The 217648-nt window shown below is 71.6% G+C and carries 219 protein-coding genes and 1 other RNA gene (2 of these 220 only partly in view); 109 read left to right on the forward strand and 111 right to left on the reverse strand.

Annotated elements, in window-relative coordinates:
• A protein-coding gene (locus PHZ_RS04065; protein ID WP_012521310.1) for an acetyl-CoA carboxylase carboxyltransferase subunit alpha crosses the window boundary here: on the forward strand, positions 1–444 show its 3' end. The gene continues 519 nt to the left of window position 1, outside the view; the window shows 444 of its 963 coding nt (coding positions 520–963); its start codon lies off the left edge, out of view; it ends in the stop codon at positions 442–444.
• Positions 445–515: 71 nt separating this feature from the next.
• The gene (locus PHZ_RS04070; RefSeq protein ID WP_012521311.1) at positions 516–1514 is read left to right on the forward strand and encodes an NAD(P)H-dependent flavin oxidoreductase; all 999 of its coding nucleotides are present in this window, start codon (positions 516–518) and stop codon (positions 1512–1514) included.
• 121 nt (positions 1515–1635) lie between these two features.
• On the opposite strand, the gene PHZ_RS04075 is transcribed toward PHZ_RS04070, so the two are convergent.
• The 3 genes from PHZ_RS04075 to PHZ_RS04085 form a co-directional block, all read right to left on the reverse strand.
• Positions 1636–4707 carry a TonB-dependent receptor domain-containing protein gene (locus PHZ_RS04075; protein WP_041373131.1) on the reverse strand — a complete coding sequence of 1024 codons (3072 nt, stop codon included), beginning with the start codon at positions 4705–4707 and terminating at the stop codon, positions 1636–1638.
• 286 nt (positions 4708–4993) lie between these two features.
• Positions 4994–6007, reverse strand: a complete 1014-nt coding sequence (locus tag PHZ_RS04080) for a beta-eliminating lyase-related protein (RefSeq protein ID WP_012521313.1) — start codon at positions 6005–6007, stop codon at positions 4994–4996.
• 17 nt (positions 6008–6024) lie between these two features.
• Complete coding sequence (locus tag PHZ_RS04085) at positions 6025–7167, reverse strand: epoxide hydrolase family protein (protein ID WP_012521314.1); 1143 nt, start codon at positions 7165–7167, stop codon at positions 6025–6027.
• 85 nt (positions 7168–7252) lie between these two features.
• Here PHZ_RS04085 and PHZ_RS04090 point away from each other — a divergent pair, with 85 nt between their 5' ends.
• Entirely contained in the window at positions 7253–8026 is a 774-nt protein-coding gene (locus tag PHZ_RS04090) for an RDD family protein (RefSeq protein WP_041373133.1), read from the forward strand.
• On the opposite strand, the gene PHZ_RS04095 is transcribed toward PHZ_RS04090, so the two are convergent.
• Positions 8023–8625 carry a TetR/AcrR family transcriptional regulator gene (locus PHZ_RS04095; RefSeq protein WP_012521315.1) on the reverse strand — a complete coding sequence of 201 codons (603 nt, stop codon included), beginning with the start codon at positions 8623–8625 and terminating at the stop codon, positions 8023–8025. The genes PHZ_RS04090 and PHZ_RS04095 overlap by 4 nt on opposite strands.
• Positions 8626–8719: 94 nt before the next feature.
• Here PHZ_RS04095 and PHZ_RS04100 point away from each other — a divergent pair, with 94 nt between their 5' ends.
• Positions 8720–10111, forward strand: a complete 1392-nt coding sequence (locus PHZ_RS04100) for a carotenoid oxygenase family protein (protein WP_012521316.1) — start codon at positions 8720–8722, stop codon at positions 10109–10111.
• Positions 10112–10114: 3 nt separating this feature from the next.
• On the opposite strand, the gene PHZ_RS04105 is transcribed toward PHZ_RS04100, so the two are convergent.
• The gene (locus PHZ_RS04105) at positions 10115–11614 is read right to left on the reverse strand and encodes a serine hydrolase domain-containing protein (protein ID WP_012521317.1); all 1500 of its coding nucleotides are present in this window, start codon (positions 11612–11614) and stop codon (positions 10115–10117) included.
• A 120-nt stretch (positions 11615–11734) separates the two neighbouring features.
• On the opposite strand from PHZ_RS04105, the gene PHZ_RS04110 reads away from it, so the two are divergent.
• The gene (locus tag PHZ_RS04110; RefSeq protein ID WP_012521318.1) at positions 11735–13615 is read left to right on the forward strand and encodes an alkyl/aryl-sulfatase; all 1881 of its coding nucleotides are present in this window, start codon (positions 11735–11737) and stop codon (positions 13613–13615) included.
• Here PHZ_RS04110 and PHZ_RS04115 read toward each other — a convergent pair.
• A complete protein-coding gene (locus tag PHZ_RS04115) occupies positions 13575–14966 on the reverse strand; it encodes a flavin-containing monooxygenase (protein ID WP_012521319.1) in 1392 nt (463 codons plus the stop codon). The genes PHZ_RS04110 and PHZ_RS04115 overlap by 41 nt on opposite strands.
• A gap of 86 nt (positions 14967–15052) precedes the next feature.
• Positions 15053–17806 (reverse strand): preprotein translocase subunit SecA, encoded by a 2754-nt coding sequence (secA, locus tag PHZ_RS04120; protein WP_012521320.1) that lies wholly within the window; start codon positions 17804–17806, stop codon positions 15053–15055.
• A gap of 200 nt (positions 17807–18006) precedes the next feature.
• Between secA and PHZ_RS04125 the strand changes: the two genes are divergently transcribed.
• Positions 18007–18402: a GxxExxY protein gene (locus PHZ_RS04125; RefSeq protein ID WP_012521321.1), complete on the forward strand. Its 396-nt coding sequence runs from the start codon at positions 18007–18009 to the stop codon at positions 18400–18402.
• 209 nt (positions 18403–18611) lie between these two features.
• Here PHZ_RS04125 and PHZ_RS04130 read toward each other — a convergent pair whose 3' ends face one another.
• The gene (locus tag PHZ_RS04130; RefSeq protein ID WP_012521322.1) at positions 18612–19784 is read right to left on the reverse strand and encodes an acetyl-CoA C-acyltransferase; all 1173 of its coding nucleotides are present in this window, start codon (positions 19782–19784) and stop codon (positions 18612–18614) included.
• Between the two features lie 147 nt (positions 19785–19931).
• Between PHZ_RS04130 and PHZ_RS04135 the strand changes: the two genes are divergently transcribed.
• From PHZ_RS04135 to cutA, 3 genes are read left to right on the forward strand one after another with little or no spacing between them, the layout of a single operon-like run.
• A complete protein-coding gene (locus PHZ_RS04135) occupies positions 19932–20888 on the forward strand; it encodes a peptidylprolyl isomerase (protein WP_012521323.1) in 957 nt (318 codons plus the stop codon).
• Complete coding sequence (argJ, locus tag PHZ_RS04140; RefSeq protein WP_041373136.1) at positions 20885–22333, forward strand: bifunctional glutamate N-acetyltransferase/amino-acid acetyltransferase ArgJ; 1449 nt, start codon at positions 20885–20887, stop codon at positions 22331–22333. The genes PHZ_RS04135 and argJ overlap by 4 nt, the downstream gene beginning before the upstream one ends.
• 56 nt (positions 22334–22389) lie before the next feature.
• Positions 22390–22713, forward strand: a complete 324-nt coding sequence (gene cutA, locus PHZ_RS04145) for a divalent-cation tolerance protein CutA (RefSeq protein ID WP_148216779.1) — start codon at positions 22390–22392, stop codon at positions 22711–22713.
• On the opposite strand, the gene PHZ_RS04150 is transcribed toward cutA, so the two are convergent.
• Positions 22710–24122: a DEAD/DEAH box helicase gene (locus PHZ_RS04150; protein ID WP_012521326.1), complete on the reverse strand. Its 1413-nt coding sequence runs from the start codon at positions 24120–24122 to the stop codon at positions 22710–22712. The genes cutA and PHZ_RS04150 overlap by 4 nt on opposite strands.
• Before the next feature lie 288 nt (positions 24123–24410).
• Here PHZ_RS04150 and mutT point away from each other — a divergent pair, with 288 nt between their 5' ends.
• Positions 24411–24815: an 8-oxo-dGTP diphosphatase MutT gene (mutT, locus tag PHZ_RS04155; protein WP_012521327.1), complete on the forward strand. Its 405-nt coding sequence runs from the start codon at positions 24411–24413 to the stop codon at positions 24813–24815.
• Positions 24815–25231: a secondary thiamine-phosphate synthase enzyme YjbQ gene (locus tag PHZ_RS04160; RefSeq protein WP_041373138.1), complete on the forward strand. Its 417-nt coding sequence runs from the start codon at positions 24815–24817 to the stop codon at positions 25229–25231. The genes mutT and PHZ_RS04160 overlap by 1 nt, the downstream gene beginning before the upstream one ends.
• Here PHZ_RS04160 and PHZ_RS04165 read toward each other — a convergent pair.
• Positions 25228–26043 (reverse strand): methyltransferase domain-containing protein, encoded by an 816-nt coding sequence (locus PHZ_RS04165; RefSeq protein ID WP_012521329.1) that lies wholly within the window; start codon positions 26041–26043, stop codon positions 25228–25230. The genes PHZ_RS04160 and PHZ_RS04165 overlap by 4 nt on opposite strands.
• Between PHZ_RS04165 and PHZ_RS04170 the strand changes: the two genes are divergently transcribed.
• From PHZ_RS04170 to PHZ_RS04195, 6 genes are all read left to right on the forward strand, one after another.
• The gene (locus tag PHZ_RS04170; protein ID WP_012521330.1) at positions 26042–26821 is read left to right on the forward strand and encodes a ComF family protein; all 780 of its coding nucleotides are present in this window, start codon (positions 26042–26044) and stop codon (positions 26819–26821) included. The two genes, PHZ_RS04165 and PHZ_RS04170, sit on opposite strands and share 2 nt — an antisense overlap.
• Positions 26822–26853: 32 nt before the next feature.
• Positions 26854–27111, forward strand: a complete 258-nt coding sequence (gene grxC, locus PHZ_RS04175; RefSeq protein WP_012521331.1) for a glutaredoxin 3 — start codon at positions 26854–26856, stop codon at positions 27109–27111.
• 59 nt (positions 27112–27170) lie between these two features.
• Positions 27171–27998: a carbon-nitrogen hydrolase family protein gene (locus tag PHZ_RS04180; RefSeq protein WP_012521332.1), complete on the forward strand. Its 828-nt coding sequence runs from the start codon at positions 27171–27173 to the stop codon at positions 27996–27998.
• Positions 27999–28010: 12 nt separating this feature from the next.
• Positions 28011–28442 (forward strand): DUF1178 family protein, encoded by a 432-nt coding sequence (locus PHZ_RS04185; protein ID WP_012521333.1) that lies wholly within the window; start codon positions 28011–28013, stop codon positions 28440–28442.
• Between the two features lie 78 nt (positions 28443–28520).
• Positions 28521–30425: an alpha/beta hydrolase family protein gene (locus PHZ_RS04190; protein WP_236611869.1), complete on the forward strand. Its 1905-nt coding sequence runs from the start codon at positions 28521–28523 to the stop codon at positions 30423–30425.
• Between the two features lie 26 nt (positions 30426–30451).
• Positions 30452–30724, forward strand: coding sequence for a hypothetical protein (locus tag PHZ_RS04195; RefSeq protein ID WP_041373142.1), 273 nt, complete (start codon positions 30452–30454; stop codon positions 30722–30724).
• A gap of 2 nt (positions 30725–30726) precedes the next feature.
• On the opposite strand, the gene PHZ_RS04200 is transcribed toward PHZ_RS04195, so the two are convergent.
• Complete coding sequence (locus tag PHZ_RS04200) at positions 30727–32013, reverse strand: OmpP1/FadL family transporter (RefSeq protein ID WP_012521335.1); 1287 nt, start codon at positions 32011–32013, stop codon at positions 30727–30729.
• A 226-nt stretch (positions 32014–32239) separates the two neighbouring features.
• On the opposite strand from PHZ_RS04200, the gene clpB reads away from it, so the two are divergent.
• Complete coding sequence (clpB, locus tag PHZ_RS04205; protein WP_012521336.1) at positions 32240–34816, forward strand: ATP-dependent chaperone ClpB; 2577 nt, start codon at positions 32240–32242, stop codon at positions 34814–34816.
• 125 nt (positions 34817–34941) lie between these two features.
• On the opposite strand, the gene PHZ_RS04210 is transcribed toward clpB, so the two are convergent.
• Together PHZ_RS04210 and arfB are read right to left on the reverse strand one after the other, a co-directional pair.
• Positions 34942–35478, reverse strand: coding sequence for a hypothetical protein (locus PHZ_RS04210; RefSeq protein ID WP_012521337.1), 537 nt, complete (start codon positions 35476–35478; stop codon positions 34942–34944).
• Positions 35479–35526: 48 nt separating this feature from the next.
• Positions 35527–35949 carry an alternative ribosome rescue aminoacyl-tRNA hydrolase ArfB gene (gene arfB, locus PHZ_RS04215; protein ID WP_012521338.1) on the reverse strand — a complete coding sequence of 141 codons (423 nt, stop codon included), beginning with the start codon at positions 35947–35949 and terminating at the stop codon, positions 35527–35529.
• 381 nt (positions 35950–36330) lie between these two features.
• On the opposite strand from arfB, the gene ilvC reads away from it, so the two are divergent.
• On the forward strand, positions 36331–37350 hold the full coding sequence (gene ilvC / locus PHZ_RS04220) for a ketol-acid reductoisomerase (protein ID WP_012521339.1): 1020 nt from the start codon (positions 36331–36333) through the stop codon (positions 37348–37350).
• A gap of 83 nt (positions 37351–37433) precedes the next feature.
• On the opposite strand, the gene rsgA is transcribed toward ilvC, so the two are convergent.
• Positions 37434–38516, reverse strand: coding sequence for a ribosome small subunit-dependent GTPase A (gene rsgA / locus PHZ_RS04225; protein WP_012521340.1), 1083 nt, complete (start codon positions 38514–38516; stop codon positions 37434–37436).
• Positions 38517–38753: 237 nt separating this feature from the next.
• On the opposite strand from rsgA, the gene PHZ_RS04230 reads away from it, so the two are divergent.
• The gene (locus tag PHZ_RS04230) at positions 38754–39068 is read left to right on the forward strand and encodes a GNAT family N-acetyltransferase (RefSeq protein WP_012521341.1); all 315 of its coding nucleotides are present in this window, start codon (positions 38754–38756) and stop codon (positions 39066–39068) included.
• A 386-nt stretch (positions 39069–39454) separates the two neighbouring features.
• Here PHZ_RS04230 and PHZ_RS04240 read toward each other — a convergent pair whose 3' ends face one another.
• Positions 39455–40195, reverse strand: coding sequence for a tRNA1(Val) (adenine(37)-N6)-methyltransferase (locus tag PHZ_RS04240; RefSeq protein ID WP_012521342.1), 741 nt, complete (start codon positions 40193–40195; stop codon positions 39455–39457).
• 131 nt (positions 40196–40326) lie between these two features.
• Between PHZ_RS04240 and PHZ_RS04245 the strand changes: the two genes are divergently transcribed.
• Together PHZ_RS04245 and PHZ_RS04250 are read left to right on the forward strand one after the other, a co-directional pair.
• A complete protein-coding gene (locus PHZ_RS04245) occupies positions 40327–41334 on the forward strand; it encodes a polyprenyl synthetase family protein (protein WP_012521343.1) in 1008 nt (335 codons plus the stop codon).
• A 76-nt stretch (positions 41335–41410) separates the two neighbouring features.
• Positions 41411–42331 (forward strand): iron-containing redox enzyme family protein, encoded by a 921-nt coding sequence (locus tag PHZ_RS04250; protein ID WP_236611870.1) that lies wholly within the window; start codon positions 41411–41413, stop codon positions 42329–42331.
• Position 42332: 1 nt separating this feature from the next.
• On the opposite strand, the gene PHZ_RS04255 is transcribed toward PHZ_RS04250, so the two are convergent.
• A complete protein-coding gene (locus tag PHZ_RS04255) occupies positions 42333–43028 on the reverse strand; it encodes a VIT1/CCC1 transporter family protein (RefSeq protein ID WP_012521345.1) in 696 nt (231 codons plus the stop codon).
• A 4-nt stretch (positions 43029–43032) separates the two neighbouring features.
• Positions 43033–44424: a class II fumarate hydratase gene (fumC, locus tag PHZ_RS04260; protein WP_012521346.1), complete on the reverse strand. Its 1392-nt coding sequence runs from the start codon at positions 44422–44424 to the stop codon at positions 43033–43035.
• A gap of 86 nt (positions 44425–44510) precedes the next feature.
• On the opposite strand from fumC, the gene PHZ_RS04265 reads away from it, so the two are divergent.
• A complete protein-coding gene (locus PHZ_RS04265) occupies positions 44511–44888 on the forward strand; it encodes a RusA family crossover junction endodeoxyribonuclease (RefSeq protein WP_012521347.1) in 378 nt (125 codons plus the stop codon).
• A gap of 14 nt (positions 44889–44902) precedes the next feature.
• Here the strand turns inward: PHZ_RS04265 and PHZ_RS04270 are convergent, their stop codons facing one another.
• From PHZ_RS04270 to PHZ_RS04295, 6 genes are all read right to left on the reverse strand, one after another.
• The gene (locus PHZ_RS04270; protein WP_148216780.1) at positions 44903–45157 is read right to left on the reverse strand and encodes a hypothetical protein; all 255 of its coding nucleotides are present in this window, start codon (positions 45155–45157) and stop codon (positions 44903–44905) included.
• 50 nt (positions 45158–45207) lie between these two features.
• The gene (locus PHZ_RS04275) at positions 45208–45531 is read right to left on the reverse strand and encodes a hypothetical protein (RefSeq protein WP_041373148.1); all 324 of its coding nucleotides are present in this window, start codon (positions 45529–45531) and stop codon (positions 45208–45210) included.
• 146 nt (positions 45532–45677) lie between these two features.
• The gene (gene sciP / locus PHZ_RS04280) at positions 45678–45968 is read right to left on the reverse strand and encodes a CtrA inhibitor SciP (protein ID WP_012521348.1); all 291 of its coding nucleotides are present in this window, start codon (positions 45966–45968) and stop codon (positions 45678–45680) included.
• A gap of 168 nt (positions 45969–46136) precedes the next feature.
• Positions 46137–47513 (reverse strand): flagellar hook protein FlgE, encoded by a 1377-nt coding sequence (locus PHZ_RS04285; RefSeq protein WP_041373149.1) that lies wholly within the window; start codon positions 47511–47513, stop codon positions 46137–46139.
• A 98-nt stretch (positions 47514–47611) separates the two neighbouring features.
• Positions 47612–48304 carry a flagellar hook assembly protein FlgD gene (locus tag PHZ_RS04290; RefSeq protein WP_012521350.1) on the reverse strand — a complete coding sequence of 231 codons (693 nt, stop codon included), beginning with the start codon at positions 48302–48304 and terminating at the stop codon, positions 47612–47614.
• A 1-nt stretch (position 48305) separates the two neighbouring features.
• Positions 48306–49811 (reverse strand): flagellar hook-length control protein FliK, encoded by a 1506-nt coding sequence (locus PHZ_RS04295; RefSeq protein ID WP_041373150.1) that lies wholly within the window; start codon positions 49809–49811, stop codon positions 48306–48308.
• A gap of 451 nt (positions 49812–50262) precedes the next feature.
• Between PHZ_RS04295 and flgK the strand changes: the two genes are divergently transcribed.
• Both flgK and PHZ_RS04305 read left to right on the forward strand, forming a co-directional pair.
• Positions 50263–52365 (forward strand): flagellar hook-associated protein FlgK, encoded by a 2103-nt coding sequence (flgK, locus tag PHZ_RS04300; RefSeq protein ID WP_012521352.1) that lies wholly within the window; start codon positions 50263–50265, stop codon positions 52363–52365.
• An 11-nt stretch (positions 52366–52376) separates the two neighbouring features.
• Positions 52377–53309: a flagellin gene (locus tag PHZ_RS04305; protein WP_012521353.1), complete on the forward strand. Its 933-nt coding sequence runs from the start codon at positions 52377–52379 to the stop codon at positions 53307–53309.
• A 3-nt stretch (positions 53310–53312) separates the two neighbouring features.
• On the opposite strand, the gene PHZ_RS04310 is transcribed toward PHZ_RS04305, so the two are convergent.
• On the reverse strand, positions 53313–53510 hold the full coding sequence (locus PHZ_RS04310; RefSeq protein WP_041373152.1) for a hypothetical protein: 198 nt from the start codon (positions 53508–53510) through the stop codon (positions 53313–53315).
• A 204-nt stretch (positions 53511–53714) separates the two neighbouring features.
• Here PHZ_RS04310 and mnmA point away from each other — a divergent pair, with 204 nt between their 5' ends.
• Positions 53715–54908: a tRNA 2-thiouridine(34) synthase MnmA gene (gene mnmA / locus PHZ_RS04315; protein WP_049758132.1), complete on the forward strand. Its 1194-nt coding sequence runs from the start codon at positions 53715–53717 to the stop codon at positions 54906–54908.
• A gap of 205 nt (positions 54909–55113) precedes the next feature.
• The gene (locus PHZ_RS04320; protein ID WP_012521355.1) at positions 55114–56304 is read left to right on the forward strand and encodes an acetyl-CoA C-acyltransferase; all 1191 of its coding nucleotides are present in this window, start codon (positions 55114–55116) and stop codon (positions 56302–56304) included.
• Positions 56305–56455: 151 nt separating this feature from the next.
• On the opposite strand, the gene PHZ_RS04325 is transcribed toward PHZ_RS04320, so the two are convergent.
• A complete protein-coding gene (locus PHZ_RS04325; protein WP_012521356.1) occupies positions 56456–57025 on the reverse strand; it encodes a DUF3617 domain-containing protein in 570 nt (189 codons plus the stop codon).
• Between the two features lie 86 nt (positions 57026–57111).
• On the opposite strand from PHZ_RS04325, the gene PHZ_RS04330 reads away from it, so the two are divergent.
• The 5 genes from PHZ_RS04330 to PHZ_RS22990 all read left to right on the forward strand — a co-directional run bounded on the left by PHZ_RS04330 (position 57112) and on the right by PHZ_RS22990 (position 61907).
• Positions 57112–57378, forward strand: a complete 267-nt coding sequence (locus PHZ_RS04330; protein ID WP_012521357.1) for a GNAT family N-acetyltransferase — start codon at positions 57112–57114, stop codon at positions 57376–57378.
• Positions 57379–57517: 139 nt separating this feature from the next.
• Complete coding sequence (gene uvrB / locus PHZ_RS04335; RefSeq protein ID WP_012521358.1) at positions 57518–59761, forward strand: excinuclease ABC subunit UvrB; 2244 nt, start codon at positions 57518–57520, stop codon at positions 59759–59761.
• 274 nt (positions 59762–60035) lie between these two features.
• Complete coding sequence (locus PHZ_RS04340; RefSeq protein ID WP_041373154.1) at positions 60036–60329, forward strand: hypothetical protein; 294 nt, start codon at positions 60036–60038, stop codon at positions 60327–60329.
• 526 nt (positions 60330–60855) lie between these two features.
• Positions 60856–61653: a peptidylprolyl isomerase gene (locus tag PHZ_RS04345; RefSeq protein ID WP_049758133.1), complete on the forward strand. Its 798-nt coding sequence runs from the start codon at positions 60856–60858 to the stop codon at positions 61651–61653.
• A gap of 80 nt (positions 61654–61733) precedes the next feature.
• Complete coding sequence (locus tag PHZ_RS22990) at positions 61734–61907, forward strand: hypothetical protein (RefSeq protein WP_183280986.1); 174 nt, start codon at positions 61734–61736, stop codon at positions 61905–61907.
• A gap of 57 nt (positions 61908–61964) precedes the next feature.
• Here the strand turns inward: PHZ_RS22990 and PHZ_RS22995 are convergent, their stop codons facing one another.
• Positions 61965–62111 carry a hypothetical protein gene (locus PHZ_RS22995; RefSeq protein ID WP_183280987.1) on the reverse strand — a complete coding sequence of 49 codons (147 nt, stop codon included), beginning with the start codon at positions 62109–62111 and terminating at the stop codon, positions 61965–61967.
• A gap of 116 nt (positions 62112–62227) precedes the next feature.
• On the opposite strand from PHZ_RS22995, the gene PHZ_RS04355 reads away from it, so the two are divergent.
• Both PHZ_RS04355 and PHZ_RS04360 read left to right on the forward strand, forming a co-directional pair.
• Complete coding sequence (locus PHZ_RS04355) at positions 62228–62920, forward strand: Crp/Fnr family transcriptional regulator (RefSeq protein WP_012521360.1); 693 nt, start codon at positions 62228–62230, stop codon at positions 62918–62920.
• Between the two features lie 67 nt (positions 62921–62987).
• A complete protein-coding gene (locus PHZ_RS04360) occupies positions 62988–64250 on the forward strand; it encodes a dicarboxylate/amino acid:cation symporter (RefSeq protein WP_012521361.1) in 1263 nt (420 codons plus the stop codon).
• Here the strand turns inward: PHZ_RS04360 and PHZ_RS04365 are convergent.
• From PHZ_RS04365 to PHZ_RS04375, 3 genes are read right to left on the reverse strand one after another with little or no spacing between them, the layout of a single operon-like run.
• On the reverse strand, positions 64247–64507 hold the full coding sequence (locus tag PHZ_RS04365; RefSeq protein ID WP_012521362.1) for a DUF1294 domain-containing protein: 261 nt from the start codon (positions 64505–64507) through the stop codon (positions 64247–64249). The two genes, PHZ_RS04360 and PHZ_RS04365, sit on opposite strands and share 4 nt — an antisense overlap.
• 17 nt (positions 64508–64524) lie before the next feature.
• A complete protein-coding gene (locus PHZ_RS04370; RefSeq protein WP_012521363.1) occupies positions 64525–65145 on the reverse strand; it encodes a hypothetical protein in 621 nt (206 codons plus the stop codon).
• Between the two features lie 42 nt (positions 65146–65187).
• Positions 65188–68784: a hydantoinase B/oxoprolinase family protein gene (locus tag PHZ_RS04375; protein ID WP_012521364.1), complete on the reverse strand. Its 3597-nt coding sequence runs from the start codon at positions 68782–68784 to the stop codon at positions 65188–65190.
• A gap of 63 nt (positions 68785–68847) precedes the next feature.
• On the opposite strand from PHZ_RS04375, the gene PHZ_RS04380 reads away from it, so the two are divergent.
• The 8 genes from PHZ_RS04380 (at position 68848) to PHZ_RS04415 (ending at position 74720) form a co-directional block, all read left to right on the forward strand.
• Positions 68848–69543, forward strand: a complete 696-nt coding sequence (locus tag PHZ_RS04380; RefSeq protein ID WP_012521365.1) for a molecular chaperone DjiA — start codon at positions 68848–68850, stop codon at positions 69541–69543.
• A 103-nt stretch (positions 69544–69646) separates the two neighbouring features.
• Positions 69647–69934, forward strand: coding sequence for a hypothetical protein (locus PHZ_RS04385; RefSeq protein WP_236611871.1), 288 nt, complete (start codon positions 69647–69649; stop codon positions 69932–69934).
• A gap of 114 nt (positions 69935–70048) precedes the next feature.
• Positions 70049–70747 (forward strand): PepSY-associated TM helix domain-containing protein, encoded by a 699-nt coding sequence (locus PHZ_RS04390; RefSeq protein WP_012521367.1) that lies wholly within the window; start codon positions 70049–70051, stop codon positions 70745–70747.
• A 9-nt stretch (positions 70748–70756) separates the two neighbouring features.
• A complete protein-coding gene (locus PHZ_RS04395) occupies positions 70757–71281 on the forward strand; it encodes a DUF2271 domain-containing protein (RefSeq protein WP_012521368.1) in 525 nt (174 codons plus the stop codon).
• Between the two features lie 29 nt (positions 71282–71310).
• Positions 71311–72117 (forward strand): DUF4198 domain-containing protein, encoded by an 807-nt coding sequence (locus PHZ_RS04400; protein ID WP_012521369.1) that lies wholly within the window; start codon positions 71311–71313, stop codon positions 72115–72117.
• Between the two features lie 5 nt (positions 72118–72122).
• On the forward strand, positions 72123–73109 hold the full coding sequence (locus PHZ_RS04405; protein ID WP_012521370.1) for an FAD:protein FMN transferase: 987 nt from the start codon (positions 72123–72125) through the stop codon (positions 73107–73109).
• An 88-nt stretch (positions 73110–73197) separates the two neighbouring features.
• A complete protein-coding gene (locus tag PHZ_RS04410; protein WP_012521371.1) occupies positions 73198–73491 on the forward strand; it encodes a putative quinol monooxygenase in 294 nt (97 codons plus the stop codon).
• Between the two features lie 5 nt (positions 73492–73496).
• Positions 73497–74720, forward strand: a complete 1224-nt coding sequence (locus tag PHZ_RS04415; RefSeq protein WP_012521372.1) for an acyl-CoA dehydrogenase family protein — start codon at positions 73497–73499, stop codon at positions 74718–74720.
• A gap of 6 nt (positions 74721–74726) precedes the next feature.
• Here the strand turns inward: PHZ_RS04415 and PHZ_RS04420 are convergent, their stop codons facing one another.
• The 3 genes from PHZ_RS04420 to PHZ_RS04430 all read right to left on the reverse strand — a co-directional run bounded on the left by PHZ_RS04420 (position 74727) and on the right by PHZ_RS04430 (position 77484).
• The gene (locus tag PHZ_RS04420) at positions 74727–75608 is read right to left on the reverse strand and encodes a hypothetical protein (RefSeq protein WP_049758134.1); all 882 of its coding nucleotides are present in this window, start codon (positions 75606–75608) and stop codon (positions 74727–74729) included.
• 64 nt (positions 75609–75672) lie between these two features.
• Positions 75673–76137 (reverse strand): CHRD domain-containing protein, encoded by a 465-nt coding sequence (locus PHZ_RS04425; protein WP_049758135.1) that lies wholly within the window; start codon positions 76135–76137, stop codon positions 75673–75675.
• 69 nt (positions 76138–76206) lie between these two features.
• Positions 76207–77484 (reverse strand): cytochrome P450, encoded by a 1278-nt coding sequence (locus PHZ_RS04430; protein WP_012521375.1) that lies wholly within the window; start codon positions 77482–77484, stop codon positions 76207–76209.
• A 150-nt stretch (positions 77485–77634) separates the two neighbouring features.
• Between PHZ_RS04430 and PHZ_RS04435 the strand changes: the two genes are divergently transcribed.
• On the forward strand, positions 77635–78114 hold the full coding sequence (locus PHZ_RS04435; RefSeq protein ID WP_201765267.1) for a GFA family protein: 480 nt from the start codon (positions 77635–77637) through the stop codon (positions 78112–78114).
• A gap of 6 nt (positions 78115–78120) precedes the next feature.
• Here the strand turns inward: PHZ_RS04435 and PHZ_RS04440 are convergent, their stop codons facing one another.
• Positions 78121–79032, reverse strand: coding sequence for an SMP-30/gluconolactonase/LRE family protein (locus tag PHZ_RS04440; protein ID WP_012521377.1), 912 nt, complete (start codon positions 79030–79032; stop codon positions 78121–78123).
• A gap of 259 nt (positions 79033–79291) precedes the next feature.
• Between PHZ_RS04440 and PHZ_RS04445 the strand changes: the two genes are divergently transcribed.
• Positions 79292–81736, forward strand: coding sequence for a TonB-dependent receptor (locus PHZ_RS04445; RefSeq protein WP_012521378.1), 2445 nt, complete (start codon positions 79292–79294; stop codon positions 81734–81736).
• A 58-nt stretch (positions 81737–81794) separates the two neighbouring features.
• Here the strand turns inward: PHZ_RS04445 and PHZ_RS04450 are convergent, their stop codons facing one another.
• The 4 genes from PHZ_RS04450 to PHZ_RS04460 form a co-directional block, all read right to left on the reverse strand.
• Positions 81795–82313, reverse strand: a complete 519-nt coding sequence (locus PHZ_RS04450; RefSeq protein WP_012521379.1) for a dihydrofolate reductase — start codon at positions 82311–82313, stop codon at positions 81795–81797.
• Positions 82314–82360: 47 nt separating this feature from the next.
• Positions 82361–82522 carry a hypothetical protein gene (locus PHZ_RS23000; RefSeq protein ID WP_183280999.1) on the reverse strand — a complete coding sequence of 54 codons (162 nt, stop codon included), beginning with the start codon at positions 82520–82522 and terminating at the stop codon, positions 82361–82363.
• Between the two features lie 95 nt (positions 82523–82617).
• Positions 82618–82929, reverse strand: coding sequence for a pyrophosphohydrolase domain-containing protein (locus tag PHZ_RS04455; protein ID WP_041373162.1), 312 nt, complete (start codon positions 82927–82929; stop codon positions 82618–82620).
• The gene (locus PHZ_RS04460) at positions 82929–83789 is read right to left on the reverse strand and encodes a thymidylate synthase (protein WP_012521381.1); all 861 of its coding nucleotides are present in this window, start codon (positions 83787–83789) and stop codon (positions 82929–82931) included. The genes PHZ_RS04455 and PHZ_RS04460 overlap by 1 nt, the downstream gene beginning before the upstream one ends.
• A 162-nt stretch (positions 83790–83951) precedes the next feature.
• On the opposite strand from PHZ_RS04460, the gene PHZ_RS04465 reads away from it, so the two are divergent.
• The gene (locus PHZ_RS04465) at positions 83952–84197 is read left to right on the forward strand and encodes a hypothetical protein (RefSeq protein ID WP_041373164.1); all 246 of its coding nucleotides are present in this window, start codon (positions 83952–83954) and stop codon (positions 84195–84197) included.
• Between the two features lie 17 nt (positions 84198–84214).
• On the opposite strand, the gene PHZ_RS04470 is transcribed toward PHZ_RS04465, so the two are convergent.
• Positions 84215–84757, reverse strand: a complete 543-nt coding sequence (locus PHZ_RS04470) for a DUF924 family protein (RefSeq protein ID WP_012521382.1) — start codon at positions 84755–84757, stop codon at positions 84215–84217.
• Between the two features lie 144 nt (positions 84758–84901).
• Between PHZ_RS04470 and PHZ_RS04475 the strand changes: the two genes are divergently transcribed.
• A complete protein-coding gene (locus tag PHZ_RS04475; protein WP_012521383.1) occupies positions 84902–85906 on the forward strand; it encodes an RcnB family protein in 1005 nt (334 codons plus the stop codon).
• Between the two features lie 4 nt (positions 85907–85910).
• Here the strand turns inward: PHZ_RS04475 and PHZ_RS04480 are convergent, their stop codons facing one another.
• Positions 85911–86381: a 5' nucleotidase, NT5C type gene (locus tag PHZ_RS04480; protein WP_041373168.1), complete on the reverse strand. Its 471-nt coding sequence runs from the start codon at positions 86379–86381 to the stop codon at positions 85911–85913.
• A gap of 25 nt (positions 86382–86406) precedes the next feature.
• Entirely contained in the window at positions 86407–86889 is a 483-nt protein-coding gene (locus tag PHZ_RS04485; RefSeq protein WP_012521384.1) for a Fur family transcriptional regulator, read from the reverse strand.
• Positions 86890–86993: 104 nt separating this feature from the next.
• On the opposite strand from PHZ_RS04485, the gene PHZ_RS04490 reads away from it, so the two are divergent.
• The gene (locus tag PHZ_RS04490) at positions 86994–89045 is read left to right on the forward strand and encodes a TonB-dependent receptor (RefSeq protein WP_041373171.1); all 2052 of its coding nucleotides are present in this window, start codon (positions 86994–86996) and stop codon (positions 89043–89045) included.
• A 4-nt stretch (positions 89046–89049) separates the two neighbouring features.
• Here PHZ_RS04490 and PHZ_RS04495 read toward each other — a convergent pair whose 3' ends face one another.
• Complete coding sequence (locus tag PHZ_RS04495) at positions 89050–89841, reverse strand: hypothetical protein (RefSeq protein ID WP_012521386.1); 792 nt, start codon at positions 89839–89841, stop codon at positions 89050–89052.
• Positions 89842–89886: 45 nt separating this feature from the next.
• Between PHZ_RS04495 and PHZ_RS04500 the strand changes: the two genes are divergently transcribed.
• Entirely contained in the window at positions 89887–91197 is a 1311-nt protein-coding gene (locus PHZ_RS04500; protein ID WP_012521387.1) for an SLC13 family permease, read from the forward strand.
• Positions 91198–91287: 90 nt separating this feature from the next.
• Here the strand turns inward: PHZ_RS04500 and PHZ_RS04505 are convergent, their stop codons facing one another.
• From PHZ_RS04505 to PHZ_RS04515, 3 genes are all read right to left on the reverse strand, one after another.
• On the reverse strand, positions 91288–92220 hold the full coding sequence (locus PHZ_RS04505) for a DUF4167 domain-containing protein (RefSeq protein WP_330218139.1): 933 nt from the start codon (positions 92218–92220) through the stop codon (positions 91288–91290).
• 262 nt (positions 92221–92482) lie between these two features.
• Positions 92483–93346, reverse strand: coding sequence for a peptide chain release factor N(5)-glutamine methyltransferase (gene prmC / locus PHZ_RS04510; protein WP_012521389.1), 864 nt, complete (start codon positions 93344–93346; stop codon positions 92483–92485).
• Positions 93337–94137 carry an MOSC domain-containing protein gene (locus tag PHZ_RS04515; protein WP_012521390.1) on the reverse strand — a complete coding sequence of 267 codons (801 nt, stop codon included), beginning with the start codon at positions 94135–94137 and terminating at the stop codon, positions 93337–93339. The genes prmC and PHZ_RS04515 overlap by 10 nt, the downstream gene beginning before the upstream one ends.
• Before the next feature lie 103 nt (positions 94138–94240).
• Between PHZ_RS04515 and PHZ_RS04520 the strand changes: the two genes are divergently transcribed.
• Complete coding sequence (locus tag PHZ_RS04520; RefSeq protein ID WP_083770819.1) at positions 94241–95476, forward strand: YihY/virulence factor BrkB family protein; 1236 nt, start codon at positions 94241–94243, stop codon at positions 95474–95476.
• A gap of 34 nt (positions 95477–95510) precedes the next feature.
• Positions 95511–96347: a 2OG-Fe(II) oxygenase gene (locus tag PHZ_RS04525; RefSeq protein WP_012521392.1), complete on the forward strand. Its 837-nt coding sequence runs from the start codon at positions 95511–95513 to the stop codon at positions 96345–96347.
• A 4-nt stretch (positions 96348–96351) separates the two neighbouring features.
• Here the strand turns inward: PHZ_RS04525 and PHZ_RS04530 are convergent, their stop codons facing one another.
• Positions 96352–97026: a GlxA family transcriptional regulator gene (locus PHZ_RS04530; protein ID WP_049758136.1), complete on the reverse strand. Its 675-nt coding sequence runs from the start codon at positions 97024–97026 to the stop codon at positions 96352–96354.
• A gap of 123 nt (positions 97027–97149) precedes the next feature.
• Between PHZ_RS04530 and PHZ_RS04535 the strand changes: the two genes are divergently transcribed.
• Positions 97150–98112: a GlxA family transcriptional regulator gene (locus PHZ_RS04535; protein WP_012521394.1), complete on the forward strand. Its 963-nt coding sequence runs from the start codon at positions 97150–97152 to the stop codon at positions 98110–98112.
• On the opposite strand, the gene prfA is transcribed toward PHZ_RS04535, so the two are convergent.
• Entirely contained in the window at positions 98109–99185 is a 1077-nt protein-coding gene (prfA, locus tag PHZ_RS04540; RefSeq protein WP_041373173.1) for a peptide chain release factor 1, read from the reverse strand. The two genes, PHZ_RS04535 and prfA, sit on opposite strands and share 4 nt — an antisense overlap.
• Positions 99186–99301: 116 nt before the next feature.
• On the opposite strand from prfA, the gene PHZ_RS04545 reads away from it, so the two are divergent.
• The gene (locus PHZ_RS04545) at positions 99302–99610 is read left to right on the forward strand and encodes a hypothetical protein (protein ID WP_012521396.1); all 309 of its coding nucleotides are present in this window, start codon (positions 99302–99304) and stop codon (positions 99608–99610) included.
• Positions 99611–99678: 68 nt separating this feature from the next.
• Here PHZ_RS04545 and PHZ_RS04550 read toward each other — a convergent pair whose 3' ends face one another.
• The 5 genes from PHZ_RS04550 to ptsP form a co-directional block, all read right to left on the reverse strand.
• On the reverse strand, positions 99679–99972 hold the full coding sequence (locus PHZ_RS04550; RefSeq protein ID WP_012521397.1) for a hypothetical protein: 294 nt from the start codon (positions 99970–99972) through the stop codon (positions 99679–99681).
• 83 nt (positions 99973–100055) lie between these two features.
• On the reverse strand, positions 100056–101198 hold the full coding sequence (gene ispG, locus PHZ_RS04555) for a flavodoxin-dependent (E)-4-hydroxy-3-methylbut-2-enyl-diphosphate synthase (protein WP_012521398.1): 1143 nt from the start codon (positions 101196–101198) through the stop codon (positions 100056–100058).
• A 78-nt stretch (positions 101199–101276) separates the two neighbouring features.
• Complete coding sequence (locus PHZ_RS04560) at positions 101277–102539, reverse strand: S41 family peptidase (protein ID WP_012521399.1); 1263 nt, start codon at positions 102537–102539, stop codon at positions 101277–101279.
• An 84-nt stretch (positions 102540–102623) separates the two neighbouring features.
• Positions 102624–103655, reverse strand: coding sequence for a helix-turn-helix domain-containing protein (locus PHZ_RS04565; RefSeq protein WP_012521400.1), 1032 nt, complete (start codon positions 103653–103655; stop codon positions 102624–102626).
• Between the two features lie 117 nt (positions 103656–103772).
• Positions 103773–106037, reverse strand: a complete 2265-nt coding sequence (gene ptsP / locus PHZ_RS04570; RefSeq protein ID WP_012521401.1) for a phosphoenolpyruvate--protein phosphotransferase — start codon at positions 106035–106037, stop codon at positions 103773–103775.
• A gap of 203 nt (positions 106038–106240) precedes the next feature.
• On the opposite strand from ptsP, the gene PHZ_RS04575 reads away from it, so the two are divergent.
• Entirely contained in the window at positions 106241–107650 is a 1410-nt protein-coding gene (locus PHZ_RS04575; RefSeq protein ID WP_012521402.1) for an MFS transporter, read from the forward strand.
• Here the strand turns inward: PHZ_RS04575 and PHZ_RS04580 are convergent.
• Entirely contained in the window at positions 107647–108894 is a 1248-nt protein-coding gene (locus PHZ_RS04580) for an aspartate kinase (RefSeq protein WP_012521403.1), read from the reverse strand. The genes PHZ_RS04575 and PHZ_RS04580 overlap by 4 nt on opposite strands.
• Positions 108895–109019: 125 nt before the next feature.
• Here PHZ_RS04580 and ubiG point away from each other — a divergent pair, with 125 nt between their 5' ends.
• From ubiG to PHZ_RS04600, 4 genes are read left to right on the forward strand one after another with little or no spacing between them, the layout of a single operon-like run.
• Positions 109020–109778 (forward strand): bifunctional 2-polyprenyl-6-hydroxyphenol methylase/3-demethylubiquinol 3-O-methyltransferase UbiG, encoded by a 759-nt coding sequence (gene ubiG, locus PHZ_RS04585; protein WP_012521404.1) that lies wholly within the window; start codon positions 109020–109022, stop codon positions 109776–109778.
• 44 nt (positions 109779–109822) lie between these two features.
• A complete protein-coding gene (locus tag PHZ_RS04590) occupies positions 109823–110626 on the forward strand; it encodes an FkbM family methyltransferase (RefSeq protein ID WP_041373174.1) in 804 nt (267 codons plus the stop codon).
• A gap of 37 nt (positions 110627–110663) precedes the next feature.
• Complete coding sequence (locus PHZ_RS04595) at positions 110664–110981, forward strand: DUF1905 domain-containing protein (protein ID WP_012521405.1); 318 nt, start codon at positions 110664–110666, stop codon at positions 110979–110981.
• A gap of 57 nt (positions 110982–111038) precedes the next feature.
• Positions 111039–111287 carry a hypothetical protein gene (locus tag PHZ_RS04600; RefSeq protein ID WP_041373175.1) on the forward strand — a complete coding sequence of 83 codons (249 nt, stop codon included), beginning with the start codon at positions 111039–111041 and terminating at the stop codon, positions 111285–111287.
• Between the two features lie 105 nt (positions 111288–111392).
• On the opposite strand, the gene PHZ_RS23005 is transcribed toward PHZ_RS04600, so the two are convergent.
• From PHZ_RS23005 to PHZ_RS22035, 3 genes are all read right to left on the reverse strand, one after another.
• Positions 111393–111536, reverse strand: coding sequence for a hypothetical protein (locus PHZ_RS23005; RefSeq protein ID WP_183281015.1), 144 nt, complete (start codon positions 111534–111536; stop codon positions 111393–111395).
• 8 nt (positions 111537–111544) lie between these two features.
• On the reverse strand, positions 111545–111787 hold the full coding sequence (locus PHZ_RS04605; protein ID WP_148216784.1) for a hypothetical protein: 243 nt from the start codon (positions 111785–111787) through the stop codon (positions 111545–111547).
• A 434-nt stretch (positions 111788–112221) separates the two neighbouring features.
• Entirely contained in the window at positions 112222–112407 is a 186-nt protein-coding gene (locus PHZ_RS22035) for a hotdog family protein (RefSeq protein ID WP_083770821.1), read from the reverse strand.
• A 543-nt stretch (positions 112408–112950) separates the two neighbouring features.
• On the opposite strand from PHZ_RS22035, the gene PHZ_RS04615 reads away from it, so the two are divergent.
• Positions 112951–113910: an alpha/beta fold hydrolase gene (locus PHZ_RS04615; protein WP_148216785.1), complete on the forward strand. Its 960-nt coding sequence runs from the start codon at positions 112951–112953 to the stop codon at positions 113908–113910.
• On the opposite strand, the gene chrA is transcribed toward PHZ_RS04615, so the two are convergent.
• Positions 113907–115109: a chromate efflux transporter gene (gene chrA, locus PHZ_RS04620; protein WP_012521406.1), complete on the reverse strand. Its 1203-nt coding sequence runs from the start codon at positions 115107–115109 to the stop codon at positions 113907–113909. The genes PHZ_RS04615 and chrA overlap by 4 nt on opposite strands.
• A 119-nt stretch (positions 115110–115228) precedes the next feature.
• Between chrA and PHZ_RS04625 the strand changes: the two genes are divergently transcribed.
• Complete coding sequence (locus PHZ_RS04625) at positions 115229–116314, forward strand: Zn-dependent alcohol dehydrogenase (protein ID WP_012521407.1); 1086 nt, start codon at positions 115229–115231, stop codon at positions 116312–116314.
• On the opposite strand, the gene PHZ_RS04630 is transcribed toward PHZ_RS04625, so the two are convergent.
• The 6 genes from PHZ_RS04630 to ctrA form a co-directional block, all read right to left on the reverse strand.
• On the reverse strand, positions 116311–116712 hold the full coding sequence (locus PHZ_RS04630; protein WP_012521408.1) for a c-type cytochrome: 402 nt from the start codon (positions 116710–116712) through the stop codon (positions 116311–116313). The genes PHZ_RS04625 and PHZ_RS04630 overlap by 4 nt on opposite strands.
• Positions 116709–117515 (reverse strand): 50S ribosomal protein L11 methyltransferase, encoded by an 807-nt coding sequence (locus PHZ_RS04635; protein WP_012521409.1) that lies wholly within the window; start codon positions 117513–117515, stop codon positions 116709–116711. Before PHZ_RS04635 ends, PHZ_RS04630 begins: the two co-directional genes overlap by 4 nt.
• Positions 117516–117577: 62 nt before the next feature.
• Positions 117578–118912, reverse strand: coding sequence for a M23 family metallopeptidase (locus PHZ_RS04640; protein WP_012521410.1), 1335 nt, complete (start codon positions 118910–118912; stop codon positions 117578–117580).
• 171 nt (positions 118913–119083) lie between these two features.
• Positions 119084–119434, reverse strand: a complete 351-nt coding sequence (gene arsC, locus PHZ_RS04645; RefSeq protein ID WP_041373181.1) for an arsenate reductase (glutaredoxin) — start codon at positions 119432–119434, stop codon at positions 119084–119086.
• 23 nt (positions 119435–119457) lie between these two features.
• On the reverse strand, positions 119458–121833 hold the full coding sequence (locus tag PHZ_RS04650) for a M20/M25/M40 family metallo-hydrolase (protein ID WP_012521412.1): 2376 nt from the start codon (positions 121831–121833) through the stop codon (positions 119458–119460).
• Positions 121834–121946: 113 nt separating this feature from the next.
• Positions 121947–122642: a response regulator transcription factor CtrA gene (ctrA, locus tag PHZ_RS04655; RefSeq protein WP_012521413.1), complete on the reverse strand. Its 696-nt coding sequence runs from the start codon at positions 122640–122642 to the stop codon at positions 121947–121949.
• Between the two features lie 282 nt (positions 122643–122924).
• Here ctrA and PHZ_RS04660 point away from each other — a divergent pair, with 282 nt between their 5' ends.
• The 4 genes from PHZ_RS04660 (at position 122925) to PHZ_RS04675 (ending at position 126205) form a co-directional block, all read left to right on the forward strand.
• Complete coding sequence (locus PHZ_RS04660) at positions 122925–123221, forward strand: hypothetical protein (protein ID WP_041373182.1); 297 nt, start codon at positions 122925–122927, stop codon at positions 123219–123221.
• A 63-nt stretch (positions 123222–123284) separates the two neighbouring features.
• Positions 123285–124385 (forward strand): SDR family oxidoreductase, encoded by a 1101-nt coding sequence (locus tag PHZ_RS04665; RefSeq protein ID WP_012521414.1) that lies wholly within the window; start codon positions 123285–123287, stop codon positions 124383–124385.
• A gap of 66 nt (positions 124386–124451) precedes the next feature.
• Positions 124452–125801: a flagellar protein export ATPase FliI gene (gene fliI / locus PHZ_RS04670; RefSeq protein WP_012521415.1), complete on the forward strand. Its 1350-nt coding sequence runs from the start codon at positions 124452–124454 to the stop codon at positions 125799–125801.
• Positions 125798–126205: a flagellar export protein FliJ gene (locus PHZ_RS04675; protein WP_012521416.1), complete on the forward strand. Its 408-nt coding sequence runs from the start codon at positions 125798–125800 to the stop codon at positions 126203–126205. Before fliI ends, PHZ_RS04675 begins: the two co-directional genes overlap by 4 nt.
• Here PHZ_RS04675 and PHZ_RS21480 read toward each other — a convergent pair.
• The 16 genes from PHZ_RS21480 to ilvN all read right to left on the reverse strand — a co-directional run bounded on the left by PHZ_RS21480 (position 126202) and on the right by ilvN (position 141380).
• Positions 126202–127377, reverse strand: coding sequence for a calcium-binding protein (locus tag PHZ_RS21480; RefSeq protein WP_012521417.1), 1176 nt, complete (start codon positions 127375–127377; stop codon positions 126202–126204). The two genes, PHZ_RS04675 and PHZ_RS21480, sit on opposite strands and share 4 nt — an antisense overlap.
• A 219-nt stretch (positions 127378–127596) precedes the next feature.
• On the reverse strand, positions 127597–127962 hold the full coding sequence (locus PHZ_RS04685; RefSeq protein ID WP_012521418.1) for a DUF4282 domain-containing protein: 366 nt from the start codon (positions 127960–127962) through the stop codon (positions 127597–127599).
• Between the two features lie 99 nt (positions 127963–128061).
• A complete protein-coding gene (gene flhA, locus PHZ_RS04690; RefSeq protein WP_012521419.1) occupies positions 128062–130158 on the reverse strand; it encodes a flagellar biosynthesis protein FlhA in 2097 nt (698 codons plus the stop codon).
• A 24-nt stretch (positions 130159–130182) separates the two neighbouring features.
• On the reverse strand, positions 130183–131550 hold the full coding sequence (gene flbD / locus PHZ_RS04695) for a sigma-54-dependent transcriptional regulator FlbD (RefSeq protein ID WP_012521420.1): 1368 nt from the start codon (positions 131548–131550) through the stop codon (positions 130183–130185).
• A 28-nt stretch (positions 131551–131578) separates the two neighbouring features.
• Complete coding sequence (gene fliN, locus PHZ_RS04700) at positions 131579–131914, reverse strand: flagellar motor switch protein FliN (RefSeq protein WP_012521421.1); 336 nt, start codon at positions 131912–131914, stop codon at positions 131579–131581.
• A gap of 5 nt (positions 131915–131919) precedes the next feature.
• Positions 131920–132567 carry a FliH/SctL family protein gene (locus PHZ_RS04705; protein WP_041373185.1) on the reverse strand — a complete coding sequence of 216 codons (648 nt, stop codon included), beginning with the start codon at positions 132565–132567 and terminating at the stop codon, positions 131920–131922.
• A complete protein-coding gene (fliG, locus tag PHZ_RS04710) occupies positions 132567–133595 on the reverse strand; it encodes a flagellar motor switch protein FliG (protein ID WP_012521423.1) in 1029 nt (342 codons plus the stop codon). Before fliG ends, PHZ_RS04705 begins: the two co-directional genes overlap by 1 nt.
• Positions 133592–135238, reverse strand: coding sequence for a flagellar basal-body MS-ring/collar protein FliF (gene fliF / locus PHZ_RS04715; protein ID WP_012521424.1), 1647 nt, complete (start codon positions 135236–135238; stop codon positions 133592–133594). The genes fliG and fliF overlap by 4 nt, the downstream gene beginning before the upstream one ends.
• Positions 135239–135340: 102 nt before the next feature.
• Complete coding sequence (locus tag PHZ_RS04720) at positions 135341–137536, reverse strand: serine hydrolase domain-containing protein (RefSeq protein WP_012521425.1); 2196 nt, start codon at positions 137534–137536, stop codon at positions 135341–135343.
• A 77-nt stretch (positions 137537–137613) separates the two neighbouring features.
• Entirely contained in the window at positions 137614–138369 is a 756-nt protein-coding gene (locus PHZ_RS04725; RefSeq protein ID WP_012521426.1) for a C13 family peptidase, read from the reverse strand.
• 1 nt (position 138370) lies between these two features.
• Positions 138371–138841, reverse strand: a complete 471-nt coding sequence (locus tag PHZ_RS04730) for a PaaI family thioesterase (protein ID WP_012521427.1) — start codon at positions 138839–138841, stop codon at positions 138371–138373.
• Between the two features lie 7 nt (positions 138842–138848).
• Positions 138849–139340 (reverse strand): SspB family protein, encoded by a 492-nt coding sequence (locus tag PHZ_RS04735; RefSeq protein ID WP_012521428.1) that lies wholly within the window; start codon positions 139338–139340, stop codon positions 138849–138851.
• A gap of 127 nt (positions 139341–139467) precedes the next feature.
• Positions 139468–139833, reverse strand: a transfer-messenger RNA (tmRNA) gene (gene ssrA, locus PHZ_RS22040).
• A 6-nt stretch (positions 139834–139839) separates the two neighbouring features.
• Positions 139840–140460 carry a hypothetical protein gene (locus PHZ_RS04740; RefSeq protein ID WP_049758137.1) on the reverse strand — a complete coding sequence of 207 codons (621 nt, stop codon included), beginning with the start codon at positions 140458–140460 and terminating at the stop codon, positions 139840–139842.
• Positions 140460–140759, reverse strand: coding sequence for a hypothetical protein (locus PHZ_RS21485; protein WP_049758138.1), 300 nt, complete (start codon positions 140757–140759; stop codon positions 140460–140462). The genes PHZ_RS04740 and PHZ_RS21485 overlap by 1 nt, the downstream gene beginning before the upstream one ends.
• Positions 140760–140831: 72 nt before the next feature.
• A complete protein-coding gene (ilvN, locus tag PHZ_RS04745; RefSeq protein ID WP_012521429.1) occupies positions 140832–141380 on the reverse strand; it encodes an acetolactate synthase small subunit in 549 nt (182 codons plus the stop codon).
• 335 nt (positions 141381–141715) lie between these two features.
• Between ilvN and PHZ_RS04750 the strand changes: the two genes are divergently transcribed.
• From PHZ_RS04750 to PHZ_RS04760, 3 genes are all read left to right on the forward strand, one after another.
• Entirely contained in the window at positions 141716–142756 is a 1041-nt protein-coding gene (locus PHZ_RS04750; RefSeq protein ID WP_012521430.1) for a hypothetical protein, read from the forward strand.
• Positions 142757–142805: 49 nt separating this feature from the next.
• Positions 142806–143123 (forward strand): DUF6665 family protein, encoded by a 318-nt coding sequence (locus tag PHZ_RS04755; protein WP_012521431.1) that lies wholly within the window; start codon positions 142806–142808, stop codon positions 143121–143123.
• A 70-nt stretch (positions 143124–143193) separates the two neighbouring features.
• Complete coding sequence (locus PHZ_RS04760) at positions 143194–143526, forward strand: DUF6665 family protein (protein WP_012521432.1); 333 nt, start codon at positions 143194–143196, stop codon at positions 143524–143526.
• Here PHZ_RS04760 and ybaK read toward each other — a convergent pair.
• The 4 genes from ybaK to miaA form a co-directional block, all read right to left on the reverse strand.
• Positions 143523–143996, reverse strand: coding sequence for a Cys-tRNA(Pro) deacylase (gene ybaK, locus PHZ_RS04765; protein WP_012521433.1), 474 nt, complete (start codon positions 143994–143996; stop codon positions 143523–143525). The genes PHZ_RS04760 and ybaK overlap by 4 nt on opposite strands.
• Positions 143984–144958: a tetratricopeptide repeat protein gene (locus tag PHZ_RS04770; protein WP_049758140.1), complete on the reverse strand. Its 975-nt coding sequence runs from the start codon at positions 144956–144958 to the stop codon at positions 143984–143986. The genes ybaK and PHZ_RS04770 overlap by 13 nt, the downstream gene beginning before the upstream one ends.
• Positions 144955–146745, reverse strand: a complete 1791-nt coding sequence (locus PHZ_RS04775) for an acetolactate synthase 3 large subunit (protein ID WP_041373189.1) — start codon at positions 146743–146745, stop codon at positions 144955–144957. The genes PHZ_RS04770 and PHZ_RS04775 overlap by 4 nt, the downstream gene beginning before the upstream one ends.
• 190 nt (positions 146746–146935) lie before the next feature.
• Complete coding sequence (gene miaA / locus PHZ_RS04780; RefSeq protein WP_012521436.1) at positions 146936–147859, reverse strand: tRNA (adenosine(37)-N6)-dimethylallyltransferase MiaA; 924 nt, start codon at positions 147857–147859, stop codon at positions 146936–146938.
• Between miaA and serB the strand changes: the two genes are divergently transcribed.
• On the forward strand, positions 147858–148727 hold the full coding sequence (serB, locus tag PHZ_RS04785; RefSeq protein WP_012521437.1) for a phosphoserine phosphatase SerB: 870 nt from the start codon (positions 147858–147860) through the stop codon (positions 148725–148727). The two genes, miaA and serB, sit on opposite strands and share 2 nt — an antisense overlap.
• A gap of 48 nt (positions 148728–148775) precedes the next feature.
• Positions 148776–149444: an HAD family hydrolase gene (locus tag PHZ_RS04790; RefSeq protein WP_012521438.1), complete on the forward strand. Its 669-nt coding sequence runs from the start codon at positions 148776–148778 to the stop codon at positions 149442–149444.
• A 118-nt stretch (positions 149445–149562) separates the two neighbouring features.
• Here the strand turns inward: PHZ_RS04790 and hflC are convergent, their stop codons facing one another.
• Positions 149563–150456, reverse strand: a complete 894-nt coding sequence (hflC, locus tag PHZ_RS04795; RefSeq protein WP_012521439.1) for a protease modulator HflC — start codon at positions 150454–150456, stop codon at positions 149563–149565.
• On the reverse strand, positions 150453–151598 hold the full coding sequence (gene hflK / locus PHZ_RS04800) for an FtsH protease activity modulator HflK (protein WP_012521440.1): 1146 nt from the start codon (positions 151596–151598) through the stop codon (positions 150453–150455). The genes hflC and hflK overlap by 4 nt, the downstream gene beginning before the upstream one ends.
• Positions 151599–151724: 126 nt before the next feature.
• On the opposite strand from hflK, the gene PHZ_RS04805 reads away from it, so the two are divergent.
• Complete coding sequence (locus PHZ_RS04805; protein ID WP_012521441.1) at positions 151725–152825, forward strand: Mrp/NBP35 family ATP-binding protein; 1101 nt, start codon at positions 151725–151727, stop codon at positions 152823–152825.
• Positions 152826–152836: 11 nt separating this feature from the next.
• Here PHZ_RS04805 and PHZ_RS04810 read toward each other — a convergent pair whose 3' ends face one another.
• From PHZ_RS04810 to PHZ_RS04830, 5 genes are all read right to left on the reverse strand, one after another.
• Positions 152837–154255, reverse strand: a complete 1419-nt coding sequence (locus PHZ_RS04810) for an MFS transporter (protein WP_148216787.1) — start codon at positions 154253–154255, stop codon at positions 152837–152839.
• 151 nt (positions 154256–154406) lie between these two features.
• Complete coding sequence (locus PHZ_RS04815; RefSeq protein WP_012521443.1) at positions 154407–155309, reverse strand: SDR family NAD(P)-dependent oxidoreductase; 903 nt, start codon at positions 155307–155309, stop codon at positions 154407–154409.
• Between the two features lie 181 nt (positions 155310–155490).
• Entirely contained in the window at positions 155491–156459 is a 969-nt protein-coding gene (locus PHZ_RS04820) for an HlyD family secretion protein (protein ID WP_012521444.1), read from the reverse strand.
• Between the two features lie 6 nt (positions 156460–156465).
• The gene (locus tag PHZ_RS04825) at positions 156466–157218 is read right to left on the reverse strand and encodes an ABC transporter ATP-binding protein (protein ID WP_049758141.1); all 753 of its coding nucleotides are present in this window, start codon (positions 157216–157218) and stop codon (positions 156466–156468) included.
• On the reverse strand, positions 157215–158357 hold the full coding sequence (locus tag PHZ_RS04830; protein ID WP_012521446.1) for an ABC transporter permease: 1143 nt from the start codon (positions 158355–158357) through the stop codon (positions 157215–157217). The genes PHZ_RS04825 and PHZ_RS04830 overlap by 4 nt, the downstream gene beginning before the upstream one ends.
• A 178-nt stretch (positions 158358–158535) precedes the next feature.
• Between PHZ_RS04830 and PHZ_RS04835 the strand changes: the two genes are divergently transcribed.
• The 3 genes from PHZ_RS04835 to PHZ_RS04845 all read left to right on the forward strand — a co-directional run bounded on the left by PHZ_RS04835 (position 158536) and on the right by PHZ_RS04845 (position 161619).
• Positions 158536–159534: an aldo/keto reductase gene (locus tag PHZ_RS04835; RefSeq protein WP_012521447.1), complete on the forward strand. Its 999-nt coding sequence runs from the start codon at positions 158536–158538 to the stop codon at positions 159532–159534.
• 110 nt (positions 159535–159644) lie between these two features.
• Entirely contained in the window at positions 159645–160925 is a 1281-nt protein-coding gene (locus tag PHZ_RS04840; RefSeq protein ID WP_012521448.1) for a NupC/NupG family nucleoside CNT transporter, read from the forward strand.
• 58 nt (positions 160926–160983) lie between these two features.
• A complete protein-coding gene (locus PHZ_RS04845; RefSeq protein WP_041373192.1) occupies positions 160984–161619 on the forward strand; it encodes a glutathione S-transferase family protein in 636 nt (211 codons plus the stop codon).
• Between the two features lie 8 nt (positions 161620–161627).
• On the opposite strand, the gene wrbA is transcribed toward PHZ_RS04845, so the two are convergent.
• Both wrbA and PHZ_RS04855 read right to left on the reverse strand, forming a co-directional pair.
• The gene (gene wrbA, locus PHZ_RS04850; RefSeq protein WP_012521450.1) at positions 161628–162317 is read right to left on the reverse strand and encodes an NAD(P)H:quinone oxidoreductase; all 690 of its coding nucleotides are present in this window, start codon (positions 162315–162317) and stop codon (positions 161628–161630) included.
• Positions 162318–162378: 61 nt separating this feature from the next.
• The gene (locus tag PHZ_RS04855) at positions 162379–162852 is read right to left on the reverse strand and encodes a PaaI family thioesterase (RefSeq protein ID WP_012521451.1); all 474 of its coding nucleotides are present in this window, start codon (positions 162850–162852) and stop codon (positions 162379–162381) included.
• A gap of 92 nt (positions 162853–162944) precedes the next feature.
• Between PHZ_RS04855 and PHZ_RS04860 the strand changes: the two genes are divergently transcribed.
• The 7 genes from PHZ_RS04860 to PHZ_RS04890 all read left to right on the forward strand — a co-directional run bounded on the left by PHZ_RS04860 (position 162945) and on the right by PHZ_RS04890 (position 168310).
• Positions 162945–163511 carry a hypothetical protein gene (locus PHZ_RS04860; protein WP_041373193.1) on the forward strand — a complete coding sequence of 189 codons (567 nt, stop codon included), beginning with the start codon at positions 162945–162947 and terminating at the stop codon, positions 163509–163511.
• Positions 163508–164032 carry a hypothetical protein gene (locus PHZ_RS04865; RefSeq protein ID WP_041373194.1) on the forward strand — a complete coding sequence of 175 codons (525 nt, stop codon included), beginning with the start codon at positions 163508–163510 and terminating at the stop codon, positions 164030–164032. The genes PHZ_RS04860 and PHZ_RS04865 overlap by 4 nt, the downstream gene beginning before the upstream one ends.
• A gap of 13 nt (positions 164033–164045) precedes the next feature.
• On the forward strand, positions 164046–165194 hold the full coding sequence (locus PHZ_RS04870) for an acyl-CoA dehydrogenase family protein (RefSeq protein ID WP_012521452.1): 1149 nt from the start codon (positions 164046–164048) through the stop codon (positions 165192–165194).
• Between the two features lie 2 nt (positions 165195–165196).
• Positions 165197–165463 (forward strand): DUF3253 domain-containing protein, encoded by a 267-nt coding sequence (locus PHZ_RS04875; RefSeq protein WP_041373195.1) that lies wholly within the window; start codon positions 165197–165199, stop codon positions 165461–165463.
• Entirely contained in the window at positions 165460–166101 is a 642-nt protein-coding gene (locus PHZ_RS04880) for a glutathione S-transferase family protein (RefSeq protein ID WP_012521454.1), read from the forward strand. Before PHZ_RS04875 ends, PHZ_RS04880 begins: the two co-directional genes overlap by 4 nt.
• Positions 166102–166138: 37 nt before the next feature.
• Positions 166139–167170, forward strand: coding sequence for an alpha/beta fold hydrolase (locus tag PHZ_RS04885; RefSeq protein ID WP_012521455.1), 1032 nt, complete (start codon positions 166139–166141; stop codon positions 167168–167170).
• A 63-nt stretch (positions 167171–167233) separates the two neighbouring features.
• Complete coding sequence (locus PHZ_RS04890) at positions 167234–168310, forward strand: Glu/Leu/Phe/Val dehydrogenase dimerization domain-containing protein (protein WP_012521456.1); 1077 nt, start codon at positions 167234–167236, stop codon at positions 168308–168310.
• Here the strand turns inward: PHZ_RS04890 and PHZ_RS04895 are convergent.
• From PHZ_RS04895 to PHZ_RS04905, 3 genes are all read right to left on the reverse strand, one after another.
• Complete coding sequence (locus PHZ_RS04895; RefSeq protein ID WP_012521457.1) at positions 168307–168735, reverse strand: VOC family protein; 429 nt, start codon at positions 168733–168735, stop codon at positions 168307–168309. The two genes, PHZ_RS04890 and PHZ_RS04895, sit on opposite strands and share 4 nt — an antisense overlap.
• 71 nt (positions 168736–168806) lie before the next feature.
• Positions 168807–170114: an MFS transporter gene (locus PHZ_RS04900; RefSeq protein ID WP_012521458.1), complete on the reverse strand. Its 1308-nt coding sequence runs from the start codon at positions 170112–170114 to the stop codon at positions 168807–168809.
• Between the two features lie 101 nt (positions 170115–170215).
• Positions 170216–170824 carry a DUF6134 family protein gene (locus PHZ_RS04905; RefSeq protein ID WP_012521459.1) on the reverse strand — a complete coding sequence of 203 codons (609 nt, stop codon included), beginning with the start codon at positions 170822–170824 and terminating at the stop codon, positions 170216–170218.
• Between the two features lie 96 nt (positions 170825–170920).
• Between PHZ_RS04905 and PHZ_RS04910 the strand changes: the two genes are divergently transcribed.
• From PHZ_RS04910 to PHZ_RS04925, 4 genes are all read left to right on the forward strand, one after another.
• Positions 170921–172150: a putative DNA modification/repair radical SAM protein gene (locus tag PHZ_RS04910; protein WP_012521460.1), complete on the forward strand. Its 1230-nt coding sequence runs from the start codon at positions 170921–170923 to the stop codon at positions 172148–172150.
• A complete protein-coding gene (locus tag PHZ_RS04915; protein WP_012521461.1) occupies positions 172150–173583 on the forward strand; it encodes a UdgX family uracil-DNA binding protein in 1434 nt (477 codons plus the stop codon). Before PHZ_RS04910 ends, PHZ_RS04915 begins: the two co-directional genes overlap by 1 nt.
• Positions 173584–173642: 59 nt before the next feature.
• Positions 173643–174692, forward strand: coding sequence for a class I SAM-dependent methyltransferase (locus PHZ_RS04920; RefSeq protein ID WP_012521462.1), 1050 nt, complete (start codon positions 173643–173645; stop codon positions 174690–174692).
• Positions 174693–174778: 86 nt separating this feature from the next.
• A complete protein-coding gene (locus PHZ_RS04925) occupies positions 174779–176044 on the forward strand; it encodes a phytanoyl-CoA dioxygenase family protein (RefSeq protein ID WP_012521463.1) in 1266 nt (421 codons plus the stop codon).
• A 7-nt stretch (positions 176045–176051) separates the two neighbouring features.
• Here PHZ_RS04925 and PHZ_RS04930 read toward each other — a convergent pair whose 3' ends face one another.
• The 5 genes from PHZ_RS04930 to PHZ_RS04950 form a co-directional block, all read right to left on the reverse strand.
• Positions 176052–176369, reverse strand: a complete 318-nt coding sequence (locus tag PHZ_RS04930) for a cupin domain-containing protein (RefSeq protein WP_012521464.1) — start codon at positions 176367–176369, stop codon at positions 176052–176054.
• 80 nt (positions 176370–176449) lie between these two features.
• Entirely contained in the window at positions 176450–177109 is a 660-nt protein-coding gene (locus PHZ_RS04935) for a TetR/AcrR family transcriptional regulator (protein ID WP_012521465.1), read from the reverse strand.
• Between the two features lie 53 nt (positions 177110–177162).
• Complete coding sequence (locus PHZ_RS04940; protein WP_012521466.1) at positions 177163–178338, reverse strand: vWA domain-containing protein; 1176 nt, start codon at positions 178336–178338, stop codon at positions 177163–177165.
• An 84-nt stretch (positions 178339–178422) separates the two neighbouring features.
• Complete coding sequence (locus PHZ_RS04945) at positions 178423–178944, reverse strand: recombinase family protein (RefSeq protein ID WP_012521467.1); 522 nt, start codon at positions 178942–178944, stop codon at positions 178423–178425.
• A 119-nt stretch (positions 178945–179063) separates the two neighbouring features.
• Complete coding sequence (locus tag PHZ_RS04950; protein WP_012521468.1) at positions 179064–179636, reverse strand: GNAT family N-acetyltransferase; 573 nt, start codon at positions 179634–179636, stop codon at positions 179064–179066.
• Positions 179637–179667: 31 nt separating this feature from the next.
• On the opposite strand from PHZ_RS04950, the gene PHZ_RS04955 reads away from it, so the two are divergent.
• Positions 179668–180594, forward strand: coding sequence for a histone deacetylase family protein (locus PHZ_RS04955; RefSeq protein ID WP_012521469.1), 927 nt, complete (start codon positions 179668–179670; stop codon positions 180592–180594).
• A 46-nt stretch (positions 180595–180640) separates the two neighbouring features.
• Positions 180641–181270: a histidine phosphatase family protein gene (locus tag PHZ_RS04960; protein WP_012521470.1), complete on the forward strand. Its 630-nt coding sequence runs from the start codon at positions 180641–180643 to the stop codon at positions 181268–181270.
• A gap of 25 nt (positions 181271–181295) precedes the next feature.
• Here the strand turns inward: PHZ_RS04960 and PHZ_RS04965 are convergent, their stop codons facing one another.
• On the reverse strand, positions 181296–182690 hold the full coding sequence (locus tag PHZ_RS04965) for an alkaline phosphatase PhoX (RefSeq protein WP_012521471.1): 1395 nt from the start codon (positions 182688–182690) through the stop codon (positions 181296–181298).
• A 143-nt stretch (positions 182691–182833) separates the two neighbouring features.
• Here PHZ_RS04965 and PHZ_RS04970 point away from each other — a divergent pair, with 143 nt between their 5' ends.
• From PHZ_RS04970 to dxs, 3 genes are read left to right on the forward strand one after another with little or no spacing between them, the layout of a single operon-like run.
• Positions 182834–183076, forward strand: coding sequence for an exodeoxyribonuclease VII small subunit (locus PHZ_RS04970; protein ID WP_012521472.1), 243 nt, complete (start codon positions 182834–182836; stop codon positions 183074–183076).
• A complete protein-coding gene (locus tag PHZ_RS04975) occupies positions 183076–183954 on the forward strand; it encodes a polyprenyl synthetase family protein (RefSeq protein ID WP_012521473.1) in 879 nt (292 codons plus the stop codon). The genes PHZ_RS04970 and PHZ_RS04975 overlap by 1 nt, the downstream gene beginning before the upstream one ends.
• Positions 183955–183980: 26 nt before the next feature.
• Entirely contained in the window at positions 183981–185897 is a 1917-nt protein-coding gene (gene dxs, locus PHZ_RS04980) for a 1-deoxy-D-xylulose-5-phosphate synthase (RefSeq protein WP_012521474.1), read from the forward strand.
• 9 nt (positions 185898–185906) lie between these two features.
• Here the strand turns inward: dxs and PHZ_RS04985 are convergent, their stop codons facing one another.
• From PHZ_RS04985 to flgF, 5 genes are read right to left on the reverse strand one after another with little or no spacing between them, the layout of a single operon-like run.
• Positions 185907–186377 (reverse strand): hypothetical protein, encoded by a 471-nt coding sequence (locus PHZ_RS04985; protein ID WP_041373200.1) that lies wholly within the window; start codon positions 186375–186377, stop codon positions 185907–185909.
• A 55-nt stretch (positions 186378–186432) separates the two neighbouring features.
• On the reverse strand, positions 186433–187176 hold the full coding sequence (gene flgH, locus PHZ_RS04990) for a flagellar basal body L-ring protein FlgH (protein WP_041373911.1): 744 nt from the start codon (positions 187174–187176) through the stop codon (positions 186433–186435).
• 17 nt (positions 187177–187193) lie between these two features.
• On the reverse strand, positions 187194–187952 hold the full coding sequence (flgA, locus tag PHZ_RS04995) for a flagellar basal body P-ring formation chaperone FlgA (protein WP_012521476.1): 759 nt from the start codon (positions 187950–187952) through the stop codon (positions 187194–187196).
• Positions 187953–187955: 3 nt separating this feature from the next.
• Positions 187956–188744: a flagellar basal-body rod protein FlgG gene (gene flgG / locus PHZ_RS05000; RefSeq protein WP_012521477.1), complete on the reverse strand. Its 789-nt coding sequence runs from the start codon at positions 188742–188744 to the stop codon at positions 187956–187958.
• A gap of 14 nt (positions 188745–188758) precedes the next feature.
• Positions 188759–189496 (reverse strand): flagellar basal-body rod protein FlgF, encoded by a 738-nt coding sequence (gene flgF, locus PHZ_RS05005; RefSeq protein ID WP_012521478.1) that lies wholly within the window; start codon positions 189494–189496, stop codon positions 188759–188761.
• A gap of 219 nt (positions 189497–189715) precedes the next feature.
• On the opposite strand from flgF, the gene PHZ_RS05010 reads away from it, so the two are divergent.
• From PHZ_RS05010 to PHZ_RS05030, 5 genes are all read left to right on the forward strand, one after another.
• The gene (locus PHZ_RS05010; protein WP_012521479.1) at positions 189716–190321 is read left to right on the forward strand and encodes a flagellar basal body-associated FliL family protein; all 606 of its coding nucleotides are present in this window, start codon (positions 189716–189718) and stop codon (positions 190319–190321) included.
• A gap of 62 nt (positions 190322–190383) precedes the next feature.
• Positions 190384–191430 carry a flagellar motor switch protein FliM gene (gene fliM / locus PHZ_RS05015; protein WP_086004025.1) on the forward strand — a complete coding sequence of 349 codons (1047 nt, stop codon included), beginning with the start codon at positions 190384–190386 and terminating at the stop codon, positions 191428–191430.
• Entirely contained in the window at positions 191427–191993 is a 567-nt protein-coding gene (locus PHZ_RS05020; RefSeq protein ID WP_012521481.1) for a DUF6468 domain-containing protein, read from the forward strand. The genes fliM and PHZ_RS05020 overlap by 4 nt, the downstream gene beginning before the upstream one ends.
• Before the next feature lie 5 nt (positions 191994–191998).
• On the forward strand, positions 191999–192811 hold the full coding sequence (locus tag PHZ_RS05025) for a MotE family protein (protein WP_012521482.1): 813 nt from the start codon (positions 191999–192001) through the stop codon (positions 192809–192811).
• Between the two features lie 4 nt (positions 192812–192815).
• Complete coding sequence (locus PHZ_RS05030) at positions 192816–195764, forward strand: tetratricopeptide repeat protein (RefSeq protein ID WP_012521483.1); 2949 nt, start codon at positions 192816–192818, stop codon at positions 195762–195764.
• 27 nt (positions 195765–195791) lie between these two features.
• On the opposite strand, the gene fliP is transcribed toward PHZ_RS05030, so the two are convergent.
• Positions 195792–196592 carry a flagellar type III secretion system pore protein FliP gene (gene fliP / locus PHZ_RS05035; RefSeq protein ID WP_041373205.1) on the reverse strand — a complete coding sequence of 267 codons (801 nt, stop codon included), beginning with the start codon at positions 196590–196592 and terminating at the stop codon, positions 195792–195794.
• Positions 196592–196864: a flagellar biosynthetic protein FliO gene (locus PHZ_RS05040; RefSeq protein ID WP_012521485.1), complete on the reverse strand. Its 273-nt coding sequence runs from the start codon at positions 196862–196864 to the stop codon at positions 196592–196594. The genes fliP and PHZ_RS05040 overlap by 1 nt, the downstream gene beginning before the upstream one ends.
• Positions 196865–196945: 81 nt before the next feature.
• Here PHZ_RS05040 and flgB point away from each other — a divergent pair, with 81 nt between their 5' ends.
• Genes flgB through PHZ_RS05055 form a run of 3 tightly spaced genes read left to right on the forward strand, consistent with a single transcriptional unit; the run spans position 196946 to position 198125 of the window.
• On the forward strand, positions 196946–197365 hold the full coding sequence (gene flgB / locus PHZ_RS05045; RefSeq protein WP_012521486.1) for a flagellar basal body rod protein FlgB: 420 nt from the start codon (positions 196946–196948) through the stop codon (positions 197363–197365).
• Between the two features lie 20 nt (positions 197366–197385).
• The gene (gene flgC / locus PHZ_RS05050) at positions 197386–197802 is read left to right on the forward strand and encodes a flagellar basal body rod protein FlgC (RefSeq protein ID WP_012521487.1); all 417 of its coding nucleotides are present in this window, start codon (positions 197386–197388) and stop codon (positions 197800–197802) included.
• Between the two features lie 11 nt (positions 197803–197813).
• Positions 197814–198125 carry a flagellar hook-basal body complex protein FliE gene (locus PHZ_RS05055; RefSeq protein WP_012521488.1) on the forward strand — a complete coding sequence of 104 codons (312 nt, stop codon included), beginning with the start codon at positions 197814–197816 and terminating at the stop codon, positions 198123–198125.
• Positions 198126–198215: 90 nt separating this feature from the next.
• Here the strand turns inward: PHZ_RS05055 and PHZ_RS05060 are convergent, their stop codons facing one another.
• Positions 198216–198716 (reverse strand): superoxide dismutase family protein, encoded by a 501-nt coding sequence (locus PHZ_RS05060; protein ID WP_012521489.1) that lies wholly within the window; start codon positions 198714–198716, stop codon positions 198216–198218.
• Between the two features lie 84 nt (positions 198717–198800).
• On the opposite strand from PHZ_RS05060, the gene PHZ_RS05065 reads away from it, so the two are divergent.
• From PHZ_RS05065 to PHZ_RS05110, 10 genes are all read left to right on the forward strand, one after another.
• Complete coding sequence (locus PHZ_RS05065) at positions 198801–199568, forward strand: ATP-binding cassette domain-containing protein (protein ID WP_012521490.1); 768 nt, start codon at positions 198801–198803, stop codon at positions 199566–199568.
• A complete protein-coding gene (locus PHZ_RS05070; RefSeq protein WP_012521491.1) occupies positions 199565–201130 on the forward strand; it encodes an ABC transporter permease/substrate-binding protein in 1566 nt (521 codons plus the stop codon). Before PHZ_RS05065 ends, PHZ_RS05070 begins: the two co-directional genes overlap by 4 nt.
• A 109-nt stretch (positions 201131–201239) precedes the next feature.
• Positions 201240–201503, forward strand: a complete 264-nt coding sequence (gene fliQ, locus PHZ_RS05075) for a flagellar biosynthesis protein FliQ (protein WP_012521492.1) — start codon at positions 201240–201242, stop codon at positions 201501–201503.
• 19 nt (positions 201504–201522) lie between these two features.
• Positions 201523–202284: a flagellar biosynthetic protein FliR gene (fliR, locus tag PHZ_RS05080; protein WP_012521493.1), complete on the forward strand. Its 762-nt coding sequence runs from the start codon at positions 201523–201525 to the stop codon at positions 202282–202284.
• Positions 202281–203360, forward strand: coding sequence for a flagellar biosynthesis protein FlhB (gene flhB, locus PHZ_RS05085; protein WP_012521494.1), 1080 nt, complete (start codon positions 202281–202283; stop codon positions 203358–203360). Before fliR ends, flhB begins: the two co-directional genes overlap by 4 nt.
• A 4-nt stretch (positions 203361–203364) precedes the next feature.
• Positions 203365–205470 carry a cell cycle histidine kinase CckA gene (gene cckA, locus PHZ_RS05090; RefSeq protein WP_012521495.1) on the forward strand — a complete coding sequence of 702 codons (2106 nt, stop codon included), beginning with the start codon at positions 203365–203367 and terminating at the stop codon, positions 205468–205470.
• Positions 205471–205533: 63 nt separating this feature from the next.
• Entirely contained in the window at positions 205534–206586 is a 1053-nt protein-coding gene (locus PHZ_RS23360; RefSeq protein ID WP_049758142.1) for a glycosyltransferase family 9 protein, read from the forward strand.
• Between the two features lies 1 nt (position 206587).
• Complete coding sequence (locus tag PHZ_RS05100; RefSeq protein WP_187149098.1) at positions 206588–207643, forward strand: tetratricopeptide repeat protein; 1056 nt, start codon at positions 206588–206590, stop codon at positions 207641–207643.
• On the forward strand, positions 207640–207876 hold the full coding sequence (locus PHZ_RS05105; protein WP_041373210.1) for a hypothetical protein: 237 nt from the start codon (positions 207640–207642) through the stop codon (positions 207874–207876). The genes PHZ_RS05100 and PHZ_RS05105 overlap by 4 nt, the downstream gene beginning before the upstream one ends.
• 90 nt (positions 207877–207966) lie before the next feature.
• The gene (locus PHZ_RS05110) at positions 207967–208836 is read left to right on the forward strand and encodes a TauD/TfdA dioxygenase family protein (protein WP_012521499.1); all 870 of its coding nucleotides are present in this window, start codon (positions 207967–207969) and stop codon (positions 208834–208836) included.
• On the opposite strand, the gene PHZ_RS05115 is transcribed toward PHZ_RS05110, so the two are convergent.
• Positions 208810–210021 carry a BaiN/RdsA family NAD(P)/FAD-dependent oxidoreductase gene (locus PHZ_RS05115; RefSeq protein WP_012521500.1) on the reverse strand — a complete coding sequence of 404 codons (1212 nt, stop codon included), beginning with the start codon at positions 210019–210021 and terminating at the stop codon, positions 208810–208812. The two genes, PHZ_RS05110 and PHZ_RS05115, sit on opposite strands and share 27 nt — an antisense overlap.
• A 6-nt stretch (positions 210022–210027) precedes the next feature.
• Complete coding sequence (locus PHZ_RS05120) at positions 210028–211323, reverse strand: M20/M25/M40 family metallo-hydrolase (RefSeq protein ID WP_041373916.1); 1296 nt, start codon at positions 211321–211323, stop codon at positions 210028–210030.
• A 209-nt stretch (positions 211324–211532) separates the two neighbouring features.
• On the opposite strand from PHZ_RS05120, the gene PHZ_RS05125 reads away from it, so the two are divergent.
• The 3 genes from PHZ_RS05125 to PHZ_RS05135 are packed head-to-tail and all read left to right on the forward strand — an operon-like array spanning position 211533 to position 216984.
• Positions 211533–213332: a DUF885 domain-containing protein gene (locus PHZ_RS05125; protein WP_012521502.1), complete on the forward strand. Its 1800-nt coding sequence runs from the start codon at positions 211533–211535 to the stop codon at positions 213330–213332.
• A complete protein-coding gene (locus tag PHZ_RS05130) occupies positions 213332–215140 on the forward strand; it encodes a DUF885 domain-containing protein (RefSeq protein WP_012521503.1) in 1809 nt (602 codons plus the stop codon). The genes PHZ_RS05125 and PHZ_RS05130 overlap by 1 nt, the downstream gene beginning before the upstream one ends.
• 8 nt (positions 215141–215148) lie before the next feature.
• Positions 215149–216984 (forward strand): DUF885 domain-containing protein, encoded by a 1836-nt coding sequence (locus PHZ_RS05135; protein ID WP_012521504.1) that lies wholly within the window; start codon positions 215149–215151, stop codon positions 216982–216984.
• Positions 216985–217018: 34 nt separating this feature from the next.
• On the opposite strand, the gene PHZ_RS05140 is transcribed toward PHZ_RS05135, so the two are convergent.
• A protein-coding gene (locus PHZ_RS05140) for a LytTR family DNA-binding domain-containing protein (protein WP_236611872.1) crosses the window boundary here: on the reverse strand, positions 217019–217648 show its 3' portion. The gene runs 135 nt beyond the window's last position; only the last 630 of its 765 coding nucleotides appear in the window; its start codon lies off the right edge, out of view; its stop codon occupies positions 217019–217021.

Here is a 217648-nt window from a genome sequence, read left to right on the forward strand (position 1 = left end):
GGCGTCGCCGAGGCTATCGCCCGCTCCACCGAGAAGTGCCTGATGCTGGAGACGCCCAACGTGGCGGTCATCACCGGCGAGGGCGGCTCGGGCGGCGCCATCGCCATCGCCGCGACCAGCCGGGTGCTGATCCTGGAGCACGCCATCTACTCGGTCATCGCGCCCGAGGGGGCCAACTCGATCCTATGGCGCGGCGCGCGAACCGCTGGCGAGGCGGCCAAGGCGATGAAGATCACCGCCCAGGACTTGGAGCGGATGAAGATCGTCGACCGGATCATCCGCGAGCCGGCGGGCGGCGCCCATTCCGACCCCGAGGCCGCCATGCAGGCCGTCGGCGACGCGGTCGAGGAGGAGCTGAAGGCGCTCCTGGCCCTCGATGCGGCGACCCTCAAGGCGCAGCGCGCCGAGCGCTTCTACGCCATCGGCCGCTCGGGGCTGCAGTAGCTCAAGCCCTTGCCTGACGTGGCGTCTGCCGCTTCAGTGTCCTCCAAACATCTGTTTGGAGGCGACGACCCATGGCGCTCAAGACCCGTTTCACCGAGACCTTCGGGGTCGAGCACCCCATCGTGCAGGGGGGCATGCAGTGGGTCGGCCGCGCCGAACTGGTGGCGGCGGTGGCCAACGCCGGCGGCCTGGGCTTCATCACCGCGCTGACGCAGCCGACGCCGGACGACCTGCGCCGCGAGATCGAGCGCTGCCAGAAGCTGACGGACAAGCCGTTCGGGGTGAACCTGACGATCCTGCCGGCGATCACGCCGCCGCCGTACGCCGAGTACCGGCAGGCGATCATCGACTCGGGGGTGAAGATCGTCGAGACGGCCGGCTACAAGCCGCAGGAGCACGTCGACCACTTCAAGGAGCACGGGATCAAGGTGATCCACAAGTGCACGGCGGTCCGCCACGCGCTGTCGGCCGAGCGGATGGGCGTGGACGCGATCTCCATCGACGGCTTCGAGTGCGCGGGCCATCCGGGCGAGGACGACATCCCGGGCCTGATCCTGATCCCGGCGGCGGCCGACAAGGTGAAGATCCCGATGATCGCCTCGGGCGGCTTCGGCGACGCGCGCGGCCTGGTGGCGGCCCTGGCGCTGGGCGCCGACGGGGTGAACATGGGCACGCGCTTCATGTGCACCGCCGAGAGCCCGATCCACCAGAAGGTGAAGGAGCAGATCGTCGCCAACGACGAGCGGCAGACCAACCTGATCTTCCGCACGATGCACAACACCGCACGGGTGGCGAAGAACGCGGTCTCGGACGAGGTGGTGGCCATAGAGCGGCGCGGCGGGGCCAAGTTCGAGGACGTGAAGGACCTGGTGGCCGGCGCCCGCGGCAAGGTCGTCTACGAACAGGGCGACCCCGACTACGGCATCTGGTCGGCCGGCATGGTCCAGGGCCTGATCCACGACATTCCGACCTGCGCCGAGCTGATCCACCGCATGGTGCGCGAGGCCGAGGAGATCATCGAGGGGCGCCTGGCCCGCATGGTCGGCCACAAGAGCCTCCAGCCGGCCTGATCCCTCCCGACAGCCTCCGAAAACAAGAGAGCCGCCGGATCGCTCCGGCGGCTCTTTCGCTCTCCATGGCGCCGCCCGGACCCGAAGGCCCGGGCGGTCGGCCCCTGTATCGGAACCGGCCTTAGAACCGGGCGGTCAGACCCGCCTGGAAGTAGCGGCCGATGAAGTCGTAGGTGCCGTAGGCGTTCGCCGAGTTGGTGGCGCCGTGCGGCGGCTTCGTGTCGAACACGTTGCGGACCACGAACCGGGCGCGCGCGTCGTTGAGGACGCCCATGCCGAAGCGGTCGGTCAGCGCATCGAGGTTCACCGTCACCGACAGGTCGTGGAGGAAGTACTCGTCGACCTTCAGCGGGTAGCGGGTCTCGATCGTGAAGTCGTTGTTGAAGCGCGACTCGTCGATCCAGTTGGTGGTCCAGACGATGGCCACCGGGTCACGCGAGTAGCTGGTCTCCAGCTTCGCGCGCCACTTGGCGTTGCCGATCTCGCCATGGTCGCGGTTCAGGTCGAAGCCCAGGCCGGTGACCGAGGTCTCCTGCCGCTCGACGTGGAAGATGTCGAGATCGACGTCCACACGGCCCGGATTGCCGCCCCACATGTTGCCGAAGGCGCCGCCCAGCCAGTCGACGAAGTCGATCCGGTAGTTCACGCCGGCCGTGAAGCCCTCGAAGTTGGTGTAGCCGGCGTTGATGTAGCCGGTCTGCGGACCGATCGAGTTGGACCCGTTGCCGATCGCCTCGTCGCGGCCGAGGATCTGGCCCGGACGCCCGGAGGCGGCCGTGCCGCGATCGAAGCGGCTGCACGCGTCGGCGTTGCCGCCGGGCGAGTCGTAGCAGACCTGCAGGATCGAGGTGAGCGTGAAGTTGTTGATCGCGTCCTCGAGCCGGATGTTCACCCAGTCGAAGTTGATCGACAGGCCCGGCACGAACGACGGCTGGTAGACCATGCCGATCGACCACTGTTTGCCGATCTCGTTCTGCAGGTCGGGGTTGCCGGACGTGGCGCCCTGCACCGTCGCCTGCTGGATCTGCGACACCAGGCTGTAGTCGGCCGGCAGGCCCAGCGCGGTGAACGCGGCTTCGCAGTTGGCGCGGCGAACGGCCGGGTTCGGGCCCGAGTTGATGTTCGCCTGGTGGCAGGGGTCGGTGGCGGTCATGAAGCTGGTCGCCGTCGGCAGGAACAGCTCGGTGATCGCCGGCGCGCGGAACGAGCGCGACTTCTGGGCCCGGATCATCAGGTCGGGGATCGGGTACCAGCGGCCGCCGTAGCTCCACGCCTTGCCCGAGCCGGCCTGCGAGTGGTCGACGTCGCGGTAGGCGCCCTCGATCTCCAGGCGGTGCAGGAGCGGGAAGGTGAAGTCGCCGCCGAAGATCGGCAGCAGGGTTTCACCGTAGAACTCCTTGGTGTCGAACTTGCCGGTCAGGGCCGTGATGGCGGCCGAGCGGCCGACGCCGGCTTCCTGCGGGGCGTTCGGGTTGAAGTCCGACTTCTCGTAGCGCGCCTCGAAGCCCGCGGCGAACGACCAGGGGCCGGCCGGCAGGTCGAGGATGTCGCCGCCGAAGTTGGCTTCGTACACCGTCTGCAGGATCTTGTATTCGCTCTCGAACTGGACGCCGATGAAGTCCAGCGCCGCCTGGCTGGGAGCGCCGTCGCCGAACATGTTCAGCGGGGCGCAGCCGTTCGACGGGTCGCGGCAGACCACGGCGCCGCTGGCGTCGCGGACGACGTCGATCGCCTGCAGGAAGCGCGTCTGGATGATGTTCGGGCTCTGGAACGAGCCGTCCGACTGGCCGTGGATGTAGGCCAGGTTCCAGAAGAAGTTCCGGTCGAGGAAGTCGAAGTCGCCTTCCACCGACAGCACGCCGCGGAAGGTCTCGCCGTCGGCCGAGGTCTTGTTGTTGCCGATGTCGACCGAGGCGCGCGACAGGTAGAAGATGCGCTCGCCGGGGTTGGCCGCGTCGGCCGCCAGGCCGTTCGCCGGATCCAGCAGGGCGGCGCGGGTGGCCGCCGGCAGGAACGGGTTGGCCGTCGACATCCGCAGCATCGACGAGTTACCGCCGAACAGCGGGGCGTTGTAGATCGGCTGGTTGTACGGCTCGACCGCGTCGAACTGCGAGTAGAAGAACTCGCCGTTCACCCGGATGTTGTCGGTGACGTCGAACTTGGCGAACGCGGTGGCGACGTGGCGCTTCACCGGCGAGATCAGCGAGCTGAGCTCGGCCAGGTTCATGCCTTCGCCGCCCGAGGCGACCGAAGGCTGCACGAAGGTGCCCGCGTCGTAGGGCACCAGCACGCCGCCGGGGCCGAACTGGGCCGTGACCCGGCCGCCCGAGGGGCTGGCGATGGTCACCAGCCGGCCCAGGGACGAGGTGTTGGCCTGGAAGGGCAGGCCGCCGGTGGTCACTTCCGGGATGCGGCGGTTCAGCCAGATGACCTGGCCGGGGATGTTGTCCGAGCCCGAGGTGTTCGCCGGGTTCAGGGCGAACGTCAGCTGCTCGGCGGTCCGCTGGCGGTCCACGAAGCCCAGCTGCCCGGTCTCGTTATACTCGTAGCTGCCCGAGAGGCTCAGGCGGCCGTCGAGGAAGTTCTTGCCGGCGGTGATGCGGGCGCGCCAGTCGTCATAGCCGCCGTCCGACCAGCCGTAGCGGCCGTCGACCTCGACGCCGTCGTAGTCCTGCTTGGTGATGATGTTGATGACGCCGGCGATGGCGTCCGAGCCGTAGACGGCCGAGCCGCCCGCCTGGACGGTCTCGATGCGGTCCACCAGGCCGGTGGGGATGACGTTCAGGTCGACCTGGCCGCCGGCGGCCGCGCCGGTGAAGATCGAGGCGGGGTTGCCGCCCACGAAGCGCCGGCCGTTCACCAGGGTGAGGGTCCGGTTGGTGCCCAGGTTGAAGATGTTGATGAAGTTGCGGCCGACGCCGAACGAGCCCTGATCGCCCACCGGGCTGATCGGCACGCCCACCGACGGGATGTCGTTCAGGGCGTCGGCGACGTTCGTGAAGCCGCGCTCTTCCATGCGCTCGGTGGTGATCACCTGCAGCGGCTGGACGGAGGTGAGCTCCGGACGACGGATACGCGAACCCGTCACCACGACCTCGTCGACGCCGACCTCGGAGGTCTGGGCGGCGGCGAAGGTGGGCATCGACAGCGCGGCGGCCGCAGCGGCCGAGCTCAGGAGCGCCGTTCGAAGCAAGTTACGTGAAAAATTCATTCTGCGGCCCCGCAAGATGATTGGTCTGTTGGAGCGTCTCTGGGACGCTCAGGCGCCCGACGGGCCCTTCACGCGCGCGATGTCACACGCTGGAAGCACCCCCCAGGCAGCGGTGGCGAAAGCTGTCACGCTCCCGTCACAGCAGCAACCAGAACTCGCCATAAAGTGGCGTTCGATGGGGCGTCTGGTTCCAGTTTGGGCGGCGAGTGCGCCATACATGTCACACCTGCCGGTAACCCGCGGCAAAAGTGACCCCTTTTCAAGACCTTCAGGCCAGGTCGCGGAGTGTAACCGCCAGTTGTTCCACCGACTCACCGGTGGTCGCCCACGAGCACATGAACCGCACCGAGCCGTCCAGGAAGCGGTAGGCGAACCAGCCGGCCGCGTGCAGCCGCGACAGCGCCGCATCGTCCATCTCCACGAACACCGCGTTGGCCTCCACCGGATGGACGACGGGGAAGGGCATGAGCTCGGCCAGCCTGCGCGCCATGGCGTTGGCGTGGGCCGCATGGCGCAGGAACGCGCCCGAGCCCAGCATGCCGATGAACGGCGCGGCGTAGAACCGGCCCTTGGACGGCAGCTGCCCCGCCTGCTTCAGCCGCGCGTCGAAGCGGCGGGCGAGGGCGCGGTCGAAGATCACGATCGCCTCGGTAGGCGGCATCCCCGCCTTGGTCCCGCCGACCACCAGGATGTCGACGCCCAGCTCCTTGATGGCTTTGAGGTCGAAGCCGGCGGCGGCGGCGTTGGCCAGCCGCGCGCCGTCGAGGTGCACGCCGTAGCCCTTGGCCTTCACGGGCGCGATCAGAGCGCGGAGCTCGTGCGCCGAATAGACCGTCCCGTACTCGGTGGCGTTGGTCAGCGAGAGCGCCGCCGCCGGCTGGCGGTAGGAGACGTCGGGCGCCGACAGGGGCTGCTCCAGGGCGGCCGGGTCGATCCTGCCGGAGGCGCCGGGCAGGCGGATCAGGCCCAGTCCCTGGCCGAAGAAGCCCGGCGCGCCGGTTTCGTCGGTGCAGACGTGGGCGTGCTCGTGGGCCAGCACCGCCTCGAAGGGCCGGCACAGGGCCGCCAGGGCGACGGCGTTGGCGGCGGTGCCCGAGGCGACGAACCGCACCTCGGCGTCGGCGTCCAGCATCTCGCGCACCAGGTCGGCGGCCTTGGCGCTGACGGGATCGGTCCCGTAGCCCGAGGTGAAGCCGGTGTTGGCGGCGGCGAGCGCCTCCAGCGCCTCGGGCGCGGCGGGCGCGGTGTTGTCCGAGGCGAAGTCGTAGCGGGCGTGGCTCATGCCCGCCCTTTAGCCGCTCAGAGCGCCCGCGCCCAAGCCCTGACCTCGTCCACGAACAGGTCCGGCTCCTCCATCGCCGCGAAGTGGCCGCCGCGCGGCATCTCAGTCCAGCGGACGATGTTGTAGGCCCGCTCGGCCCAGCTCCGCGGCGGGGCGGTGTAGAGCGGCTCGCCGGGGAAGTTGGCGAAGGCGGTCGGCGTCTCGCAGCGCTCGCCCGCCGGAAGGGACACGCCGCCTTCCTCGATCAGGCCCCGGTAGTACCAGGCGCCCGTCGTGAAGCTGCCGGTCATCACGTAGAGCATGATGTTGGTCAGCAGCCGGTCCTTGGGAAAGGCCTCGTCGAGGGATTTCTCCCGCAGGTCGGCCCAGTCGTGGAAGCGTTCGGCGATCCAGGCGGCCTGGCCCACCGGGTTGCCCGCCGCCATCCAGGCGATCGACTGGGGCTTGGAGGCCTGCAGGCGGAAGTAGGCGCCCATCACGTCCATCATCGCCTGCTGGCGCTGGATCCAGGCGACCTCGGCGTCCGACTGCGGCGGCCCGTCCGGGCGGAAGCCGATCATGTTCAGGTGGATGGCCGACACGTGCGCGGCGTGGTCGCGGCCCAGCCACGAGGTGACGAGGCCGCCCCAGTCGCCGCCCTGGGCGAGATAGCGGTCGTAGCCCAGCACCTGGGTCATCAGCCCGTTGAACAGCCGGGCTGTGGCGCGCTGGCCGATGGGGCGCTCGGGCTTCGACGAGAATCCGAAGCCGGGCAGGGACGGGATCACCAGGTCGAAGGCGTCGGCCGGATCGCCGCCGAACCGGCTCGGGAACGCCAGCTTCTCGATGCTCTCCCAGAACTCGTAGTGCGATCCGGGCCACCCGTGGGTCAGGATCAGCGGCCGCTTGCCGCCCGCTTCGCCGACCACGTGCACGAAGTGCAGGTCGAAGTCCTCCACCCTGGCGGTGAACTGCGGGAACCGGTTCAGCTCGGCGACGGCCGCGCGCCAGTCCCAGGCGCCGGTCCAGTGCTCGCACAGGCTCCGCAGGTAGCCGCCGTCGCAGCCGTAGGCCCAGCCGTCGGGGACCGCCGGCGCCGGCGGCCAGGGGTAGGCCCGCACCTGGTCCAGCACCGCGGCCACGTCCGCGGCGCTCCATGACACTTCGAACGGCTGCGGCATGGGGCTTCCTTCCTAAGCTGTGCGGCGAGGCTCGACGGATGACGCGACGGCGGTCAAGCTCCGCGCCGGAAGCTGGGGGGCGGCCATGACAGGTATTGCCATCGCGGGCGCGGAGGGGGCGGCGGTCTGGCGCCGGCTGGCGGCGGCGGCGATCGACGGGGTGTTCTTCGTCCTCGTGGCCAGCCTCGTCTCGGTCGCGCTGTACACCGCTTCGGGCGGCAAGCTGCGGGCCTACGTCTTCCAGCCGGTGGACCGGTGCGAGCCCGCCCGCGAAATCTCGCCCGCCGTGGAGCGGGCGGCGCTCTCGGCCGTCCCGGCGCAGACGTCGCGGGTGGCCTCGGCCACCGCCTGCCGACGGCTGTTCCTGGGCCTGGAGAGCGGCCGCTTCGTCTCGGTGAACGTCGAGGCCCAGCAGGGGGAGACGCTCGTGGGCGCGGCGGTCCTGCAGCCGGTGGACCGCGCCGGCGAGCCGGTGGCGCCGATCTCGCTGGGTTGGGCCTATCCGCTGGCGTTCGTGCTGTGCATGGCGCTGGGCGAGGGCCTGATGCGCGGAACGCCCGGCAAGGCGGGCCTGGGCCTGCGGGTCGCGGCCGTGGGCGGCGGGCGGCTGGGCCTGGCGCGCGCCCTGGGACGCAACCTGATCGTCTACGGCTGGCTGCTGGCGGGGGCGGCGCTCCTGGCGGTCTCGCACCAGGCGACCCGCGCCGCGCCGTGGCTGGTCCAGTACGCCCGCCCGCTCTGGATCGCCGAACTGGCGGTGGTCGGGCTGCTGGCCGCCTGGGCGCTCGGGATGCTCCTTACCGGGCGGCCCGATCCCGCCTACGACCGCTGGATGGGCGCGCGCGTGGTGCGGACCTAGCTCGCTCCCGGCCGCAGGCCGCGGCTCATGGCCTGGCCCATGGCGTGGTGCAGGTCGCGGGCGGTCCCCGGCGGCAGCTTGCCGGCCAGCTCCAGCACGACCGCCCCGTGCGCCGCGGCCCAGAACATGGTGCCGAGCTGCTCCGGATCGCCCGCCAGCACGCCGTCGGCGATCAGGTCCTTCACATAGTCGCTGAGGGTCGCCCGGGCGCGCCGGCCGGCCTCCACCAGCTCGGGGTACTTGCCGTCGTCCGGCTGGTTCAGGTCGAACATCAGCTTGTAGGTGTGCGGGTGCTCGAGGGCGAAGTTCACATAGGCCTCGCCGACCGCCGCGCCCCGGGCCCGCGCGCCGCTCTTGGTCGCCCGCGCCGTCTCCAGCGCCTCGGCGAAGCGGTTGAAGCCGTTGGCGCGCACGGCGGCGAGGATGTCGTCCTTGTCCTGGAAGTAGCGGTAGGGGGTCATCGGCGAGACTCCCAGCGCCGCCGCGAGCTGGCGCATGGTCACCGCGTCGGGTCCCTTCTCGGCGAACAGGCGCTCGGCCGCCTCGCACAGGCGCTCGCGGAAGTCGGCGACATCGGACTCGGACAGGACGCGAGGCATGGAGACTCAGGGTTCGAAAAAAGCACGCTTGCCAAGGCGTAGACCTTACCTCATAAATTTACAACGTAAGTTGTTCGGCTGAGGAGGAACGGCCATGGACGGCGACGCTCGCATCAATCCCTACCTGACGGGCAACTTCGCCCCGGTCCGCTCGGAGGACGACTTCGACCTGCCTGTCGTGGGCGAGATCCCGCGCGAGCTGCGCGGCGCGCTGTTCCGCATCGGCCCCAATCCGCAGTTCGAGCCGCGCGACCCGAACCACCACTGGTTCTCGGGCGACGGCATGGTCCACGGCTTCTATGTCGAGGACGGCAAGGTCCGGTATCGCAACCGCTACGTCCGCACGCCCAAGTGGCAGGCCGAGAACGCCGCCGGCCGCTCGCTGTTCGGCAGCTTCGGCAATCCCATGACCACCGATCCCTCGGCCCTAGGCCAGGACTCGGGCGTCGCCAACACCAACATCGTCTGGCACGCCGGCCGGCTGATGGCGCTCGAGGAAGGCCACATGCCGACGCAGATGGACCCGGGCACGCTGGAGACCATCGGCTACGCCGAAGCCTACCGCGGCCGCACGACGGCCCATCCCAAGCTCGACCCGGTGTCGGGCGAGATGGTCTGGTTCGCCTATGGCGTCGGCGACATGCCCCTGTCGGCCGGCATGAGCTACGGCGTGACCGGCGCCGACGGCAAGGTCGTGCGCCGCGACGACTTCCAGGCGCCCTTCGCCTGCATGGTCCACGACTTCATGGTCACGCAGAACCACGTCCTCTTCCCCATCCTGCCGCTGACCGCCAGCCTCGAGCGGGCGATGAGCGGCAAGCCCGCCTTCGCCTGGGAGCCCGAGAAGGGCGCCTACGTGGGGGTGATGCGCCGCGACGGCGACGTCGGCTCGATCCGCTGGTTCAACACCGAGGCCTGCTACGTCTTCCACCCGCTGAACGCCTGGGAGGAGGAGGGCCGGATCGTCGCCGACGTGATGCGCTACGACGCCGCGCCGCTGTTCCCCAACGCCGATGGCTCTCCGGGCCGCAAGACGGCGGCGCGGCTGGTCCGCTGGACGTTCGACCTGGCCGGTAACAGCGACGCCATCAAAGAGGAGCCGCTGGACGACCTCGACGGCGAGTTCCCGAGGGTCGATCCGCGCGTCGAGACGCTGCGCCACCGCCACGGCTGGTACGCGGCCGACCCGACGAACGGCAAGACCATCAAGCAGGGCGCGATCGCGCACCTCGACCTGACCACCGGCGCGCGCCAGGTCTATGCGCTGCCGGACGGGGACCTGACCTCAGAGCCCGTGTTCACGCCCCGGTCGGCCGACGCGCCCGAGGGCGACGGTTGGGTCACGGCCGTGGTCTGGCGCGCGGCCGAGAACCGCTCGGACCTGCTGGTCTTCGAGGCGCAGGACATCGCCAGGGGGCCGGTCGCGACGGCGGCCATGCCGCGGCGCGTGCCCTTCGGCTTCCACGGCAACTGGGTGTCGCTCTAGCGCCTAGCCGCGGAACTCCAGCGCCTGGAAGCTGGCGGGCGTGGTGGGCGCGAGGAGGAAGCGGACCTCCAGCGTTCCCCGCTCGCACGGGAACTTCAGGATCGCCGCCATGGCGCTGTCGGTCCGCACCGGCTGCAGCTCGCCCCGACAGGCGCCCAGCTTCTCCTTGATCGGGACGATCTTCGCGTTCCGGTGGGCGGCGTCCTCGTCCAGCAGGAAGTTGACGGCCAGGGCGTCGGGCTCGGCCAGCACGTCGCCGGCCGCATAGATCCGCATGGCCCGCTCGGCCATGGCCGTCACCGCCGCGCTGGGCGGCGCCTGGCGCTGTGGGAAGGCCCCCGATTTCACCAGCCGGGTCGCCGCCTCGCGAACGACGACGGAGGCGGGCGCATAGGTCCGGTTCGTGAAGGCGAACACGCCCACGCCGCGCTGCGGCAGCATCAGGACGTTCGAGCCGTAGCCCGGCAGCCCGCCGGAATGGCCGAAGTGCGGCCCGAGCACGCAGTCGCTGTAGGGGATGGTCCCCATGCCGTAGCTGGCCGCCCGGTCGCAGCCCTCGGGATCGGACCGCCGCTGCACGGTGGCGTAGGTCTGGGGACGGGCGATCTCGCGGATGCTGGCGCGGGCCAGGATCCCGTCCTCGGGCCCATCGCGCGGCGGCCAGGCGGCGAGCTCCCAGGCCATGTAGCGGGCGTAGTCGTTAGCGCTGGTCAGGAGCCCGCCCATCGCCCCGAAGGCGCCGGGACCCGGCGCCGGCTCGGGCGTCCAGCGCCCGTCCTCCCACCGATAGCCGCGGGCGAGGCGCCCGGCCGGGACCTTGCCGATGTCGAACGTGGTCGAGGCCATGCCCAGCGGCGCGAGGAAGCGGGCGCCGATGTAGTCGGCGTAGGGCGTCCCCGAGGCGTTCGAGACCACCCGGCCGGCGAGCGCATAGCCGAAGTTGGAATATTCGAACGCCGTCCCGGGCGCTCGCGAGAACGGGACGCCCGCCGCGACGAAGCGCGAGAAGTCCGGCTCCGCCATGTCGAGATGGCGGTCGCCCCAGGGGTCGTCGGTGACGAAGCCGCCGGCGTGGCTGAGAAGGTCGCGGACGGTGATCTTCGGGCTGTCCGTCGTGGGATACTTCAGCGCCTTCAGCTCCGGCACGTACTGCTCGGCGGGGGCGTCCAGCGACAGCCGGCCCTCGTCCCTGAGCTTCAGCGCCGCCAGCGCGGTGAAGTTCTTGGACATCGAGGCGATGCGGAAGACGGTGTCGGCCGTGACCGGCGCCTTCGTCTCCACGTCCTGCACGCCCAGGGTCCGGACGTAGGCCAGCTTGCCGTCGGCCACGACGCCATAGACGAGGCCGGGGACGTTCTGCTCGCGCATGAAGGCCTCGAATAGCGGGTCGATCTCGGCGAAGGCGGCCTTCTGGTCCCCCGTCTGCGCCGCCACCGGCCCGATCAGGCCGAACCCGGCCAGGCAGAACGCGGCCAGCGCCGCCGCACAGCTTGCGAACTTCATCTCTCGTCCCCCATCCGAACCGGCAGAAGCGCCGACAGGGGCCCGCCTCGTCAAGTTACGTCGGGGCAAGGTTGCCAGGGTCGCGCCGCGGGCTCATCCCTCGGGCGGGAGGTGCGTCACATGAGGAAGCTGACGATCGGCGCCGCGCTGGGCCTGGCGCTGGGCCTTGCCCTGGCCACGGCGGCGCAGGCGGGGCCCGACTTCGCCGACCGGCAGGACTTCGAGTTCGCCGAGCGGGGCTTCGTCGCCACGCGGGCGGACCCGAGGATCACCGCCGCCGATGGCCGGGTCGTCTGGGACCTGTCGGCCGACGCCCACCTCGCGGGACCCGCGCCGGCCACCGTGAACCCCAGCCTGTGGCGGCAGGCGCAGCTCCTGTCGAAGCACGGCCTCTTCAAGGTCGCCGACGGCGTCTGGCAGGTCCGCGGCTTCGACCTCGCGAACGCCACGTTCATCGCCGGCAAGACCGGCTGGATCGTCATCGACCCGCTCACCTCGGCCGAGACGGCGCGCGCCGCCCTCGACCTCGCCAACCAGACGCTGGGGGTGCGGCCGGTGACGGCCCTCGTCTACACCCACAGCCACGTCGACCACTTCGGCGGCGCCCGCGGCATGGTCGAGCAGGCCGACGTCGACGCCGGGAAGGTCCAAGTGATCGCGCCCCAGGGCTTTCTGGAGCACGCGGTCTCCGAGAACATCATCGCCGGCCCCGCCATGCAGCGCCGGGCGGCCTACCAGTTCGGCGGCGGCCAGCCGCGCGGCCCCGAGGGGCCCATCAGCTCGGGCATCGGCCAGGCGGTCAGCTCCGGGACCCAGACGCTCATCCCGCCGACGCTGGAGATCGAACGCACCGGCCAGACCCTGACGGTCGACGGCGTGCGCCTGGAGTTCCAGGTGACGCCCAACACCGAGGCGCCGGCCGAGATGAACATCTACCTGCCGGACCTGAAGGCGCTCAGCCTGGCCGAGAACGCCAACGCCACCATGCACAACGTGCTGACGCCGCGCGGCGCCCTGGTGCGTGACGCCAAGCTGTGGGCGGACGGCCTTTCGGAGTCCCTGCGCCTCTACGGCGACCGGACCGACGTGCTGTTCACCAGCCACGCCTGGCCCCGCTTCGGTCGGGAGACGATCGCCGCCTACGTCGCCAGCCACCGCGACGCCTACAAGTACCTGCACGACCAGACGGTGCGCCTGATGAACGAGGGCCTCACGGGCCCCGAGATCGCCAACCGGCTCAAGCTGCCGGAGGCGCTGGACCGCGAGTGGTTCAACCGCGGCTACTACGGCACGCTCAGCTTCAACAGCCGGGCGATCTACCAGCGCTACATGGGCTGGTACGACGGCAATCCGGTGAACCTCGCGCCGCTCGATCCGGTCGACGAGAGCGCCCGCTACGTCGCCGCCATGGGCGGGGCGGGCAAGGTGCTGGCGCAGGCGCGCCGGGCCTACGACGCCGGCGACGACCGCTGGGCGGCGACCCTGCTGAACCGGATCGTGCTGGCCGATGCGACGAACGTGGCCGCCCGCGAGCTCCTGGCCCGCGTCTACCGCCGCCAGGCGGCGGCGGCCGAGAGCGCCATCTGGCGCAACATGTACCTGACCGGCGCCCAGGAGCTTTCGCAGGGCGTGCGGCCGGGGCCGGCCCGCGCCGGCTCGCTCGACATGGTCCGCAGCACCCCGACGCCGATGCTGCTCGACCTCCTGGCGGTGCGGCTGGATCCCGCCAAGTCGCGGGGGCAGGCGGTCAGCCTCGACCTCGTCTTCCCGGACCGCGACGAGCGCTATCGGGTGGCCGTGCGCAACGACGTCCTCACCTACGAGGCCGATCCCAAGGGCGCGGCCGAGGCGGTGTTCGTCCTGCCGCGGGCCCAGTTCCTGGCGGCGGCCCTGGCGGGGGCCAGGCCGCCGGCGGCCTCGGAGGGCGAAGCCGGGGCGCTCGTCCGCCTGCTGGGCTTCCTCACGCCGCCGCGGCCGGACTTTCCGATCGTGACGCGCTGACCGCGCGGGCGGGAACTGGCAGGGCGTAGCCGGCGGCCTTCGCCCGCTTCCCGCCGCGCTCGATCTCCTTCAGGAGGTCGTGGACGTAGATCCCGAAGTCCACCTGGATCGTGTGCCTGGCCGACTTGTAGTAGGGGCCGAGGTGCAGGGCCTCGTCCTTGGCGGTGACCTGCGCCATCTCCGCGGGCGCGGGCGGCTTGTAGCGGCCCACGAGGTAGGCGCCGGCGAGCTTGGCCTGCTGCTCGGCGAAGTTGACCAGCGTCGGCAGGGGCTGGGCCAGGCCCATGAAGAACAGGTTCGGGATTCCCGGCTTCATCATCCGCTTGAACAGCGGGAAGCGGTGCTCGGCGTCCGGCAGCAGCTCGGGATCCGTGAAGAACGGGAAGCTGATCCTGTAGCCGGTGGCGTAGACGATGGCGTCCACGTCCTCGACGCTGCCGTCCTCGAAGCGGACCTTCTTGCCCATCAGCTCGGCGATGTTCGGCTTGAACTTCACGTCGCCGCAGCCGGCCCGGGTCAGGAACTCGCCCGAGACGGACGGGTGCGCCTCCAGCGGCTCGTGGTCGGGCTTGGGCAGGCCGTAGTCCTCCATCCGCCCGATGGCCCGCTTGATTTTCTTGCGGGCCAGCGCCAGGCCCAGCTTGCGCGGGAACCAGGGGGGCAGGGCCGCCTTGTCCGCCGGCCGGCCGTCCATGTACTTCGGCAGCACCCAGACGCCGCGCCGGGCGGCGACCCAGAGGTTCCTCGCGATCGGCCGCTGGGACAGCTCCGAGGCGATGTCCATCGCCGAATTGCCCATGCCGACGACGACGATGTTCTTGCCGCGCATGTCCACGGGGTCGAACGGGTCGCGGTATTCGTGGGCGTGGAAGGCCGGCCCGTCGAAGGCGCCGGGATACTCCGGGATGCGCGCGTCCCAGTGGTGGCCGTTGCAGACGAACAGCACGTCGTAGAGGCGAGTCTCACCGGTCGACAGCGTCACCGACCAGAGCCCCTCCGCCGTGCGCTCGGCGTGGGTGACCGCGGTGTTGAAGGTGATCAGGGGGCGCAGGCCGAAGTGGTCCACGTAGTCGTGGAAGTACTTCAGGAGCTGGGCGTGGTGCGGGAAGTCGGGCCAGTCGGCGGGGACCGGATAGTCCTCGAAGGCCAGGCGCCACTTCGACGTGTCGATGTGCAGGCTCTCGTAGCAGGCCGACAGGCCGTTCGGGTTTTTGAAGTACCAGTTGCCGCCGATGTCGTCCGACATCTCGAAGCAGTCGAACGGCACGCCCAGGTCCTTCAGCCGCTTGGCGGTCGTGAAGCCGGAACAGCCCGCGCCGATGATGCACGCCTTCGGCAGCGCCTGGGCCATGGTGGTTTCTCCCCTAAGTCGTCGGGGAGAGTTTCACGGCCTTCCGTGGGGGCGGGCAACCCTCCCTTGCCGGGAGGGACGCCGCCTCACACCAGCGCGCCGTGGCAGTGCTTGAACTTCTTGCCCGAGCCGCAGGGGCAGGGCTGGTTGCGGCCGGTGTCCTCCCAGCCGTCGGGCAAGGAGGTGACGGGAAGGGCCTGGCGCTGCTCGGGCGAGATGTTGTCGGGCACGAAGCCGCGCTCGGCCTCGTTCTCGCCGGTCAGCGGGTCGAGGTGGACCTCGAACATCTCCGGAGGCGGCGGCGCGGGCTCCTCGAACTGGAACTCCACCGTCATCAGCCAGCGGGTCACGTTCTGGCGCAGGTCCACCAGCAGCTTCTCGAACAGCGAGAAGGCCTCGGTCTTGAACTCGTTCAGCGGGTCGCGCTGGCCGTAGCCGCGCAGGCCGATCACGTTGCGCAGGTGGTCGAGGTGCATCAGGTGCTCGCGCCACTGCATGTCGATGGTCTGCAGCAGGAAGCTCTTCTCGACGTTGCGCATGTGGTCGCCCACCAGGGCGTTGCGCTCGGCCGCCCGGGCGTCGGCGGCCTGGACGATGCGCTCCTCGATCTCCTCGTTGGCGATGCCGTCCTCGGCGGCCCACTCGGCGATCGGCAGCTCCAGGCCCAGGTACCGGCGAACGTGGTCGTCCAGGCCCGCCACGTCCCACTGCTCGGCGTAGGCCTTGGGCGGCAGGTGGCGCTGGACGAAGTCGGCGATGGTGTCGCGGCGGAACTCGGCGACAGCCTCCGAAAGGTCGGTCGCCTCCATGAACTCCTGGCGCTGCTCGAACACGGCCTTGCGCTGGTCGTTCACGACGTCGTCGTACTTCAGCAGGTTCTTGCGGATTTCGTAGTTCCGCTGCTCGACGCGCTTCTGGGCGGTGGCGATGGCGCTGTTCAGCCACTTGTGCGTGATGGCCTCGCCTTCCTGCACGCCGAAGGTCCGCATGATCGCGTCCAGCCGGTCGCCGGCGAAGATGCGCAGCAGGTCGTCCTCGCACGAGAGGAAGAACTTCGAGTGGCCGGGGTCGCCCTGGCGGCCCGTCCGGCCGCGCAGCTGGTTGTCGATCCGCCGGCTCTCGTGGCGCTCGGTGCCCAGCACGTAGAGGCCGCCCGCGGCCAGGGCCTTCTCCTTCAGGTCCTTGATCTCGGCCTCGATGATCGCGCGCTGGGCGAAGGCCTGCTCGGGCGTCGGCTCGGCGCCCTGCGCCCGCTGCTCGTCGCGCCACTTGGCCAGCTTCATGTCGACGTTGCCGCCCAGCTGGATGTCGGTGCCGCGGCCGGCCATGTTGGTGGCGATGGTCACCGCGCCCGGCACGCCGGCGTCGGCGACGATCAGGGCCTCCTGCTCGTGGTAGCGGGCGTTCAGCACGCTGTGCGGGATGCCGGTCTGCGTCTTCCCGTCGACCTCGAACTTGTGCGCCTTCAGCAGCTCGGAGAGGTGTTCCGACTTCTCGATCGAGACGGTGCCCACGAGGATCGGCTGGCCCCGGCGGTAGCACTCCTCGATCTGCTTGATGATCGCCTGGTTCTTCTCGGCGCTGGTCCGGTACACCTCGTCGTCGTCGTCGATGCGCTGGATCGGCCGGTTGGTCGGGATCTCGGCCACGTCCATCCGGTAGATGTCGAGGAACTCCTGGGCCTCGGTGGCCGCCGTGCCGGTCATGCCCGACAGCTTGGAGTAGAGGCGGAAGTAGTTCTGGATCGTCACCGAGGCCAGGGTCTGGTTCTCGGGCTGGATGACGGCGCCTTCCTTGGCCTCGATGGCCTGGTGCAGGCCTTCGGACAGGCGGCGGCCATGCATCATGCGGCCGGTGAACTCGTCGATCAGGATCACCTCGCCGGCGCGGACGATGTAGTCCTTGTCGCGGGTGTAGAGCACGTTCGCCCGCAGCGCCTGGTTCACGTGGTGCACGACCGAGACGTTCGCCGGGTCGTACAGGCCCGCCGAGTCCTCGGCCAGGTGCCCCGCCTCCTCCAGGATCTGCTCGATCCGCTCCGAGCCTTCCTCGGTGAGGATGACCTGGCGCTGCTTCTCGTCGTGGTCGTAGGTGGTCGGGTCCTTGACCAGCTCTTTGATGAGCAGGTCGATGGTCTTGTAGAATTCCGAGCGGTCCTCGGTGGGACCCGAGATGATCAGCGGCGTGCGCGCCTCGTCGATCAGGATCGAGTCCACCTCGTCGACGATCGCGAAGTTGTGGCCGCGCTGGACCATCTCGCGGGAGTCGTAGACCAGGTTGTCGCGCAGGTAGTCGAAGCCGAACTCGTTGTTCGTGCCGTAGGTGATGTCGCTGGCGTAGGCCGCCTGGCGCTGGCCCTGGGACAGGCCGTGGACGATCACGCCCGTGGTCATGCCCAGGAAGCCGTAAACCTGGCCCATCCATTCGCTGTCGCGCTGGGCCAGGTAGTCGTTGACGGTGATGACGTGGACGCCCTTGCCCGCCAGGGCGTTGAGGTAGACGGGGGCGGTGGCCACCAGCGTCTTGCCTTCGCCGGTCCGCATCTCGGCGATCCCGCCCTGGTGCAGGACCATGCCGCCGACAAGCTGCACGTCGTAGTGCCGCTGGCCCAGCACGCGCTTGGCGGCCTCGCGCACCACGGCGAAGGCCTCGTCCAGCAGCTGGTCCAGGGTCTCGCCCTTCGCCAGGCGGGCCCTGAACTCGTCGGTCTTGCCCCGCAGCTCGGCGTCCGAGAGGGCCTGGATCTTGGGCTCCAGCGCGTTGATCTTCAGGACACGCGCCTGCATGCCCTTGACCTTGCGGTCGTTGGAGGAACCGAAGAACCGTTGGAAGATGCTCAAGGGAAGGCGTCCGTTGTGCGAGGCGTCGGCGGCGACTGAAGGGGCCCTGCGCCCGCCGGCAAAATAGGCCCGTCAGAGGGCGCGCGAGACTTAAGCAGCCCCCCTCCCAGTGTCAACGCGGCCGACTGGCGCCACATCCGCCCTGCAGCAGACGATGTTCCGCTATTGTTCCGGTGGCCGGCGTGCGTTATCGTTGGAGCATGGACGAGGACCGGCCCGGCGGGAATGTGCTCCATGCTGATGAGGTTTTCCTCATTCAGGGCGCGATCTTCGAAGTCAACCGGGCGCTGGGAGGCGGCTTCCTCGAAGCGGTCTATCAGGAGTGCCTCGGGATCGAGTTCGAGGCGCGCGGCATCCCCTTTGTCGCCACGCCTGCATTGCGGCTGGCCTACAAGGGGCGGCCCTTGAGACAGACCTATGCGCCCGACTTCGTCTGCTTCGATAAGGTGCTGGTGGAGTTGAAGGCCGCGCGAGCGATCGCGCCTGAGCATCGGGCCCAGGTGCTGAACTATCTACGGGCGACAGGCCTGAGGCTGGGATTGCTGGTGAATTTCAGCCTGCACTCCAAGGCGCAGGTGGAGCGGCTGGCGCTGTAGGTTTGGCCACGAACAAACACGAACCAACACGGACGCCCGGCGGCCGACCTTCGTGAAGCGAGGAGAAATGCGCGCCCTCGGCGCGCGAAAACCGCCATCTCCGTGATCCGGGGACCCCCTGTTCGTGTTGGTTCGTGTTTGTTCGTGGCCATAAAGAAAAGGCCCTCCCGCAGAGGGGAGGGCCGATCCGCCCGAAAGGCTGGGAGCGCCTAGAAGACCTCGAAGAGGCCCGCGCCGCCCATGCCGCCGCCGATGCACATGGAGACGACGACGTTCTTGGCGCCGCGGCGCTTGCCTTCCTGCAGGACGTGGCCCGCCAGGCGCGCGCCGGTCATGCCGAAGGGGTGGCCGATGGCGATCGAGCCGCCGTTGACGTTGTACTTCTCAGGATCGATGCCGAGCTTGTCGCGGCAGTAGAGGCACTGGCTGGCGAAGGCCTCGTTCAGCTCCCACAGGTCGATGTCGTCGACCTTCAGGCCGTGGCGCTCGAGCAGGCGCGGGATCGCGAACACCGGGCCGATGCCCATCTCGTCGGGCTCGCAGCCCGCGACCGCCCAACCCTTGAACACGCCGAGCGGCTTCAGCCCGCGGCGCTCGGCCTCCTTGGCCTCCATCACCACCACGGCGGCCGCGCCGTCCGAGAGCTGCGAGGCGTTGCCGGCGGTGATGAACTTGCCCTCGCCGCGGACCGGCTGGAGCTTGGCCAGGCCTTCCAGCGTGGTGTCGGGGCGGTTGCACTCGTCGCGGTCGACCACGTAGTCGACGACGGACTCCTCCTTCGTCTCCTTGTTGACCACCTTCATCTTGGTCTTCATCGGGACGATCTCGTCCTTGAACTTCTCGGCCTGCTGGGCGGCGGCCATCCGGCGTTGGCTCTCGAGCGAGTACTCGTCCTGGGCCTCGCGGCTGACGTTGTAGCGCTCGGCGACGATGTCGGCGGTGTCGATCATCGGCATGAAGATGGCCGGGTACAGCCGGGTCAGCTCGGGGTCGAAGTTCTCGGCGCTGCCGGGGCCCGGGTTCGGCATGGAGATCGACTCCACCCCGCCGGCCACGACGACGTCGGCGCCGCCGTTGCGGATGTAGTCGGCGCCCATGGCGATGGTCTGCAGGCCCGACGAGCAGAAGCGGTTGACGGTCACGCCCGAGGTGGTGATCGGCAGGCCGCCCAGCAGGCCCGCCTGACGGCCGAGGTTGCCGCCGCCGTGCGCCACGTTGCCCAGGAAGACGTCCTCGATCTCGGCGGGGGCCACGCCCGAGCGCTCGACGGCATGCTTCACCGCGTGCGCGGCCATCGAGACCGTCGGGGTCATGTTGAATCCGCCGCGGGCGGACTTGGCCAGGCCCGTCCGGGCGTAGGAGACGATGACCGCTTCGCGCATTTTAAATGATCCTCCGGGACAATCGGTTGGCGCTTTTAAACAAGCGTTGGAACTCGGGGCAACCTTTGCATCCCGGGATGGAAATGGCTAGGGACGGCCCGCGCCGGCAACGTGCGGCGCCGCTCCGGAAAACCTGGGGGTGACCGCATGGCGCCGGCCAAGCCTCTTCGCACCGCCTGCCTCGTCCTGGCGCTCGCCGGGACGCTCGCCGCCTGCGGCGGGAACGGCGACGGCGACCGGCCGCCCGAGCGGGGCGACGTGGCGGTGGCGCGGGTGGACGGCCGCACGGTCTGGGCCTCGGACGTCAAGCGCGAGGCGGTGGCCCAGGGGCTGATCGGCGAGGGCGAGCCGCTGGATCCCGCCTCGGACCTGTTCCGCCGGGTGCTGGACGAGGTGGTGGACCAGAAGCTGCTGGCCGCCGAGGCGCTGAAGCGGAACCTCGACGAGGATCCCGTGGCCCAGCGGCGCCTCGCCGCCGCCCGCGACCGCATCCTGGGCGACATGCTGATCGAGGACGTGGTCGCCGACGCCGTCACCGAGAACAACATCCGCGGCCTCTACGCCGAGCAGCAGCGGGTGGCCAAGCGGCAGGAGGAGATCCGCGCCCGTCAGATCGTGCTCGCCACCGAGGCCGACGCCGAGGCGGTGAAGAAGCTGCTGGCGGCCGGCGCCTCGTTCGAGGCCCTGGCGATGGAACGCTCGCGCGATCCCGAGACGCGCTTCAACGGCGGCGACCTCGGCTACTTCACGACCGACGTCATGCCCGAGGCCTACGAGCTGGCGCTCAAGACGGCCAAGCCGGGCGAGATCGTGGGCCCCTTCGAGGTGGAGGGCGGCGTCGCCCTCGTGAAGGTCGAGGACCGCCGCCTGGAGCAGCCGATCACGCTGGAGGCCGCCCGGCCGCAGATCGTGCGCTTCCTGACCTACGACCGCATCCGCGACCTGCTGGAGAAGCTGCGCGGCAAGGCCAAGATCGAGAGCCTGGTGAAGCCGCAGGACGGCGCGCCCCGCGCCGAACCGCCGGCCGATGCCCCCCAGGCGGCCCCCAAGGCGGCGCCCCAGGCGGCGCCCCAGACCCCTCCCAGCAAGGCGAAGACCTCATGAGCCGCAAGCCCGCGAAACCGAAGGCGCCCCCCTCCAAGCTCGCGGCCAAGCCCGCCGCCAAGCCGGTGGAGGTGGTCGGCCAGACGCTCGAGCGCGCGCTCGACCCGCTGACCACGGCGCTGAAGCGCGCGGCCCTCAAGCGCGCCGACAAGCAGGCGCACACCTTCGACCGCGAACCCGCCCCAGCGCCGGCCAAGGTGGACAAGAGCGCCATGCCGGTCTCGCCGCTGGCCGTGCCGTTCCCGCGGATGAAGCCCATCGCCGGCGTGGAGCTCGCCGTCGGCCGGGCCGGCTTCTACAAGCACGAGCGCGACGACCTGATGGTCATGGCGTTCCCGGAAGGCGCCAGCGCCGCCGGGGTGTTCACCCGCCATGGCGTCGGCTCGGCGCCGGTGGACTGGTGCAAGCGCCACCTGGAGGCCACCAAGGGCGAGGGCGCCCGGGCGTTGGTGGTCAACGCCGGCTGCGCCAACTCCTTCACCGGCAAGCCCGGCGCCGACGCCGTGCGCCGGGTGGCCGCCGGGGTGGCCAAGCGCTTCGACTGCCGCCAGCGCGACGTGATGGTGGCCTCCACCGGCGTCATCGGCGTGCTGCTGGACGACACCAGGATCACCGCCCGCCTGCCCGAGCTGGAGCAGAAGCTCTCGCCCGACAACTGGGCCGCCGCGGCCCGGGCGATCATGACCACCGACACCTTCCCGAAAGGCGCCTACGCCGAGGCGCAGATCGACGGGACGACGGTGCGCATCGGCGGGATCTGCAAGGGGTCGGGCATGATCGCGCCCGACATGGCCACCATGCTGGCCTTCGTGGTCACCGACGCTGCGATTTCGCCGGGCGCCCTGCAGGCGCTGTGCAACCTCTACACCCGCAACACCTTCAACGCGGTGACGGTGGACGGCGACCGCTCGACGAACGACACGCTGCTGCTGTTCGCCACGGGCCAGTCGGGCGCGCCGCGGATCAGCCGCGCGGGCGACAAGCGCCTGGCCGACTTCCGCGACAAGCTGGAAGGGGTGCTGATGGACCTCGCGCACCAGCTCGTCCGCGACGGCGAGGGGGCGACCAAGTTCATCAAGATCACGGTGACGGGCGCCGAGACCGCCGCCTCCGCCCGCAAGATCGCCCGCTCGATCGCCGACAGCCCGCTGGTGAAGACCGCCTTCGCGGGCGAGGACGCCAACTGGGGCCGGATCGTCATGGCCGTGGGCAAGGCCGACGAGCCGATCGACCGCGACAGCCTGAGCGTGAAGTTCGGCGACCTGTGGGCGGCCCAGGACGGCCTGATCGCGCCGTCGTACAACGAGGCGCGGATGAGCGCCTACATGAAGAAGAAGGAGCTGGAGGTCACCGTCGACGTCGGCGTCGGCAAGGCCAGCTCCACCGTCTGGACCTGCGACCTCACCAAGCGCTACGTCGAGATCAACGGCGACTACCGGAGCTGATTTTCCCTTCCCGCCGGGGACGAGCGGGATGTGAGATGAGCGGAGGAGGATGCGGGATGACCCGGGCCATCGTCGTCCAGACCGCCACGGCCCTGCTCGAGGAGGCCGAGCGGATCGCCCAGGCGCTGCTGGAGGAAGGGCTGGCGGCCTGCGTGCAGATCACCCCGATCCGCAGCCGCTATGTCTGGAAGGGGCGCATCGAGCGGCAGGACGAGCACCTGCTGCTGATCAAGACCCGCGAGGACCTCTTCGAGTCCGTCCACGGGCGCATCCTGGCCCTGCACGGCTACGAGCAGCCCGAGGTGATCGCCCTGCCGGTGAGCGACGGCGACCCCGGCTATCTCGCCTGGATCGCCGAGGTCACCCGCCGCCGCGACTAGTGGTTGGACCAGACGCCCGAGCGGCTCCCGCCGCCTGAGCGCCCGCCGCCCGAACGCTGACCCCCGCCGCGGCGCGGGCCCTTGAAGGCCGGACGCTCGCCGCCGCCCGCCTCGGTCCGCGCGGGACCACCCTGCGGACGATGGCCGGGCTTGCCCTGGCTGTGGTTGCGGTTGGGCTTCTTCTGGTGACCCTGGCGGTGCGGCTGGGCCGACCGCTCGGAGCGCTCGGGCTTGCCGCCCGTGTCGGGCAGGGCGGCGGTCGCCGCGCCCAGGTGGCGGTCGTTGCGGCGGTCGAAGTTGGGGATCCGCTGCTTGGTCACCTTCTCGATGTCCTTCAGCAGGTTCCGCTCGTCGTCGGCGCAGAACGCCACCGCCGAGCCGTCGGCCCCGGCCCGCGCCGTCCGGCCGATCCGGTGGACATAGGCTTCCGGCACGTTCGGCAGCTCGAACTGGACGACGTGGCTGACCGCGTCGATGTCGATGCCCCGGGCGGCGATGTCGGTGGCGACCAGGGCGCGCACGTCGCCGGCCTTGAACGCCGCCAGCGCCCGCTCGCGCTGGCCCTGGCTCTTGTCGCCGTGGATCGAGGCGGCCTCGACGCCCACCTGCTCCAGGCCGCGGGCCACGCGGTCGGCGCCGCGCTTGGTGCGGGTGAAGACGATCACGCGCTTGAAGCTGGCGTCGTCGAACAGCTCGGCCAGCAGGGCGCGCTTGCGCTGCTGCTCGACGAAGAGGACGCGCTGGTTGATCCGCTCCACCGTCGTGGACGGCGGGGTCACCGTCACCTTCAGCGGGTTGGGGTTGAGGATCTCGCCGGTCAGCTTCTCGATCTCGGCTGGCATGGTGGCCGAGAAGAACAGGTTCTGGCGCCGCTTCGGCAGGAACTTCACGATCCGCCGGATCGGGACGATGAAGCCCATGTCCAGCATCTGGTCGGCCTCGTCGAGCACGAAGGTCTCGACGCCTTCGAGGACGACGGACTTCTCCTGCAGGTGGTCGATCAGGCGGCCGGGGGTGGCCACCAGCACGTCGACGCCGCCGGCCAAGGCGCGCATCTGCGGGCCGTACTTAACGCCGCCGAAGATGACCGCGACCGACAGGCCGAGGTGGCGGCCGTAGGCCTTGAAGCTCTCGGCGATCTGGGTGGCGAGCTCGCGGGTGGGCGAGAGCACCAGGACGCGCGCCGAGCGCCGCGGCGCGGGCCGGCGGTCCTCGGCGAGCCGGTGCAGGATCGGCAGGGCGAAGGCGGCGGTCTTGCCGGTGCCAGTCTGGGCGATGCCCAGCAGGTCACGGCCGGCCATGACGCCCGGGATCGCCTGGGCCTGGATCGGGGTGGGATTGACGTAGCCTTCGTCGGCCAGCGCCTTGAGCAGCGGCTTGGCCAGGCCAAGGTCAGTGAACTGGGTCAAACGGAAATCTTTCGCGTATGCGCCGAGCGCGCCGGCTCGAGACGTCGAGGGCGCGGAAGTCGCGGGTCTATGGGGAAGCGCCCCGCGTGATGGGCGAATCTATGGGAAGATCGGTGGGCTCGACAGGCTGAGCCCCCTTTTGGAGGCCCCACGCGGCTGGAGCGCCGATAGCGCCGTTCATTCGGCGCAGGACCGCACATCGGGGTTCTGGGCGGCGAAGTCAACCCAGCGCGACCATTCGGCGAGCGCCTGTGGCCGAATTGGCGCCATCGGGGTAAGTGCCGGCCCATGACCAAGCCCATGGTGCTCGTGGCCGCCGCGGCCCTCATCGATCCCGACGGCCGGGTGCTGATCTGCCAGCGGCCCGAAGGCAAGCAGCTGGCCGGCCTCTGGGAGTTTCCCGGCGGCAAGGTCGAACCCGGCGAGACCCCCGAGGCCTGCCTGATCCGCGAGCTGGACGAGGAGCTGGGGATCCGGGTGACGAAGTCGTGCCTCGCGTCCTTCGTTTTCGCCAGCCACGAGTACGAGAGCTTCCACCTGCTGATGCCGCTCTACCTGATCCGCCGCTGGGAGGGCCGGGTGACGGCGCGCGAGCACAAGGCGATCGCCTGGGTGAAGCCCGTGAAGCTCGCCGACTACGAGATGCCGCCGGCCGATGCGCCGCTGGTGGCCTGGCTGCGGGACTTCGTGTGATGAAGCAGGCGGCCCGCACGCTCACGGTCCAGACGCCCGGCCAGGGCCTGCACGAGATCACCCGCGAGGTCGCGGCCTTCGTCGCCGACGAGGGGATGGCCACCGGCCTGCTCACGCTCTTCTGCCGCCACACCTCGGCGTCCCTGCTGATCCAGGAGAACGCCGACCCGGACGTGCGCCGCGACCTGGAGGACTGGGTGGCGAAGCTCGCGCCCGAGAGCCCGTCCTACCGCCACCAGGACGAGGGCCCCGACGACATGCCGGCCCACCTGCGGACGGCGCTCACGACCGTCCAGCTCTCGGTCCCCGTCGTCGGCGGCCGCCTGGCGCTCGGGACCTGGCAGGGGATCTACCTCTTCGAGCACCGCACGCGCCCGCATCGGCGCGAGGTGGTGCTGCACTTGCTGGGAAGCTAGCGCGGCGCCCAGCCGGTCAGGGTGATGATCTCGAAGGTGGCCGGCACGCGGCCGTCCTCGGTCCGGAAGCGCCGGAAGTAGATGTCGAACGCCAGGTCCAGCAGCGCCCGCGTCAGCTTGCGCGGGTGGCGGTCGGCCAGCACGCTGGTCTCGCCCATCTGGCGCAGGTCGTAGAGCAGCTTCAGCGGGTGGTCGTAGGTCACGCTCACCGTGTCCACGTCGGCCACCGGCATGGCGAAGCCGGCCCGTTGCAGCAGGCCAGCCGCATCCCGGCTGTCGGCGAAGGGCGAGACCCGGCTGCCGGCCCCGCCCAGGATCTCGGCCTCGGCGGCGGTCAGCGACTGGCGAAGCTCGGTCAGGGTCGTCCCGCCCAGGAAGGCGCCGATGAACAGCCCGTCGGGCTTCAGCGCCCGCCGCGCCTGGATCAGCGCCCCCACGACGTCGTTGGTCCAGTGCAGGCCCAGGGTCGAGACCACGAGGTCGAGGCTGGCGTCGGCGAAGGGCAGGCGCTCCTCGTCCAGCACCACGCGCGGCCCGCCGCGGCCGCCCAGCATCCGGTGCGAGAGGTCGCCCTCTACGAGGAAGCCGACCCGGTCCTTCGCCTCGCCCGCCGCCAGGGCCTCGCGGAAGGCGCCGCCGCGCGCCGACAGGTCGACGGCCACGGGGAAGTCCCGCATGATCGCCGCCAGGCGCTCGGCCACGTCCTCGGCGGCCCGGCGCTGCAGGAAGTCGGCGTGGGCGTAGTCGCGGGCGGCGCGGTCGAGGCGCTTGCGGTGCAGGGCGCGGTCGAAGAGGCGGGGGGGAGCGGACATGGCCGCGGAAGATGGCGATTTCGCCGGCCGATGGAAACCGGGTCCTGGCGTTCAGGCGCTCTGGCGCGGCGCGCTGGACCTCGTTTTCCCGCCCCAGGCCCTGGACGGCGGCCCCCGCCCGCTGGCCGGCGGCCTGTCGCACGGCGCCTGGAGCCGGATCCATTTCCTCGACGGGCCGGTCTGCGACGGCTGCGGCGTGCCGTTCGACTACGACCCCGGCGCGCGCTGCCCTGCGTGCCAGGCCAGGCCCCGGGCCTTCGACCGGGCGCGGGCCGCGTGCCTCTACGACGAGACCTCGCGCGAGCCGATCCTGAAGCTGAAGCACGCCGACCGCACGGACCTTGCGCCCCTCTTCGCCCGCTGGCTCTCGCGCGCGGCCCGCGAGCTGGTCGAGGAGGCCGACGCCATCGCCCCTGTGCCGCTGCATCCGTTCCGCCTGCTCCGGCGCCGCTACAACCAGGCCGCCGAGGTGGCCCGGGCGCTGGCGGCGCTCAGCGGGACGCCCTACCTGCCCGACGCCCTGGTGCGGACCCGCGCCACGCCGACCCAGGGCGGCCGCTCGGGCTCGGGCCGCCGCCGCAACGTGGCCGGGGCGTTCGCCGTACCGCCGCGCCGCCGGACGCAGGTGGAGGGGCTCAACATCCTCGTCGTCGACGACGTGCTGACCACCGGGGCCACGGCCGAAGGCTGCGCCCGGGCGCTGAAGGCGGCGGGGGCGACATCCGTCAATGTCGCCGTCGTGGCGCGCGTTAAGGAAGCGACGGGACTCACCCTATGAAGCTGAAGCGACAGCTCCTTCGTTAAGGCGCCATGGCCAAAGTCACGATCTACACCAAGCCCTACTGCCCCTATTGCATCCGGGCGATCAGCCTGCTGGAGCAGAAGGGCGTCGATTTCACCGAGATCGAAGCCGCCTTCGATCCCGAGAAGAAGGCGGAGATGGTCCAGCGGTCCGGCCGCATGACCTTCCCGCAGATCTTCATCGGCGAGCGGCACATCGGCGGCTGCGACGACATGATCGCGCTGGAGCGAGAGGGCAAGCTCGACCCCCTGCTGCAGGCGGCGTGAGCCTTCCCTCCCGGCCCGGGCGGCTGGCGCGGCCTTTCCCTCCCCATTAAGGGAGGGGGATGAAGGTCGGCCTGATCCAGACCCGCACGCCCGCCACCCACGAGGCCGCACTGGCGCACGTCCTGCCGCTGGTGCGCGAGGCGGCCGCCGGCGGGGCCCGTCTGATCGCCACGCCCGAGGGGACGAACATCCTGCAGAGGGACCGGGCCGCGCTGCTGCCGCAGCTCCGGCCGCTCGCCGAAGACCCGGTGGTGCTCGGCCTGCAGGCGGCCGCCCGCGAGCTTTCGGTGTGGATCCTCGTGGGCTCGGCCCTCGTCCGGCGCGACGACGGCCCAAGGGTCGACCGGGCGGCCAACCGCCAGGTCCTGATCCGGCCCGACGGCAGCCTCGCCGCCACCTACGACAAGCTGCACATGTTCGACGTCGACCTGCCCACCGGCGAGACGGCGCGCGAGTCCGAGACCTATGCGCCCGGCGACCGGGCCGTGGTCTCCGATGTGGGCGGCGTCAGGCTCGGCCATTCCATCTGCTACGACCTGCGCTTCCCGGCGCTGTACCGGGCGCTGGCGCTGGCGGGCGCCGAGGTGCTGGCGATCCCGGCCGCCTTCACCCGGCCGACCGGCGAGGCGCACTGGGAAGTGCTGATGCGCGCCCGCGCCATCGAGACCGGCGCCTATGTAATCGCCCCCGCGCAGGGCGGCTTGCACGAGGACGGCCGCGGCACCTGGGGCCGCTCGATCGTCGTGGGCCCCTGGGGCGAGGTGGTCGCCGGCCTTGACCATGACGCGCCCGGCGTGCTTCTCGCCGACCTCGATCCGGACGCCGTCGCCCGGGCGCGCGCCGCGATCCCTGCGCTCGCCAATGCGCGGGCCTTCACGGGTCCCTAAATACCAGGCGCGATGATCAAGTACGCTTTGACCTGCGAGCAGGAGCACGCCTTCGAGGGCTGGTTCGGCTCCTCGGCCGACTACGACGACCAGCAGGCCCGCGGCCTGCTGGAATGCCCGGTCTGCGCCAGCCGCGCCGTGCGCAAGCAGATCATGGCCCCGGCCCTGGCCGGCGTACGCAAGACGGCACAGGACGAGGTCGCCGGTCCGCCCCGCGCGATGATGATGGAGGCCATGCGCCGCATCCGCCGGCACGTGGAGGAGAATTTCGACGACGTCGGCGACGCCTTCGCCCGCGAAGCCCGCGCCATCCACGAGGGCAAGGCCGAGGAGCGCGGCATCTATGGCCAGGCCACCCCGCAGGAAGTCCGCGAACTGGTCGAGGACGGCGTCCCTGTCGCCCCCCTACCGCCCGAGCCGCCGAAGAAGACCGAGGTGAACTGACGCCCTTGCCGCCCCCGCGGCTTGCCTGCAATCTCAAGCTGCAGGGGATGTGGGGGCGTTCTCATGGTTTTGGCTCGCATGCTGGCCGCGCTGGCCTTCGGTCTGGCGCTGTGCGCGACCGCGTCGGCCGCGCCGCTCGAAGCCTACGGGCGGCTGCCGAACATGGAAGCGCTCTCCATCTCACCCTCGGGCCATGCGCTGGCGATGATCGTCACCAACGGCGAGCGTCGGGTGGTGGCGGTCCAGGATCTTGGCCAAAAGAAGCTCGTGTTCCGCGGCGACGCCGGAGACACGAAGGTCCGTCAGGTGATGTGGGCCGGCGACAAACACCTGGTGATCGTCGCCTCCACGACGGCCGCACCCATGGATATCCTGCACTCCCGCCGCGAGTGGCTCCTGGGCTTCGTGGTGGATATCGAGTCCGGCAAGTCGCAGATGCTGCTCCGCAATGTCGCGGACGTCTCCGCCATGAACGCGCTCGCCGACATGCCGCAGGTTCGGCTCGTCGACGGCAAGCCGGTCATCTTCGTGGAAGGCATCGTCTTCCAGGACGGCAAGGGCAACGTCGCGCTGTTCCGCAATCACCTTGGCGCCCCCACGACGAGGCTTTTGCAGAAGGGCGAGAACGGCACGGTCGACTGGGTGATCGGGCCGGAGGGCGAGCCGCTGGGGCAGGAGATCTATGACACGCACAGGGGACGGTGGAGCCTGAAGCTGCGGACTGCCGGCGGCTGGCGCGAGGTGATGACCGCGCAGGGGCTGGACACGCCCTACGTCCTGGGCCTGGGCCGGGACGGCAGGTCCGTCATGGTCGCCGTCTCCGACGATGAGGAGCGGGCGAGCTGGCAGGAGGTCACGCTGGAGGGGCCGGCGGGCTCGCCGATCCTGGCGCAGGACGATCAGTCACCGATCTACGACCCCCGCGACGGCCGCCTCGTCGGCCATCGGAGCCTCGTCGGCGACGAGCACGCCTACACCTTCTTCGACGAAGGGGACGCCAAGGTGTGGAAGGCGATCCGGGCCGCCTTTCCCGAAGACTCGGTCGAGCTGGTCTCTTGGTCCGACGATCGGCGCAAGATCATCGTCCACCTCGATTCCGCGACCCACGGCTCGGCCTTCTCGCTCGTCGACCTCGACACCGGCCGCGCCTCCTGGCTGGGCGACGAGTACAACGACCTCAAGCCCGAGGACATCGCGGCCAAGCGGCCGCTCAGGTTCAAGGCCGCCGACGGCCTTGAACTGACCGGTTACCTCACCCTGCCCCGCGGCCGGCCCGAGAAGAACCTCCCGCTGGTGGTCTTCCCCCACGGCGGACCCGCGTCCCGCGACACGCCCGGCTTCGACTGGTGGGCCCAGGGGATGGCCTCGCGCGGCTATGCGGTGCTGCAGGTCAACTTCCGCGGCTCGGAGGGACTGGGCGGTGAGCTGCTCGAGGCCGGCTACGGCGAGTGGGGCCGCAAGATGCAGACGGATCTCTCGGACGGCGTGCGCTGGCTCGCGTCGCAAGGCGTCATCGATCCCCGGCGCGTGTGCATCGTGGGGGCGAGCTACGGCGGGTACGCTGCGCTGGCCGGCGCCACCATCGATCGCGGCGTCTATCGTTGCGCGGTTTCGGTCGCCGGGGTCTCCGACCTTAAGCGGCACGTGGCCTATTCGCGCACCCGCGGCGGCCGCACCTCGGAGCGCTACTGGACCCGCTTCATCGGCGCCGAGGACCTGGGTGATCCGGTGATGCGGATCTACTCGCCGGCGCTCCTCGCCGATCAGGCCGACATCCCCGTGCTGCTGATCCACGGCAAGGACGACACCGTCGTGCCGCTCGAGCAGAGCCGGATCATGGACGAGGCGCTGCGCAAGGCGGGCAAGCCGGTCGAGCTGATCGTCCAGAAGGGCGCCGACCACTGGCTGTCGCGGGGCGACACGCGGTTGGAGACCCTCCAGGCCACCATCACCTTCCTCGAGAGGCACAATCCGCCGAACTAGAGCCCCGGGCGGGCGTTAGCGTGGCCATGACCCGCTTTCGCGCCGACGAGATGAAGATCTACAGCCTCGAGCTCTATGGGCCCGGCGGCGTGGACGACCTCCTCTGGAAGATCGACAGCGACCACGCCTTCACGCCGATGAACCGGGGCGACCGGATCCAGCCGCTGGACCTGCCGGGTTCCAATCCCGGCCTGACGCACGAGATCACCGGCATCGAGCACGTGATCTGGACCGCGGGCGAGCAGGTCCGCTACGTCACCCGCGTGTTCAGCCGGCCGGCGCCGCCCCTGGGCGTTTAGCCCTAGAAGCGGGTTCGCAGGCCCAGGGACATCACGTAGCCGTCGCCGTTGACGGTGCCGCGCAGCCGCGTGGTCGTGGCGGCCGGAGTGCCCGCGTAGAACGTGGTGTCGTGGTTCACCTCGCTCTCCTCGAAGGCGATGTAGGCGAAGCCGGCGTCGAGCTGCACCCGGTCGGTCAGCGCCGCCGTGGCGCCGACGCCGAACAGCCAGCGGTCGCCGTCGGGAACGCGCGCCGTGCGCTCGCCGTCCGGGGTGGGCGTGGGATCGTACTGCACGCCGGTGCGCAGGGTCAGGCGGTCGTTCACCGCGTAGTCCAGGCCCACCGCGCCCGAGGTGGTGTTCTCGTAATTCTGCGGCAGGACCTGCGGCCCCGCCGGCGGATCGACGTCGATCTCGTCGAACTCGCTCCAGCCGAACCGCTGCATCTGGGCGTTCAGGGTCAGCCGGTCGGTGACGGCGAAGCGGGCGCCGACCGTGGCGATCCAGGGCGTGCTGAAGCTCGCCGATCCGGGCGCGTCGAGATTGGCCGCCGCGATCGGACCGGCGAGCCCGCCCACGAACACCCGCCCGTCCAGCTTGTGCTCGACCTTGGAGCGGTAGCTGGCGCCCACCGTGAGCCGGCCGAGATGCGCCTGGGCGCCGGCCGTCCACCCCCAGTCCCAGCCGTCGCCGCCCAGCTGGGAGACGCCGTCGGGCGCGCCGGGCGCGAGGTTCGGATAGGCGGTCGAGAGCTTGGCGTCGGCGTACTGGGCGCTGGCGCCCACGCCCACGTCCAGCCAGTCGGTCACCCGCATGGCCCCGGTGAGCTGGAGGTCGGCGATCGTCAGCCGCGAGGTGAGCGCGTCGTAGCGGGCCCAGGACTGGCGCCGGTAGTCGGTCTCGAAGTTGAAGGGCGCGGCCACCGATAGGCCGAGGGCGAAGCGATCGCCCACCGGCGTCGCCACGGCGAAGTTGGGCGCCACGCCATCCTTGATGGGGTTGAATCCGCGGGGCTCGCCGCCGGACGGCAGCGTCACCCCGCCGGGATAGGTGATGGTCGAGCCGGTGTCCTCCACCTCGGCGTCGACGAAGATCCCGTGCGCGCCAAGGTAGGCCTCCCGGCCCGAGCGGGTGATGGCGGCCGGGTTCCACCAGACCGCGTCCACGCCCCGGCTGGCCGCCTCGCCCGAGAAGGCGCGGCCGACGCCGCGCACCGACTGTTCCTGCAGGTAGAAGCCGGCGGCGTGGGCGAGACCGGGAACGGCCACGGCGGCCGTGCTCGCGAGCGCGAGGGCGAGGGACGTCTTCATGATGTTCGAACTCCGCGGCGCGCGGGAGAGGGAGTGCGCGCCCTACGCGCCGTTAATAGCGGGCGCGCGGCTTGGTTGCGCCGGCGCGCCGCTGGACACGCCGCAGATTCGGAGCAGGCTGGGACGCCGGAGGCTTGTGTGACCCATATGCCACACTAAATGCGATGGGGTCGGCGGCTGCGCTTGATCAAGGCGGCCGCCCTCAGTCCGCCTGAGTAGGGGAACCATGAACATCGACATCTATTCCGACCGCGCCAAGCAGGCGATCCAGTCGGCCCAGAGCCTGGCGCTCGCCCGGCGCCACCAGCAGCTCGGCCCGGAGCACGTCCTGAAGGTGCTGCTGGAGGAGAAGGACGGCCTGTCCCGCGCGCTGATCCAGAGCGCCGGCGGCCGGCCCGACGCGGCCGACAAGGCGGTGGACGACCTCCTGGGCCGGCTTCCCAAGGTCGAGGGCGGTTCGGGCCAGCTCTACATGAAGCCCGAGACGGCCCGGGTGTTCGCCGAGGCCGAGGCGGGCGCCAAGGCCGCCGGGGACGCCTTCGTCACCACCGAACGCCTGCTGATCGCCATCGCCAAGGAAGGCGGCGAGGCCGCCAACGCCCTCAAGCAGGCCGGCGCCAGTCCCAAGGGCCTGGAAGAGGCCGCCAGCGCCGTTCGCAAGGGGCGCACGGCGGATTCCGCCTCGGCGGAAGAAGGGTACGACGCCCTGAAGCGCTACGCCCGCGACCTGACCCAGGCCGCCCGCGACGGCAAGCTCGATCCCGTCATCGGCCGCGACGAGGAGATCCGCCGGACCATCCAGGTCCTCTCCCGCCGCACCAAGAACAACCCCGTCCTGATCGGCGAGCCCGGCGTCGGCAAGACCGCCATCGTCGAGGGCCTGGCCCTGCGCATCGTCAACGGCGACGTGCCCGAGAGCCTGAAGGACAAGCAGCTGCACGCGCTCGACATGGGCGCGCTGATCGCCGGGGCGAAGTACCGCGGCGAGTTCGAGGAGCGGCTGAAGGCGGTGCTGAACGAGGTCACCCAGGCCGAAGGCTCCATCATCCTGTTCATCGACGAGATGCACACCCTGGTCGGCGCCGGGAAGAGCGACGGGGCCATGGACGCCTCGAACCTGCTGAAGCCCGCGCTGGCCCGCGGCGAACTGCACTGCGTGGGCGCCACCACGCTCGACGAGTACCGCAAGCACGTCGAGAAGGACGCGGCCCTGGCCCGCCGCTTCCAGCCGGTGTTCGTCTCCGAGCCGACGGTCGAGGACACCGTCTCGATCCTGCGCGGCCTGAAGGAGAAGTACGAGGTCCACCACGGCGTGCGGATCTCGGACAGCGCCATCGTGGCCGCCGCCACCCTCTCCAACCGCTACATCACCGACCGCTTCCTCCCCGACAAGGCCATCGACCTGGTGGACGAGGCGGCCAGCCGCGTGCGCATGGCGGTGGACTCCAAGCCCGAGGAGCTGGACGAGATCGACCGCCGCGTCGTGCAGCTGAAGATCGAGCGCGAGGCCCTCGCCAAGGAGACCGACGCGGCCTCGAAGGCGCGCCTCGAGAAGCTCGAGGAGGAGCTGGCCGGGCTCGAGGCGCAGTCCGCCGAGATGACCGCCCGCTGGCGCGCCGAGAAGGAGAAGGTCTCCTCCGCCGCCCAGGTCCGCGAGGGCCTGGACCGGCTGCGGGCCGAACTGACCGCCGCCCAACGGCGCGGCGACCTGCAGCGCGCCTCCGAGATCGCCTACGGGGAGATCCCGCAGCTGGAGAAGCGGCTCGCCGAGGCCGAGGCCGCCGAGGGCGGCGACGAGGCCATGACGCCCGAGGTCGTCGACGCCGAGCAGATCGCCGCCGTCGTCTCGCGCTGGACCGGCGTGCCTGTCGAGAAGATGCTGGAGGGCGAGCGCGAGAAGCTGCTCCAGATGGAGGACGGCCTGCGCCGCCGGGTGGTCGGCCAGGAGGAGGCGCTGGTCGCCGTCTCCGACGCCGTGCGCCGCGCCCGCGCCGGCCTGAAGGACCCGAACCGGCCGATCGGCTCGTTCCTGTTCTTAGGACCCACCGGCGTCGGCAAGACCGAGCTGACCAAGGCGCTGGCCGAGTTCCTGTTCGACGACGAGTCCGCCGTGACCCGCCTCGACATGAGCGAGTACATGGAGAAGCACTCGGTCAGCCGGATGATCGGCGCGCCTCCCGGCTACGTCGGCTACGACGAGGGCGGGGCGCTGACCGAGAGCGTCCGCCGGCGGCCCTACCAGGTCGTGCTGTTCGACGAGGTCGAGAAGGCCCACCCCGACGTCTTCAACGTGCTGCTGCAGGTGCTGGACGACGGCCGCCTGACCGACGGCCAGGGCCGCACGGTCGACTTCCGCAATACGCTGATCATCATGACGTCCAACCTCGGCTCGGAATTCCTGGCCGGCGGCGACGACGTGGAGACGGCGCGTCCGGCGGTCATGGAGGTCGTGCGCCGCCACTTCCGGCCCGAGTTCCTGAACCGGATCGACGAGGTGATCCTCTTCAAGCGCCTGGGCCGGGCCGAGATGGACGACATCGTCCGCATCCAGCTCCAGCGCGTCGAGAAGCTGCTGGCCGACCGGCGCATGGCGCTGGCGCTGGATCCCGCCGCCCTGCACTGGCTGGGCGACCGGGGCTACGACCCGGTCTACGGGGCGCGGCCGCTGAAGCGGGTGATCCAGAAGGAGCTGGTGGACCCCATCGCCCGCAAGCTGCTGGCGGGCGAGCTGGAGGACGGCTCGGTCATCGACGTCACCGCCGGCGACGCCGGCCTCGAGATCGGCCGGGCCAAGGTGCACTGACTTGGCGAATCCTCCCCCTCAGGGGGAGGGGGACCACGAAGTGGTGGAGGGGGCTTCAGCCGTTGAAGCGCCGGATGGAGCCCCTCGGCCGCTGCGTGACAGCTCTCCCTCGGGGGGCGCCTTCCCTACAGCGTGAGGTTCGCCACGCGGCCGCCGCGGGTGGTCACCTTGCGCATCATGGCGATGGTCTCGCCCTCGGACTGGCCGACCGGCCGGGCGATGGTGATGGCGTACCAGGTCCCGTTCGGCAGGCCCGAGAAGCTGAACCGGTCCTGGGCGTCGCAGGTGGTGCGCTTCACGTAGGGCCCGGCGTCGCCCTGCGGCGCGGAAGGCGTGCGCTTGCGCACCTCGTCGGCCGGCAGGGCCGCGCGCTCGGTGGAGCCGTAGAGGTGGGCCATGCGCCGGGCCGACCACGGGGTTTCCGGCGTCAGCACCACGCCCGATCCGGCGCAGGTGTAGCGGGTCTGGCCCTGGCGATAGGTCAGCCGCCCGGCGATGCCGTTCGGGCCGCTCTTCTGCGCCCAGGCGAAGTCGGCGGCCGAGAAGCGGGCCGGGCCCGGAGGCGGCGCGCCGCGGCCGGGCGGCGGCGGTCCGAGGGTGGGGGCGCAGGCGCCGGCGAGGGCCACCAGGCCCAGGACGGGGATCAGACGGGCGTGCTTCATGTCGGCGGCAGCTTATAGGGCAATGCGGCGAAAGGGCGCCAGCACAGGTTAGTCGAACCGCACCTTCCCGCGCATCGACTTCACGCCCGACCGCTGCGCCTTGGCCTTCAGCCGGCGCTCCTTGGAGGCTTTCGTGGGCCGCGTCTTCTTGCGCGGCGGGGGCGGCGGCCGGGCGGCCTCGCGGACCAGCTCGATCAGGCGCTCGACGGCGGCCTGCCGGTTCAGCTCCTGAGAGCGGTGCTCCTGGGCGACCAGCACCAGCACCCCGTCCATCGTCAGCCGGCTGCCCGCCAGGCCGTAGAGCCGGGCCCGCACCGGCTCGGGCAGGGACGGGGAGGCCCGCACGTCGAACCGCAGCTCGATCGCCGTCGAGACCTTGTTCACGTGCTGCCCGCCGGGGCCCGAGGCGCGGACGGCGCGCAGCTGCACCTCCTCGTCGGCGATCTGGATGGCGGGGGTGACCTCGATCATGGCTTCCGCTTTGCCAAGCTTCCGGGGCGGGGTATAGACGCCTCATGCGCGGCCCCGCCCAGCTCGTACGGCTCATTACCGACACCGCCTCCGGCGGGCCGGGAAGGGTTGTCGCGCGCTAGGTCACGCCAAGGCCGCCATCCTTCAAGCCCCGCCGGACCGCCGGACGGGGCTTTTTCATGAGGCCAGGTCCGGCTCCCTTCCAGGAGACCCGATCATGAGCCCTCCCGCATCTTCCCGTCCCCGAAGGCAGCGCTTTTGACGCGCCGCAATGCCGGCCGCTTCGCTTGACCTAAGAGCAAAAAACCGCTTCAGAGCCCCGGCTTTGCTGCACTGCCGTTGCGCAGGCGCGGGCCAAACAACGTATCAGGAGAAACAATCATGCGCGTCTACTACGATCGCGACGCCGACCTGTCCCGGATCCTGGACAAGAAGATCGCCATCGTAGGCTATGGCTCGCAGGGCCGTGCGCATGCGCTGAACCTCGTGGACTCGGGCGTGAAGAACGTGGCCGTGGCGCTGCGCCCCGGCTCGGCCACCGCCAAGAAGGTCGAGGCCGACGGCCTGAAGGTGATGAGCGTCGCCGAAGCCTCGGCCTGGGCCGACGCGATCATGATCCTGGCGCCCGACGAACTGCAGGCGCAGATCTACCGCGACGAGATCGCCCCCAACATCAAGGACGGTGCGGCCCTGCTGTTCGCCCACGGCCTGAACGTCCACTTCGGCCTCATCGAGCCGAAGAAGACCGTCGACGTGCTGATGGTGGCGCCCAAGGGCCCCGGCCACACCGTCCGCGGCGAGTACCAGAAGGGCGGCGGCGTGCCGTGCCTGATCGCGGTCCACCACGACGCCACGGGCGGCGCCATGGACTTCGGCCTGGCCTACGCCTCGGCCATCGGCGGCGGCCGCTCGGGCGTCATCGAGACCAACTTCCGCGAGGAGTGCGAGACCGACCTGTTCGGCGAACAGGCCGTGCTCTGCGGCGGCCTGGTGGAGCTGATCCGCGCCGGCTTCGAAACCCTGGTCGAGGCGGGCTACGCCCCCGAGATGGCCTATTTCGAGTGCCTGCACGAGGTGAAGCTGATCGTCGACCTCATCTACGAGGGCGGCATCGCCAACATGAACTACTCGATCTCCAACACGGCCGAGTACGGCGAGTACGTCACCGGCCCGCGGATCGTCACCTCCGAGACCAAGGCCGAGATGAAGCGCGTGCTGGAGGACATCCAGTCGGGCCGCTTCGTGCGCGACTTCATGCAGGAGAACGCGGTGGGCGCCCCGTCCTTCAAGGCCACCCGCCGCCGCAACGCCGAGCATCCCATCGAGGAAGTCGGCGGCCGCCTGCGCGCCATGATGCCCTGGATCACCAAGAACAAGCTGGTGGATACGGAGCGCAACTGATCGCGCAGCGCAAATTCGGAATAGGAAGGCCCGGGGGCGACCCCCGGGCCTTTTTCATGACCGGTGCTTCCCCTGAGGGGGAACTAGGACTCCTCGTCGCCGAAGCTGCGCTTCTGCTTGATCCAGGCCTTGGCCTGCTTGTGCCGGCCGGCCCAGAGCTTCCGGTTCTCGGCCGCCGCGCGGGGGTCCTCGCGGCGCTGTTCGTAGGCGGCCTCGGCCTGCAGCTTGCGGAAGCTGGCCCAGCGGTCGGGATCTAAGCTTCCGTCCGCCAGGGCCGCCCGCACGGCGCAGCCGGGCTCGCCGCCGTGCCCGCAGTCGCTGAACCGGCATTCGCCGACCAGCGCCTCGATGTCCTCGAACACCGCCGAGACCCCGGCGTCGGCGTCCCACAGGCCCAGCTCGCGCATTCCGGGCGTATCGAGGATCAGGCCCCCCGACGGCAGCAGCACCAGCTCGCGGTGGGTGGTGGTGTGCCGGCCGCGCTCGTCGTCCTCGCGGATCTCGCCGGTGGCCATCCGCTCGCTCCCGGCCAGGGCGTTGAGCAGGGTGGACTTGCCCGCGCCCGACATGCCCAGCAGCACGGCGGTGCGGCCGGGCTCCAGGTGGGCGGCGACCGCTTCCAGCCCCTCGCCCTGCTTGGCGGCCACGGCCAGCACCGGCGCCTCGCCCGCGATGGTCCGCACCTCGGCGACGCGCTCGGCGGCGTCGGGGGCGAGGTCGGCCTTGGTCAGCACGATCACCGGCCGGGCGCCGCTCTCGTGGGCGGTGGCGAGGTAGCGCTCCAGCCGGCGCAGGTTGAGGTCCGAGTTCAGCGAGGTGACCAGGAAGGCGACGTCCACGTTGGCCGCCACCACCTGGGCGTGCACGCCCCGCCCCGCCGCCTTGCGCACGAAGGCCGTGCGCCTGGGCAGCACGTGCTGGACGAACGCCGGCTCGGGCGCCTTGCGGGGCTCGTAGGCGACCCAGTCGCCGGCCACCGGGCGGGCCATCTCCTCCCGCGATTTCATCAGCCGTCCGGCCGCCTTGGCGTCGGTCTCGCCGGCCTCGGTGATCAGCCGATAGCCGCCGCGCTGCTGGACGATGACGCGGCCGGCTTTGAGCCCCTGCGCCGCATAGGACGCGAAGTCGCGCTGGAGCTCGTCGCTCCAGCCGTATTGGGTCAACACTTGGGATGTCCTTGAAGTCGATAGCCGATGTGGCGTCGACCGCGGGGACCCATCCTGTGAGGGGGAGAGATCGGCCGCCCTCAGGCGGCGGTCACGGCGACGCAGCGAAGGGCTGCGCGGGCAATGGGCGACACGTCACATCCTCCGTCTCTTGCGTGGCCGTTCAGGCCGGCGACCTTGGCGGGCGGCCCGCTTCGCGTCAAGAAAGACGCGAAGGGCCCCGATGAGGAGAACGCCGTGTCCGATGCGATCCAGGTGGTGAAGAACGACGAGGCGGGCCAGTTCGAGGTCCGGCTCGGCGACGAGACGGCCTTCGCCGAGTTCCGCATGGTGCAGGGCGGCATGATCCTGCCCCACACCGTCGTGCCCGAGGCGTTCGAGGGCAAGGGCGTGGCCTCCGCCCTCGCCAGGACGGCCCTCGGCTACGCCCGCGAACACGGCCTGAAGGTCATCCCCACCTGCACATTCATGGCCGGCTACATCAAGAAGCACCCCGAGTGGCACGACATCGTCCACGACGCCTACCGGGCGCAGCTGGGGATCGGGGGGTAGGGCCTGCCCTCAATACCGCTCATCCCGGCGAAGGCCGGGACCCAGATGGAGTGGCTCAGAAGTGGGCTCCGGAGCCGCTGAGCCTGTCCCATCAGCCGCCCGAAACCTAGGGCAGGTCATCCAGGGACTTCATGCCCCGGGTCTCCGGATCATACTCTTCCGGCCAGCGGTACTCGTAGGATGGCTGGTCTAGCCCCAGGTGAGCCGTCATCTCGCCCGTCTCCCAGTATCGCAGGAGCGCTTCGACGCGCCGCACCGCGAGGCGAACGGTGGAGTCGATGGGCCGCAAAGCCTCCGAAGGACAGACCGTAGAGGGCGGGGCTGATCGGCCAGACGCGCCAATGCCAGAGGGACGGCGCGACGTCAAGAACAAAACAAGAACAACATCAACCCCACGCCAGCCCCGCCGCCCCCCGCAGGATCGCCTCCGCCTCGGCGGTGTGCTTGGCCCCGCCGCGGTCGTGCAGCACCAGGGCCGGCAGCAGCCTGAGCGGCGCCTTGCCGGTCTTGACCGCCCGCACGATCACCCGCTTGGCCGGCTCGCCCGCGAACGCGTGGACGGGCCGCACCTGGAACGAGCCGGCCTTGGGCGAGAGCCCGGCCAGCAGGTCGGCCAGGCGGTCGGCGCGGTGGATGATGGTGATCGTCCCGCCCTCGCGCACCGCCTTCGACAGGAAGCCGGTCCAGGCGGAGAGCCCGCCCTCGGCCATCCAGGCGGCGGTCTTCTCCGCGGCCGGGGCCCGGAGCGCTGCGGGATTGTCGAAGAACGGCGGGTTGGCCATGGCCGCGTCGAACGCCGGCAGGCCCAGCTTGGCGAAGGGGACGCCGACGTCGCCCGCCAGCACCTGCACCCGGTCCTGAAGGCCGTTGAGCGCGACGTTCTCCTGCGCCAGCGCCAGGGCCTCGGGGTCGCGCTCGACCCCGACGAAGCTGGCGCCCGGCCGCCGGACGGCCGCCGCCAGCAGGGCCCCGCCGGCGCCGCAGCCGGCCTCCAGCACCCGCTGGCCCGTCTCCGCGTCGCACGCGGCGGCCAGCAGGGCCGCGTCCAGCCCGGCCCGATAGCCGCGTGACGGCTGGCGCAGGCGCACCCGCCCGTCCAGCACGCGGTCCTCGGTCACGGTTCGCATAAGATCAGGTCCCGCCGGCAAGACGTCCGCTACGCTTGCGGCTCGCTTGACCGTGCCCTATCGCGTCACCATTGTCCCGGCAAACGGCTACCGGTCGGGGCCCGGACGCCTTGTCGCCAAAGGAATTCCGCTTGGACGCCGCCCAGGCCATCGCTGCACCGAAGCCCTCCATCGACGCGCTGATGGCGCTGGCCGGCCCCGACATGGCGGCCGTCGACGCCCTGATCCGCGAGCACATGGACAGTCCGGTGCCGGTGATCCCGGCGCTGGCCGACCACCTGATCGCCGGCTCGGCCAAGCGGTTGCGGCCGCTGCTCACCATCGCCGCGGCCAGGCTGGCCGGCGCGCGGGACGACTCCTGCCTGAAGCTGGCCGCCGCCGTGGAGTTCATCCACACGGCCACCCTGCTGCACGACGACGTGGTGGATTCGTCCCAGCTGCGCCGCGGCCGCGTGGCCGCCCACCTGATCTGGGGCGCGCCGTCCAGCGTGCTGGTCGGCGACTTCCTGTTCGCCCGGGCCTTCGAGCTGATGGTCGGCGCCGGCTCGATGGCCGCGCTGGAGATCCTGGCCCGCGCCAGCCGGGTGATCTCCGAGGGCGAGGTGCTGCAGCTCACCCGCAGCCACGACCTCGACCTCACCCAGGAGGTCTACATCGAGATCATCGGGGCCAAGACCGCCGAGCTGTTCGCCGCCGCCGCCGAGGCCGGCGCGGTGGCGGCCGGAGCTTCGCCCGAGCGCTGCCGGGCCCTGCGCCGCTTCGGCCAGGACCTGGGCTTGGCCTTCCAGCTCGTCGACGACGCCCTCGACTATTCCGGCGACGCCAAGACCCTGGGCAAGAACGCCGGCGACGACTTCCGGGAGGGCAAGGTCACCCTGCCGCTGCTCTACGCCATGGCCCGCACGGGCGCGGCCGAGCGCGACTTCTGGCAGCGCACCGTCGACCGCCGCGAGCAGACCGAGGCCGACTTCGACCGCGCCCGCGAGCTGATGGGCCAGACCCGGGCGCTCGACGACACCCTCGCCCTGGCCGCCCGCTACGCCGACAGCGCCAAGGCCGCGCTCGCCGACTTTCCGTCGAACAGCTGGCGCCCGGCGCTCGAGGACCTGGCGGACTTCTCGGTGGCCCGGAAGGCCTAGGGAAAGCAGCGCCTTAGGAACCTAAGCCGGTCTCGCGCGCTCCCTCCGCCCCGAGGGAGTGACGATGTTTCCTGGCATGAGACTGGCCCGCCTGGGCGCCTTCAATCCTGAATTCCCCGACGCCGAGGCCCTGCACCTGGGGCTCGCGCGATGGAACCACGAACGCCTGGCGCCGACGACGCCCGGGCCCAACTGGCTCGCCGACCTCAACCGCGACACCCGCATGCTGCGGCTCGAGGGCTCGTTCATCGAGGCCTTCCGCGAACACATCGCCCCCCTGGTCGAGGACGTGCCGCAGGACGCGCCCGGCTTCATCGCCTGGTTCGAGGCCCTGAAGGACGAGGGCCCCGGCCAGTGGGACCCGCTGTTCGACTGGCTGGCCACCGAGGCGAGCCTGGAGCAGATGCGCTGGTTCCTGACCCAGGAGGCGGCGGGCGAGGCCGGCTTCGACGATCTCGTGGCCTACACCCAGGTGAAGCTGCCGGCCCGGCCCAAGCTGGAGCTGGCCCGCAACTACTGGGACGAGATGGGCCGCGGCCACGAAGGCGGCATGCACGGGCCGATGCTGGACCGCACGGTCGAGCTGCTGGGCCTGACGCCCACCATCGAGGGCACTTGCTGGCAGTCGCTGGCGCTCGCCAACACCATGACGGCGTTCGCCACCACCCGGCGCTATGTCTACCAGTCGATCGGCGCCCTGGGCGTGGTCGAGCTGACCGCGCCCACCCGTGTCGGAGCGGTGGCCGACGGCCTGAAGCGGCTGGGCGTCGAGCCCGCCGGCCGCAAGTACTTCCAGCTCCACGCCCAGCTCGACGTCGAGCACTCCCGGGCCTGGAACGCCGAGGCCCTGACGCCGCTGGTCGAGGACAACCCCGACTGCGCCCGCCACATCGCCGAGGGCGCGGTCATGCGCCTGATCCTGGGCGAGCAGTGCTTCGAGTCCTACCGCGCCCACCTGTGGGCCCACGCCCACCCGGTCGTCTACGCGGCCGAGTAGGTCAGGCGGCCACCCCGAACAGGGCGCCGACGCCGGCGGTGATCGCCATCGCCGCCGCGCCCCAGAACGTCACCCGCCCGACGGCCTTCAGCATCGGCGCGCCGCCCGCCCGCGCGCCGAACGCGCCCAGGCCCGCCAGGGCGAGGATCGACACGCCCGCGGTGACCGGTGCGAGCAGCGGCCCCGTGGCGACCAGCGCGGTCGCCAGCGGCACTGCAGCTCCGGCGGCGAACGTCAGCGCCGAGGTCAAGGCGGCTTGCAGCGGCCGCGCCGTCGTCAGGTCGGAGATGCCCAGCTCGTCCCGCGCATGCGCCGCCAGGGCGTCCTTCGCCATCAGCTGGTCCGCGACTTGCCGGGCGAGGGCAGGTGAAAGGCCGCGCTGGACATAGATGTCGGCCAGCTCCTCGTGCTCGAACTCGGGCTGGGCGGCCAGTTCGGCGGTCTCGCGGGCGATGTCGGCCCGCTCGGTGTCGGATTGCGAGCTGACCGAGACGTACTCGCCGGCGGCCATCGACATGGCCCCCGCCACCAGGGCCGCGAGGCCCGCCACCAGGATCTCGCCCCGGCCCTGGGCGGCGGCGGCGACGCCGACGATCAGGCTGGCTGTGGAGACGATGCCGTCGTTGGCGCCCAGCACGGCCGCCCGCAGCCAGCCGATGCGGGCGATCTGGTGCCGCTCGAGGTGCCGGGGCGCCATCCGATCAACCCGGGCTGATCATTTTTTCAGGCCGGACGACCTCGTCGAACTCCTCGTTCGTGACGTAGCCGCCGCCGACGGCTTCCTCGCGCAGGGTGGTGCCGTTCTTGTGCGCCAGCTTGGCGATCTTGGCGGCGTTGTCATAGCCGATCTTCGGCGCCAGCGCCGTCACCAGCATCAGCGAGCGCTCGAGGTTGGCCTTGATGTTGTCCTCGCGGGCCTCGATGCCCTTGACCATGTTGTCGGTGAAGCTGATCGCCGCGTCCGAGATCAGCCGGCACGACTGCAGGAAGTTGTAGGCCATCACCGGGTTGAAGACGTTCAGCTCGAAGTGGCCCTGCGACCCGGCCACCGTCATCGCCGTCTGGTTGCCCATGATGTGGGCGCAGACCATGGTCAGGGCCTCGGCCTGGGTGGGGTTCACCTTGCCGGGCATGATCGACGAGCCCGGCTCGTTCTCGGGGAGCGCCAGCTCGCCCAGGCCCGAACGGGGCCCCGAGCCCAGGAAGCGGATGTCGTTGGCGATCTTGAACAGCGCCGCCGCCGCCGTGTTGATCGCCCCGTGGCTGAACACCATGGCGTCGTGCGCCGCCAGCGCCTCGAACTTGTTCGGCGCGGTGACGAACGGCAGGTGGGTGATCTTCGCGATCTTCTCGGCCACCAGCTCGGCGAAGCCCACCGGGGCGTTCAGGCCGGTGCCCACCGCCGTGCCGCCCTGGGCCAGCTCGTAGAGGCCGTACAGCGTCTCCTTGATCCGCCGCACCGACATGGCGACCTGGTGGGCGTAGCCGCCGAACTCCTGGCCCAGCGTCAGGGGCGTGGCGTCCTGGGTGTGGGTGCGCCCGATCTTGATGATGTGGGCGAACTCCTCGGCCTTGTACTTCAACGCCGCGTGCAGGTGCTCCAGCGCCGGCATCACCGAACGGGCGACCTCTTCGGCGGCGGCGATGTGCATGGCCGTCGGATAGGTGTCGTTCGACGACTGGCTCATGTTGACGTGGTCGTTCGGGTGGACCGGCTTCTTCGAGCCCATCTGCCCGCCCATCATCTCGATGGCCCGGTTCGAGATCACCTCGTTGGCGTTCATGTTCGACTGGGTGCCCGACCCGGTCTGCCAGACCACCAGCGGGAAATGGTCGTCCAGCTTGCCGTCGATGACCTCCTGGGCGGCGGCGACGATGTGCTTGCCGATCTCGGGATCGAGCTTGCCGAGCTCCATGTTGGCCTCGGCGGCGGCGCGCTTGACCACGCCCAGGGCGCGGATCACCGGCTTCGGCTGCTTCTCCCACCCGATCCTGAAGTTGCCGATCGAGCGCTGCGTCTGCGCGCCCCAGTACCGGTCGGACGGGACTTCGATCGGGCCGAAGGTGTCGGTCTCGGTGCGGGTCGCGGTCACGGGCAGTCACTCCTCACGTCTTGGCCGGGCCGGTTTAGCGACGTGGGCCGAGACTGCAAGACGCCCTTGGGGCTAGACAGGCGGGAATGACCGAGACCCCGCCCCCGGCTCTTCAGGCATGGACCCAGCACGGCAAGGTGCGCGCCCGCGAGGCGGACGGCCTGCTCGAGGTCACGGTCGACGGCCTGACCACCCAGGCCAAGTACTACAAGCCGCTGATCTACGAGTTCTTCCGCAAGGCCTGGCGCGGCTCCCGTCCGGCCTGGGGCGAGTTCTCGGTCGAGATCGGTATGGAGTACGTCGGCGATCCGCCCTGGCTCGACCTGGACAACCTGGCCAAGGCCATCCTCGACGCCATCAAGGGCTACGCCTTCCATGACGACGCCCAGGTGGCGCGCCTGCTGGTCGAGCGGCGGCCGGGCGAGCGCGAGCGGATCACCGTCACCGTGCGCCGGCTGGCCTGACCGGCCCGGCCGTCCTAGTCGCGGCCCCAGCGCCAGCGCATCTCGCCCTCCGTCCGACGGAGGCTCACGACGACGAAGACGGCGATCAGCGCCGCGGCGATGGCCGCCGTGGCGACCGCGCCTGCGGTCCGGTCCGAGAAGAAGCCCGGCGCGAAGGTGAACGTCGCCGCCAGGCCGCCCGCGAACAGGGCCGTCGCCAGCCAGCCTTCCCAGGAGATCGGGGTGAAGCCGTAGCCGTAGAGCTTGGGACGGAACCAGGGCTTGCGCATGGGCGCCATCATAGCCCATCGCCGCCCCGGGCGCATGCGGGGCCGTGGGGCTAGGGCCAGCGGCCGTCGGGCTTGCCCACGTGCACGACCACCTCGTCGCCGGGCCCGGCGCAGGCCCAGCCCTCGGCCGTCTCGGTCCGCCAGCGGAAACCTTCGCGGGCGCGCCAGCATTCGTCGCCGGGCATCTGCACGACGTCGGCGCGGCCGTAGCCGGCGGCGGCCACGGCCTTCTGCACGTTCGCCGTCCGCCGGGCGGTGTTCCACTGATGCGCGCCGAAGCCCACGGCGATGAGGACCAGCGCGCTCACCATGAGGATCGTCAGCGGCCGGCGCGCCCTGGGGCTGCGGGTGTTGTCGAGGGGGTTCGTCCGCACGGCTGGCCCTTGCCTGTCGTCGTCGGCAGGACGCTAGCGGCGGATGGGCGGGGGGAGAAGCCCCCCAAAAGAAAACCGGCCGCGCCGGGAGGGAAGTGGCGCGGCCGGGGTACTTCGCGAACCTGTCCGGGGGAAGAGGGGTCGGTTCAGCGATACTGTTGCAGGCGCGTGGTGCGAAGGCCCGCCATCCCGTGGCGGTCGATCGAGCGCTGCCAGGACAGGAATTCGTCGCTGGTCAGCGAGTAGCGCTCCAGAGCGTCTTCGAGCGAGATCAGCCCGCCGCGCACCGCCGCGACGACCTCGGCCTTGCGGCGGATCACCCACCGGCCGGTGTTCGGCGGCGGCAGATCCTTGATCGTCAGAGGCGCGCCGGTCGGACCGATGACATACGCCTCGCCCCGGCTGTTCGTGCGCAGCTGCTGCGTCTGTTGCAACATGGCTATTCTAGCCTTCCCACCATCACTGTTGGCGGGAAGGATAGGCCGCGGCTCCTAACGGCCGCTGAATCGCTAGAGTAAAGAAACACCTAACCATACACTCCCCCGTGTACCAATTTGATACTCTTCTAACTGTTTACGTTTGTTAAGCTATGCTAACGGGAAGTATTACCGCTTGATGTTGATGAGTTCCTCCAACATCTGATCGGCGGTGGTGATGATCTTGGAGGACGCCGAATAGGCCTTCTGGGTCGCGATCAGGCCGGTGAACTCGGCCGAGAGGTCCACCGTCGAGGCTTCCAGGCTGGACGGCGAGATCTTGCCCGCGCCGCCGATGCCGGCTTCCTTCACAGTCATCTCGCCGGCGGGGATCGTGGGCCGGTAGGCGTTGCCGCTCACCGCCGCCAGGGCGTCCGGGTTGGGGAAGGTGGCCACGCCGATCTTGGCGATCTTGCGGATCTGGCTGTTGTCGTAGACCGCCGAGACGACGCCCTCCGGGTCGACGTCGATGGCGATCACGTTGCCGACGCCGGCGCCGTTCGACTGGATGGCGGTCACCGTCGAGGTCGACGAGTACTGGCTGAGCTTGTCCAGGGCGAGGTTGATGTCCTGGGCGGCCAGGCCGAGGCCGGTGGCCCACCGCGGCGTGGCGCCCGCCGAGGCGTCCAGGCTGAGGCTCTGCAGGGCGGCGGTGGTCGTGCCGAGGTTGATGGTGCCGTCGGCGTTGAAGTTGATGGTGCCGCGGGCGAGCTGGCCGGGCGGGGTGCCGGCGGCCAGGTCCACCGAGCTGGCGGGCACCGCGTAGATTTCCGCGTGCCAGGCGTTGGCGACGTCGTCCTTCAGCATCGCCAGGGCGATCTTCCGCGAGCCGCCGGCGGAGTCCACGACGTTCATCTCGATGACGAAGTCCGGCTTCACCCCGGTCGCGCCGGCGCTGTCGGCGTATTCGGCCATCGAGGTGGCGGCCACGGAGCCGTCGTAGGTCGCCTCCGACGCCGAGACCGGGCCGTCCTTGTTGACGTTCGCGGTGACGCCGAGTTCGGTCGTCGGGGCCACGGCCGAGCCGAGGTTCTTGACGTTGATCGATTGCATCAGGCTGAGGTCGGACGGATTGACGTTGAACGTCCCGTCCGCCTGCACGGGCCAGCCCTGCAGGTAGAGGCCGGCGTCGTTGACCATGTAGCCGTCGGAATCGACGGCGAAGGCCCCCGAGCGGGTGAAGCTGCGCGGGTCGGCCCCGGTCAGCCCCAGGCCCTTGTTCGCCACCACGAAGAAGCCGTCGCCCGAGATGGCGAGGTCGGTGGTGGAGTTGGAGGCCTGGATCAGGCCCTGCTGGCTGACGAACTGGCGCGTGACGCTCTGCACGCCGCCGGCCGAGTACTTGCCCTTCACGGCCTGGGCCGTGACCACGTTGGCGAAGTTCACCTGGTTGCGCTTGTAGGCGACGGTGTTGACGTTCGCGATGTTGTCCGAGATCGCCGCCAGCGCCGAGGAGTTGGCCACCAACCCCGAGACGCCCGCGAGCATGGCCGAATTGATGCTCATGGCTTACTTCCGTTCTTCTCCATGGAGTCCGCGTCCTGCGGAGGGTCGGCTTTCGAAGCCGCCGTTGGAGACGACGTTTTGCCGTCCGGGTTGTCGTTTCACGCAGCGTCCTCCGACGGGGGCGTCGCAGGCTGCGGCTGCTTGATGGTGGTGATGTGGTTCCACAGGACCGGGGTCCCGTTGACGGTGATCAGGGTCTCGCCGTTCGACTGCTCCACGCCCGTCACGATCCCTTCGATCGAGACGGTGGAGGGGACGGTGGCGAAGTCGGAATCCTTGGCGCTGACCTTCAGGCTGTAGACGCCGCCGTCCGGCAGCTTCACGCCGTTGGCGTCCTTGCCGTCCCAGGTCACCTTGTGATCGCCGGCCTTGCGGCCGTCCTCGGCCGCCGAGAGCGTGCGCACCGTCTTGCCGTTGCTGTCGACGACCTCGAGCTTCACGTCGTTGGCGTCGCGCGGCAGGGTGTAGATCCACGCGGCTTGCCCGTCCTTCAGCTTGGCGTCGACGGTGGCGGCGCGCACCTCCTTGCCGATCAGGCTGACGGCGGTCGACACGCCGTTGCTGGTGTTGGACACCAGGGACTTCAGCAGGTCGTTGGTGAGCAACTGCTGCTCCACGCCCGTCATCTGGACGATCTGCTGGGTGAACTGGTTGGAATCCAGCGGCGACAGCGGGTCCTGGTTCTTCAGCTGCGTGGTCAGCAGCGCGAGGAACGTGTCGAAGCTCTCGGCCAGCCGGGTGCGGCCGATCGCGCTGGTGTCCGTGATCCCGGAAACGCCGCCAACAGCCATCTCAGATCCTCACGTCCACGCCGCCGGTCACGCCCCGGCGCAGGCGAAGCTCGCCCGAGGTTGCGGCCAGGTCGGCCTCGCCGGCCGTCTCCAGCGCCTGCTGGAAGGCGCGGCCGCGGAAGCCGTCGCCGGGCTCGCGCGGGTCCTGCCGCGCCTGGCCCCGGTCGCCCGCCACGTCGAACGACAGCCCGCCGGAAAGCTCGAAGCCGGCCTGCTCCAGCGCGCGCTGCAGTTCGCCGGCCCGCGACTTCAGCTCGGCCGCGGCCTGCGGATTGTCGAAGGTCATGGCCGCGCTGACCCGGCCGTGGGCCCCGACCTCGACCCGCACGTCGACCTTGCCGAGGCCCGCGGGATCGAGCTCGACGTCGAAGCGGGTGGAGCGGGCGTCCAGCTTCTTGACGATCTGGGCGGCCAGGCTGGCCACGGTCTCGGGCGAGCCGCGCACCGGGTGGACCGGCGCGGCGGCGCTCTCGGCGCCGGCCGCGGCGCGGGTCCCGGAGGTTCCGGCCGAGGCCTCGCCGAACGTCCGGCCCTCCTGCGGACGGGCCTCGGCGGCCGGCTTGAACTCGGGCGCGGCCGGGGCGTCGGGCGCGGGGGGCTTGCCGCCGGCGGATTTGGCGGAGGCCGCCGTGGACGGCGATGGCGCGTCGGGCGTCTCGCCGTTGCGCTCGGCGCGGGGCGCTGCGGCGGGCTTCTGCTGGCGGGCCGCCGCCTCGCCGGCGGCCTGGGCGACGGCTAGGCCTGCAGCCGGCGCCGGGGGCTGGGCGGTCTGTCCCCGCGCGGCCTGATCCTGCGCAGCCTGGCCCTGCACGGCCTGGCTCGTCGGCGCGGGGAGCGTGTCTTCCGACGCGGCGGAAACAGCCTGGGCCTCGGCGGCGGGGGCCGCCGCCGGAGCCGCCGGCGGCGCGCTGCGCTGCGCGGCGGGCGCCGGCTCCGGCCGCGGGGCCGGCTGGGACTCGAGCGCCGCGCGGGCGTCTTGCGCGGGCGCCGGCGCGGCCGCCGTCTCCGCCGTCGCGGCGGCTGGCGGCGCGGTCTCGGCGTCCTCGGGCGCCGCAGGCGGGGCGGGGACGCCCTGGAGGCTCTTCTCGTCCTGGGGCGCGGCGGCGGTCACGTCCGTCCCCGTTGGCGTTCCCGCGGAGGGCGCCATGGCGTTAGGCGTCTGGGCGGGGATCGCCGCGGCTGCGGCCAGCGCGGCCGGCGCGTCCGTGGCCGCAGCGGCCGGGTCGGCCTCCCCCGGGGTTTCGGTGTCGGACCCGTCCCCTTCCGCGTCCGCGCCCAGCCCGGCGAACAGCGGGCCTGGCGCCGAGACGGTCGCCGCAGCGCCGGCCGCCGCGGACTGGGCGCCGGCCCCGGAAGCGCCGATCCCGGGGACGCCGGCCTCGGGCGCGCCGAACAGCGCCGCCATCAGGGCCTCGAAGCCGGCCAGAGCGCCGCCAGCCGACGGCGCGCCGCCGGCCGTGGGGCCGGGGGAGGCGGGCATCGTGGGGTTGATCGCTGGCGCGGTCATGCGGGGTGTCGGGTGATCTCGGTTGCTCAGCGCATCCTGCGCCGGGTCCATTCGGTCCGACCGGAGCAACCTTCGCGCCACATCGGCAAACCATTGAAAAGACAGCAATAAGGGGGTTGTGGCCGGGGGCGCCGGCGCCCCTCTCGCGGCGGAAATTGCCGGGCCGCCGCCGCCCAGGTGGGGCGTTCCCTGCCGGTCGGAAAGGCCTTCCCCCGCGCCCGGCAGAACGGGCGCCAAGCAAGACAGCGCCCGGCAGCACCGGGATCGGGACGCGGCCTTCGTCCGCCATGTGGCGCCGGACTTGCGCCGCTCAATCCGAGTTCACCCGGACCCCGAAGGGCCACTGTTGAAATTGTTGAGGTTTTCCCGGCGCCTCACGCGCGCGTTCACTCTGATCCCGGCAGAATTGGCCGGGTCGAGGGTGAGCCTTTGCCGGGCGGAGCGTTAAGCGATGTCGCTGAACGTCACCCTCCAGACCGCCGCCTCGGGGCTCAACGCCGCCCAGGCGTCCCTGCGCGCGGTCTCGGACAACATCGCCAACGTCAACACCCCGGGCTACGTCCGCAAGGCCGTGGTGCAGCAGCCCCTGGTGGTCGACGGCGTCGGCATGGGCGTCCGCGTCCAGGGCATGAAGCGGATCACCGACGACTATCTCCAGTCGGCGAGCCTGACCGCCGCGTCGGACTCCAGCCGCTGGGCGGCGGTGGCGCAGTATCTGGACAACGCCCAGAGCCTGTTCGGCGACCCCTCCAGCCCCGGCTTCTTCTTCAGCCGGCTGGACGAGATCTACGGCGCGTTCGCGACGGCGGCGGACGATCCGTCCTCGAGCCTGCTGCGCAGCCAGTCGATCGCCAATATCCAGGACTTCCTGGCCGAGGCCGACCGGATCAACAGCCAGCTCAGCGAACTGGGCGGAACCGTCGAGACCCGGATCACGGCCGACATCGACCGCGCCAACGACCTGCTCGCCCAGGTCGACCGGCTGAACGCCGAGATCAGCCGGGCGAAGATGGTCAACGCCGACGCCTCCGGTTCGGAGAACATCCAGAGCCAGCTCCTCGACGAGCTCTCCAGCCTGATGAACGTGCGCGTCGCGCGGCGGGCGGAAGGCGGCGTGACGGTGCGCTCCACCGAGGGCGTGCTGCTGGCCGGCGAGGGCGGCTCGGCGACCCTCAGCTACGTGCGCTCGGATTCCACACCCGGCTACATCAGCGCCAAGCCCTCGGGCGGCGGGACGGACGCCCAGCCGATCCAGATCGCGAGCGGGGAGATCCGCGGCCTGATGGACCTGCGCGACCAGGAGCTGCCCAAGCTGCAGGACCAGCTCGGCGAGTTCCTGACGCGGGCCGTCGACCAGCTCAACGCGGCCCACAACGCCTCCGTCGCCTATCCGGCGCCGAGCACCCTTACCGGGCGCAACACGGGGCTGGATCTGCCGACCGCCGTCGGCGGCTTCTCGGGCGCGACGACCCTCGCCGTCATGGACGCCAATGGCGTGCTCGTGCGCCGGGTGGACGTGGACTTCACCGCCGGCACGATGAGCGCCAACGGCGGCCCGGCCGTGGCCTTCACGCCCGGGACCTTCCTCGCCACCCTGAACACCCAGCTCGGCGGCCAGGCGACGGCCTCCTTCACCGGCGGGACGCTTTCGATCGCGGGCGCGGGCGCCAACACCCTGGCGGTGGACGAGGGCACGTCCCAGAAGGCCGGCCGCGGCTTCTCGCACTTCTTCGGCCTGAACGACCTCGTCCGGTCGAACGGCTTCACCAACTACGACACGGGCCTGCGCCCGACCGACCCGCACGGCTTCACCGCGGGCGATCCCATCACCCTGCGGCTCTCCAGTCCCGACGGGCTGCCCCTGCGCGACATCACCATCCCGGTGCCCGCCGGGACCCAGATGAGCGACCTGGTCAACGCCCTGAACAGCAGCGCCACGGGCGTGGGCCTCTACGGCAGCTTCAGCCTGGACGCGCAGGGGGCGCTGACCTTCCAGGGCGCGCCGCCGACCAACGCCCAGGTCTCGGTCGTCACCGACAACACCCAGCGCGGCGCGGGCGGCCCCTCGATCAGCCAGCTCTTCGGCCTGGGCGCGGTGGAGCGCTCCAACCGCGCCGGCCGGTTCCAGGTCGACGGGACGCTGGACGCCGATCCCACCCGCCTCGCGCTCGGCAAGCTGGACTTCTCGGGCGGCTTCACCCTGCCGGCCATCCGGCCCGGCGACGGGCGCGGGGCCCTGGCGCTGTCCCAGGCGGGAGACGTGGCCACGCGCTTCCAGGCCGCCGGCTCGCTGGGCCAGGTCAACATGACCGTCTCGCGCTACGCCTCGGAGTTCGGGGGCTCGATCGGCCGCAACGCCGCCTCCGCCGAGACCCGCAAGGAGAGCGCCGCGGCCGTGCTGAACGAGGCCACCGCCCGCCGCCAGTCGGTCGAAGGCGTCAACCTCGACGAGGAGCTGGTGAACATGACCACCTATCAGCAGGCCTTCAACGCCTCGGCGCGCATGGTGCAGGCCGCCAAGGACCTCTTCGACGTCCTGCTCGGAATGGTGTGAGGAGACCCTAGATGGTGACCCGCGTCTCGACCCCCGGAAACTACGCCGCCGTGCTGGCCAACCTGCTGGGCGCCCAGCAGCGCCAGATGCAGGCCGGCGAGAAGGTCTCGACCCAGAAGAACGGCACGGACCTGAAGGACTACGCGCGCGACGCCGAGATGCTGACCGCGATGCGCTCCCTCAAGGCTCGGATCGAGGTCTATCAGGAGCAGAACACCTTCATCGCCGAGCGGCTGTCGACCCAGGATACGGCGCTGAACCGCATCGCCGACGCCGCCCAGGGCGTGCGCCAGGCCATCGCCGAGGCCATCGCCTCGGGCCGCGTGGACACGCTGATGGAGGACCTGGAGGCCCAGTTCCGCAACGCCGCCGAGGGGATGAACGCCCGCTACGGGGGCAAGTACCTGTTCGCCGGCGGCCAGGTGGACACCCGGCCGATGACCGCCACGGCGTTGTCGGATCTCACCTCGGGCCCGCCGATCGCCAACTGGTTCAAGAACGACAGCTTCCTGACGTCGGCCAAGGTGGACGAGGCGACGACCGTCTCCACCGGCATCCTCGCCGACGACGTGGGCACGGACATGCTGGCCGCCTTCCAGACGATCCAGGCGTTCCACGAGGGCGGCTCGGGTCCGTTCACCGGCGCCATGACCGACGCCCAGCGCACCTTCCTGGAGGGCCAGCTCGCCACCTGGGACGGCGTGCGCGAGGACGTGACCAACGTCGCGGCGCGGAACGGCATGATCCAGAAGCGGGTCGAGACGGTGCGAGAGGACCTCAAGACCCGCGACAACGCCCTGGCCGGCATGATGGGCGACATCACCGACGCCGACATGGCCGAGGCGGTGGCCCAGCTGCAGCAGGCCCAGCTCTCCGTCCAGGCCGCCGCCCACGTCTTCACGACGCTGCAGGAAAGCTCGCTGCTGTCGATCCTGCGGCCGTAGGGCTCAGGCGGTCCGGCCCAGCTCCAGGCAGCCGCCGAGGCGCGCGACCAGCCGCTCGCCATGCCAGACCTCGGCGGCGTAGCGGCCGGTCAGCACCTCCTCCGCCCGCTCGAGCGCGGCGCGGTCGGTCGGGAACTGGCCTTCGATCTCGTCGGCGATGCGGTCCTGTCGGTTCAGGACATAGATGCGGTAGGAACTCATGGCTCATCCCCCGATGAAAGTCGGATGAGGCGGGAGCTCGGGTCTCGGGTCTCTCGTCGCCGGCGCCTCTTCGAACTTGCCGACGATGCCCGTAGTCTACAGCACTTCCATGACGGCCGGGCGATCACGAATCCGAGTGTCAGAATCCGACGCAGATCCAGGCCGCCCTCGAAAAGCGAAGGCCCAGCCGCTACATAGGCGCCCATGAGCGTCTGCAGCGTTCCCGTCACGATCAACGCCGAGCGTCTGTCCGACGGCCTCGTCGAGGCCGCGCGGGCGGCCGTGGGCCTGCCGGCCGGCACGCGGATCGTCGCGGCCATGTCCGGCGGGGTGGACTCCACCGTCACCGCCGCGCTGCTGGCGCGGGCCGGCTACGACGTGGTGGGCGTGACCCTGCAGCTCTACGACCACGGCGCGGCGGTCCAGAAGAAGGGCGCCTGCTGCGCCGGCCAGGACATCCACGACGCCCGCACGGCCGCCGAGGGCATCGGCATCCCGCACTACGTCCTGGACTACGAGAGCCGCTTCAAGCAGCAGGTCATCGAGGACTTCGCCGACGCCTACCTGCGCGGCGAGACGCCGATCCCCTGCATCCGCTGCAACCAGACGGTCAAGTTCCGCGACCTGCTGGACGTGGCCCGCGACCTGGGCGCCCAGGCCATGGCCACCGGCCACTACGTCCGCCGCGAGGCGGGCGCGGAGGGACCCGAACTGCACCGCGCCGCCGACCCGGCGCGCGACCAGTCCTACTTCCTGTTCGCCACCACGGCCGAGCAGCTGGACTACCTGCGCTTCCCGCTGGGGGCGATGCCGAAGCCGGCCGTGCGCGCCGCCGCCGCCGAGCTGGGGCTGGCCGTCGCCGACAAGCCGGACAGCCAGGACATCTGCTTCGTGCCGGAAGGCCGCTACACGACCATCATCGACCGCCTGCGCCCGCAGGGCGCGGAGCCGGGCGACATCGTGCACCTCGACGGCCGGGTGCTCGGCCGGCACGAGGGCGTCACCCGCTACACCATCGGCCAGCGCCGGGGGCTGAACGTCGCCGTCGGCGATCCGCTGTTCGTCGTCCGCATCGACGCCGACGCGCGCCAGGTGGTCGTCGGCCCGCGCGAGGCGCTGCTGACCCGGGCCCTCGGCCTGAAGGAGACCAACTGGATCGGCGGCGGCCCCTCCATCGAGGCGGCGTGCGAGGCCGGCCGGCCGGTGCTGGCCCGCGTCCGCTCGACCCGCGAGCCGGTCCCGGGCCGCCTCTCCCTGGTGGACGGCGTCCCCGGCGTGGTCTTCGACAACCCCGAGGAAGGCGTCGCCCCCGGCCAGGCCTGCGTCCTCTACGCCCCCGAATCCCCCACCCGCGTCCTCGGCGGCGGCTTCATCGCCGGCACGGTGCGCGACGCCTGACGGCGAAGCCGTCCTTCGACACCAAGGTCACGAAGCGCACGAAGACCACCAAGAGGGGCCCCCTTCGTGTCCTTGGTGATCTTTGTGGTCTTGGTGTTCAGATACGGAGCCGCCGCTGGCGCGGCGTCTCCGGCGGTCTTCTTGATCGTTGCGCCGTCCGCAACGTGACCTTCTGTTTCACCGGCCGCTGAATTATATCGGCGGCATGACCCAAGCCTCCGATCCCGTCGTCATCGCGTCGTACGCCCGCACGCCCATGGGCGGCTTCCAGGGCGTGCTGTCCGCCGCCAAGGCCACCGAGCTCGGCGCCGCCGCCGTCAGGGCCGCCGTCGAGCGCGCCGGGGCCCAGCCGGACCAGATCGAGCAGATCGTCATGGGCTGCGTCCTGCCCGCGGGCCTCGGCCAGGCGCCGGCGCGCCAGGCCGCCCTCGGCGCGGGCCTGCCCAAGTCGGTCGAGGCGACCACGGTCAACAAGATGTGCGGTTCGGGCATGCAGGCCGCGATCCTGGCGCACGACGCCCTCGCCGCCGGCTCGGCGGACGTGATCGTCGCGGGCGGTATGGAGAGCATGACGAACGCCCCGTACCTGATGCTGAAGCACCGCGCCGGCGCCCGCATCGGCCACGACACCATGTACGACCACATGTACCTCGACGGGCTGGAGGACGCCTACGAACCCGGCCGGCTGATGGGCTCCTTCGCCGAGGAGACGGCGAAGCAGTACCAGTTCACCCGCGAGGCCATGGACGAGTACGCGATCGGCTCGCTCAAGCGCGCCAAGGCGGCCACGGAGTCCGGCGCCTTCGCGAAGGAGATCGTCCCGGTCCAGGTCACCGACCGCAAGGGGACGGCCACCGTCGAGCATGACGAGCAGCCGCTGAAGGCCGACCCGGCCAAGATCCCGACCCTGAAGCCGGCCTTCGCCAGGGACGGCGCCATCACGGCGGCCAACGCCAGCTCGATCTCGGACGGCGCCGCGGCCCTCGTCATGACCCGCGAGAGCGTGGCGAAGGCGCTTGGCCTGAAGGTCGTCGCGCGCATCGCCGGCCACGGCGCCCACGCCCACGAGCCGGGCCTGTTCACCACCGCCCCGGTCCCCGCCATGCAGAAGGCGCTGAAGCGCGCCGGCTGGAGCGTGGACGACGTCGACCTGTTCGAGGTCAACGAGGCCTTCGCCGTCGTCGCCATGATCGCCGAGCGCGAGCTGGGCATCGACCGCGACAAGCTCAACGTCAACGGCGGCGCCTGCGCCCTCGGCCACCCGATCGGCGCCTCGGGCGCCCGCATCCTCGCCACCCTGCTGGCCGCCTTGGAAGCGCGCGGCGGCAAGCGCGGCCTCGCCTCCCTCTGCATCGGCGGCGGCGAAGCCACCGCGATGGCGGTGGAGCTGGCCTGAGCCGACCCCCTCCTCCCCCGTCGGGGGAGGGGGACCGCGAAGCGGTGGAGGGGGCCTAGCCCCATCCGCCGAGCCGCCGGCAAGCCCCCACCACCATGCTGCGCATGGTCCCCCTCCCCCGACGGGGGAGGAGGGGCGGACTTGGATCCCGTTACCCCGCCGCGTTCATGTTGATGGTCATGCCGCCGGGGAGCTGCATGTCGCCGGGGGCCATGCCGGCTGGGCAGGGGCCTTCCCAGGCGGCGGTCAGGGTCATCTCGTGGCGGCCGTTCATCTGCGGAGCCTGGGCGCCGGTGGTCTCGGTGACCGCCTTGACCTCGTAGCGGCTGGCGAAGTCGCCCGTGGCCGTTCCCGAGGTCGTCGCCTTGCCGCCCGAGCCCATGTCGCAGACGCTCTCGAACCGCCAGCCGCCGGCGATCGGCGTCACCACGTTCTTCTCGCAGCGGTCCTGGTCCACCGTCTGGCCGTAGACCGCCATCCGTCGGTCGGTGGCCTCGTCGAAGCAGATCTTCATCGTCTGGCTCATGCCGGCAGTGGTCACCGTCTGGCTCCAGAGGCCGGGCTTGCGGGCCGGCGGCGCGGCGGCGCCGGGGGCGGGCAGGGCGGCCGAGGGCGCCTGGGCGGCGGGCGCCTCGGCGGTCTCGGTCTTCTTCTGGCAGGCGGCCAGGACGAGCGGGGACAGGGCGGCCAGGGACAGGGACAGGACCAGCGTTCGGCGCATCTTGCATCTCCTCCGTGGAGCCCGGACCTTAGTCCGGGAGCCATCCGCCGCGCGAGCGGGTTTCAGCCCCGAAGGAGGAGCACCACATGGCCGAGCTGCGCGACACCGGCGACCGCTACGAGATGGATGAGCAGGGCCACACGTCCTACGCCGACTACCGCCTGAAGGACGGGACCCTCTACATCGACTACGTGTTCGCCCCGCCGCCCCTACGCGGCACCGGGGCCTCGGGCCGCCTGATGCAGGCCATCGGCGCCCGCGCCCGCGACGCGGGGGTGAGGATCGTCCCCATCTGCGGCTACGCCGCCGCTTGGCTGAATCGCAGCCCGGACTACCGCGACCTGCTGGCCTAGCCCCCCATCCCGTTCCGTTCCCACGCCAGTGGGAAGGGTGGGAAGGGTGGGCGGCGCCCCCCACCCTCCTGCCATGCCATGTCAGCAGGCCTGTGCGTTAGGGTGGCGGAGAGACCCTGCAGAGCCTACCTTTCGCCCCATGCCCCGCACAGCAGCCCCGGCCGGCGTCTCGGACATGTCCGCGGCGTTCGACTACGACGAGAACACCATGCCGCTGCTCTGGAAGCCGCACCGTCCGGAGCGGCCGGAGAAGAGCGAGGGCGGCCGCCGGTTCAAGCTCGTCTCCGATTACCAGCCGGCCGGCGACCAGCCGCAGGCGATCCGCGAGCTCGTCGAGGGCCTGGAGGGCCGCGAGCACGACCAGGTCCTGCTCGGTGTCACCGGCTCGGGCAAGACCTTCACCATGGCCAAGGTGATCGAGGAGACGCAGCGCCCGGCGCTGATCCTCGCCCCCAATAAGACCCTCGCCGCCCAGCTCTATTCCGAGTTCAGGAGCTTCTTCCCCGAGAACGCGGTCGAGTTCTTCGTCTCGTACTACGACTACTACCAGCCCGAGGCCTACGTGCCCCGGACCGACACCTACATCGAGAAGGACAGCTCGATTAACGAGCAGATCGACCGGATGCGCCACTCGGCCACCCGCGCGATCCTGGAGCGCGACGACGTCATCGTCGTGGCCTCGGTCTCCTGCATCTACGGCATCGGCTCGGTCGAGACCTACTCGGCCATGACCTTCCAGCTGAAGCCCGGCGACCGGGTGGACGAGAAGAAGCTGATGGGGGACCTCGTGGCCCTCCAGTACAAGCGCAACGACCAGGCGTTCGAGCGCGGCACGTTCCGCCGCCGCGGCGACACCATCGAGATCTTCCCGGCCCACTACGAGGATCGCGCCTGGCGCATCAGCCTCTTCGGCGACGAGGTCGAGGCGATCGTCGAGTTCGACCCGCTGACCGGCAAGAAGACCGCCGAACTGCAGGGCGTGAAGATCTACGCCAACAGCCACTACGTGACGCCCAGGCCGACGCTCCGCCAGGCCATCAACCAGATCAAGGTCGAGCTGAAGGAGCGTCTCGACTGGCTTGTCGCCAACGGCAAGCTGCTGGAGGCCCAGCGCCTCGAACAGCGCACCACCTTCGACCTGGAGATGATCGAGGCCACCGGCTCCTGCGCCGGCATCGAGAACTACTCCCGCTACCTCACCGGCCGCCGGCCCGGCGAGCCGCCGCCGACGTTCTTCGAGTACATCCCCGACAACGCCCTGCTGTTCGTGGACGAGAGCCACCAGACGGTGCCGCAGATCGGCGCCATGTACCGGGGCGACTACCGCCGCAAGTGGACCCTGGCCGAGTTCGGCTTCCGCCTGCCTTCCTGCATCGACAACCGCCCGCTCAAGTTCGAGGAGTGGGACGCCATGCGGCCGGACACCGTCCACGTCTCGGCCACCCCCGGCCCGTGGGAGATGGAGAAGACCGGCGGCGTCTTCGCCGAGCAGGTGATCCGCCCCACCGGCCTGATCGACCCGCCGGTGGAGGTGCGCCCGGTCAGCAAGGACGGCTTCTCCCAGGTGGACGACGTGATCGACGAGGTGCGCCAGACGGCGGCCCGCGGCTACCGCAGCCTGATCACCGTCCTGACCAAGAAGATGGCCGAGGACCTGACGGAGTTCATGCACGAGCAGGGCCTGCGGGTCCGCTACATGCACTCCGACGTGGACACCCTGGAGCGCATCGAGATCATCCGCGACCTGCGGCTCGGCGCCTTCGACATCCTGGTGGGCATCAACCTGCTGCGCGAGGGCCTCGACATCCCCGAGTGCGGCCTCGTGGCCATCCTCGACGCCGACAAGGAGGGCTTCCTCCGCTCGGAGACCTCCCTGATCCAGACCATCGGCCGCGCCGCGCGGAACGTGGACGGCCGGGTCATCCTCTACGCCGACAGCGTCACCGGCTCCATGGAACGCGCCATGGCCGAGACCCAGCGCCGGCGCGAGAAGCAGATGGCCTACAACCTCGAGCACGGCATCACGCCCGAGAGCGTGAAGAGCCAGATCAAGGACATCCTCGCCAGCCCCTACGAGAAGGACCGCGTCACCGTCCCCGTCGGCGTGGCCGAGGACGGCAAGCCGTTCCTGGGCGACAACTTCAAGACCACCCTGCGCGACCTCGAGAACCGCATGAAGGAGGCGGCCGCCAACCTCGAATTCGAGGAAGCCGCCCGCCTGCGCGACGAGATCAAGCGCCTCAAGCTCCTCGACCTCGAGTTCGCCGCCGACGCCCTCGCCGGCGAAGGCGAGAGCGGCGACAAGGAAGCCGTCAAACGCGTGCGCGCCGAAGCGCGCGCCGAAAAGCAGGAACAGTTCAGGAAAGGGCGAGGCCGGCGGTAGGCGCCAGTCCGCCCCATGGCGGGAGAGGGGACAGGCCACGTCCTGCCCGCCTCCGCTGTGACGTTAGTCACACCCCTTAACTACACACCGTGGCCACAAATCCCCACCTAGCCCGGTAACAGGCTTAACTGGCGCCGTTCATGCGGCTGACAGGGAACCTGTGCTGTCTCAGGACGTAACTTTGGGGCAGCAAGGCGAGGAAGGCCTTCCAGCGGACCGTCGTGGGACGCGGGCCCTCCCGAGACCTTGGGTTGGGGATTTGAGGTACTTGAGAATGTCACCGTCTCTCAGCGTGGTCGCCGACAACGACCTGAAAGTCAGTCCCAGCGTTCCGAAGGCCGAGACCGTCGCCCAGCGCGTGCGGCGCCTCCAGCAGGAGGCCAAGCAGCTCGCCAAGGACCACATCAAGGCGCTGTCCGCCCAGCTCGTCGAGGTGGAGCAGATGGCCGCCGAGATCGCCGAGGGCGGCGAGGCCTACCCGCCCGGCGTACGCGACCTGGCCCGCCGCCTGGTCGAGGACATGGACAGCCGCGTCCAGACCCTGGAAGCGATCGTCGCCCGGACCTGAGCCCGGGCGGGGGTCCTTTCAAGACCCCAGTCATACCGGCCGCGAGGGGGCCGGTGGCGGGGCGGGGACATCCCGGGCGTTATGGCCCCTCCGTGCGAGGAGGCCGCCGGACGCAGCCGGCCGTTAACTGCGCTCCTCAAGCTTACCGACATCGCCGCTCCATCCGCCGCGCGCCCGTTCGTGTGTGAGCCGCCGTGCGCGTGAGCCGCCGCGCGCGCCGCCCCTCCTCCCCCGTCGGGGGAGGGGGACCGCGAAGCGGTGGAGGGGGCTTGCCCCATCCGCTGCGCCCGCCGGCCAGCCCCGCCCCCGTGCCCCGCCCCCGTGCCTCGCCCGGTGCCCCGCCGGGGAGGGGCCGCGAGAAATTTGGCGCGCACGACGCCTCGTGGTATTCAGAACAAAACCGGTACGGCGGCTCTTTTCCATTGTGGATCAATCGCCTCGGCCCCCGCGCGATGCGCGCGAAAGGGGTTGAGACGTCGCCGGGCGCTGCACCATTCTGGCGCCCGGATTGAGGGGGGAGACGCGGATGCTTCGGACGCTGGGCGTGGCGATCGCGGCGGTGGGACTGATGGGCGCGGGCGACTGGCGCGACCTCGACCCCGAGACTGCGCTGGTCATCGAGACCACCAAGGGGCGGGTCGTGGTGGAGATGGCCCCCGCCATGGCGCCCCAGGCGGTGGCGCGAGTGAAGACCCTGGCGCGCGAGGGCGTCTACGACGGCCTGCAGTTCCACCGGGTGATCGACGGCTTCGTCGCCCAGACCGGCAACCCGAACAACCGCGACGGCGGGACCTCGGCCCATCCCGACCTGCCGCCGGAGTTCCAGTTCCGCATTCCCGCCGAGGCCGCCACGATCGTGGTCGAGCGCAGCGACGGGATCGAGGGCCTCGTGGGCGCCGTCCCCTTCGCCGGCGTGCGGCTGCCGGACGGGCGGATCCGCGGCTGGGGCGCCTACTGCCCGGGCGTGGCCGGCATGGGCCGGCAGGCCGATCCCGGGACCGCCAACTCCGAGATCTTCTTCATGCGCGCCCCGGCCCGGCGGCTGGACCACGAATACACGGTCTGGGGCCGGGTGGTGCAGGGCCAGGAGGCGGTGCTGACGGTCGCCGTTGGCGAGCCGCCGAAGGTCCCCGACCTGATGCTGAAGGTGCGCGTCGCCGCCGACCTGCCGCCGGCCGAGCGGCCGAGGCTGCAGGCGCTGGACCCGGCCGGCCCCGCCTTCGCCGCGCGCCTGGCGGCCCTGAAGCGGGAGAAGGGCGCGGCGTTCACCGTCTGCGACGTGGACGTCCCGATCCGGGAGGCGCCGGCGCCTGCGGCGCCCTGACGCGGGCCTGCGACCTTCCGTCCTGTTGTTGCGGCGCAGCAATCCCCATACCGGGCGCTCAGGTTTCCGGAGCGTCGGCGTTGAAGTTCGAAGTCGTGGAAAGCGCCGGCGAGTGGATCGTCCGCCGCGAGGGCGAGGAGATCGCCCGCTTCGCCGGCCAGGACGAGGCCCTGAGCCACGTGGCCGACCGCCTGCGCGAGGCCGACCCCGCCGAGGGCGCCTCCCTTGCCATGCGCTACCAGCGGCGCGCCTAAGCCGATCCCGCCACGCACCCCGTCCTCCCCCAATGGGGGAGGAGGCGGGAGAAGCGCCTAGGCCTGCCGCACCTGGCCGCGGGCCTGCGCGGCGGCGGCCATGAGACGGCGGGCGGATTCCTCGGCGGCATCGGGCGTCATGGAGAGCGCCACGGCCTTGGGACCGAGGATCACCACCTCGCCCTCCACCGGAACGGCCGTCATCGGTTCGCTGTAGGCTGACTTGGATTCATGCATCTCGTGGACCTGCCCGGCACAACCGGGCGACGGGGCAGGCTGTTCCCCGGTGAACGCCGCTCGCCGCAGGGCGTTGTGGTCGGGTGAGCCGCATCAACCACTTCCTGGACAGCCTCGACGCGCGCGACCTGGCCGCCATCGAACCGGCCCTGGAGCGCCTGTCGCTGCGCCAGAACGACGTGCTGACCGAGCCGGACCAGCCGGTGTCGCACGTCTACCTGCCGATCGACTGCATCCTCTCGGTCGTGGTGCTGATGCGCGACGGCGGCCAGGTGGAGAGCCGCACGCTGGGCCGGGAGGGCGGCTACGGCCTCCTGCACAGCCTCGGCTCGCGGATCGCCTTCGAGCGGATGATCGTGCAGGTGAGCGGCGACTGCTGGCGCGTGCCCACCGCGACGCTGCAGGCGGCGGCCGCGAACAGCCCGGCACTCACCCGGGCCATCGTCCAGCACGGGCAGGCCAGCCTGCTGCAGGCGGCGCGCTCGACGGCCTGCAACGCCCTGCACCCGGCCGAGAAGCGGCTGTGCCGGTGGCTGCTGCTGACCCAGGACCGGCTGGATTCCGACGTCCTGCCGCTGACCCAGGAGCACCTGGCGATCATGCTGGGCGTGCAGCGCACCACGGTGACGGGCGTGGCCATGCAGCTCCAGGCCCGCGGCGTCATCTCGTACTCGCGGGGGCGCATCCGCGTCCTCGACCGGGAGGGGATCGAGGCCTGCGCCTGCGAGTGCTACGGCGCCATCCAGGAGACCACCCGCCGGATCCTGCAGGGCTGAGCCCGGCTCGGCTCTTGCGGCGCAGGCCCGTTGCGGGCCAGATCGCGCCTCTTCCGGAGGGCTGTGGTTGCGCATCTTCAAATCCCTGAGCGTCCGCGTGCTGATCGGCCTCGTCCTGGGACTGGCGATCGGCGCGGCGGGCGCGGCGTACGGCGGGGCGGGCGTGGCCCGGGTCATCGAGTCGGTCGAGGCGTTCGGCGGGCTGTGGCTGAACGCCCTGCGGATGACCGTCATCCCGCTGATCTTCGCCGTCCTGGTCACCGGCATCGCCCAGGTCTCCGACGCGGCGGCCACGGGCAAGCTCGCCGCCCGCGCCGTGGGCTGGTTCGCCGGCCTCTTGCTGCTCGCCTGCGCCTTCAGCCTGGTGTTCGTTCACGGCGTCCTGGCGCTCTGGCCGGTCAGCGCCGAGGGCGCGGCGGCCCTGCGCGCCGGCGCCCAGGCCGTGCCCGCCGAGGCGGCGACGCCGGACTTCGTCGCCTGGGTGAAGAGCCTTGCGCCCTCCAACCCGGTGAAGGCCGCCGCCGAGGACGCCGTCCTGCCGCTGGTGGTGTTCGCCATCTTCACCGGATTTGCGCTCACCCGCCTGCCTGCCGAGCGCGGCCGCACCGTGATCGAGGTGTTCCAGACGCTCGGCGAGGCGATGATCATCATCGTGCGCTGGGTGCTGTGGGCCGGGCCGGTCGGCGTCTTCTGCCTGGCGCTGGGCGTGGGCCTGCGGGCCGGCGTCGGCGCGGCCGGCGTGCTCGGCCACTACATCGCCGTGGCCTCCCTGGCCGGGGCGGGGATCAGCGTCGTGGCCTACATCCTGGCGGTGACCATCGGGCGGGTGCCGCTGGGCCGCTGGGCGCGGGCGACGGGGCCGGTGCTGGCCACCGCCTTCGCCACCCAGTCCTCGCTGGCCTGCCTGCCGGCGATGATCGAACGGACCCGCGACGACCTGGGCGTGCCCCAGCGGATCGCCGGCCTCGTCCTGCCGCTGGCGGTGGCGGTGTTCCGCTTCACGAGCCCGGTGGTGAACCTGGCCGTGGCGATCTTCGTGGCCCACGTCTACGGCATCCAGCCCTCGGCCCTGCAGTACGCCGGGGCGGTACTGGTGGCCCTGGCGGTCAGCGTCGGCTCGGTCGGCCTGCCGGGGCAGGTCTCGTTCATCATCAGCGTGGCGCCGATCTGCCTGGCGCTGGGCCTGCCGATCGAACTGCTGCCGATCCTGCTGGCGGTGGAGGTCGTGCCCGACATCTTCCGCACCGTCGGCAACGTCACCGGCGACATGGCGGTGACCGCCATCCTCGCCCGCAACGAGGAGAAGCCGCCCGAGCCCGAGGGCGCCTAGCCCGCGACGGCGATCCAGAGCGCCGCGGCGGCCTGGGCCGCGGCCACCGACCACAGGAGGCTGCGGAACGGCTCCTTGCGGGTCTTGTGGCGCAGGATCTGCTGGGCCGCGATCGCGCCGGGCGAGCCGCCGATGGCGGCCAGCAGCAGCAGGGTCGTCTCGGGCGTGCGCCGCTCGCCGCGCACCGCGGCGCGCTTGTCGGCGGCGAAGGCGGCGAAGGCGGCCAGGCTGGCCCCGGCGATCCAGGCGAGAAGCATGGTGCGGGGCCGCCGGCCTAGCCGGCGGTCGGCGGCTCGGTCGCTTCGGCGGGTTGGGCTTCGGCCGGTGCGGCGTCGGCCTCGGGAGCCGGTTCGTCCGCGGCCGGGGCGCCCTCGACGGTGTTCACCCGGAAGGCCGAGCCCATCAGGGCGGCGCGCTGCTCCAGCGTCTTGGCCGTGGTCTCGCACTTGGCCGGCAGGGCCCAGCTCATCCACTCCTGGGCCTTGCGCGCCTTGGTGACGTCGGGCCCGGCGGTCCACACGGAGCGGCCGCGCTTCACCGCCTCGGCGCCGGCGGCGTTGATCGGGCGGGGCGAGGCCTTCTCGGCGGCGGTCAGGGCGGACTGGAACAGCGTCAGCTTCTGGCGGCCGTCCTTCTGCATGTCGGCGTAGACCTTCAGATCGGCCTCCAGGCTCGTGCCGGGACGGCGGAACTGCTTCTCGATGCGGGTGACCTCGGGCATCACCTCGTCGTGCAGGTCGAGGTAGCCGCGCAGGGCCCCGTAGCACCAGGCGACGAACTGATAGTCCTCGCGCGGCGCGCCGGTGGGCCAGCGCTCCTCCGGCTGCGGGGCCGGCGCAGCGGCGGCGGGTTCGGCCTGGGCGAAGAGGGCGAGGGCGATGGCAAGCGGCGTCATGCGGAACCTTGTGCTCGGGAATCTTGTCAGCTTCGCGCCGGACTATCGAGGAGGGCCGTAGCCCCCGCCCCCCGGGGTCTCGATCTCGATCGCGTCGCCAAGCTCCACCGTAACGGAGAAGCAGCCGGGAAGTTCACTAGCCTCGCCCGATGCGCGGATCAAACGCTGCCGGCCGGGCAGGCCGGGCGACCCGCCCGCCAGGCCCTGCGGGGCGTGCTCGCGGCGGGAGGAGAGCAGGGCCGTCTCCATGGGCGCCAGGAAGCGGACGCGCCGGACCGCCCCGTCGCCGCCGCGCCGCGCCCCGGCCCCGCCCGAGCCGTGGCGGACGCCGAAATGCTCCACCCGCACCGGGAAGCGCCGCTCCAGGATCTCGGGATCGGTCAGGCGCGAGTTGGTCATGTGGGTGTGGACCGCGTCCGCGCCGTCGGCCGCCGCGGTCGCGCCGGCCCCGCCGCAGATGGTCTCGTAGTACTGCCGGGTCTCGTCGCCGAAGGTGAAGTTGTTCATCGACCCCTGCGCGTTGGCCATGACGCCGAGGGCGGCGTAGAGCGCGTCCACCACGTGCTGGCTGGTCTCGACGTTGCCGGCCACCACGGCCGCAGGCGGGCGCGGGTCCAGCATCGAGCCCTCGCGGGTCAGGATCCTCAGCGGCCTCAGGCACCCGGCGTTCAGCGGGATGTCGTCGTCCACCAGGGTGCGGAACACGTAGAGCGCGGCCGCGTCCACGATCGCCGAGGGGGCGTTGAAGTTGCTGGGAAGCTGGTCGGCGCTCTCCCGGAAGTCCAGCACCGCCTCGCGCGCGGCGGGATCGACGGTGGTTCGCACCACCACCCGCCCGCCGCCGTCCATCGGCGCCTCCGCGGCGCCGTCCCTCAGCCGGCCGATCGCCCGGCGAACCGCCTCGGCGGCGTTCTCCTGCACGAAGCCCATGTAACGGGCGACGGCCTCAGGGCCATGGGTGCGGATCATCTCGGCGACCGCGGCGGCCCCCGCCTGGCAGGCGGCGACCTGGGCCTTCAGGTCGGCGAGGTTGCGGTCCGGGGCCCTCGCCGGGAAGCGGCCGGCCGTCAGAGCCGCCCGGACCTCGGCGTCGAGGAACCGCCCGCCGCGCATGATCGGCAGGGCGTCCAGCAGCACGCCCTCGTCCTCGATGGTCTTCGAGAAGGGCGGCATCGAGCCGGGCTGCACTCCGCCCACGTCGGCATGGTGGCCCCTGGCGGCGACGTAGAACGAGGCCGCCGCGTCGCGCTCGGCCATGAACACCGGCATGACGACGGTAATGTCCGGCAGGTGCGTGCCGCCGGCGTAGGGGTTGTTGAGCGCGAAGGCCTCGCCGGGCTTCAGGTCGGGATGGCGGTCGCGCACCGCCCGCACCGAGGCGCCCATCGAGCCCAGGTGCACCGGCATGTGCGGCGCGTTGGCCACCAGGCCCCCGTCGGCGTCGAACAGGGCGCAGGAGAAGTCCAGCCGCTCCTTGATGTTCACCGATTGCGCCGTGCGCTCCAGGGCCGCGCCCATGGCCTCGGCCACGCCCATGAAGCGGCGGTTGAACAGCTCGAGGGTCACCGGATCGGGCCGGTCCAGCGCGATGGCCTGCGCCGCCCCGGCCGAGGTGCGGACGAGCCGGACCAGCCCGTCCGTCTCGGCCCTGGCCCGCCAGCCGGGCAGGACCGCGATCTGGGTGTCGGGCCGGACGATCAGCGCCGGGCCCTCCGCCTCCGCCAGCGCCTCGGCCGCGATCACCGGCGCATCATGCCAGGCGCCCTGGGCGTACAGGCGAACCTTCTCCCCTTGCGGGAGAAGGCGCCCGCCGGCGACGGCCGGATGAGCGTGGGCCGGTTGGGAGGCTTCCCGGCGGGGCGCGCGCGGCCCCTCGTCACTTTGCGCCTCGGCCTCCACCGCCGCGATCAGGATGGTCCGCTGCGGCTCCACGAAACCGAACAGGCGCTGGTGGGCCGCCTCGAACTCGGCCCGGAGGTCCTTGGGCGCATCGCCCGGCGAGACCGGCAGCTCGGCGTCGGCGCCGTCGTAGCGCAGGCGCAGGGTGCGGCGCACGGCGCCGGCCTCGGCGCCCTGCTCGGCCAGCGCGCGCCGCGCCTGCGCCTCCACCCCATCCAGCAGGGCTTCGGCGCGGGCGAGCCCCGCGGCGTCCAGGGTCGCCTCCAGGCCGGCCTGGCGCAGCGCCGTGACCTGCGCCTGGCCGATGCCCCACGCCGACAGAACGCTGCCGTACCGCGGGCACAGCACCTCGGCGACGCCCAGGGCCTCGGCCGTCTGGCAGGCGACCTGGCCGGCGGCCCCGCCGAACGCCACCAGCGCGTGCGACCGCGGGTCGAAGCCGCGCTCGGTGGAGATGCGCCGGATGGCCTGGGCCATCTGTTCGACGGCGACGGCGACGAAGCCCTCGGCGGCCGCCTCGAGACTTTCGGCGCCCATGGCCTGCGCCAGGTCGGCCAGCCGCGCCCGGCTCGCCTCAGGGTCCAGCGGCGCATCGCCCGCTCGGCCGAACACGCTGGGGAAGAAGCGCGGGTCGAGCCGGCCCAGCGCCAGGTTCGCGTCGGTCACCGCCGCCGGCCCGCCGCGGCCGTAGCAGGCGGGGCCGGGGTCGGCCCCCGCGCTGGCCGGGCCCGCCCGGGCGCGCATGCCGTCGAACGCCAGCACCGAGCCGCCGCCCGCCGCCACCGTCTCCACGTCCAGCATCGGCGCGCGCAGCCTGGCCCCGGCCACCCTGGCGGTGTCGCGCCGCTCCAGCGCCCCGGCGAACCGGCACACGTCGGTCGAGGTGCCGCCCATGTCGAAGCCCAGCACCGCCTCGGCGCCGGCGGCGTCCGCGGTGCGGGCGACGCCCACCACCCCGCCGGCCGGGCCGGAGACCACGGCGTCGCGGCCGCGGAACGCTTCGGCCCGGACGAGGCCCCCGGCCGAGGTCATGAAGTAGAGCGGCGCGCCCTCCACGGCCTCGGCGACCCGCCGGACATAGGCCTGCAGGACGGGGGTCAGGTAGGCGTCGGCCACGGTCGTCTCGGCGCGCGGGACGAAGCGGGGCAAGGGCGAGACCTCGTGGCTCAGGGCCACGAACTCGAAGCCGGCCGCACGGGCGATCTCGCCCGCCGCCCGCTCGTGCTCGGGATTGAGGTCGGCGTGCAGGAAGGCGATGGCGGCCGAGGTGAAACCCTCGGCGACCGCGGCCGCGAGCTGCGCGCGCAGGGCCTCGGCGTCCAGCGGCCGCACCACGACGCCGTCGGCGCCCAGCCGCTCGTCGGCCTCCACGACGCCGGCGTAGAGCGGCGCGGGCTTCTCGATCGTCAGGGCGAACAGCTCGGGCCGCGCCTGGTCGCCGATGGCCAGGGCGTCGGCGAAGCCGCGGGTGGTGACGAGCAGGGTCTTCGCGCCCCGCCGCTCCAGGAGGGCGTTGGTGGCGACCGTCGTGCCCATCTTGATCGCCTCGACGCGGTGGGCGGGGAAGGGCGCTCCCGGCGCGGCGCCCAGGATCCGGCGCATCCCTTCGACCGCCGAGTCCGTATAGGCGGGGGAGGCCGACAGTAGTTTCAGCGAGGTCTCCGCCCCGTCGTCGGCGCGGCCGATGACGTCGGTGAAAGTCCCGCCGCGGTCGATCCAGAAACTGAAGCGCCTGTCCAAAACTTAACCTCGGCCCGTCATTGTCATGGCCCCGCCATAGTCCTAAGGCTTCCGCTTAGTCACATGAGCTTCTGGCGCAAGATAGCTGGGCTCGCCGTCCGCAGGATCGACGAGGCGGAGTGCGACCAGTGCCCGCCCGGGTTGCCCGGCGAAGACCCCGCGTTTTCGACGGCCGTGACCGCGCTTGGGGCCAAGCTCGCCAAGGCCGACGGCGAGGCCCACGCCGACGAGTTCGACGTCTTCGCCACCGTCTTCCAGTCCGAACCCGGCAGCGAGGGCAATGTCCGGCGACTCTACCAGCTCGCCCGCCAGACCACACGCGGCTTCGAGAGCTACGCCCGCCGGCTGAGGAAGCGCTACGGCGCCTGCCCGCAGCTGCTCGAGGACGTCCTGGACGGCCTGTTCCATATCGCCGCCTCGGACGGGGCGGTCACCGGCGACGAACTCGCCTATCTGGAGCGGGTCTGCGAGCTGTTCGGCCTCTCGCCGCTCACATTTCGGCGATTGAAGGCCACTCACCTGGGGGCGGCCAACGACGATCCCTATGTGATCCTGGGCGTCGCCCCCGACGCCTCGGACGAGGCGATCCGCGCCGCCTGGAAGGCCCAGCTTTCCGAGGCGCACCCCGACCGCGCGAGGGCGCGCGGGCTGCCCAGCGAGTTCGTCGAGGTCGCCGAGGCCAAGGCCGCGGCGATCAACGCGGCCTACGACCAGATCTTGCGCGAGCGCAAGGCGATGCGGCTCGAAGGCGCGGCATGATGGCTTCGCAGGCCCTGTTAAGCCTTTCCGAAGGTTGACGCCGAGAACCTGCGGGCTGAGATAGAGAGTTACAGGCCCTCTAGGGCTGTTGAGGAACGTCATGGTGAACCAATTCGCCGCCCGTAACGGATCCGCCCTGCGCAGCCTCGCCGCCGTCGGCGCGACGCTCGCCACGGCCGCCGCGGTGATCGTGGGCGCCGTCCTGGCCGTCTTCGCGGCGGCCACGGTGGCGGTGATCGCGGTGATGACCTCGGCCCTCCTGGCCTTCGCCGGCCTCGCGCTGCGGGCCCGCCGGGCGCGCGCGCGCCGGACCGCCGGCGACGGCGTGATCGAGGCCCGCCATCTGGGCGGCCACCACTGGGTCGCCTACGGCTGGAACGAGCGCCGCTGAGGCGCGGCCGCGCCGCTTCCCCCTCCGGAATCTGAGATCCCGCGGGCCTGAAGCCTTGCCAAGCGGCTTGGGCGTGATAATGCGAGGCGTTCGCAACTCACCTCGCAGCCGCCGTTGAACGTCGTCACACCTCCCCAGCCCGCCGACGCCGCCCAGGACGCCCCCCAGGCCGCGGCCGCCGCCGAGAAGGCTCGCGCCAAGCGCCGGGCTCAGAAGCGCGCCGCCTTTCTGCGCCAGGTGGTCCAGTGGCATTGGATCAGCGCGGCGGTGTGCCTGGTGGGCATGCTGCTGTTCGCCGTGACCGGCATCACCCTCAACCACGCCGCCGACATCAGGGCCGAGCCGAAGACGGTCACCCGCGAGGGCGACCTGCCGACGGGGCTGCTGTCCGCTCTGCAGGCGGCGGAGGCGGGCGGCGGCGAGCTGCCCGCCGAGGTCCGCCGCTGGCTCTCGGACGAGATGAAGGTCAAGGCGCCGGCCGGTCCCGTCGAGTGGTCGGCGGGCGAGGCCTATGTGGCGCTGCCGGGCCCGGGCTCGGACGGCTGGGTGACGCTGGAGACCCAGACGGGCGCGGTGGCCTACGAGCACACCGACCGCGGCTGGATCGCCTACCTCAACGACCTGCACAAGGGCCGCAACACCGGGACCGCCTGGGCCTGGTTCATCGACATCTTCGCCGTGGCCTCGATCGTCTTCTCGATCACCGGCCTGCTGCTGCTGCAGCTCCACGCCCACGCCCGCAAGTCGACGTGGCCGCTGGTGGGCCTGGGCCTGGTGATCCCCGTCCTACTGGCCCTGTTCCTGATCCACTGAGGAGTGCGCATGCGCGTCAAGCGTCCGACCCTGTTCGCCGCCGCCGCCGGAGCCGCCGCGGTCCCGGCCGCGGCGAACGCCGCCGAGCTGGCTGTCAGCGTCGAGATCCCCAAGCTGGCGGTGGCCGAGTACCACCGCCCCTATGTGGCCCTCTGGATCGAGGGGCCGGACCAGGTCGCGGTGAAGACCCTGGCCGTCTGGTACGACGTCAAGCTCAAGAACCGCGAAGGGACGACCTGGCTGAAGGACATGCGCACCTGGTGGCGCAAGGCCGGGCGCAGCCTCGCCCTGCCGGCCGACGGCGTCAGCGGTCCGACCAAGGCCCCGGGCAAACACCAGGTTGTGTTCGGCGCGCGTGAGATGGCGGGCGTCAAGCCCGGCCAGTACGTCCTGGCCGTCGAGGCCGCGCGCGAGGTGGGCGGCCGCGAGGTCGTCCGCGTGCCCTTCACCTGGCCGCCGAAGGGCGCCGCCCGGCCCGCCTCGGCCTCCGGCGCGTCCGAGCTGGGCGCCGTCACCGTCACCGCCAAGCCCTGATGCGCAGCTCCCTCAGGAGAAACCGACCGATGTCCAACGCCTTCCGCGCGGCCGCCGTGGCCGCCCTCGTGAGCCTCGCCGCGGCCCCGGCCGCCCACGCCCACCGGATGTGGCTCGCCCCCTCCGCGACCGTGCTCTCGGCCGCCGATCCGTGGGTTACGGTCGATGCGGCGGTCTCCAACACGCTGTTCTACGCCGACCACGTGCCGATGCGGCTGGAAGGCGTCCGGGTGACCGGCCCCGACGGCCAGCCGGTGGAGATCCGCAACGGCTCGACGGGCAAGTACCGCTCGACCTTCGACGTCCAGCTGGCCAAGCCCGGCACCTATCGGATCGCCAACGTCGCCGAGAGCGCCATGGCCTCGTACAAGCAGGGCGGCGAGACCAAGCGCTGGCGCGGCCCGGCGGCCCAGCTCGCCACGGCGATCCCCAAGGACGCCGCCGACGTGCAGGTGACCCACAGCCTCCGCCGGGTGGAGACCTTCGTCACCTCGGGCGCGCCGAACGCCACGGCGCTGAAGCCCGCCGGCCGCGGTCTCGAGCTGGAGCCGATCAGCCATCCCAACGACCTGGTGGCCAGCGAACCGGCGAAGTTCCGCCTGCTCAACGACGGCAAGCCCGCGGCCGGGGTCGAGGTGGAGGTCGTGCTGGGCTCCACGCGCTACCGCGACAAGGGCGTGGAGATGAAGGCGACGACCGGCGCGGACGGCGTCTTCGAGATCGCCTGGCCCGAGGCCGGCCTCTATTGGCTGGAAGCGGGCGTCCAGGGCCCCGGCGAGAACGGCCAGCGCCGCAGCCTTGGCTATGTCGCCACCTTCGAGGTCCTGCCCGACTAGGAGCCATGCGCCGCGTCGCGATCCCCCTCGATCTGACGCCCGAGGCCGCCCGTCCCCGCGAGGGGCGGGCGGTTTCGCTGTCCGGTCCCACCATGGGCGTCGCCTGGACGCTGAAGGCGCGTGCGCCGGCCGGGCTGTCGGACGCCGCGGTCGCGGCGGCCGTGCAGGGCGCCTGCGACCGCGTGGTCGCCGAGATGAGCCAGTGGGAGCCGGGCAGCGACCTTACCCGTTTCAACCGCGCCCCGGCGGGAAGCTGGACCGACCTGCCGCCCGACTTCGCGACGGTGATGGAGGCGGCCCTGGAGCTGGCGCGGACCAGTGACGGCGCCTTCGATCCGACCCTGGGCGACCTCGTGGACCTGTGGGGCTTCGGGCCCGCCGGGCCAGCCGCGACGATCCCCGACCCTACGGCGCTGCGGGCGGCCCGCGCCGGCTGGGCGGACCTGCGCCTGGACGCGGGGCGGCTGTTCCAGCCGGGAGGCGTGGCCCTTGACCTGTCCGGCGTCGCCAAGGGCTACGGCGTCGACCTCGCCGCTGCGGCGCTGCGAGGGCTGGGCGTGCGCGACTTCCTGCTCGAGATCGGCGGCGAGCTGCGCGGGGAAGGGGTGAAGGGCGACGGCGAGCCCTGGTGGGTGGAGGTCGAGCGGCCGCCGGACGCGGATCTGGCCGAGCCGCCGGTGCTCGTCGCCCTGCACGGCCTCTCCGTCGCCACCTCCGGCGACTGGCGCCGCGCCTTCGTCTCGGACGGGCGCCGCTACGCCCACACCCTCGATCCCGCGACGCGCGCGCCGCTCCCCGCGGACGTGGCCGCCGCCACGGTGGTCCATCGCGACTGCCTGCACGCCGACGCGCTCTGCACCGCGCTGCTGGTGCTGGGCTCCCGCGCCGAGGCCTTCGCGCGCGAGCACGACGTCGCCGCGCTGATCCTGCGCCGCGCGGCGGGGGGCTACGAGGAAGTCCTCACCCCCGCCTTCGAGCGCCTGCTGGCCTGAGGCGCGCGCGAGGTTGCGCGACGTCAGTCTTGCGGCGGCGGCGGGCCGGCTCTACCGTCCGTTCAAACAAGTGTTGGGAGGACCTCCAATGACCATCGGTGTGATCGCCAAGCTGCCCATCCAGGACGGCAAGGGGGCGGAGTTCGAGGCCTTCTTCACCGAGCTGGCCCGGCAGGTCCGCGCCAACGAGCCGGGCAACATCGCCTATCAGCTCACCAAGAGCCGCACCGAGCCGAACGTCTACAAGGTGCTCGAGCTCTACAAGGACCAGGACGCGCTGACCCACCACGGCGGCACCGAGTACTTCAAGGCCGCCGGGCCGAAGTTCGCCGGCTTCCTCGCCGGCCGGCCCGAGATCGAATACCTGGACGGCGTGGGCTGACCGCCATGGACCTGGATTTCTCCCCCGAAGAGCTCGCCTTCCGCGACGAGGTCCGCGCGTTCATCGCCGAGGCCTACGACGACGACATGCGGGCCCGCATGGCCCAGTCGAAGAACGGTTACCTCGACAAGGAGAGCCAGGTCCGCTGGCTGAAGAAGCTGCACGAGAAGGGCTGGATCGCGCCCGACTGGCCGGTCGAGTACGGCGGCACGGGCTGGAGCCTCGGCAAGAAGTACGTCTTCGACATGGAGATGGCGCTGGCCGGCGCCCCCTCCACCTCGAACATGGGCCTCAAGATGTGCGCCCCCGTGGTGATGGCCTTCGGGACCGACGAGCAGAAGCAGCAGCACCTGCCGAAGATCCTCTCCACCGACGTCTGGTGGTGCCAGGGCTACTCCGAGCCGGGCTCGGGCTCGGACCTCGCGTCGCTGGCCCTCAAGGCCGAGCGGGACGGCGACCACTATGTCCTGAACGGCTCTAAGACCTGGACGACCCTGGCCCAGTGGGCCGACTGGATGTTCTGCCTCGTGCGGACCTCGAACGAGGACATCCGCCAGAAGGGCATCTCGTTCCTGCTGATCGACATGAAGACGCCGGGCATCTCGATCCGGCCGATCCCGACGCTGGACGGCCCGGTCGAGGGCGAGCAGGAGATCAACGAGACGTTCTTCGACAACGTCCGCGTGCCGGTCGCCAACCGCATCGGCAAGGAAGGCGAGGGCTGGACCTACGCCAAGTACCTGTTGCAGTTCGAGCGCGGCAACGCCTACGCGCCCGGCCTGCAGAACCAGCTGCGCAAGGTGCGCAAGATCGCCAGCCTCGAGCGCTCCGACCGCGGCGGTTCGATGATGGGCGACCCCGACTTCCGGCGGAAGCTGTCGGAGGTGGAGATCAAGGTCGAGGCCCTGAACGCCACCGAACTGCGGATCTTCGCCGGCCGCGCCAACGGCGAGGCCATGGGGGCGGTGTCGTCCATGCTGAAGCTGGAAGGCAGCCAGATGCAGCAGGCGATCACCGAGCTGGCCCTGGAGGCCGCCGGCCTCTACGCCCAGCCGTTCGTGCGCGACACCTGGGCCGAGCTGAACGGCGAGACCAACGCCTTCCGCGCGGGCCCCGACTACGCGGCCACCGTCGCGCCGCAGTACTTCAACTACCGCAAGACCTCGATCTACGCCGGCTCGAACGAGATCCAGCACAACATCATGGCCAAGATGGTGCTCGGCCTCTGAGCCGTCTCAGGCGGCGGGCCGCCGCCCAGGCGTGGCCGCCTGCAGCTGGGTGGAGGCGCCGTGCGGCACCCGCGCGCTCGCCAGCACCTGGCCCGGGCGGCTGTCGCGGTCGGTGAACACGATCTCCAGGTCCTCGCGGCCGACGAGGCGGCCGGGCGCCTCGATGCGGATCCGGCGGCGGTCGATCTCGCGATAGACGCCGACGCCGCGGAGCACCGCCACCGTCTGGCCGCCGGCGCTGACGGTCACATCCCCGAACAGCGAGCTTTCGCCCTGCCGCACGAGGTCGAAGCTCAGCACGGCCGGCTCGGCGCCCCGCCCCCGCTGCAGGTGCGTCGCGGCGATCCCCGCCTGGACGTCCACCGGGCCGTTGCGCACGAAGACCGGGATCGACTGGGCCCACAGCACGGTGGGCGGCGCCGGCGCCGCACCGGGCTCGGACCCCCGCGCCGCTTCGGGCGCGCGGGCGGTCACCGTCAGGTGGGTGCGGTATTCCCCGGCCGACGGGGCGGTCCCGGTCAGCCGCACGGTCAGCGTCCGCGTCTCGCCGGGCGCCAGGACCACGCGGGCGGCGTCGGCCGCCAGGAGGGGGCGGGCCGAGCGGTGCGCGGCGGCCGCGGCGCGCAGGGCCGGGGTGGCGGCGACGGCGTCCTGCGCCGTCACCAGCGCCCCGTCGGGGCCCATGACCCGGTCGATGAAGCTCACGTCGAACGCCCCGCCCGCCGGAGCCGAGATCGTCACCTCGCCCGTGGCGCGCGCCTCGCTGAGCACCAGGCGCTTGGGCTCGAGCTGCAGGTCGGCTCCGACCTGCCGCGGCGCGGCGGCCCCCGCCGCCAGCGGGATGGCGACGGCGAGGATCGCCGATAGGGTGCGTCCGGCCCAGCTCATGCACGCCATGGTAGATGATCGGCCGCCGCAAGGGCGCGCGGCGCAATGTCTCACGCGCGCGGCGTCAGCGCGTCAGCTGGCCCCGCACGGCGCCGGCCGGGAACTCGGCGTTGTGGACGTTGACGTAGTACCCGCCAGGGTTCTGCTGGATGTCCTTGGCGACCGCCGCGTCCGCCGTGGCGCAACCCTTGGACTTGCCGTCGGCGCCGGGCGCGGTGAGCGGGACCACCGGCGGGCCGGCGGCGTCGGGGCCGCCCTTGTGGATGTGGGCCGCCGTGGCCGGCGCGATCTTCTCGACGCTCAACTCGTAGCAGACCTGAGACTGGGCCGCGTCGATGCGGACGGTGGCGTGGCCCGCGCCGTCGGGATCGCCGGGCTTGGGCTTCTCGGCCGCGCCGGTCAGGTGGGCGCCGAGCGCCGGGGCTTTCGGGGTCTGGGCGTAGGCGGCCAGGGCGAACAGGCCGACCGCGGCGGCGACCATCAGGGCGGGCGTGTAGCGGAACAGCACGCGGGCTTGCGCTTGGCTCATGGGCGTCCTCCAAGGATCGCCCCACCCCGGCTCGAGCGGGGCGAACTGAAGCGCAAGCCCGCGCCGCCGTCAATTGCGGGTGGGGATCACCACCGGCAGTTCCTCGTAGCCCTTGACGAACGAGGAGTAGACCCGCCGCGGCGGCCCCACGACCTCGAGCCGCGGGAAGCGGGCCAGGATCTCTTCCCAGATGATCTTCAGCTGCAGCTCGGCCAGGCGGTTGCCCACGCAGCGGTGGACGCCGAAGCCGAACGACAGGTGCTGGCGCACCCGCGGCCGCTCGATCCAGTAGTCGTTCGGCCGGTCGATGACCTCCTCGTCCCGGTTGCCCGAGACGTACCACATGGCGACCTTGTCGCCCTCGCGGATGGTCTTGCCGCCCAGTTCGAAGTCGCGCTTGGCCCTGCGGCGCATGTAGGCCAGCGGCGTCTGCCAGCGGATGGTCTCGGAGACCATCGCGGGGATCAGGCCCGGGTTCTCGCGCAGCTTGCGGTCCTGGTCCGGGTTCTGGTGCAGCGCCAGCACCGAGCCGGAGATGGTGTTCCGCGTCGTGTCGTTGCCGCCCACGATCAGCAGGATCAGGTTCCCGAGGTACTCCATTCGGTCCATGTTCTTGGTGGACTCGCCGTGGGCCAGCATCGAGATCAGGTCCGGCTTCGGCGGGGCGTTCACCCGCTCGTTCCACAGCCGCATGAAGTAGTCGACGCACTCGAACAGCGTCTGGCGGCGCAGGTTCTCGTGCTCCTCGGGGTCGGTGGTGCCCAGGATGCCGCTCTCGGGCGCCGAGGTGGCCACGTCGGACCAGAAGGTCAGCTTGCGGCGGTCCTCCCAGGGGAAGTCGAACAGGGTCGCAAGCGTCATGGTCGTCAGCTCGATCGAGACCTTGTCGACCCAGTTGATCTCCTCGCCGATCGGCAGGTCGTCGAGGATCTTGCCCGCCCGCTCGCGGATGATCGGCTCGAGATAGGCCAGGTGGTTCGGCGCCACGATCGGCTGGACCGTCTTGCGCTGCACGTCGTGCTTCGGCGGGTCCATGGCGATGAACATCGGCAGGGTGAAGTCGTCCGCCGGGTCGGGCAGCACGATGGTCGGCTCGGACGAGAAGACCTCGTGGTTCGTGTCCACCGCCATGATGTCGTTGTACTTGGTCACCGACCAGTAGCCGCCGACGTCCTCGTGGGGCGAGACGCCCCAGTGGACCGGGTCTTCCTTCCGCAGCCGCTCGAAGTACGGCCACATCGTATCGGTGCGGAAGAGCTCCGGATCGGCCGGATTGATCTCTTCGATCGGCATCGAATAGGCCGCGTCGCGCGCCGCGCGCTGCAGGTCGATCGAGGCGTCGTCCATGGTCGCTCCTCCTGGCGGGTCTCGGCGCCCGCACTCTCGCGAAGTGAACGATGATCGGTTAGCGCCGGCCTGTCAATCAAACCTGACGGGGGCGTCAACTTTCTGGACGACCTCTTGCGCCGGGAACCTTGGCGCGCATCATGGGGCGGCGTGGGCAGGGAGGACGCCATGGAGGGCGGCTGCGCGTGCGGCGCGGTGCGATACCGGCTCACGTCCGGGCCGATGATCGTTCACTGCTGCCATTGCCGGGACTGCCAGCGCCAGACGGGCTCGGGCTTCGTCGTCAATGCGCTGATCGAGACGGATCGGATCGTGGTCGCTTCGGGTGCGCCCGAGCCCACGCGCATGCCGACCGACAGCGGCCGGGTCCATGACGTCTACCGCTGTCCCCGGTGCCGCACGGCGCTGTGGTCGGACTACGGCGCCCGCCCGGCGCTGCGGTTCGTGCGCGTGGGGACCCTGGACGAGCCGGTGGCGCTCCCGCCCGACGTGCACATCTTCACCCGATCCAAGCTGCCGTGGGTGGGTCTGCCGGAAGGGGCGAGGACCTTCGAGGTCTACTACGACATGCGGAAGGAATGGACGCCGGAGGCGCTGGCGCGCCGCCGGGCCGCCGTCGGCGACGTCTGACGCCGCTCAGCCGTTGAAGTTCAGCTTCAGGCCCGGCCGCGGCCACTTGGCCCGGTAGAGCTTGCCGGTCCCCGAGGCGGTGATCCAGGCGGTCCTCATGTCGGGGCCGCCGAAGCAGATGTTGGTCACCAGGAGGTCCGGGAAGGGGTAGTGCTCGGTGGTTCCGTCGGGGTCGAAGGCGGTGATCCCGCCGTTGATGATGGTGGCCACGCAGACCTTGCCGCCGGCCTCCACCGCCAGACTGTCCAGCAGCTGGTAGCCGGGCAGGTTGCAGACCACCTTGCCGGGCGCGAAGCCGGGGCCGGGCTCCAGCACGCCGGGCTCGGCCACGTCGAAGGCCCACAGCCGGCCCAGGGTGGTGTCGGCCAGGTAGACGGTCTTCTCGTCGGGCGAGAGACCGATGCCGTTCGGGGAGGTCAGGTGGTCGCGCTGGCGCGAGATGTGCGAGCCGTCGGTCCGGGCGTAGTAGACCCCGCCGAACTTGCGCCCCTCGGGCGTCGAGCAGCCGTGGTCCGAGAACCAGAAGCCGCCCTGCTTGTCGAAGACGAGGTCGTTCGGCCCCACCAGCCGCTTGCCCTCGCAGCTGTCGTAGACGGTCGTGAGCTCGCCGCTCTTCAGGTCGAAGCGCTGGATCATGCCGCCGGTGTGCTCGGGCGGCGTGGGGCCGGGGATGGTCAGGCCGTCGCGCTCGATCCAGACGAACGAGCCGCCGTTGTTGGTGATCCAGATCGCCCCGTCGGGCCCGATGGCCGACCCGTTGGGCCCGCCGCCGGTCTCGACCACGGTCTCCTTGCGCCCGTCGGGCGTGATCCGCGTCAGCCGCCGGCCCTTGATCTCGGTGAGGATCACCGAGCCGTCGGCCATGGCGATCGGCCCCTCCGGAAACTCAAGCCCTTCGGCGATCAGTTCGATCTCCACCGCGTTCCTCCCTCTGCTTTTGCGCGACTATGCCCGCCCGGCGCCCGGCGAGTGAAGCCCCGTCGGCGCCTTCCGTGACGTCAAGTATTTCCGGGGCCGGGAAAGGAACCTGGTGAGGTATTCGCCTTCCGTTACTGCACCTATCACTTTCGACAGCTTGCGGCGACCTGTCCTCGACTTCAGGTTCTGCGCCTGCCGCCCGATCCGGGAGCGGCCATGAGACGGCGCCCATGCAGGCGACGTCCGAGGGAGGGATACGATGCTGCACCGTCCGGGCGCCCGCGCGCGCCTCATCCTTGGCGCTTCCGTCCTGGCGCTGCTCGCCGGGCCCGAGGCCTACGCGCAGGCCGCCGCCCAGACGGCCGGGCAGGAGACCGCGCTCGAGACCCTGGTGGTCACGGCCCAGCGGCGGGAGGAGAGCGCCAACTCGGTCGGCATGGCGATCCAGGCGGTGCGCGGCGAGGTGCTGGAACAGCTCCACGTCACCGACACCCGCGACCTCAGCGCCTTCGCGCCCAGCTTCACGGTTTCCCAGAGCTACCAGGGGGTGCCGACCTACACGCTGCGCGGCATCGGCTTCAACACGATCAACCTGTCGGCCACCTCCACCGTCGGCACCTATGTGGACGAGGTGGCCTACGCCTATCCGTTCATGATGACCGGCCCGGTGTTCGACCTGGAGCGGGTCGAGGTGCTGAAGGGGCCGCAGGGGACGCTCTACGGCCGCAACACCACCGCCGGCCTGATCGACTTCGTCACCCGCAAGCCCACAGAGGACGTCGAGGGCGCGCTCACCGCCGAGATCGGCAACTACCAGACGAAGAACCTCGAGGGCTACGTCAGCGGCCCGCTGGCCGAGGGCCTGGCCGGGCGGCTCGCGTTCCGCATGGAGAACAGCGACAAGGGCTGGCAGGTCTCCAACACCCGTGGCGAGCGGCTGGGCGAGGCCGACCGCTGGGGCGTCCGCGGCTCGCTCGCCTTCAATCCCAACGACCGGCTCTCGGTCGACGCCTCGGTCAGCTACTGGAAGAACCAGTCCGACACCGTCGCGGCCCAGGGGATCGGCTTCACCCCGGCGACCGCCAACAGCCCGTTCCTGGCGCCGGGCCTGGCCGACTACATCGCCGCCAATCCGCCGACCAAGGCCACCCAGGCCGACTGGGCGCCCGAGTCCGTCCGCGGCGTCGACATCGGCATCGGCCCCGGCCACGCCGGCCCGCTGCGCGAGGACAACACGTTCCTGGGCGTGAAGCTGAAGGTCGCCTACGACCTCTCCGACAGCGTCCGGCTCGTCTCGCTCACCGGCTACAACGACCTCAAGCGCCGGGCGCTGTTCGACTGGAGCGGCGCCCCTTACGAGATCCTGCTGCAGCGCGCCGTGGGCGACATCGAGTCCTTCTCCGAGGAGCTGCACCTCGAAGGCTCGACCGACCGCGCCAACTGGCTGGTGGGCGCCTACTACGCCAAGGACGAGATCCTCGATTCCAACCGCACCCTGCTGGGCCAGAACGCCAACGTGGGTCTGATCCGCTTCGCCGGCGCGGGCCTCCTCGCCACTCCGTTCAACACGGGCGGCTACACGGCCGAGCAGATGGCCCAGGCGTTCCGCACCTACGTCGACCGCGGCGACATCGAGACGAAGACCTGGAGCGTCTTCGCCAACGGCGACTACAGGATCACCGAAGCCCTCAAGCTCACCCTCGGCGTGCGCTACACCGAGGACAAGCAGGACTACGCCGGCTGCTCGCGCGACTTCAACGGCAGCATGCTGCCCAACGTCAACGTCGTGAACCGGGCGCTCTACTTCCAGACCTACGGCGTCATCCCCGACCAGATCGCCGCGAACGCCTGCAACACCTTCGATCCCGCGACCGGCCAGTTCGGCCTGGTGACCTCCACCCTGGACGAGAACAACGTCGCCTGGCGCGTGGCGCTGGACTGGACCCCGGCCGAGAACCTCCTGCTGTTCGGCTCGGTCTCGCGCGGCGCCAAGGCCGGGGCCACACCGATCAACGCCGCGAACATCTCGACCCAGAACGCTCCGGCCAACCAGGAGCTGCTCACCGCCTACGAGGTCGGCTTCAAGGCCGGCCTGCTCGATCGGCGCATGCAGGCCAACGTCAGCGCCTTCTACTACGACTACGAGGACAAGCAGCTCAGCGTCTATTTCGCCGACCCGATCTACACCGCGCTGTCGCGGCTGCAGAACGTGCCCAAGGGCGAGGCCTACGGGATCGACGGCGAGGTCACCTGGCGGATCATGCCCGAGCTGACGCTGATCGCCTCGGGCACCCTGCTGCACACCGAGGTCAAGGGCTACGTCGGGATCAACGCCGCGGGCCAGCCGCAGGACTTCGACGGTGCGCCCTTCCTCTACAGCCCCAAGCGCTCGTTCGCGCTCACCGCGCTCTACAGCCGCGAGCTGACCAGCGAGCTTGGCCTGCAGGCGGCGGTGAACGCCCGCTGGCAGAGCGACAGCCACGCCGACCTGGAGGGCGATCCCCGGTTCGTCATCGAGGACTACGGTCTGGTGAACGCCTCCATCGGCCTGCACAGCCTGGACGAGCGCTGGCGCGTCCAGCTCTGGGGCCGCAACCTCACCGACGAGTATTACTGGACCGCCGTCAGCTCGAACGCGAACGTCGTGGTCCGCTTCCCCGGCCAGCCGCGCACCTACGGCGCCTCGCTGACCCTCAGCTTCTAGGTCCCGGTTCCTCCCCTGAACGCCGGGACCGCCCTCGGGCGTGTCCCGGTGTCCTTTTTCAGAGGCGCTCCAGCACCCGCCAGGTGAAGGGGAAGTCGTCGGCGTCGGACGCGGGGTGGTTCTCGCGGGAGACTTCGCGCCAGCGGCTCTCGTCGATGGGCGAGAGCGTCACGTCTCCCTCGACGTCGGCATGCACCTCGGTGAGGTAGAGCCGCTGGGCCTTCTTCAGCGCCAGCTCGAACAGCGAGGCGCCGCCGATCACGCACACCTCGTCCGCGCCGTCCTCGGCCGCCTGCTCGCGGGCGATCTGCACGGCCTCCGAGAAGTCCTCGACCACCAGCGCCCCCGGCGCCTCGTAGCTCTGGTCGCGGGTCAGCACGATGTTGGTGCGGCCGGGCAGGGGGCGCTTGGGGAGGCTCTCCCAGGTCTTGCGGCCCATGATCACCGGCTTGCCCAGGGTGGTGCGCTTGAACAGCGCCAGGTCGGACTTCAGCCGCCAGGGCAGGGCGCCGTCCTTGCCGATGACGCCGTTGCGGGCCCGCGCGATGGGCCCGGCGGAAAGGATCACGTGCGACATGGCCGGGTTCTAGCCCGCGCCGGGCGTCCCGACCAAGCCGATCCCGGCTAGAAGAGGCCGGCGCGCTGCGCGATGACGATCGCGGCGACGATCAGGATGAGCGCCTGGATGATTGCGCCGAAGGGCGACGGCAGCGGCAGCTTCTGCACCGCCCAGGCGATGAGGGCGGCGACGACCAGGACGATGATGGCGAAGATCAGGATGGACATTCTGCGACCTCTCGAGCGGCCAGGCCGCGACGCCAGCTAAAGCGTATCGCAAGCTTAAGCGTTCCCGGCGGCCGGTCGGTTCCTGCGAGGGGCCGTTAGCCTGCCGGCTCCAGCCAGCTCAGCCACTTCTTCCGCACGGCCGCGTCCGGATCGATCCCGAACCGGCGGCAGTAGAGCAGCAGCATGCACAGCACGTCGGCGGCCTCGTCGGCGCGATCCTGCTCGCTGGCCTCCCCGCGGCCGCGGCCCGAGAGCCGCAGGTGCGCCTGGGACAGCTCGCCCAGCTCCTCCTGCAGCTTCAGCAGGAACCAGTCGTCGTCGCGGTCGATGGCGTACTTGCCGGCGTAGATGTCCGAGATCTTCTCGGCCGCGTCCGAGACCTCGGCGAAGGTGAGCCGCCCGCTCATCACACCGCGATCGGGGCCGGGATCGACGGGTGCGCCTGGTAGCCCTCGAGCTTGAAGTCCTCGTAGGCGAAGGCGAACAGGTCGTCCCTGTCGGCCACGTGCATGACCGGCAGCGGCATGGGCTCGCGGGCGAGCTGGATTCGGGCCTGCTCGACGTGGTTCAGGTAGAGGTGCGCATCGCCCAGGGTGTGGACGAACTCGCCGGGCGCGTAGCCCGTCACCTTGGCCATCATCAGGGTCAGCAGGGCGTAGCTGGCGATGTTGAACGGCACGCCCAGGAACACGTCGGCCGAACGCTGGTAGAGCTGGCACGACAGCCGCTTCACGCCGTCCCTGTCCGGGGCGACGAAGAACTGGAACAGGCAATGGCAGGGCGGCAGGGCCATGTCCTCCACCTCGGCCGGATTCCAGGCCGAAACGATGTGGCGGCGGCTCTCGGGATTGGTCTTCAGGCTGTTCACCACGCCCGAGATCTGGTCGATGACGCGGCCGTCCGGGGCCGCCCAAGAGCGCCATTGCTTGCCGTAGACGGGGCCGAGCTCGCCGTCGGCATCGGCCCATTCGTCCCAGATGGACACCCCGCGCTCCTGCAGCCAGCGCACGTTGGTGTCGCCGCGCAGGAACCACAGCAGTTCCAGGATGATCGACTTGCGGTGCAGCTTCTTGGTCGTCAGCAGGGGGAAGCCCTGGGAGAGGTCAAAGCGCATCTGGCGGCCGAAGACGCCCAGGGTGCCGGTGCCGGTGCGGTCGCCGCGGGCGGCGCCGGTCTCCAGGATGTCGGCCAGCAGGTTCAGGTACTGCCGCTCGGGATGGTCCGGGGCGGCGGCGTAGCGCTGGGCGAGGGCGACGTGGGCGTTCATGGGAGGCCGAGCCTCGCGCACGAAGTGATTCGGGAACAGTCGGCTTGGGCGCGTCGTCCACAGCCCGGCGGCCGCCGTCCCCAGATTACGAATTCTCAACTTGGCGGCGGCATGGCGACCCATTAATCGCGCGTGCAGTTTTTAATGTACGAGGTTCCGTGAATGCTGATCTCCGCCATCGCCGCCCTGGCCCTGTTCGCCTCGCCCGACGCGGGCGGCTCCGCCGCCGCGGCGGCCCCCGCCCCGGAGGCCAAGCCGGCCGCCGAGGCCAAGCCCAAGCGCGTCTGCAAGAAGCAGCCCGACGTCAGCGGCTCGCGCCTCGCCCGCAAGGTCTGCACGACCGAGACGCCGAAGGCCCAGCCCGCGCCCGCCGCCGAGGCCGCCGCGGCCGAGAAGCCGGCCGCCTAGGCGGCTGAGCCGAGCCGCTAGCCGGCGAAGCCCCCGTCGTCGAGGAACGCCTGTTCCTCGTCGGTCGTGACCCGGCCCAGCGCCGGGTTGCGGTGCGGGAAGCGCCCGAACCTCGTGATGATGTCGCGGTGGATCTCGGCCCACTTCAGGGTCTCCGGATCTCCCAGTTCGCGGGCCAGCTTCACCGCCAGGTCCTGGTCGGCCGGGTCCTCCGAATGCTCGAACGGCAGGAGGAAGAACTGGGCCAGCGCGGGATCGACCTCCTCCTGCCAGCCCTTCTCCACGACCGCGCGGGCGACCTGCCGCGCCTTGCCGTCGGTGGCGAAGGCGTGGCCCGAGCCGCGGTACAGGTTCCGCGGAATCTGATCCAGCAGGATGACCAGCGCCAGGGCGCCCTCGGGCGTCTGCGCCCACGCGTCGTAGGCCCCGCGGGCCGCGGCGTGGTGCGTGGGCTCGAACCTCAGCCGGCAGGCCTCGTCGAACGCGGGGCCGCCGCGGAACCACTTCGTCGGCCCGGCGTGACGCCAGAATCCGAGGACGTCGTTGGGCGTGGCGGCCATGCGGGGCTCCTCCTGGTCCTGACCTGAACCGGCACAGTTGGGCGCCCGTGCGTCCCGTTCAAGCACGGTTCAGGCTGGGGCGTGCTTGCTCGCGGCGAGGGAAGCCGGCGGCCTGCGGATTGCAGTCCGTCCCGAGTGATCGCGATGAAGACAACAACCCTGGCGGCGCTGGCCGTCCTGCTGCTGGCCGGGACGGCGCTGCCCGCCGCCGCCGTCGCCCAGGAGCGCGGCCCGCGCGAGCGCCCGCAGTTCGGCCAGGACGGCGGCCGGGAGCGGCCGAACCGCGAGTTCCGCCGCGAGGCCCGCGAGGCCCGTGGGGATCGGCGTGGCGACTTCAGGAGGAGCCGCGAGGGGGCGGCCGCCGCGACGGCGCCACAAGCCGCGCAGGCGCCCCTGGCTCCCGGGGCGCCCGAAGCTCCGCGCGCCCGCCGCGTGGATCGCGACCAGGCCGACCTGTGGCGCAGCGACCGCCAAAGGAGCGAGCGCCAGAGGGGTGACCGTCGCGGATCCGTCGTCGGCCGTCCCGGCGGCTGGGTGGACGACGACGGCGACGACCTTGCCAACATCAGCCCCGCCGACCGGGCCGACCGCGAGGACCGCCGCGAGGCGCGCGAGTGGCGGCGCTGGCAGAACGGCGAGACCCGGCGCTTCGACGCCGGCCCCAACGCTCGGCCCGACGCCCGGCGCGAGGTCCAGGCCCAGGACCGGGATCGCGCCCGAGATCGCGACAGGGACCGGGATCGCAACTGGGACCGCCGGGGCCGCGACGACGACCGGCGCGACTGGAACGGCCGCTGGGACCGGAGTGACCGCGACCGCTGGGACCGCCATGACCGCGACCGCGACCGCCGCCGCGGCGACCGGCCCTACTGGAGCCAGGGCCGCTATCCGTTCAGCTATCACAGCACCCGCCGCTACCGCGGCCCCCGCTGGGTGGCCCCGCCGGGCTTCTACGTCCGCAGCTGGTCGCACGGCGACTACCTGCCCTGGGGCTGGTACGGCGCGAGCTACCGTCTGGACGACTGGTGGGCCTACGGCCTGCCCTGGCCGCCGCCCGGTTTCGACTGGGTGAGGTCGGGCCCCGACGTCCTGCTGGTCGACCGCTTCAGCGGCCGCATCGTCCAGGTCGTGCGGATGGTGTTCTGGTAGGGCGCTAGAGGTAGCCCAGGGCCCGGAGCTCGGCGATCGAGCTGCGGGCGCTCCGGTGCAGCACGAACCTGCCGCCGGCCTGCTCCCACAGGTGGCGGTGCTTGTCGCGGTCGTCCACCAGCACGTCGCCGGGATGGCAGTGCTCGCGCTTCAGCGCCGCCAGGGTGGTGATCACCTCGACGCCGGGGAAGTGGCGCGCCGCCCAGCGCCGCTTCTGCGGCTCGGCCCAGGCCCCGCGCGGCAGGCCGGTCAGGATGATGGGATCGAGATGCCTGACCGCCTCGTAGAGCTCGTAGGCGTCGGGCATCGGCTCCAGATGCTCGAAGAAGCCGTCCGCCTGGGCCAGCCGCTTCCAGAACAGTCCGGGATTGTACCGCTTTTCGAAGACGCGCGGCGGCATGCCCAGCACCTGCTCGGCGCCCTTGTCGAAGTCGGCGAGCACGCCGTCGCAGTCGAGGTAGATCTGCTTGCGCATCGGCGAGGGGGAACGCCCGGCGGGCTCAGTGCTCCCGGCACGCGGCGCATAGGCCGCGGGCCTCCAGCGTCACCGAGCGGACCGCGTAGCCCGCCGCGGCCGCCGCGGCGAGCTGCGGGCCGAAGTCGGGCTCGAACTCCTGCGCCGCCCCGCAGCAGTCGCAGATCAGGAAGGCCGCCGCATGGCCGCCCTCGATCCGGCAGGGGACGTAGGCGTTCAGGCTCTCGATCCGGTGGGCGAAGCCCAGCCGCTCCAGGAACTCCAGCGCCCGGTAGACGGTCGGCGGCTTGGCCGGCTCGCCGTCGGCCCCGAAGGCGGCGATCAGGTCGTAGGCCTTCAGCGGCCCCTCCGAAGCCAGCAGCAGCTCCAGCACCCGCCGCCGCGGCGGCGTCAGACGCTCGTGGGTCTCGGCGCAGCGCGCCTCGGCCTCGCCCAGCGCCTGGCGCAGGGCCGAGCCCTTCAGGCCCGCCGGGGCGTCCTCGTCGTGATGATGGCAGTGCTGCGACATCGCCCTTCCAGCTAACCCGGTTCCGTCCGCGGCGCCAATGGCTTGACGGCTCGTTATGTTATTTCATAACAGTGACGCCTCGTCGCAAGTGCCCAGGACCCGATATGTCGCGCGCCCTTCTTTTCGCCGCCACCGCCGCCGCCGCCCTCGCCGCTGGCGCCGCCGCCGCCCAGGATCGCGGCGGGGAGCGGGAGGTGCGGGAGGTCGTGGTGACCGCCGCGCCCTACGCCGTGACCCTCGACTCGGCCACCACCAGCGTCGACATCCTCAAGCGCGACGAGCTCGACCAGGCGCCGTCGGGCGGCCTCGGCGACGTCTTGGCCGGGGTGGCCGGCGTGCGCTCCAGCGCCTTCGGCCCGGGCGCCAGCCGCCCGGTGATCCGCGGCCTGTCGGGTCCCCGCGTGCTGGTCCTCTCCAACGGCCTCGGCCAGGTCGACGCCAGCGCGCTCTCCCCCGACCACGCCGTGGCCACCGACCCCCAGGAGGCCGAGCGGATCGAGGTGCTGCGCGGCCCGTCCGCGCTCGCCTACGGCGGCTCGGCCATCGGCGGCGTGGTCAACATCATCGACGACCGGATCGCCGACGCCCCCGTCCCCGGCGTCGAGGGCCGACTGCTGGCCTCCGGCTCGACGGTGGACGAGGGCTGGACCGCCTCGGGCGCCCTGCGCGCGGGGGTCGGAAACTGGATCCTCAGCCTCGACGGCGTGCGCCGCCAGACGGACGACTACGATGTCCCCACCTCGCCGGAATCCCGCCGCCAGGTGGAGGCCGAGGGCGAGGCGTGGGGCGGTCCCGTCGGCTCCACGGTGGAGAACACCTTCACCGAACTCTCCGCCTACGGCGCCGGCCTCTCCTACGTGGGCGAGCGCGGCTATCTCGGCGTCTCGGTGAAGCGGACCGAGACGACCTACGGCGTCCCCGGCCACGCCCACGAACACGAACATGAGGGCGAGGAGCCCGAGGACGACGGCGACGAACACGGCCACGAGGAGGGCGCCGTCGCGATCGACCTGGAGCAGACCCGCTACGACCTGCGCGGCGAGTACGCCCTGGACCTCGGCCCGTTCGAGAAGGTCCGCTTCGCCGGCGGCTACGCCGACTACACCCACCAGGAGCTGGAGGGCGAGGCGGTCGGCACGACCTTCTCCTCCGAGGGCTGGGAAGGCCGGCTCGAGCTGATCCAGCCCGACCGGGGCGGCTGGCAGGGCGCGGTCGGCGTCCAGGCGCTGCGGCGCGACTTCGAAGCCGAGGGCGAGGAGGCCTTCGTGCCGCCCACCCGCACGACCGAGCTCGGCGTCTTCACCCTGCAGCGCTACGACCGCGACCGCTGGGGCGTGGAGGGCGGACTGCGGCTGGAGACCCGCGAGCTCGACAGCACGGTCGGCAAGCGCGACTTCACCGCCGTCTCGGCCTCGCTGGGCGGGTTCGTGCGTCCGGCGGACGGCTGGTTCTTCGCCCTCAGCGGCTCGCGCACCGAGCGCGCGCCCTCGCAGGAGGAGCTGTTCGCCGACGGCCCCCACCCGGCGACCCGCGCCTACGAACGCGGCGATGTCGGCCTCGACTCCGAGGTCTCCTACACCCTCGACTTCACCGGCCACTACGGCCGCGGCCGCTGGGACGTGGACGCCCACCTGTTCGCGGCGAGGTACGACGGCTTCATCGACCTGCTGCCGACCGGCGAGACCGACGAGGACTCCGAGCTGCCGGTCCACCAGTTCGTGCAGACCGACGCCACCTTCTACGGCGCCGAGATCGAGGGCTCGTACCGGCTGTGGGAGGAGGGCGCCCGCAGCTTCCGGCTCGAGGCCGCCGCCGACTACGTCCGCGGCAAGACCGACCTCGGCCCGCCGGCGCGCATCCCGCCGTGGTCGGTGGCCGGGCGCGGCGTCTTTGAGGGCGGCTGGTGGACGGGCCGGATCGAGGTCCGCCGCGTGGGCGATCAGGACCGGGTGGCGGCGCTTGAGCTGCCCACCGACGGCTACACCATGCTCAACGCCGGGCTGACCTTCCGTCCGCTGAAGGATCCCGGCTTCAAGGTCTTCGTCGAGGGCCGCAACCTGACCGACGTGGAGGCGCGCGAGCACGCCTCGTTCCTGAAGGACATCGCGCCCCTGCCGGGCCGCAACCTCCGCGTCGGCGTGGGCTACCGGTTCTAGGTCGTCAGCTGCGCCACTCGGCCAGCATCTGGCCGGTGGCGTCCTCGAACGCGACGCGGCCCAGCTCCACCCGCACGAGGCAGACGGGCCGCACGTCTGGGTGGCTGCTGCGGCAGGCGATCGGCTGCGGGCCCACCACCCGGCCCTCCAGCACCAGCCGGTAGCCGCCGGCGGAGGGCTCCTGGCCCTCGTCGAGCTTGCGCGTGACCTCGTAGGGCCTGTCGCCCCGGCGCAGCAGGCGCGAGCCCTCGGCGCCGAACGCCTGGGCCAGGCCCACCGTCTCGGGGGCCGGCGGTATGGCGGCCATCTCCGGCGCCGGGCGCGGCGGGCAGGTCTCGGCGTCGGTCCAGGGCCGGCGCAGCCAGAAGCCCTCGATCGACTCCACCGTCTCGCCGCCGACCAGGTCGCGGGCCCACGCGGCCTCGGTCCAGACCTCGGGCTGGGCGGTCAGCCGCAGCGTGCGCCGCTCGGGATTCCAGGCGTAGCCGAGCCGCGGCCGCTCCTCGGGGCCCCAGCACCCCAGCGGCAGCCGGATCGTGAACCGGCGCCCCTCCAGGGCCGCGGCCGCCTCGGGATAGGTCCCGTTCGTGGCGGCGGCCGAGGCGGCGGCGCGCACGGCGTCCAGCAGTTCGGCCCGGCCCAGCGGCGGCGGCGGCGTGGGGATCGACGGCTGCGCGGGCGCGGGGACCGGCTGCGGCGCAGGCTCGGCGGTCTCCGGGCGGTCGCACGCGGACGCGGCGAGGGCGAGGAGGGCGGCGCAACCCAGGCGCCGCGAAGTCCCGTCTGCTCGGCTCATACGGCGACGATAGCAGCCCGGGCGCGGCTGGCCTACTTTGCGCCGATGACCTTCGACCAAATCGCCGCGCTGACCGTGCTTGTCGCCGTCGTGGCGGCCCTGATCTGGGGCAAGCTGCGGTCCGACGTGGTGGCGCTGGCGGGCGCGGCCGCCCTGCTGGGCCTGGGCGTGGTGCGCCCGGTGGAGGCCCAGAGCGCCTTCGCGAGCCCGGCCCTGATCGCGCTCGCCTCGCTGTTCGTCATCGCCTACGCGATGGAGCTGTCGGGCCTGCTGGACGCGGTGATCCGGCTCGCCATCCGTCTCTGCCGGCGGCTGGGCGCGCTCGGCCTCTGGCTGGTGATCCTGTTCTGCGGCGCCGCCTCCGCCTTCCTGAACAACACGCCCATCGTGGTGCTGGCCGCGCCGGTGGTGCGCGACGTGGCGATCTCCCAGAACCTGCCGCCCAAGCGGTTCCTGATCCCGCTCTCGTACGTCACCATCCTGGGCGGCGCCTGCACCCTGATCGGCACGTCCACCAACCTGCTGGTCAACGACATGGCCCGCAGCGCCGGCCAGCCCACCTTCAACCTGTTCGACATCACCCCCGTGGCCCTGGTGATCGGCGCGGTCGGCGGCCTCTACCTGCTGCTCTTCGCGCCCCGGCTGCTGCGCGACGGCGAGGGCGGGGCCGACATCCCCTACGACCAGGCGGTGCGCGACGCGGCCGCCAGCGGCAACGGCACCATCGGCGACGCCAGCCTGTTCGCCGAGAGCCGCAGCCTGGACCTGCCGCGGGGGCTCGCCGCCTTGGGGGTGTTCGTCGCAGTCATCGTGGTGGCGGCCATGGGCTATGCGCCGATCGCCGCCTCGGCCTTCACCGGCGCGGTCCTCCTGGTGCTCACCCGGGTCATCAGTGCGGACGAGGCCTACCGGGGGCTTCGGCCGCAGATCCTTCTGCTGATCGCCGGCATGGTCGTCGTGGGCCTGTCGCTGGAGGTCACCGGCCTGGCGGCCACGGCGACCTCGGCGCTGACCGCGGTGGTCGGAGGGCTGGGGCCGCTCGCGACGCTGGCGGTGCTCTACGGCCTGACCCTGTTCCTGACCGAGATCCTGTCGAACGCCGCCGTCGCGGTGCTGCTCACGCCGGTCGCGGTGGCCTTGGCCGAGACCCTCGGCGTCAGCCCGCAGCCGTTCATCGTCGCCGTGATGATGGCGGCGAGCGCCGCGTTCGCGACCCCCTTCGGCTACCAGACCAACGTGCTGGTCTTCGAAATGGGCCGCTACAACTACATGGATTTCGTTCGGATCGGCCTGCCGCTGAACTTCGTGACCTGGGCGGCGGGCGTCGCCGCCATCCCGGTTTTCTTCCCGTTCTAGGCGCGGCTCGCCCGGCGAAGGCGGGGCGCAAACGAAGGCGCCGGCCCCCTCGCAGGGACCGGCGCCAAGAAACGTCAGCCTCAGGCGGCCTCAGGCCTCTTCGGTCTCGCCGCCCGGTGCGCCTTCGCCGGCCTCGAAGCTGCGCGGGCGCCGGCGCCGGCGCGGGGCCGGGCGCTCCTCGCCCTCGGCCGCCTCGGGACGGATTTCCGGCCGGACCTGCAGGAAGGCCGGCGCATGGCTTTCGCCGCCCTCGGCGTCGCGCAGCACCGGGCCGCGCTCCTCGCCGAGACCCGGCCCGCCCTGCGGCTCGACCACGGCCAGCGGATCCCGCTCGGGCCGCTCGGCGCGGTCCCGGCGCTCGCCGTCCTCGCCGCGGGGGCGCTCGTCGCGGTCGCGGCGGTCGCGCCAGCGGTCACGGCGGTCGCGGCGGCCTTCGCCCTCGCCCTGAGCCTGACCTTGAGCCTGGCCCTGACCTTGGCCCTGACCTTGGCCCTGGGCCTGACCTTGGCCCTGGCGGTCGTCGCGGTCACGGTCGCGGCGGCCTTCGCCCCCATCCCGGTCGCGGTCGCGGCCACGGTCGCGCTCGCGGCCCTGCCATTCGCCGCCGCGTTCGCGGTCCCGGCCGCGGCCCTGGCCGCCCTCGCGGGTCTCGCCGTCGCCCTGGCTCTCGGCGCTCTCGTCGGCGGCCTCGGCCTGGGCCTGGACGCTCTCGTCCTCGAAGTCGATGTCGTAGCCCGAGGCGAACTGGTCGCGCCCCAGGATCTCGGCCGCCGGACGCTGGGGCTGGATGGCCCGCAGCAGGCGGAAATAGTGTTCGGCGTGCTGGAGGTAGTTCTCGGCCAGCACGCGGTCGCCGGACGACGTCGCATCGCGCGCGAGCTGCTGGTACTTCTCGAAGACGTGCTGGGCGTTGCCCCGCACCTTCACGCCGTCAGGCCCGTTCGAATCGAACGCCCGGTTGGCGTTCTGCGGCTTGTTGCCGCCGCCGCCACCGCCGCGATTACGCCCGCGCTGACGCTTCATACCCTTGAAATCTCTCATAATCGAAAACCGATCGGCTCTTCCTTGAGCGCCCCTAGGCGGCTTGCCTTCGCGTGCGGGCGTTCGCCCGGGTCTGTGAATTGAAGACGCTGCTGTTCCCCGTCTTCCGCCCGGAAGCTTCCAGCGAGAGGCTCGTTTCGAAGCGTCGCGCCTGCCGGGGCTGGCGGGCGTCCTTCATCGGGACGCGTCTGCCTTAACACCGGCGATTTGGGTGGAGACATCCAACGATGTAGCGAGTCAGGTGCTAGTTTCCAAGGGGTTTCTTCGCACCCGCGACGACCCGGTCGCGGTCGGCCAGGTCGCGGATCGTGCGCACGTCCTCGGCCCCCGCGGCGCGGAACAGCGCCTCGACGGCGTCCTTCTGGTCGTAGCCGATCTCCACCGCGAAGCGCCCGCCGGGCTTCAGCACGCGCACGATCTCGGGGGCCAGGATGCGGTAGGCGTCCAGCCCGTCGGCGCCGCCTTCCAGGGCCAGCCGCGGCTCGTAGTCCTTCACCTCGGGCTCGAGGGTCTCCAGCACGTCGCTGGCGATGTAGGGCGGGTTCGAGACCACCAGGTCGAAGGCGCTGTCCCCCAGGCCCGCCGTCCAGTCGCCGCGCAGCAGGGCCGTCCGCCCGGCCAGGCCCAGGGCCGCGGCGTTGTCGCGCGCCACCGCCAGGGCTTCCTCCGAGGCGTCGATCCCCAGGCCCTTGGCCGCCGGCCGCTCGGCCAGGATCGCCAGCAGGATGGCGCCCGAGCCGACACCCAGGTCCAGCACCGACCACGGAGCGTGCTCGGGGAAGGCCTTCAGCGCCACGTCCACGACGGTCTCGGTGTCTGGGCGCGGGGTCAGCACGTCGGGCGTCACCCGCAGCATGATCTTCCAGAAGCCCTTGCGGCCCAGGATGTGGCTGACCGGCTCGCGCTTCTCCCGCCGCGCCAGATAGTCCTGCAGTCTCGCCTCCTGCTCGGGGGTCAGCGGCCGGTAGGGATCGGTGACGATGTCGGCGCGGGTGGCGTCGGCGGCCGCTTCCACCAGCAGGCGCGCGTCGATCACCGGGCCAGCGAGGCCGGCGGCCTCCAGGCGCTGCTTGGCCTGGCTCCACGCCTGGACGAGGTTCAGGCCCATTCCGGCGCCCTCGCGGGTTCGTCCTCGATGGCGGGGCCCGCCACCGCATCGCCCAGGCTCACGACCCCCTCGGCCGTGACGTTCAGATAGATTCCGCAGTTCATGTGCCCGTAGTTGTCGAACAGCGCCTTGACGACGTCGAGGTCCCGCTCGCCCGTCGCCGGGTCCACGTGCGTGGCGGCGCAGCGGACGATCGGCTTGAAGACGGTGGCGCGGGCCCAGCCCAGCATCAGCGGCCCGCCGGTCCAGTCGTTCTCCACCCAGGCCGGCCAGCCGTCGACATAGACGTTGGCGCGGAAGCGCGACGGGTCCAGCTCGACGCCCATCCGGCGCGACAGGTCGCGCACGCTGGCGAGGTTGATCACCGAGACCTGGCCCTTGGGATGGTCGGTGAAGCGGAAGCCCGCTCCGGACTCCACCACCTTCAGCGGGCCCCTCGCGTCCTCGCCCAGCAGGGCCGTCAGCCAGGCGGCGAACGCCTCGCGCCCGGCTGGTTCGTGCAGCGAGCCGGCGAAGTCCGGCGCGCCCGGGGCCTCGGCTGTCATCACCCCGCTCGCCGCGTCGTAGCGCGTCCGCGCCGCGGCGACCCTGGGGATGTTCATCAGCACCGTGAACTTGGTCTTCGGCAGGAAGGCGGGCGCGGCCGGGTCGTGGCCCGACGGGCCGTTCTCGACCGCGAAGATGCGGTCGTGCGGGAAGCCCTCGCCGGGGGCGAGCCGCACCCGGTCCAGGGGTTCGGGCGTGAAGCCCTTCACGGGATGGCGGTAGATCGCCGCGACGTGGCCGTTCATGGTCGCCGCTTGTGGCCGATGCCGGCCGCAGCCACAACCCGGCTCGATGGGAACGCGACGAGGCGTCGCCGGGTTTGGCCAAGCGCCGCCGTCGGAGGGCCGGATGACTGAGGGCGCCGCCCCGCCAAAGCCGAAGCGAGACCTGGGCGCCCTGGCCCGGGGCCTGGCGCCGTGGGCGCTCGCCGCCGCGGTGGCCGCCGCCTGGGTCGGCACGGCCAGGCCCCGGCCCGCGGACGCAGCCGGCCTCAGCCAGGAGAAGCTCGCCACCCCCGCCGACTTCGAGGCCGCCGAGCCCGGCCGGGGCCGGCTGGCGCACGCGCCGCACGCCATCCCCTGGCGTGGCTGGAAGGACATCCTCTGGCGCACCTGGCGCAGCATCAACGCCGACCGGATGATCTTCGTGGCCGGCAGCATCACCTTCTTCACCCTGCTGGCGATCTTCCCCGCCCTGGGGGCCTTCGTCTCGATCTACGGCCTGATCGCCGACGTCGCGGCCGTGAACGACCAGCTGGCCCAGCTCTCCCTAGTGTTCCCCGCCGAGGTGGTCCGCATCGTCGGCGAGCAGATGATGCGGCTGGCGACCGAGCGGAGCGCGAACCTCTCGGTCGCCTTCCTGGTCAGCCTGCTGCTGTCGATCTGGACCGCCAACGCCGGCATGAAGGCGCTCTTCGACGGCCTCAACATCGCCTACGGCGAAACCGAGACCCGCAACTTCTTCTACCGGACGGCGCTGACCTACGCCTTCACCCTGGCCTTCCTGCTGTTCATCACGCTGGTCAGCGCCATCCTGGTGGCGGCGCCCATCGCCCTGAAGACGTTCGGCCTGCGCTCGGGCTGGATGTTCGGGGTCCGCTGGCTGGCGCTGTTCTTCGTGGCCGCCGCCGCCTTCTCGGTCGCGTACCGCTTCGGCCCCTGCCGCCGGCGGGCGCGCTGGCGCTGGGTGACCTGGGGCGCGGTGGTCGCCGCGGTTCTGTGGATGGCCGGGTCGGCGGGCTTCTCCTGGTACGTCAACAACATCGCCCACCTGCAGGTGACCTACGGCTCGCTGGGCGCGGCGATCGGCTTCATGCTGTGGGTCTGGTTCTCGGTGCTGGTGGTGCTGACGGGCGCCGAGCTGAACGCCGAGATCGAGCACCAGACCGCGGTCGATTCCACCGTCGGGCCGCCCAAGCCCATGGGCGAGCGGGGCGCGGTGATGGCCGATTCCGTCGGCCTGCGGTTCATCGGGGTGCGCAAGGGCGCGCGCCTGCTCTGGGCCGACGTGCGCCGCCAGGGCGCCAACCTCCTGCGGCGCGACCGCGCCCCGCCGCCTCTGGCGAAGCGCGGCGACGGCCCCTAAGGTGCGCCGCCGGGCGGACGCGGTAGGGATCGAGATGCTGAAGAAGTTGCTGTCGCGCGGCGCGGCTCCCGCGCCGGCTCCCGCCGCGGTTTCCCCCGGTCCCGAGGCCTACTTCGGTCTTATGGCCCAGGGCGCCGCCTACGGCCGCGACGTCGAGGCCTGGGCGGCCGGCTATCAGGCCGCCGACCCGTTTCCGCACATCATCCTCGACGGGCTGTTCGACCCCGGCGTCCTGCGGCGCGTGGTGGACGAGATCCCGTCGCCCCTGGCGCCCAATTCGCTGTTCACCGCCGACGTGAAGCACCTGCAGGAGAACAAGTTCGCCTGGCGCGACGTGCCGGCGCTCGGGCCCGAGAGCACCCGCCTGATCGGCTTCCTGAGCGGCAAGCCCTTCCTGGAGTTCCTCAGCGCGCTGACCGGCATCCCCGGCCTGCTGCCCGACCCGTACCTGTGGGGCGGCGGCTTCCACCAGATCCTGGCGGGCGGCAAGCTCGCCATCCACGCCGACTTCAACATCCACCCGGTGACCCAGCTCTACCGCCGGGTGAACCTGCTGCTCTATCTGAACGAGGGCTGGGAGGCGGCCTGGGGCGGCGACCTCGAGCTGTGGAACCGCGACATGGACGCCTGCGTCCAGCGCATCGCCCCGTTGTTCAACCGCACCGTGGTGTTCAGCACGACGGACGTCTCGTTCCACGGCCATCCCGAGCCGATGACCTGCCCGCCCGACAAGGTGCGCCGTTCGCTCGCGCTCTACTACTACACCTACGAGCGCCTGCCCCACGACCCGCACTCGACCCTCTGGCGCGACCGCCCGGGCGACGCGGGCAAGGTCCAGGCGGCGATGGACGACTTCTGGAAGAAGACCTGACGCCCTAGACCCCCTGGGTCTGGACCCGCCGGTGCTCCATGTAGGCGGCGGTGCGCGCCGCCGTCTCCTCGCCGAAGTAGCGGCCGACGACGTGCAGGGCCAAGTCGATGCCCGAGGTCAGGCCGCCCGCCGTCGCCACCCTGCCGTTGTCGACGAACCTGGGTCCCCGCTGCAGCCGCACCTTCGGGAACTCCTTTTCGAAGGCGTCCCAGAAGTCGTGGTGGGTGGTGGCGGGCAGGCCGTCGAGCAGGCCCACCCGGGCGAGCTGGAAGGCGCCGGTGCAGACGCTCATGGTCACCTCCGCCTTGGCGCTCGCCGCCTTCAGCCAGGCGCGCGACTCCTCGGTGGACCGCTGGGCGGGCACGACGATCACGTCCGGCTGCGGCGCGTCGGCGACGGCGAAGCGGGGCTGCACCACCAGGCCGCCGGTCATCCGCACGGGCTCCGGCGTCGGGGCGACGGTGTAGAGCGAGAAGTGCGCCATGCGGCCCTCCACCTCGGCCATGGCGTCCTGGAACACCTCCCAGGGCCCGGCCGTGTCGATGACGTTGGCGTTGTCGCCCAGCAGGAACGCGACCTTGATCCCATCCCGCGGGCGCAGGGGCTGGGGCGCGGCCGGCGAGGCGCCCAGGACAGTGGCGGCGAGCGTGGCGCCGACGATGAGCTGGCGGCGGTCCATGGCGGGGTCTCCCGAGCTTCGCCGTCACGTTAGGCGCCGGGGCGGGGTGGGCGACAGGACGCCCAACGGTCAAATCCGGCCATCGCGCTTGCCCGCCGGTCCGCCCCCGGCGAAGCTCGCCGCATGAAGGTGGTGATGCTGGCCTTCCCCGACGCCCAAGTCCTCGACATCGCAGGACCCCTTGAGGTGTTCGCCCGCACCAGCCGCTGGCTGGCCGACGCCGGTCTGAGCCCTGCTCCGGCCTATGAGATCGAGCTGACCGCCGCCGCCGCCGGCCCCTTGCGGACCTCCGGGGGGCTGGAGCTGAACGTGGCGCGCCGCTTCGAGGCGGTCGAGGCCTGCGACGTGCTGCTGGTCGCCGGCGGCATCGGCTGGGCGACGGCGGCCGCCGACGAGCCCCTGCTGGACTGGCTGCGCCGCACGGCGCCGCGCGCCGGTCGGGTGGGGTCGATCTGCACCGGCGCCCTGGTGCTGGCCGCCGCGGGCCTGCTGCGCGGGCGCCGGGCGACCACCCACTGGGCCTACTGCGAGCGGCTGGCCGAGCTGGAGCCCTCCTGCCAGGTCGAGCCCGACGCCATCTTCGTGCGCGACGGGGCGCTCTACACCTCGGCCGGGGTCACCACCGGCATGGACCTGGCGCTGGAGCTCGTCGAGCAGGACTGGGGTAAGGCGGTGGCGGTCGCCGTCGCCCAGGAGCTCGTCGTCTACCGCAAGCGGCCGGGCGGCCAGGCCCAGTTCAGCCGCTTCCTCGAGGCCGAGCGGCGGCAGGACCGCCTGGGCGAGCTGCAGCTGTGGATCCTCGACCATCTCGACGAGGACCTGCCGCTGGAGCGCCTGGCCCGCGCGGCGGGCTTGAGCCCGCGGCACTTCTCGCGCCGGTTCCGGACCGAGCTGGGCGTGACCCCGGCGGCCTATGTGCAGCGCGTGCGGCTGGAGGAGGCGCGGCGGCGGCTGGAGAGCGGCGTCCACAGCCTGAAGGACGTGGCCCGCGCCTGCGGCTTCGCCGACGAGCAGAACTTGCGCCGCGCCTTCAGACGCCAGCTGGGCGTGGCCCCCAGCGCCTACCGCGAACGGTTCGGCGCCTAGGCGAACTCGTCCTCGAGGGCAGCCAGGCGCGCGGCCTGGTCCTCGGCGATCAGCGGCTCGATCACGTCGTCCAGCGCCTCGCCCTCCATCACCTTCGCCAGGTTGTAGAGGGTCAGGTTGATGCGGTGGTCGGTCACCCGCCCCTGCGGGAAGTTGTAGGTGCGAATCCGCTCCGAGCGGTCGCCCGAGCCCACCTGGCTCTTGCGGCTTTCGGCGCGGGCCGAGTCCAGCGCCTCGCGCTGCTGCTCGTAAAGGCGGGCCTTCAGCACCTTCATCGCCCGGGCGCGGTTCTGGTGCTGCGACTTCTCCGAGCTGGTGACCACGATGCCGGTGGGCAGGTGGGTGATGCGCACGGCCGAGTCCGTCTTGTTCACGTGCTGGCCGCCGGCGCCCGACGAGCGGTAGGTGTCGATGCGGATGTCCTGGTCGCGGACCTCGATCTCCACGTCCTCCACCTCGGGCAGGACGGCCACGGTGGCGGCCGAGGTGTGGATGCGCCCCTGCGCCTCGGTCGCGGGCACCCGCTGGACCCGGTGGACGCCGCTCTCGAACTTCAGCCGGCCGAACACGCCCTCGCCGGTGATCGAGGCGATGATCTCCTTGTAGCCCCCGGCGTCGCCCTCCGAGATGCTGTCGATCTCCACGCGCCAGCCGCGGGTCTGGGCGTAGCGCTGGTACATGCGGAACAGGTCGCCGGCGAACAGCGCCGCCTCGTCCCCGCCGGTGCCGGCGCGCACCTCCAGGATGGCCGAGGCGTTCTCGTCCTTGTCCTTGGGCGCCAGCAGCAGGGCGACCTCGCGCTCCAGCTCGGGCAGCCGCTCTTTCAGCGCCTCCAGCTCGTCGCGGGCGAGGGCGGCCATCTCGGCGTCGCCCGAAGCGGCCATCTCCTCCAGCTCGGGCTGCTCGGCGCGGGCGCGCTCCAGCGCCTGGACCGCGTCGGCCACCGGCTTCAGCTCGGCGTGCTCCTTCGACAGCCGCACGATCTCGGCCCCGTCCGAGGCCGCGCCCATGCGGGCTTCGATCTCGCGGAAGCGGTCGAGAACCTGGTCGAGCCTGGCCTGGGGAAGTCGCAACTTGGATGTCCGTTTTCGAAGGTTGCTTCCTCTAGCGGAGCTCGCCGCCGAAGCCAAACGGCGGAACGCCCCACGCTCACGCCCGTTTGGGGCCGGTGACCTGAGGAGACTATGAAATGGCGACTGAACGAGTCACCGAGCGCAACGACGGCCTGACCCACGAGCGGGTCATCGAGCGCGACGCCGGCGGCACGACCTATGTGGATCGCGGCGGTTCGGGCATGGGCGGCGTGATCATCGGCGTCGCGGTCCTGGCCCTCGTGGCGATCGTGGCGTTCTTCCTTCTGCAATCCAGCCGCAACGACGCCATCCGCACCGACGCGGTGGCCGGCGCGGCCTCCAGCGTGGCCGAGAGCGCCGGCTCGGCGGCCCAGAGCGTCGGGAACGCCGCCGGCGAAGCCGCCGAGGCGGTCAACCCGCAGTAATCGGCCCTCCAAAGCAAAAAGGCCCCCGCCGTCGGCGGGGGCCTTCGCATGTCTGGCTCGAGGCGCGCTTAGACGCGCACGCCCGAGAGCGGGGCGTTGCCGAACGCGCCCAGCTTCACGTTGCCGCTCATCTTGTCGCCTTCGACCTTGGCCTCGAAGTCGAGGCGCATCGGCATCGGGCTGGTGATGTCCGCGCTCCAGGTGAGGGTGTCGCCGTTCACCTTGCCGGTGATCTCCTGCGAGCCCATCCGGCCCTCGGTCTTGCCCGTGAACGTGTCGCCGCTGGTGGTGATCGTGGCGTTCACCTCCTGCGGGCCCATCGGGGTGTTGATCGTGATCTTCCAGCTGCCGTCCGCGGACATGGTGTCCCTCCGAAGAAATGGGCCGCCACCTAAGCGCGGATGAGACCGCTTCGCAAGAGTGACGCTGGCGTCAACTTTCTGCGTTATTCGGCGGCCTGCAGCGGGGCCTTCTTCGCCGCCTCGATCTCGGCCGCCTTGGCTTCGACCAGTTCGACGATGTGGTCGACCATCCGGTCGTTGTCCATCTTGTGATCGGGACGTCCGGCGACATAGACCATGCCCGAGCCCTTGCCGCCGCCGGTGAAGCCCAGGTCGGTCATCAGCGCCTCGCCCGGGCCGTTCACGACGCAGCCGATGATCGACAGGCTCATCGAGGTGGAGATGTGCGCCAGCCGCTGCTCCAGCTTCTCGACCGTCTCGATGACGTTGAAGCCCTGCCGCGCGCATGAGGGGCAGGCGATGATGTTCACGCCCCGGTGGCGCAGGCCCAGCGACTTCAGGATGTCGAAGCCGACCTTGATCTCCTCCACCGGGTCGGCCGCCAGGCTGACGCGGATGGTGTCGCCGATCCCGGCCCACAGCAGCGAGCCGATGCCGATGGCGCTCTTCACCGTCCCGGTGCGCAGGGCGCCGGCCTCGGTCACCCCCAGGTGCAGCGGGCAGTCGATGGCCTCGGCCAGCTGCTGGTAGGCGGCGACCGTCATGAACGGGTCCGACGCCTTCACGCTGATCTTGAACTCGTGGAAGTCGTGGTCCTGCAGGATGCGCGCGTGGTTCAGCGCGCTCTCGACCATGGCCTCGGGGCAGGGCTCGCCGTAGCGCTCCAGCAGCTCGCGCTCCAGCGAACCGGCGTTGACCCCGATACGCATGGAGCAGCCGTGGTCGCGCGCCGCCTGGATCACCTCGCGCACCCGGTCGGGGCTGCCGATGTTGCCCGGATTGATCCGCAGGCAGGCCGCGCCCGCCTGCGCCGCCTCGATTCCGCGCCGGTAGTGGAAGTGGATGTCGGCCACCAGCGGAACCATGGCCTCGCGCGCGATGGTCCGGAACGCGGCGGTGGACTCCTCGTCCGGGCACGAGACCCGCACGATGTCGGCCCCGGCCTCCTCCAGCCGGCGGATCTGGTCGATCGTCGCCGCCGCGTCGGCGGTGACCGTGTTGGTCATCGACTGGACGGTGATCGGCGCATCGCCCCCGACCTCGACCGCGCCGACGCGGATCTTGCGCGAGGGCCGCCGATGGATCGCCCGCCAGGGCCGGTGGTGGTTGGGATCTTGCGCGCTCATGCCGGGCGGAAAATAGGCGAGTTGGCGGCTTTTCCCAACCCGCCGCGGCGATCGGCCCCGCGCGCCGTCGTCTGCCGGTCAGCGGCGCGGGGGCGCCAGCAGCTCCAGGGCGCGGGCCACGCCGGGGTCGCGCCCGGCGCACAGGTCCTCCCGAGTCAGCGGGGCGGGCAGGTCCGGCTGCACGGCCCGGTCGCCGAGGTGCTCGCCGTCGGCCCGCCAGACGCCGAACACCGGGACGGTCAGCACCCAGCCGCCGGGCAGCTCGAACCGCTCCCCGCTCAGCAGCGCCCCGGCCGAGGCCTCGCCGACGAAGCGGACGTTCGGGCTCTGCTTCATCACCCAGGCGAAACCTTCGGCGGCGCTCGCCGTCTCGGGCCCGATCAGCACCACCACCGGCCCGCGATAGCGGCGCTGCCCCACGTCCTCCAGGTGGAACACGGCGGCGCCGCCGTTCTCCTGCACGGCCCGCCCGACGGCCTCGTCGGTGTAGGCGCCGAGGACCTTCGGTCCGCGCCGGATGTCCTCGAGGGTCGGCGCGCGGCCCAGCCCTTCCAGGTAGGCGCGCGAGAACAGGGCCACCGCGGGCGCTTCCCCAGCCGCCCCGAAGTAGCTCGCCAGCCGCAGGGCCGACATGTTGCCGCCGCTGTTGTGGCGCAGATCGATCACCAGCTCCTGGGTGTCGCCCAACTCGGCCATGGCCTGATCGGCTAGCCCGGCGGCGCCGTCGTCGAACCGGTCGATCTTCAGATAGCCCAGCGCCAGGCCGGGCCGCACGGCGATCCGCGACCAGGCGAAGCCCGGGCGCGCCGGCGGCCAGAATGCGCGCTCGCGCCGGATGGAGAGGCGGGCGGCCGATCCGTCGCAGCGCCGCACCTCCACCTCCGCTATCGATCCCAGCGGGCCGGCGACCCCGGCCATGCCGCGCGGAAGCTGGTCGCCCGGACGCAGTCCCTGCCGCCGCGCGTCCGAGAGCGGGGCGACCTCCAGCACCGTGCGGACCCCGCCGACGGGCTCGATCCGGGCCCCCAGTCCCGCGCTGCCCCGCTCCGGCGAGGCGCGGGAGATGTGCAGGTGCGAGGATTTCAGCTCGGCCAGCATGGCGCCGATCAGCCGCTGCAGGGCGGCCTCGTCGCGCACCTTTGCCAGCCGGGGCCGGTAGCGGTCGCGGAGCGCCGTCCAGTCGGCGCCGTGGAAGCCGGGGTCGTAGAAGGCTTCGCCGACGGTCCGCCAGGCGGCGTCGAATGTCGCTTCGTAGGAAGCTTCCGGCTCGGCCGCCCGCGCCGGCCCAGTCATAGCCATCATCGCCAGCATCATCGCCAGCGCCCGTCCGATCGCCCGCATGGAATTCCCCCAGCCTTCCCGGGGAAGAGGCCGGCGGGCGCCGCCGCGGATGCGGGGCGGGCGATTAAATCGGCGTAATGCGGATCAGCCCGCGAGCTTCGAGGCCAGAACCTGCCGGGCGGGCAGCACGCCCTTCGACTGGCCGGCGACGAACACCTGGAAGTCGCTGGGCTCGGAGACGTCGATCGTCAGGCCGGGGAGCTGGGGCACCTTGTAGGCCTCGCCCGCGGCGAGCTGGCGGGCGAAATAGACCGAGCCGCTGGTCCCGCGGATGATCAGGGCGGCGTTGTTCAGGGCCTGCAGCGTCACCAGCGAGCCGAGCTGCGGATTGCCGCTGTCGTACACCTTGCCCTTCGGCGTGAAGGTCGCCGGCAGGGTCGTAAGGTCCAAGAGCGGCGCATCGCTCAGGTCGTTGATGTTGGCGGGCGCGGAGTCGTTGCCCTTGCCGTCAGGGCCGGCCTCGGCGAGGCCGGGGGTCTCGTACAGCGGCGGGATGGTGGACTCCACCGGCGCCGGCAGCGGCGGGCCCAGGGTCACCGGCCCCGAGCGGGTCTCGGCCAGCAGCTTCCAGGCCTGCGCCTCGGAGGCCTTGGGCGGCGGCGGCGCGCTGGCGTTCATCGCCCGCTGCGCCACGTTCCACAGCACGATGGCCACGACGATCACGACGGCCCCGGCGATGAAGGCGGCCACCCGCGGGTCGCGCTCGTCGGGCACCCCGATCGGCGCGCGCAGCGGCTCGTCCAGCACCGGCTCGTCGGCCTTGAACCGCTCCACCGCCGCTTCGGGGTCGAGGCCCAGTGCGAGGGCGTAGGCGCGGATGTAGCCGATGGTGAAGGGGCGCGAGGGCAGGGCGTCGAGGCGCATCGCCTCCAGCGCCTCGAGATAGGAACGGCGCACCCGGGTCCGCTCGGCGAGCTCGTCCAGCGTCAGTCCGCGGTCCTGGCGCACCGCCCGGAGGGCCTCGCCGATGCTGGCGTGCGACTGCAGCGGATCGCGGTTCAGGACGCCGTTCCCCTCCTCGAGGTCCAGGTCGGCAGGTCCAGTGTCGAGCGGCCCGATGTCGACCTGCCCGATGTCGACCTGCCCGGTGTCGACCTGCCCGGTGTCGAGCGGCATGGCGGCTCCTGCGTCCGGCCGGCGCCCGCGTCTGGGGATCGTGACTCGTAGGGAGCGTGGCACGCGTTCAGGTAGTGCTCAATGCGTTGTTCGGTCACGTCCGGTGGGCTGATTCGCCTACACGGCGAGATAGAGTTTCCGCGCCAAGGTTTCGATCTCGTTGCGCACCGATCCCGCGCCGGACTTCAGCAGGGCCGAAACGCCCCGCCGGGCCGCCTCGCGGTCGCACGACAGCACCATCTGCTTCACCGGCCCGATCCCCGCAGGCGGCATCGACAGCCGCTCGAAGCCCAGGGCCACCAGGGTGAAGGCCTCCAGCGGCCGGCCCGCCATCTCGCCGCAGACGCTGACCGGCGTGCCGGTCTCGGCGCAGGCCCGCTGGATCGTCTCCAGCGCCCGCAGCGCCGGCGGCGACAGGGGATCGTAGCGGTCGGCCACCCGCGGGTTCCCGCGGTCGGCGGCGAACAGGTACTGCATCAGGTCGTTGGTGCCGACGCTGACGAAGTCGGTCATCGGCAGCAGGGCGTCGAGGTGCCAGATCACCGACGGCGCCTCGATCATCGCGCCGACGTCCAGGCGCGACGGCGCCGGCCGGCCTCGCCGCAGGGCCCAGGCCACCTCTGTGTCCACCAGGGCGCGGGCGGCGCGGAACTCGTCGCAGCTCGCCACCAGCGGGAACATGATCCGCAGCGCACGCCCCTTGGCGGCGGCGATCAGCGCCCGCAGCTGCAGGCGCAGCAGGGCGGGGCGGTCCAGGCCCATGCGGATCGCCCGCCAGCCCAGGGCCGGGTTGTCCTCGCGCTCGGCCTCCAGGTACGGCAGCACCTTGTCGCCGCCCAGGTCCAGGGTGCGGAAGGTCACCGGCTTGTCGCCGGCCGCGTCCATCACCCGGCCGTAGAGCGCCGCCTGGGCGTTGAAACGGGGCATCTCCTCCGAGACCATGAACTGGAACTCGGTGCGGAACAGGCCGATCCCTTCGGCGCCCGCGTCGGCCATGCTCTCGAGGTCCACGTCGAGGCCGGCGTTCATCAGCAGGGTGATCTTCACCCCGTCGCGGGTGAAGGCGGGCGTCTCGCGCAGCTTGGCGAAGGCGGCCTGCCGCTGTCGGCGCACGTCGATGCGGGCCTGGATGGCCTTCACCACGTCGGTCCGCGGGCGCAGGTAGGCCTCGCCCGTCTCGGCGTCGACGATCACCGGGTCGCCCTCCGAGACCCGGTCGCGCAGGCCGGGCAGGCGGCCGACGCAGGGGATGTCCAGCGCCCGGGCCACGATCGCCGCGTGGCTGGCCGACGAACCCTCCTCCAGCAGCAGGCCGCGCAGCCTGGTGCGGTCGTACTCGAGCAGGTCCGCGGGGCCCAGGTTGCGGGCGATCAGGATCGCGTTCTCGGGCAGGTCGCGGGCCACGTGGCCGTCGCCGGCCAGGTGGCGCAGCAGCCGGTCGTTCAGGTCTTCCAGGTCGTGCAGCCGCTCGCGCAGATAGGGATCGCGCGCCTGGCCCAGGCGCGCGCGGTGTTCGGAGCGTACGCGCTCGACGGCGGCCTCGGCGGTCAGGCCGTTGCGCACGGCGTCCTCGAGGCTGCGGTTCCAGCCCCGGTCGTGGGCGAACATGCGGTAGGTCTCGAGCACCTCGTACGAGGCGTCCACCAGGCCGTGCTGGCCCTCCAGCATCTCGTCGATCTGGGCCTGCAGCGCCTCGATGGCGCCCTTGAGCCGGATCTCCTCGGCGGCGGCGTCCTCCGACAGCAGCTGGCTGGGCGCGACCGGCGGCTCGTGCAGCACGGCCACGCCGTAGGCCAGACCCTCGGCGAACCTGGAGCCCTTCAGGCGGTCGGGCCGGCGGGGCGCCAGCTCGACCCCGTTCATCTCCTCGACGCCGATCAGCTCGCCCGAGGCCACCATCTCGGCCAGGACCATGGCGATGATCTGCAGGTCCTCGACCTCGTCCTCGGTGTAGACCCGGGCGGTGCGGTTCTGGACGACCAGCACGCCGATCGCCCGCCCGCCGCGCAGCAGCGGCACGCCCAGGAACGCGTGGTAGGGGTCTTCGCCCGTCTCCGGGCGGTACGAGAACGCCGGGTGCTCGGGGGCGTCGGCCAGGTTCAGCGGCCGGCCCAGGCGCATGATCTCGCCGACCAGGCCCTCGCCGGGCTTCATGCGGGTGACGTGGACCGCGCCAGGCTCCAGGCCCTCGGTGGCGAACAGCTCCATCTCGCCGGTCGCCCGGCGCAGGTAGATCGAGCAGACCTCGGCGACCATCGACAGGGCGATGATCCGCACGACCATGTCGAGACGGGCCTGGGCCGGGCCGCCGCCCGCCAGCGCCTCCCGGATCTGCCGAAGCAGGCTCCGCTGTCCTCGAATGGCCATGCCTTGCGCCGGCATCCGTCCCTGGCGTCCTCCGTCTCGGCCCGTTGCCTAACAGCTTTATCTCTCCGTTCCGAGACGGGAAGAGGCCAATTCGACGACGGTTTGCTGCGCCTGCCGGGCCCGCGCGGCGAAAGGATGGCCGTGGGCCGCCCGGCGCCCTATTTCAGGCGCCCTGTTTCAGGACCCCGGTTCGGGGCGGCGGAAGGCAAGGGGGCGTCTTGGGCGCAGCGACGGAGGCGGACGAGGGCCGGACGGGCTGGCGCGACCTCCTCGCCGGCGGCCGGCTGCCGCTGTTCGCGCTCATCTGCCTGGGCGTCTGGCTGAACGCCGCCGACAGCCTGGTCACCGCCACCATCATGCCCAGCGTCGGCGCCGACCTCGGCGGCTACGCCTACTTCTCCTGGGCGACGGCGGGCTTCCTGGTCGGCGCGATCCTGGCGGGCGCCAGCGCCGGGCGCCTCTCCGAACTGTTCGGCCTGCGCAGCGCCACGGCCCTGGCGGGCCTCGTCATGGTCGGCGGCTGCGTGATGAGCGCGCTGGCCCCCGACGTTTCGGTCTTCCTCACCGGCCGGCTGATCCAGGGCCTGGGCTCGGGCTGGATCTCGGGCTTCGCCATGGTCGCCATCGCGCTCCTGTTCCCCGAGCGGCACCTGGCGCGGGTGTTCGCCGCCGTCACCTTCATCTGGGGCATAGCCACGGTGCTCGGTCCGCTGTTCGGCGGGATCGTCGTCGAGCACGGCGACTGGCGCGACGTCTTCTGGCTGTTCGCCCTGCAGTCGGCGGTGTTCAGCATCGCCGCGCTCTTCCTGCTGGACCGGGCTGGCCGCGCGGGCGGCGGGCCGGGCGTGCCGTGGACCCAGCTCGGCGTCCTGGGGCTCGGCGTCTCGGCCATCGCCCTGGCCGACGTGCTGCACGCCCCGGCGTTCTCGATCGGGCTGGTGCTGGCGGGCCTGGGGATCCTCGCGCTCGTCGTGCGCATCGACCACCGGGCCAGGGTGCGCCTGCTGCCGCACCGCGCCGGGGACCTGACCACTGTCTGCGGCGCCGGCTACTTCGCCATGTTCTCGCTCACCGCCGCTTCGATGGGCTTCGCCATCTACGGCCCGCCGATCCTGCAGCAGCTGCGCGGCTACTCGCCCCTGTGGGCCGGCTATGTGATCGGCGCGGAGTCGTTGGCCTGGACGATCGCCGCCATCGCCGTGGCGGGGGCGAGCGGCCTGTGGGACGCCCGCTGGATCCGCGTCGGCTCGGTGCTGCTGGTGGCCAGTCTCGTCGTCCTGCCGCTGGTCATGGCCGACGGCCACATCGCGTTCGTGCTCGCCGGCGGGGCGCTGATGGGCGCGGCCTTCGGCTTCTCCTGGGCCTTCATGAGCCGGCGCGTGCTGGCGGCGCTGTCCGACGAGGACAAGGCCATCGGTTCGTCGGCGATCACCGCCGTGCGCCAGGCCGGCGCGGCGGTCGGGGCGGCGATCTCGGGCGTGGCGGCGAACCTGGCCGGCTTCTCCGAGGGGCTGACCCACGCCAGCGCCCGCGCCGCCTCGGTCTGGGTGTTCGTGGCCGTGATCCCCCTGGCCCTGGCCGGAACCTGGGCCGCCTTCCGCCTGACCGGCGGCGCGGAGAAGGCCTAGAGCTGGTCCAGCCCGTAGGCCGCGTGCAGGGCGCGCACGGCCAGCTCGGTGTAGGCCGCGTCGATCAGCACGCTGATCTTGATCTCGGACGTCGAGATCACCTGGATGTTCACGCCCTTGTCGGCCAGCGCCTTGAACATCGACTTGGCGACGCCGGCGTGGCTGCGCATGCCCACGCCGATGACCGAGACCTTGGCCACGTCCTCGTCCACGCGGACGTCCTCGAAGCCGACCTGCGGCTGTACGGCGCGGATGATCTCCACCGCCCGCTGGGCGTCCCGGCGGCCGACGGTGAACTCCATGTTGGCGGTGTCGGCGGTGCGCGCGTGGCTCTGGACGATCATGTCCACGTTCACGTTCGCATCGGCCAGCGCGCCGAAGATGGTGGACGACACGCCCGGATGGTCGGGCAGGCCGAAGAGGCTGATCTTCGCCTCGTCGCGGCTGTAGGCCACGCCGCTCACGATCCGCTTCTCCACGATCTCCTCCTCGTCGCAGACGATAGTGCCCTGGCCGGGCGCTTCGCCGGGCTCGACAAAACTGGAAAGCACCCTGACGGGCACATGGTAGGCCATGGCCAGCTCGACCGAGCGGGTCTGCAGGACCTTGGCGCCCAGCGAGGCCATCTCGAGCATCTCCTCGTAGGAGACCTTCGCGAGCTTCCTGGCCTTGGATTCGATCCGCGGGTCGGTGGTGTAGACCCCGTCCACGTCGGTGTAGATGTCGCAGGCTGCGCCCAGCGAGGCGGCGATCGCCACGGCGCTGGTGTCCGAGCCGCCGCGGCCCAGGGTGGCGATGCGGCCGTCGCGGGTCACGCCCTGGAAGCCGGCGACCACCGCCACCTCGCCGGCGTCCAGCGCCGCCGACAGCTTCTCAGGCGGAATCTCGTCGATCCGCGCCTTGCCGTGCGCCTCGTCGGTGAGGATCGGCACCTGCCAGCCCAGCCACGACTTGGCCCGCAGGCCCATGTTGCGCAGCGTCATGGCCAGGAGGCCCGCGGTCACCTGCTCGCCCGAGGCCACCACAACGTCGTACTCGTCGTCCGAGGGGTCGATCCCCTGGGCCGCGGCGCCGGCCCCGTCGGTCCACGCGACCAGCTCGTTGGTCTTGCCGGCCATGGCCGAGACGACGACCGCCACCTGATGGCCCGCCTCGATCTCGGCGGCCACCAGCCGCGCCACCCGGCGGATCCGCTCCAGGTCGGCCACCGAGGTGCCGCCGAATTTCATCACCAGCCGGGACATCGAACGCCAGGACCACCTTTGTCGCTTGCTGCGCCGCGAAAGGGCGTCGCCTCATAGCGGCGCGCGCCGCCTGCGGCAACGCTCAGAATCTTTCGTTTCGGCTCGCGTCGGCGGTAGAAGGGGGCATGAGTTCGCCCACCGCCGCCCGTTCCAGCATCGATCCTGCCGAAGTCGAGCGCTTCTCGCGCATCGCCGCCGAATGGTGGGACCCGAACGGCAAGTTCGCGCCCCTGCACCGCTTCAACCCCGTGCGGTTGGCCTTCATCCGCGACCACGCCCTCTATCGCTTCGGCCGCGACGGCGCCCAGCGGCGGCCCTTCGAGGGCTTACGCCTGCTCGACATCGGCTGCGGCGGCGGCCTCCTGTCCGAGCCGATGGCGCGCCTGGGCTTCACCGTCACCGCCGTGGACGCCTCCGAGCGCAACATCCTCACCGCCAGCACGCACGCGGCGGAGCAGGGGCTCGACATCGACTACCGCTGCACGACGGCCGAGGACCTGCTGGCCGCCGGCGAGTCGCCCTTCGACGTGATCCTCAACATGGAGGTGATCGAGCACGTGGCCGACCCGGGCGCCTATCTGCGCGACTGCTCCCGGCTGCTGGCCCCCGGCGGGCTGATGATCGTCGCCACGCTCAACCGCACGCTCAAGGCCCTGGCCCTGGCCAAGATCGGCGCCGAGTACGTGCTGCGCTGGCTCCCGGCCGGCACCCACGACTGGAACAAGTTCCTCAAGCCGGACGAGATCCGCGGCTTCCTCGCCGGCGAGCCGGTCGCCGTGGACGGGCCCTACGGCGTGGTGTTCAATCCGCTGACCGGCCGGTGGACGGAGTCCGTCGATTCGGACGTGAACTACATGATGACGGTCGTCCGCCCGGCAGCTTAGGCGGACGATCCAGGCGGCGTCCGGGGGGACGGTCAGGAGCAGGGATGGCTTCGCTACGCGTGCTGGGGCACGCCTTCCGGGCCTGGCGGCGCAACCGCCGCTGGGCCAAGCACGAGCCCGAGACGCCCTATCTCGCCGACCTGCTGTCGGGCGCGCCGGTGTGCCTGCACGTGGGCGCCAGCGACGGGCGCCACTCCTACGTCATGACCCAGGTGGCGCCGCGGGCGCGCATCTACGCCTTCGAGCCGTCGGCCTTCGCCTTCGAGGTGCTGAAGGTGACCACCGCCTGGCACGGCATCCGCGACCGCGTCACCCCGATCCACGCCGCCGTCGCCGACCGGCCGGGCGAGCTGCTGCTGGTCACGCCCAAGAAGACCTCCGGCCGCATGGGCCGGGCCTACGCCTATGTCGCCGAGCGGGCGCCCGAAGGGCCGGCTCGTCCCGACCTGCAGGACCAGGGCATGGAGGTCCAGCCGACCCCCGTGGTCACCCTCGACGGCTTCTGCGCCGAGCACGGCGTGGACAAGGTCGACTTCATCCGCATGGACATCGAGGGCGCCGAGCAGAAGGCGCTGGAGGGCGCCGTCGGCATCCTCGACCGCGACCGCCCGCACGTGCTGATCGAGATTCACCCGCCGATGCTGAAGGACCGCTTCGGCGGCTCGGCCGAGGCCGTGCTGCAGGTCTTCCGCGACCGCGGCTACCGCATGTTCGCCCTCAACGGCGACCGCCTGGAGGAGCGCACCGACCTCGTCGAGGACCTGCCCTGGAAAGACTACTTCTTCATCCACCCCTCCAGGGCCGCCCGCCTTCCCGACGGGGTCTTCAAGGCCCGCATGGCGACCTGACGCGCCGGCCGCCCCTGCGCCTGCGCTAGTCTCCCTCATGACCGACGCCGACCCCCTCGCCGAGATCGCCTTCGAGGCGCAGGTGATCCACTGGCGCGGCCCCTCGCCCTACTTCTTCGCCGTCCTTCCGCCGGACGCGGCGGGGCAGGTCGCCCGCGTGGCTCGCGCCGCCAGCTACGGCTGGGGCGTCGTGCCGGTGGCCGCGCGCTTGGCGGGGGCGGACTTCACCACCTCGCTCTTTCCCCGCGACGGCGGCTACCTCCTGCCGCTGAAGGACGCCGTCCGCCGGGCCACGGGCGTGACCGCCGGCGACCGGGTGGCGGTGGCGCTGAGCGTGCGCCTGGGTAGGCCGTAGGGGGGCGGCCGCAGCGGGCCCTCGACACCGCGCCCGACCACCGGCAAGACCCTTCGGGTGAGCGTCCCTCCCTCAGATCCCAAGCCGCCGCGCTACGCCCTCGGCTTCCTCACCGACCAGTGGGAGTGGCGGGCCGACCTCGACGCCGACACGCCCGAGGCCGCCAAGGCCGCCGCCCGCGAGGCCCTGATCGCCGTCGTCCGCGACGAGACGCCCGAACTCGCCTGCGTCACCCTCATCGACAACGGCGTGAAGGTCGGCGTCTGGGACTGGATCGAAACCCGCCCCTACTGGACGCCGCTGTAGCCGCCCTGCGGGCGAACCCATGATTGGGGACCGTCATGTCCGTGCGGGGCCGGCGTGGGGGCCTGCTGGTGCTGCCGCGCGGGCTCGCTCAGCCGCCATTTCCCATCAGATCTGCTCCCGCCGCACGGCGGCCTGAAGCCAGACCGCCGAGAGCTGCGCATAGCGCCCGCGGCTTCGGGAGTCGTTCGCGCGCAAGGACATGAGGAACAGCCTCAGCGCATGGACGCGATGTTCGTGGGCGTTGAACATGGTCGGACCTAGGAATCCACGAAGAGGACGCCTGCGCGGCCGCCGGCGTGTTCGATTTCCGACGCCAGCGTCACAGCGGCGGACAACGCGGCCTCAGGCTTGAGATAGTCGCCGACGAACGCGTTGGCGCGGGTGACATGCCACACACCGTGGGATTTCGTGACCCGCACATCGACGGTCTTCACGGCGACGTCGCCGCCTGTGGCCACCCCTGGGGGATCCGCTCGTTGTTTTGAGAGTTCGACGGCCATTGCAGCCTTTCAGGGAGCCTCGCTCCCGATGGGCGCCGCGCCAGCGGAATTCGCCGGCATAGACGCCCGAAACACCGGTTGCGGTCGGACCCGTGCGCTCGCCTGGGCTGGCGCAGCAAATCCGGCGATCGTGAGCGGCGCGTTTCGCTTCGCGGAACCGCTGCTGAAGCCCCTCTTCGACTTGGCCACCCCCTTAGGCGCTCCTCGGCGGAGCGCCAGCGGCCGGCGGTCGAGACGGGCGGCTCTCCGCGCCGCCCAAGGTCCGCGCATGAGCGCTGCGCCGGTCCTCGAACGCGGCGAGGCCCATCCAGACCGCAGCAGCGGCCTCGTGCCTTGCGCGCACCTGGACGAGCGTGGCGGCCGCGGCCATGGAGAGCGCGCCGTCCGCCTTCGCACGATAGTCGTCGCCGCGGATTTCGCTTTTCATCATCTCGCTACTGTCCCCCGCTCAACGGATTGGGCGGCTGGACCGGCGTGCGGCCGTGCAGGCGCTGTACGATCTGTCGCAAGCGCTCCGTCTCGGCGCTCAGGGCGACCACGTCGCTTTCGAGCTGAGCGTTGCGCAGGCGCAGGTAGGCGTTCTCGCGCTCGAGATTCGAAGAGGGGGCAGGCTCGCTCACGTGCGGCCCCCGCGGCCAACGACGCGCAGGACGAAGGGCAGCACCAGGGCGCTCAGCGCGAGTGCGGCGGACGCTATGAACAGCGGGGACATGGATGTCTCGAGGCGCGCCACGTCGGAGATGATCGACCGCTGGGCTCGCGGCACAGGACCGACGGCGCATCTCACATATGGGGAGCCCCAGCGCCCAAACCAGGGGCGATCGAGGTTTCGGCCGGCCCTCGCACTCCTGCGGCCCGCCGGGAGATGACCGCCAGCCCGGCCGCGTGCCTGCAGCCCCACACTTCTGGCCGGCGGATGCGCTCTAGCGGCTTGCGTCAGCGAGGCCGCTTCGCTCGCCCGCCTGTTCAGGCGCCCAACCGGCCGCCCCTCATGTCCCCGCGCACTCTGCGGATGATGCCCGTGTGCGTCGCCCCGTGGCTTCCAACCCTCTGTGATACGGATCCCACGCCGGGCGTCTCCGGCGATCGCGGATGAGAACCGCTCCTTGAACCGCGCGTTTGCGCTTCACAGGTGGTGAACAGGTTCCACGAGGAGGTCGGACGTGCCGCGCAAACGGCCCAGGGGTGTTCTTGCGATGGGGTGGGCGTGCATCGAGGCGGCCGCCAACGGGCGGACCGAGCATGCGCCGACCTCGGCGGATTTCCCCGAGACGGTGGTGCGGCGCACCAGCTTCACCGCGGGCGGCGGCCACGGCTGGCGCATCTCGGCGCTGGAGACCCCGCGCGAGACCCCGGCGCCCTGGAAGATCGTCGTCATCACCGGCGCGCCCTCCTGGGCCGAGTACTGGGCCGAGACCCTGGCCGAGCTGCCGAAGGACCGCGAGATGATCGTGGTGGACCGGCCGGGCTACGCGGGGTCCGAGCCGCTGCATCCGGTGACCGACATCCGCGTCCAGGCCGAAGCCCTGGCGCCCGTGCTGCGCGCCGCCCGCGGCCAGAAGGTGCTGCTGGTGGGCCAGAGCTATGGGGCCGCCATCGCCTCGATCATGGCCGACCAGAACCCCGGCAAGGTCGCCGGCCTCGTGCTGCTGTCCGGCTTCTTCGGCGAGGCCGGCCCCACGGCCAAGTGGCTGCTCGACATGGGTTCGAAGGCGCTGAAGGTGATCCCGCGCGATCTGCGCAACGCGGTCATCGAGGTGACCGGCCAGCGGCCGCAGCTGCGCCATGCCAAGCGCGCGCTGGCCCGCGTGAATGTGCCGATCCACATGATCCACGGCGACAAGGACGACTTCGCCCCGCTGGAGGTCGCCGAGCGGCTCGCGGCCGAGACGGTCACCCGCCGGCCGATCCGGGTGGTGCGCACCGAGGGCGCCAACCATTTCCTGAACGACGGCCCGGCCGAGCAGCTGATCGAGGCGCTGGAGTCCTGCATCCCCGCGCGGACGTCCTGGACCTTCCGCTGGCCGAAGCTGCCCGCGATCCTGCCGGCGCGCTTGCCGAATCCGATGGGCAGGGCGTTGGGCGGCGCATCCCGGGGGCCGGCAGGCCCCGTTCCCGTCTAGCGCAGCAGGGCGCCGGTCGCGGTCGCGAAGCCGACCACCACCAGCCAGGGCGGCAGGCGGGCGACGGCCAGGAACACGAACGCGGCCGCCAGCAGCGCCCAGTCGGACCCGCGCTCGATGGTGGTGCTCAGCACCGGGTCCCACAGGGCCGCGCCCAGCAGGCCCACCACCACCGCGCCGACCCCGGCCAGGGCGCCGCGCGCGCGGGCGTCCTTCTTCAGGCGGTCCCAGAACGGCAGCACGCCCACCACCAGCAGCAGGCTGGGCAGGAAGATGGCGAACAGCGCGATCAGCCCGCCGACGATCCCGCGCGGACCGAAGCTCTGGGCCGCGCCGACGAAGCCGGCGAAGCTGAACAGCGGGCCGGGCAGGGCCTGCACCGCCCCGTAGCCCGACAGGAAGGTGTCCTGGTCGAGCCAGCCGCGGGCGACGACCTCGCTCTCCAGCAGAGGCAGGACGACGTGGCCGCCGCCGAACACCAGCGCCCCGGTGCGGTAGAAGACGCTGGCCAGCGCCAGGCCCGGGTTGGCCAGCAGGGCGGCCAGCAGCGGCAGCGCCAGCAGGAGGCCCGCGAACAGCGCCAGCGAGATCGCCGCGCTGCCGGTGTCGACCGCCGGCGCCTCGTCGGGCGGCGCCTCGCCCGCTTCGTCCCGCAGCAGCGCCCAGCCGAAGGCGCCGCCGGCCAGGATCGCGGCGACCTGCGCGACGGGCCCGCCGGAAAGGATCAGCCCCGCCGCCGCGCCGATCGCCATGCCGGCCCGCACCGGCCCGACCGCCAGGCTGCGGGCCATCTGCACCAGCGCCTGCAGCACGACGGCCGCGGCGGCGATCTTCAGGCCGTGGATCCAGCCCGAGCCGAAGCGGGTCTCCAGGTCCGGCGCGAGGTAGGCGAAGGCGATCATCGCCGCCCCGGCGGGGAGGGTGAAGCCGGCGAAGGCCGCCAGGGCGCCGGCCAGGCCCGCCTGCCGCAGCCCGATGGCCATGCCGAGCTGGCTGGAGGCGGGGCCCGGCAGGAAGTGGCACAGGGCCAGGAGATCGGCGAAGGCCGCGTCCGAGACCCACCCGCGCCGCTCGACGAACTCGCGCCGGAAGTAGGCGAGGTGCGCCACCGGCCCGCCAAAGGCCGTGAGCCCCTGCTTCAGGAAAGCCAGGAAGACCTCGAGCGGCGTGACGGCCTTCTGCGGCGGAGCGGCGTCCATCGGTCCCTAGATGAAAGGCTAACGGCGCGCTGTCGACCCGTTTCGCCGAAAGACGCTTCCCACGCCCGGCTGAACGGCGATAAGGCTTGTTCAAACGCCAGTATGAAAGGGGAAACGACATGAAGGCCGCCGTGCTGCGTGAAGTCCGCAAGCCGCTTCAGATCGAGGACGTGCAGATTTCCAAGCCTGGCCCGCACGAGGTGCTGATCCGCACCGCCGCGGCCGGCGTCTGCCACTCGGACCTTCACTTCGTGGAAGGCTCGTATCCCCACCCGCTGCCGGCCGTGCTGGGCCACGAGAGCGCCGGCGTCGTCGAGGCCGTGGGCTCGGAAGTGCGCACGGTGAAGCCGGGCGACCACGTCATCACCTGCCTGTCGGCGTTCTGCGGCCACTGCGAGCACTGCCTGACCGGCCACATGAGCCTGTGCGTCTCCCCCGACACCAAGCGCGGCGACGAGGACGAGCCGCGCCTGACGTCGCCCAAGGGGCCGATGATGCAGTACCTGAACCTGTCCTCCTTCGCCGAGCAGATGCTGGTGCACGAGCACGCCTGCGTGGCGATCCGCAAGGACATGCCGCTGGACCGCGCCGCCCTGATCGGCTGTTCGGTGATGACCGGCGTCGGCGCGGTGATGCACACCTCCAATGTCCGCCCGGGCGACACCGTGGCGGTCATCGGCTGCGGCGGCGTGGGACTGTCGGCGATCAACGGCGCGGCCATCGCGGGCGCGGGCCGGATCATCGCCATCGACGTGGTGCCGGGTAAGGAGAACTTCGCCCGCGCCTTCGGCGCCACCGACTTCGTCAACGCCGCCGAGACCGATCCGGTGAAGGCGGTGATCGAGCTGACCAAGGGCGGCGTGCAGCACTCGTTCGAGGCGCTGGGCATGACCAAGACCGCCGAGCAGGCGTTCAACATGCTCCGCCGCGGCGGCACCGCGAACATCATCGGCATGATCCCCGTCGGCCAGAGCATCAGCCTGATGGGCGCGGCGTTCCTGGGCGAGAAGCGCATCCAGGGCTCGATGATGGGCTCGAACCGCTTCCCGGTGGACATGCCGCGGCTGGTCGACATGTACATGGCCGGCAAGCTGAAGCTCGACGGCATGATCTCCCAGCGGCTGAAGCTGGAGCAGGTGAACGAGGCGTTCGCCGAGATGAAGACCGGCTCGATCGCCCGGTCCGTGATCGTCTTCGACGCCTAGCGGGCGCCGGCGGCGGCGGGGCCCGGCTCCACCGCCGACCGCTGCCGGGTCTGGATGGCGTCGAGGTAGTCGATGATCGCCTCGACGTCCTCCTGGCCGAAACGGAACTCGGGCATGGCGGGGTGGCCGGTGAGGATCCCCTCGGCCAGCGCCTCGGCCAGCGACTCGGGCGCGTAGCGGCGGTGCAGCTCGCGGAGGGGCGGGGCCGCCGGCTCGCGGCTTTCGCCCTCGCGCCCCACCGCATGGCAGCCGCCGCAGTGGCGCTCGACCAGGGCCTCCCCGCGCGACGGTTCGGCGGCCGCCGCGGCGGTCGGCAGGGCGAGGGCAGCGATCAGCAGCAGGGCGCGCATGGCGCCAGGGGAGCCCGGATCGGCGGCTTCGCCATTGACGGCGATCAAGCCGCCTTGGGCCGCATCACCAGCCAGGGCGTCGGCGCCAGGCGGAACTCCCAGATCGACAGCACGTGGTCCAGGTGCGGCAGCTCGCTGAGCCACGGGGGCAGCGGGACGTCCCGCAGCCCCAGGTCGACCCGCTGGATGTCATGGGTGGCGTCGAAGCGGCCGCGCACCGCCTCAAGGGCGCCTTTGCGATAGACGTCGTGGGTCTCGACGATCAGGCTCATGCCCCTGAGCGCCGGGCTCAGGTCGGGCCGCAGCAGGTCGACCTCGGCGCCCTCGGCGTCCATGATCACCAGGGCGTTGCGGCCGGCGAACAACTCGAAGTCCTCGGGCTTGAACTCTTCGCCGACGATGACCCGCTCGCCGACGCCGTTGCGCGCGGCGAGGTCGGCGCAGGCGCGACGGGCGGCCGCGTCGATGTCATAGGCGTAGACGGTCGCCTGGGGCAGGAGCCGGGCGAGGCCGACGGCGTAGTAGCCCTCGGCGCAACCGACATCGATCACGCAGTCGACCCCCGCCTCGCGGAACCGCTCGAGGTGCGGGTGCAGCTCGGCCTCATAGGTCCCGAGAAGCCGCGGCATCAGCGCGCCCTCGGTGGCCGCGGCCACGTACTCCATGCCGGAGAAGGGCCCGTGCATGACCATCGCCCCGTGATGGGCGACGTAGGTGTTGGCGAGGAGCTGCGAGCGCCACCGGCTGAACAGCCGCAGGAGGTCGTTCATCTGCCCGTTCGTGGGCACGCCATCCAGCGCGTCGAACTTGCGCTTGATGACCTCGAAATAGGCTTCGGTGACGCTCGGCATGGGGATCTTCCTTCCGCCGAGCCAGGTTAGCGCAAGCGGCGGGCCGCGGGCGCCCCAGCGGCCTAGGGGGCGGTGTCGAGCGAGGCGAGGGCGCGCGGGGCTTCCCCACCGCCGGCCTCGAGCAGGCGCTGGATGCGCGCCTTCTGGGCCTTGAAGCGGGCGAGCTCGGCGCCGGCCAGCACGGTGCCCTGCGGCACCTTCGCGCCGACAGGGTTCACCCGCCGGCCGTTCAGCCACACCTCGTAGTGCAGGTGCGGACCGGTGGAGAGGCCGGTCGAGCCGACGTAGCCGACCACCTGGCCCTGGCGGACGCGCACGCCCGGGCGGACCCCCTTGGCGTAGCGCGAGAGGTGGGCGTAGCCGGTGGACCAGCCGCCCGAGTGCTTGATCTGCAGCCAGTTGCCGTAGCCGCCCCAGCGGCTCGCGCGGCTGACGACGCCGTCGCCGGCGGCCAGGATCGGCGTGCCGTGGCCCGCCCCGAAGTCCACGCCCTGGTGGGCTCGGGCGTAGCCCAGCACCGGGTGCCGCCGCAGGCCGAACCGCGAGGTCATGCGCGCGCCGTCGACGGGCGTGCGCAGCAGGAAGCCTTTGATGTTCTTGCCGGTCTCGTCGAAGTACTCGACGTCGCCGTCACCGCGTTCGAAGCGGTAGAATTTCACGCCGTGCAGCTCGGCGTACTCGAGGTCGCCGGTGTCCACGGTGCGGCCGCTCTCGGTGACCTTGCGCCCGAACACCAGCTTGAAGTCGTCGCCGGGCTGGATGTCGCGCTGGAAGTCGATCTTGTGGGCGAACAGCTTGGAGACCTGGGCCACGATCTCGGGCGTGGCGCCCAGCTTGGCGGCGCTCTCGTAGAGCGAGCCGCGGATCTCGCCGTCGGCGACGGTGGTCTCCTCGGTGATCGCCTCTTCCAGCGAGCGCAGGCGCAGCGCGCCGTCGAAGGTGCGCGAGAGGGTCAGCGCGCTGGCCGGGCCGGTGCGCAGCGACAGGCCGATCAGCCGGGCGTGGCCGCGTTCGGCGCGGGGACGGGCGACGGCGGCGTCGAACGCCATGCCGGCCTTGATGTGGACGGTGTCCATGGCCTGGCCCAGGGCAGCGACCGCCTGCCGGGCCTCGTCGGGCGCGACGCCGGCCCGCTGGACGGCCTCTTCCAGGGTCTCGCCGCGGAGGACCTTGACCGGGACGTTCTCGGGCCGGCTCCAGCCGGGCTCGATCTCGGCCTGGGTGAAGGCGGCGTGCTGGAGCGCGGCCACCGCCTCAGGCGCCAGCGGCGGCGCGGAGGGCGCGCCGGTGGTGTCCGTCATCTTCCAGGCGGCGAAGAGGGCGATCAGCGCCCCTCCGCCCGCAAGCACGCGCGGTGCGATCCGGAACGAGAAACGTCGCGGGTCGAATTCTGCCATTACGCCCCCGTACTAGCCGCGCTTGGTTAAGCGATCGGCTACGCAAAGCCAAATTTTCAGTGTCCCCCGCCCTGCAGAGCCTCTGATGGGCCCGCTCCCCCCGCGGAAGATGCCCGGAATGGCGGCGCTGCGCCCCCGGTCGAATTGTCACGGACGTCTAGATCGACCTCTCTAGAGCAGACCCAGGACCAGTTCCGCGGGCCGGCACAGGGCCGCGCCCTTGGAGGTCGTCACGATAGGGCGATTCACCAGGATCGGCTCGATGATCATCGCCGCGATCAAGGCGTCTTCCGAGGCGGCCGGATCGGTCAGGCCCAGTTCCTCGGCGTTGGTGCCGCGGACGCGCAGGATGTCGTGCGCCGAAGCGTCCATGCGCTTCAGGAGGTCCTTGAGCTGGTCCTTGGTCCAGCCCTCCTTCAGGTACTCCACGACCTTCGGCTCGATCCCCTTCTCGCGCAGCAGGGCCAGCGTGTTGCGCGAGGTCCCGCAGGCGGGGTTGTGATAGATGACGACGTCGCTCATGGCTCCCCGATAGAGGCTCGTGCTCACCAAGTGAAGCGCCGCGTGCCCGTCACGACCGTGGAATCCGAGGTGTGGAAGGCCATGACGTCGGCGGGGCGCGGGGGCGGCGGCCGCACGCCCGCCGGCCAGCGCTCCAGCGTCGCCGCGTAGCGCACCTCGAGGCCGCCGGGCGCGGCAGGGCGCAGGACCAGCTCCACGCCGGACGGCTCGGCCTCCCACCACACCTTCGTCCAGCGGCCGGGCTTCAGCTCCAGCGGCCGGGCGACGCCGCCGACCTGCTCGATCCGCGCCGCGACGCTGGGCCGGATCTGCAGCGCGAGCTGGCGGGCGCCGGGCGGGGGTGCGGCCCTCAGGCTGACCCGCCCGTCCGGCAGCGGCGTGACGGTGATCTGCGGCGGCGCCTCGGCGACCATGCGGGCGGGGGCGGCCTGCGCAGGCTGGCGCTGCATCCAGTGTTCGCGCCGCACGATCTCGCCGCCGTCGGCCCGCAACACCTGCCGCGCCCAGGGACCGGCGGGGGCCAGGCTGGTCCGCCAGGCGCTGCCGGCGTCCTGGTCCACGTGATAGACGACGTAGCTGAGCTGAGGGTGGCGCGCGCTCCAAGGAGCGTCGAAGCGGACCACCGCCACCAGCACGGCGCCCGCCACGAGCAGCAGCGGCCCCAGCAGCCGGGCCGGCGGCGCGCCCTCGGCGGGCTGGGCCAGGGGCCAGAGGGCCAGCGCCGCCATCAGCACCGGCATCGCCTGCAGGGCCATCAGGTCGAGGCTGAGGTAGGCGGCGTGGGCGTAGCCGGCCGCGAACCCGAGGGTCAGGGCGGCCAGCAGCGCCAGGACGGCGAGGGCCGCGGGGCCGCGCCGGGCGGCCATGTCGGTGGCCGCGGCGCCCACGGCGGCGGCCAGGAGGGGCCAGGCGACCACATAGGCGGTGGTCGGAGCCGCAACCTGCAGGAAGGCCGCCAGGGCCAGGCCCGTCAGCAGCACGCCGGTCCAGGCGCCGGGGCGCGCCGACGCCCGCCAGTACGCGAAGAGCCCGATGGCGCCGGCCGCGAGGCCGAGACCCAGGGTGAGATAGTCCTGGCGGTCCAGCAGGAAGGCGACGATCCCGGCCGCGGCCGGCAGGGCCGCGACCATCCGCCGCCCGCGGGACGCGGTGGCGGCGGCGAGCAGCAGGAAGCCCAGGGCGAGCACCAGCACCGCGGCCTCCCAGCGGACCGCCTGGGCCAGCAGCCACATCTGCTCGAAGTGGCCCGCGCCGGCGCCGGTCGCCTTACGCGCAAGGGTCAGCACGGCGGCGGCCCCCAGGACGGCGAACAGGAGCGCCGCCGCGCCGCGGGCCGCGTCCCAGGCGGACAGGCCGTCCGTCCGCCGCGCCCGAAGCACGCCCAGGGCGATCAGCGCGGCCGCCGCCACCAGGACCAGCCAGCCGGCCCAGGTCGGATAGGCGATCAGGACGCCGCCCGGGACCTGGCTGTAGACCTGGTCGGGGCCGGGTTCGGGCAGGGCCTGGGCGAAGGCGGTCGCCAGGGTGACGGCCAGGGCCTGGTCGCCCAGGTGCTGCAGGGAGCCCTTGTCGAGGTTGGCCGGCGTGGAGGTCGCCGAGTGGTAGTCGAACTGCCGGCCGATGAAGGCCAGGTTCACCCCCGGCAGCCCGGCGTCCTTCGGCAGGGTGAAGTCGGTGCCGTTCGGCATGTGCTCGTAGACGAAGGTGGACAGCGAGGCCGCCGCCGGCTCGGCCACGGCGCGGCGGTAGAGGGCGATCGTCTGGCCGTTGCCGGTCCCGGTCTCGAACATCTGCGCCCGGCCGGCGCCGCCGCGCGCCTCCATGTTGACGACGAAGCCGATGCGCGCGGCCATGGGATCTCGCCGGAAGAAGGCTTCGGCGCCGAGCAGGCCCGACTCCTCGCCGTCGGTGATCAGCAGGACCACGTCGCGGGCCGGGACGCCGCGGGCGCGGATCGCGCGGACGATCTCCAGGGCCGCCGCCACGCCCGAGGCGTCGTCCGCCGCGCCGGGTGAACCGGGCACGCTGTCGTAGTGGGCCATCACCGCCACGGCGGACGCGCCGCGGTCGCGGCCCGGCAGGACGCCGACGATGTTCTCGATCGTTCCGCCGCCGATCGCCAGGTCGCCCCGCACCTTCCGGTCGAAGAGGCCGGGACCGCGACGGATCTCCGTTTCCAGTCCCAGGGCGCGCATCCGGGCGACGATGTGGTCCCGCACGCGGCGGTTCTCGGCCGAGCCCATGGGGTGGGGGCGGGCGGCGATGACCCCGACATCGGCCATGGCCCTGGCGGCGGAGAACCGGGCGGGCGGCGCGTCGGCGGGACGGGGCTCGGGCGTGCGCTCGGACAGCCAGGCGATCCAGCCGCCCGCCACCAGCGCCAGGATCAGCGCGATCATCCTGCCCACGGCCGTCTCCCCCGATCCCTTTTCGGCAGGCTAGCCCGGCGGCGCGCAAACGAAAACGCCCGCCGGTGAGGGCGGGCGTTCCGTGACTCTCCTCGAACTGAACCTTAGGCGGCGATCACGCCTTCCTGCGGGTCGCGCAGGACGTAGCCGCGGCCCCACACCGTCTCGATGTGGTGCTTGCCGTCGGCGGCGGCGGCCAGCTTCTTGCGCAGCTTGCAGATGAACACGTCGATGATCTTCAGCTCGGGCTCGTCCATGCCGCCGTAGAGGTGGTTCAGGAACATCTCCTTGGTCAGGGTCGTGCCCTTCCGCAGGGAGAGGAGCTCCAGCATCTGGTATTCCTTGCCGGTCAGGTGGACGCGGATGCCGTTCACCTCGACCGTCTTGGCGTCCAGGTTGACCGTGATGTCGCCGGTCTTGATGACCGACTGCGCGTGGCCCTTCGAGCGGCGGACCACGGCGTGGATGCGGGCGACCAGCTCGTCCTTGTGGAACGGCTTGGTCATGTAGTCGTCGGCGCCGCCCGTGAAGGTCTTCACCTTCGTCTCGATCTCGGCGGTGCCCGACAGGATCATGATCGGGGTGTTGATCTTGCCGACCCGCAGCGTGCGCAGCACGTCCATGCCGCTCATGTCCGGCAGGTTCAGGTCCAGCAGGATCAGGTCGTAGTCGTAGATTTTGCCGAGATCGACGCCTTCCTCACCGAGATCGGTGGTGTAGACGTTGAAGCCTTCGGACTTCAGCATCAGCTCGATGCTTTGCGCGGTCGCGCTGTCGTCCTCGATCAACAGTACGCGCATTCGCCTCTCCTAACGAGTACCCGCAAACCCCTGCGAATTCACAGAATCCGCCCCGGACCTCACCGGCAATCTTGCCGCCGAGTTAATTTAAGACTGGTTAATGGAAACTAGCCCGTCTGACCGAATCGTTAATCTGATTTGAGAATCCGACTCAAGCGCGCGCTTGCGGACCCTCGGTCGCACCCCTGTTGAATCTTTTGTGATTGGACACCCCGTCCGAAACAGCGGGCGGAACGGCCCCGCTCGCTCGGGGTTTCTGGCGGGGAAGCTGGACAGAGAACCATGGACGAGACGACCGACCCGAACGCCGCCCCGAGCCTCCGTCAGGGCCGCAGCCCCCGCGAGCACCTGAAGCGCGCCGCCGCCGTGCTGCCGATGGTGCGCCCCGTGGCCCGCTATGTGCCGAAGAATCCCGCCTTCCTGCTGGGCGCGGCCGCAGTTGGGCTGGGATTCCTGGCCTGGCGCAACCGCGAGCGGATCCGCCGAACGGCCGCGCCGCTGATAGAGGACGCCCGCGTGCGCGGGATCGCCCTGGCCCAGCGTCTGCCGCGGCGGCGACAGGACGAGATCGGCGCCTAGCGGGGAACAGGCGCCGCGCGCTCCCTGTTGAGGACCTGAATCCTCAGACATCCGGAGCCCCCCATGCGCGCCAAGCTGAAGCCGCTCGACCAGCAGGTCATCGTCATCACCGGCGCGAGCTCGGGGATCGGCCTCGCGACCGCTCGGGCCGCGGCCCAGGCCGGCGCCGCCGTGGTCCTGGCCGCCCGCAACGAAGAGGCCCTGCTGCAGATCTGCGCCGAACTCGAGGCGGACGGCGGCCGCGCCCACTTCGTGGTGGCGGACGTCGGGGAGGCCGAGGACGTCGCGCGGATCGCGCGCGAGGCGGCGGCGCGGTTCGGCGGCTTCGACACCTGGGTGAACGACGCCGGCGTCGGCATCTACGGCGACAGCCTGGAGATCCCCGTCGAGGACCACGAGCGCCTGTTCCGCACCAACTACTTCGGCGTGGTCAACGGCTCGGTCGAAGCCGCCCGCCACCTGAAGGACCGCCCCGGCGGCGGGGCGATCATCAACGTCGGCTCGATCGTCTCGGACATGGCCTCGCCGCTGATGGGTCCGTACGTGGCCTCGAAGCATGCGGTGAAGGGCTTCACCGACTGCCTGCGGATGGACCTGCAACGCCAGGGCGCGCCGGTGCAGGTGACGCTGATCAAGCCCGCCAGCATCGGCACGCCGTTCCCCGAGCACGCCCGCAACCTGATGGAGGAGCCCGCCCGCGTGCCGCCGCCGGTCTATGCGCCCGAGGTGGTGGCCGGCGCGATCCTGCACGCGGCCCGGCGGCATGTGCGCGAGCTCACCGTCGGCGGCGCCGGCCGGCAGCTCGTCCTGGCGCAGGCGATGGCGCCGTCCCTGACCGACAGGGTCTACGCCGCGGTCATGCCGCCGCTGTCGCGCCGCAAGGGCGAGAAGGCGCAGGACGACAGCCTCTACTCGCCCTCGGCGGACGGCCAGGCCCGAACGGACGCCTACGGCAGCCGGCCGTTCTCGGTCTACACCGAGGCGCACAAGCGGCCGGGGCTGGTGCTGGGCGCGGCGATCCTGGGGCTGGCGGCGGCGCTCGCCTGGCGCAACCGCGAGACCCTGCAGCGGCAGGCCGGTCCCCTGGTCCAGCGCGGCCGCGAGCGCCTGCCCTGGACGCGGGCCACGGGCACGCCCGCCGGCCTGCAGACCACCCTGCACTAGGCAAAATCTTCACCCCCTCTTAACGGCGAAGCGCCGACTCTCGGCGCCGTTGGCTGAGGGGCGTTCGTGCAGAGTCTTGTCGCCGCCGTGGAGCGGCTCGATCCCCTGACCGTGTCCGGGCGCGTGGCGGCCGTGAACGGCCTCCTGATCGAGGCCCGCGGGGGGCTGACCCGCCTGGCCGTCGGCGCCCGGGCCGAGATCGCCCGCTTCGGACACGATCCGCTGGCCGCCGAGGTGGTGGGCTTCCGCGACACCCGCGCGCTGCTGATGCCCTTCGGTCCGGTGGAGGGCGTCGCCCCCGGCGCCGAGATCCGCATCGAGCCCCAGGGCTCGGCCGTGCGCCCGACGCGCGCCTGGCTGGGCCGCACCGTCGACGCCTTCGGCAATCCCATCGACGGCAAGGGGCCGCTGCCGCAGGGACTGGCCAGCTATCCGCTGCGCGCCCCCCCGCCGGCCGCGCACGCCCGCGCCCGGGTGGGCGAGCGGCTGGACCTGGGCGTGCGGGCCATGAACGTCTTCACCACCTGCTGCCGGGGCCAGCGCCTGGGCGTCTTCGCCGGCTCGGGCGTCGGCAAGTCGGTGCTGCTCTCGATGCTGGCCAAGAACGCCGACTGCGACGCCGTCGTGGTCGGCCTGATCGGCGAGCGGGGGCGCGAGGTGCGGGAGTTCATCGAGGAGACCCTGGGCGAGGAAGGTCTGAAACGCGCCATCGTCGTGGTCGCCACGTCGGACGAGCCGGCGCTCAAGCGCCGCCAGGCCGCCTACATGACCATGGCCATCGCCGAGTTCCTGCGCGACCAGGATCTGGAGGTCCTGTGCCTCATGGACAGCGTCACCCGCTTCGCCATGGCCCAGCGCGAGATCGGCCTGGCCGCCGGCGAGCCGCCGACCACCAAGGGCTACACCCCCACCGTCTTCACCGAGCTGCCCAAGCTGCTGGAGCGCGCCGGCCCCGGGCCCATCCGGCCCGACGGGACGCGGGCGGGGCCGATCACCGGCCTCTTCACCGTGCTGGTGGACGGCGACGACCACAACGAGCCGATCGCCGATGCGGTGCGCGGCATCCTCGACGGCCACATCGTGATGGAGCGGGCCATCGCCGAGCGCGGCCGCTTCCCGGCCATCAACGTGCTGAAATCGATCAGCCGGACCATGCCGGGCTGCCAGCAGCCGCACGAGCGCGAGGTGGTGAAACAGGCCCGCCAGGCGCTGTCGGCCTACGCCAACATGGAGGAGCTGATCCGCATCGGCGCCTACCGCGCCGGGGCCGATCCGCTGATCGACCGGGCGATCGAGCTCAACCCGTCGCTCGAAGCATTCCTCTCCCAGGACCCGGACGACGCCACCGGGCTGGAGGAGTCCTTCGCCGGGCTCGCCATGATCCTGGGCCAGGCTGGTGAGGCGGCCGCGGCATGAGCAACTGGTCCCAGTCGCTGATCAAGCTCGCGTCCTATGAGGTCGAGGTGCTGCAGAAGCGCCTGGCCGAGGTGGTGGATCGCCGCATGGCCGCCCAGCAGCGCCTCGCGCGCCTGTTCGCCGAGGGCGAGGCCGAGACGGCCCATGCGGCGAGCGATCCCGACACCGGCCTGAGCCTTTCCGCCTACCTGGACGGGCTGCGGCTGCGGAAGGCGGCGATCCAGGCCGAGATCGAGGTCATCCTCGCCGAGGAGGCCGGCGCCCGCGATGCGCTCGCCGAGGCCTTCGAGGCTCAGAAGAAGTACGAGCAGGTGGCCGAGTCCGCCCGCCTGCTCGAAGTGAAGGCGCAGGGCCGCCGCGAGACCGCGGCGCTGGACGAACTCGGCCTGCGCAAGGCCCGCTAGACGATCCAGCCTTCGGGCAGCGACGAGAGCTGCACGCCCTGCAGCACCATCCGGCTGTCGCCGCCCATGTCCACGACCGCCCCGGCGTCGCTCTGGTAGGTGGAGTAGGGGCCCAGCGCGTCGACGCGGTCGCCCTCCCAGGGATTGAAGTCCAGCACGAGGTCCAGCCCCGAGCCCTGGAAGACGTGGAAGGTGTCGGCCCCGCCGCCGCCCGCGAGGGTGTCGGAGCCCCGGTCGCCGGCCAGGAAGTCGTCGCCCCAGCCGCCGGTCAGGCTGTCGTCGCCCTGGCCGCCGCGGACCACGTCGTTCCCGCCGCCGCCGTCAGCGGTGTCCTGGCCGAGGTTGCCGAGCACCACGTCCCCGCCGTCGTCGCCGAACAGCAGGTCGTCGTCCTGGCCGCCCACGACCCAGTCGTCGCCCGAACCGCCGGCCACGGTGTCGTTCCCGGTGTTGCCGTGCAGGTCGTCGAACTGCCAGCCGCCCTGCAGGCTGTCGCCGCCCGCGCCGCCGCGCAGGACGTTGACCCCGGCGCCGCCCTCGAGGGTGTCGGCGCCGCCGCCGCCCGCGAGGTGGTCGGCCCCGTCGCCGCCCTGCAGGAACTGGCCCGCGGCGCCGTCGCCCGCGCCGCCGCCGCCGCTTCCGCCGCCACCTTCGCCCCCGGCGGGGGCGAAGGGCGTGTCGTAGCCGCCGAACTTGCCGACGTACTGCGAGACCGGCGTGCCGTAGCCGTCGCGGGTGTCGACCGCCCCGCCGCTCTCCAGCCAGGACTTCAGGTTCCAGACGCCCACGAGGTGCGCGCCGGCCAGGATGCCCGAAGGGGTCACCTCCACGCCCGCCACCCACTGGCCGATGTAGCTCTGCAGGTTCAGCGCCGCGGCGTCCTGCCACACCTTGCCGAACCAGGCGTCGGCGGCCGCGTCCTGGGCCGCCGGCGTGGCGAGGAAGCTCGCCTTGTCCCAGACGCCGTAGCCGTGGGCCGTCTCGGTCCAGGCGCCCACGAAGTCGATGGCGTAGGGATTGCCGTCGCCCTGGTAGAAGCCGATGGCCTGGAGGGCCTCCTCGCCGAACTGGAAGCGGCCCAGGTAGCCCAGGCTGCTCACGAAGGCGTAGTTGTTCCCGGACTCGTTCTGCCCGAGCGCGCGAAGAAGGTCTGAGTAGGTCCCAGCGCTCATTTCCGGTGTTTCCCTCGACTAGGCCGCACGCCGTCGTCCGCCCGCAAGGCGTCGCCCTCGCGCCCCGGAGGGTCGCGGAGCTTCAACTTGGTGGTGAACGGCTGCGGTGACGCCCCCTGCTGCACCCGTCTCTTGGAGACCGCGATCCGGGGGCGAGAATGGGGCGCGTTTGGGGTCTTACCGGTTCAGCGCGACCGTAGCAGGCCTGCGATCACGCCCCTACGAACGGCCTTGGCGCGCGCGCTCGTCCTCGACGTCCTTGCGCAGGACCGAGAGGTCTTCGCTGATGCGGAAGACGGCGACGTAGAACTCGCAGAACGAGCGCCACAGCAGCACCGCGACGCCGACGCCCAGCAGGCCGACCGCCAGCACGGCCAGCGCCAGAAGGACGCCGAGGATGGTGCCCTCGCGGATCGCCACGCCGACGGTCGCGCCCAGCACGCCGAAGGCCATGACGGCGATCACGCCCAGCCCCGCCCAGTAGACCAGGTGGATCACCTGGCCGGTCATCAGGCGCTCGAAGGAGAGCAGGTCCCAGAGGAACCGCGCGCCCGGGCCCTGGGGTCGTTCGAGAGGTCGCCGCATCCGAAACCTGAAGACTTGAAAAGCGACCCCGATCGGGGCCCGTCCGGACCGAACGGCTACCAGCCGGAACGGCGGCCTGCAACGGGCGAACGGCCGCGGTCAGATGGCGCCGACGGTCCGGAGCCTCGCGCGGGGGTGGATCTCGTTCTGGCTCATCACCGGGGTCTGACCGCGGAAGCGCTCGATGATCGAACGGACGTAGGGCCGGATCGCGGGGCTGGTCAGCAGCACGGGGCTGTCGCCGGCCAGCGCCGCGCGCTCGAAGGTCTCGCGCACGCCGCGGATGAAGTCCTGCAGGCGCGAGGGGGCGAGGGCCAGCTGCCTGTCCTCGCCCTGGCCGACCAGGGCCTCGGCGAAGGCGTTCTCCCACTCGCCCGACAGCGTGATGATCGGCAGCGCCCCGTCGTCGCCGCGGTAGGCGTAGCAGAGCTGGCGGCCGAGCCGGGCGCGGACCTGCTCCACCAGCAGGGTGATCGAGCTGGTGTGCGGAGCGGCCTCGCCCACGCCTTCCAGAATGGCCCCGATGTCGCGGATCGAGACGCGCTCGCGCAGCAGCGCCTGCAGGACCCGCTGGATGGTGGTGACGGTGACCACGCTGGGCACCAGATCGTCGACCAGCTTCTTCTGGTGCTGCGGCAGGTCGGCCAGCAGCTTCTGCACCTCGGCGTAGGAGAGCAGCTCGGGCATGTTCTCCTTGAGGATCTCGGTCAGGTGCGTGGTCAGCACCGTCGCCGGGTCGACGATGGTGTAGCCGCGGAAGGTGGCCTCCTCGCGCAGGCCGTCGTCGATCCAGGTGGCCGGCAGGCCGAACGCCGGCTCCTTGACGTGCTCGCCGGGCAGCTCCACCTGGCCGCCACGGGGGTCCATGGCCATCAGCTGACCCAGGCGCACCTCGCCCGACCCGGCCTCCATCTCCTTGATGCGGATGCAGTAGCCCTGGGACGGCAGGCGCATGTTGTCGAGGATGCGCACGGACGGCATCACGAAGCCGAAGTCGGCGGCCAGGGTCTTGCGCAGGGCCTTGATCTGGTCGGTGAGCCGGCGGCCCTCCAGGTCGTTGATGAGGCCCAGCAGCCCGTAGCCCAGCTCGATCTTGATCTCGTCGATGGCCAGGGTCTGGGAGATCGGCTCCTCCTGGTCGGCGGGCAGCGCCTCGGCCGACAGGTCCACCACCTCGGGCTCGGGCTTGGCCTGGGAGCGGCGCCACGCCAGGACGCCCGCGCCGACCGAGATCAGGGCGAAGGGCAGGATCGGCATGCCCGGAATGAACGCGATGACGCCCGCCGCCGCCGAGACCATGCCCAGGCTGACCGGGTTCATGGCCAGCTGCTTGACCAGGGCCTTGTCGGCCGCGCCCTCGACGCCCGCCTTCGAGACCAGGAAGCCGGCGGCGATCGAGATGATCAGCGCCGGGATCTGGCTCACCAGGCCGTCGCCGATGGTCATGATGGTGTAGCTGGCGGCCGCCTCGCCGAGCGGCAGCTGGTGCTGCATCACCCCGATCAGGATGCCGCCGATGACGTTGATGGCCACGATGATCAGGCCGGCGACGGCGTCGCCGCGCACGAACTTCGAGGCGCCGTCCATGGCCCCGAAGAAAGTGCTCTCCTGCTCGAGCTCCTTGCGGCGGACCTTGGCCTCTTCCTGCTCGATCAGGCCGGCCGAGAGGTCGGCGTCGATGGCCATCTGCTTGCCGGGCAGGGAGTCCAGCGTGAAGCGCGCCGAGACCTCGGCGATCCGGCCCGAGCCCTTGGTGATGACGACGAAGTTCACCAGCACCAGGATCGAGAACACGATCACGCCGATGACGTAGTTGCCGCCCATCATCATCTTCCCGAAGGTCTCGATGATGTTGCCGGCGCCGTGGGCCCCCTCGTGGCCGTGGCTGAGGATCAGGCGCGTCGAGGCGATGTTGAGCCCCAGCCGGTACAGGGTCGTGACCAGCAGGACCGTCGGGAAGGAGGTGAACTCCAGGGGCTTCTTGATGAGGATCGCCGTCATCAGGATCAGCACCGACGACGTGATCGAGACCGACAGCAGCACGTCCAGCAGGACGGCCGGCACCGGCAGGATCAGCAGGACGACGATGCCGACGACGCCCAGCGCGAGGCCCACTTCGCCCCGGGCGAACCAGCCCCAGATTTCCTTCGGCGACGGCGCGCCCGAAAGGCGCCCGGCCGTACCGGTGTCAGACATAGGCCCCCCTCAAAGCCCCGCGCGTCAGGCCGCGCTCGCGCCCATCTGCGGCGCCGGCACCGACACGCCGGCCTCGGCGTATTCCTTCAGCTTGTTACGCAGCGTGCGGATCGAGATGCCGAGGATGTTGGCCGCGTGCGTGCGGTTGCCCAGGCAGTGCTCCAGCGTGTCGAGGATCAGCTGCTGCTCCATCTCGGCCACGGTCTGGCCGACGAATGAGCGGCTGGCGGTCTCGGCCGCCAGAGAGGCGGCCTGGGCGGCCCTGGCGTGCGGATCGGCCGGGGCCAGCGGCTGGCCGTCGGGCAGGCGGATGGCCATTTCGTCGATCTCGGTCCCGGTCGCCAGGAGCACCGCGCGGTGCATGGCGTTCTCGAGCTCACGCACGTTGCCGGGCCAGCGGTGGGCGGCCAGGCGCCGCTTGGCCTCGGCCGACAGCGGCTTCTCGGGCATGCCGTTGGCGGCGGCGTACTTCTTCACGAAGTGCTCGGCCAGGGCGACGACGTCGCCCGGCCGCTCCCGCAGCGGCGGCAGGCGCAGGTTCACGACGTTCAGGCGGTAGAGCAGGTCCTCGCGGAACGTCCCTTCCTTCACCGCCTGGGCCAGGTCGCGGTTCGAGGTGGCCAGGATGCGGATGTCCACCTTCACCGGCTTGGTCCCGCCGACGCGGTCGATCTCGCGTTCCTGCAGCGCCCGCAGCAGCTTGGCCTGCAGCCGGGCGTCCATCTCCGAGATTTCGTCCAGCAGCAGGGTGCCGCCGTTGGCCTCCTCGAACTTGCCGATCCGGCGGGCCACCGCGCCGGTGAAGGCGCCCTTCTCGTGGCCGAAGAGTTCGCTCTCCAGGAGGTTCTCGGGGATGGCCGCGCAGTTCACCGAGATGAACGGCCGGCTCGCGCGGCGGGACTTCTGGTGGACGTAGCGGGCGATGACTTCCTTGCCCGAGCCGCTTTCCCCGGTGATCAGGATCGAGGCGTCGGACGGCGCCACCTGGTCGGCCAGCTGGATGACCTGCTCCATGGCCGGGTCGCGCACCACCATCGGACGGTTGTCGTCGCTGACCGCGGCCAGCACCGCGGCGATCAGCTCGGCCTCGGGCGGCAGGGGGATGAACTCCTTGGCCCCGGCGCGGATCGCGTCGGCCGCGCGCTTGGGGTCGGCCCCCACGCCGCAGGCCACCACCGGCACCCGGATCCGCTCGGCCTCGTTGGCCTCGATCAGGCCCGCGATGTCGAGCTCGTAGTCGACCATCAGGAGGTCGGCGCCCTGGCCGGCGCGCAGGGCGTGCGTCGCCGCGAGGATCGTCTCCACGTGGCTGACCTTGGCGCCCGCGCTCATCGCCATCTTCACGGCGGCGGAGAGCTGTCCGCTCAGTTTTCCGACGACCAGAAGCCGCATCGGCAATCTCCTTCACCCCGCCCCGGCCTCAGGCCGCGGCGTCACCGTCCTTGATGATTTCCGTCATGGTCACGCCCAGGCGCTCGTCGACGATGACGACCTCGCCGCGGGCCACCAGGCGGTTGTTCACATAGATGTCGATCGCCTCGCCGACCTTGCGGTCGAGCTCCAGCACGCTGCCCTGCGCCAGCTGCAGCAGCTGGGCGACCGAGAGCGTCGAGCGCCCCAGCACCGCCGAGATGCTCACCGGCACGTCGAACACCGGGGCGAGGTCGCCCGCGGTCTTGTCCTCGTCTGGCGAGGGCTCGGGCAGGGCGCCGTCCTCGGGTCCGAATTCGTCCAGCTTCAGGTCGTCGTCCGCCATGGGCTTTAGCTTTCGCTGCCGGGGATGAGGGGTTCGGCGTGGAGGCCTTCCGCGGCGAGCGCGGCCTCCAGCGCCTGGGTCACGCGTTCGGCCGCGGCGGCCGGGTCGAAGGCCGCCGCGCCGTCGCCGAAGTCGAGGGTGAAGGCGTGCCGGGGCAGGCCGCCGTCGGTCTTCACCTGGATCGCGCCCTCGAAGCCGACCGCCCGGGCGGCGTCGTCCAGCAGCCCCTGCACGGCCTCGGCCAGCGCGGGCTCGGCGCCGACCACCAGCCGCGGCTGGGCCTCGATCTCGCGGGCGAGGCTGGCCAGGGCGGCCTGCAGCGGCGCCTCGGGGAAGCGCTCGAGGGCGGCGTCGGCGATGGCCCGGCCGCAGGCCAGGGCCAGGGCCGCCGAGCCGGTGCGGTGCTCGTGGGCCACTTCGGCCAGCTTCGGCAGGGCCTGGGCGCAGGCGGCCGAGATCGCCTGCAGCGCCTGGGCCTGCTGGGCGGCGATGCCGGCCATGGCGTGGGCCTGACCCTCGGCGAAGGCCGCCTGGCGGATCTGCTCGACCTCGTCGGCCGGGAACATCCGCTTGGGGCGGGGCGCCGCGAAGGCCACGCCGCCGCCGGCGTCGAACTCGGTGTCGAAGGTGAATTTCTCGGGGGCGCCGGACATCAGTACACCAGCTCGTCGTCGCCGCCGGCGCCGGCCAGCATGATCTCGCCCTTGTTGGCGAGGTCCTTGGCCACCTGCACGATCGCCATCTGCGCCTGGTCCACGTCGCGCAGGCGCACGGGGCCCATGGTCTCCATGTCCTCGCGCATGATCTTGGCGGCGCGCTCGGACATGTTGGAGAAGAACATCTCGCGCAGGGCGTCCGAAGCGCCCTTCAGCGCCAGGGCCAGCTGGTCCTTCTCGACCGAGCGCAGCAGGGTCTGGACGCCGCCGGGATCCAGCTTCGACAGGTCCTCGAAGACGAACATCAGCGCGCGGATGCGCTCGGCGGCCTCGCGGTTGCGCTCCTCGAGGGCGGTGATGAACCGCGCCTCGGTCTGGCGGTCGAAGGCGTTGAAGATGTCGGCCATCATCTCGTGGCTGTCGCGCTTCGAGGTGCGGGCCAGGTTCGACATGAACTCGGTGCGCAGCGTCTGCTCGATCTTGTCCAGGATGTCCCGCTGCACCGGCTCCATGCGCAGCATGCGCATGACGCACTCCAGGGCGAAGTCCTCGGGCAGGGCGGCCAGTACGCGCGCAGCGTGCTCGGATTTGATCTTCGAGAGCACCACCGCGACGGTCTGCGGGTATTCGTTCTTCAGGTAGTTGGCGAGCACGGCCTCGTTCACGTTGCCGAGCTTGTCCCACATGGTCCGGCCGGCGGGCCCACGGATCTCCTCCATGAGCTGGTCGACCTTGTCGGGCGGCATGATCGAGGCCAGCAGCCGCTGGGTCTGCTCGAACGAGCCCATGATCGCGCCGGTGGCCGACATGCCCGAGACGAATTCCACCAGCAGGTCCTCGACCACGCTGGAATGGACCGTGCCCAGGCTCGCCATCGCCTGGGAGATCTCCTTGATCTCCTCCTCGTCGAGCTGCTGCCACACCTCGGCGTGCTCCTCGCCGAGGGCGAGCAGCACCACCGCGGCCTTCTCCGGCCCGGTCAGCTTGGTCGCGTCGGCGACGTTCTTGCCCTTCGCGCGGATCATGGCGTCTCGTGCAGCCAGCTACGGAGGATCGCGACCGACTCCTCCGGATGCTTCTCGACGAACTCGGCCACGCGCTTCACCGAGCTGGCCTTCACCTGGCCCTCGATGCGGGCCATGTCGATCTTGCTCTCCAGTTCGGTATGACCGGGGCCGGGCAGGGCGAGCTGGGCCGTGCCGTCGGCGGCGATCTGCATCGGCTGGCCGTCGGCCGTGGTGACGACGCGGGTCACCTGCGGGCCGCCCATCATCATCGGCAGGCCGCCCCCGCCGCCGCCGGTCGCGCTCTTCAGCAGCGGCCGGGCGACGAAGATCAACATCAGGATCCCGACGATCGCCATCACCCCGATCTCGACCGCGCGCATGATGTCGTTCTTATCGAAGCCCATCAGCGGGTTCGCCGCCTCGACGCCGCCCACCGTGTCGGGCGTGGGGAAGCGGACGTTGATGACGCTGACCTGGTCGCCGCGGTCCTGGTTGAAGCCGACGGCGGTGCGGACCAGCTGCTCGATGCGCTGCATCTCCTCGGCGGTGCGCGGCGTGTAGGCGCCCGGCTGGCCGTCGGCGCCGATGGCGGTGACGCCGTCCACCGCGACGGCGACCGACAGGCGCTTCACCTGGCCGGGCTCCTGCACCTCGGTGCGGACGGTCTTGGAGATCTCGTAGTTGGTGGTGGATTCCTGGCGCCCGCTCTGCGAGCCGACCAGGCCGCCGCCGCCCAGCGCCGCGGCGCCGGGCAGGTTCCCGGCCACGCCGGCTTGGCCCGCGCCGTCTTCCTGGTTCTCGCGGCTGTTCTCGTCGGTGGTGGATTCCGAGCGGATCACCTGGCCGTCGGGATCGAAGGTCTCCTGCTGCACGGTGACCCGCGCCAGTTCCAGCTCGGCGGAGACGTTGACGCGCGCCTTGCCGGGGCCGACGACGCCCTCGATCAGGTTCTTCACCTGCTTGGCGATGCGCTGCTCGACCTCGGACTTGCGGCTGTCGGCCTCGGCGGCCATGCCGGTGTCGCCGCCGGACAGCGTCTTGGCGTGCTGGTCCACCACGGTCACGCGGTCGGGCCGCAGGTTGGGCACGGCGCCGGCGATGAGGTTCTGGATCGCGCGCACCTGTTCGGGGCTGGGGGCGCGGCCGCCGACTCCGATGTTGACCGAGGCCGAGGGCTGCTCGGCCTCCTCCTGGAAGAGCTGGCGCTTGGGCAGCACCAGGTGCACCCGCGCCGAGGTGATGCCGTCGAGGCTGCGGATGGTGCGGGCCAGTTCGCCTTCCAGGGCGCGCTGGCGGTTGAGCTGCTGGACGAAATCGGTCTGGCCCAGGGCCTTGGCGTCGTCGAAGATCTCGTAGCCGACCGAACCGGCGGTCGGCAGGCCGCGCGACGACAGCATCAGGCGGGTGGCTGCCACCTTGTCGCGGCCGACGAGGATGGTGGAGCCGTCGCCCTTCACCTCGTACTTGATCCCGGCCTGGTCCAGCGCCTGGGTGATCGAGCCGGCTTCCTTGAGGTCGAGGTTGGAATAGAGCAGGGCCTTGGGCTCGCCCAGGCCCATGGTCATGGCGAACAGCACGGCCGCCAGTCCCGCGCCGATCCCCAGGATGGCGGCCAGACGCCCGATCCCGAACCGCTGAATGGCCGCGAGCAACTGGTTCACGCGGGCGTCCTTCCCCCAACTCCGGAGGGCGCGCGGCAAATCATTCCCGCCCTCCACTAGGCAGGAATTACCCAGTCGTTGGTAAACGCGGGTTTAAGGAGTTCAGCCGCTCCAGGGGGACAGGAGGCCCCAGAGGCCCAGCACCACCGAGAAAGCGGCATAGACCAGCACAGTGACGGTGAAGAACGCCTTGCGGGTCCCGGTCCACGATTCGACCCGCCGGCCGCCCTGCCAGACCGCCGGCAGCGCGGCCGCGGTGACCAGGGTCAGGGCCGCGGCGACGAGGGCGCAGGCCGATGCGGTGATCAGCAGAGCCCCCGGCCAGTCGAAGAACACCTTGGCGAGGTCGGCCGTCTGCATGCCCCACGCCGCCAGCAGGGCGAAGGCGGCGAGCCACAGCCCGGCCTGGATGTTCTGGGTGAGCGCGGCCCGCGCCTGGATCTGGCTTTCGCGGAAGTCGCGCCGGTTGCGCAGGAAGACGCCCAGCAGGGTCGCGATGGCGGCCAGGCCGGTCAGGCCCGCCAGGGCGCCCAGGAGCAGCGGGTGCATCCACCAGGCCGCCCGCTGCATCTGGGCGGCGTTGAAGGCGTCGCGGAAGCTGACGGCGCGGCCGTTCTTCATCCGGAAGGCCAGCCGCTCGTCGCCGTCGGCGGCGATGAACCGGCCCTCGCGGACCGGGCCTTCCGGGACCCAGGTCCGCAGCTCGTCGCCCGAGCCGGTGACCAGCCGGCCCTCCGGCGTCACGCGCGCCTGCGTCCCGCCGATCATCAGGCCGACGAAGCCCTCCAGCCCGCCATGGGCCCGGCGGCTGGTGACGTAGTAGCCCTCGAACGCCCCGCGGGCCGCCAGCAGCTCGGCCGAGCCGGGGCGCGGGAACGTCACCGGGGCGGCGTAGAACTGGCGCACGACGGCCTCGGCGAACCGGCCGCTCAGCTCGTGGCCGTCGTCGCTGTTGGTCGTGATGAAGACGCCGAGGCCCAGCTGCGGCGCCACCACCATGCTGGAATGGAAGGCGATGGTCGCCCCGTCGTGGCCGTAGCCGCGATAGCCCCCCGGCAGACCGTAGACGATGAAGCCGTGGGCCCAGCCGTTGATCCCCGGCGCGGTGGCCTGGATCGGCTGGCGGAACGCCCGCGCCGCGCGGGGGCCGTAGATGGTCGCGCCATTCCAGGATCCGTCGCCCAGCAGCGCCAGCATGTAGCGCGCCATGTCGCCGGCGGTCGACGAGGCCGACCCGGCCGGGGCGATCTGGCCGATGTACTCGTAGGGACGCACCTTGAAGGCTCCGCCGCGCCACCAATAGCCGCGGGCCACGTCGTCCTGCAGGTCCGCCGGCATCGGCGCGGGCAGGCCGCGCCGCTCGGGACGCGGCTCGCGGAACGTGGTGCGGCTCATGCCCAGCGGCGTGAGCAGCTCGTCCTCGACCAGGTCCTCGAACGGCTTGCGGTTGAGGTTGGCGACCGCCAGTCCCGCCAGCCCCGTGCCGTAGTTGGAGTAGCTGGACGCCACGCCCGACGCGCGCACGCGCCGGGGCCGCTCCTGCCGCAGGTAGAGGTCGAGGGGGCGGATGCGGTCGGCGTCGCGTTCGAAGAGCTGGCCCATGGCCCGGTCCTCGAAGCCCGGCGAGTGGTCCATCAGGGTCTTCAGGGTGACCGGCCGGCGGTAGCCCTCGCCGCGCACCCGGGTCTTCTCGGGCAGGTAGCGGTTGATCGGCTGGTCGAGCGCCATCCGCCCCCTCTCGACCTCGTTCATCGCCAGGATCCAGGTGAAGGTCTTGGAGATCGAGCCGATGCGGAACAGCGTCCGGTCGGGGTCCACGGCCTTTCGCGGGTTGAGGTCGGCGAAGCCGTAGCCCTTCTTCAGGACCACCCGGCCGTTCTGGACGATCGAGACCGCCGCCCCGGCGACATGCTCGCGGGCCATGGCGTCGCGCACCCAGCCGTCGACGAAGGCCTCCAGCTCGGCGGTGGGAATGGTCTCGCCCGGCGACAGCCGCGCGCCGGTGGCCTGGACGGGCAGGCCGGGGACCACGTCCGCCGCTCCGGCGACGGCGGGCGCCGCGGGCTGGGCGGCGGCCGCCTGGCCCGCGACGGATTGCGGGGCGGTCGCCTGCGGGCGCGCCTTGGGCTGGGGCCGTTTCGGACGGATCTGGGTGTAGGGGACCGGCGCGTCGGGCAGGGCGGCGGCGGCGATCGCCGGCGGCGGGGATGACGAGGGCTCGGCCTCCTGCGCGGCCGCGGCGGGGCCGAGGATGAGCATCGCCAGGCCCGCGAGGGCCGTCTTCAGTCCGCACCGCATGGAGAGCTCCCCAACCTCCACCCCACCATCGATCCGGTTGTAGGGCGGAAAGACGAGTCTCTCAAAGCGGGGCCATGCTAGGGGAAGCCGTAGAGAGGCAGGATGGGCCGCAGTTCGGCGCCGACATAGACCTGCGGCTCGGACGGCGGGCTGACCTTCTCGGCGATCTCGCGCCGCCGGACGCAGTCGCGGACCGAGGCGCCCAGGGCCGAGAAGTCGGGCGACTTCGGCATCGCCTGCAGGAAGCACTCGTCGAAGAAGGGATAGCGGTCGCTCTCGCCGCAGCCGAACGAGGTGCGGTCGGGGCGGGCGGCGGTCAGGACCATGCGGTTGGCCGCGGCGAGCTGCGGCACGAACACGCCCGAGAAGCAGGCCGAGATCACCACGATGGTCGGGCGCCGGCCGCAGGTGCGGTCCAGCATGGCGGCCAGGACGCTGGGCGCCAGCATGCCCTTGCCGACGATCGCGCCCTTCGGCGTGCCGTGGCTGGTCACGTAGAAGAGGCAGCCTCCCGTCGCCTTGCCCGTCAGCTCGGCCATGGCGCCGTAGATGTTCTCGATGTCGGACGGTTCGGGACGGGTCGCCGCGTCCTGTTCGGGGCGGGTGGAGAACTGGCGCAGGTTCTGCGGCTCGAAGCCCACCCGGCCCAGCGCCCGGGCGACGTCGCGGCGGGCGTTGTCGAAGGCCTCGGTCGGGCCGCCGCCCGACCCCTGCCAGTCGCCGGCGATGACCACCGCCGTCCAGTCCGAGAACGGCCCGGCGCGGGCGGGGACGCTCGCGAGCGCGAGCAGCAGGCCCGCGATCACGAGGATCAGGCGGGCCGGCCGGCGCATCTCACTTCTTGTAGCTGGCGAAGGGCGTCGGCAGCGCCGTGCCCGTGGCCTTGGCGAGCAGCCGCCCCTCGGGGTCGTAGAGCTCGCCCTCGGTGAAGGCGACCTGCCGGCCCCACTTCACCACCTTCCCGATCCCCCGGATCTTCCCGGGCATGCCGGGCCGGAAGAAGCTGGTCTTCATCTCGAGCGTCGGGGCGACGGCGGTCATGCCGGACGCCACCATGCAGGCCACGCTCATGCATTCGTCCAGCATGGCGCAGAGGTAGCCGCCCTGGATCTGGCGCATGGGGTTGAGCAGCAGCTCGGCCCGCGCTTCGAACTCCACCTCGACCGAGCGGTCGGCCTGGCTGACGCCCGTCAGCCGGAACCCCAGCGTCTGGGAGCCGGTCGGCTGGTTCTTGCTGCGCTGGAAGCGCTCGAGAATGGCCTCGTCGGTGAGAGCCTGCGGCTCGGGGCTCGCGACGTCGCTCATCCGGCGCTCATTTCTTGCGGAACTGGTCCAGGGAGACGATCTTCGCCTCGCCCTCGGCGGGCGGGGCGGCGTCGGGAACGGCCTTCGGCTCCGGCGCGGCGGCGGCCGGCGCGGTCTGGACCGCCGGCGGCGGCTCGAACTGCAGCAGGAACTGCACCGAGGGATCGTAGAACCGGGTCACCGCCGCATAGGGGATCGACAGCCGCTTGGGCTGGCCGCCGAACTGCAGGGTCACCGAGAAGAACGTCTCGCCGGGGGCGAGATCCCAGTACTGGTGCTGCAGGACGATGGTCATCTCGTCCGGGTACTTCGAGAGCAGGTCGGCGGGACCCGAGACGCCCGCCGCGTCAGTCTTGAAGGTGATGTAGAAATGGTGCGCCCCGGGCAGGCCCTCGGGCGCGGCGGCGCGCTTCAGCGCGGCCTTCACCACCCCCCGCAGCGCGTCCTGCGCGAGGGCCTCGTAGTTCATCAGATCCTGGGCCGGCGGGTCCTGGGCCATGGGTACTCCGAAACAATGCGCGATAGTTAGCGCCTGCGGTAAGGCGCGCAAGGCGCGAAGCGCCCCGGCGTGGAAATCTCACGATGCGGAGAATGAGGGCGGAGGAAGGGAGCGTGGCTCGGAATGAGGTGGTGGGGTTCTGTTGCCAGGCCCCCACCGGGCCCCGCCTAAGGATCTGAACCCCTAGGGCTTAGGTCGGATTTCTACCGGACCGCATTACGCGGCCAGGCGGACTTCCTCAGCGAAGTTATCGTTCGCATTTAGTTTAATGACCCGAAACGGTGGGTCAGGCCGGGAGAAAGCAACGCCTTTACACGTCTGTCGATGCTGATCGGCCCCGCACTTTTCCGGCGATAACCCGGAGGAAGATCTTGGTGGAGCCGCCGGGAATCGCACCCGGGTCCAGTCCGCTTATTTCGCGCGCGTTTATCCCCATAGTCGGGCGAACCCGACGCTGATGAATATAGGGCAGGCGGACGGGGATTTGAAGGACCGGCTCTCAATTCGGCGTGGGCGAGGGCGCTTCCGCTGTCTCGGGTTCCGGGATCAGCTCCTGGCCGGGCGGGCGGAAGCGGCTGCGTGGGTCGGGCCGCAGGCGCCCGCCGCTCTCGATCAGCTCGCGATAGGCCTGCCGCGGCATGCTGAAGTCGGCCTTGCCGCGGAACACCACGTCGAAGCGCGGATCGTGCCCCAGCCCCGCGCCGAGCACGGCCTCCAGCACCTCGGCCGCCTCGCCCACCTCGGCGGGATCGCAGGCCCGGCGGACGGTCCGGGCGCCGTCCGCGGTCAGCAGCGTCAGGTCGTAGGCTGTCCCCTCGACGCACACCGCCTCGGCAGCGCCCGCCTCGGCCACCCGCACGTCGCGCGGCGACTTCCAGACCCAGTGGTCGCGCAGCACCCGGAAGCGCTCGGCCGAGCCATCCGGCAGCTCGCGGTCGAAGCCCAGCCGCCGGGCGATGCCGGCCTCGCAGCAGGCCAGCCCCGCGCGGCCCTGCACGAAGACCTCCCCGTCGCCGCGCACCGACACGCGAGTGACGGTCTGGCGCACGCTGGTCGTCGGCCGCGTCCAGACCTCGAGGATCATCTCGTCGCCGCGCAGCAACTGCCACTGCAGCGGCATCAGCCCCCACAGCCGGTAGGTCGAGGCGTCGATGCCGTTGTCGATGGTCGGCAGGCGCTCCCGCGCCGGATCCGGCGGCCGCCGAACGGGTCGGCCGCCTCGTCGGGCCGCGGCCGCTTGTCGTCCCACCAGCTCTGCGGGTCGGGCGGCGGGAAGGGCCAGACCTCGGCCTCGTAGGGCGGCGTCCCCTCGGGCGGGCCGATCTGGGCTGGCTGGCGGCGGAAGAGGAACTGGGCGTCGGCCGGCGTCGCGATCGCGACGAGCATCAGGGCCGGGATCGCATGGCGGATGGACGGCAAGCGGACCTCTCCTGCTCACGCCCCCCGCGTCAAAGAGCCTAGCGCCGGCCCCTGTTCCTTTGAAGGCGTTCCCTAAAAGACGTCGACGCCGCGCTGGATCGAGAGCACGCCGGTGCGCGAGACCTCCACCAGGCCCAGCGGCCGCATCAGGTCCACGAACTTGTCGATCTTCGCCGGCGCGCCGGTCAGCTCGAAGACGAAGCTCTCGTGGGTGGTGTCGATCACCTTCGCCCGGAAGATGTCGGAGACGCGCAGGGCCTCGACCCGCTCGGCGCCGGTCCCCTTCACCTTCACGAGGGCCAGCTCGCGCTCCAGGCCGTTCGGGTCCTTCGTCACGTCCTGGACGTGGCGGGTGGAGACCATCTTCTGCAGCTGGGCCTCGATCTGGCCCAGCACCTGGGGCGTGCCGCGGGTGACGATGGTGATCCGGCTGGTGTGCGCGTTGCGGTCGGTCTCGGCGACGGTGAGGCTTTCGATGTTGTAGCCGCGGGCGGCGAACAGCCCGACCACGCGGTGCAGCACGCCCGGCTCGTTGTCCACCAGCACGGCGAAGGTGGCCGTGTTCTCGGGGACCTCCTCGTGGGCCAGGTCGTAGACGGAGGCGGGCTGGGCGTCGGACATCGGGCGGGCTCCTCGTGGCCGAGGAGGTGTCACAGGACGGCGGCCGCCGCAACCGCCGTGTCCTTCCGGCCACAGCCGATTAACCATGGCGTGCGGCCTGCAACCGCGGCCTTGCACGCGGCCATCGGATCGTGAGAGACGGTCCGCTCCTCGAACGAGAGTCACCGAATGACGACGCGCGACCTCATCGCCAGCGAGACCTGCACCCGCCCCTGGGCCGGGGCGGCTGACGCTGACGTGCGCGCCGGTTCGGATCCGGGCGCGATCCTCAAGACAAACGCCTGACGCGGACGCTCCCGGGAGGAGGTCCGCAAGAGACCTCCGGGAGCTTCCAGATGTTCATCTCCATCCAGGGTTCGGGCCCTGCCAGGACCGGGACCAAAACCGGCGCCAGGACCCAGCCGACGTCGCTCCTCAGGCTGGTGGCCGGGGAGTTCGCCGCGCGCGTCGCCGCCGTCTGGCCCGAGCCGCACACCGCCTTCCTCACCGCGCCGGCGGCCCGGCGCCACCTCGTCTGCCTCGGCTTCGCCGTGGGCGCGGACGTCCGGGCGCTCGCCGCGGCGATCCTCGGCGCGCGGCTGCGCCACGTGATCCCGTCGGTGGTCGCCGCCGCGCCCGCCGGGCTCGAGCGCGTGCTGGGCCGCCTGGGCGAGATCGCCTGGGACGCCGAGGCCTACCGCCTGCTGCTCACCCTGCTGGCCCGGCCCGCGCCGGCCAAGGCGCTGCGCCACGCGCCCGCCGTCGACGTCGAGCTGGTCCGTCGCCTCGCCGAGCTGCCGGCGCCGATGGAGGAGGCCGTCCGCCTCGCCCGCGAACTCACGCCCGAGGGCTTCGCCGTCCTGTGCGAGGCCTACGAGGCGCTGCGCTTCCGCGACGGCGTCAACGCGGCCGAGGCCGCCGCGGCGGGCTGGGCGCGGGCGGGATCGGTGCGGGCCCTGTTCGAGGCGGTGCGGGACGACCTCACCCCCGAGCCGTGCGCTCCGCCGCATCCCGGCACGGCGCGGCTGGCGCCGCTCGCGACCAAGGCGGCGCTGCGCGAGGCGGCCCGGCGGTACCGCAACTGCCTGGCCGACCGGATGCCCCACGCGGCGTCCGGCTGGTCGGCCTTCTACGAGTGGGCCGGTCCGCCGGGCGTGGTGCTGGAGGTCGCCCGCGACCACGTCTTCGGCTGGCGGCTGGAGGAGGCCCGGCTGGCCGACAACCGCGCCGTTCCCGATCCCGTGCGCGACGAGATCATGGCCGATCTCGCGCTCATGGGCGTGCACGTGGGCCGCAGCGGCTGGCAGCTCGACCGGCTGCTGCGCGAGGACGTCGGCCGGGGCTACCGCCTCTGGCCGGTGGAGGCCGACGTGGCCGAGGCGTTCGGCGAAGGCTGACGCTTCGGTCCCGCTTGCCAGGAGGACATTGGCCGCCAACATGCGGCCGATGTCCTCGCTGCGCCCGCCCCAGAGCCTGACGAGCCGCCTCGGCGTCGACACCGGCGAGGCGGTGCTCCGCTACGAGCTCCTGGAGGAGCAGGCGGTCTCGCTCGGCCGCGCCGGCCGCAAGATGGAGGCGGCGCTCGCGGTCCTGCGCGACCTCGAGCAGGGAGGCGAGGGCCGGGCCGAGGCGCTCAAGGCCGCGGCCGACGCGGTGTGGGCCTTCCTGGTCCAGCGCGAGGTGCTGGGCCTGCGCGACCGGGCCGCCGTCGTCGCCCAGTACGCCATCCCCCGCGAGGTCCTGAACCGGCTCGGGGTCAAATAGGCGCGAGCGGCGACTCTAGGCCGCGTAACGGTGGTATCATCGCCCCACCTCAGAGAGCCAAGGAGGCGGCATGTCCCCGCTCCGTATGCCTCAGCGCCTCGCCGAAAGCCCGCAGGTCGACACGGGCGAGGCCGTCCTCAGGTTCGAACTCCTGGAAAACCTCGACGCCGGCCTTCGGCGCTGCGAGTGGCGCGTGCAGGCGGCGCTGGCCGAGCTGCGCGAGCACGACGCGGACGGGGCGGATGATCCCGACCAGCGCGCGCGCCTCCTGGCCGAGGCCGCCGATGCGGTCTGGGCGCTGGTGGTCCAGCACGAAGCCTGCGACTGCGCCGATCACGAGGGGCTGATCCGCCGCTACGCCATCCCCCACGAGGTGCTCGCCCGCATCGGCGCGGCCCACTAGGCGCTGACGGCCGCGACCTTGGCCTGCAGCACGCGGACGATCTCGGCCGGCGCGAGCCTCGCCTGCAGGCCGCGCTGGCCGCCGTTCACATAGACGCGCGGCTTCTCCAGGGCGGCGGCGTCCAGCACGACCGGCGCGCGGCGCTTCTGGCCGAAGGGGCTGACGCCGCCGACCCGGTAGCCGGTGATCCGCTCGGCGTCGGCCGGCTTCATCATCTCGGCGGCCTTGGCGTCCAGGGCAGCCGCCAGCTTCTTCATCGACACCTCGCGGTCCGAGGCCAGGATCACGCAGGCGGGCTTGCCGTCGGCCACGACCATGAGGGTCTTCAGCACCTGGTCCGGTGGGACCCCGAGCGCCTCGGCGGCCTGCAGCCCGACCCGCTCGGCGTGCGGGTCGTAGGCGTAGGTGGCGAGCTCATGGGCGACGCCCGCCGCGTCCAACGCGCGGGTCGCGGGGGTCACGAGCGCCATGCCGCCAGCGCCTCCCGCACCTGCGCCGCGACCGGCGCCCACTGGCCGGGGGCCGGCTGCCGGAACAGCCTCGCCGTTGGATACCAGGGGCTGTCCGTGCGCCCCGTCATCCAGCGCCAGTCGGCGGCGTAGGGCAGCAGGATCCAGACCGGCCGGCCCAGCGCCCCGGCGAGGTGCGCCACCGCGGTGTCGATGCTGACCACCAGGTCCAGGCGCTCCAGGATCGCGGCGGTGTCGGCGAAGTCGCGGGCGCCGGTGTCCTGCGGGCTCAGGCTGCGCAGGCCAAGGCCGAGCAAGGCGCGCACGTCGGGTTCGGGCAGGCTCTTGCTGCGCGCCGCCGCCCCCGTGGCGCTGGCCTCCCAGGCCAGGCCCACGCCGGACCAGCCGCTCCAGCGCTCGCGCCGGTCCGCGGGCGCGGCGAGGTAGGGCGCGCCCGGCAGGGTCTCGAGCGTCACGCCCAGCCGCCCCGGCAGCGAGAAGTAGCGCGTCCAGTAGTCGTGCCGCGGCACCTCCACCGAGCCGCCGGCGTCGATGGCGATCAGCCGGTCGGCCAGGGGGGCGAACAGCGCCGCGAGCGCGGTCCGGCACCCCAGGGTGACGCTGGCGCCCTGGGCCCGCAGCGCCGCCACGAAGCGCGCCATCATGATCTGGTCGCCGAAGCCCTGCTCGACCCATACGAGGATCGACTTGCCGGCCAGCGGCTCGCCGCGCCACTCGGGGTAGGACGCCGTCACCGGCGGCACCAGGTCGGGGGCGGCGCCGGCGCGCGCCTCCAGCAGCGGCCAGGCCTGCGCGAACGCGCCGCGCGCCAGCAGGGCGTAGGCGAGGCCCACGCGCGCCAGGTCGCTGCCTGGCCGCAGGGTCAGCGCCCGGTTCAGGCTCTCCTCGGACTCGCGGTAGCGGCCCTCGCCCTGCTGCCGCCGGGCGAGGGCGACCAGCGCCTCGTACGCGTCCAGGCTCACACCAGCCGCTTGCCCGCGTCGTCGATGATCGAGCCCAGGTCGCGGGATTCCTCGGCCATGATCATCTCGTTGTGCGCCTTGCCCGAGGGGATCATCGGGAAGCAGTTCTCTTCCTTGGTCACCCGGCAGTCGAAGATCACCGGCTTGCGCACGTCGATCATCTCGCGGATCGCGTCGTCCAGTTCGTCGGGGTGCTCGGCGCGCAGGCCGACGCAGCCGTAGGCCTCGGCCAGCTTCACGAAGTCGGGCAGGCTGGCCGAATACGAGTGCGAGTAGCGCTCGCCGTGCAGCAGCTGCTGCCACTGGCGCACCATCCCCATCCACTCGTTGTTGAGGATGAAGATCTTGATCGGCAGGTCGTACTGAACCGCCGTCGACATCTCCTGCATGGTCATCTGCACGCTGGCGTCGCCTGCGATGTCGATGACCAGGCTGTCCGGATGGGCGATCTGCACGCCCACCGCGGCCGGCAGGCCGTAGCCCATGGTGCCGAGCCCGCCCGAGGTCATCCAGCGGTTCGGCTCGTCGAAGTGGTAGAACTGGGCCGCCCACATCTGGTGCTGGCCGACTTCGGTGGTGACGTAGGTGTCCCGGTCCTTGGTCAGCTCGTAGAGGCGCTGGATGGCGTGCTGCGGCTTGATGAGCTTGGAATCCGGCCGGTAGCGGAAGGAATCGCGCGCCCGCCAGGCCTCGATCTCGCGCCACCAGTCGGCGACCGCGGCCTTGTCCAGCTTCAGGTTCCGCTGCTTCCAGGCGCCGATCAGGTCCTCGAGCACGCTGGCCGCGTCGCCGACGATGCCGACGTCGACGCGCACGTTCTTGCCGATCGAGCTGGCGTCCACGTCGATGTGGATCTTCCGGCTGGTGGGGGCGAAGGCGTCCAGGCGGCCGGTCACCCGGTCGTCGAAGCGCGCGCCGATGGCCACCATGACGTCGCAGTCGTGCATGGCGTTGTTGGCCTCGAACGAGCCGTGCATGCCCACCATGCCCAGCCACTGCGGGCTGGAGGCGGGGAAGGCGCCCAGGCCCATCAGGGTCGAGGTGACCGGCGCGCCGGTCAGGGCCGCCAGCTCGCGCACCAGCTCGGCGGCGCGGGGACCGGAATTGATGACGCCGCCGCCCGTGTAGAGGATCGGCCGCCGCGCCTTGGCCAGCAGCGCCACGGCCTCGGCGATCTTCGACGGCTCGCCCTTCGTGCGGGGGGCGTAGTTGTGGGCGTGGGTCACCTCGGCGGGGCCGCGGTAGGCGCCCTTGGCGAACTGCACGTCCTTGGGGATGTCGATGACCACCGGCCCCGGCCGGCCCGAGGTGGCGATGTGGAACGCCTCGTGGATGATCCGCGGCAGGTCCTCGACCGACTTCACCAGGTAGTTGTGCTTGGTGCAGGGCCGGGTGATGCCGATGGTGTCGCATTCCTGGAAGGCGTCGGTGCCGATCAGGTGGGTGGCGACCTGGCCGGTAATGACGACCATCGGGATGGAGTCCATCAGGGCGTCGACGATGCCGGTGACCGCATTGGTCGCGCCGGGGCCCGAAGTCACCAGGACGACGCCGGGCTTGCCGGTCGAGCGGGCGTAGCCCTCGGCCGCGTGGGTCGCGCCCTGCTCGTGGCGCACCAGCACGTGCCGCAGGCGCGGCTCGGCGAACAGCGCGTCGTAGATCGGCAGGACCGCCCCGCCGGGATAGCCGAACAGCACCTCCACGCCCTGGTCGATCAGGGCGCGCACCACGATCTCGGCGCCCGAGATGGTGTCCTGCTGGGCTTCGATCGTCTGGTGGGCGGTCATGGTCGGACCTTTCGGGGGAGGGGCTCTGGACGTGAGGACAATAAAAAAGGCCCGCAAGGGGCCTGGAACGAGCGACCGGTCGGTGCTGACGCCTATCGTCAGTCCGTTGTCGGCCGCCCGGTGAGTACAAGGATGTCGTTGCGCACGTAACTACCCTGGAGAGACTGCAAAGTGCATTCGCATTTCGCGTTCAGGGCGTCAAGCCGGGTTCCTGCGCAAGAAACTGCCTCCACTGGCCCTCGTGGTCATCTGCCGTCAGGCGCGGCCAGCCGGCCATCTGGCCCCGCATCCAGGTGATCTGGCGCTTGGCGTAGCGGCGGGTCTCCTGCTGCGCCGCCTCCACCGCCGCCTCCAGGGAGGTCTCGCCGCGCAGGTGGGCGGCGAATTCGCGCACCCCGACGGCCTTCATGGCGGGCAGGGCGGGATCGAGGTTCCGCGCGATCAGGGCGCGCACCTCCTCCAGCGCCCCCTCGCGGACCATGGCGTGCAGCCGCGCGTCGCAGCGGGCGTAGAGCGCCGGCCGGGGCGGCTCCAGGGCCACGGCGCTCCAGTCCGCGATGGCCGGTGCGCCGGTGCGCTGCAGGTCGCTGAGCGCCTGCCCCGTCGCGGCGAACACCTCCCAGGCGCGGCAGAGGCGCTGGCGGTCGCCCGGGGCGATGCGGGCGGCGGCGGCGGGGTCGACCTCGGCCAGCCGGGTGCGGAAGGCCGCCTCGCCCATCCGCTCGAAGTCGGCGGCGGCCTTGGCCCGGACGTCGGCCGGGACCTCGGGGATCTCGGCCAGGCCCTGTGTCAGCGCCCGGAAGTACAGCCCCGTGCCGCCCACGACGACGACCGGGCGGCCGCGGCCGCGGATGTCCGCGATGACCTCGCTCGCCGCCCGCAGCCATCGGCCCACCGACCAGCCGTCCGCCGGGTCGACGCTCCCGAACAGGTGGTGCGGCGCGCGGGCGGTCTCCTCGGGGCCGGGGCCGGCGGTCAGCACCCGCAGGCCCGCGTAGAGCTGCATGGAGTCGGCGTTGACGATCTCGGCCCCGCTCGCCTCGGCCAGCCGGAGCGCCAGCGCCGACTTGCCGCTTGCCGTGGGCCCGGCGATCAGCCAGATGCGGGGCTCCATGGAGCTTGTCCTTACACTCGTGGGCCGCGACGCCCCCGCCGCGGCCGAAGCGCTCGCAGCCGCCGGCCTTCCCGTCAAGTCGCCCCGGCCGCTGGGCCCGGACGCCCTCGACGCCTCGCTCACCGGCGACCTGAAGACCCTGCGCGCCGCCGCCTCGGAGGCGCTCGCGGACCTCGCCGTCGACGCCTGCCTCCAGCGCGCCGAGGGTCGCCGCAAGCGGCTGTTCGTGGCCGACATGGACTCCACCATCATCGACGTCGAGTGCCTGGACGAACTGGCCGACTTCGCGGGCAGAAAGGCCGAGATCGCGGCCATCACCGAGCGGGCGATGCGCGGCGAGCTGGAGTTCGAGGGCGCCCTGCGCGAGCGGGTGGGCATGCTGGCCGGCCTCTCCGCCGAGGCGCTGCAGCAGGCCTATGACGAACGGGTCCGGCTCAATCCCGGCGCCCGCACCCTCGTCCGCACCATGGCCGCCAACGGGACGCGCTGCCTGCTGGTCTCGGGCGGCTTCACCTTCTTCACCAGCCGGGTGGCGCAGGCCGCGGGCTTCCACGACAACCGCGCCAACACCCTCATCGAGGAGGGCGGGCGCCTGACGGGGCGCGTGGGCGAGCCGATCCTCGGCAAGGCCGCCAAGCTCTCGGCCCTGCTGTCCGAGGCCGAGGCCCTGAGCCTGCCGCTGCACGAGACGATGGCGGTCGGCGACGGCGCCAACGACCTGGCGATGATCGAGGCCGCCGGCCTGGGGGTCGCCTATCGCGCCAAGCCGATCGTCGCGGCCCAGGCCGACGCCAAGGTGGACCACGCCGACCTGACCGCGCTGCTCTACTTCCAGGGCTACCGGGCCGACGAGTTCGTCACGGATTGAAACGGCAGGTGACTTGCCGCCCGGCCGAACCGGCTTAAATCCACGGGCATGGCCCTCCCGCGTCCCGTCAAAGCCGTCGTCTTCGACATGGACGGCCTGCTGGTGGACACCGAGACGGTCTACTGCGAGGCCCTGGTCGCCGAGTGCGCCCATATGGGCCACGAGCTGCCCGACGACGTCCTGAAGCGGATGATCGGGCACATCTGGCTGAACAGCGCGCTCGTGCTCACCGACCACTTCGGCCCGGGCTTCGACACCGATGCGCTGCGCGACGGCTCGACCCGGCGCTTCCGCGAGATCGTCCACGCCGGGGTGGCGCTCAAGGCCGGGGTGCTGGAGATGCTGGACCACCTGGACGCCCTCGGCCTGCCGCGGGCGATCGCCACCTCGTCGCGGCGCGAGGCGGTGGAGCACCACATCGGCGGCCACGGCCTGCTGGAGCGGTTCCACGCGGTGCTGGCCAACGGCGACTATCCGCGGCCCAAGCCGAACCCCGATCCCTATCTGCTGGCCGCCGAGCGGCTGGGCGTCGATCCGGCCGACTGCCTGGCCCTGGAGGACAGCCACAACGGCGTGCGCGCCGCCTCCGCCGCCGGCATGATGACGGTCATGGTCCCCGACATGCTGGACCCGACCGACGAGATGCACGCCCTGTGCGTCCGCATCGCCCGCGACCTGCACGAGGTCCGCGGCTTCCTGGCGCTCCAGGCGAGCTGAGGAAACGAAAAACCCCTCCCCGGACGGGCCGGAGAGGGGAAGGGGATTGCGGTAAGCAGTCAGATTACTTTCGTAATCCAACGTCAGGTTACGCGCGTAATCTCGCGGGTCAAGCGGCCTAGCGGCTGCCCGACGGGCCCCGCTCGAAGTAGCGGAAGAACGCGCTGTCCGGCGAGAGCACCATGGTGGTGTCCCCCTGGGCCAGGCTCGCCTCGTAGGCCTGCATCGAGCGCCAGAAGGCGGCGAACGACGGGTCGCGGCCGAAGCTCTGGGCGAAGATCCGGGTGCGCTGGGCGTCGCCCTCGCCTCGGGTGGTCTCGCCCAGCTCGCGGGCCTGGGCGAGGGTGATGGTCACCTCGCGGTCGGCCTGGGCGATGATCTCGCGCTTCTGCTGCTCGCCCTCGGCCCGGATGCGCGCGGCCTCCTGCTGACGCGAGGTCTGCATGCGGCGGAACACGGCCTCCTGGTTGCCGGCCGGGAAGTCGGCCCGGCGGATCCGCACGTCAATCACCTGGATGCCGAAGCGCGAGGCCTCGGCCCGGCGGGCGACGTCGTTGCGCGCGAGCTGCATCAGCCGGCCGCGGCCGCCCGAGATGATCTCGGTCTGGGGCGCCGAGCCCAGCACCTGGCGCAGGGACGAGTTCACCAGCCGCTCGATCCGGTCGGTGGCGGTGCGCTCGTCGCGCAGGGTCCGGTAGAAGGCCAGCGGATCCGAGATGCGGTAGCGGACGAAGGCGTCGACGACGAGCCGCTGCTGGTCGGCGGTGATGATCTCTTCCTGCTGGCTCTCGAGCGCCAGGTTCCGCCGGTCGAACTTGATCACGTTCTCCCAGAACGGGATCTTCGCGTTCAAGCCCGCGCCCGGCGCGTCCGGCGCGTTGACGACCCGCACGGGGTCGCCGAAGCGCAGCACGATCGCCTGCTCGCGCTGGTCGACGATGTAGAGGGTGTTGGCCAGCACCACGAGGGCGCCGATCCCGACGATCAGGTAGGTCCAGAGACGGCGGCTCATTGGGCGGCCTCCGTCTGCGGGACGGCCTGCGGCGCGGGCGCCTGCGGCTGGGTCCTGGGCCGGAACACGTCGGGCGGCAGGATGATCGGCGCGGAGGCGCCTTCGCTGTCGACGATCACCTTGTTCGAACGGGCGAGCACGCGCTGCATGGTCTCGATGTAGATCCGGTCCCGGGTGGCGCCCGGAGCGCGGCGGTATTCGTTCAGGATGGCGTTGAAGCGGGACGCATCGCCGGTGGCCTCGCGCACGGCCTGCTCGCGGTAGGCCTGGGCGGCCTGCACGATGCGCGCGGCGTCGCCCTTGGCCTCGTTGATCACCCGGTTGCGGTAGGTGTTGGCCTCGTTGACCGCCGACTCCTGGTCCTGCTGGGCGCTGACCACGTCGCGGAACGCCGCCAGCACCTGCTGCGGCGGGTTGGCCGAGCGGATCTGCACCTCGTCGATGCGCACGCCGGCGCCCCAGGAATCCAGGGTCCGCTGCATCAGTTCGGCCGCCTGCTGCTGCACCTGGCCGCGGCCGGTGGTGAGGATGTCCAGCAGGTTGGTGCGGCCGACGACCTCGCGCATGGCGCTCTCCGCCACCGCCTTCACCGAGCCTTCGGGGTCGCGGATGGTGAAGACGAAGCGGTCGGCGTCGGCGACGCGCCAGGTGACGCTGAATTGCAGGTCGATGATGTTCTCGTCGCCGGTGAGCATCAGGCTCTCTTCCGGCACCGCGCCGGCGGCGGCGCCGCCCACGTCCAGCCGCTGCAGGCTGGTGACCGGCACCTTCTGCACGCGCTCGATAGGAGCGGGCAGGTGGTAGCGCAGGCCGGGGCCCTCGTTGCGCGAATAGGCGCCGAAGGTGGTGACCACGGCCTCCTCGTTCGGCTGGACCACGTAGATCCCCGACAGCGCCCACAGGCCGAAGGCCGCGCCCACGACCGCGGCGATCGCGCCGGGCCGGACCCCGCCGCCGGGGCCGCCGCTGAAGAAGTCGCGCAGCCGCCGGCCCAGCCGGTCGAAGTTGGCGTTGAAGTCGGGGCCTTCGGGACGGCGGGGTCCGCCGCCGCGCGGGCGCTTGGGGGTGTTGTCTCGGCGGTCGCCGTCGCCGGACGGGGGCGAGCCCCACGGGCCGGGATTGGCGTTATCGTTCCAGGGCATCAGCCAGGTCGCGTCGTACTCAAGTGGGGCCTAGCGGTCCTCTGCTTAAAGCCCTGCATGGGCTTGTAAACCGGCGCTTCCAGCCGGATATGAGGCCCCTTCCCCGGCAAAGCAAGGCAAAGCGGCATGATCCAACCGGCGGGACCCGACAGGACGGTGGTGCTCGAGGCGCTGGATCGGGTGGCCGATCCGAGGTCCGGCCAGGGGCTGGCGGCGGCCGGCCTGGTGCGCGGCCTGGTGATCCGCGGGAGCCGCGCCGCCTTCATGCTGGAGGTCCCGGCGCAGGACATTCCGCTCTACGGGCCCGTTCGCGACGCCGCCGAGCGGGCGCTGGCCGCCGTCCCCGGCGTCGAGACCGCGCAGGTGGTGCTGACCGCCGAGGCCGACGCGCCGCAGCCAGTCGCCGTGCCCCGCCGCGCCCGCGTCTCCGAGGATCCCCAGGCCCGCCTGCAGCCCATGCCCGAGGCCCAGCGCCCGGCGCACGTGCGCAAGGTGATCGCGGTGGCCAGCGGCAAGGGCGGGGTCGGCAAGTCCACGGTTTCGGTCAACCTCGCCGCGGCCTTCGCGAAGATCGGCCTGCGGGCCGGGCTGCTCGACGCCGACGTCTACGGCCCCTCCGCCCCGCACATGCTGGGGGCCGAGGGCGAGCCCACCTTCGACGCCGAGAAGCGGCTGAACCCGCTGGAGGCCTGGGGCGTGAAGGTCATGTCCATCGGCTTCATCGTCGAGGAGGGACAGGCGGCCATCTGGCGCGGGCCGATGGCCTCGTCGGCCCTGCGCAGCCTGATGAACGCCAACTGGGGCACGGCGGCCGAGCCGCTGGACGTCCTGGTGGTCGACCTGCCGCCCGGCACCGGCGACATCCAGCTCACCCTCGTCCAGCGCCTGAAGCTGGACGGCGTGGTGGTGGTCTCGACCCCGCAGGAGATCGCCCTGATCGACGCCCGCCGCGCCGCGGCCATGTTCGAGAAGGTCGGGGCCCCGATCCTCGGCGTCGTGGAGAACATGGCCTGGTTCGAGAGCCCGACGGGCGAGCGCGTGCCGATCTTCGGCCAGGGCGGGGCGGCCGAGGAGGCCCGGCGCCTGGGGGTGCCGCTGCTGGCGGAGATTCCCATCGAGGTGGCCCTGCGCGAGGCCTGCGACGCCGGCCGGCCGCTGGTGGCGACCAGCCCCGACACGCCCGCCGCCTGGGCCTTCCTGCAGATGGCCGAGAAGCTCAGGCCCTAGAGCGAGGCCGATCAGGGCCGCCGCGGCTCGACCAGCATGTCGTCGCCGGTCAGGCTGCCCAGCGCGGGGGCCTCGGCGTAGATCGCGTCGCGCTCGTCCAGCTCGCGGCGGATGGCGGCGTGCCGCTCGGGCGTGAGCTTGTAGCCGATGAAGCTGGCGCCGGCGGCCATCACGAAGACGATCGGGCCCACGATGTAGACCAGCTCCAGGGCCCGGATGGCCTCCGGGGTGTTCACTGCCCCGGCCCGGGCCTGGTAGCCGATCGCCGCCAGCAGCACGAAGGTCAGGGCCGACAGCCCCGAGGCGATCTTCGAGGTGCCGATGGTCAGGGCGTACATCAGGCCCATGTACTCGCGGCCGTGCGCCAGGCGCATCTCGTCGGCGATGTCGCCGGTCAGCGCGCGGATCATCACCAGGAAGCCGGCGGCCATGGCGCCGACGATGAACATCCCCGGCGCGAAGGCCAGGAAGTTGCCGGCCGGCAGGAACGGCACGACCATGAGGCCGATCGAATAGACCGTTGTGCCCACCATCAGGCTGCGGTGCTTGCCGATCCGGTTGCCCAGCCAGGCCATGAACGGGGCGCCCGCGAAGCCGGCGGCGATGTAGATCATCAGCAGCAGGTTGGCCTGGGCGGTGTCGAAGCCGCGGCTGTCATTGAAGTAGAAGAGGTACAGCGTCGCCATCCAGCCCGGGCCCAGGGTGGCGCACAGGTCGGCGACCAGCAGGCGCACGACGTTCCCGTGCTTCAGCAGGGTGAGGTAGTCGCGGAAGCCGAAGTGGGCCTTGTGGTCGCGGGTGATCGGCTCGCGCGTGGAGGCCAGCACCGTCACCACGGTGACCGGAAGCGCCAGGATGATGAACCAGACCATGGCCCGGACGCCCTCGCCGTCGGTGGCGCCGAGGTACTGCATCACCACCGGGATCAGCAGCACGGCCACCGAGCCGACCACGCCCAGGCCGATGACGGCCCCGAACACGCGGTTGCGCTGCGCGTAGGTCGGCCCCAGCACCCCGCCCCAGGCGAGGTGCGAGAGGTAGACCATCGAATAGCCGATGTAGAGGAACAGCAGGATGCCGCTGAGGCCGAGCTGCGAGGTCGAGGGGCCGGCCTGGAGCACGAACCACAGGCCGAGCATCATCACCGGGGCGCCAAGCGCCAGCCAGAGGCGGTAGCGGCCGAAGCGGCTGCGCGTGCGGTCCATGGCCATGCCGAGGCCGACGTCGATCGGGATGTCGATCAGCCGGACCATGGCGAAGGCCGCGCCCACCATGGCCAGTTCGAGGCCGATGTGGCTGGCGAAGTAGCGCGGCAGGTGGACGCTGATGGCCAGCACCAGCGCCTGGATCGGAATGCTGGCGCTGGCGAAGGCGAAGACCGTGCCCATCGACAGCGCGCCCGCCGGCGCAGCAGTTTTCGCCTTGACCACCAAACGCTCCTCCACCTGGGGAGGCGTCTCTCGCGGACGCCCTCGTTTCAGGTTACGCGCGATCACTTGAGCCCGCGCAAGCGGTTTCCGGTTTCAGATACGAAACGGGCGGCCAGATGGCCGCCCGAACGTCAGGTCGCCGTGCGGGCGATCAGCCGCCCTGCATCTTGCGGAAGAACTTCGCCGTCTGCTCGCCGCCGTTCATGTAGGCCTGCTGGCCCGCCGGATCGGCGATCTTGGCGAAGTTGTCGCGCACCTGCTCGACCGTGGCGGTCCCGCCCAGGTAGACGCCCTCGGTCTCGACGATCCGCGCCACGGCGAAGGCGCCGGCGCCGGCGGTCAGGACCGTGCCGGTCGGGGCCTCTTCCGAGCACAGGAACACCACGCCGGGGGTCACGTACTCGGGCTTCAGCTGCTCCAGCACCTGGGGCGGCATCAGGTTCTCGGTCATCCGGGTCGCGGCCACCGGGCTGATGGCGTTGACGTGGATGTTGTTCTTCTGGCCCTCGAGCTTCAGCGTGTTCATGAAGCCCACCAGGCCCAGCTTGGCCGCGCCGTAGTTCGACTGGCCGAAGTTGCCGTAGAGGCCGGTCGAGGAGGTGGTGACGACGATGCGGCCGTAGTTCTGCTGGCGCATGATCTCCCAGACCGCCTTGGCCGGCTTCACCGTGCCCAGCAGGTGGACGTCGACCACGACCTCGAAGTCGGCCAGCTCCATCTTGGCGAAGGTCTTGTCGCGCAGGATGCCGGCGTTGGCGACCAGGATGTCGATCCGGCCCCAGGCGTCCATGGCGTCCTTGACCATCCGGGCCACGCCGGCGTCGTCGGTCACCGACGAGCCGTTGGCGATCGCCTCGCCGCCGGCGGCCTTGATCTCCTCGACGACCTTGTTGGCCGCGTCCGAGCCGCCGCCCGAGCCGTCCACCGAGCCGCCCAGGTCGTTGACCACGACCTTTGCGCCGCGCCGGGCGAGCTCCAGCGCGTGCTGGCGGCCGAGGCCCCCGCCCGCGCCGGTCACGATGGCCACTTTGCCGTCGAAGCGGATGTCCGCCATTTGCGTGTCCCCTCTAGAACAGGTGTTCGGAAAAGTCGGCGCGCGTTGTGCGGCGCGGCGCGAGGGGCGTCAAGCTGACGTGGCGGAGGCGCGGCGCTTTCGGGAAAGGAGCGCCTCCCCCGCCAACCAGGAGGCGGGGGAGGCGGCCGCGGCAGGGGGGTGAGGGCGCTTGGGGAAGCCCTTAGCCCTGCGGCGCGGTCGGGACCTGCGCCTGCTGCTGGCGCATGAACTTCACGAGGACGCGCTGCCCGATCAGGAACGGCGCGCCGGAGCTGTCGACCACCACCTCGACCACGCGGTCGTCGGTGCGCTCGTTGGGATCGTCCGACTGCAGCTTGCGCGCGCCGAACACAGCCGCCCGGCGCAGGACCTTGCCGTTGAAGGTCTTGGTCGGGTCGCTCTCGGGCGACATCTGCACGGTCTGGCCAACCGAGACGTAGGGCAGGGCGCCCTCGGCGATCTCGGCGCGCACGATGCGGCCGGCGCGCGGCTCCAGGTCGAACATGTTGGAGACGTTCAGGGTCGAGGCGCCCGCGCCGGGGTTGGCGTAGCGGCGCACGATCCGGCCCTCGACGGGCGCGCGGATGATGCTGAGCTCCTGGTCGTAGCGGGCCTCGGCCAGCCGCGCCTCGGCGGTGGCGACGACCGCCTGCTGGGCGAGGATCTTGGCCTGGGCCTCGCGCACGCCGTCGCGCGCCTGGTCCAGCTTCTGGGCGGCGACGAAGTTCGAGGGGGCGAGGCCCTGGAGGCGGCGCTCCTCGCGCTGGGCCGCCGAGAGCTGCACCTCGAGCAGGGCGAGGGCCGCCCGAGCCTGGCGGACCTCGGCCGCGGCGCGCGCGGCCTGCAGCCGAGGCTCGTCGTCCTCGAGGCGCGCGAGGATCTGGCCCTTCGTCACGTCCTCGCCTTCCTGGACGAGCACGTCGCGGACCACGCCGGCCCGGCGGGCGGCGACCTGGATGATCCCGCCCTCGACGTCGGCCTTGCCGTTGGCGACCGCCGAGAAGGGGCTGGGCTTGACCTCGGCCGCGGCCTTGGCCTCGGCGGCCTTCGTCGCCTTGGCCTGGCTGGACATGAACATGAAGCCGCCGCCGCCCAGCGCGAGGACGAGGACGGCGATCCAGACGAAACGGTTGCGGAAGATGGCGGGCATGGTTCCTCAGGCTCCCAGGAGCGCGGGTTCGGGACGACGGTCGGCGGCGGACTGGGCCGGCTCTGCGGCGCGGCGGTCCTCCAGGATCTGTCCGTCCTCCAGGTGGATGATGCGGTCGGCGTAGGCTTCCAGGCGGGGGTCGTGCGTGACGCAGATCACGGCCGCGCCGTGCTGCTTGGCGGCCCGCTGGAGCAGGCGGATGACGATCTGGCCGTTCTCGCCGTCCAGCGCGCTGGTCGGCTCGTCGGCGAAGACGAGGCGCGGGTCCTTGGCGAGCGCCCGGGCGATGGCCACCCGCTGCTTCTCGCCGCCCGACAGCTCCGCGGGGCGCTGGTGCAGGCGCTTGCCCAGGCCCACCTCGTCCAGGGCGAGGGCGGCCTTCTCGCGGGCGACCGACTTGGAGTGGCCCTGGTGCTTCAGGATGATCTCGACCTGCTGCAGGGCGGTGAGCGCCGAGAACAGGTTGAAGCCCTGGAAGATGAAGCCGCAGTGGTCCAGCCGGAAGCGGTCCAGCTTCCCGGAGCGCAGGCCCCAGATGTCTGTGTCTAGCGCGCGCACCTGGCCCTCGTCGGGCTTCAGCAGGCCCGACAGCGCGGCCACCAGGGTGGACTTGCCGGACCCGGAGGGGCCCATGACCATCGTCACCTCGCCGTGGCGGGCGTCGAAATCGACCCGCTTCAGCACCTCGATGTGCGTGCGCCCGGTCTTGAAGCGCTTGTAGACGCCGTGGGCCTCGATCGCGGTGGGATTGGCGCTCATCGCAGCAGGTCCGCAGGTTGGCTCTTCTTCAGGATGCCCAGGGCCAGCAGGCCCGAGGCGCACGAGATGGCGATCAGCAGGATCGAGACGCCGATCACCCATGGCGTCGGGAAGCCCATCGGCAGGCCGCCGTTGGCGGCCAGCAGGTAGATGCCGAAGGTCAGGAGGCCGGTGGCGACCAGGCCGACGAGGCCGACCCAGATCGACAGCTCCATCACGATCAGGCGCAGCGCGCCCATCGAGACCCCGAGCGCCCGCAGGCTCGCGAACTCCTTGATGCTGGAGAGGATCGCCCCGCGCAGGGTCTGCGAGGTGATGCCGACCCCGATCAGAAAGCCCAGGAAGACCGAGAACCCGATGAAGATGCCGATGATCTGCTCGCCCATGAGGGCGCCCTCGTCGGCCTTGCGCAGCTCCTCGCGGGTCCAGGCGCGGTAGGCGCCGTTGGCGTTGGCGTTCAGCTGGTCGCGCACGATCTCGGCCCGCGCCGGATCCTTCAGCCGCACCATCAGCGGGCCGGTCTTGCTCTCGTCGGCCATGAAGCCGAGCAGCCGGATGGTGTCGCGGGAGGCCACGACGGCCGCGTTGTTGATGTTGGGATAGCCGGTCAGCACGGCCCGGACCCGGACCGTCTTGCCGTTGAGCGAGGCCGAATCCCCCAGCTTCACCCCCAGCCGCTTCAGCTGGGTCTCGTCGATGGCCACCGCATAGGGCTCCATCAGGGCCTGGCGGACCTGCTCGGAATAGTCGACCGGCAGCGTCACCGCGTTCGGCCGCGTGTCGACCATGTAGATGTTCACATAGGTGGTGACCGCCTGCTGGCCCTCGGGAGGCCGGTTGACCCAGCGGCCGCCCTCGATGTCCCACGAGGCGACCTCGGCGACGTCGGGGTGCATGTAGATCTGCGGCTGCAGGCGTCCGGGCAGGTTGCCGCCGCCCGAGTTGATCAGGCTCTCCATCTTGGCCGGCAGGATCATCAGGTCGGCCCGGGAGCGGTCGATCGTGGCGGTGACGCCTTTCACGATGCCGACGAACATCCCGACCTGCGCCAGGATCAGCAGGCCCGAAAACGCGAGCGCCACGACCGCGGCGGTGTACCGCCGCCATTCGTGGATCAGGGTGGCCAAGGCCAGAGACATGGTGGTGCGACGCCTTCCCCAGCGCTGGATGCGCTTCACTGGGAAAGAGGCCGCCGGGACCGCCGGCGGATGCGACCTTCGCGATTAAACCTTCGTAATGCTCAACCGGGCCGCGCCGAGCTTGCGGCCGGCCGCCGCGAGGCGCTTAAGATTCCCGCTCCGGAAGAAGGAGCCGCCCATGCACAGACGCAAACTCGGAACCCAGGGCCTGGAGGTCTCGGCGATCGGCTTCGGCTGCATGGGGCTGTCCGGCGTCTACAACGCCCCAGTCGAGGCGGCGCAGGCCGAGGCGCTGGTCGCGCGCGCCGTCGAGCTGGGCGTCACCTTCTTCGATACGGCCGAGATCTACGGCATGACCGCCAACGAGGTGCTGGTGGGGGCGGCGCTGAAGCCCTTCCGGGGCCGGGTGCAGATCGCCACCAAGTTCGGCTTCGACCTGGAGGCCGCCCGCGCGGCCGGGCGCCCGGCGGGCACGAACAGCCGCCCCGACAACATCCGCGCGGTCGCCGACGCCTCGCTGAAGCGCCTGGGCGTGGACGTCATCGACCTCTTCTACCAGCACCGGGTGGACCCGAACGTGCCGATCGAGGACGTGGCGGGCGCGGTGGGCGAGCTGGTGAAGGCCGGCAAGGTGCGCTGCTTCGGGCTGTCCGAGGCCGGACCCGAGACGATCCGCCGGGCGCACGTCGTGCATCCGGTCACGGCCCTGCAGTCGGAGTACTCGCTGTGGACGCGGGACCCCGAGACGTCGGTCCTGCCGGTCTGTCGCGAACTCGGGATCGGCTTCGTGCCCTACAGCCCGCTGGGCCGGGGCTTCCTGGCCGGGGCGGTGAAGGGCCAGGACTCGCTGGTGGAGAACGACTTCCGCCGGTTCATGCCCAGGTTCCAGGGTCAGGCGCTGCAGAAGAACCTGCCGCTGGTGGAGACCCTGACGCGGCTGGCGGCCGAGAAGGGCCATACGCCGGCCCAGCTCGCGCTGGCCTGGCTGCTGGCGCAGGGCCCCGACATCGTGCCCATCCCCGGCACGACGAAGGTCCATCGCCTGGAGGAGAACGCCGGCGCCGCCGACGTGACGCTCGGCCCGGACGATCTGGCGGCGATCGCGGCGGCCGTGCCCGAGACCGCGGTGGAAGGCGCCCGCTACGACGAACGCGGCCTCTCGATGGTGGGTCTCTGAGGGTAGGACCTTAGGGCGCGCTTGCGCTTCCTAGGGTTCTGGCGCCTGTATCCGCCCACGCGGGCGGACTCGGCGTGCATGCGCATCGGGGCCCGCGCATCGGGGGGTGAATGTTCAGTCTCGCGAACGCCCAGAGCCTGGTCGGCCTGGCGCTGGTGCTCGGGCTCTGCTGGGCCATCTCCGAGAACCGGCGCCGTTTCCCGTGGAAGCTCGCCATCGGGGCCATCCTGGTCCAGGCGATCCTCGTCCTCGCGCTGTTCGGGCTGCCGGCGCTGCGCGTGGCGCTGCAGGGCGTCGGCCACGCCGTCGACGGGCTGGCGTCCTCGACCCAGGCCGGGGTGGCCTTCGTGTTCGGCTTCCTGGCCGGCACGCCGAACCAGCCCTATCCGCTGACCGACCCCGGCTCGATGTTCGTCTTCGCCTTCCGGGTGCTGCCGGTGATCCTGGTGGTCTGCGCGCTGGCGGCGCTGCTCTGGCACTGGCGCATCCTCGTCTGGATCACCCGCGGCTTCGGCGTGGTGTTCGAGCGGACCATGGGCCTGCGCGGCCCGCCGGCCCTGGCCACCGCCGCCACCGTCTTCATGGGCCAGGTGGAAGGTCCGATCTTCATCCGCAGCTACCTGGCCGGCCTCTCGCGCTCGGAGCTGTTCATGCTGATCGCCGTCGGCATGGCCTGCGTCTCGGGCTCGACCATGGTCGCCTACGCCACGATCCTGCGGGACGTGCTGCCGAACGCGGCGGCCCACGTGCTGACCGCCTCGATCGTCTCGGCGCCGGCGGGCGTGCTGCTGGCGCGCATCATCGTGCCGCGCGACCCGGATGTGGAGCAGGCTCAGGCCTACGACCCCGCCGCCTCCAAGCGCTACGAGAGCTCGATCGACGCCCTGATCAAGGGCACCACCGACGGCTTGCAGATCGTCCTGAACGTCGGCGCGACCCTCATCGTGTTCGTGGCCCTGGTGGCGATGCTCAACGGGCTGCTGGGCCTGCTGCCGCAGGTGGCCGGCGCGCCGCTGTCGGTCGAGCGCGGCCTCGGCGTCGTCTTCGCCCCCCTGGCCTGGGCCATCGGCGTGCCGTGGCACGATGCGCCGACGGCCGGCTCGCTGCTGGGGGTGAAGCTGGTGCTGACCGAATTCACCGCCTTCATCCGCATGGGCGCGATCCCGGTGGGCGAGATCGACGAGCGCACGCGGGTGCTGATGACCTACGCCCTCTGCGGCTTCGCCAACGTGGCCTCGGTGGGGATCAACCTCGCCGGCTACTCGGTGCTGGTCCCCGAGCGGCGCAACGAGGTCGTGGGCATGGTCTGGAAGGCGATGCTGGCGGGGTTCCTCGCCACCTGCCTGACCGCCTCGGTCGTGGGCCTGCTGCCGAGCGTCCTGTTCGGATAGCTTGACCGGAAGTGACCGAGCGTGCACTTTTCTCGGAAACGAGGAAGGAAGCCCGCCGATGAAGCTCTACGACACGCCGCTCGCGCCCAATCCGCGCCGGGTGCGCTGGTTCATGGCCGAGAAGGGGATCGACGACGTCGAGGTCGTCACCCTCAACATCATCGAGGGCCAGCACAAGACGCCGGAGTACCTGCGCAAGGCGGGGCTGGCCAACGTGCCCATGCTGGAGCTGGACGACGGGACCTGCATCACCGAGTCCGTCGCCATCTGCCGCTATCTCGAGAGCCGCTATCCCGAGCCCAACCTGTTCGGCCGCACGCCGGAGGAGACGGCGGTGATCGAGATGTGGACCCGCCGGGCCGAGATGCTGGTCGCCACGCCGCTGATGCTGGGCGTGCGCCACACCCACCCGATGATGGGGAAGCTGGAGCAGCAGAACCCGCAGGTGGGCGAATACAACCTGCAGGCCGCCCTGAAGGCCCTGAAGGTGCTGGACCGGCGCCTGGGCGAGAGCGAGTGGCTGGCCGGCGAGCGGCTGACCATCGCCGACATCGTGGCCTTCGTCGGGCTCGACTTCGGCCGCATGATCAAGCTGAAGCCGCCGGAGGAGCTGAAGAACGTCGGCCGCTGGGCCGAGGCGATGCGCGCGCGTCCGGCCGCCGCCGCCGGCATGCCGCAGAAGGCGCCGGCCTAGGCCTGGGGCTAAGCCCGCGGCTGGTCGTCCTCCCGCGGGTCTTCCCACGAGCGCTGTTCGGGGCCGGACATGTCCATCCGCAGCATCGCCTGGGCGCCGTGGCCAAGCTTGGCGGCGGTCTCGGCGACGAGCCGGCCCTGGAAGCGCGCGGCGGCCAGCTCGTTGCGGGTCGGCCAGCGCTGGCCGCGGCCGCCGGCGATGGTGCTGGCGCCGTAGGGGCTGCCGCCGGTGATCTCGTCCAGGGTCATCTGGCCGGCGAACGAATAGGGCAGGCCGACCACGCACATGCCGAAGTGCAGCAGGTTGGTGATGATCGAGAACAGCGTCGTCTCCTGGCCGCCGTGCTGGGTGGCGGTGGAGGTGAAGGCCGAGCCGACCTTGCCGTTCAGCGCGCCGCGGGCCCACAGGCCGCCCGCCTGGTCGAGGAAGCTCGCCATCTGGGAGGGGATGCGGCCGAAGCGGGTGCCGGCGCCGATGACGATGGCGTCGTACTGCTCCAGCTCGGCCACAGTGGCGATCGGCGCCTCCTGGTCGAGCTTGTAGCCGGACTCCCGGGCCAGTTCCTCGGGGACCAGCTCGGGCACGCGCTTGAGGTCTACCTGGGCGCCGCGGATCTCGCGGGCGCCCTCCGCCACGGCCTGGGCCATGGCCTCGATGTGGCCGTAGGTGGAATGGTAGAGGACTAGGACCTTGGTCATGGCGCGGCTCCTGGCGTTGCCGGCACAACGCCCGGGAGCCGGTCTGTTTCCGGCCGGCGCCTCAGCCGCGGCGCGGGCCGGTCTTCTTCAGCACCGCCGAGAAGCTCATCATCGGCTCGCCGCCGCGCGAGGCGTTCACGATCAGGCCGCGCACGAACACCATGCTGCGCCCGGCCTTCACTACTTCGCCGGTGCATTCCACGAGGTCGCCGACGGCCGCCGAGCCGACGAACTCGCCGTTGAAGGTGGCGGTGACGGCGCGGCTGTCGGCCAGCGCCTCGCGGGCGATCACGAACAGGCAGAAGTCCGCGAACGTCATCACGCAGCCGCCGTGCATGAACATGCCGCCGTTCATGTGCTTGCGCTCGGCGCGGAAGGCGCAGACCGGCCGCCCGTCCCGTTCCCTGAAGTAGAACGGCCCGGCGAGGTCCTCGTAGGGGTCGCCGCCCGGATAGTACGACCAGCCGGCCCACTCGCCCTCGGACACGGTGCTCAGGTGCGAGATGTATTCCTGGTCCTGGTCGCCGCCGTCCATTTCCCCTCCGGATCGTCGCTGCGCGGGGTTTGCCCCCGGCGGATTCAAACACTAGTTTGCGCGCCCGCCGACTAGCCTCCCGAGGAGCCAAGATGCAAGGCCGGACCGTCCATCGGCGTGCGGGCGTGGCGCAACTCGCGCTCGCCTTCGCGCTTGCGGGCCTCGTCGCGGCGCCGGCGGCGGCCCAGGAGGCGCGTGAGGAGGCGCCCCGCTCGCAGGTGACCGAACAGGGCGCGGTGCAGATCGTCGTCGGCGAGCGCGCGACCGTGCGTCTGCCGGCAGGCGGGCCGCCCGAGCTGCTGTCGGTCGAGCCGGCGCCGCCCGGCAGCGCCGCTCCGCCCAAGCCCGGCCGCGGCGCCTTCGAGGACGCGCCCACCGGGACCGTGGTGATCAGCCTGGAGCGGCTGTCGAACGGAGACGTGCTGATGAAGCTGGTGAGCGGTCTCTCCAAGGCCTTCGACTACCGGGCGCGGCTGCTCCACGCCGCCGAGCCGGGCCGCTGGACGGCCGAGCCGACCAGCGTCTGCACCGTCCTGCCGCTGCTTCAGAACTACGAGCACTGGCCCCGCCGGCCGGACACCGCCGGCGTGCTGCTCAGCGATTTCGCGCTGCGCGACACGAACGAGGTGGTCTGCCCGGCGCCGGAGGCTGGCCGATGACGGTGCTCGCGACCGCGTTCATGGCCCTGGCCCTTGCGGCGCCGCCCGCGCCCGAGGCGCCCGAGACGCCGCCGGCCCCGCTGTCGTTCACGCCCCAGACGCTTGTCGACGGCGAGACCCTGCAGATCGTGCTGGGCCAGCGGGCCCTGTTCCGCCTCGACGACAAGGGCCTGCCGGTCCTCTTCAAGGTCGAGGAGGGCAAGCTCGCCGCCGCCCATCCGGACGGGGCCGTGACCGAGACCTTCGCTCCGCCGCCCGAGGGCCAGATCGCCGCTGCGCTCGACGGCTCGGCCGAGAAGCGGGCCACGGTGCTCAAGATCTGGAACCGCACGGAGAAGCCGCTCGACTACCGGGCCATGGCGCTGATCGTGCGGCCCGGCAACAAGCTGACGCCGTCGCCCGCGCCGGTGTCCTGTTCGCTTCGCCCGAAGAGCGTCCACGTCGAGACCTGGCGCGCGCCGATCCTCGCCGTCGGCCTCGGACGCTTCCGGGAAACCATCGCCACCAAGGCCTGCCAGTAGGGGGATGAACACCATGGCGCTCGACGCCGAAACCCGCGACCAGCTGATCGAGACCGTCCGCCGCTTCGTCGCCGAGCGCCTGCGCCCGCTCGAGGCGAAGGTGGCCGAGGACGACGCCATTCCCGCCGACGTCATCGAGGAGATGAAAGGGCTGGGCCTCTTCGGCCTGTCGATCCCGGCCGAGTACGGCGGCCTCGACCTCAACATGGAGGAGGAGTGCCTGGTCTGCGTCGAGCTCGGCCGCACCAGCCCCGCCTTCCGCTCGGCCTTCGGCACCAACGTCGGCATCGGCAGCCAGGGCCTGGTGATGTTCGGGACCGAGGCGCAGAAGGCCAGGTACCTGCCGGGCGTCGCCTCGGGCGAGATCGTCACCTCGTTCGCGCTGACCGAGCCCGAGGCCGGCTCGGATTCCGGCGCGGTGCAGACCAAGGCCGTGCGCGACGGCGACGACTACGTCCTGAACGGCTCCAAGCGCTACATCACCAACGCCAACCGGGCCGACCTCTTCACCGTCATGGCGCGCACCGACCCGTCGAAGCCCGGCGGCTCGGGCGTCTCGGCCTTCCTGGTGGAGCGCAACCTGCCCGGCGTGACCGTCGGCAAGCCCGAGAAGAAGATGGGCCAGCAGGGCGCGCACATCTGCGACGTCAACTTCGACAACGTCCGCGTGCCGGCCGAGAACCGCCTGGGCGGCGAGGGCGAGGGCTTCAAGATCGCGATGCAGGTGCTGGACCGCGGGCGGCTGCACATCTCGGCGATCTGCGTGGGCGTGGCCGAGCGGCTGATCGCCGACAGCGTCGCCTACGCCGCCGAGCGCAAGCAGTTCGGCCAGGCGCTGTCGAACTTCCAGCTGGTCCAGGGCATGATCGCCGACTGCAAGACCGAGGCGCTCGCCGCCAGGGCGCTGGTCATGGAGACCGCCCGCAAGCGCGACGCCGGCCAGAGCGTGACCATGGAGGCCGCGGCGGCCAAGTACTTCGCCTCCGAGATGGTCGGCCGGGTCGCCGACCGCGCCGTGCAGATCTTCGGCGGCGCCGGCTACATCGCCGAATACGGCATCGAGCGCTTCTACCGCGACGTGCGGATCTTCCGCATCTACGAGGGCACCAGCCAGATCCAGCAGGTGATCATCGCCCGCGAGACGATGAAGCGGGGCGGCTGAGCATGAGCCAGGCCGTCGAGGACGCAATCTTCGATCTGCTGGACAAGGCCGCGCCCGGCAAGTCTGTCTCTCCCGAGGACGTGGCCAAGGCGGTCGACCCCGCCGGCTGGCGGCGCGAGCTGGGCAAGGTGCGCGCCGTCGCCGTGGGCTTGGCGCGGGCCGGCCGGATCGTCATCCTGCGGCACAACAAGCCGGCCGATCCCGACACCTTCAAGGGCGTCTGGCGGATGCGGCTGCCGACCGAGGCCGAAAAGGAGCATCGCGCATGATCACGATCTATGGAGCCTCGCTCTCGCCTTTCGTGCGCAAGACCATCGTCTTCGCGACCGAGAAGGGGCTGGAGTTCGAGGTGGTCCCCGCCGGCGGCGGCATGGCGCCGCCCGAATTCCGGCAGGCCAGCCCCTTCGGGAAGATCCCCGCCATGAAGGACGGCGACTTCCTGCTGGCGGACTCTACCGCCATCGTCGCCTACATGGACGCCGTCCGGCCCGAGCCGAACCTGATCCCGACTGAGCCCAAGGCGCGTGCCCGAACCATCTGGTTCGAGGAGTTCGGCGACACGATCGTCGCCGCCTGCGGGGGCAAGATCGTCTTCAACCGGATCGTCTCGCCCCGCTTCCTGGGCAAGCCCGGCGACCTGGCCGCGGCCGACGAGGCGCAGCAGGTCGAATTCCCCAAGCTGATGGACTACCTGGAGGGCGTCATCCCGCCCTCGGGCTTCCTGGTGGAGGACCGGTTCACCCTGGCCGACATCGCCGTCGCCAGCCCGCTGGCGACCATGGCCCACGCCGACTGCGCAGTCGACGCGGGAACCCACCCCAAGACCGCCGCCTATGTGGCGAAGATCCTGGAGCGGCCGTCCTTCGCCGGGCTGATCGCCCAGGAAAAGGCGTTCCTGGCGGCGTGATCCGCCGGGCGCGGCGCCTGGAGGGTCCCGCCTGCCGATGAAGCGTATCGTCCTCGTCCTCATCGCCGCCCTCAGCCTGGCGGCCTGCAGCACCATGGCGGTGCAGCGGCCGGCCGAGCCGCCGGGCGGCTACCGCGGGCCCTACATCGGCGCCGACGTGGTCGCGAGCTTCGACGGGGCCCTGCTGGGACTGTCGACCTGGGAGGCCGAGGGCGCGCATGCCGGGAACCCCTGGGCGGTGATCGTCGCGCTGCACGGGATGAACGACTACGCCAACGCCTTCCACCTGGCCGCGCCGTGGTGGGCGCAGCAGGGCGTGACGACCTACGCCTACGACCAGCGCGGCTTCGGCCGCTCGCCCGGGCGGGGGATCTGGGCCGGCGAGGACCTGATGACCGAGGACCTGCGCACGGTGGTCGCCCTGGCCCGCCGCCGGCACCCGGACGCGCTGATCGCGGTGGTTGGGGAGAGCATGGGCGGGGCGGTGGCCGCGGCGGCCTTCGCCTCGGACCGGCCGCCCGACGCCGACCGGCTGATCCTGCTGGCGCCGGCGGTCTGGGGTTGGCGCGACCAGCCGCTGCCGAACCGCACCATGCTGTGGCTCGCGGCCAACTTCACGGCCGCCAAGGTCTACACCCCGCCGCGCTGGCTCACCTCGCGGATCACGCCGACCGACAACCGCGAGGAGCTGATCCGCATGGGCCGCGACCCGCTGATGATCTGGGGCGCGCGCTCGGACGCCCTCTATGGCCTCGTGGGCCTGATGGACCGGGGGGCCGAGACCGTCGGGGACGATCCCGTGCCGACGCTGTACCTCTACGGCGCCAACGACCAGATCATCCCGAAGCACGCCGCCTTCCGCGCCGCCGCCAACCTGCGCCGCTCGGACCGCTCGGCCTACTACGCCAAGGGCTACCACCTGCTGACCCGCGATCGGCAGGGGCCCGTGGTCTGGGCCGACGTCCTGGCCTTCCTGAAGGACCGGCGCGCGCCGCTGCCGTCGGGCGCCCCGCCGATCCCCACGGCGCCCGCGCCGGATGGAGCCGAACGCCGGGCTGCGGGGTTGTGAGGTGCGGCGCCAGGGCGTAGAGGCTGGCGAGAAAACCTTTCACGCGAAGGCAGAGTCTGCGGCATGACCTTGTTCGATTCCCCGGCTTTCGAAGGACACGAGGGCGTTCACGCCTTCTATGACGAGAAAACCGGCCTCAAGAGCATTATCGCCGTGCACTCGACGGCCCGCGGACCCGCCGCCGGCGGCTGCCGCATGTGGCCCTACGCCAGCGCCGAGGAGGCCCTGACCGACGCCCTGCGCCTCTCGCGCGCGATGTCCTACAAGAACGCCATGGCCGACCTGGAGCTGGGCGGCGGCAAGTCGGTGATCATCGGCGACTCCCGCACCCAGAAGACGCCGGCCCTGTTCGAGGCCTTCGGCCGGGCGGTCGAGGCGGTCGGCGGCCGCTACTGGACCGCCGAGGATGTCGGCGTCTCGCCCGAGGATCTGGCCCACGCCCGCAGGCGCACCCGCTACGTCGCGGGCCTGGAGGGCCACCCGGCCGCTTCGGGCGATCCCAGCCCGGTGACCGCCGAAGGTGTGTTCCGGGGCGTGCGGCTGTGCGTACGCCGGGCGCTGAACCGCGACCTAGACGACGTGACGGTGGCGGTGCAGGGCGTCGGCCACGTGGGCGGCCACCTCGCCCGGAAGCTGCACGCGGCCGGCGCGAAGCTGATCATCGCCGACGTGAACCGCGAGGCGGTCGAGCGCCTCGCCGCCGAGACCGGCGCCCAGGTCGTCGCCCCCTCGGCCATCTTCGACGCCGAGGCCGACGTCTTCGCCCCCTGCGCCATGGGCGGGGCGATCAGCCGAGAGACCCTGCCGCGGATCACCGCCCCGATCATCGCCGGGGCCGCCAACAACCAGCTCGCCGACGCCGACACCGGCCGCGCCGTCTTCGAGCGGGGCATCCTCTACGCCCCCGACTACGTCATCAACGGCGGCGGGATCATCAATGTCGCCGGCGAGATCCGCGCCCTGGACCGTGACGAGGCGTTCGATCCGGCCTGGGTCGACGTCAAGCTCGACCGTCTGGCCCAGACCCTGGACGAGGTTCTCGAGCAGGCCCAGCGCGAGCGCCGCCCGAGCAACGAGGTCGCCAACGAGATCGCCCGCGCCCGCATCGCCGGCGGGGCCGAGAAGCGCGCGGCCGCCTAAGCCGGCTGCGCCTCCGGGTGCGCCCCCTGCGCCACCGCGGCGGGGTCCATCCAGGCGGCTTCCAGCACATGGCCGTCGGGGTCCTGGAAGCTGGCCCCGTACATGAAGCCGTGGTCCTGGTCGGCCATCCATTCCCGGCCGCCCGAGGCCAGGGCCTTGGCCTTCAGTTCCTTCACCTCGGCCCGGCTGCCGGCGGACAGGCACAGCAGCACCTCCTTGCCCTTGGCGGTGTCCGAAATCTCGCCCGTGATGAAGTCGCGGAACCGCCGCTCGGTCAGCAGCATCAGCACGATGTTGCTCTCGACCATCACGCAGAGGCAGTCGTCGGTCGAGAACTGGGGATTGAAGCCGAACCCGAGCCCTCCGTAGAACCGGCGCGAGGCCTCCAGGTCCCGGACGGGCAGGTTCACGAAGATCATCCGCATGGCGCGTCTCCCTTGAGGTTTGCGCCCCAAGGACGTGCGGCGGGGCCGTCCGCCGACACCGTGGGCGGAATCTAGGTCCGCCGCCTCGGGTCCTGCACGGCGAGGATCAGGATGACGAGCGCCGCGCCCAGGAAGGCGAGCGAGGCGCCGAACACGGCGGTGTAGCCGAACGCCTCGGCCACGAGCCCGCCCAGGAGGGGACCGGCGGTGGCGGTGATGCTCTCGGCCGTGGCCGAGACGGCGATGCGCATCGGCAGGTCGTCGCGGGCGCCGAACTCCAGGATCATGGTCTGGGCCGCCATCATGTAGCCCGAGGACGCGGCGCCGAGGCCGGCGAAGGCCATGAACGTCGCCCAGACCTCGTGCACGTTGAGCAGCAGCAGGGTCGCGCCGATCCAGCCCAGCAGCGAGATCAGCAGCACCAGCCGGAAGCCGGTCTTGTCGCCCAGGTAGCCCCAGACCAGGTTCGCCGCCGTGTCCGCGCCCAGGAAGGCGAACGACAGCAGGCCCAGCATCGCCCCGTCGGCCCCGATCATCCGGCCCACGTAGAGGATGTAGAACGGCGTGGCGATCCGCGCCGAGGTGGTCAGCATCTGCACCAGCAGGAAGAAGCCGTAGGCGCGGTCCTCGGCGATCAGGGCGGGGAATTCCCGCAGCCGGTCCCGGAAGCGGGCCCGCGGCCGGGTGGTGGGCGGCTCGGGCTCCTTCATCAGCACCTGCAGCGCCCAGAGGCCGGCGCTGGTCAGCAGGAAGGCGAACGCGAAGGTGGTCGAATAGCCGTTCCCGAACAGGTCCTTCCCGACGAAGTACTTGCCGGCGAAGTAGGCGAGCACGGCGGCGATCGCCCCGCCGGTGGCGTTGCGCCAGGCCTGCAGGCGCCCGCGCCGACTGAGCGGGATCACCTTCGACATCAGGAGCGAGAACACCACCCGCTGGGCGCCCATGAAGACGCCGAACATGAAGATGAAGAACAGCAGGGCCACGACCAGCGGCTGGCCCGAGAGCATCCAGCCGGCCGCCGCCATGCCCAGGATGGCCAGGCGCCCCAGGCCGCCCATCCACAGCGCCGCCGGCATGACCTTGGTGCGGTGCTCGACCTTGGTGGCGCCGAAGATGGGCGAGATGATCCCGCCGAGCTGCTGTAGCGCCAGCCCGAGCCCGACGATCGCGTTCGAGCCCGAGACCGCGTGCAGATAGGCGGGCAGGAAGGTGGGGGCGTTGATCAGCCGAAAGCCGGTCATGCCCAGCATGCCGTGCAGGTAGTGGGCGAGGTAGTTGCGTCGCAGGTTGTCCCAGACGAACTTCTCGTAGGCCGCCTCGCGCGCGGGCAGGTCGTCGTCCGCCGCGGCGGGACGGGAGGCGTCGGCCGGATCGTCCAAATCGTCTCGGCCGCGCGCCAGGGCGGCGCGGCCCCTTCAGGAAACGGATGAATTCAATGGGGCCGGTCTAGCAGAGTCCCCGAAGGCCGGGGAGGGTGCGATCACACCCGGCGATACTCGATCTTCGAACCGTCCTCGAGGCGGCCGACGAGCGCCCGCCACTGGCCCGCCGCGTCGTAGAAGTCGTCGATCTCGGCCTCGCCGCGGATCGTCCAGTGGCCGGGGGCGGCGCGCGTCGCCCGCACCTTCGCCAGTCGGCCGGTCTGCGGGTTGAACAGCGGGTGGGCGAAGGCGGCCGGATTCCAGTGGGTGAGGGGATGGGCGCTGGCCGGCGCCAGGATGCGCCCAGACGAGCCCTCTATGGCGACCGCCGCCCCCTGCGCCTCGGCCTCGACCCGCTCCCGCCTTCCGTTGCTGCTGGTGGCGGTCCGCAATGCGGCGAAGCGGCCGTCGCGCCAGCGCTCCACCGCCTGGTGCCGGTAGCGGAACACCGGCACGGGCCCCAGCTTGACCACCATCTCCACCTCGGAGCTCGCGGTGCGCGCGTCGGGGTCGCCCGAGAGGGTCAGGACGTGCTCGCCGATGCGCACGCCGTTGCGGAAGACGGCGAAGGTCAGCCGGGCCGGTGCGGCCATCGCCAGGCCGGGGAGGGCGAGGGTCGCGGCGCCGGCGAGCATGGCCCGCCGCGTGGGGTGCAGGGTCGTGTCCATCGCGCGCAGCTACGGCGGCCGCGCGGCGGCGGATGCGACCTCCTGACAGCCCGCCATGCGCTGGACAGAACAAAATGAGAACAGTAAGGTCGGCGCATGGCGGTTCTCGATCTCAAGCGCAAGCTCGCCATCCTCTCCGATGCGGCCAAGTACGACGCGTCCTGCGCCTCCTCGGGCAGCGTGACGCGCGATTCCGTGGGCGGGAAGGGTGTAGGCTCCACCGACGGCGGCATGGGCATCTGCCACGCCTACGCGCCGGACGGGCGCTGCATCAGCCTGCTCAAGATCCTGCTGACCAACTTCTGCGTCTACGACTGCGCCTACTGCGTGAACCGGGTCAGCTCCAACACGCCCCGGGCGCGGTTCAGCGTGGACGAGGTCGTGGACCTGACGCTGGGCTTCTACAAGCGCAACTACATCGAGGGCTTGTTCCTCTCTTCGGGCATCATCCGCAACGCCGACTACACGATGGAGCAGCTGGTGCGGGTGGCCCGCACCCTGCGCGAGGTCCACGACTTCCGCGGCTACATCCACCTGAAGGTGATCCCCGAGGCGTCCCCCGCGCTGGTCAACGAGGCGGGGCTCTACGCCGACCGGCTCTCGGTCAACATCGAGCTGCCCCGCGACGAGAGCCTGGCGAGTCTCGCTCCCGAGAAGGACCTGCACGGAATCAAGAAGGCGATGGGCGCGGTGCGCGTCGGCGAGGAGGCGGCCCGCGAGCCGGCCCGCGCGGCGCGGCCGCCGAAGTTCGCGCCGGCCGGTCAGTCCACCCAGATGATCGTCGGCGCCGACGCGGCCACCGACGGCGAGATCCTGAAGCGCAGCGAGACGCTGTACGGCGCCTACCGGCTGCGGCGGGTCTACTATTCGGCGTTCTCGCCGATCCCGGATTCCACCGCCCGGCTGCCGCTGCAGCGGCCGCCCCTGGTGCGGGAGCACCGGCTGTACCAGGCCGACTGGCTGATGCGCTTCTACGGCTTCGGGCGCGCCGAGATCATCGCCGAGGGCGAGGACCTGGACCTCGAAGTCGATCCCAAGCTGGCCTGGGCGCTCCGGAACCGCGGGGACTTCCCGGTGGACCTGAACGCCGCCGACCGCGAGCGGCTGCTGCGGGTCCCGGGCCTGGGCGTGCGGGCCGTCGACCAGATCCTGGAGCTGCGCCGCCTGAAGCGCATCACGCTCGCGGACGTGAAGCGGCTGTCCCGCGGGATCGCCCGGCTGAAGCCGTTCGTGGTGACCGACGACTGGCGGCCTGGCGCCCTGGCCGACGCGGCCGACCTTCGCGCCCGATTCGTTTCCCCGCCGCAGCAGCTGGAGCTCTTCTGATGCAGGTGGTGCGCCTGGCCTCCGAGACCGACCTCGACGGCTGGCGCGCCGCGGCCCGGCGGCTGCGTGCGGCAGGAACGCCGCCCGAGGCGGTGCTCTGGACGGTGGACGGCGAGGCCGGCCTCTTTCCCGCCTCGGAGCCCGCGCCGGCGGGGAACTCCGCGCGCCCCTTCACCGTGCCGCGGGAGTTCTTCGACCTGGCCGGCCAGGTGGTGCTGCACCGATCGGACGAACGGTTCGCGCTGCTCTATCGGCTGCTCTGGCGGCTGCAGGACGCGCCGGACCTGCTGCGGATGACCACCGACCCCGACGTCGCCCGGGCCCGGCAGTTCGCCCGCGACGTGGACAAGGCGGCCCACAAGATGAAGGCCTTCGTCCGCTTCCGGCAGGTCGAGGACGAGGAGGGCGAGGCCTATGTGGCCTGGTTCGAGCCGGCGCACCGGGTCACCGAGCTGGTCGCCCCGTTCTTCGCGCGCCGCTTCGCCAACATGCGCTTCTCGATCCTGACGCCGGACGTCTGCGCGCACTGGGACCTGAAGGCGCTGGCCTTTACCCCCGGGGCCGACGCGGCCGACGCGCCCTCGTCCGACGCCCTGGAGGATTACTGGCGCACCTACTACGCCTCGATCTTCAACCCGGCCCGGCTGAAGGTCGGGGCCATGACCAAGGAGATGCCTCGGCGCTACTGGCGGAACCTCCCCGAAGCCGGCCTCATTCCCGAACTGATCGCCAAAGCCGAGGTGAGGACGAGCCAGATGGTGCGCCAGGCCCCCACCGAACCCGACCGCCGGATCGTGCGCGCCGCCGCCCGCGCCAGCCGCGACGCGCCCTACGACGGCCAGCCGCCGGCGACGCTGGAGGAGGTGGCCGCGGGCGTGCAGGTCTGCCGGCGGTGCGACCTCTACCGTGACGCGACCCAGGGCGTGCCCGGCGAGGGGCCTCGGCAGGCGCGGCTGATGTTCGTGGGCGAGCAGCCGGGCGACCAGGAGGACCTGGCGGGACGGCCGTTCGTGGGCCCCGCGGGCGGAGTGCTGGACAAGGCCCTGGCCGAGGCGGGCATCCCCCGGGCCGAGACGTTCGTCACCAACGCGGTGAAGCACTTCAAGCACGAGCCGCGCGGCAAGCGCCGGCTGCACAAGACGCCTGACGCGGGCGAGGTCTCGGCCTGCCGCTGGTGGCTGGACGCCGAGCGGCGGATCGTGCAGCCGCGGGTGGTGGTCGCCCTCGGGGCTACGGCGGCCCTGGCGGTGTTCGGCAAGCCGACGCCGATCGGCAAATTCCGCCAGCAGGCGATCCAGCTTCCCGACCAGGCCCAGGGCGTGGTCACCTACCACCCCTCGTACCTGCTGCGCGTGCCCGACGCAGAGGCCAAGGCGAAGGCCTACGCCATGTTCCTGGACGACCTGCGGTTCGCCTGGACGCTCGCGGCCTGATTGACGGCGGGCGCAACTCCGGGTTTCTGCGAAGGCTGAAGTCACCCCGCGGAGTCGCCATGGCGTCGCTGTTACAGATGATGCGCCGCAAGCCTGCGGCGGTTCCCCCGGCGTCGGCGAGCGACCTGCCGGCGTGGGCCGGGCCCCTGTTCGCGTCCGCGCTTGCGCCCCTGCTGCAGGATCCGGACGGCCAGGTGCGGGTCTGGCAGATCCGCGACGACGCCTCCCAGGCCACGATCACCGACCAGTTCAAGGCCAACGCCGAGGAGTACCATCGGCGCTATTCGGCCAGCGACCACTTCGAGAAGCTGTTCCGCCAGGCGCTGGAGGCCACCGGCGCCAAGGTCGCGCGGGCGCCGAAGATCCTCGACCTGGGCAGCGGCTCGGGCGTGAACTCGGTGGTGCCCTGCCGGCGGCTGTTCCCCGGCGCGCGGATCGTCGCCACCGACCTCTCCGGCGAACTCCTGGCCCTGCTGGCCGAGTACCTCGCGGGCGACGCCTCGGCCGAGGAGGTGGTCTGCGTGAAGATGGACGCCATGAGCGACCACGTGTCCCCGGGCGCGTTCGACCTCGTCACGGGCGCCTCGATCCTCCACCACCTGGAGCATCCGGAACACGGGATCGCCGCTGCGGCGCGGGCCCTGAAGCCGGGCGGGCAGGCGATCTTCTTCGAGCCGTTCAACGGCTGGGGCATCGTCCGCGCGGCGTTCGAGCGCGTACTGGTGGAGGGCGACCTGCGCGGCGAGGCGCTGGACCCCGTCATCCGCGACATCGTCCAGCGGCTGATCCGCGACATCGAGGCCCGCAGCCGGTCCGACCGCAGCCCCGAGGAGATCGCCGCCCTGGACGACAAGTGGCTGTTCTCGCGCGAAGCGATGGCGGCCATCGCCCGAAAGGCCGGCTTCTCCCAGGCGACCTTCGTGGCGCACAACGACCACCCGACCCTCTATCGCGACTCCGGGGCCATCTACCTGCGGCTGGCGACCGGCCGGTCGGACCTGGAGCTGCCGGAATGGGCGGTGGACGTGCTGCGCAGCTTCGACGAGGCCTTCACGCGCGAGGCCAAGCGCGAACTGATGCTGGAAGGTACCATCGTCCTCACGAAATGACTTAGTTCCGCGCCAATCTGGCGCTTGACGGAATCCGGCGCCGGGCCTGTGCTTCGCGCCTGCACGCTCTGTCGGGGAAGTTTTCGATGCGCTCGCTGTTCGGTCTCCTCAAGAAGCCCTCGGCCGCGGGGGGCGCGAGCCTCCGGGCCAGCTCGCCGGCCGAGCACCGGCCGGCCGCCGGGCTCATCACCATCGACGTCGAGGCCAGCGCCCCGGGGCCGGTGGAAGAGGCCAGGCTGGTGGTCCGCGGGCCGGGCGGCCTCACCTTCGCAAAGCCGCTCTCGCTGGCGGCCGAGCCGGTCAGCTTCTGGCTGGGCGCCCACGGCCAGCTGCTCCCGGACGGCCCGGTCAGGCTGGAGTTCGAGCTGCAGGACGGCGCCGGCGCGACGCTGGCGCGGCAGGCGCTGACCCTGCAGGTCCACAACAAGGGCGAGCTCGCGCGCAAGGTGGCCGAGAGCCTGCGCCGCAGCGGCGTGCCGGTGTTCCTGGACGGCCTGGCCGACAGCAGCTTCTACGACTACGACGACCCGTCGGTGCGGCCCTGGTTCGAGCGCAGCGAGGGCGAGGCCCTGGCGCACATCGACGGCCTGCTCTCCAAGGGCGAGATCGACGCCGCCGAGGCCGAGGCCCTGCGCGGCTTCCTGCGCGACGGCTTCACGGTCCTGCCGGATGTGGTGGACGAGGCCCACCTCGCGCGCCTGAATGCGGCCCTGGACGCGGCGGTGGCCGAGAAGCACGAGGGCTACGAGTGGGGCTCCAGCCAGCGGATGCACGGGCTGCACGAGAAGCACCCGGCGGTGCGCGAGCTGTGGGCCCATCCGAAGGTGCTGCGGATGCTGGGCCTGATCTTCGGCGCGCCCGCGCTGCCCTGCCAGTCCCTGACCTATGTGTTCGGCTCGCAGCAGGACCACCACCAGGACACCATCCACCTGACCCCGTTCCCCGCCGGCTACATGTGCGGCGTCTGGACGGCGCTGGAGGACGTGCAGCCGCAGTCGGGCGAGCTGGTCGTCTATCCCGGCAGCCACCGGCTGAAGCGCATCTACACCCGCACCGTCGACACCCCGAAGGTCACCGACGGCGACTTCGGGCCGCTGGGCGACAAGGTGATGCCGGTCTGGAGCGAGATGATCGCGCAGCTGGGCGCGACGCCCGTGACCTACCAGCCCAAGGCGGGCACGGTGCTGATCTGGCACGAGAACCTGATGCACGCTGGCTCGCCCCGCGCCGACCTCAGCCGCTCGCGCCGGTCGGTGGTGTGCCACTACTTCGCCGACGGGGCGGTGGCCTACTACGACTCCCTGGGCGTGCCTGGAGTGACGCACCTGCCCGGGCAGTTCGGCCAGGGCTGAACCGGCTTCAGACCGAACCCTGCTTCTCGACGACGAGGACCCGGGCCGGCCCGATCGGATGGGCGACGTGCGCATCGCCCGCCTGCGCGATGAAGATGTCGGCGGGTCCGAGGCGCACCGCCTTCTCGGCGGCGCCGTCGCGATAGCGCATCTCGACCTCGCCCTCGAGCACGAGGAAGACCTCGGCGCCGTCGTTGACGTGCCACTCGTAGGGCTGGTCGGTCCAGTGGAGCCGGACGCTCGCGCCCTCGACCAGGGCCAGGTCGCGGGCGCCCCAGGCGCGGTCGGCGGTGAACGTGCGGGCGTCGGTGACGATCTTCGGCATGGGGCCGATATGGCGCCGCTTCACGCCATCGCCACCGGCGTGGCCGCATACCGGGCGATGTTTGGCAGGATCGGTGGGGCTCAGGCCAGGAAGCCGGCTTCCGCGAAATCCAGCATCCGCCGCAGGAGCGCCTCGACGTCGCCCTCGCGCGTGAGCCCCCCCGAGAGGTGGTGCAGCCGGTCGAACTCGGCGAAGCGGTTGTTGTGCAGCATGCCCAGCGCGAAGTGCAGCCGCCAGTAGAGGTCTTCCTTCGGCAGGTCGGGCCGGGCGGCCATCAGGGCGTCGGCGAATCGGGCCAGGTGGCTGACGTCGTTGCGCAGCACCTCGCGCATCTCCTCGGTGCCCTCGGAGCGGGCCCGGATGATGAACTGCAGCGAGATGCGGCGATCGTTGTCCGGCGCCGACCAGCGCAGCGGCGGGGCGAAGTAGGCCTCCAGGATGTCGCGCACCGGCGGCTTGCCGCCGTGGCGGGCGGTCGCCTCGTGCAGCATCCGCGCGCGCTCGCGGTTCAGCTCGGCGGTGCGGCGGCGGAAGATCTCGAAGAGCAGGGCGTCCTTCGAGCCGAAGTGGTAGTTCACCGAGGCGAGATTCACTCCGGCTTCGGCGGTGATGTCGCGCACCGAGACGTTCTGGAAGCCGTGCAGGGCGAACAGCCGCTCGGCGGCGTTGAAGACCGCGGCCTTGGTGGCGGCCTGGGCCTCTTCCGTTTCCGGCGGATCCTGGGAGAGGGGATCGGTCATGCGAATCCCTAAAGGTTTGCGCGAGCTTAGGTCGATCCGGGCTCGGCGCAAAACTAGCGGGCGAGCTCCTTCATCGCCTTCTCCAGCCCCTCGATGGTGAGGGGGAACATCCGGTCGTTCATCAGCTGTTTGATGACTCCGATCGAGGGCGTGTAGTCCCAGTGCCGCTCGGCGGTGGGGTTCAGCCACACAGCGTGCTCGTAGATCTGGGTGACCCGGTCCAGCCAGACCGCGCCGGCCTCCTCGTTCCAGTGCTCCACCGAGCCGCCCGGATAGGTGATCTCGTACGGGCTCATGGTGGCGTCGCCCACGAAGATGACCTTGTAGTCGTGGGGGAACTTGTGGAGCACGTCCCAGGTCGGGATCTTCTCGGCGTGGCGGCGGCGGTTGTCCTTCCACACGGCCTCGTAGAGGCAGTTGTGGAAGTAGTAGAACTCCATGTTCTTGAACTCGGACCGCGCGGCGCTGAACAGCTCCTCGCAGACCTTGATGTGGGAATCCATCGAGCCGCCGATGTCGAAGAAGATCAGGACGCTGATCTTGTTGCGGCGCTCGGGGCGCATGTGGATGTCGAGGTAGCCCTTCTCGGCGGTCCCCTTGATGGTGCCGTCCAGGTCCAGCTCGTCGGGCGCGCCGTCGCGGACCCATTTGCGCAGGCGGCGCAGGGCCACCTTGATGTTGCGGGTGCCGAGCTCGACCTGGTCGTCCAGGTTCTTGTACTCGCGCTTGTCCCAGACCTTCACCGCCTTGCCGTGCCGGCCCTTGTCCTGGCCGATCCGCACGCCTTCGGGGTTGTAGCCGTTGGCGCCGAACGGCGAGGTGCCGCCGGTGCCGATCATCTTGTTGCCGCCCTCGTGGCGCTCCTTCTGCTCGCGGATGCGCTCGGCCAGGGCCTCCATCAGCTTGTCGAAGCCGCCCATGGCCTCGATCTGGGCCTTCTCCTCCTCGGTGAGGAACTTCTCGGAGATCTTGCGCAGCCACTCGGCGGGGATGTCGGCGGCGATCCCGTCGTCCAGCTTCTCCAGCCCCTTGAAGACGTGGCCGAACACCTGGTCGAACTTGTCGAGGTTCTTCTCGTCCTTCACCAGCGCGGCGCGGGACAGGTAGTAGAAGTCGTCCACCTTGCGGTCGATGACGCCCTTGTCGAGCCCCTCCATCAGCGCGAGGTACTCTTTCAGCGTCACCGGCACCTTGGCGTCGCGCAGCTCGGTGAAGAAGCGCATGAACATCGGGGGCGGGCCCTCAAGGCGAACAATCGTTTGAACGCGAAGGATGGGGCCGCGGGTCCGCGATGTCCAGCGTCGCGCCGGCCTCTAGGCCCGCGCCTCGGACTCCATCTCGCGCAGCTTGCGCCAGACGGTCATGCGCGAAACGCCCAGGCGCCGGGCGATCTCCACCGGGCCCACGCCGGCGCGCCGCAGGGCGCGGATCTCGTGGGCCTCGGCGCCCGATCGGCGGCGGCGCGCGCCGTTGGTCGGCTCCAGCTGTCCAACCGCCTCGAGGACGGCGCGCAGGGCGCGGCCGCCGTCGCCCTCGGTGCTGAGGTCGGCGTCCGACACGTAGAGGCTCGCGCCGCGCGCCTGGAGGCGTGCGACGACGTCGAGCAACTGGCGGCTGGTGGTCGCCAGGTGTTCGAGGCGGGTGACGATGAGCTGGTCGCCCTCGGCGATGAAGTCGAGGATGGCGGCGAGCACCGGCGCCGGAGCCCCGTCGACATAGGCCTCCTCGGTGCGGATGACCTGGCAGCCGAGCCTCTCGAGCTCGGCGAGCTGCTGCTCGAGATGCTCGTCGCCCAGCTGCTCGTCGCCCAGTCGCGCGTAGCCGATCTTGAGCATCCCCGACGAAGCTCCCCGAGACTCCTGCACCGAAGGTGGAAGATTCCCAGAAGCCGCGGCCGGAGTGAACCCGTTGCGACGTTAAATCTCAGCAACAATCGATAGGTCGGTTAGTTGATTTAGGCCGAATTATGTTCGCCGACCATTGATCTTGGCGAAATTGCAGCGCCGCGCTCGGCCCGACGTCTAAGGATGAACTCGGAATCCACAGTTCGCCCAACGACGAATCCATAGCCGCCGACCTTTTCGAACCCGTGGCGGGCGTAGAATCTCTGGGCGCCGTGGTTCTCGGACCAGACGCCGATCCAGATGTCCCGCGGGCCGTCGGCCTCGAGCCAGTCCATGACCGTCGCGAACAGCCGTCCGCCCAGGCCGCCGCCCTGCCAGCCGTTCAGAAGATAGATCCGCTTCAGCTCGCCGCAGGCCGGCGTCACTTCGGGGTGTGGCAGGCCGCATGGCCCGGCCAGCGCATAGCCCACCGCCTGTCCGCCGGCTTCGACCAGCCACGCGGCCTTGGCGGGATCGGCGAGGTCGGCGCGGGTGCGCTCCAGCCCGTACGCCTCGGCGAGGAACGCCTGCAGGTCCTCGGGCGGATAGAGGTGGCCGAAGGTGTCGGCGAAGGTGCGCGCGCCCAGCGCCGACAGCGTCTCGGCGTCGCCAGGCCCGGCGCGGCGGATCACGGGATCAGTCATCGGCCCCCCGAAAGTGCGATATGATGGATATATGGATGTCGCGCTCTACACCCACCACGACATGTTCGACCACCGGCCGGGCGAAGGCCACCCGGAGCGGCCCGAGCGCCTGCGGGCGGTGATCGACGCGCTGAACGACGCCACCGACCTCGACCTTGCGCCGAACGAGGCCCCCGTCGTCGAGGAGGCCGACCTGCTGCGCGTGCACGACCGCGCCTACCTGGACTCGATCTTCCGGATCGTTCCGGCCCACGACGTCCACGAGCTCGACGCCGACACCTACATGTCCGCCGGCAGCCTGCTGGCCGCCCGCCGCGCCGCGGCCGCGGTGGTGAAGGCGGTGCGCGACGTCGCGGCCGGCGAGGCCGAGCGGGCGTTCTGCGCCGTCCGGCCGCCCGGCCACCATGCCGAGCCGGCCACGCCCATGGGCTTCTGCATCTTCTCGAACGTCGCCGTCGCCGCCCGCGCGGCCCAGGCGGCGGGCCTGCCCCGCGTCGCGGTGGTGGACTTCGACATCCACCACGGCAACGGCACCCAGGCGGCGTTCAAGGGCAAGCCCGGGCTGTTCCTGGCCTCGATCCAGCAGTGGCCGATGTGGCCTGGCACCGGGCATCCGTCCGAGAACATCCCCGGCAATATCGCCAACGCCATCTCGCCGCCGGGCGCCTCGGCCGAATCGTGGCGGCGCGCCTTCGAGGGTCTGATGGAGGAACTGGACGCCTTCGCGCCCGACCTCATCCTGGTCTCGGCCGGATTCGACGCCCACCGGCGCGATCCCATCGGCGGCGCGGGCCAGAGCCTGGAGGAGCAGGACTTCGCCTGGGCCACGCGGGCCATCGTGTCGGTCGCCAACGCGCGCGCGAAGGGTCGGGTTGTGTCCTCGCTCGAGGGCGGCTACGACCTCGAAGCTCTGGCTCGCTCGGCGGTCGCGCACGTGAGGGCCCTGGCGGACGGGTAAAGGGCGTAGCGCGCGTGGGCGCCATCGGCATAGGCTCGCGGGTCTGATGGACAAGGTCCTGACCACCCCGCCCCAGGCGACGCCGGCGGCCGTCCGGCACGGCGCCATCATCCTCGCGCGGCATGGCGAGCCGGCGCTGTCGCGCAAGGTGCGGCTGAACGCGGCCGAGTACCGCGAGTTCTGGGCGAATTACGAGATCCTAGGCATCCTGCCGGGACAGACGCCGCCGCGGGCGCTGATGGCCTTCGTCGAACGCTGCGGAGCGCTGGTGTCGTCCACGCGGCTGCGGTCGATCGAGAGCGCCCAGGCGCTGGCCCGGGACCGCGAGTTCCACCGGCACGAGATGCTCATCGAGGCGCCGCTGCCGCCGCCGAACCTGCCCAGGTGGATCCGGCTCTCGCCGTCGCTGTGGGGCTTCCTGGCCCGGGTCTGGTGGTGGTTCTTCGACCACCACGAGGGCCAGGAGACGCGCACCCAGGCCGAGGAGCGGGCCGACCGCGCCGCCGCGATGCTGATCGGGCTGGCGGCCGGCGGCGAGGACGTGGTGGTCCTGGCCCACGGCTTCTTCAACTTCATGATCGGCCGCTCGCTCCGCAAGCTCGGCTGGCGGCTCGTGGAGAGCGAGGGCTACAAGTACTGGTCGATGCGCCGGTTCGAACGGGCGCCGAGGCCCTGACCTTGCAGGGGCGGAGGCCCGCGACCTAGGCCCTGAGGTCCTTCCAGGGGCCGGTGATCGCCAGGGTCGTCCCCGGCGAATAGAGGTTCACGAACAGCGTCGAGCCGTCCGGCGAGAAGCACACCCCGGCCAGTTCGGTGTTCACCGGCTGCGGCAGGCGCGGCGGCCTGGCGTTGCGGCCGAAGGTGTAGACCCGGCCCTCGGGCGTGACGGCCCTGAGCTGGTTGCGGCCCAGCCCCTTGTCCTCGCAGACGAACAGGTGGCCCCAGGGCGCGACGGCCAGGTTGTCGGCCATGCTCATCACCGAGGCGTCCTGCGGCTCGACGAAGAGCTGCAGGCGGCCCGGCCGGTCGGCCTCGCCGGGCTGGCCCTCGGCCGGGCTCGGGACGTAGCGCAGGATGTGGCCCAGCTTCTCGCGGCCCGCGCTGGTGCAGGCGACGAACAGCTCGCCGTCGCCGAAGAACAGGCCCTCGCCTCGGGCGAATGGGGCCGCGCCCTTCTCCTGCCCGCGCTTGCGCAGGTCGTCGTTCGGGTTCTCGACCTCGTCGACATCGACCCAGACGACCTCGCGCCAGTCGCCCTGCGCCCACCAGGCCTCGTCCCAGTTGCGGGGATCGCCGCCGCCCTTGAAGCCCAGGGCCTGCAGCCGCCCGCCGGCCAGCAGGCGCGCGCGGTCGTTGGGCAGGTAGCGGTAGATCAGGCCGTCGCCGATATCCTCGGTGAGATAGACGACGCCGGTGCGGGGATCGGTGGCGGTCGCCTCGTGGCGGAACCGGCCCATCGCCTTGATCGGCTGCGGGTCCACGAGCACGCGGGCGGCGGACGGCACCTCGAACACCCAGCCGTGGTCCTTCGCGCCCTGGCTGCCCGCTTTTTGGACCGTCTCTTCGCAGGTGAGCCAGGAGCCCTCGGGCGTGACCCCGCCCGCGCAGTTCAGCATGGTCCCGGCGAGGCTGAGGTGGTGCGAGACGAGGCGGCCCTCGCGCACGTCCCAGACGAGGGTCGTGGTCCCGCCGGCGAACGGCCGATCGCCGATGCGGTCGAAGACGCGGGCCGGATCGATGCGGCCCGCCAGCGCTCCGTCGCGGCCGAACGCCGAGCGCTCCAGGTCGGCGGGATAGACTTCGTGGTTGCGGACCAGGGCGACCCGGCCCTCGCCGGCCGGGAAGGCGCCCATGCCGTCCATGCGGCCGGGGGTGAGCAGTCCGTCGTCCATCGGCTGGCCGAACTCGGAGACCACCTTGTAGGAGAAGCCCGGGGGCAGGTCGAAGACGCCGGCCGGGTCCGGGACGAGGTCGCCGTAGCCGATGGCCTCGCCGCGGGAGGCCTCTGGCGTTCCCTGGGCGAAGGCGTGCGACAGACCCGCGAAGGCGACGGAGGTGGCGGCGAAGCCGAGGAAACGGCGGCGGGAAACGGACATGATCGGATTGCACCCCCTGACGTCGCCGGGCTATCCGCCCAGGATTGCAGCCTGATGACGGAGTCGCGGCCGCCCGCCTGCCTTAGCGGGTGGACCGGGCCCGGCGCCAGTTCTAGGTTCGTCGCAGCCTTCCGAGGGGACCCATGTCCGAGCCCGCCGACATCGCCGCCATGACCTTCGAGCAGGCGCTCGCCGAGCTGGAGCAGATCGTCGCCCGTCTGGAGTCGGGCCAGGCGCCGCTGGAGGATTCCATCCGCATGTACGAGCGCGGCGCGGCCCTGAAGGCCCACTGCGAGACGCGGCTCGAGGCCGCCCGGCTGCGGGTCGAGAAGATCGTCATGGGGGCCGGCGGCGCGCCCGCCAGCGAACCCGCCGAGTTCGGCTGATGGATCTGTCGCGGCGCGTGGCCGAGGCCGCCGACCTGGTGACGGTGGCCCTCGACGAGCTCCTGCCCCGGGGGGAGGGGCCGGAAAGCCGCCTGACGGAGGCCATGCGCTACGCGGCCCTGGGGCCCGGCAAGCGCCTGCGCACCTTCTTCGCCCTGGAGACCGGGCGGATGTTCGACCTGGACGACCGGCCGGTGCTGCGCTCGGCCTGCGCGCTGGAATGCATCCACGCCTACAGCCTGGTCCACGACGACCTGCCGTGCATGGACGACGACGATGTCCGCCGCGGCCGGCCCACGGTGCACAAGGCCTACGACGAGGCGACCGCGGTGCTGGCGGGCGACGCGCTGCAGACCGCCGCCTTCGAGATCCTGGCCCATCCCGACACCCATCCCGACGGCGGGATCCGCGCCGAGCTGGTGGCGCGGCTGGCCCACGCGTCCGGCGCCCGCGGCATGGCGGGCGGTCAGATGATCGACATCCTGGGCGTGCGCGAGGACCTGGGCGGCGTCGCGCGGATGCAGCGGCTGAAGACCGGCGCGCTGATCGCCTGCGCCTTCGAGCTGCCGCTGGTGCTGGCCCGGGCGATGGACGGCGAGCGGCACGCCCTGATGAACTTCGCCCATGACCTGGGCCTCGCCTATCAGATCGTCGACGACCTGCTCGATGCCGAGGGCGACGAGGCGGCCATGGGCAAGGCGGCGCGCAAGGACGTCGAGAAGGGCAAGGCCAATTTCGTCACCCTGCTGGGCGTGGACGCCGCCCGCGAGCGCCTGGGGGTGCTCGCCGGCCAGACCAAGGCGCACCTGGATCCATTCGGCCGCCGGGCCGATTTCCTGCGGGCCAGCGTCGATTTCGTGTTAGAGCGCCGGCAGTAGCCGCAACCGCCCCCAAAGCGTTTCCTATGCCCCCTGTCACGCCCCTGCTCGACACGGTTTCCTCGCCCGCGGACACGCGCGGCCTCTCGATCGCCCAGCTGCGCCAGCTGGCCGACGAGGTGCGTGCCGAGACCATCGACGCCGTCTCGCAGACCGGCGGGCACCTCGGCGCGGGCCTCGGCGTGGTCGAGCTGACCGTCGCGCTGCATCACGTTTACGAGACTCCCAAGGACATCCTGATCTGGGACGTCGGCCACCAGGCCTATCCCCACAAGATCCTTACCGGCAGGCGCGACCGGATCCGCACGCTCCGCCAGGGGGGCGGCCTGTCGGGCTTCACCAAGCGGGCCGAGAGCGACTACGACCCGTTCGGCGCGGCGCACGCCGCCACCTCGATCTCGGCGGCGCTCGGCTTCTGCGCCGCCCGCGACCGCGAGGGCCGCGACAACAAGGTGGTGGCCGTCATCGGCGACGGCTCGATGAGCGCGGGCATGGCCTACGAGGCGATGAACAACGCCTACGAGACCACCAAGCAGCTCACCGTCATCCTGAACGACAACGACATGTCCATCGCGCCCCCAGTGGGCGGGATGAGCGCCTACATGGCCCGGCTGGTGTCGGGCGGCGGCTACCAGTCGCTGCGCAACCTGGGCAAGGCCGTCAGCCGCGCCTTCCCGCGCCCGCTGCAGGAGGCCGCGCGCAAGGCCGAGGAATACGCCCGCGGCATGGTGACGGGCGGCACGTTCTTCGAGGAGCTCGGCTTCTACTACGTGGGCCCGATCGACGGACACGACATGGACGCCCTGGTCCACGTCCTGCAGAACGCCCGCAAGATCGACGACAAGCCCGTGCTGGTCCACGTGGTGACCCAGAAGGGCAAGGGCTACGCCCCCGCCGAGAAGGCCGCCGACAAGTACCACGGCGTGGTCAAGTTCGACGTGGTCACCGGCGCCCAGGCCAAGTCCCAGGCCGCCGCCCCCAGCTACACCAAGGTGTTCGCCCAGGAGCTGGTCAAGCACGCCGAGCGCGACGAGCGGGTGGTGGCGATCACCGCCGCCATGCCCTCGGGCACCGGGCTCGACCTGTTCGGCCAGCGCTTCCCGGAGCGCACCTTCGACGTGGGCATCGCCGAGCAGCATGCCGTGACCTTCGCCGCCGGCCTGGCCGCCGACGGCATGAAGCCCTTCGCGGCGATCTATTCCACCTTCCTGCAGCGCGGCTACGACCAGGTGGTCCACGACGTGGCGATCCAGTCGCTGCCGGTGCGCTTCGCCATCGACCGGGCGGGCCTCGTGGGCGCCGACGGGCCGACCCATGCCGGCTCGTTCGACGTGGGCTTCATGGGCCAGCTTCCGGGCATGGTGGTGATGGGGCCGGCCGACGAGGCCGAGCTCGCCCGCGCCATCGCCACCGCCGTGGCCATCGACGACCGCCCGTCGGCCTTCCGCTACCCGCGCGGCGAGGGGGTGGGCGTCGAGATCCCGGCCCTGGCCGACCCGCTGGAGATCGGCCGCGGCCGCATCGTGCGCGAGGGCACGGCCGTGGCCATCCTGTCGTTCGGCACCCGCCTGGGCGAGAGCCTGAAGGCCGCCGACATGCTGGCCGCCCGTGGGCTGTCGGCGACGGTGGCCGACGCGCGCTTCGCCAAGCCGCTCGACGTCGACCTGCTGCTGCGGCTGGCCCGCGAGCACGAGGCGCTGATCACGGTCGAGGAGGGTGCGGTCGGCGGTTTCGGCGGGTTCGTGCTGCACGCCCTGGCCGAGCACGGCGCGCTGGACCGCGGCCTGAAGATCCGCACCCTGACCCTGCCCGACATCTTCCAGGACCAGGACAAGCCCGAGGCGATGTACGCCCAGGCCGGTCTCGATGCGGAGGGGATCGTGCGCGCCGCGCTGGCGGCGCTCGGGATCGACAACGCCTCGGTCAAGGGACGCCGCGCCTAGGACCGGACGCTAGGCGGCCCGGCAGCTCTCCACGAACCGCCGCCCGACCGCCGGCGCGGCCGGCAGGTGGGTGCGTCGCCCGCCGATCCCCACGGTCAGCGGCTCGCCCGCGGCGAAGCTCCGCAAGGCCGGATCGTCGGCGCCGGTCGTCGCCTCGACGATGAAGCCGTCCGTGATCATGTTGGGCTCTGCGACCGCCGGGTGGCGGGTAGAGGCCTCCCCGGCCTTCAGGATGAGCGTCGGCCGCTCGCGCCGCTCCAGCGCGACCAGGCTGACCAGCACCTGGCCCGAACGCGGCTGGCAGGCCAGCATCAGGACCACGTTGTCGGTGCCCTCCTGGCCGAACGCCAGCTTGGCCTCGTCGGGGCTTTCGGTGAGGCCCCAGCTCATCTCTGGCCCCACCGCCAGCGGCGTGACCGGGTGGGCGCAGGCCCCCAGGACCAGGGCGGTGAGCAGGCTGAAAAGACTACGGCGACGCATGACGCTCCCTCTGAGAGGTTAACGCCAGCGCCGCCGCATTGATCCCGATTAGCTTTTAGAAAGGCGAGAAGCGCTCGATCAGCGACTGGCCCGCCGGCGTCTTCTGCACGCGGCTGATGTCGCCGCGGCCGCCGTAGCTGATGCGGGCCTCGGCGATCTGGGTGTGGCGGATGGTGTTGGACGCCGAGATGTCCTCGGGCCGCACGATGCCCGCCACGGTCAGCTGGCGGATGTCGGTGTTGGTGCGTACCTCCTGGGTGCCCTGGATGGTCATGTTGCCGTTCGGCAGCACGCCGGTGACCACCGCCGCGATGGTCAGGCTGATCTTCTCGGCCCGGTTCACCGCGCCCGCGCCGGTGTTGGAAGTCTTCGAGCCGACGTCGACGGCGTTCGCTGGGTCGAACTCGCCGGGCAGGATGCGGCCCAGGCTGGATTCCAGGCCCAGCAGGTGCGGGAAGCCCATGGTGGTCCCCGACGAACGCGAGCTGGTCGTCGAGTTGATGGTCTTGGCGCTGTCGTCGATGTCGATCTGGACGGTCAGGATGTCGCCGACGCGGCCGGCGCGCTGGTCGACGAAGAACGCCCGGGCCCCCGCGCGCCACAGCGAGTTGGCGCTGGCCGGATGGGGCAGGGGCTCGCGGGCCGAGGCCAGCGGCAGCACGTTCTGTTCCCGCGGCACCAGGGCGGCCGGATAGCCCACCGGGGCCAGCTCGGGGCCGCGCACGGCCTCGGTCACGGTCGAGCAGGCGGCGAGGGAGGCGCCCAGCAGCAGGGGGGCGGCGATGGCGGTCAGACGGATACGCATGGGGGCTTCCTTCAACGGAGCGCGACGCGGGTGGTGCGGTTCAGCTTCATGTGGCCGGCGGCGGGGCCCACGGCCGCCTGGCCGGGACCGGTCACCACCGCCTGGACGATCTTCTTCGACGAGGGGTTCTGGACGTTGATGGTCTCGCCGGCCGCCCCGCCGCTCAGCGCCTTGGCCTGCAGGGACAGGGAGATGCCGTCGGCGTCGAAGGTCAGGGTGACGATCTCTCCGGCCTTCACGACCTCCAGGGCGGCGATGTCCCGGCCGGCGACGGCGGCGCCTTCGCGCAGGGGCCGGCGGGCGGCCATGCCGATGACGGCGTCGGGATCGCTGGGGGCGTCGGCCGGCGCGGCGGCCGCCTTGCCCCAGACGAGGTCGGCGGGCTGGATCACCTCGCCCGCCGCGATGCTGCGCGCCCAGGTGAGCACCTCGACGTTGCCGCGCGCGGCCGGGGCTGGCGCGGAGGCGGCCGGCTGGCCGCCGCGCACGACGATCTGGCGCAGGCCCTGGGCGTTGGCCCAGTCCAGCCCGGCGCGCCGGGCGACGCCCTGGACCGCCAAGGCGTTCAGCATCACGTGCGTGCCGGCCCGGACCGCCACGGGGGTCTTGGCCGCCGCGCCCGCCCCGTCGAACAGGTCGCCCAGCGTGACGATCCCGTCGGCGTCGGTCACCTCGGCCTTCAACGTGACCGGCTGGCCCGCGAGGGCGGGGCCGGCGAGCGCGAAGGCGGCGAGTGCCAAGGCGGCGGGGGCGGCGATCAGGGTCCGCATCGCTTAGGCCTTCACCTGGTTGGCGGTGGCCAGCATGTTGTCGGCGGTCGAGATGACCTTGGAGTTCATCTCGTAGGCCCGCTGGGCGACGATCAGGGCGGTGATTTCGGCCACCGCGTCGACGTTCGAGGCTTCGGTGTAGCCCTGGATCAGCTCGCCGACGCCGTTCTCGCCGGGAATGCCGTTGGTCGGCGGGCCCGAGGCGGCGGTTTCCTTGAACAGGTTCGAGCCCTGGGCCTGAAGGCCTCCCTCGTTGAGGAACGTGGCGAGCTCGAGCTGGCCGACGATCGTCGGCGCCGTCTGGCCGGCCTGGGTGACCTGGACCTGGCCGCTCTTGGAGATGGCCACGTCCACAGCGTCCTGCGGGATCGTGATCCCCGGCTCGATGGGATAGCCGTCCTGGGTGACGAGCTGGCCCTGGTCGTTGACCGACAGGTTGCCGGCGCGGGTGTAGGCCGTCTCGCCGGACGGCAGCAGCACCTGGAAGAAGCCGCGGCCGTCGATCGCCATGTCCAGCTTGTTCTCGGTGCGGGTGAGGGTGCCCTGGGTGGCGATGCGGTAGACGCTGCCGGCCTTCACGCCCGCGCCGACCTGCACGCCGGTGGGGACGATCGTGCCCTGGTCCGAGGACTGCACCCCGGCCGCCTCGAAGGTCTGGTAGAGCAGGTCCTGGAACTCGGCGCGCTGACGCTTGAACGCCACCGTGTTCATGTTGGCGATGTTGTTCGAGATGACCTCGACGTTGAGCTGCTGGGCGGCCATGCCCGTGGCGGCTGTGCGGAGCGCCTGCATCGGTCGCTACTCCCTTACTGGACCTTCCCCAGGCGCTCGACGGATCGGCGCGAGAGGTCGGCTTCGGAATCGATCATTCGGTTGGTGCGCTCGTAGGCCCGGCTCACCTCGACCATGCGGGTGATCTCCAGGATCGCCTGGACGTTGGAGCCCTCGAGCATCCCCTGGCGCAGGCGGGCCTCGGCGGCGGGCTGCGGCAGCAGGTTGGCGGTGTTGCGGTACTGGTTGTCCCCGGTCTTCTCGAGCGCGGCCAGGGTCTCGAAGGTGAACATGCCGATCTTGCCGATCCGCTCGGCGCCCTGGCTGACCACTCCGTCGGCGCTGACCGACACCTGGCCCTTCTCGGGGTCGATGACGATCTCGCCGCCGCCCTCGTCCATCACCGGCGAGCCGTTCTGGGCCACCAGCCGGCCGATCTCGTCGGTGCGGAAGCGTCCGTCGCGGGTGAAGCGCTCGCCGTCCGGGCCCTGCAGGCGGAAGAAGCCCTGGCCCTCGATGGCGAAGTCCAGTTCGCCGTCGGTGCGCCGCAGGGCGCCCTGGCCGAAGTCGCGGGCGACGCCGTCGGCGGTGACGAACTTCACGGGCTTGGGCCCGCCCAGCGTCATGGCCGGCGCGCGCGCGTCGGTCTTCTGCATGAGCGATTCGACCTTGAAGCCGGTGGTGTCGAGGTTGGCGATGTTGTTCGCGATGATCTCCATCTCGCGACGGAGCACCATCTGCTGCGACAGTCCGACGTAGAGGGCGTTGTCCATCTTAACGGGCGGGCCTTGGCGAACGACTTTCCTGCCCCGCTCGCTGCAAGCTTCGGGCCAATCCAAAAAGCCAAGGAATTCCAGCAACTAATAAAGTTAACAGGCGCCGGGCGGCGGAAAATGCCGGGCATCCTTCGCCGCCGTTAAGGAGCGTTAAAAACCGCTTCTTAACCAAACGGGGCCATGCGTGGACGGGCTAGGATTCTAAGGAACGCGCGCGTGGCCAAGGAGAAGGTCAAGGAGGCGCCGGAGGGCGAGACTCCCGCCGAGGGCGAGGAGGGCGAAGCTCCGCCGGCCAAGAAGAAGCTTCCGCTGAAGCTCCTGATCATCGGCGGCGTCGCGGCCGTGCTGGTGCTCGGCGGCGGCGGCGGAGCCGCGTTCTTCCTCCTCAAGCCCAAGCCCGACGCCGCGGCCGAGCACGGCGGCGAGGCCAAGGCCAAGAAGAAGGACAAGAAGGGCAAGGAGGAGAAGGGCAAGGAAGGCGAGGGCGGCGGCGCCCAGGTCCGCGAAGGCCCCGACGGGGTGGTGTTCTACACCATGCCCGACGTCGTGGTGAATATGCAGACCGCCGACGGACGGCCGACCTTCCTGAAGCTCAAGCTCACGCTCGAGCTCCCCGACCACGAGGCGGTGGAGACCCTCGATCCGAACATGCCGAGGCTGCAGGACATGTTCCAGAGCTTCCTGCGCGAGCTGCGGCCCGAGGACCTCGCCGGCAGCCAGGGCAGCTACCAGCTGCGGATGGAGATCCTGCGCCGGGTCAACCTGGTGATCGCCCCGTCCAAGGCCAACGCCGTCCTCATCGAGGAGATGCTCATCAACTAGGGCCGCAAGGCCCCGGCTGAGATCCGGATCCCATGAGCGAAGACACCGAAGCCACTTCCACGATGGACGACGCCGGCGCCGGCGCCTGGGCCGAGCCCAAAGGCGGCGGCGACGGCATGGTCGGCTCCGAGCGCATCCTGAACCAGGACGAGATCGACAGCCTGCTGGGCTTCGACCTCTCGGACGACGAGGTTTCGGAACGCACCGGCATCCGCGCGATCATCAACTCGGCGCTGGTCTCGTACGAGCGCCTTCCGATGCTGGAGATCGTCTTCGACCGCCTCGTGCGGTTGATGACCACCTCGCTGCGGAACTTCACCTCGGACAACGTCGAGGTGAGCCTCGACAACATCTCCTCGATCCGCTTCGGCGACTACCTCAACTCGATCCCGCTGCCGGCCATCCTGTCGGTGTTCCGCGCCGAGGAGCTGAACAACTACGGTCTGCTGACGGTCGATTCGAACCTGATCTACTCGATCGTCGACGTGCTGCTGGGCGGCCGCCGCGGCACCGCGGCCATGCGTATCGAGGGCCGGCCCTACACCACCATCGAGCGGGTGCTGGTCCAGCGGATGGTCGAGGTCGTCCTGGCCGACGCGCGCGAGGCGTTCGAGCCGCTGACGCCGGTCAGCTTCACCCTGGACCGCCTGGAGACCAATCCGCGCTTCGCCGCCATCGCCCGGCCGGCCAACGCCGCCATCCTGGTGAAGCTGCGGATCGACATGGAGGACCGCGGCGGGCGCATCGAGCTGTTGCTGCCCTACGCCACGCTCGAGCCCATCCGGAAGATGCTGCTGCAGCAGTTCATGGGCGAGAAGTTCGGCCGCGACAACATCTGGGAAAGCCACCTGGCCACCGAGCTGTGGACCACCAACATGGAGGTCCGCGCCGTGCTCGACGAGCAGCAGGTCAGCCTGCAGAAGGTGCTCGACCTGAAGGTCGGCGACACCCTGATGCTGAACGCCACCCCGGACAGCCTGATCGAGCTGCGCGCCGGGGCGATCCCGCTCACCCGCGGCCGCATGGGCCGCCGCAACCACCACATCGCCGTCAGGGTCGAGGCGCCGCTGTCGCCGCACGCCCGCAAAGCCGTCACGAGGATCGCATGAGCGCCATCGGCCTGATCATGAACCTGGTCCTGGCGGGCCTGCTTGTCGCCGCCCTGGGCCTCGGGATGCGTCTGAACCGCCGCCTCAAGGCGCTGCGCGACAGCCACGACGGCTTCGCCACCGCCGTCGCCGAGCTGAACGCCGCCGCCGAACGGGCCGAGCAGGGCCTGGCCGACCTGCGCGCGGCCACCGACGAGGCGACCGACGCCCTGGCCGACCGCATCGAGAAGGGCCGGGCCCTGGCCGCCAAGCTGGAGCGGCTGATCGCCCAGGCGCCCGCCCAGGCGCCGGGGCGCGCCCGCCCGTCCGTCGAGGCCGGGTCCGAGATCGAACCCGACCGCGACGCCGAGCGCAGGCTGGGCGCCCTGCTGGCCGCCGCCCGCGAGGCCCGCGCCAAGCCCGAGCGGCTGGTGCGCCGCGAGCCGCTGGCCGCTCCCCTGGCGGCTCCCCTGGCCGCTCCCCTGGCCGCCCCCCGTCCTGCGGCCAGCCCCGCGGCGAATCTCGACGACGACCTCTTCGAGGACGCGCCGCTGACCCTGACCAGCTTCGGAGCCCGCCGGTGAAGTCCATGCCCCGCATCCTGCCGCTGGTGGGCGTCGCCGCCGGCGGGGTTCTGGCGATCAACGCCCTGTCCGGCGCCAAGGACCTCCCGAGCCTCGTCTCGGGCGCCCGCGCGTTCGCCGAGGAGGCCGTGAAGGGCGCTCCGCCGGCCAAGGGCGGGAAGGCCGCCAAGGACGAGGCCGCCGACGCCGCGACAGGCGAGGCGAAGGACGCCGCCGCCCTGCCCGCGCCGGCCATCGCGCCCAAGCCGGTCTGCGCGCCTACCGCCGCCGAGCTCGCCAAGCAGGCCGGCCTGTCGCCCGCCGAGCTGCAGGTGCTGCAGAGCCTGGGCGAACGCCGGGGCGTGCTGGACCAGCGCGAGAACGACCTCAACACCCAGCTCGCCCTGATGGCCGCCGCCGAGGCCAAGCTGGACGCCAAGATCAAGGCGCTGAACGGCCTCAAGGGCGAGGTCCAGGGGCTGCTCACCGAGGCCGACAACAAGGAAGCCGCCGAGATCGACCGCCTGGTGAAGGTGTTCGAGGGCATGAAAGCCAAGGACGCCGCGCCGCGCTTCACCGCCCTCGACGACTCGGTCCGGCTGCCGATCGCCGCCAAGATGAAGGAGCGGGCGCTCTCGGCGATCATCGCCCAGATGCCGGCCGCCGAGGCCAAGAAGCTGACCGAGGGCCTCGCCAAGCGCTTCACCGACGCCCAGGCCGCCGCGGCCAAGGCGCAGGCGCTTGCCCAGAACAGCGCCCAGCCGGCGGCTCCGCCCGCCAAGGCGGCGCCGGCGCCCCGCGCGCCCGCCGCCGCGACGCCGCCGCCGAAAGCCGGCTGACCCGATGAGCCTGCGCCGCGCCCTGCGTTCCGGCGTCGCCGCCGCCTGCATCGCAGGCGTGGCGGCGCCTGCGGGCGTGGCTGCGCCGGCGGCCACGGCGGTGGCGAACGGGCCGCTCGACGTGCGGGTGGCCCAGGCCGAGGCCTTCTCGCGGCTGGAGTTCCACTGGAAGGGCGGGGCCAGCGTCTCGTCGCGGCGCGAGGGCCAAGTCCTCGTCCTGACCTTCAGCCGCGACGCCGACCCGGACATCTCGCGGCTGCGCACCTCGCCGCCGCGCTGGATCAAGACCGCCGAGAAACGGCGGGTCGGCGGGCGCCTGCAGCTGGCGATCACCCTGGCCGACGACGCCGACGCCAAGGTCGGCGCCGCCGACGGCGCCCACTACGTCAACGTCTTCGAGAAGCCCCCGGCGCCGGACGCCCAATCCGCCGAGGTGGCCCAGGTCGAGCCCGAGCCCCAGCGTCCGAACCCCCTGCCGCCCGGCGGGATCGTGAAGATGGACGTCAAGGTCGCCGCCGGCCAGGCGCAGCTGTCCTTCACCTGGGCCAATCCGGCGGGCGCGGCGGTCTTCCGCCGGGGCGGCGCGGTCTGGGTGGTGTTCGACGCGCCCGCCAGCCTCGACGTCTCGGATGCGCCCAAGGGGCTGAAGCAGGTGACGGGCGTGCGCGCTTTCAAGGGCGCCGACCACGCGGCCCTGCGCATCGACGCGCCGAAGGACATCCCGGTCTTCGCCACCGCCGTCGGCAACACCTGGACGATCGCCTTCGGCCCCGGACCGCAGTCCCAGCCCGGAATCGTCCGCCTGGGCCGCGAGCCGGCCGGCGGGCCGCCCGTCGTCAAGGCGCCGGTCGCCGGCGCCACGCGCGTGGTGCGGATCGCCGATCCGGTGGTCGGCGACGCCCTGACCGTGGTGACCGCCCTCGGCCCCGCCAAGGGCCTGCCCAGCCGGCGCGACTACGTCGAGATGGCGCTGCTGCCGTCGGTCCAGGGCCTGGCCGTGGAGTCCTTCATCGAGGACCTGTCAGTGGCCCGCGACGGCGACATCGTCCGCATCGGCAGCGCCCAGGGGCTGACCCTGTCGCCCGCCTGGGCGATCCGCGACAAGGTCCAGGCCGAGCTCGGGGCGCCCAAGCCCGCCGCCATGCCGGCGCTGATCTCCGAGGAGTGGGCGAAGACCGGGGAGGGCGGCTTCCTCGAACGCTACAGCGCCCTGCTGTCCGCCGCCGCGGCCGAGGGCGGCAACAAGGAGCGCGGGGCGCCGGTGTCGGCCCGGATGGCCTTCGCCCGCTTCCTGGTGGGCTCGGAGCTGTCGTTCGAGGCGATCGGCGTCCTGAACGCCATCGCGCGCGAGCATCCCGAGATGCTCGACGATCCCGAATTCCGCGGCCTGCGCGGCGTCGCCCGGGTGCTGGCCCGGCGCTACAAGGAGGCCGAAGCGGACCTGTCCACCCCCGCACTCACCGGCGACCCCTCCAGCGCCATGTGGCGCTCGTACGTCGCCAGCCAGCTGGCCCATTGGCCGGACGCGCGGGCACAGTTCGGCCGGGGCGCGGAATCGTTCGCCCTGTTCTCGCCCAAGTGGAAGGCGCGCTTCGCCAGGGCCGAGGCCCAGGCCTCGCTCGCCCAGGGCGACCTCGTGGGCGCCGAGGCGCGCATCCGCCTCGCGCTGCAGGAGAAGGCCGGCTCGGTCGAGGAGCTGCACAGCCGGCTGGTCCAGGCCCGCATCATCGAGCTTCAGGGCGCCAAGGATCGCGCCCTGCGCATCTACGCCGCCATCGCCCGGGCCCCGGTGGATTCGATCTCGGCGCCGGCGGTGCTGCGCGCCACCCAGATCCGGCTCGAGACCGGCAAGCTCACCCCGCTGCAGGCGGCCACCGTCTTCGACGGCCTGCGCTACCGCTGGCGGGGCGACGCCACCGAGCTCGAGACCATCCGCGCGCTGGGCAACCTCTACCTCGACCAGGGCCGCTACCGCGAGGCGCTGGAGGCGCTGCGGACCGCGGGCGGGCGCCTGCCCGACCTGCCCGAGGCGCTGCAGCTCCAGGCCGACCTTTCGGCCGCCTTCCGGGCCCTGTTCCTCGACGGCATGGCCGATGGGCTCGAGCCGGTGCAGGCCCTGGCGCTGTTCTACGACTTCAAGGATCTGACCCCGATCGGCGCGGACGGCGACCTGATGGTCCGGCGGCTGGTGCGCCGCCTGGTGGACGTCGACCTGCTGCCCCAGGCCGCCGAGCTCCTGAAGTACCAGGCCGAGAACCGCCTCGACGGCGTGCCGCGCGCCCAGGTCTCCACGGACCTGGCCCTGATCTACCTGATGGACCGCAAGCCCGAGGCCGCCCTGCAGGCGATCAACGCCTCGCGCACCACCGTCCTGCCGACCGCGCTCAACACCGAGCGCCGCCAGATCGAGGCCCGGGCCTGGGCGGCGCTGGGCCGCTTCGAGAGCGCCCTCGAGATCATCGAGCGCGACCAGTCGCGCGAGGCGCAGGAGCTGCGCGCCGAGATCACCTGGAAACAGAAGAACTGGACCGCCGCCGGCCCCCTGTTCGAGAAGTCGCTGGGCGAGCGCTGGAAGAAGCCCGAGCCGCTCACCGCCGAGGAGGAGGGCAAGCTGCTCCGCGCCGGCGTCGCCTACAGCCTGGCCGGCGACGAGGCGGCGCTCGCGAGGCTGGAGCGCCAGTACGCCGGCTTCTACGAGAAGGCCAACAATCCCGAGGCGCTCAAGATCGCGCTGTCCGGCGCGCCGTCGGGCCGCCTCAGCGTCGCCGACTTCGGCCGGGTCAGCGCCGACAACGAGGCGTTCGCCGGCTGGGTCGCCCGCATGAAGGACCGCTTCAAGGCCAAGCCCTCGCCCACCGGCAAGCCGCCCGCGGGCAAGGCGTCCACCGACAAGCCCGCCCCCAAGCCCGTTCCTGGGCCCGCCGCGCCCGCGGCCAAGGCCGCCGCCAGCTAGGGCGACGCCGCCGCCCGGCCGCGCGGGTTAGCCGGCGCCGCTTCCCCGCTGGAAGCTCTCGACCAGGCTGCCGGCCACCAGCCGCCAGCCGTCCACCAGCACGAAGAAGATCAGCTTGAAGGGCAGGCTCACCGTCACCGGCGGCAGCATCATCATGCCCATGCTCATCAGCACGCTGGCGACCACCAGGTCGATCACCAGGAACGGGATGAACAGCAGGAAGCCGATCTCGAAGGCGCGCTTCAGCTCCGAGATCATGAAGGCCGGCGTGACCACCCGCAGGGGCGTGTCCTCCATGGTCGCCGGCCGGGGGATACGCGACAGGCGCACGAACAGGGCCAGGTCCTCCGGGTCCACCTGGGAGAGCATGAAGGTCTTCACCGGCGCGCCCGCCGCATCGAAGGCCTGCGGAAGCTCGATCTGCTGGTCGAGCAGCGGCTTCACGCCCTCCTGGTACGAGCGCTCGAAGGTGGGGCCCATGACGATGGCGGTCAGGAACAGGGCCAGCGAGATGATCACCGCGTTGGGCGGGCTCTGCTGAACGCCCAGGGCGGTCCGCAGCAGCGACAGCACGACCACGATCCGCACGAACGAGGTGGTCATGATCACGATCGAGGGGGCCAGCGACAGGACCGTCAGCAGGCCGACCAGCTGGACCACCCGTTCGGTCAGGCCCGCCCCGGTGCCGAGGTCGATGTTCAGCGCCTGGGCCGCCGCGGCGGCGGGGAAGAACAGGGCGGCGAAGGTGGCCACGGCGGCCAGCATGGCCGCCTTGCGCCAGTCCTCGGCCGACAGGGCGCAGGTCGAGCGGTAGAGCTCTCGCAGCATCAGCGGCCGTCCGTCTTCGCATCGCCCAGGAGGCGGCCTTCGCCCAGCAGCAGCAGCCGCTCGCGCCCGTCGCAATCCACGATCACGAGCCGGCGCGCGGGATCCAGCACCAGGGTCTCGACGATCTTGAGCCGGCGCTCCTTGCGCTGGACGTGGCCGAACCGGGCCAGGGCCTCGGGCCCGTAGCGCCGCAGCGCCACGGCGGCCAGGCCTATCAGCCCCAGGGTGATCGCGAGCGCGAAGAAGGCTCGAAGGAGGGAGGTGAGATCCATGGGCGCTTCTGCGGCGGAGGTCCTTTGTCGCCCCAATCGCGCCTGAGTCTCTTAAGAGCCGATTAACCCTGTTTATTCACCATGATGGCCATGAACTTGGCCGAAATCCCGCTGTTCCAGATGCTGCGAGGCCGGCTCAGCCACCTCACCGAGCGCCAGAAGGTGATCGCCCAGAACGTGGCCAACGCCGACACCCCCGGCTACGTCCCGCAGGACGTCGGGCCGTTCGGCTTCCGCACGCGGCTGCAGGTGTCGGCGGCGATGGCCGCCACCCAGCCGGGCCACATGCAGCCGAAGAACGCCCGCAGCCCCTCGGCCGCGGCCTACAAGGCCCGGGAGACCGCCAGCTCCGAGACCACGCTCAACGGCAACGCCGTCGTGCTGGAGGAGGAGATGATGAAGATGGCCGAGGCGCGCATCAACTACGACGCGGCGATCGGCTACTACCAGAAGTCCCTGGGCATCCTGCGGCTGGCGACCAAGCCCGCGGGTCGCGCCTGATGCGCAAGGAAGGCTGACCCATGCCCCGCTCCCTCTCGGGCGTCGCCCAGGCGATCGCCGCCTCCGCGCTCCGGGCCCAGCAGGCCCGCATGCGGATCATCGCCGAGAACCTGGCCAACGCGAACTCCACGGCCAAGGTCCCGGGCGGCGATCCCTACCGGCGCCAGGCGCCCGTGTTCGAGCCGACGCGGGTCGCGGGCGCCGCCCAGGGCGTGCGGATGAGTCGGGTCGAGCCCGACCAGAGCGCGTTCCGGATGGAGTACGACCCGGGCCACCCGTCCGCCGACGACCGCGGCTACGTGAAGCTGCCGAACGTGAACTCGCTGGTCGAGGCCATGGACATGCGCGAGGCGCAGCGTGCCTACGAGGCCAACCTCAACGTCATCGAGACCGCGCGGGCCATGGAGACGCGCACGCTCGACCTGCTCAAGAAGTGAGGGTTTAGGCGATGATCACGCCGCTCGCCGCCGCGAAGGCCTACGCCGCCGCCCAGAAGACCATGGGCCTCGAGGGCGCCGGCGGCGTCACCGAGCCCGGCGCGGGTCCGGGCTTCGGCGAGATCCTGAAGGCCGCCATGGGCGACGCCATCCAGGCCTCGCGCCAGGCCGAGACTCAGATGGCCGCCCAGGTTCAGGGCAAGGCCGAGCTTGTCGACGTGGTGACCGCCATCTCGGCGGCCGAGGCCAGCCTCGAGACCGTGCTGGCCGTCCGCGACCAGGTGATCAGCGCCTACAAGGAAATCCTGCAGATGCCGATCTGAGCGCGGGGCGGGGCCGCCCGGCGGAAGCCGGGGGCCCGCTCCCGCGGATCGCGATGGATTTCCCGCCGTGACGGGGATGAGTCGCTGCGCTTACTTGATCACCGCGCAGGCCACGCGCGCGCCGGCGCCGCCGATCGGCTGGGTCTTGTGGTCGTCGGCGTTGGCGTGGATCACCACCGCCGAGCCGTCCGCGTCGCGCAGGGCCTTCAGGCTGGTCAGCGTCGTGTAGACCTCCGCCGCGCCCGCGCCGTCCGCGCCGGCGTAGAGGTTCGGCAGGTCGCCGGTCTCGTTGGCCTCGGGGTTCAGCAGGCCGTGGACCCGCTCGCCGCCGCCGTGCGTGTGGCCGCCGGCCGAGGTGAAGTCCGACTTCGAGCAGTCCGCCTTCTCGTGGAAGTGCAGCCCGTGCCAGCCGGGGGTCAGGCCCTTGGCCTCCACCCGCATGACCACGCCCTTTGGGCCCTGGGTGAGGGTGACGGAGCCCATCGCCTGCCCGGCGCTGTTCTTCAGCTCGGTGGTGACCGAATCGGTCTGCGCCGAGGCGGCCGAAGCAGCGAGGGCGGCCGTGGCGGCGAGGGCGATCATGTGGCGCATGCGGATACTCCTTTGACGACGAGGGTGCAGTCTTAACGCGCGAGGATGGCGGCGGGGAGCCTTGGCCCGTGCTAGGGCTTGGCCATGGACCCCGCCATCGAGCTCCAGTCCGTCGCCAAGCGGTACGGTCCCAGCCCGGCGCTGGACGCGGTCAGCCTCTCGGTGGCCGAGGGCGAGTTCGTGGCGCTCGTCGGCGGATCGGGGTCGGGCAAGACGACCCTCCTCAAGACCATCAACGGTCTGGTGCGGCCCGACGGCGGGACCGTCCGGGTGCTCGGCCAGGACGTGGCCGCCGCGCCCGAGCCGCACCTGCTGCGGCGGCGGATCGGCTATGTCTTCCAGGAGGTGGGCCTGTTCCCCCACCGGACCGTGGGCGAGAACATCGCCGTCGTGCCGGCCCTCCTGGGCTGGCGGGCCCCGGCCATCGCCGCACGCGTGGCGGAGCTGCTCGAGCTGACGGATCTGCCGGCCGAGGTCCGTGACCGCCTGCCGGCCGAGCTCTCCGGCGGGCAGCGCCAGCGGGTCGGCGTGGCCCGCGCCCTGGCGGCCGAGCCGTCGCTGATGCTGATGGACGAGCCGTTCGGCGCCCTCGATCCGCTGACCCGCGACGCCCTGGGGACCGACTACCGCCGGCTGCACGAGCGGCTGGGCCTGACCACGGTGATGGTCACCCACGACATGGCCGAGGCGGTGCTGCTCGCCGACCGCGTCGTGGTGATGAGGGCGGGCCGCATCCTGGCGGACGGCCGCCCCGCGGACCTCTTGGCCCGGACCGAGGATCCCGACGTGCGCGCGCTGCTGGAGGCCCCGCGGCGCCAGGCCGAGCGGCTGGCGCAGAGGTTCGGCGCATGAGCCCGCGCGTCCAGGCCGCCTTCGACCTGCTGCCGGACTATCTGGCCTGGCACGTCCTGCTGAGCGGGAGCGCGCTGCTGCTGGGCGTGGGGATCAGCCTGCCGCTGGCCATCGCCGCCAGCCGCAGCGCGCGCCTGCGCTGGCCCGTCCTGGCGTTCGCCAGCCTGATCCAGACGATCCCCAGCCTGGCCCTCCTGGCGCTGTTTTACCCGCTGCTGCTGGCGCTCTCGGCCCTGGCCCACGGCCTGTTCGGCGGCGGGTTCTCGGCCCTCGGCTTCCTGCCCTCACTCCTGGCCCTGACGCTCTATTCGATGCTGCCGATCCTGCGGAACACGGTGGCGGGGCTCGCAGGCGTCGATCCGGCCGTGCGCGAGGCCGCCGACGGCCTCGGCATGACGGCGGGCCAGAAGCTCCGGCAGGTCGAACTGCCGCTGGCCGCGCCGGTGATCATGGCGGGCGTGCGCACCGCCGCCGTCTGGACCATCGGCGCGGCGACCCTGTCCACGCCCGTCGGCCAGACCAGCCTCGGCAACTACATCTTCGCCGGCCTGCAGACCGAGAACTGGGTGTTCGTGCTCTTCGGCTGCGCCGCCTCGGCCGGGCTCGCCCTGGCCGCCGACCAGCTCCTCGGCCTCGTCGAGACCGCTCTGCGGCTGCGCCGACCCCTGCTGGGATGGGCGGGCCTGGCCGGCCTGGCGGTCGGCGCGGCGCTCGCGCTCCTGCCGCTGGCCGGCCTGGTCCTGACGAGCCTGGGCGGCGGGGCGTCCTATGTCGTCGGCGCCAAGAACTTCTCCGAGCAGTACATCCTGGCCGAGCTGATGGCCCACCGGCTGGAGCGGACCGGCGCCCGCGTCGCCCGCAAGGAGGACCTGGGCTCGGCGGTCGCCTACCGGGCCCTCGCCGCCGGGGAGATCGACGTCTACGTGGATTACTCCGGCACGCTCTGGACCAACGTCCTGGGCCGCGCCGACAACCCCGGCCGGGCGGCGGTCCTGGACCAGCTCACGTCCGAGCTGGACCGCCGCGACGGCGTGCGCGTCCTGGGCTCGCTCGGGTTCGAGAACGCCTACGCCTTCGTCATGCGGCCGGATCGGGCGAGGGCGCTGGGCGTCGCCGACCTGGACGACCTGGCCCGCGAGGCGCCGGGCCTGGCGCTGGGCTCGGATCTGGAGTTCCTCTCGCGCCCCGAGTGGCGGGCCGTCGAGGCCGCCTACGGCCTTAAGTTCCGCAGCGCGCGCTCCTACCAGCCGACGTTCATGTACCGGGCGCTGGCCGGGGGCGAGGCCGACGTCATCTCGGCCTTCTCCTCGGACGGACGGATCGCCGCCGGCGGGCTCGTCGTGCTGCCGGACCCCAGGGGCGCGATCCCGCCCTACGACGCCGTGATCCTGATCTCGCCCGCCCGCCGGGACGATCCGCGCCTGCTCGCCGCGCTCCGGCCGCTGGTCGGGGCCATCCCCGTCGAGGCCATGCGCGCGGCCAACTACAGCGTCGATCGGGACTCCGGGAAGGCGACCCCGGCAGGGGCCGCACGGACGCTGGAAAAGGACCTCGGGCTCTAGGGCCCCTAGGCAATTCCTGCCCACCGGTAGCCGTTCGTTAACCATGCGGGGCCGACTCTGGCGCCAGCGGAGTCGTCCGCGGTTTCAGCGTGTTTCCACAGGGGTTTCCATGAACGGCGCCGAGGTTCTGGACGTCGGCCGCGACGCGATCTGGCTCACCATCCAGCTGTCGGCGCCGGTGCTGATCGTGGGGCTGATCGTCGGCGTGGGCATCGGCCTGCTGCAGGCGCTGACCCAGATCCAGGAGGCGACGCTCGTTTACGCCCCCAAGATCGTCGCGATCTTCATCTCGCTGCTCATCTTCCTGCCGCTCATGGGCGCGCTGATGAGCGGCTTCATGCGCCACATCGCCGCCCGCATCGCGGCCATGTGAGGCGGCGCGCGCCCGCCCGATGGAATCCTACGCCACAGCCCAGCAGGTCTTCGCCGCCGGCCTGGTCTTCGCCAGGCTCGGCGCGATCATCATGCTGATCCCGGGCCTGGGCGAGACCTTCATCCCGGCGCGAATCCGCCTGTCGTTCGCCCTGGCCCTGGCCCTGATGCTGTTCCCGGTGCTGGGCGCCACCGCGCCACCCATCCCCGCCAGCGCCGGCGCGCTCGCGGGCGAGGTGATCCGCGAGCTGCTCATCGGCCTGATGATCGGCGCCATCCTGCGGATCTTCATGCTGTCGCTGGCGACCGCGGGCGAAATCGTCTCGCTGGGCACGACGCTGTCGTTCGCCCAGACCGCCAACCCGATGCAGGCCCAGCCGACGCCGACGCTCAGCACCTTCCTGGGCATGCTGGGCATCGTGCTGATCCTGACGACCGACCTGCACCACATGTTCCTGGCCGCGCTGGTGCGCTCGTACGCCATCTTCCCCTTCGGCCGCGAGGTGCCGGTGGGCGATGCCGGCCAGCTCGCCATCCAGACGACCAGCCGCGCGTTCGCCCTGGGGCTCCAGCTGGCCGCGCCGGTGGTCGTCCTGTCGCTGATCGTCAACGTCGCCGTGGGCCTGGTGGGGCGGGTGATGCCCACGTTCCAGGTGTTCTTCATCGCCTCGCCGCTGCTGGTGCTGCTGGGCCTGTCGGTCTTCGCCGTCAGCCTCGGCGTGATCGGCATGGTCTGGGTCGACCGCTACCGTGAGCTCATAGGGATGTTCCTGGGCTCATGAGCGAAACCGAACAGTCCTCCAAGACAGAAGAGGCCACCCCGCGGAAGCTGGAGAAGGCCCGCTCCCAGGGCGATGTCGCCAAGACCATGGACCTGTCCTCGTTCGCCACCCTGGCGGCCGGGGCGGCGGCCCTGGCCGTGACGGGAGGCTGGCTGGCGCGGAAGATGGCCTCCGAGCTGTTGCCCTTCGTCGAGCGGCCGCACGCCATAGACCTCCACGGCGCAGGGGGCGTCGACATCGCCCGCCACGTCATCATGGCAGCGGCGCCGGCGCTGGCCATAGTGCTCGGCGCCACCGCGATCTGCGGGGTGGCGGCCCACCTCATGCAGACGGGCCTGATCTTCTCGGCCGAGAAGATGAAGCCGGACCTCAAGAAGCTCTCGCCGATCGCCGGGCTGAAGAAGATCTTCGGCCTCGACAACCTGGTGAACTTCCTGAAGTCGCTGGTGAAGGTGATCGTCACCGGCGCGCTGGGCTGGTGGCTGCTGCAGCCCTACATCCCGCAGCTGGCCGAGCTGGCCGCCCTGGATCCCCTGGCGATGATGCCGTTCGCGGTCGACATCCTGAAGCGGCTGGTGTTCGCCGTCGCCGCGCTCACCCTGTCGATCGCCGGCGCCGACTGGATCTGGCAGAAGCGGCGCTACCTCCACCGGATGAAGATGACCCGCGAGGAGGTGAAGGACGACTTCAAGCAGGTCGAGGGCGATCCGCACGTCAAGGCGCGCCAGAAGCAGATCCGCTTCACCCGCGCGCGCCAGCGGATGATGGCCGCGGTGCCCGACGCCACGGTCGTGGTGATGAACCCGACGCACTACGCCGTCGCCCTGAAGTACGACGCCAGCGAGACGCCGGCCCCCATGTGCGTGGCCAAGGGCCTCGACAGCCTGGCGCTGAAGATCCGCGCCGTCGCCGAGGAGGCGGGCGTGCCCGTGATCGAGGATCCGCCCCTCGCCCGCGCCCTCTACGCAGCCGTCGAGATCGACGACATGATCCCCCCCGCCCACTACGAGGCGGTGGCCAAGATCATCGGCTTCATCCTCAACCGCGGACGTCGTGCCGTGGCCAAGCCCCTGTGACACAATGCAGACGATTGATTCGCCGGAGGCGCCGTCGCTCGCCATGGCCGAGCCGCCGTCCAAGCCAAAGCCGCGCTTCGACCTCCTGACGGGGGCCGCCGTCGTCTTCTTCCTGATGGCGGTGGCGTTCGCGGCTGCGCCGGCGCTCGACGCCGGACCCGAGACCCTGGCCAGCATGCTGCTGCTGATCGGCTTGGCCGGCGTCTCGTGCCTGGGCCTCTTCGTGCTGCGCACGGGGACAGAGCCCGCGGCCGAGCCGGAGCAGGGCGCCGACGTCTTCCTCCAGGCGCTGGACGAGCCGGCCGCCATCGCCACGCCCGACGGACGGCTGTCGTTCGCCAACGCGGCCTGGCGCGAGGCGATGGGTCCGGCCATGCGCCTGCCCAAGACCGGCGCGGCCGCCGCCAGCCTGTTCGGCGCCCTGGCCGCCGCCCGCCGGGGCGAGCTGGGCCGCGCCCTGCTGAAGGCCGCGGGCGAGGAGCGCACGGCGCTCATTTCGCCGGTCGGCCCGCGCCGCTATCTCGTGCGCCTCACCGGCGGCGGCGGAACGCTGGCGCTGCCATCCGCGGCCATGGAGGTGCTGAACGCCTTCCAGACGGCCAAGGCCCCGCCGCCCAAGGTGCTGGACGCCTTCGCCGCCGCCTCGCCCTTCGGCGCCGCCCTGCTGGATGGCGAGGACCCGTTCCTGGCCACCATCGTCGAGGCCAACCCGGCGCTGAAGGCGGTGGCCGGCGGCGGCCAGGCGGGCCAGGCGTTCGGCGGCCTGATCGAGCCCGCCAGCCGGGCCGACGCGGCCCAGCGGCTGGCCGACGGCAAGGCGCCGCTGGAGGTCCGCCTCGCCCATGACCCGACCCGCATCGCCCACCTGTACCTCTCCAAGAGCGACGGCCGCTGGGTGGCCTATCTGGTCGACGTCTCGGAGCAGAAGCAGATCGAGCTGCAGCTCGCGCAGAGCCAGAAGATGCAGGCCATCGGCCAGCTCGCCGGCGGCGTGGCCCACGACTTCAACAACCTGCTTACCGCCATCCTGATGCAGCTCGACGTGCTGGCGACCCGGCACCCGGTGGGCGATCCCTCGTACGAGGGGCTGAACGAGATCAAGCAGACCTCGATGCGGGCCGCCGACCTCGTCCGCAAGCTGCTGGCGTTCTCGCGCAAGCAGACGGTCCAGCGCGAGATCCTGGACGTGGGCGAGATGATCTCGGAATCCGAGGTGCTGCTCCGTCGCCTGCTGCCAGAGGACGTCAAGCTCGCGACCGACTACGGCCGCAACCTGCCGCAGGTGCGCGCCGACCGCGGGCAGCTCGACACGGCCATCATGAACCTGGTGGTCAACGCCCGCGACGCGATCAAGACCCACGGCGGCGGCGCGATCCGCATCCGCACGGCCAGGCTGACCCAGGAGGAGGCCCGCGGCATGGGCTATCCCACGGCCCAGGGCGACCAGGCGCTGATCGAGGTTTCGGACGACGGCCCCGGCATCCCCCCCGAGGCGCTGGACAAGATCTTCGACCCCTTCTTCACCACCAAGCCGGTGGGCGAGGGCACGGGCCTGGGGCTCGCCACCGTCTACGGCATCGTCAAGCAGTCCGACGGCTGGATCAGCGTGGACTCCAGGCCCGGCGAAGGCGCGGCCTTCCGGATCTTCCTGCCGGTCCACGTGCCGGCGGCCGTGGTGGCTCCGGCGCCGCAGCCCATCGCCAAGGCCAAGCGGCCCGCCGCCCGCGACCTGTCGGGCGCCGGCCGGATCCTGTTCGTCGAGGACGAGGACGCCGTCCGCGGCGTGGCGGCCAAGCTGCTGCGGGCCCGCGGCTACGAGGTGATCGAGGCGGCCAGCGGCGAGGAGGCCCTGGAACTGGCCGAGGCCAACGCCGGCAAGATCGACCTGATGATCTCGGACGTGGTCATGCCCGGCATGCAGGGGCCCGACCTGCTCAAGCAGGCCCGCGGCTATCTGGGGGCGGCTCCGGTGATGTTCATCTCGGGCTACGCCGAGAGCGAGTTCTCGGACCTGCTCGAGGGGGAACGGAACGTCTCGTTCCTGCCCAAGCCCATCGACATCAAGACCCTGGCCGAGCGCGTGAAGCAGGAGCTGCAGAAGGCCGCGTGACGCTTGCCTCCGCGGCCGGGCGCCTCCAAAGATCGGCGTTCCATCCCAAGCGAAGCGTCCGACGTGTCCAGTTCCCCTCCGGCCGAACCGCAGGCCCCTGCCGATGAAGCCTTCAGCCGGGCCTATGCGGCCCAGCACGGCGGCCGCCCCGAGGAGGCCGAGCGCCTCTACCGGGAGCTGATCGAGACGCGCGGCTCGTTCGGGGCCATCGCCAACCTCGGGCTCCTCTGCGAGGACCAGCACCGCGACGCCGAGGCCGAGGCGCTGTACCGTCAGGGGCTGGCCCGTGCGCCGCACGACCCGCGCCTCCGCTTCCAGTTGGGCTGCCTGCTGCTCAAGATGGGACGCTACGCGGAGGGCTGGCCGCTCTACGAGGCGCGGCTCGCCCACACCGGCGTGCGCAAGCCCGCGCTCAGCTTCCCGGAGTGGACTGGGGGCCCCGTCCGCTCGCTGCTGATCCTGCCGGAACAGGGCCTGGGCGATCAGATCCAGCACGCCCGCTATGCGCCGCTGCTGAAGGCGCGGGGCGTTGACGTGACCCTGGTCTGCAATCCGGCGCTGACGCGCCTTTTCGAGCCGCTGGGGGTCACCGTGCTCGCGGCCGAGGGCAGCCTGGAGATCCCCCGCCACGACGCCTGGGCGTTCGCCGCCTCGCTGCCCTGGCGCATGGAGACGACGCTTCAGGCCGTCCCCGCCGCGCCCTACCTTCCGGCAGGCCCGGGCGGATCGGGGATCGGGTTCGTCGGCAAGGGCAGCCAGATTCATGTCAACGACGCCAACCGTTCGCTGCCCGACGCGATCTGCGCCGAGATCGCCGGCTGGCCGGGCGTCGTCAGCCTGGCGGTCGAGGACACCGGCGCGCGGGACATGGCCGACACCGCCGCGCGCGTGGAGGCGCTCGATCTGGTGATCACGGTGGACACCGCGCTCGCGCATCTGGCGGGCGCGATGGGCAAGCCCACGTGGCTGCTCCTGCCGTTCAACGCTGATTGGCGCTGGCTGCGCGATCGGACCGACAGCCCGTGGTATCCGTCCGTCCGGCTGTTCCGCCAGCCCCGGCCGGGCGACTGGGGAAGCGTGCTGGACCAAGTGCATGCCGCCCTCGACGCCCGCTGACATGTCCGCGGCTCAGGGTCAGGCGCTCTCCGTCGGCAAGGTCTTCGAGTACGCGGTGGCCGCCGAAGCCGCCGGACGGCAGGACGAGGCCGAGCGGCTCTACCGCCTGATCCTCGCGGCCGCGCCGTTGCCCGAGGCCGCCCGCAACCTCGGCCTGCTGCTCGACCGGCAGGGGCGCTGGGACGAGGCCGAGACGATCTACCGCAACGCCCTGGCGGCCGACCCCGGCGATCACGTGGCGACCCTGCAGCTCGCGCTCCTGCTGCTGCGGGCCGGGCGGTACGCCGAGGCCTGGCCGCTCTATGAGGCCCGCGCCCGCCGGCCGGGGGCGAACCCGCGCCCTCATTTCTCCTACCCCGAGTGGCGGGGCGAGCCGGTCCGGTCGTTGCTGATCTGGCACGAGCAGGGCCTGGGTGATCAGATCCAGTTCGCCCGCTATGCGTCCGTGCTCCGCGAGCGCGGCGTCGCGGTCACCCTGATGTGTCCGCCGGCGCTGGAGCGGCTCTTCGCGCACCTGGGCGTGCGGGTGGTGGCGACGCGCGGGTCCGTGCAACTGCCGCGGCACGACGCCTGGGTCATGTCCGGCTCGCTGCCGTGGCGGATGGGGACCACGCTCGAATCCATCCCCCCGGCGCCCTACCTGCCCTCCGGCGAGGGCGGGGCGGGGATCGGCGTGATGCCGCGGGGAAACCCGCTGTTCGCCCAGGACATCGAGCGCTCGCCGCCGCCCGAGGTCGGGGCCGAGCTGCTCGCCCTGCCGGGCGCCTGCAATCTCGCGCCCGAAGCCACCGGGGCGGCGGACTTCGAGGACACGCGCTGTCTCGTGGCCGGGCTCGCGCGGGTGATCACCTCCGACACCTCGGTGGCCCACCTGGCCGGCGCCATGGGCAAGCCGACCTGGGTGCTTCTGCCGCACCGGGCCGACTGGCGCTGGCTGCGCGATCGGACCGACAGCCCGTGGTATGCTTCCGTCCGGCTGTTCCGGCAGCCCCGGCCCGGCGACTGGGCCGGCGTCATGGCCGAGGTGCGCCGCGCCCTGGAGGAAGACTGCAGATGAGCCGGATCGTCGCCGTGGATCGCCGCCCGCCCGCCCGCGCCCTCGCCGCCGGCTCCCTGGCCGCCGGTGCGCTCGCCTCCGCGGCCGTGGGGGCGCTGGCGGTCGGCGCCGTCGCGGTCGGGGCCCTGGCCATCGGCCGCCTCGCCGTGGGCCGCATGCGCATCCGCCGGCTCGAGATCGACGAGCTCACGGTCCGCCGGCTGCACGTGCTGGACGACCGCCCCCGCCGCTAGGGCCTTTCAGCGGGGCTGCAAGCCTCATCAGTCTTCCCCCGGTGGCGCCGTCGCCTGCGCGTAGTAGCGTTCGGCCAGGAGGAGCCTCGGATGAGCCAGAGCCTTCAGATCCGCCGCATCGCCGGCGCCCTGGGCGCCGAGATCTCCGGCGTGGACCTGTCGCAGGACCTGCCCGACCAGACGATCGCCGCCATCCGCCGGGCCCTCGTCGAGCATCAGGTGATCTTCTTCCGCGGCCAGGCGCTGACGCCCGAGCGGCAGGTCGCCTTCGGCGCCCGTTTCGGCCCGCTGAACGTCCATCCCTTCGTCGCCGGCATGGCGGGCCAGCCCGCGGTCATGGAGATCATCAAGGAGCCGCAGGACCGGGTGAACTTCGGCGGCGGCTGGCACTCGGACATGAGCTTCCTGGAGCGGCCGTCGATCGGCTCGATCCTCTACGCCGTGGAGGTTCCGGACTTCGGCGGCGACACCCTGTTCGCCAGCCAGGCGGCCGCCTTCGAGGCCCTGTCGCCCGGCCTGCAGAAGACGCTGGAAGGGCTGAACGCCGTCCACTCGGCCAGCCGCGAGTACTCCGCCAGGGGCCACTCGGCCCAGAAGCGCAGCGCGATGTCCGTCGCCGAGGCCGACGGCTACGTCGGCGAGTACGTCCACCCGGTGGTGCTCGTCCACCCCGAGACGGGCCGCAAGGCGCTCTACGTCAATCCGGCCTTCACCCTGCGGATCGACGGCTGGTCCAAGCGGGAATCCAAGCCGCTGCTCGACTACCTCTTCGAGCATTCCCGCTACGAGGGCTTCACCTGCCGGTTCCGGTGGGAGCCGGGCTCGGTGGCCTTCTGGGACAACCGTTCTGTCTGGCACTTCGCCCTGAACGACTACCCCGGCCAGCGCCGCCACATGCGCCGGGTGACGGTCGACCCCTGGCCGGTGGAGGCCTCAGCCCGCGCGGGCGCCGCCGCCTAGCTGCGCCAGCACCCCGTCGGCCGCCGCCAGGCCCGTGGCGAAGCTCGCCTGCAGCAGGTAGCCGCCGGTGGGGGCTTCCCAGTCCAGCATCTCGCCGGCGACGAACACGCCGGGGCGGGCCTTCAGCATCAGGCGCGCGTCCACCGCGTCCAGCCTGACGCCGCCGGCCGAGGAGATGGCGCGGGCCAGGCCCTGCACGCCCGTCAGGCGGATCGGGGCGGCCTTGATCGCGCGCGCCAGGGCGTCCGGCTCGGCCGGCAGGTCCTTGCCGTGCGCCTCGCGCAGCAGGTTGGTCTCGACGGGCGAGAGCTTCAACGCCTTGCGCAGGTGGTTCGACAGCGACTGGGCCCCGCGCGGCCGGGCCAGCCGCCGGGCGACTTCGTCCAGCTCCATGTCGGGGCGCAGGTCGATCTGAAGCGTTGCGGAACCCTGCGCCTCGATGGCGTCGCGCAGCGGCGCGGATAGCGCGTAGAGCGCCCCGCCCTCGAGGCCATAGCGCGTGACCATCGCCTCGCCGCGCACCGTCCGGCCGCCGAAGGCGAGGGCGATCCCCTTCAGCGGCGTGCCCGCGAAGCCCTCCATCACCGGGCTCCAGGCGACGTCGAACCCCATGTTGGCCGGCCGGAAGGGGGCGACGTCCGGAACGAGATGCTCAGCCCAGTCCCCGTCGGTCCCCAGCCGCGGCCAGCTCGCCCCGCCCAGCGCCAGGACGACCGCATCGGCCCGCACCGCCGTCTCGCCCTGCGGCGTGTGGAAGGCGAGGGCGCCGTCGGCCGTCCAGCCCCGCCATTCGTGGCGGCTGCGGATCGTCACGCCCAGCTCCGCCAGCCGCGCCAGCCAGGCGCGCAGCAGCGGCGAGGCCTTCAGCGCCCTGGGGAACACCCGCCCGGAGGAGCCGACAAAGGTAGGCTGGCCCAGGCCAGCGGCCCAGGCGACCAGGGCCGCCGGCGGGAAGCGCTCGAGGTAGGGCCGCATGCGTGCGGCCGCGGCGCCGTAGCGGCCGACGAACGCCTCGAAGTCCTCGCTGTGGGTCAGGTTCAGCCCGCCGCGCCCCGCCATCAGGAACTTGCGGGCAGGGGAGGGCATCCGCTCGTACACGGTGACCGCGCAGCCGGCCGCGGCCAGGCGCTCGGCGGCGAACAGCCCGGCCGGCCCGCCGCCGACGACCGCGACGGCTTTACGCACGCCGCCCTAGCGGTTCGCCATGGCGATCAGCGCCGCCAGGCCGACGCCCATGCCGCGCAGGCTGTTGGACTTCTCGACGTCGATCCACTCGTCCAGGGCGTGGGCGCGACCGCCGCGTCCGCCCGAGCCGATGGTGACCGCCGGAATACCCAGGCTGATCGGCATGTTGGAATCGGTGGAGCTGGCGCCCAGCACCGGCTTGTAGCCCGCCGCGCGGACGGCGGCGGAGGTCAGCTGGACGATCTCGGCGTCCTCCCGGGTCGCGCCGGTGGGCCGGTCGCCGATCAGCTTCAGCTCGGCGCTGATCTGGCCCGGCGCCGTCGAGCGGGCGGCGTTCTCGGCGGCCACGGCCTCGTCCACCAGGGTCTTGAACTTCGCGTCCAGCTTGGCGAGTTCCTCGGGGCTCTCGGAGCGCATGTCCACTTCCAGCCAGATGGCGTCGGGGATCGAGTTCACGCTGGTGCCGCCGCCGACCACGCTCGTCGCATAGGTGGTCCGGGGCTCCTTCGGGACCTCCAGCCGATTCATCGCCACCACGGCGTTGCCCATGGCCGCCATCGGGTTGACGATGCCGAAGGCGCCGTAGCTGTGGCCGCCCGGCCCCTTGAAGGTGACGCGGTAGCGCCGCGAGCCGACCGCTCCGTAGGTGACCCGCTCGGCGCTGGTCCCGTCCATCGAGAAGAAGGCGGCGATGCGGTCCTTGTACTCGCCCTGGGTGAAGAGGTGGCGCACGCCCCGCAGGTCGCCCGGGCCTTCCTCGCCGACGTTGCCGACGAACAGAATGTCGCGCTTCGTCTTGATGTTCGCCGCGTCGAGCGCGCGGATGTAGCCCAGCAGCACGGCCAGCGAATGGGTGTCGTCGCCGACGCCGGGGGCGAACAGCCGGGTCCCCTCGCGGCGGACCTTCACGTTCGTGCCCTCCGGGAACACGGTGTCCAGGTGGGCGGCGATAACCACCACCTTGCCGCCGGCCGGTCCGGTCCCGCGGCGCAGGCCCATGACGTTGCCCTCGGCGTCCATCTCGACGTCCGTGAGGCCGTGGGCCTTCAGCATCTCCATGTACGCCCGCGCGCGTTTCTCTTCCTTGAAGGGCGGCGCCTCGATCTCGGTGAGCGTGATGGTGTCGGCGATGATCCGCTCGTGCTGCGCATCCAGGGTCGCCATGGCCGTCTTGAAGCCCGCGCTGGACCGGATCTGCTGGATGGCGCGGTCAGCCTGGGCCGGCGTGGTCTGGGCCTGCGCCGCCGCGGCGAGCGAGAGCGAGAAGGCGGCGGCCAGTCCCAGCCGCGAAACGCGTAACATCGTGATGGAATCCTTGCCTGCGAGCGGGGGCATATCAGCCGATCCTCGCGCCTTTTCCTAGGGCGGCCGGGCATGATGTTCCGCATTACCGGGAATTAATGCCGTTTCCGTGCGCCTTCGCCTTGCAGCCCCGGACCCGCGGCCTCTAAGCCTTCGCGTCACAACGAAAGTCACAGGGGGAGGCGCGCGTGCAGAACCGACGCCAACTGATGATCGCCGCGGGAGCGCTCGCGGCGTTCTCCGCCACCCGGACCTACGCCCAGACGGCTTCTTCGCCCTCCTCGGCGGCGGAAGCCCAGCTCGCCCGGTTCCTCGACGAGGTGTTCCGCGAGACGCTGGACGACAGCCCCGAGCTCGTCACCTCCCTCGGCCTCGACAAGGGCGAGCGGGCCGCCGCCAAGGCCCGCCTGCACGACGCCTCGCTGGAGGGCGTCGCCCGGCGCAAGGCCCGCAACACCGACCAGCTGCGTCGCCTGAAGGCCATCGACCGCCGGCAGCTCTCGGGCATGGCCGCGGTGAACTACGACACCCTGCTGTTCGAGCTGGAGACGACCGAGGAGGGCAACCGCCGCTTCGCCTATCCGACGGGCGGCAGCCCCTATGTGCTCGCCCAGATCTGCGGCGCCTGGCAGGAGGTCCCGGACTTCCTCGACAGCCAGCACACGGTCGAGACGCGCGAGGACGCCGAGGCGTACCTCGCCCGCCTGGAGGCCTTCGCCCGCAACATGGACGCCGAGGTCGAGCGCGTGCGCCACGACGCGGGCCTGGGCGTGATCCCGCCGGACTTCGCCATCGCCGGCGCCCTGGCGGGTATGACGGTCCTGCGCCAGCCGGCCGAGACGTCCACCCTGGTGACGTCCCTGGCGAACAAGGCGAAGGCCGCCGGCGTGGCGGGCGACTGGATGGCGGCGGCGACGAAGGCCTACGAGGGAAAGGTCATCCCCGCCCTCGACCGGCAGATGGCGCTGCTGAAGTCGCTGCAGCCCAAGGCGGTGCACGACGCCGGCTGCTGGCGGCTGCCCGACGGCGAGGCCTACTACGCCCACATGCTGAAGGCCCAGACGACCACCGGCATCAGCCCGGACGAGGTGCACAAGCTGGGCCGCGACGTCACGGCCGAGCTGTCGGCCCGCGCCGACGTGCTGTTCCGGGAGCTCGGCTACACCAAGGGCACGGTCGGCGAGCGCTACATCGCCCTCTACGAGAGCAAGACCGGCGTCTATCCCAACACCGACGCGGGCAAGGCCAGGATCATCGCCGACCTCAACGAGGTGGTGAAGAAGATCACGGCGCGACTGCCCGAGCAGTTCGGGACGCTGCCCAAGGCGCCGCTGGAGATCCGCCGCATCCCGCCGGCCACCGAGGGCGGCTCGTCCACCCACTACGAGGGGCCCAGCCTCGATGGCTCGCGCCCGGGCGTCTACTGGCTGAACCTGCGCGACACAGCCGAGAGCCCCTACTGGTTCCTGCCCACCACGACCTACCACGAGGGCAATCCGGGCCATCACATGCAGATCGCCATGCAGCTCGAGGCCGACCTGCCGATGATCCGCCGGGTGATGGGCTTCGGCGCCTACGCCGAGGGCTGGGCGCTCTATTCCGAGCAGGTCGTCCAGGAGATGGGTCTGTATCAGGGCGAGCCCCTCAATGAGCTGGGCTACATCCACGACGCCCTGCTGCGCTCGGCCCGGCTGGTCACCGACAGCGGCCTGCACCACCTGCGCTGGAGCCGCGAGAAGGCCATCGCCGAGATGCGCGCCATCGAGGGCGATCCCGAGCCGCTCGCCGCCCAGGAGATCGAACGCTACTCGGTCTGGCCGGGCCAGGCGTGCAGCTACATGGTCGGCAAGGTCACCATCCTGCGCCTGCGCGAGAAGGCCCAGAAGGCGCTGGGGCCGAAGTACGACCCCCGCCGGTTCCATGACGCCGTCCTGCTGTCGGGCTCCATGCCGCTGACCGCCCTCGAAAACGTCGTCGACCTCTACATCGCCCGGGAGAAGCAAGCCTGATGGACCGCCGCGCATTCCTGACCGCCACGGCGGCCCTCGCCCTCGCGCCCGCCGCGGCCCGCGCCCAGTCGCGGACGCCCGAGGACGCCAAGCTCCGGGCGCTGTTCGACCAGATCTTCGAGGAGATCCTCGACAACTCGCCCGAAAGCGTCACCCGGCTCGGCCTGCACAAGGGCCCGCGCCTGGCCCAGAAGGCGCGGCTGGACGACCAGTCCATCGCCGGCCTCGACGCCGACAAGGCGCGCAACGCCCGCAACCTCGCCCGCCTGAAGACCATCGACCGCGGCGCGCTCAGCCCCTCGGAGGTCCCGCACTACGACGCGGTGATGTTCACCACGCAGGCCAACGACGAGGCCAACCGGCGCTACGCCTACGGCAACGGCGGGGCGGGCCAGCCTTATGTCCTGTCGCAGCTCACCGGCGCCTACCAGGACATTCCGGACTTCCTCGGCACCCAGCACGGCGTCGAGACCAAGGCCGACGCCGACGCCTACCTCTCGCGCCTCGAGGCCTTCGCGGCGGTGATGGACCAGGAGACCGAGCGCGCCCGCCGCGACGTGAGCCTGGGAGTCGTCCCGCCCGACTTCGTGCTGGAGCGCGCCCTGGTGCAGATGCGGGGCCTGAAGACCGATCCGACCGCCTCGCCGCTGGTCACGTCGGTGGCGACCCGCGCGGCCGAGAAGGGGATCGCCGGGGACTACGCCGGCCAGGCCGCGAAGATTTACCAAGACAAGGTGGTCCCGGCGCTGGACCGGCAGATCGCGCTCCTCGCCTCGCTGCAGCCCAAGGCGGTGCATGAGGCGGGCTGCTGGCGCCTGCCCGACGGCGAGGCCTACTACCGCGACGCCCTGAAGAGCTCGACCACCACGACGCTGACGCCGAAGGAGATCCACGAGCTGGGCCTGGAGCAGGCCAAGGTGCTCTCGGCCCGCGCCGAGGTCATCCTGCGCGGCCAGGGTCTGACGCAGGGCTCGGTCGGCGAGCGGATCCAGCACCTCTACCGCGATCCGGCGCAGCTCTATCCCAACACCGACGCGGCGAAGGAGCAGCTGATCGCCGACTTGAACAAGCTGGTCCGCGAGATCGAGCCGCGCCTGCCCCAGGCCTTCGGCGCCCTGCCCAAGGCCCCGGTCGAGATCCGCCGCGTGCCCAAGTTCATCGAGGCCGGCGCGCCCGGCGGCTACTACAACCGGCCCGCCCTCGACGGCTCCCGGCCCGGCATCTACTGGATCAACCTGCGCGATTCCGCCGAGAACCCGCGCTGGACCCTCAAGACGCTCACCTACCACGAGGCGATCCCGGGCCATCACCTGCAGCGCTCGCTGCAGCAAGAGGCCGACCTGCCGATGCTGCGCCGCATCGCCGGCTTCTCCCCCTATTCGGAGGGGTGGGCGCTCTATTCCGAGCAGGTGGCGCTGGAGATGGGCCTCTACGAGGACGACCCGCTGGGCGAGCTGGGCCAGATCCAGGCCTCGCTGTTCCGCGCCGCGCGTCTGGTGGTCGACACCGGCCTTCACGCCATGCGCTGGAGCCGCGAGAAGGCCATCGAGACCATGACGTCCATCGACGGCTCGCCGACCTCCGCCGCCACGACCGAGATCGAGCGCTACTGCGTCTGGCCCGGCCAGGCCTGCAGCTACATGGTCGGCAAGCTCACCTGGCTGCGCCTGCGCGAGAAGGCCAAGGCCGCCCTCGGCCCGCGCTTCGACCTGCGCAGCTTCCACGACGCGACTCTGCTCTCCGGGGCCATGCCCCTGACCGTGCTGGAAGGCGTGGTCGACCGGCACATCGCCGCCCAAAAAGCCTAGAGGATCCCATGACCCGGATGGACCGCCGCAGCTTCCTGCTGACCACCGCCGGCGCCGCGCTGGCCGCCGCCACGCCGGCCCTGGCCCAGGGCGTGGCGCAAGGTTCGGAGGACGCCCGGCTCCGCGCCATCCTCGACCGCATGTTCGAGGCGCGCGTGGACGACAGCCCCGAGTTCGCCACCCAGCTCGGCATGGACAAGGGCGCCCGCGCGCCGCTGAAGGCCCGGCTCGACGACGTGTCGCTGGCCGCCAAGGGCCGGCGCCTCGAGGAGGCCCGCGCCCACGTGCAGGCGCTCAAGGCCATCGACCGCGCCCGGCTCTCGCCCGCCGCCCAGGTGGACCTCGACGTGGTGCTCTACCGCGAGGAGCGGGCGGTCTATTCGGGCGACCGGTACAAGTTTGGCAACGTCGGCGGCAACTACAGCCCCTATGTCATCAGCCAGCGCACCGGCTCGTACCAGGACATCCCCGACTTCCTGGACTCCACCCACCGGGTCGAGACCCGCGAGGACGCCGAGGCCTACCTGTCGCGCCTGTCGGCGTTCGGCGTCCAGCTCGACCAGGACCTGGAGCGCTTCCGGCACGACGTGGGCCTGGGCGCCGTGCCGCCCGAGTTCGTGGTCCCGCTGACCATCGGCCAGCTCAAGGCCCTGCGCGGCCAGCCGGCGGCGAAGACCGTCATGGTCACCTCGATCGCGGGCAAGGCGAAGGACGCGAACCTGCCCGGCGACTGGGCCGCCCGCGCCGAGAAGATCGTCGCCGCCGAGGTGTTCCCGGCCCTGGACCGCCAGATCGCCGCCGTCGAGGCCCTGCGCGGCAAGGCGCGGCCGGACACCGGCGCCTGGGCCCTGCCCGACGGCGAGGCCTACTACGCCGACGCGGTGAAGAACTCGACCACCACCGACTACACGCCGGAAGAGGTCCACCGGATGGGCCTGGAGCAGGTGGCCGAGATCAGCGCGCGGATCGACGAGATCCTCAAGGGGCAGGGCCTTACGCAGGGCACGGTCTCCCAGCGGCTGGCCGTCCTGAACAACGATCCGAAGCAGCTCTACCCCGACACCGACGAGGGCCGGGCGCAGATCATCGCCGATCTCAACCGGCAGATTCGCGACCTCGACCCCCTGCTGCCGAAGGTGTTCCGCACCCTGCCGAAGGCGCCGGTGGAGGTACGCCGGGTGCCGGTGTTCATCCAGGACGGGGCGTCCAACGGCTACTACCAGTCGCCGGCCCTCGACGGCTCGCGGCCCGGCGCCTTCTACATCAACCTGAAGAACACGGCGGACTGGCCGCGCTACAACCTGCCGACGCTGACCTACCACGAGGCGGCGCCCGGCCATCACCTGCAGATCGCCCTGATGCAGGAGAGCGACAAGATCCCGCTGCTGCGCCGCGCCGGCTACGGCTTCTCGGCCTACTCCGAAGGCTGGGGCCTCTACGCCGAGCAGCTCGCCGACGAGATGGGCGCCTATGCGAACGATCCGCTGGGCCGCGCCGGCTACCTGCAGTCGATGCTGTTCCGCGCCGCGCGCCTTGTCACCGACACCGGCATCCATCACAAGCGATGGACCCGCGAGCAGGCGACCCAGTACTTCGTGGACACCATCGGCAACACGCGCTCGCGCTCGCAGCGCGAGGTCGAGCGCTACTTCGTCTCGCCGGGCCAGGCCAACAGCTACAAGGTCGGCCATACCGTGTGGGTGAAGGTGCGCGAGGACGCGAAGAAGAAGCTGGGGCCGAAGTTCGACCTCGCCGCCTTCCACGACCGCGGCCTGCTGTCGGGGCCCATGCCCCTGACGGTGCTGGAGCGCCACATCGCCGCCTGGGCCGCCTCCCAGGTCTAGGGGCGGGCACAGGATCGGGGCCCAGGACAGGGGGCTAGAACCAGCCGGCCGCCTTCAACGCCGCGGCGTGGCGGCGGCTGATCGGGACGGCCAGCCCGGTCTTCAGCCGCGCTTCGCCTGCGCCCCGGCGCCAGCGCACCGTCTCGATGGCGTCGGCGGCCACCCACCACGACCGGTGGGTCTGGAAGCCGGGCGCCTGGGCCAGTTCGGCCAGGGCGTCGCCGAAGCGGGCGGTGACCAGCTCGTCGCCGGCGTCGGTGTGGACGCGCAGGTAGTGGTCCTCGGCCTCCACCGCGATCAGCGCCGCCGCCCGCCGCCGCGCCGACAGCCGCCGGCGGAACCCGGCGGTCGGGTCCGGCGGCGGCTCGGCCCCGGACGCGGCGCCCGGCAGCGGTCGAGGCTCCGTCCGGGCCAGCGCCAGCTGCCGCAGGGCCATGATGGCGAAGCTCAGCAGGAAGACCTGGAACGCCAGCCCGGCCGGGTCGAGCAGGCGCAGGGGCGAGCCCAGCAGCAGGTGCGCCACGACCACCACCAGCAGGGTCACCAGGGGCGTCATGCCGACGCTCACCGCCAGCAGCCGCGGCCAGAAGCCGGCGAGCCGGCGGCGCGCCGCCTCGTCCAGGGCGATGCCGATGGCGCCGCCGCCGACGATCAGGATCAGCCA

This window comes from Phenylobacterium zucineum HLK1 (assembly GCF_000017265.1).
In the GTDB taxonomy this organism is placed as follows: Bacteria; Pseudomonadota; Alphaproteobacteria; order Caulobacterales; family Caulobacteraceae; genus Phenylobacterium; species Phenylobacterium zucineum.

Excerpts from the sequence above, each read along its gene's own strand:
- chrA (WP_012521406.1), bottom strand. The coding sequence starts at position 115,109 with ATGGACGCCGCTCCGCCGCAGAAGGCCGTCACGCCGCTCGAGGTCTTC.
- PHZ_RS04410 (WP_012521371.1), top strand. The coding sequence starts at position 73,198 with ATGACCATCGGTGTGATCGCCAAGCTGCCCATCCAGGACGGCAAGGGG.
- PHZ_RS04460 (WP_012521381.1), bottom strand. The coding sequence starts at position 83,789 with ATGAACGCCCACGTCGCCCTCGCCCAGCGCTACGCCGCCGCCCCGGAC.
- clpB (WP_012521336.1), top strand. The coding sequence starts at position 32,240 with ATGAACATCGACATCTATTCCGACCGCGCCAAGCAGGCGATCCAGTCG.
- PHZ_RS05070 (WP_012521491.1), top strand. The coding sequence starts at position 199,565 with ATGAGCCCGCGCGTCCAGGCCGCCTTCGACCTGCTGCCGGACTATCTG.
- PHZ_RS04185 (WP_012521333.1), top strand. The coding sequence starts at position 28,011 with ATGATCAAGTACGCTTTGACCTGCGAGCAGGAGCACGCCTTCGAGGGC.
- PHZ_RS04090 (WP_041373133.1), top strand. The coding sequence starts at position 7,253 with ATGACAGGTATTGCCATCGCGGGCGCGGAGGGGGCGGCGGTCTGGCGC.
- PHZ_RS04840 (WP_012521448.1), top strand. The coding sequence starts at position 159,645 with ATGTTCAGTCTCGCGAACGCCCAGAGCCTGGTCGGCCTGGCGCTGGTG.
- PHZ_RS05130 (WP_012521503.1), top strand. The coding sequence starts at position 213,332 with ATGGACCGCCGCGCATTCCTGACCGCCACGGCGGCCCTCGCCCTCGCG.
- wrbA (WP_012521450.1), bottom strand. The coding sequence starts at position 162,317 with ATGACCAAGGTCCTAGTCCTCTACCATTCCACCTACGGCCACATCGAG.
- PHZ_RS04085 (WP_012521314.1), bottom strand. The coding sequence starts at position 7,167 with ATGCCGCAGCCGTTCGAAGTGTCATGGAGCGCCGCGGACGTGGCCGCG.
- PHZ_RS04200 (WP_012521335.1), bottom strand. The coding sequence starts at position 32,013 with ATGAAGACGTCCCTCGCCCTCGCGCTCGCGAGCACGGCCGCCGTGGCC.
- flgA (WP_012521476.1), bottom strand. The coding sequence starts at position 187,952 with ATGCGGACCCTGATCGCCGCCCCCGCCGCCTTGGCACTCGCCGCCTTC.
- PHZ_RS04165 (WP_012521329.1), bottom strand. The coding sequence starts at position 26,043 with ATGTCCGCTCCCCCCCGCCTCTTCGACCGCGCCCTGCACCGCAAGCGC.
- PHZ_RS05060 (WP_012521489.1), bottom strand. The coding sequence starts at position 198,716 with ATGCGCCACATGATCGCCCTCGCCGCCACGGCCGCCCTCGCTGCTTCG.
- PHZ_RS04920 (WP_012521462.1), top strand. The coding sequence starts at position 173,643 with ATGGCGTCGCTGTTACAGATGATGCGCCGCAAGCCTGCGGCGGTTCCC.
- PHZ_RS04320 (WP_012521355.1), top strand. The coding sequence starts at position 55,114 with ATGACCCAAGCCTCCGATCCCGTCGTCATCGCGTCGTACGCCCGCACG.
- PHZ_RS04130 (WP_012521322.1), bottom strand. The coding sequence starts at position 19,784 with ATGCGCGAAGCGGTCATCGTCTCCTACGCCCGGACGGGCCTGGCCAAG.
- PHZ_RS04305 (WP_012521353.1), top strand. The coding sequence starts at position 52,377 with ATGGTGACCCGCGTCTCGACCCCCGGAAACTACGCCGCCGTGCTGGCC.
- PHZ_RS04870 (WP_012521452.1), top strand. The coding sequence starts at position 164,046 with ATGGCGCTCGACGCCGAAACCCGCGACCAGCTGATCGAGACCGTCCGC.
- PHZ_RS04955 (WP_012521469.1), top strand. The coding sequence starts at position 179,668 with ATGGATGTCGCGCTCTACACCCACCACGACATGTTCGACCACCGGCCG.
- PHZ_RS04605 (WP_148216784.1), bottom strand. The coding sequence starts at position 111,787 with ATGGCCGTCGAACTCTCAAAACAACGAGCGGATCCCCCAGGGGTGGCC.
- fliG (WP_012521423.1), bottom strand. The coding sequence starts at position 133,595 with ATGATCCGCGCGAAGGGCAAGAACGTCGCCGACGCGACCAAGCTGACC.
- PHZ_RS04635 (WP_012521409.1), bottom strand. The coding sequence starts at position 117,515 with ATGCCGAGCGTCACCGAAGCCTATTTCGAGGTCATCAAGCGCAAGTTC.
- PHZ_RS04820 (WP_012521444.1), bottom strand. The coding sequence starts at position 156,459 with ATGCCCGCCATCTTCCGCAACCGTTTCGTCTGGATCGCCGTCCTCGTC.
- PHZ_RS04535 (WP_012521394.1), top strand. The coding sequence starts at position 97,150 with ATGAAGGTGGTGATGCTGGCCTTCCCCGACGCCCAAGTCCTCGACATC.
- PHZ_RS04935 (WP_012521465.1), bottom strand. The coding sequence starts at position 177,109 with ATGACCGATCCCCTCTCCCAGGATCCGCCGGAAACGGAAGAGGCCCAG.
- PHZ_RS04865 (WP_041373194.1), top strand. The coding sequence starts at position 163,508 with ATGACGGTGCTCGCGACCGCGTTCATGGCCCTGGCCCTTGCGGCGCCG.
- PHZ_RS05120 (WP_041373916.1), bottom strand. The coding sequence starts at position 211,323 with ATGTTACGCGTTTCGCGGCTGGGACTGGCCGCCGCCTTCTCGCTCTCG.
- PHZ_RS04755 (WP_012521431.1), top strand. The coding sequence starts at position 142,806 with ATGTCCTCGCTGCGCCCGCCCCAGAGCCTGACGAGCCGCCTCGGCGTC.
- PHZ_RS04750 (WP_012521430.1), top strand. The coding sequence starts at position 141,716 with ATGTTCATCTCCATCCAGGGTTCGGGCCCTGCCAGGACCGGGACCAAA.
- PHZ_RS04720 (WP_012521425.1), bottom strand. The coding sequence starts at position 137,536 with ATGCGGTGCGGACTGAAGACGGCCCTCGCGGGCCTGGCGATGCTCATC.
- PHZ_RS04735 (WP_012521428.1), bottom strand. The coding sequence starts at position 139,340 with ATGGCCCAGGACCCGCCGGCCCAGGATCTGATGAACTACGAGGCCCTC.
- PHZ_RS04110 (WP_012521318.1), top strand. The coding sequence starts at position 11,735 with ATGAGGAAGCTGACGATCGGCGCCGCGCTGGGCCTGGCGCTGGGCCTT.
- PHZ_RS04875 (WP_041373195.1), top strand. The coding sequence starts at position 165,197 with ATGAGCCAGGCCGTCGAGGACGCAATCTTCGATCTGCTGGACAAGGCC.
- PHZ_RS04910 (WP_012521460.1), top strand. The coding sequence starts at position 170,921 with ATGGCGGTTCTCGATCTCAAGCGCAAGCTCGCCATCCTCTCCGATGCG.
- PHZ_RS04380 (WP_012521365.1), top strand. The coding sequence starts at position 68,848 with ATGAGCTTCTGGCGCAAGATAGCTGGGCTCGCCGTCCGCAGGATCGAC.
- PHZ_RS04805 (WP_012521441.1), top strand. The coding sequence starts at position 151,725 with ATGATCCAACCGGCGGGACCCGACAGGACGGTGGTGCTCGAGGCGCTG.
- PHZ_RS04825 (WP_049758141.1), bottom strand. The coding sequence starts at position 157,218 with ATGAGCGCCAATCCCACCGCGATCGAGGCCCACGGCGTCTACAAGCGC.
- PHZ_RS04545 (WP_012521396.1), top strand. The coding sequence starts at position 99,302 with ATGGCGACTGAACGAGTCACCGAGCGCAACGACGGCCTGACCCACGAG.
- PHZ_RS04445 (WP_012521378.1), top strand. The coding sequence starts at position 79,292 with ATGCTGCACCGTCCGGGCGCCCGCGCGCGCCTCATCCTTGGCGCTTCC.
- miaA (WP_012521436.1), bottom strand. The coding sequence starts at position 147,859 with ATGGAGCCCCGCATCTGGCTGATCGCCGGGCCCACGGCAAGCGGCAAG.
- PHZ_RS04885 (WP_012521455.1), top strand. The coding sequence starts at position 166,139 with ATGAAGCGTATCGTCCTCGTCCTCATCGCCGCCCTCAGCCTGGCGGCC.
- fliR (WP_012521493.1), top strand. The coding sequence starts at position 201,523 with ATGGAATCCTACGCCACAGCCCAGCAGGTCTTCGCCGCCGGCCTGGTC.
- PHZ_RS04625 (WP_012521407.1), top strand. The coding sequence starts at position 115,229 with ATGAAGGCCGCCGTGCTGCGTGAAGTCCGCAAGCCGCTTCAGATCGAG.
- PHZ_RS04420 (WP_049758134.1), bottom strand. The coding sequence starts at position 75,608 with ATGAGCTGGGCCGGACGCACCCTATCGGCGATCCTCGCCGTCGCCATC.
- PHZ_RS04415 (WP_012521372.1), top strand. The coding sequence starts at position 73,497 with ATGGACCTGGATTTCTCCCCCGAAGAGCTCGCCTTCCGCGACGAGGTC.
- PHZ_RS04490 (WP_041373171.1), top strand. The coding sequence starts at position 86,994 with ATGTCGCGCGCCCTTCTTTTCGCCGCCACCGCCGCCGCCGCCCTCGCC.
- PHZ_RS04450 (WP_012521379.1), bottom strand. The coding sequence starts at position 82,313 with ATGTCGCACGTGATCCTTTCCGCCGGGCCCATCGCGCGGGCCCGCAAC.
- PHZ_RS04070 (WP_012521311.1), top strand. The coding sequence starts at position 516 with ATGGCGCTCAAGACCCGTTTCACCGAGACCTTCGGGGTCGAGCACCCC.
- fliN (WP_012521421.1), bottom strand. The coding sequence starts at position 131,914 with ATGGCGGACGACGACCTGAAGCTGGACGAATTCGGACCCGAGGACGGC.
- PHZ_RS04930 (WP_012521464.1), bottom strand. The coding sequence starts at position 176,369 with ATGCCGAAGATCGTCACCGACGCCCGCACGTTCACCGCCGACCGCGCC.
- PHZ_RS04485 (WP_012521384.1), bottom strand. The coding sequence starts at position 86,889 with ATGTCGCAGCACTGCCATCATCACGACGAGGACGCCCCGGCGGGCCTG.
- hflK (WP_012521440.1), bottom strand. The coding sequence starts at position 151,598 with ATGCCCTGGAACGATAACGCCAATCCCGGCCCGTGGGGCTCGCCCCCG.
- PHZ_RS04740 (WP_049758137.1), bottom strand. The coding sequence starts at position 140,460 with ATGCCGCTGCAGTGGCAGTTGCTGCGCGGCGACGAGATGATCCTCGAG.
- PHZ_RS05055 (WP_012521488.1), top strand. The coding sequence starts at position 197,814 with ATGATCACGCCGCTCGCCGCCGCGAAGGCCTACGCCGCCGCCCAGAAG.
- PHZ_RS04890 (WP_012521456.1), top strand. The coding sequence starts at position 167,234 with ATGACCTTGTTCGATTCCCCGGCTTTCGAAGGACACGAGGGCGTTCAC.
- PHZ_RS04905 (WP_012521459.1), bottom strand. The coding sequence starts at position 170,824 with ATGGACACGACCCTGCACCCCACGCGGCGGGCCATGCTCGCCGGCGCC.
- grxC (WP_012521331.1), top strand. The coding sequence starts at position 26,854 with ATGGCCAAAGTCACGATCTACACCAAGCCCTACTGCCCCTATTGCATC.
- PHZ_RS04210 (WP_012521337.1), bottom strand. The coding sequence starts at position 35,478 with ATGAAGCACGCCCGTCTGATCCCCGTCCTGGGCCTGGTGGCCCTCGCC.
- PHZ_RS04240 (WP_012521342.1), bottom strand. The coding sequence starts at position 40,195 with ATGCGAACCGTGACCGAGGACCGCGTGCTGGACGGGCGGGTGCGCCTG.
- PHZ_RS21480 (WP_012521417.1), bottom strand. The coding sequence starts at position 127,377 with ATGAGCGCTGGGACCTACTCAGACCTTCTTCGCGCGCTCGGGCAGAAC.
- fliQ (WP_012521492.1), top strand. The coding sequence starts at position 201,240 with ATGAACGGCGCCGAGGTTCTGGACGTCGGCCGCGACGCGATCTGGCTC.
- flgG (WP_012521477.1), bottom strand. The coding sequence starts at position 188,744 with ATGCAGGCGCTCCGCACAGCCGCCACGGGCATGGCCGCCCAGCAGCTC.
- PHZ_RS04845 (WP_041373192.1), top strand. The coding sequence starts at position 160,984 with ATGAAGCTCTACGACACGCCGCTCGCGCCCAATCCGCGCCGGGTGCGC.
- PHZ_RS04880 (WP_012521454.1), top strand. The coding sequence starts at position 165,460 with ATGATCACGATCTATGGAGCCTCGCTCTCGCCTTTCGTGCGCAAGACC.
- PHZ_RS04365 (WP_012521362.1), bottom strand. The coding sequence starts at position 64,507 with ATGCTTCTCGCCTGGATCGCCGGGGCCAGCCTGGCCGCCTTCGCCGCC.
- PHZ_RS04520 (WP_083770819.1), top strand. The coding sequence starts at position 94,241 with ATGACTGAGGGCGCCGCCCCGCCAAAGCCGAAGCGAGACCTGGGCGCC.
- PHZ_RS23005 (WP_183281015.1), bottom strand. The coding sequence starts at position 111,536 with ATGTTCAACGCCCACGAACATCGCGTCCATGCGCTGAGGCTGTTCCTC.
- PHZ_RS04590 (WP_041373174.1), top strand. The coding sequence starts at position 109,823 with ATGGCTTCGCTACGCGTGCTGGGGCACGCCTTCCGGGCCTGGCGGCGC.
- PHZ_RS04985 (WP_041373200.1), bottom strand. The coding sequence starts at position 186,377 with ATGCGTCGCCGTAGTCTTTTCAGCCTGCTCACCGCCCTGGTCCTGGGG.
- PHZ_RS04340 (WP_041373154.1), top strand. The coding sequence starts at position 60,036 with ATGTCACCGTCTCTCAGCGTGGTCGCCGACAACGACCTGAAAGTCAGT.
- mnmA (WP_049758132.1), top strand. The coding sequence starts at position 53,715 with ATGAGCGTCTGCAGCGTTCCCGTCACGATCAACGCCGAGCGTCTGTCC.
- PHZ_RS04115 (WP_012521319.1), bottom strand. The coding sequence starts at position 14,966 with ATGGCCCAGGCGCTGCCGAAGGCGTGCATCATCGGCGCGGGCTGTTCC.
- PHZ_RS04370 (WP_012521363.1), bottom strand. The coding sequence starts at position 65,145 with ATGACGCCGCTTGCCATCGCCCTCGCCCTCTTCGCCCAGGCCGAACCC.
- PHZ_RS05040 (WP_012521485.1), bottom strand. The coding sequence starts at position 196,864 with ATGGATCTCACCTCCCTCCTTCGAGCCTTCTTCGCGCTCGCGATCACC.
- PHZ_RS04095 (WP_012521315.1), bottom strand. The coding sequence starts at position 8,625 with ATGCCTCGCGTCCTGTCCGAGTCCGATGTCGCCGACTTCCGCGAGCGC.
- PHZ_RS04975 (WP_012521473.1), top strand. The coding sequence starts at position 183,076 with ATGGATCTGTCGCGGCGCGTGGCCGAGGCCGCCGACCTGGTGACGGTG.
- PHZ_RS04580 (WP_012521403.1), bottom strand. The coding sequence starts at position 108,894 with ATGTCCCGGCTGGTGATGAAATTCGGCGGCACCTCGGTGGCCGACCTG.
- PHZ_RS22995 (WP_183280987.1), bottom strand. The coding sequence starts at position 62,111 with ATGACGGCCGTTCCGGTGGAGGGCGAGGTGGTGATCCTCGGTCCCAAG.
- flgK (WP_012521352.1), top strand. The coding sequence starts at position 50,263 with ATGTCGCTGAACGTCACCCTCCAGACCGCCGCCTCGGGGCTCAACGCC.
- PHZ_RS04915 (WP_012521461.1), top strand. The coding sequence starts at position 172,150 with ATGCAGGTGGTGCGCCTGGCCTCCGAGACCGACCTCGACGGCTGGCGC.
- PHZ_RS04255 (WP_012521345.1), bottom strand. The coding sequence starts at position 43,028 with ATGGCGCCCCGGCACCTCGAGCGGCACCAGATCGCCCGCATCGGCTGG.
- flgC (WP_012521487.1), top strand. The coding sequence starts at position 197,386 with ATGCCCCGCTCCCTCTCGGGCGTCGCCCAGGCGATCGCCGCCTCCGCG.
- PHZ_RS04455 (WP_041373162.1), bottom strand. The coding sequence starts at position 82,929 with ATGAGCGGGCGGCTCACCTTCGCCGAGGTCTCGGACGCGGCCGAGAAG.
- PHZ_RS04430 (WP_012521375.1), bottom strand. The coding sequence starts at position 77,484 with ATGGACGACGCCTCGATCGACCTGCAGCGCGCGGCGCGCGACGCGGCC.
- argJ (WP_041373136.1), top strand. The coding sequence starts at position 20,885 with ATGAGCCGCAAGCCCGCGAAACCGAAGGCGCCCCCCTCCAAGCTCGCG.
- PHZ_RS04125 (WP_012521321.1), top strand. The coding sequence starts at position 18,007 with ATGGACGAGGACCGGCCCGGCGGGAATGTGCTCCATGCTGATGAGGTT.
- cckA (WP_012521495.1), top strand. The coding sequence starts at position 203,365 with ATGCAGACGATTGATTCGCCGGAGGCGCCGTCGCTCGCCATGGCCGAG.
- PHZ_RS04515 (WP_012521390.1), bottom strand. The coding sequence starts at position 94,137 with ATGAACGGCCACGTCGCGGCGATCTACCGCCATCCCGTGAAGGGCTTC.
- PHZ_RS04525 (WP_012521392.1), top strand. The coding sequence starts at position 95,511 with ATGCTGAAGAAGTTGCTGTCGCGCGGCGCGGCTCCCGCGCCGGCTCCC.
- cutA (WP_148216779.1), top strand. The coding sequence starts at position 22,390 with ATGACCCGGGCCATCGTCGTCCAGACCGCCACGGCCCTGCTCGAGGAG.
- PHZ_RS04775 (WP_041373189.1), bottom strand. The coding sequence starts at position 146,745 with ATGACCGCCCACCAGACGATCGAAGCCCAGCAGGACACCATCTCGGGC.
- PHZ_RS05065 (WP_012521490.1), top strand. The coding sequence starts at position 198,801 with ATGGACCCCGCCATCGAGCTCCAGTCCGTCGCCAAGCGGTACGGTCCC.
- PHZ_RS04830 (WP_012521446.1), bottom strand. The coding sequence starts at position 158,357 with ATGTCTCTGGCCTTGGCCACCCTGATCCACGAATGGCGGCGGTACACC.
- PHZ_RS04135 (WP_012521323.1), top strand. The coding sequence starts at position 19,932 with ATGGCGCCGGCCAAGCCTCTTCGCACCGCCTGCCTCGTCCTGGCGCTC.
- flhA (WP_012521419.1), bottom strand. The coding sequence starts at position 130,158 with ATGTCTGACACCGGTACGGCCGGGCGCCTTTCGGGCGCGCCGTCGCCG.
- PHZ_RS04725 (WP_012521426.1), bottom strand. The coding sequence starts at position 138,369 with ATGCGCCGGCCGGCCCGCCTGATCCTCGTGATCGCGGGCCTGCTGCTC.
- PHZ_RS04190 (WP_236611869.1), top strand. The coding sequence starts at position 28,521 with ATGCTGGCCGCGCTGGCCTTCGGTCTGGCGCTGTGCGCGACCGCGTCG.
- PHZ_RS04500 (WP_012521387.1), top strand. The coding sequence starts at position 89,887 with ATGACCTTCGACCAAATCGCCGCGCTGACCGTGCTTGTCGCCGTCGTG.
- ybaK (WP_012521433.1), bottom strand. The coding sequence starts at position 143,996 with ATGGCGCTCGTGACCCCCGCGACCCGCGCGTTGGACGCGGCGGGCGTC.
- PHZ_RS04475 (WP_012521383.1), top strand. The coding sequence starts at position 84,902 with ATGAAGACAACAACCCTGGCGGCGCTGGCCGTCCTGCTGCTGGCCGGG.
- PHZ_RS23000 (WP_183280999.1), bottom strand. The coding sequence starts at position 82,522 with ATGTCCATCCTGATCTTCGCCATCATCGTCCTGGTCGTCGCCGCCCTC.
- PHZ_RS04835 (WP_012521447.1), top strand. The coding sequence starts at position 158,536 with ATGCACAGACGCAAACTCGGAACCCAGGGCCTGGAGGTCTCGGCGATC.
- PHZ_RS04550 (WP_012521397.1), bottom strand. The coding sequence starts at position 99,972 with ATGTCCGCGGACGGCAGCTGGAAGATCACGATCAACACCCCGATGGGC.
- PHZ_RS04480 (WP_041373168.1), bottom strand. The coding sequence starts at position 86,381 with ATGCGCAAGCAGATCTACCTCGACTGCGACGGCGTGCTCGCCGACTTC.
- prmC (WP_012521389.1), bottom strand. The coding sequence starts at position 93,346 with ATGGGCCTGAACCTCGTCCAGGCGTGGAGCCAGGCCAAGCAGCGCCTG.
- PHZ_RS05100 (WP_187149098.1), top strand. The coding sequence starts at position 206,588 with ATGTCCGCGGCTCAGGGTCAGGCGCTCTCCGTCGGCAAGGTCTTCGAG.
- PHZ_RS04650 (WP_012521412.1), bottom strand. The coding sequence starts at position 121,833 with ATGATCGCGCTGATCCTGGCGCTGGTGGCGGGCGGCTGGATCGCCTGG.
- PHZ_RS04495 (WP_012521386.1), bottom strand. The coding sequence starts at position 89,841 with ATGAGCCGAGCAGACGGGACTTCGCGGCGCCTGGGTTGCGCCGCCCTC.
- flgF (WP_012521478.1), bottom strand. The coding sequence starts at position 189,496 with ATGGACAACGCCCTCTACGTCGGACTGTCGCAGCAGATGGTGCTCCGT.
- PHZ_RS04675 (WP_012521416.1), top strand. The coding sequence starts at position 125,798 with ATGAGCAACTGGTCCCAGTCGCTGATCAAGCTCGCGTCCTATGAGGTC.
- PHZ_RS04465 (WP_041373164.1), top strand. The coding sequence starts at position 83,952 with ATGCTGATCTCCGCCATCGCCGCCCTGGCCCTGTTCGCCTCGCCCGAC.
- PHZ_RS04945 (WP_012521467.1), bottom strand. The coding sequence starts at position 178,944 with ATGCTCAAGATCGGCTACGCGCGACTGGGCGACGAGCAGCTGGGCGAC.
- PHZ_RS04400 (WP_012521369.1), top strand. The coding sequence starts at position 71,311 with ATGTCCAACGCCTTCCGCGCGGCCGCCGTGGCCGCCCTCGTGAGCCTC.
- PHZ_RS04595 (WP_012521405.1), top strand. The coding sequence starts at position 110,664 with ATGACCGACGCCGACCCCCTCGCCGAGATCGCCTTCGAGGCGCAGGTG.
- ilvC (WP_012521339.1), top strand. The coding sequence starts at position 36,331 with ATGCGCGTCTACTACGATCGCGACGCCGACCTGTCCCGGATCCTGGAC.
- PHZ_RS04250 (WP_236611870.1), top strand. The coding sequence starts at position 41,411 with ATGAGACTGGCCCGCCTGGGCGCCTTCAATCCTGAATTCCCCGACGCC.
- PHZ_RS04310 (WP_041373152.1), bottom strand. The coding sequence starts at position 53,510 with ATGAGTTCCTACCGCATCTATGTCCTGAACCGACAGGACCGCATCGCC.
- PHZ_RS04860 (WP_041373193.1), top strand. The coding sequence starts at position 162,945 with ATGCAAGGCCGGACCGTCCATCGGCGTGCGGGCGTGGCGCAACTCGCG.
- PHZ_RS04665 (WP_012521414.1), top strand. The coding sequence starts at position 123,285 with ATGCGCGCCAAGCTGAAGCCGCTCGACCAGCAGGTCATCGTCATCACC.
- PHZ_RS04530 (WP_049758136.1), bottom strand. The coding sequence starts at position 97,026 with ATGGACCGCCGCCAGCTCATCGTCGGCGCCACGCTCGCCGCCACTGTC.
- PHZ_RS04105 (WP_012521317.1), bottom strand. The coding sequence starts at position 11,614 with ATGAAGTTCGCAAGCTGTGCGGCGGCGCTGGCCGCGTTCTGCCTGGCC.
- PHZ_RS04950 (WP_012521468.1), bottom strand. The coding sequence starts at position 179,636 with ATGACTGATCCCGTGATCCGCCGCGCCGGGCCTGGCGACGCCGAGACG.
- flbD (WP_012521420.1), bottom strand. The coding sequence starts at position 131,550 with ATGCGGCTTCTGGTCGTCGGAAAACTGAGCGGACAGCTCTCCGCCGCC.
- PHZ_RS04505 (WP_330218139.1), bottom strand. The coding sequence starts at position 92,220 with ATGAAGCGTCAGCGCGGGCGTAATCGCGGCGGTGGCGGCGGCGGCAAC.
- uvrB (WP_012521358.1), top strand. The coding sequence starts at position 57,518 with ATGCCCCGCACAGCAGCCCCGGCCGGCGTCTCGGACATGTCCGCGGCG.
- PHZ_RS04285 (WP_041373149.1), bottom strand. The coding sequence starts at position 47,513 with ATGAGCATCAATTCGGCCATGCTCGCGGGCGTCTCGGGGTTGGTGGCC.
- PHZ_RS04660 (WP_041373182.1), top strand. The coding sequence starts at position 122,925 with ATGGACGAGACGACCGACCCGAACGCCGCCCCGAGCCTCCGTCAGGGC.
- PHZ_RS05135 (WP_012521504.1), top strand. The coding sequence starts at position 215,149 with ATGACCCGGATGGACCGCCGCAGCTTCCTGCTGACCACCGCCGGCGCC.
- PHZ_RS04170 (WP_012521330.1), top strand. The coding sequence starts at position 26,042 with ATGGCCGCGGAAGATGGCGATTTCGCCGGCCGATGGAAACCGGGTCCT.
- PHZ_RS04970 (WP_012521472.1), top strand. The coding sequence starts at position 182,834 with ATGTCCGAGCCCGCCGACATCGCCGCCATGACCTTCGAGCAGGCGCTC.
- PHZ_RS04295 (WP_041373150.1), bottom strand. The coding sequence starts at position 49,811 with ATGACCGCGCCAGCGATCAACCCCACGATGCCCGCCTCCCCCGGCCCC.
- ctrA (WP_012521413.1), bottom strand. The coding sequence starts at position 122,642 with ATGCGCGTACTGTTGATCGAGGACGACAGCGCGACCGCGCAAAGCATC.
- PHZ_RS04895 (WP_012521457.1), bottom strand. The coding sequence starts at position 168,735 with ATGCGGATGATCTTCGTGAACCTGCCCGTCCGGGACCTGGAGGCCTCG.
- PHZ_RS04330 (WP_012521357.1), top strand. The coding sequence starts at position 57,112 with ATGGCCGAGCTGCGCGACACCGGCGACCGCTACGAGATGGATGAGCAG.
- PHZ_RS04640 (WP_012521410.1), bottom strand. The coding sequence starts at position 118,912 with ATGGCAGAATTCGACCCGCGACGTTTCTCGTTCCGGATCGCACCGCGC.
- serB (WP_012521437.1), top strand. The coding sequence starts at position 147,858 with ATGGAGCTTGTCCTTACACTCGTGGGCCGCGACGCCCCCGCCGCGGCC.
- PHZ_RS04290 (WP_012521350.1), bottom strand. The coding sequence starts at position 48,304 with ATGGCTGTTGGCGGCGTTTCCGGGATCACGGACACCAGCGCGATCGGC.
- PHZ_RS04325 (WP_012521356.1), bottom strand. The coding sequence starts at position 57,025 with ATGCGCCGAACGCTGGTCCTGTCCCTGTCCCTGGCCGCCCTGTCCCCG.
- PHZ_RS04470 (WP_012521382.1), bottom strand. The coding sequence starts at position 84,757 with ATGGCCGCCACGCCCAACGACGTCCTCGGATTCTGGCGTCACGCCGGG.
- PHZ_RS04565 (WP_012521400.1), bottom strand. The coding sequence starts at position 103,655 with ATGCCGCTCGACACCGGGCAGGTCGACACCGGGCAGGTCGACATCGGG.
- PHZ_RS05030 (WP_012521483.1), top strand. The coding sequence starts at position 192,816 with ATGAGCCTGCGCCGCGCCCTGCGTTCCGGCGTCGCCGCCGCCTGCATC.
- mutT (WP_012521327.1), top strand. The coding sequence starts at position 24,411 with ATGACCAAGCCCATGGTGCTCGTGGCCGCCGCGGCCCTCATCGATCCC.
- ubiG (WP_012521404.1), top strand. The coding sequence starts at position 109,020 with ATGAGTTCGCCCACCGCCGCCCGTTCCAGCATCGATCCTGCCGAAGTC.
- sciP (WP_012521348.1), bottom strand. The coding sequence starts at position 45,968 with ATGTTGCAACAGACGCAGCAGCTGCGCACGAACAGCCGGGGCGAGGCG.
- PHZ_RS04925 (WP_012521463.1), top strand. The coding sequence starts at position 174,779 with ATGCGCTCGCTGTTCGGTCTCCTCAAGAAGCCCTCGGCCGCGGGGGGC.
- PHZ_RS04180 (WP_012521332.1), top strand. The coding sequence starts at position 27,171 with ATGAAGGTCGGCCTGATCCAGACCCGCACGCCCGCCACCCACGAGGCC.
- hflC (WP_012521439.1), bottom strand. The coding sequence starts at position 150,456 with ATGAGCCGCCGTCTCTGGACCTACCTGATCGTCGGGATCGGCGCCCTC.
- ilvN (WP_012521429.1), bottom strand. The coding sequence starts at position 141,380 with ATGTCCGACGCCCAGCCCGCCTCCGTCTACGACCTGGCCCACGAGGAG.
- PHZ_RS04760 (WP_012521432.1), top strand. The coding sequence starts at position 143,194 with ATGTCCCCGCTCCGTATGCCTCAGCGCCTCGCCGAAAGCCCGCAGGTC.
- PHZ_RS04425 (WP_049758135.1), bottom strand. The coding sequence starts at position 76,137 with ATGAGCCAAGCGCAAGCCCGCGTGCTGTTCCGCTACACGCCCGCCCTG.
- PHZ_RS04100 (WP_012521316.1), top strand. The coding sequence starts at position 8,720 with ATGGACGGCGACGCTCGCATCAATCCCTACCTGACGGGCAACTTCGCC.
- PHZ_RS05020 (WP_012521481.1), top strand. The coding sequence starts at position 191,427 with ATGAGCGCCATCGGCCTGATCATGAACCTGGTCCTGGCGGGCCTGCTT.
- PHZ_RS05025 (WP_012521482.1), top strand. The coding sequence starts at position 191,999 with ATGCCCCGCATCCTGCCGCTGGTGGGCGTCGCCGCCGGCGGGGTTCTG.
- PHZ_RS04265 (WP_012521347.1), top strand. The coding sequence starts at position 44,511 with ATGACCGAGACCCCGCCCCCGGCTCTTCAGGCATGGACCCAGCACGGC.
- PHZ_RS04405 (WP_012521370.1), top strand. The coding sequence starts at position 72,123 with ATGCGCCGCGTCGCGATCCCCCTCGATCTGACGCCCGAGGCCGCCCGT.
- PHZ_RS04345 (WP_049758133.1), top strand. The coding sequence starts at position 60,856 with ATGCTTCGGACGCTGGGCGTGGCGATCGCGGCGGTGGGACTGATGGGC.
- PHZ_RS04960 (WP_012521470.1), top strand. The coding sequence starts at position 180,641 with ATGGACAAGGTCCTGACCACCCCGCCCCAGGCGACGCCGGCGGCCGTC.
- PHZ_RS04965 (WP_012521471.1), bottom strand. The coding sequence starts at position 182,690 with ATGTCCGTTTCCCGCCGCCGTTTCCTCGGCTTCGCCGCCACCTCCGTC.
- PHZ_RS05105 (WP_041373210.1), top strand. The coding sequence starts at position 207,640 with ATGAGCCGGATCGTCGCCGTGGATCGCCGCCCGCCCGCCCGCGCCCTC.
- PHZ_RS04560 (WP_012521399.1), bottom strand. The coding sequence starts at position 102,539 with ATGCGGGCGATCGGACGGGCGCTGGCGATGATGCTGGCGATGATGGCT.
- PHZ_RS04685 (WP_012521418.1), bottom strand. The coding sequence starts at position 127,962 with ATGCGGCGACCTCTCGAACGACCCCAGGGCCCGGGCGCGCGGTTCCTC.
- ispG (WP_012521398.1), bottom strand. The coding sequence starts at position 101,198 with ATGAGCGCGCAAGATCCCAACCACCACCGGCCCTGGCGGGCGATCCAT.
- dxs (WP_012521474.1), top strand. The coding sequence starts at position 183,981 with ATGCCCCCTGTCACGCCCCTGCTCGACACGGTTTCCTCGCCCGCGGAC.
- PHZ_RS04790 (WP_012521438.1), top strand. The coding sequence starts at position 148,776 with ATGGCCCTCCCGCGTCCCGTCAAAGCCGTCGTCTTCGACATGGACGGC.
- PHZ_RS04195 (WP_041373142.1), top strand. The coding sequence starts at position 30,452 with ATGACCCGCTTTCGCGCCGACGAGATGAAGATCTACAGCCTCGAGCTC.
- flgB (WP_012521486.1), top strand. The coding sequence starts at position 196,946 with ATGATGGCCATGAACTTGGCCGAAATCCCGCTGTTCCAGATGCTGCGA.
- PHZ_RS04270 (WP_148216780.1), bottom strand. The coding sequence starts at position 45,157 with ATGCGCAAGCCCTGGTTCCGTCCCAAGCTCTACGGCTACGGCTTCACC.
- PHZ_RS04160 (WP_041373138.1), top strand. The coding sequence starts at position 24,815 with ATGAAGCAGGCGGCCCGCACGCTCACGGTCCAGACGCCCGGCCAGGGC.
- PHZ_RS04940 (WP_012521466.1), bottom strand. The coding sequence starts at position 178,338 with ATGTTCATGCGCTTCTTCACCGAGCTGCGCGACGCCAAGGTGCCGGTG.
- fliM (WP_086004025.1), top strand. The coding sequence starts at position 190,384 with ATGGACGACGCCGGCGCCGGCGCCTGGGCCGAGCCCAAAGGCGGCGGC.
- PHZ_RS04730 (WP_012521427.1), bottom strand. The coding sequence starts at position 138,841 with ATGAGCGACGTCGCGAGCCCCGAGCCGCAGGCTCTCACCGACGAGGCC.
- ptsP (WP_012521401.1), bottom strand. The coding sequence starts at position 106,037 with ATGCCGGCGCAAGGCATGGCCATTCGAGGACAGCGGAGCCTGCTTCGG.
- PHZ_RS05125 (WP_012521502.1), top strand. The coding sequence starts at position 211,533 with ATGATCGCCGCGGGAGCGCTCGCGGCGTTCTCCGCCACCCGGACCTAC.
- flhB (WP_012521494.1), top strand. The coding sequence starts at position 202,281 with ATGAGCGAAACCGAACAGTCCTCCAAGACAGAAGAGGCCACCCCGCGG.
- PHZ_RS05110 (WP_012521499.1), top strand. The coding sequence starts at position 207,967 with ATGAGCCAGAGCCTTCAGATCCGCCGCATCGCCGGCGCCCTGGGCGCC.
- PHZ_RS04395 (WP_012521368.1), top strand. The coding sequence starts at position 70,757 with ATGCGCGTCAAGCGTCCGACCCTGTTCGCCGCCGCCGCCGGAGCCGCC.
- arsC (WP_041373181.1), bottom strand. The coding sequence starts at position 119,434 with ATGAGCGACGTCGTCATCTATCACAACCCCGCCTGCGGGACCTCGCGC.
- fliP (WP_041373205.1), bottom strand. The coding sequence starts at position 196,592 with ATGCTGCGAGAGCTCTACCGCTCGACCTGCGCCCTGTCGGCCGAGGAC.
- PHZ_RS04705 (WP_041373185.1), bottom strand. The coding sequence starts at position 132,567 with ATGTCCGGCGCCCCCGAGAAATTCACCTTCGACACCGAGTTCGACGCC.
- PHZ_RS04855 (WP_012521451.1), bottom strand. The coding sequence starts at position 162,852 with ATGGACGGCGGCGACCAGGACCAGGAATACATCTCGCACCTGAGCACC.
- PHZ_RS04815 (WP_012521443.1), bottom strand. The coding sequence starts at position 155,309 with ATGGCGGACATCCGCTTCGACGGCAAAGTGGCCATCGTGACCGGCGCG.
- PHZ_RS04080 (WP_012521313.1), bottom strand. The coding sequence starts at position 6,007 with ATGAGCCACGCCCGCTACGACTTCGCCTCGGACAACACCGCGCCCGCC.
- arfB (WP_012521338.1), bottom strand. The coding sequence starts at position 35,949 with ATGATCGAGGTCACCCCCGCCATCCAGATCGCCGACGAGGAGGTGCAG.